At 65.6% G+C, this 161,610-nt stretch carries 155 protein-coding genes and 4 pseudogenes (1 of these 159 only partly in view); 60 read left to right on the top strand and 99 right to left on the bottom strand.

Features of this window, described 5'->3' with window-relative positions; genetic code table 11:
- A pseudogene (locus VXD91_RS27725) lies at positions 1-180 on the bottom strand (acetyl-CoA C-acyltransferase); the annotation flags it as partial.
- 24 nt (positions 181-204) lie between these two features.
- A complete protein-coding gene (locus tag VXD91_RS27720) occupies positions 205-987 on the bottom strand; it encodes an enoyl-CoA hydratase (RefSeq protein ID WP_346416867.1) in 783 nt (260 codons plus the stop codon).
- Between the two features lie 210 nt (positions 988-1,197).
- Between VXD91_RS27720 and VXD91_RS27715 the strand changes: the two genes are divergently transcribed.
- From VXD91_RS27715 to VXD91_RS27680, 8 genes and pseudogenes are all read left to right on the top strand, one after another.
- Complete coding sequence (locus VXD91_RS27715; protein ID WP_346416866.1) at positions 1,198-1,836, top strand: TetR/AcrR family transcriptional regulator; 639 nt, start codon at positions 1,198-1,200, stop codon at positions 1,834-1,836.
- Positions 1,837-1,862: 26 nt separating this feature from the next.
- A pseudogene (locus VXD91_RS27710) lies at positions 1,863-3,419 on the top strand (succinic semialdehyde dehydrogenase); the annotation flags it as partial.
- Between the two features lie 15 nt (positions 3,420-3,434).
- A complete protein-coding gene (locus VXD91_RS27705; protein WP_346416865.1) occupies positions 3,435-4,262 on the top strand; it encodes an SDR family oxidoreductase in 828 nt (275 codons plus the stop codon).
- Positions 4,262-6,034, top strand: coding sequence for a long-chain fatty acid--CoA ligase (locus VXD91_RS27700; RefSeq protein ID WP_346416864.1), 1,773 nt, complete (start codon positions 4,262-4,264; stop codon positions 6,032-6,034). The genes VXD91_RS27705 and VXD91_RS27700 overlap by 1 nt, the downstream gene beginning before the upstream one ends.
- Positions 6,031-7,668, top strand: coding sequence for an NAD(P)/FAD-dependent oxidoreductase (locus VXD91_RS27695; RefSeq protein WP_346416863.1), 1,638 nt, complete (start codon positions 6,031-6,033; stop codon positions 7,666-7,668). Before VXD91_RS27700 ends, VXD91_RS27695 begins: the two co-directional genes overlap by 4 nt.
- Positions 7,665-8,816, top strand: a complete 1,152-nt coding sequence (locus VXD91_RS27690; protein WP_346416862.1) for an acyl-CoA dehydrogenase family protein — start codon at positions 7,665-7,667, stop codon at positions 8,814-8,816. Before VXD91_RS27695 ends, VXD91_RS27690 begins: the two co-directional genes overlap by 4 nt.
- Entirely contained in the window at positions 8,816-10,267 is a 1,452-nt protein-coding gene (locus VXD91_RS27685) for a cytochrome P450 (RefSeq protein WP_346416861.1), read from the top strand. The genes VXD91_RS27690 and VXD91_RS27685 overlap by 1 nt, the downstream gene beginning before the upstream one ends.
- A 2-nt stretch (positions 10,268-10,269) precedes the next feature.
- Positions 10,270-11,916, top strand: coding sequence for an FAD-dependent oxidoreductase (locus tag VXD91_RS27680; protein ID WP_346416860.1), 1,647 nt, complete (start codon positions 10,270-10,272; stop codon positions 11,914-11,916).
- Between the two features lie 206 nt (positions 11,917-12,122).
- Here the strand turns inward: VXD91_RS27680 and VXD91_RS27675 are convergent, their stop codons facing one another.
- From VXD91_RS27675 to VXD91_RS27665, 3 genes are all read right to left on the bottom strand, one after another.
- Positions 12,123-13,322, bottom strand: a complete 1,200-nt coding sequence (locus VXD91_RS27675; RefSeq protein WP_346416859.1) for a BTAD domain-containing putative transcriptional regulator — start codon at positions 13,320-13,322, stop codon at positions 12,123-12,125.
- Between the two features lie 88 nt (positions 13,323-13,410).
- On the bottom strand, positions 13,411-14,550 hold the full coding sequence (locus tag VXD91_RS27670) for an acyl-CoA dehydrogenase family protein (RefSeq protein WP_212806505.1): 1,140 nt from the start codon (positions 14,548-14,550) through the stop codon (positions 13,411-13,413).
- Positions 14,551-14,567: 17 nt separating this feature from the next.
- Positions 14,568-16,328, bottom strand: coding sequence for a long-chain fatty acid--CoA ligase (locus tag VXD91_RS27665; protein WP_212806504.1), 1,761 nt, complete (start codon positions 16,326-16,328; stop codon positions 14,568-14,570).
- Positions 16,329-16,516: 188 nt separating this feature from the next.
- On the opposite strand from VXD91_RS27665, the gene VXD91_RS27660 reads away from it, so the two are divergent.
- Positions 16,517-17,200: a TetR/AcrR family transcriptional regulator gene (locus tag VXD91_RS27660; protein WP_212806503.1), complete on the top strand. Its 684-nt coding sequence runs from the start codon at positions 16,517-16,519 to the stop codon at positions 17,198-17,200.
- A gap of 16 nt (positions 17,201-17,216) precedes the next feature.
- Here VXD91_RS27660 and VXD91_RS27655 read toward each other — a convergent pair whose 3' ends face one another.
- The 5 genes from VXD91_RS27655 to VXD91_RS27635 all read right to left on the bottom strand — a co-directional run bounded on the left by VXD91_RS27655 (position 17,217) and on the right by VXD91_RS27635 (position 22,345).
- On the bottom strand, positions 17,217-17,906 hold the full coding sequence (locus VXD91_RS27655; RefSeq protein WP_226519052.1) for an Abi-alpha family protein: 690 nt from the start codon (positions 17,904-17,906) through the stop codon (positions 17,217-17,219).
- A 78-nt stretch (positions 17,907-17,984) separates the two neighbouring features.
- The gene (locus tag VXD91_RS27650) at positions 17,985-18,824 is read right to left on the bottom strand and encodes a short-chain dehydrogenase/reductase (protein WP_318984167.1); all 840 of its coding nucleotides are present in this window, start codon (positions 18,822-18,824) and stop codon (positions 17,985-17,987) included.
- Complete coding sequence (locus VXD91_RS27645; protein ID WP_318984168.1) at positions 18,821-20,338, bottom strand: NAD(P)/FAD-dependent oxidoreductase; 1,518 nt, start codon at positions 20,336-20,338, stop codon at positions 18,821-18,823. The genes VXD91_RS27650 and VXD91_RS27645 overlap by 4 nt, the downstream gene beginning before the upstream one ends.
- 31 nt (positions 20,339-20,369) lie before the next feature.
- On the bottom strand, positions 20,370-21,452 hold the full coding sequence (locus VXD91_RS27640; RefSeq protein WP_244872820.1) for a PDR/VanB family oxidoreductase: 1,083 nt from the start codon (positions 21,450-21,452) through the stop codon (positions 20,370-20,372).
- Positions 21,449-22,345 carry a metal-dependent hydrolase gene (locus VXD91_RS27635; protein ID WP_212806500.1) on the bottom strand — a complete coding sequence of 299 codons (897 nt, stop codon included), beginning with the start codon at positions 22,343-22,345 and terminating at the stop codon, positions 21,449-21,451. The genes VXD91_RS27640 and VXD91_RS27635 overlap by 4 nt, the downstream gene beginning before the upstream one ends.
- A gap of 82 nt (positions 22,346-22,427) precedes the next feature.
- Between VXD91_RS27635 and VXD91_RS27630 the strand changes: the two genes are divergently transcribed.
- A complete protein-coding gene (locus tag VXD91_RS27630; RefSeq protein ID WP_256445382.1) occupies positions 22,428-23,048 on the top strand; it encodes a TetR/AcrR family transcriptional regulator in 621 nt (206 codons plus the stop codon).
- Positions 23,049-23,064: 16 nt separating this feature from the next.
- On the opposite strand, the gene VXD91_RS27625 is transcribed toward VXD91_RS27630, so the two are convergent.
- Positions 23,065-23,730 carry a helix-turn-helix domain-containing protein gene (locus VXD91_RS27625; protein WP_212806498.1) on the bottom strand — a complete coding sequence of 222 codons (666 nt, stop codon included), beginning with the start codon at positions 23,728-23,730 and terminating at the stop codon, positions 23,065-23,067.
- The gene (locus VXD91_RS27620; RefSeq protein WP_318984169.1) at positions 23,727-25,214 is read right to left on the bottom strand and encodes an APC family permease; all 1,488 of its coding nucleotides are present in this window, start codon (positions 25,212-25,214) and stop codon (positions 23,727-23,729) included. Before VXD91_RS27620 ends, VXD91_RS27625 begins: the two co-directional genes overlap by 4 nt.
- Positions 25,215-25,366: 152 nt before the next feature.
- On the opposite strand from VXD91_RS27620, the gene VXD91_RS27615 reads away from it, so the two are divergent.
- The 6 genes from VXD91_RS27615 to VXD91_RS27590 all read left to right on the top strand — a co-directional run bounded on the left by VXD91_RS27615 (position 25,367) and on the right by VXD91_RS27590 (position 29,658).
- The gene (locus VXD91_RS27615) at positions 25,367-26,707 is read left to right on the top strand and encodes a diiron oxygenase (protein WP_346416857.1); all 1,341 of its coding nucleotides are present in this window, start codon (positions 25,367-25,369) and stop codon (positions 26,705-26,707) included.
- Between the two features lie 77 nt (positions 26,708-26,784).
- On the top strand, positions 26,785-27,213 hold the full coding sequence (locus VXD91_RS27610) for a nitroreductase family deazaflavin-dependent oxidoreductase (protein WP_212806496.1): 429 nt from the start codon (positions 26,785-26,787) through the stop codon (positions 27,211-27,213).
- Between the two features lie 357 nt (positions 27,214-27,570).
- The gene (locus VXD91_RS27605; RefSeq protein ID WP_346416856.1) at positions 27,571-28,317 is read left to right on the top strand and encodes an ABC transporter permease; all 747 of its coding nucleotides are present in this window, start codon (positions 27,571-27,573) and stop codon (positions 28,315-28,317) included.
- The gene (locus tag VXD91_RS27600; RefSeq protein WP_346416855.1) at positions 28,314-28,460 is read left to right on the top strand and encodes a hypothetical protein; all 147 of its coding nucleotides are present in this window, start codon (positions 28,314-28,316) and stop codon (positions 28,458-28,460) included. Before VXD91_RS27605 ends, VXD91_RS27600 begins: the two co-directional genes overlap by 4 nt.
- Positions 28,436-28,561 (top strand): hypothetical protein, encoded by a 126-nt coding sequence (locus VXD91_RS27595; protein WP_346416854.1) that lies wholly within the window; start codon positions 28,436-28,438, stop codon positions 28,559-28,561. Before VXD91_RS27600 ends, VXD91_RS27595 begins: the two co-directional genes overlap by 25 nt.
- Positions 28,558-29,658: a hypothetical protein gene (locus tag VXD91_RS27590; RefSeq protein WP_346416853.1), complete on the top strand. Its 1,101-nt coding sequence runs from the start codon at positions 28,558-28,560 to the stop codon at positions 29,656-29,658. The genes VXD91_RS27595 and VXD91_RS27590 overlap by 4 nt, the downstream gene beginning before the upstream one ends.
- Before the next feature lie 10 nt (positions 29,659-29,668).
- Here VXD91_RS27590 and VXD91_RS27585 read toward each other — a convergent pair whose 3' ends face one another.
- A complete protein-coding gene (locus VXD91_RS27585) occupies positions 29,669-30,622 on the bottom strand; it encodes a helix-turn-helix transcriptional regulator (RefSeq protein WP_244872826.1) in 954 nt (317 codons plus the stop codon).
- A gap of 335 nt (positions 30,623-30,957) precedes the next feature.
- On the opposite strand from VXD91_RS27585, the gene VXD91_RS27580 reads away from it, so the two are divergent.
- Positions 30,958-31,539 (top strand): PAS and ANTAR domain-containing protein, encoded by a 582-nt coding sequence (locus VXD91_RS27580; RefSeq protein WP_346416879.1) that lies wholly within the window; start codon positions 30,958-30,960, stop codon positions 31,537-31,539.
- Positions 31,540-31,569: 30 nt separating this feature from the next.
- Here the strand turns inward: VXD91_RS27580 and gap are convergent, their stop codons facing one another.
- Positions 31,570-32,589, bottom strand: coding sequence for a type I glyceraldehyde-3-phosphate dehydrogenase (gap, locus tag VXD91_RS27575; RefSeq protein WP_346416852.1), 1,020 nt, complete (start codon positions 32,587-32,589; stop codon positions 31,570-31,572).
- A gap of 142 nt (positions 32,590-32,731) precedes the next feature.
- On the opposite strand from gap, the gene VXD91_RS27570 reads away from it, so the two are divergent.
- Positions 32,732-33,931, top strand: a complete 1,200-nt coding sequence (locus VXD91_RS27570; protein ID WP_346416878.1) for an ROK family transcriptional regulator — start codon at positions 32,732-32,734, stop codon at positions 33,929-33,931.
- Here VXD91_RS27570 and VXD91_RS27565 read toward each other — a convergent pair.
- Positions 33,920-34,945 carry a DNA topoisomerase IB gene (locus VXD91_RS27565; RefSeq protein WP_318984180.1) on the bottom strand — a complete coding sequence of 342 codons (1,026 nt, stop codon included), beginning with the start codon at positions 34,943-34,945 and terminating at the stop codon, positions 33,920-33,922. The genes VXD91_RS27570 and VXD91_RS27565 overlap by 12 nt on opposite strands.
- Positions 34,946-35,283: 338 nt before the next feature.
- On the opposite strand from VXD91_RS27565, the gene VXD91_RS27560 reads away from it, so the two are divergent.
- The gene (locus VXD91_RS27560) at positions 35,284-35,514 is read left to right on the top strand and encodes a hypothetical protein (protein WP_318984181.1); all 231 of its coding nucleotides are present in this window, start codon (positions 35,284-35,286) and stop codon (positions 35,512-35,514) included.
- A 73-nt stretch (positions 35,515-35,587) separates the two neighbouring features.
- Here VXD91_RS27560 and VXD91_RS27555 read toward each other — a convergent pair whose 3' ends face one another.
- The 3 genes from VXD91_RS27555 to VXD91_RS27545 form a co-directional block, all read right to left on the bottom strand.
- Positions 35,588-36,469 (bottom strand): universal stress protein, encoded by an 882-nt coding sequence (locus VXD91_RS27555; protein WP_318984182.1) that lies wholly within the window; start codon positions 36,467-36,469, stop codon positions 35,588-35,590.
- Complete coding sequence (locus tag VXD91_RS27550) at positions 36,466-38,292, bottom strand: amino acid permease (protein WP_318984183.1); 1,827 nt, start codon at positions 38,290-38,292, stop codon at positions 36,466-36,468. Before VXD91_RS27550 ends, VXD91_RS27555 begins: the two co-directional genes overlap by 4 nt.
- A 202-nt stretch (positions 38,293-38,494) precedes the next feature.
- Complete coding sequence (locus VXD91_RS27545; RefSeq protein ID WP_318984184.1) at positions 38,495-39,727, bottom strand: helix-turn-helix domain-containing protein; 1,233 nt, start codon at positions 39,725-39,727, stop codon at positions 38,495-38,497.
- A 116-nt stretch (positions 39,728-39,843) separates the two neighbouring features.
- On the opposite strand from VXD91_RS27545, the gene VXD91_RS27540 reads away from it, so the two are divergent.
- Complete coding sequence (locus VXD91_RS27540; protein ID WP_318984185.1) at positions 39,844-40,593, top strand: hypothetical protein; 750 nt, start codon at positions 39,844-39,846, stop codon at positions 40,591-40,593.
- A gap of 3 nt (positions 40,594-40,596) precedes the next feature.
- Here the strand turns inward: VXD91_RS27540 and VXD91_RS27535 are convergent, their stop codons facing one another.
- The 3 genes from VXD91_RS27535 to VXD91_RS27525 all read right to left on the bottom strand — a co-directional run bounded on the left by VXD91_RS27535 (position 40,597) and on the right by VXD91_RS27525 (position 43,075).
- Positions 40,597-41,436, bottom strand: a complete 840-nt coding sequence (locus tag VXD91_RS27535) for a cutinase family protein (RefSeq protein WP_318984186.1) — start codon at positions 41,434-41,436, stop codon at positions 40,597-40,599.
- Between the two features lie 182 nt (positions 41,437-41,618).
- A complete protein-coding gene (locus VXD91_RS27530; protein WP_318984303.1) occupies positions 41,619-42,377 on the bottom strand; it encodes a sulfite exporter TauE/SafE family protein in 759 nt (252 codons plus the stop codon).
- Between the two features lie 38 nt (positions 42,378-42,415).
- The gene (locus VXD91_RS27525) at positions 42,416-43,075 is read right to left on the bottom strand and encodes an isochorismatase family cysteine hydrolase (protein WP_318984187.1); all 660 of its coding nucleotides are present in this window, start codon (positions 43,073-43,075) and stop codon (positions 42,416-42,418) included.
- A gap of 135 nt (positions 43,076-43,210) precedes the next feature.
- Here VXD91_RS27525 and VXD91_RS27520 point away from each other — a divergent pair, with 135 nt between their 5' ends.
- The 3 genes from VXD91_RS27520 to VXD91_RS27510 all read left to right on the top strand — a co-directional run bounded on the left by VXD91_RS27520 (position 43,211) and on the right by VXD91_RS27510 (position 48,446).
- Entirely contained in the window at positions 43,211-44,665 is a 1,455-nt protein-coding gene (locus tag VXD91_RS27520) for an aldehyde dehydrogenase family protein (RefSeq protein ID WP_318984188.1), read from the top strand.
- 184 nt (positions 44,666-44,849) lie between these two features.
- Positions 44,850-46,679, top strand: coding sequence for an acyl-CoA dehydrogenase (locus VXD91_RS27515; RefSeq protein WP_318984189.1), 1,830 nt, complete (start codon positions 44,850-44,852; stop codon positions 46,677-46,679).
- Positions 46,680-46,832: 153 nt separating this feature from the next.
- Positions 46,833-48,446 carry a CocE/NonD family hydrolase gene (locus VXD91_RS27510; protein ID WP_318984190.1) on the top strand — a complete coding sequence of 538 codons (1,614 nt, stop codon included), beginning with the start codon at positions 46,833-46,835 and terminating at the stop codon, positions 48,444-48,446.
- Here VXD91_RS27510 and VXD91_RS27505 read toward each other — a convergent pair.
- Both VXD91_RS27505 and VXD91_RS27500 read right to left on the bottom strand, forming a co-directional pair.
- Entirely contained in the window at positions 48,433-49,404 is a 972-nt protein-coding gene (locus VXD91_RS27505) for an NADPH:quinone oxidoreductase family protein (RefSeq protein WP_318984191.1), read from the bottom strand. The genes VXD91_RS27510 and VXD91_RS27505 overlap by 14 nt on opposite strands.
- Positions 49,405-49,461: 57 nt before the next feature.
- Entirely contained in the window at positions 49,462-50,316 is an 855-nt protein-coding gene (locus VXD91_RS27500) for an EamA family transporter (RefSeq protein WP_318984192.1), read from the bottom strand.
- 69 nt (positions 50,317-50,385) lie between these two features.
- Here VXD91_RS27500 and VXD91_RS27495 point away from each other — a divergent pair, with 69 nt between their 5' ends.
- The 3 genes from VXD91_RS27495 to VXD91_RS27485 are packed head-to-tail and all read left to right on the top strand — an operon-like array spanning position 50,386 to position 54,018.
- Complete coding sequence (locus tag VXD91_RS27495) at positions 50,386-51,477, top strand: NAD(P)-dependent alcohol dehydrogenase (protein ID WP_318984193.1); 1,092 nt, start codon at positions 50,386-50,388, stop codon at positions 51,475-51,477.
- Between the two features lie 59 nt (positions 51,478-51,536).
- Positions 51,537-52,493 carry an alpha/beta hydrolase gene (locus tag VXD91_RS27490; protein WP_318984194.1) on the top strand — a complete coding sequence of 319 codons (957 nt, stop codon included), beginning with the start codon at positions 51,537-51,539 and terminating at the stop codon, positions 52,491-52,493.
- Between the two features lie 55 nt (positions 52,494-52,548).
- Complete coding sequence (locus VXD91_RS27485) at positions 52,549-54,018, top strand: NAD(P)/FAD-dependent oxidoreductase (protein ID WP_346416851.1); 1,470 nt, start codon at positions 52,549-52,551, stop codon at positions 54,016-54,018.
- 10 nt (positions 54,019-54,028) lie between these two features.
- Here the strand turns inward: VXD91_RS27485 and VXD91_RS27480 are convergent, their stop codons facing one another.
- From VXD91_RS27480 to VXD91_RS27460, 5 genes are all read right to left on the bottom strand, one after another.
- Positions 54,029-54,367, bottom strand: coding sequence for an MmcQ/YjbR family DNA-binding protein (locus VXD91_RS27480; RefSeq protein WP_346416850.1), 339 nt, complete (start codon positions 54,365-54,367; stop codon positions 54,029-54,031).
- Positions 54,368-54,453: 86 nt separating this feature from the next.
- Positions 54,454-55,365, bottom strand: a complete 912-nt coding sequence (locus VXD91_RS27475; RefSeq protein WP_346416849.1) for a LysR family transcriptional regulator — start codon at positions 55,363-55,365, stop codon at positions 54,454-54,456.
- A 12-nt stretch (positions 55,366-55,377) separates the two neighbouring features.
- Positions 55,378-57,762 (bottom strand): CoA transferase, encoded by a 2,385-nt coding sequence (locus tag VXD91_RS27470; protein ID WP_346416848.1) that lies wholly within the window; start codon positions 57,760-57,762, stop codon positions 55,378-55,380.
- 5 nt (positions 57,763-57,767) lie between these two features.
- Positions 57,768-58,952 carry an acyl-CoA dehydrogenase family protein gene (locus VXD91_RS27465; protein WP_346416847.1) on the bottom strand — a complete coding sequence of 395 codons (1,185 nt, stop codon included), beginning with the start codon at positions 58,950-58,952 and terminating at the stop codon, positions 57,768-57,770.
- 1 nt (position 58,953) lies between these two features.
- Positions 58,954-60,057, bottom strand: coding sequence for an acyl-CoA dehydrogenase family protein (locus VXD91_RS27460; protein ID WP_346416846.1), 1,104 nt, complete (start codon positions 60,055-60,057; stop codon positions 58,954-58,956).
- A gap of 244 nt (positions 60,058-60,301) precedes the next feature.
- On the opposite strand from VXD91_RS27460, the gene VXD91_RS27455 reads away from it, so the two are divergent.
- The 3 genes from VXD91_RS27455 to VXD91_RS27445 all read left to right on the top strand — a co-directional run bounded on the left by VXD91_RS27455 (position 60,302) and on the right by VXD91_RS27445 (position 62,543).
- The gene (locus VXD91_RS27455) at positions 60,302-61,774 is read left to right on the top strand and encodes an acetyl-CoA acetyltransferase (RefSeq protein ID WP_346416845.1); all 1,473 of its coding nucleotides are present in this window, start codon (positions 60,302-60,304) and stop codon (positions 61,772-61,774) included.
- Positions 61,775-61,914: 140 nt separating this feature from the next.
- On the top strand, positions 61,915-62,097 hold the full coding sequence (locus VXD91_RS27450) for a hypothetical protein (protein WP_212806465.1): 183 nt from the start codon (positions 61,915-61,917) through the stop codon (positions 62,095-62,097).
- 77 nt (positions 62,098-62,174) lie between these two features.
- Positions 62,175-62,543 (top strand): DUF4345 domain-containing protein, encoded by a 369-nt coding sequence (locus VXD91_RS27445; protein WP_346416877.1) that lies wholly within the window; start codon positions 62,175-62,177, stop codon positions 62,541-62,543.
- A gap of 74 nt (positions 62,544-62,617) precedes the next feature.
- Here VXD91_RS27445 and VXD91_RS27440 read toward each other — a convergent pair whose 3' ends face one another.
- Both VXD91_RS27440 and VXD91_RS27435 read right to left on the bottom strand, forming a co-directional pair.
- On the bottom strand, positions 62,618-63,733 hold the full coding sequence (locus VXD91_RS27440; RefSeq protein WP_318984202.1) for a hypothetical protein: 1,116 nt from the start codon (positions 63,731-63,733) through the stop codon (positions 62,618-62,620).
- On the bottom strand, positions 63,733-64,890 hold the full coding sequence (locus VXD91_RS27435; protein WP_212806464.1) for a phosphotransferase family protein: 1,158 nt from the start codon (positions 64,888-64,890) through the stop codon (positions 63,733-63,735). Before VXD91_RS27435 ends, VXD91_RS27440 begins: the two co-directional genes overlap by 1 nt.
- A gap of 44 nt (positions 64,891-64,934) precedes the next feature.
- Here VXD91_RS27435 and VXD91_RS27430 point away from each other — a divergent pair, with 44 nt between their 5' ends.
- A complete protein-coding gene (locus tag VXD91_RS27430) occupies positions 64,935-65,543 on the top strand; it encodes a TetR/AcrR family transcriptional regulator (protein ID WP_212806463.1) in 609 nt (202 codons plus the stop codon).
- Between the two features lie 230 nt (positions 65,544-65,773).
- Positions 65,774-66,649: a glycoside hydrolase family 16 protein gene (locus tag VXD91_RS27425; RefSeq protein ID WP_346416876.1), complete on the top strand. Its 876-nt coding sequence runs from the start codon at positions 65,774-65,776 to the stop codon at positions 66,647-66,649.
- A 94-nt stretch (positions 66,650-66,743) separates the two neighbouring features.
- Here the strand turns inward: VXD91_RS27425 and VXD91_RS27420 are convergent, their stop codons facing one another.
- Complete coding sequence (locus VXD91_RS27420) at positions 66,744-68,165, bottom strand: APC family permease (protein WP_346416844.1); 1,422 nt, start codon at positions 68,163-68,165, stop codon at positions 66,744-66,746.
- Positions 68,162-69,268: a P1 family peptidase gene (locus VXD91_RS27415; RefSeq protein ID WP_212806461.1), complete on the bottom strand. Its 1,107-nt coding sequence runs from the start codon at positions 69,266-69,268 to the stop codon at positions 68,162-68,164. Before VXD91_RS27415 ends, VXD91_RS27420 begins: the two co-directional genes overlap by 4 nt.
- An 86-nt stretch (positions 69,269-69,354) precedes the next feature.
- On the opposite strand from VXD91_RS27415, the gene VXD91_RS27410 reads away from it, so the two are divergent.
- The 5 genes from VXD91_RS27410 (at position 69,355) to VXD91_RS27390 (ending at position 72,684) form a co-directional block, all read left to right on the top strand.
- Positions 69,355-69,966: a TetR family transcriptional regulator gene (locus VXD91_RS27410; RefSeq protein ID WP_346416843.1), complete on the top strand. Its 612-nt coding sequence runs from the start codon at positions 69,355-69,357 to the stop codon at positions 69,964-69,966.
- Between the two features lie 323 nt (positions 69,967-70,289).
- The gene (locus VXD91_RS27405; protein WP_212806456.1) at positions 70,290-70,868 is read left to right on the top strand and encodes a hypothetical protein; all 579 of its coding nucleotides are present in this window, start codon (positions 70,290-70,292) and stop codon (positions 70,866-70,868) included.
- A complete protein-coding gene (locus VXD91_RS27400) occupies positions 70,861-71,376 on the top strand; it encodes a hypothetical protein (protein ID WP_212806455.1) in 516 nt (171 codons plus the stop codon). The genes VXD91_RS27405 and VXD91_RS27400 overlap by 8 nt, the downstream gene beginning before the upstream one ends.
- A gap of 255 nt (positions 71,377-71,631) precedes the next feature.
- Entirely contained in the window at positions 71,632-72,156 is a 525-nt protein-coding gene (locus VXD91_RS27395; protein WP_212806454.1) for a hypothetical protein, read from the top strand.
- A 39-nt stretch (positions 72,157-72,195) separates the two neighbouring features.
- Entirely contained in the window at positions 72,196-72,684 is a 489-nt protein-coding gene (locus VXD91_RS27390; protein WP_212806453.1) for a hypothetical protein, read from the top strand.
- 14 nt (positions 72,685-72,698) lie between these two features.
- Here the strand turns inward: VXD91_RS27390 and VXD91_RS27385 are convergent, their stop codons facing one another.
- Positions 72,699-73,301 carry a PaaI family thioesterase gene (locus tag VXD91_RS27385; protein ID WP_020102778.1) on the bottom strand — a complete coding sequence of 201 codons (603 nt, stop codon included), beginning with the start codon at positions 73,299-73,301 and terminating at the stop codon, positions 72,699-72,701.
- Between the two features lie 204 nt (positions 73,302-73,505).
- Here VXD91_RS27385 and VXD91_RS27380 point away from each other — a divergent pair, with 204 nt between their 5' ends.
- Entirely contained in the window at positions 73,506-74,174 is a 669-nt protein-coding gene (locus VXD91_RS27380) for a helix-turn-helix transcriptional regulator (RefSeq protein ID WP_212806452.1), read from the top strand.
- Positions 74,175-74,186: 12 nt separating this feature from the next.
- Here VXD91_RS27380 and VXD91_RS27375 read toward each other — a convergent pair whose 3' ends face one another.
- Positions 74,187-75,926, bottom strand: a complete 1,740-nt coding sequence (locus VXD91_RS27375; RefSeq protein ID WP_244881338.1) for a 3-ketosteroid-delta-1-dehydrogenase — start codon at positions 75,924-75,926, stop codon at positions 74,187-74,189.
- A 130-nt stretch (positions 75,927-76,056) separates the two neighbouring features.
- On the opposite strand from VXD91_RS27375, the gene VXD91_RS27370 reads away from it, so the two are divergent.
- Positions 76,057-77,205, top strand: coding sequence for a Rieske 2Fe-2S domain-containing protein (locus VXD91_RS27370; RefSeq protein ID WP_053855895.1), 1,149 nt, complete (start codon positions 76,057-76,059; stop codon positions 77,203-77,205).
- Positions 77,205-77,489, top strand: coding sequence for a hypothetical protein (locus VXD91_RS27365; protein ID WP_053855896.1), 285 nt, complete (start codon positions 77,205-77,207; stop codon positions 77,487-77,489). Before VXD91_RS27370 ends, VXD91_RS27365 begins: the two co-directional genes overlap by 1 nt.
- Positions 77,490-77,532: 43 nt before the next feature.
- On the opposite strand, the gene VXD91_RS27360 is transcribed toward VXD91_RS27365, so the two are convergent.
- Positions 77,533-78,465, bottom strand: coding sequence for a hypothetical protein (locus tag VXD91_RS27360; protein WP_212806449.1), 933 nt, complete (start codon positions 78,463-78,465; stop codon positions 77,533-77,535).
- A gap of 251 nt (positions 78,466-78,716) precedes the next feature.
- On the opposite strand from VXD91_RS27360, the gene VXD91_RS27355 reads away from it, so the two are divergent.
- Positions 78,717-79,331: a TetR/AcrR family transcriptional regulator gene (locus VXD91_RS27355; RefSeq protein WP_212806448.1), complete on the top strand. Its 615-nt coding sequence runs from the start codon at positions 78,717-78,719 to the stop codon at positions 79,329-79,331.
- A gap of 113 nt (positions 79,332-79,444) precedes the next feature.
- On the opposite strand, the gene VXD91_RS27350 is transcribed toward VXD91_RS27355, so the two are convergent.
- The 11 genes from VXD91_RS27350 to VXD91_RS27300 form a co-directional block, all read right to left on the bottom strand.
- The gene (locus tag VXD91_RS27350; protein ID WP_212806447.1) at positions 79,445-80,227 is read right to left on the bottom strand and encodes an SDR family oxidoreductase; all 783 of its coding nucleotides are present in this window, start codon (positions 80,225-80,227) and stop codon (positions 79,445-79,447) included.
- A gap of 20 nt (positions 80,228-80,247) precedes the next feature.
- The gene (locus VXD91_RS27345) at positions 80,248-81,324 is read right to left on the bottom strand and encodes a hypothetical protein (RefSeq protein WP_212806446.1); all 1,077 of its coding nucleotides are present in this window, start codon (positions 81,322-81,324) and stop codon (positions 80,248-80,250) included.
- Positions 81,311-82,348, bottom strand: coding sequence for an alpha/beta hydrolase (locus VXD91_RS27340; protein ID WP_212806445.1), 1,038 nt, complete (start codon positions 82,346-82,348; stop codon positions 81,311-81,313). Before VXD91_RS27340 ends, VXD91_RS27345 begins: the two co-directional genes overlap by 14 nt.
- Position 82,349: 1 nt before the next feature.
- Complete coding sequence (locus tag VXD91_RS27335; RefSeq protein WP_212806444.1) at positions 82,350-83,213, bottom strand: SDR family NAD(P)-dependent oxidoreductase; 864 nt, start codon at positions 83,211-83,213, stop codon at positions 82,350-82,352.
- Positions 83,210-83,701 carry a polyketide cyclase gene (locus VXD91_RS27330; protein WP_212806443.1) on the bottom strand — a complete coding sequence of 164 codons (492 nt, stop codon included), beginning with the start codon at positions 83,699-83,701 and terminating at the stop codon, positions 83,210-83,212. The genes VXD91_RS27335 and VXD91_RS27330 overlap by 4 nt, the downstream gene beginning before the upstream one ends.
- Positions 83,702-83,771: 70 nt before the next feature.
- Positions 83,772-84,815, bottom strand: coding sequence for an acyl-CoA dehydrogenase family protein (locus tag VXD91_RS27325; RefSeq protein ID WP_212806442.1), 1,044 nt, complete (start codon positions 84,813-84,815; stop codon positions 83,772-83,774).
- 14 nt (positions 84,816-84,829) lie between these two features.
- The gene (locus VXD91_RS27320; RefSeq protein WP_212806441.1) at positions 84,830-85,987 is read right to left on the bottom strand and encodes an acyl-CoA dehydrogenase family protein; all 1,158 of its coding nucleotides are present in this window, start codon (positions 85,985-85,987) and stop codon (positions 84,830-84,832) included.
- Positions 85,984-86,760, bottom strand: a complete 777-nt coding sequence (locus VXD91_RS27315) for a crotonase/enoyl-CoA hydratase family protein (protein ID WP_212806440.1) — start codon at positions 86,758-86,760, stop codon at positions 85,984-85,986. The genes VXD91_RS27320 and VXD91_RS27315 overlap by 4 nt, the downstream gene beginning before the upstream one ends.
- Entirely contained in the window at positions 86,757-88,181 is a 1,425-nt protein-coding gene (locus tag VXD91_RS27310; RefSeq protein WP_212806439.1) for an aldehyde dehydrogenase family protein, read from the bottom strand. Before VXD91_RS27310 ends, VXD91_RS27315 begins: the two co-directional genes overlap by 4 nt.
- 16 nt (positions 88,182-88,197) lie before the next feature.
- On the bottom strand, positions 88,198-89,304 hold the full coding sequence (locus tag VXD91_RS27305; RefSeq protein WP_212806438.1) for a zinc-binding dehydrogenase: 1,107 nt from the start codon (positions 89,302-89,304) through the stop codon (positions 88,198-88,200).
- A gap of 13 nt (positions 89,305-89,317) precedes the next feature.
- Positions 89,318-90,904 carry an acyl-CoA synthetase gene (locus VXD91_RS27300; protein WP_346416842.1) on the bottom strand — a complete coding sequence of 529 codons (1,587 nt, stop codon included), beginning with the start codon at positions 90,902-90,904 and terminating at the stop codon, positions 89,318-89,320.
- Positions 90,905-91,007: 103 nt separating this feature from the next.
- On the opposite strand from VXD91_RS27300, the gene VXD91_RS27295 reads away from it, so the two are divergent.
- Together VXD91_RS27295 and VXD91_RS27290 are read left to right on the top strand one after the other, a co-directional pair.
- Complete coding sequence (locus VXD91_RS27295; RefSeq protein ID WP_212806436.1) at positions 91,008-92,930, top strand: NAD(P)-binding domain-containing protein; 1,923 nt, start codon at positions 91,008-91,010, stop codon at positions 92,928-92,930.
- Positions 92,927-93,814 carry an SDR family NAD(P)-dependent oxidoreductase gene (locus tag VXD91_RS27290; RefSeq protein WP_212806435.1) on the top strand — a complete coding sequence of 296 codons (888 nt, stop codon included), beginning with the start codon at positions 92,927-92,929 and terminating at the stop codon, positions 93,812-93,814. The genes VXD91_RS27295 and VXD91_RS27290 overlap by 4 nt, the downstream gene beginning before the upstream one ends.
- An 8-nt stretch (positions 93,815-93,822) precedes the next feature.
- Here the strand turns inward: VXD91_RS27290 and VXD91_RS27285 are convergent, their stop codons facing one another.
- A complete protein-coding gene (locus VXD91_RS27285) occupies positions 93,823-94,428 on the bottom strand; it encodes a Dabb family protein (protein WP_346416875.1) in 606 nt (201 codons plus the stop codon).
- Positions 94,429-94,911: 483 nt separating this feature from the next.
- Between VXD91_RS27285 and VXD91_RS27280 the strand changes: the two genes are divergently transcribed.
- Positions 94,912-96,123 carry an NADH:flavin oxidoreductase gene (locus tag VXD91_RS27280; protein WP_212806434.1) on the top strand — a complete coding sequence of 404 codons (1,212 nt, stop codon included), beginning with the start codon at positions 94,912-94,914 and terminating at the stop codon, positions 96,121-96,123.
- Here VXD91_RS27280 and VXD91_RS27275 read toward each other — a convergent pair.
- Positions 96,084-96,902, bottom strand: coding sequence for an IclR family transcriptional regulator (locus VXD91_RS27275; protein ID WP_212814723.1), 819 nt, complete (start codon positions 96,900-96,902; stop codon positions 96,084-96,086). The two genes, VXD91_RS27280 and VXD91_RS27275, sit on opposite strands and share 40 nt — an antisense overlap.
- Before the next feature lie 230 nt (positions 96,903-97,132).
- Here VXD91_RS27275 and VXD91_RS27270 point away from each other — a divergent pair, with 230 nt between their 5' ends.
- A complete protein-coding gene (locus VXD91_RS27270; RefSeq protein ID WP_212806433.1) occupies positions 97,133-97,567 on the top strand; it encodes a hypothetical protein in 435 nt (144 codons plus the stop codon).
- Between the two features lie 144 nt (positions 97,568-97,711).
- Here the strand turns inward: VXD91_RS27270 and VXD91_RS27265 are convergent, their stop codons facing one another.
- Positions 97,712-98,893 (bottom strand): acyl-CoA dehydrogenase family protein, encoded by a 1,182-nt coding sequence (locus VXD91_RS27265; RefSeq protein WP_212806432.1) that lies wholly within the window; start codon positions 98,891-98,893, stop codon positions 97,712-97,714.
- A 108-nt stretch (positions 98,894-99,001) separates the two neighbouring features.
- Entirely contained in the window at positions 99,002-100,081 is a 1,080-nt protein-coding gene (locus VXD91_RS27260) for a ferredoxin--NADP reductase (protein WP_212806431.1), read from the bottom strand.
- A gap of 204 nt (positions 100,082-100,285) precedes the next feature.
- Here VXD91_RS27260 and VXD91_RS27255 point away from each other — a divergent pair, with 204 nt between their 5' ends.
- From VXD91_RS27255 to VXD91_RS27240, 4 genes and pseudogenes are all read left to right on the top strand, one after another.
- Positions 100,286-101,122 carry a mycofactocin-coupled SDR family oxidoreductase gene (locus tag VXD91_RS27255; RefSeq protein WP_212806430.1) on the top strand — a complete coding sequence of 279 codons (837 nt, stop codon included), beginning with the start codon at positions 100,286-100,288 and terminating at the stop codon, positions 101,120-101,122.
- A 20-nt stretch (positions 101,123-101,142) separates the two neighbouring features.
- Positions 101,143-101,935, top strand: a pseudogene (locus tag VXD91_RS27250) (SDR family NAD(P)-dependent oxidoreductase).
- Position 101,936: 1 nt separating this feature from the next.
- Positions 101,937-102,785, top strand: coding sequence for an LLM class F420-dependent oxidoreductase (locus tag VXD91_RS27245; RefSeq protein ID WP_212806429.1), 849 nt, complete (start codon positions 101,937-101,939; stop codon positions 102,783-102,785).
- Positions 102,782-103,297 carry a nuclear transport factor 2 family protein gene (locus tag VXD91_RS27240; RefSeq protein ID WP_212806428.1) on the top strand — a complete coding sequence of 172 codons (516 nt, stop codon included), beginning with the start codon at positions 102,782-102,784 and terminating at the stop codon, positions 103,295-103,297. Before VXD91_RS27245 ends, VXD91_RS27240 begins: the two co-directional genes overlap by 4 nt.
- Before the next feature lie 40 nt (positions 103,298-103,337).
- Here the strand turns inward: VXD91_RS27240 and VXD91_RS27235 are convergent, their stop codons facing one another.
- Positions 103,338-103,718, bottom strand: coding sequence for a hypothetical protein (locus VXD91_RS27235; protein WP_212806427.1), 381 nt, complete (start codon positions 103,716-103,718; stop codon positions 103,338-103,340).
- Positions 103,719-103,928: 210 nt separating this feature from the next.
- Between VXD91_RS27235 and VXD91_RS27230 the strand changes: the two genes are divergently transcribed.
- Both VXD91_RS27230 and VXD91_RS27225 read left to right on the top strand, forming a co-directional pair.
- Positions 103,929-104,768 carry an IclR family transcriptional regulator gene (locus VXD91_RS27230; protein ID WP_212806426.1) on the top strand — a complete coding sequence of 280 codons (840 nt, stop codon included), beginning with the start codon at positions 103,929-103,931 and terminating at the stop codon, positions 104,766-104,768.
- Positions 104,765-105,688: an alpha/beta hydrolase gene (locus tag VXD91_RS27225; RefSeq protein WP_346416841.1), complete on the top strand. Its 924-nt coding sequence runs from the start codon at positions 104,765-104,767 to the stop codon at positions 105,686-105,688. Before VXD91_RS27230 ends, VXD91_RS27225 begins: the two co-directional genes overlap by 4 nt.
- Positions 105,689-105,778: 90 nt before the next feature.
- On the opposite strand, the gene VXD91_RS27220 is transcribed toward VXD91_RS27225, so the two are convergent.
- The 3 genes from VXD91_RS27220 to VXD91_RS27210 form a co-directional block, all read right to left on the bottom strand.
- On the bottom strand, positions 105,779-106,231 hold the full coding sequence (locus VXD91_RS27220) for a twin-arginine translocation pathway signal (RefSeq protein ID WP_244872830.1): 453 nt from the start codon (positions 106,229-106,231) through the stop codon (positions 105,779-105,781).
- 191 nt (positions 106,232-106,422) lie between these two features.
- The gene (locus tag VXD91_RS27215; RefSeq protein ID WP_346416840.1) at positions 106,423-107,166 is read right to left on the bottom strand and encodes a hypothetical protein; all 744 of its coding nucleotides are present in this window, start codon (positions 107,164-107,166) and stop codon (positions 106,423-106,425) included.
- 152 nt (positions 107,167-107,318) lie between these two features.
- Positions 107,319-107,753: a hypothetical protein gene (locus VXD91_RS27210; RefSeq protein ID WP_244872832.1), complete on the bottom strand. Its 435-nt coding sequence runs from the start codon at positions 107,751-107,753 to the stop codon at positions 107,319-107,321.
- A gap of 269 nt (positions 107,754-108,022) precedes the next feature.
- Here VXD91_RS27210 and VXD91_RS27205 point away from each other — a divergent pair, with 269 nt between their 5' ends.
- The gene (locus VXD91_RS27205) at positions 108,023-108,499 is read left to right on the top strand and encodes a hypothetical protein (protein WP_212814726.1); all 477 of its coding nucleotides are present in this window, start codon (positions 108,023-108,025) and stop codon (positions 108,497-108,499) included.
- A gap of 60 nt (positions 108,500-108,559) precedes the next feature.
- Here VXD91_RS27205 and VXD91_RS27200 read toward each other — a convergent pair whose 3' ends face one another.
- The 11 genes and pseudogenes from VXD91_RS27200 to VXD91_RS27150 form a co-directional block, all read right to left on the bottom strand.
- Positions 108,560-110,119, bottom strand: a complete 1,560-nt coding sequence (locus tag VXD91_RS27200) for an MlaD family protein (protein ID WP_212806424.1) — start codon at positions 110,117-110,119, stop codon at positions 108,560-108,562.
- A complete protein-coding gene (locus VXD91_RS27195) occupies positions 110,119-111,303 on the bottom strand; it encodes an MCE family protein (protein ID WP_318984237.1) in 1,185 nt (394 codons plus the stop codon). The genes VXD91_RS27200 and VXD91_RS27195 overlap by 1 nt, the downstream gene beginning before the upstream one ends.
- A complete protein-coding gene (locus tag VXD91_RS27190) occupies positions 111,300-112,754 on the bottom strand; it encodes an MCE family protein (protein WP_212806422.1) in 1,455 nt (484 codons plus the stop codon). Before VXD91_RS27190 ends, VXD91_RS27195 begins: the two co-directional genes overlap by 4 nt.
- Entirely contained in the window at positions 112,754-113,833 is a 1,080-nt protein-coding gene (locus VXD91_RS27185; RefSeq protein ID WP_212806421.1) for an MCE family protein, read from the bottom strand. Before VXD91_RS27185 ends, VXD91_RS27190 begins: the two co-directional genes overlap by 1 nt.
- A complete protein-coding gene (locus VXD91_RS27180; protein ID WP_212806420.1) occupies positions 113,833-114,864 on the bottom strand; it encodes an MCE family protein in 1,032 nt (343 codons plus the stop codon). The genes VXD91_RS27185 and VXD91_RS27180 overlap by 1 nt, the downstream gene beginning before the upstream one ends.
- A complete protein-coding gene (locus VXD91_RS27175) occupies positions 114,861-116,048 on the bottom strand; it encodes an MCE family protein (RefSeq protein ID WP_212806419.1) in 1,188 nt (395 codons plus the stop codon). Before VXD91_RS27175 ends, VXD91_RS27180 begins: the two co-directional genes overlap by 4 nt.
- 11 nt (positions 116,049-116,059) lie before the next feature.
- Positions 116,060-116,920 carry an ABC transporter permease gene (locus tag VXD91_RS27170; RefSeq protein WP_212806418.1) on the bottom strand — a complete coding sequence of 287 codons (861 nt, stop codon included), beginning with the start codon at positions 116,918-116,920 and terminating at the stop codon, positions 116,060-116,062.
- Positions 116,917-117,687, bottom strand: coding sequence for an ABC transporter permease (locus tag VXD91_RS27165; RefSeq protein WP_212806417.1), 771 nt, complete (start codon positions 117,685-117,687; stop codon positions 116,917-116,919). Before VXD91_RS27165 ends, VXD91_RS27170 begins: the two co-directional genes overlap by 4 nt.
- A 303-nt stretch (positions 117,688-117,990) precedes the next feature.
- On the bottom strand, positions 117,991-118,371 hold the full coding sequence (locus tag VXD91_RS27160) for a hypothetical protein (protein WP_212806416.1): 381 nt from the start codon (positions 118,369-118,371) through the stop codon (positions 117,991-117,993).
- 66 nt (positions 118,372-118,437) lie between these two features.
- Entirely contained in the window at positions 118,438-119,490 is a 1,053-nt protein-coding gene (locus VXD91_RS27155; protein ID WP_244872833.1) for a PLP-dependent aminotransferase family protein, read from the bottom strand.
- A gap of 141 nt (positions 119,491-119,631) precedes the next feature.
- Positions 119,632-119,727, bottom strand: a pseudogene (locus VXD91_RS27150) (hypothetical protein); the annotation flags it as partial.
- A 234-nt stretch (positions 119,728-119,961) separates the two neighbouring features.
- On the opposite strand from VXD91_RS27150, the gene VXD91_RS27145 reads away from it, so the two are divergent.
- Positions 119,962-120,498: a carboxymuconolactone decarboxylase family protein gene (locus VXD91_RS27145; RefSeq protein WP_244872834.1), complete on the top strand. Its 537-nt coding sequence runs from the start codon at positions 119,962-119,964 to the stop codon at positions 120,496-120,498.
- A 34-nt stretch (positions 120,499-120,532) separates the two neighbouring features.
- Here the strand turns inward: VXD91_RS27145 and VXD91_RS27140 are convergent, their stop codons facing one another.
- From VXD91_RS27140 to VXD91_RS27125, 4 genes are all read right to left on the bottom strand, one after another.
- Positions 120,533-121,102 (bottom strand): nitroreductase family protein, encoded by a 570-nt coding sequence (locus tag VXD91_RS27140; RefSeq protein WP_212806414.1) that lies wholly within the window; start codon positions 121,100-121,102, stop codon positions 120,533-120,535.
- A gap of 56 nt (positions 121,103-121,158) precedes the next feature.
- The gene (locus VXD91_RS27135) at positions 121,159-122,790 is read right to left on the bottom strand and encodes a cytochrome bc complex cytochrome b subunit (protein ID WP_212806413.1); all 1,632 of its coding nucleotides are present in this window, start codon (positions 122,788-122,790) and stop codon (positions 121,159-121,161) included.
- A 134-nt stretch (positions 122,791-122,924) separates the two neighbouring features.
- Positions 122,925-123,419, bottom strand: coding sequence for a polyketide cyclase (locus tag VXD91_RS27130; protein WP_212806412.1), 495 nt, complete (start codon positions 123,417-123,419; stop codon positions 122,925-122,927).
- Positions 123,416-123,898, bottom strand: a complete 483-nt coding sequence (locus VXD91_RS27125) for a hypothetical protein (RefSeq protein ID WP_346416839.1) — start codon at positions 123,896-123,898, stop codon at positions 123,416-123,418. The genes VXD91_RS27130 and VXD91_RS27125 overlap by 4 nt, the downstream gene beginning before the upstream one ends.
- A gap of 479 nt (positions 123,899-124,377) precedes the next feature.
- Here VXD91_RS27125 and VXD91_RS27120 point away from each other — a divergent pair, with 479 nt between their 5' ends.
- Entirely contained in the window at positions 124,378-125,616 is a 1,239-nt protein-coding gene (locus VXD91_RS27120; RefSeq protein WP_346416838.1) for a DUF222 domain-containing protein, read from the top strand.
- Positions 125,617-125,711: 95 nt separating this feature from the next.
- On the opposite strand, the gene nuoN is transcribed toward VXD91_RS27120, so the two are convergent.
- The 26 genes from nuoN to VXD91_RS26990 all read right to left on the bottom strand — a co-directional run bounded on the left by nuoN (position 125,712) and on the right by VXD91_RS26990 (position 151,293).
- Positions 125,712-127,244: an NADH-quinone oxidoreductase subunit NuoN gene (nuoN, locus tag VXD91_RS27115; protein ID WP_212814728.1), complete on the bottom strand. Its 1,533-nt coding sequence runs from the start codon at positions 127,242-127,244 to the stop codon at positions 125,712-125,714.
- A 5-nt stretch (positions 127,245-127,249) separates the two neighbouring features.
- Positions 127,250-128,800, bottom strand: coding sequence for an NADH-quinone oxidoreductase subunit M (locus VXD91_RS27110; RefSeq protein WP_244872835.1), 1,551 nt, complete (start codon positions 128,798-128,800; stop codon positions 127,250-127,252).
- Positions 128,794-130,677, bottom strand: coding sequence for an NADH-quinone oxidoreductase subunit L (gene nuoL / locus VXD91_RS27105; protein WP_346416837.1), 1,884 nt, complete (start codon positions 130,675-130,677; stop codon positions 128,794-128,796). The genes VXD91_RS27110 and nuoL overlap by 7 nt, the downstream gene beginning before the upstream one ends.
- A 2-nt stretch (positions 130,678-130,679) precedes the next feature.
- Positions 130,680-130,979: an NADH-quinone oxidoreductase subunit NuoK gene (nuoK, locus tag VXD91_RS27100; RefSeq protein ID WP_061002954.1), complete on the bottom strand. Its 300-nt coding sequence runs from the start codon at positions 130,977-130,979 to the stop codon at positions 130,680-130,682.
- Positions 130,976-131,686, bottom strand: coding sequence for an NADH-quinone oxidoreductase subunit J (locus VXD91_RS27095; RefSeq protein WP_346416836.1), 711 nt, complete (start codon positions 131,684-131,686; stop codon positions 130,976-130,978). Before VXD91_RS27095 ends, nuoK begins: the two co-directional genes overlap by 4 nt.
- The gene (gene nuoI, locus VXD91_RS27090) at positions 131,683-132,228 is read right to left on the bottom strand and encodes an NADH-quinone oxidoreductase subunit NuoI (RefSeq protein ID WP_212813595.1); all 546 of its coding nucleotides are present in this window, start codon (positions 132,226-132,228) and stop codon (positions 131,683-131,685) included. Before nuoI ends, VXD91_RS27095 begins: the two co-directional genes overlap by 4 nt.
- The gene (gene nuoH, locus VXD91_RS27085) at positions 132,218-133,447 is read right to left on the bottom strand and encodes an NADH-quinone oxidoreductase subunit NuoH (RefSeq protein WP_346416835.1); all 1,230 of its coding nucleotides are present in this window, start codon (positions 133,445-133,447) and stop codon (positions 132,218-132,220) included. Before nuoH ends, nuoI begins: the two co-directional genes overlap by 11 nt.
- A complete protein-coding gene (locus tag VXD91_RS27080) occupies positions 133,444-135,816 on the bottom strand; it encodes an NADH-quinone oxidoreductase subunit G (protein WP_346416834.1) in 2,373 nt (790 codons plus the stop codon). Before VXD91_RS27080 ends, nuoH begins: the two co-directional genes overlap by 4 nt.
- The gene (gene nuoF / locus VXD91_RS27075) at positions 135,813-137,114 is read right to left on the bottom strand and encodes an NADH-quinone oxidoreductase subunit NuoF (RefSeq protein ID WP_346416833.1); all 1,302 of its coding nucleotides are present in this window, start codon (positions 137,112-137,114) and stop codon (positions 135,813-135,815) included. Before nuoF ends, VXD91_RS27080 begins: the two co-directional genes overlap by 4 nt.
- Positions 137,111-137,833 carry an NADH-quinone oxidoreductase subunit NuoE gene (gene nuoE / locus VXD91_RS27070; protein ID WP_212813603.1) on the bottom strand — a complete coding sequence of 241 codons (723 nt, stop codon included), beginning with the start codon at positions 137,831-137,833 and terminating at the stop codon, positions 137,111-137,113. Before nuoE ends, nuoF begins: the two co-directional genes overlap by 4 nt.
- A complete protein-coding gene (nuoD, locus tag VXD91_RS27065; protein ID WP_212813605.1) occupies positions 137,830-139,155 on the bottom strand; it encodes an NADH dehydrogenase (quinone) subunit D in 1,326 nt (441 codons plus the stop codon). Before nuoD ends, nuoE begins: the two co-directional genes overlap by 4 nt.
- Positions 139,155-139,829, bottom strand: a complete 675-nt coding sequence (locus VXD91_RS27060) for an NADH-quinone oxidoreductase subunit C (protein ID WP_212813607.1) — start codon at positions 139,827-139,829, stop codon at positions 139,155-139,157. The genes nuoD and VXD91_RS27060 overlap by 1 nt, the downstream gene beginning before the upstream one ends.
- On the bottom strand, positions 139,826-140,383 hold the full coding sequence (locus VXD91_RS27055; RefSeq protein ID WP_029119553.1) for an NADH-quinone oxidoreductase subunit B: 558 nt from the start codon (positions 140,381-140,383) through the stop codon (positions 139,826-139,828). The genes VXD91_RS27060 and VXD91_RS27055 overlap by 4 nt, the downstream gene beginning before the upstream one ends.
- 10 nt (positions 140,384-140,393) lie before the next feature.
- Entirely contained in the window at positions 140,394-140,768 is a 375-nt protein-coding gene (locus tag VXD91_RS27050; RefSeq protein WP_043400785.1) for an NADH-quinone oxidoreductase subunit A, read from the bottom strand.
- Positions 140,769-140,961: 193 nt separating this feature from the next.
- Positions 140,962-141,354, bottom strand: coding sequence for a response regulator transcription factor (locus VXD91_RS27045; RefSeq protein ID WP_135357290.1), 393 nt, complete (start codon positions 141,352-141,354; stop codon positions 140,962-140,964).
- 45 nt (positions 141,355-141,399) lie between these two features.
- Positions 141,400-141,717: a DUF6285 domain-containing protein gene (locus tag VXD91_RS27040; protein ID WP_244872836.1), complete on the bottom strand. Its 318-nt coding sequence runs from the start codon at positions 141,715-141,717 to the stop codon at positions 141,400-141,402.
- On the bottom strand, positions 141,714-142,685 hold the full coding sequence (locus VXD91_RS27035; protein ID WP_244872837.1) for a phosphotransferase family protein: 972 nt from the start codon (positions 142,683-142,685) through the stop codon (positions 141,714-141,716). The genes VXD91_RS27040 and VXD91_RS27035 overlap by 4 nt, the downstream gene beginning before the upstream one ends.
- Positions 142,682-143,920 (bottom strand): acyl-CoA dehydrogenase family protein, encoded by a 1,239-nt coding sequence (locus VXD91_RS27030; protein ID WP_212813609.1) that lies wholly within the window; start codon positions 143,918-143,920, stop codon positions 142,682-142,684. Before VXD91_RS27030 ends, VXD91_RS27035 begins: the two co-directional genes overlap by 4 nt.
- 18 nt (positions 143,921-143,938) lie before the next feature.
- Positions 143,939-144,568: a TetR/AcrR family transcriptional regulator gene (locus VXD91_RS27025; protein ID WP_212813611.1), complete on the bottom strand. Its 630-nt coding sequence runs from the start codon at positions 144,566-144,568 to the stop codon at positions 143,939-143,941.
- Between the two features lie 2 nt (positions 144,569-144,570).
- Positions 144,571-145,476, bottom strand: coding sequence for a hydroxymethylglutaryl-CoA lyase (locus VXD91_RS27020; RefSeq protein ID WP_212813613.1), 906 nt, complete (start codon positions 145,474-145,476; stop codon positions 144,571-144,573).
- Entirely contained in the window at positions 145,473-146,675 is a 1,203-nt protein-coding gene (locus VXD91_RS27015; RefSeq protein ID WP_212813615.1) for a CoA transferase, read from the bottom strand. Before VXD91_RS27015 ends, VXD91_RS27020 begins: the two co-directional genes overlap by 4 nt.
- Positions 146,672-147,862, bottom strand: coding sequence for an alpha/beta fold hydrolase (locus VXD91_RS27010; RefSeq protein ID WP_212813617.1), 1,191 nt, complete (start codon positions 147,860-147,862; stop codon positions 146,672-146,674). The genes VXD91_RS27015 and VXD91_RS27010 overlap by 4 nt, the downstream gene beginning before the upstream one ends.
- 31 nt (positions 147,863-147,893) lie before the next feature.
- Positions 147,894-149,009, bottom strand: a complete 1,116-nt coding sequence (locus VXD91_RS27005) for a homogentisate 1,2-dioxygenase (RefSeq protein ID WP_212813618.1) — start codon at positions 149,007-149,009, stop codon at positions 147,894-147,896.
- An 89-nt stretch (positions 149,010-149,098) separates the two neighbouring features.
- Entirely contained in the window at positions 149,099-149,485 is a 387-nt protein-coding gene (locus VXD91_RS27000) for a nitroreductase/quinone reductase family protein (RefSeq protein ID WP_212813621.1), read from the bottom strand.
- Between the two features lie 26 nt (positions 149,486-149,511).
- A complete protein-coding gene (locus tag VXD91_RS26995) occupies positions 149,512-150,669 on the bottom strand; it encodes an acyl-CoA dehydrogenase family protein (protein WP_212813623.1) in 1,158 nt (385 codons plus the stop codon).
- 33 nt (positions 150,670-150,702) lie between these two features.
- Positions 150,703-151,293 carry a TetR/AcrR family transcriptional regulator gene (locus VXD91_RS26990; protein ID WP_212813625.1) on the bottom strand — a complete coding sequence of 197 codons (591 nt, stop codon included), beginning with the start codon at positions 151,291-151,293 and terminating at the stop codon, positions 150,703-150,705.
- Positions 151,294-151,582: 289 nt separating this feature from the next.
- Here VXD91_RS26990 and VXD91_RS26985 point away from each other — a divergent pair, with 289 nt between their 5' ends.
- Positions 151,583-152,572 carry an alpha/beta hydrolase family protein gene (locus VXD91_RS26985; RefSeq protein WP_212813627.1) on the top strand — a complete coding sequence of 330 codons (990 nt, stop codon included), beginning with the start codon at positions 151,583-151,585 and terminating at the stop codon, positions 152,570-152,572.
- Between the two features lie 70 nt (positions 152,573-152,642).
- Here the strand turns inward: VXD91_RS26985 and VXD91_RS26980 are convergent, their stop codons facing one another.
- The 3 genes from VXD91_RS26980 to hisN all read right to left on the bottom strand — a co-directional run bounded on the left by VXD91_RS26980 (position 152,643) and on the right by hisN (position 156,272).
- On the bottom strand, positions 152,643-153,854 hold the full coding sequence (locus tag VXD91_RS26980; RefSeq protein ID WP_020102696.1) for an acyl-CoA dehydrogenase family protein: 1,212 nt from the start codon (positions 153,852-153,854) through the stop codon (positions 152,643-152,645).
- A 45-nt stretch (positions 153,855-153,899) separates the two neighbouring features.
- Positions 153,900-155,306, bottom strand: coding sequence for an acyl-CoA dehydrogenase family protein (locus VXD91_RS26975; RefSeq protein WP_212813629.1), 1,407 nt, complete (start codon positions 155,304-155,306; stop codon positions 153,900-153,902).
- A 156-nt stretch (positions 155,307-155,462) separates the two neighbouring features.
- Positions 155,463-156,272: a histidinol-phosphatase gene (gene hisN, locus VXD91_RS26970; RefSeq protein WP_212813631.1), complete on the bottom strand. Its 810-nt coding sequence runs from the start codon at positions 156,270-156,272 to the stop codon at positions 155,463-155,465.
- Between the two features lie 23 nt (positions 156,273-156,295).
- Between hisN and VXD91_RS26965 the strand changes: the two genes are divergently transcribed.
- Together VXD91_RS26965 and VXD91_RS26960 are read left to right on the top strand one after the other, a co-directional pair.
- Complete coding sequence (locus tag VXD91_RS26965; protein ID WP_029105506.1) at positions 156,296-156,613, top strand: hypothetical protein; 318 nt, start codon at positions 156,296-156,298, stop codon at positions 156,611-156,613.
- 378 nt (positions 156,614-156,991) lie between these two features.
- Positions 156,992-157,189, top strand: coding sequence for a hypothetical protein (locus VXD91_RS26960; RefSeq protein WP_346416832.1), 198 nt, complete (start codon positions 156,992-156,994; stop codon positions 157,187-157,189).
- A gap of 39 nt (positions 157,190-157,228) precedes the next feature.
- Here VXD91_RS26960 and VXD91_RS26955 read toward each other — a convergent pair whose 3' ends face one another.
- A complete protein-coding gene (locus tag VXD91_RS26955; protein ID WP_346416831.1) occupies positions 157,229-158,605 on the bottom strand; it encodes an FAD-dependent oxidoreductase in 1,377 nt (458 codons plus the stop codon).
- Positions 158,606-158,755: 150 nt separating this feature from the next.
- On the opposite strand from VXD91_RS26955, the gene prfB reads away from it, so the two are divergent.
- The 4 genes in view from prfB to ftsE are tightly spaced (at most 54 nt apart) and all read left to right on the top strand, a layout consistent with a single transcriptional unit that may run on beyond the window.
- Positions 158,756-159,871: a peptide chain release factor 2 gene (gene prfB / locus VXD91_RS26950; protein ID WP_053855950.1), complete on the top strand. Its 1,116-nt coding sequence runs from the start codon at positions 158,756-158,758 to the stop codon at positions 159,869-159,871.
- On the top strand, positions 159,864-160,862 hold the full coding sequence (locus VXD91_RS26945) for a mechanosensitive ion channel family protein (RefSeq protein WP_212813637.1): 999 nt from the start codon (positions 159,864-159,866) through the stop codon (positions 160,860-160,862). The genes prfB and VXD91_RS26945 overlap by 8 nt, the downstream gene beginning before the upstream one ends.
- Positions 160,862-161,407: a hypothetical protein gene (locus tag VXD91_RS26940; protein WP_346416830.1), complete on the top strand. Its 546-nt coding sequence runs from the start codon at positions 160,862-160,864 to the stop codon at positions 161,405-161,407. Before VXD91_RS26945 ends, VXD91_RS26940 begins: the two co-directional genes overlap by 1 nt.
- Before the next feature lie 54 nt (positions 161,408-161,461).
- On the top strand, positions 161,462-161,610 hold the 5' end (the start) of the coding sequence (gene ftsE / locus VXD91_RS26935; protein ID WP_020102687.1) for a cell division ATP-binding protein FtsE. 541 nt of this gene lie beyond the right edge of the window; only the first 149 of its 690 coding nucleotides appear in the window; it begins with the start codon at positions 161,462-161,464; the stop codon falls past the right edge of the window.

Genomic DNA, 161,610 nt, shown 5'->3' with positions numbered 1-161,610 from the left:
GGTCACACAACCCAGAATGATGTCGGAGATCCGATTCTCGTCGAGGTCCGGAAACCGCCTGCGCAGTTCGTTGACCAAACCCGTGGTCAGATCGATCGGCTTCACCGAATGAAGTGAGCCGTTTCTGTTGCGGCCTCTCGGTGTGCGGATTGCCTCAAAGATGTAGGCCTCAGTGGTCATATCGATTTCCTTTCTCTGATCGGTTCAGGTTCCGGTGAAGACGGGCCGGCGTTTCTGCTGGAACGCCGCCACGCCTTCGGTGAAGTCATCGGTTGTGAACAGTGCGAGCTGTCCGTTTCGTTCGATCTGCAGCGCTAGATCCAGCCCTGCGAGGGCAGTTGCGTTGAAGGCCGCCTTGATCTTGGTGTATGCCTGGGTCGGTCCCTCTGCGAGCTTCCTTGCCAATTGCGCTGCTGCGGTGTCGAATTCGTGGTCAGGGACGCTGTGAGATATCAGTCCCCACTCGGCGGCGGTCGTAGCGGCAATCCGTTCTGCGAGCATTGCCATGCGGTTTGCGCGAGACAGCCCGATGAGGCTCGGAATGAGCGCGGTCGCACCGCCGTCTGGCATCAGCCCGATGTTGGCGAACGCCAGTAGGAAGTACGAAGATTCTCGGGCGATGACCAGGTCGGCCGCCAGCGCAATCGAGCAGCCGACGCCTACAGCCGGGCCGTTCACTGCAGCAAGAACGGGTTTCGGCGCACCGCGCAATGCACGGATGAGTCGGTTGGCGGCATCGATCGTCGTGCTGTCCGGGCCGCCGCTTTGACTGTTACTCCCGACGATATCGGCGCCGGCGCTGAAAGCTCGGCCGACACCGGTGATCGCGATAGCACGGACGGCGGGGTCTGCGGCAGCCCGAACTACTGCACCCGTTGCCGTGTCAAGGGTACGAGTGGTGAGCGCATTGAGACGTTCGGCGCGATTGATCTTGATCCATGCGACAGAGTTCTCGTGTACCACGAGAACATCGGATTCCTCTGCCATCACTTATCTTTCGGTCGTCGAGTAGTTGGTTGAAGCAGCGGTTGCAGGCCGCAGAGCCCGCATGGTGTGGTACGCCGTCGACTGTGATGTGCGGTTGCCGGCGCCGAGGGTTGTTGCATTTACGGCCGCTCTCGCATGCAGTGGCAAACTTGCGACAGTACGGTCGCAACTACTATGGATCTTGCGACAGAAGTGTGTCAAGATCGGCGTATGGCACAAGTCGTCCGCCCCTTCAGGGGCGTGAGTGCGGCCGACCGTCTCGCTGAACGTCGCGCCGACCTTCTTGAGGCGGGACTCGATGAAACAGCCCAGTCTGGAGTCGCCGGTCTGCGCATGAAATCCGTGTGCGAGCGTGCGGGCCTGGCGCGGCGTTACTTCTATGAGCACTTCGCAAATCGCGATGAACTGCTCATAGCGCTCTTCGACGACCTGATCGACCGAGTTGTCGAGCGGATGGTGCCAGCAGTGGACGCGGAGCCTCTGAACCTCTACGACCGTGCCCGCGCAGCCATGGATGCATTTCTCTCCGTCTTCGTCGAGGACCCTCGCCGGGTTCGGTTGTACGTCGAGGCGGCCAGCATGCCCCAGCTGGCGGGCAGGCGGGCCGACGCGGTGCGCCGCAACGCCGAATTCTCGGCCCAACAGGTCTTTTCAGTGCTCGGTGATGCTGATCCACGAACCAGGGGCCACGTTTACGCCGTGGCGCAGGTCGTCGTTATCGGGCAGGCCGACGTTGCCCTCGCGTGGTTGCGCGGCGAGATCGCGCTGTCGCGGCATGAGTACGCAGAGCTCGTAGCGCACGTCTTCGTGGACGCGCTCTCGGGCATCTATGCCCGGCTGACCCGTTAAATCACCGCAACTTTCAGGAAGAAGGCAGTATGTCAGCCCCGTCGAAGACGACATTCGACCGCCTCCGCGCGTTGGTCGCGATCGAGGACCCGGCAGATCGGCCGGCGCAACCCATTGTGGAGGTGTTCACCGGCGCTGAGCTGGGGACAGTGCCGGTCGGCACAGCCGAGGATGTGCACGCGGCAGTCGTCAGAGCCCGTGTCGCTCAGCAGGATTGGGCGGCAATGCCGGTTGGCGAACGGGCTCGTGTGATAGGGCGCTTCCATGATCTGGTGCTCAGGGAGCGCGACACAATCATGGACGTCGCCCAAGCCGAAGGCGGTAAGGCCCGTCGCACGGCGCTCGAGGAAATGCTGAACCTGGTGCTGGCTTCGCGCTACTACGCGAAGGTGGGCCCAGGTTTGTTGGCTTCCAAACGTGTACCTGGGGCGCTGCCCGCTTTCACCAAAACCATTGTGAGGTATCAACCCAAGGGCGTGGTGGGCATCATCGCGCCGTGGAACTACCCGATGTCACTGTCCATCTCCGATGCGGTTCCGGCGCTGTTGGCCGGCAACGCCGTGGTGATCAAGCCTGACAGCAAAACACCGTTCAGCGTCCTGGTGAATGTTGAGCTGCTCTACGAGGCCGGTGTCCCGCGAGATCTGGTTCAGGTGGTTCCTGGCCCGGGATCGGTTGTCGGCCAAGCCATCGTGGAAACGTGCGATTATCTGATGTTCACGGGTTCCTCGGCAACTGGACAGCTGCTGGCCGAGCAATGCGCCCGGCGGTTGATCGGGATCTCCGCCGAACTCGGCGGCAAGAATCCGATGATCGTCACCAAGGGTGCAAACATCCACAACGCCGCGAAGGCTGCCCTGCGCGCGTGCTTCGACAACGCGGGCCAACTGTGTATCTCCATCGAGCGCATCTACGTGGAGGAGCCGGTGTACGCCGAGTTCGTGGCAAAGTTCGCGGCGGGCGCCCGGGCTATCTCACTCGGCACTGCCTACGATTTCACAAACGACGTGGGCTCGCTGATCTCTGCCGACCAAGTAAAAGTGGTCAGTTCGCACGTCGAGGACGCGCGGGCCAAGGGCGCGACGGTGGTAGCGGGCGGCCGCGCGCGACCAGACATCGGTCCACACTTTTACGAGCCGACGATCCTCACAGATGTCAGCGACGAAATGGATTGCGCGCGTTCGGAAACCTTCGGACCCGTGGTGTCGGTGTATTCGGTCGCCGACGTGGACGAGGCGATCGCCAAGGCCAACGACACCGAATACGGCTTGAATGCGAGTGTGTGGGCCGGCAGCAAGTCCGACGGTGAGGCCATCGCCCGCAAGCTCCGCAGCGGATCCGTCAACGTGGACGAAGGCTACGGCCCATCGATGGCCAGCTTGGCCGCACCGATGGGAGGTATGGGTTCCTCGGGCATCGGCCGACGCAACGGTCCCGATGGATTGCTGAAATACACAGAACCCCAGACCATCGCCACAATGCGGGGCATCGGGCTTGATCCACCGCCAGGCGTGCCTCGCCAGCTCTGGCAGGAAGCCCTCGTTCCGATGATCAAACTCACCGAGTGGCTCCCAGGCCGCTGACACTGGAGAACCGACATGACTGTAGTTGCAATCACCGGCGGTGGGCGAGGGATCGGCCGGGCCATTGGGGAGCGTCTGGCCGCGGACGGCATGCGCGTTGCGCTCGGCGACATTGACGAAGCTGCGGCGCTCGCTGCCGCCGAATCGATTCCTGATGCGATCGGGGTTCGACTCGACGTGGTAGACCCGGCGTCGTTCGAGCTGTTCTTCGACCGAATCGAAGCCGAGCTGGGTCCGGTCGACGTCCTGGTAAACAACGCAGGCATCATGCCCATCGGCCCATTCTTGGAGCAGGACGAAGCGCTACGCCGCCGCATCGTCGACATCAATGTCCACGGCCCACTCAACGGCATGAGCGCAGTGCTGCCACGAATGCGTAAGTACGGCAACGGATACATCGTCAACATCGCGTCGACAGCAGGTATCGCAGGTGTCGCAGGCGGAGTCGTGTATTCAGCCACCAAGCACGCGGTTGTCGGAATGAGCGAGGCTGTTCGGCAGGAGTTCGCGGCCGAGGGCATCGGGGTCAGCACCGTCGCACCGACTTTCACCAACACCGAGCTGATCGCGGGTACCAAGGGTCTGCGTGGTCTGCCCACAGTGGAGCCATCGGAGGTCGCCGACGCAGTCGCGGCTGCGATCAAACATCGCCGGGCGCTAGCCACAGTGCCTCGCTACCTGCAGGCGATGGCGAAAACCACTGCACTGCTACCGAAATCGTTGTCGGACTGGCTCACCGGGTTACTCGGCGCAGACCGCACCTTCCTCGACATCGACCACAACAAACGCGCCGCCTACGACAAACGAATCGCCACCGACGGCGACAAGAGGAGTTTCAACTAATGCCCACCTACGCTTCTGCGGCCTCAACGCTGTGCGATGCGTTCCAAGCGACCATCGCGCGCAACCCCGACAAAATCGCGTTACGCACCGTCGGTGGTGCTGAGACGATCACCTTCGGTCAATGGGGACAACAGGTGCGCGCTCTGGCCAGTGGATTCGCCTCACTCGGAGTGAGCCGTGGCGACCGGGTTGCGCTGATGATGACCAACCGGCCCGAGTTCTACCCAATCGATGTCGCGTTGCAGCACCTCGGCGCGGTGCCCTTTTCTGTGTACAACACCTCTTCGGCCGAACAGATCGAATACCTGTTGAAGGATTCGGGTTCGCGGCTTGTAGTGGGTGAAGCCCAATTCATGCCGACGCTCATGGCCGGCTGCGCGGATACAGCGGTGGATCGGGTGATCTGCATCGACGCCACTCCGGCCGGCACCATCTCGTTGGACGAGGTCAAGGCGCGCGGATTGGCGAGCTTTGACTTCGAAACATCCTGGCGCGCAGTGCAGCCCGATGACGTCCTCACCCTCATCTACACCTCCGGCACCACCGGCAATCCAAAGGGTGTACAGCTGACCCACGCGAACATGCTGGCCATGGTCGATGCAACCGAGGCGCTGCTCAACGCTGGGCCGCACACTCGGGCTATCTCGTTCCTACCGTCTGCTCACGTCGCGGATCGCTGGTCGGGACTGTATGTGCTCGAAGCAGTCGGAAACCAACTGACGACCGTCGCGGACCGCACGCAGTTCGCCACAGCGCTAATCGACGTGCGCCCAACCCTTTTCGGAGCGGTACCCCAGGTCTGGCAGAAGCTCAAAGCGGGTATCGACACTAAGGTCGGCGAGGTCGGCGGAGTCAAAGGCGCGCTGGCAAAATGGGCTTTGTCGGTCGGGCGGAGAGCCTCGGATGCGCGGTTGGACGACCGCGTGGTCTCACCGCTGTTGCGGATCCAGGAGTCGGTGGCCGACGCCTTGGTTCTTTCGAAGTTGCGTGCCACGATCGGCTTGGACGCGGTGCAGCTTGCCGTGTCGGGAGCAGCGCCTATCTCTGCCGACGTCTTGCGCTTCTTCAACGGCGTGGGAGTTCCGGTGTCGGACTCCTGGGGCATGTCGGAGCTGTCCGGCATGGCCACGATCAGCCCGCCGGGCCAGGTCCGAGTCGGCACGGTTGGCGCAATCCTTCCTGGCTGCGAGCTACGTATCGCCGCGGACGGGGAAGTCCTGATACGTGGCCCGATTGTGATGAAGGGCTATCTCAACAAGCCGGAAGCCACGGCCGAAACCATCGACTCCGAGGGGTGGGTGCACACCGGTGACATCGGCCGAATCGACGAGCGTGGCTTCCTGATCATCGTGGACCGCAAGAAGGAATTGATCATCAACGCGGGCGGAAAAAATATGTCGCCCAGCAACATCGAAAACTGGATCAAGGCTTACTCCCCACTGATCGGCCAGGCCGTCGCCATCGGCGACAACCGCAAATACAATGTCGCGTTGATCAGCCTCGACCCCGACACGGCGGCAGTCCATGCGCAGAAGGCCGGGATCGCCGCCGACGCGGCTACCTTGGCGAAAGACGCGGACATTCGTTCCGCTATTGAAAATGCCGTCGCTCAAGCCAATAAAAAACTATCCAGAGTCGAGCAGATCAAGAGGTTCGCGATCGTCCCAGACTTCTGGGAACCAGGATCCGACGTGCTCACCCCGACGATGAAGCTGCGGCGCAAGCCGATCAATGCGCGTTACGCCAAACTCATTGAGGAGTTGTACCAATGACCGATCCTGTGGAAGTCAGCAATGACGTGATTGTGGTCGGCGCGGGTTTCGCCGGTCTCTACGCTCTATACCGGCTCAGAGGAGCGGGCTTTTCAGTCCGCGTTCTGGAAGCAGCTCCTGCGATCGGTGGCACGTGGTACTGGAACGCGTATCCCGGCGCGCGTTGCGATGTCGAAAGCTACCAATACTCCTATTCGTTCAGCCCAGAACTCGATCAGGACTGGGAGTGGAGCGAGCGCTACGCCGCCCAGCCGGAGATCCTGTCCTACATCGAACATGTCGCTGACCGCTTCGATCTGCGCCGCGATATCACACTCGGAACGCGGGTCATCGCCGCAACTTTCGATGAAGATGCGGCCGTTTGGAAATTGGACACTGATGCCGGTGACCAGTTCAGCGCGAAATACGTGCTCTTCGCCACCGGGTCTTTGTCCGCGCCCTTGGCGCCACCGTTCGCCGGTGTCGAGCGCTTCCAAGGTGATTCGTACTGCGCGCAGACCTGGCCGCATCGCGACATCGACTTCACTGGCAAGCGAGTTGCCGTCATCGGCACCGGATCCAGTGGCGTGCAGATGATTCCCGTGTTGGCGGAGCAGGCAGCCGAACTCACGGTGTTCCAGCGCACCGCGAACTTCAGCGCACCGGGACGCAATCGCGTACTTGGCGATGCCGAAATCCGCTCACTCAAGGCGAATTATCCGCGTCAGCGTGAGCTTCAGAATGCGTCGAACGGGTTGGTCGTCCTCGACGTCAACCGGAGGGCGGCCGCCGAGATGTCACCGGGGGAGCGGTCCGCGGAACTGGAGAAACGGTGGGATGAAGGCGGCGTTCTGACATACTCAGTGGTCTTCCGTGACGTCCTGACCAACCCCGACACGAATGAACTGATCGCTGCCTTCATCCGCAGCAAGATCCGCGAGAAGGTCAACGATCCCGCTGTTGCCGAACTTCTTTGCCCGACTGACCATCCGTTCGGCGGTAAACGCCCGTGTCTTGACCACGGCTACTACGAAACCTACAACCGAAACAACGTGTCGTTGATTTCGATCAAGGACAATCCGATCGCTGAGATCACTGAAGCCGGCGTCCGCTTGGCCGACGGGACCGAACATGAATTTGATGTCATCTGTTACGCGAATGGGTACGACGCGATTACCGGTGCGCTTCAACGAATCGATATACGCGGACGCGGCGGGATCAGCTTGCGTGACGAGTGGTCGGCTGGACCACGGACCTATCTCGGACTGGGTTTCGCCGGGTTTCCGAACCTGTTCAGCATCGCCGGGCCCGGCAGTCCGGCAGTTCTGGCGATGATGATCGGCCTGGGAGAGCAGAACGTCGACTGGATCACCGACTGTCTGACGTGGTTGCGCGACAACGGTATCGAAACAATCGAGCCTCGGCGGGAATCACAGGACATGTGGACTGACATCGTCAGCCACGCTGCGGACTCGGTCTACGCCTATCGCACCGTCGAAGGCTCGTATTACAAGGGAGCCAACGTACCAGGCAAACCAAACGCGTTCGCCATCTTCATCGGCGGGATGCGCCGCTACCGCAGCGCCTGCGACCTCGAATCAGACCAAACCTACGCCGGCTTCCTGCTTGGCGCCTCAAAAAAGGGACAGAAATGACGTACCGATCGCCGTGGCTGGACGACGAACTACTCGCAGTCAAGGAGATGGCCCACAAGTTCCTGCTGACCGAAGCGGTCCCGCATCGGCAACGTTGGGAACAACAGAAACACGTTGATCGCGAATTCTGGTACAAGGCAGGCAAAGTCGGCTTGCTGTGTGCCGGTATCCCGGCCGAGTACGGCGGCGGTGGCGGCGGTATCGCACACGACTTCGCGATCTTCGAAGCTCAGGCCGCGCTGGGAGAAGCCGGTTTCGGCAATTTTGTTCACAGCGGTCTGGTGGCGCACTACTTGTTGTCGTACGGCAACGAGGAGCAGAAATCCCGTTGGCTGCCAACGATGGCGACCGGTGAGACGATTGGCGCTATCGCGATGACCGAACCTGGCGGCGGGTCGGACCTGCAGGCAGTCCGCTCCACCGCAGTCAGGGACGGCGACTACTACGTCGTCAACGGTGCAAAGACCTTCATCTCGAACGGCGGAATGGCCGACCTCGTCATAGTCGCGGTGAAGACCGATCCTGCCGCGGGCGCCCGCGGCATCTCACTGTTGGTAGTCGAGACGCGGGACACCGCCGGTTACCGTGTCGGGTCTGTCCTGGACAAGCTGGGACTGAAGTCCCAAGACACAGCCGAGCTCTTCTTCGACGACGTTCGTGTTCCGGTGGCAAACCTCCTCGGCGAGGAGGGCAAGGGCTTCAAGTACCTGATGGCACAACTCTCACATGAGCGTCTGATCATCGCTCATGCCGGGCTTGGCGCAATCGAGTCGGCCGTGCAGCAGACGGTGAAATACACCAACGAGCGCACCGCATTCGGCAAGCCGCTGTTCGAGCTACAGAACACCCGCTTCGAACTCGCCGAATGCGCGACCCTCGCGCGGATCGCCCGCGGATTCATCGATGACTGCATTGCCCGTCATCTGCGTGGTGAACTCGACGCCGCAACCGCATCGATGGCGAAGTGGTGGGTCACCGACACGCAATGTCAGGTGATCGATCGCTGCCTGCAGTTGTGGGGTGGGTACGGGTACATGCTCGAGTACCCGATCGCACGCATGTACGCCGACGCCCGGATTCAGCGAATACACGGCGGCGCCAACGAGATCATGAAGGAGCTCATCGCCCGATCGTTGACGGTGTTGTGATGGTCAGTGTTGCGCCCCCCGGCCAATCAGCGGTTCATCGTGCCCGCCGTGCCGCTGCCACGCTCAGCGTGAGTTTTCCGTCACGGGTGCGGCCACTGGCACAGCCGCCGGCCGGTTCTGGACTCAAACCCGTCATGGGCGACTTCGGCATGCCGGTGCTCGGACATTCGTTGGAGGCACTCGACGACTACGCCGGGTTCTTCCGTAGCCAGTACCAAAAGCACGGTCCCGTGTCTTGGTCCGGCACGTTCGGGCGCCGCACGGTGTTGGTCATGGGGCCCGATGCGGTGAGCGAGGTGTTGACCAACGCCGATCGCGCGTTTGCGAATGGCCCAGGCTGGGGACACTTCCTCAATCCCTTTTTCCGCCGCGGCGTCATGTTGCTCGACGGCGAGGAGCACCTCCGGCATAAGCGTGTCCTGCAGGAGGCCTTCACCCGACACCGACTGGAGTCCTACCTCGACCGGATGAATGGTGGCATCGAGCGCGGCATCAGTGATTGGCGGCCGCAGCGCGACTTCCGGCTGTACGACGCAACCAAGAAACTACTGCTCGACCTGGCGACCGAGGTCTTCGTAGGTGCCGACCTTGGCGTCGACAGTGACCGGCTTACCGCCGCCTTCATCGACATGGTCGCGGCAACGACCTCGATCGTCCGCGCCGATCTACCTGGGGGATCCTGGCACCGCGGGCTGCGTGGCCGCCTTTTGCTCGAGGACTACTTCCGGGAGCAGATACCGATGAAACGGCGCGGTGCCGGTGAAGACCTGTTCAGCGTGCTGTGTCGTGCCCAGACTGCGAACAACGAGCAATTCACCGACGAGGATGTGGTCAACCACATGATCTTCACGCTGATGGCCGCCCATGACACCAGCACCATCACCACGGCCACACTCGCGTATTACCTTGCCAAGCACCAGGATTGGCAGGATCGCCTCCGTGAGGAATCACTGGCGCTGGGCAAGCGCGCGCTCACCTACGACGACTTCGACCGGCTACCGCTGCTCGATCAGGCGTTCCGGGAGGCCCTGCGACTCAACCCGCCGGTCGGCGGTCTTGCCCGGCAAACGGCCAAAGACACCGACATCCTCGGCCACTATGTGCCGGCGAACACGCTGGTCTTCTCGTCGATTTACCTGACCCACCGCATGCCCGACTGGTGGGAACACCCTGATCAGTTTGACCCCGGCCGATTTTCACCAGAACGACGCGACCACCGCTTGCACCGGTTCCAATGGGCACCATTCGGCGGTGGCGTCCACAAGTGCATAGGACTCTATGTCGGTGGCATGCAAGTCAAGTCGATCATCCATCAGATGTTGCTCGACTTTCGCTGGACCGTGCCTGCTGGCTACGCGCCCAACTGGGAGATCGCAACTGGTCTGTTCCCCGGCGACGGGCTACCGGTGTCGCTGCGTGGGCTGAATGCCAATGCCAGCGGAAAGGACTGATCATGCCCCATGTCATTACGCAGAACTGCTGCAACGACGCGTCATGCGTCGCGGTGTGTCCGGTCGACTGCATCCACCCGCGCCCAGACGAGCCGGGCTTCGCGTCCGCTGAGATGCTCTACATCAACCCCGACGTATGTGTCGACTGCGGAGCGTGTGTGCTCATGTGCCCTGTGGACGCGATCACCACGTCTGACGAGCTCGTCATGGCAGCAGGCCCGTTCACTGCTATCAACGCTGCTTTCGCGGCCACTGATACCGCCTCGTCGCCGCCACGTCGCGCACAACGGGCTCTGATTTGTCCGCCGGCGATATCCGGACCGCTCCGAGTTGCGGTAATTGGCGCAGGACCCGCGGGTCTGTACGCCGCCGAACACTTGCTGACCCAAGTCGGGCTCAATGCCGAAGTGACGGTGTTCGACCGTCTCCCGACGCCCTGGGGACTGGTGCGGGCAGGTGTGGCGCCCGACCACCAGTCCACAAAGAACATCACCGATATCTTCCGCGGGACAGCCATGCGGCCCGGATTCAGCTACCGGTTGGGCGTCGAAGTTGGTCGTGACGTAACCCATGCCGAACTGCTCACGCATTACCATGCCGTGGTGTATGCCGTTGGCGCACATACTGATCAGCGGTTAGGTATTCCTGGTGAAGAACTACCCGGCAGTCACTCGGCCCGCGAGTTTGTCGCTTGGTACAACGGCCATCCCGACCACGCGAACATCAGCTTTGACTTCTCGGGCCCGCGTGCGGTCGTGGTCGGCAATGGCAACGTCGCACTCGACGTCGCACGCATCCTGCTCAGCGATCCAGACGATCTTGCTCGCACCGACATCGCCGACTATGCGCTAAAAGCACTACGGAACAGTAACATTCGCGAAGTCGTGATTCTCGGCCGCCGAGGACTCGGGCAGGCCGCTTTCACGGTGCCAGAATTGATAGGCCTCACCGGGCTGACCGGGGTCACGATCACGGCCGAGGGAATCGAATCCGACACGGGCCCGGAACTTCCGGTCGCCACACGACTCAAGCGTGAGCTTCTCACCGACTGTGCCGACCAAACAGCCCACCCACGGCGCGTCGTCCTGCGTTTCCTGTCCTCCCCGGTCGAGATTCTTGGCGACCAGTGCGCTCGCGGGGTGCGCACGGTCCGAAACACGCTCGCTGCGACGTCCGGGGGCGACGTGCTGGCTCGCCCTACAAACGAGTACGACGAGATCGACGCCGGACTCGTGTTGCGGTCTGTCGGCTACCGGGGTACGCCAATTCCCGGCTTGCCATTCGATGACACGAGCGGGACCGTTCCCAACGAAAAAGGCAGAGTGCTCGATGCCAACGGAGAGCTCCGCCCAGGCACATACGTCACGGGATGGATCAAACGCGGTCCATCCGGAGTCATCGGAACCAACAGGCAATGCGCAGCAGAGACCATCGACCAATTGCTCGATGATGCACGTGAGGGCCGACTGCCCGAACCTACCTGCACTGGAAGCGAATTAGATCAACTGCTCGTGGACCGCGTGTCGACGGTTGTCGAAGCAATCGGCTGGAACAATATCGATCAACATGAACGCCGACTCGGCAGCGCGCAGAGTCGACCGCGAGTAAAAATCACCGACCGTGCAGCACTGCTCCGCGCCACCCAATAGGGAGACGAAGAATTGAAACAGGGGGTGCCCGGCGAGGAGACTCGGGCCATCTCACCCTGAGTCACGTGACATGACGAAGGTTCTCGGCACGAGCGCGCAGGCTCTGAACAGGACTTTTGCAAGCTACTTTGACAAGCTCGCGCGACACGCCCAGGTTTTGTCAAAGTACGTAGGCGTGTCTTGTCAATCTGTCTTGCATCTCGACATCAGTCCCGGTCACCGTCCCGCGCCGTAGCCGGCGGGTAGGTCTGGAAGACGAACACCTGCCCACCGACTCGAATGGTGTCGCCATCGTGGAGTTCAGCGGTGGCGCGGATGCGCTCTCCATTGACATGGACGCCGTTGGCAGACCCGAGGTCGGTGATGATGTGGGTGGAGCCGGCGTTGTTGATGACGGCGTGGTGCCGGCTGACCTTGTCGTCGGCCACGACAAGGTCATTGTCGGGGTTGCGTCCGATGCGGGTGGCCGCGCCCTTGAGCCGATGAAGGTGATCGTGCGCGTCGCGCAGGGCCGCGGTGACAGGGTCGATCAGGGTCGTCACATCGGGTTCGAAGGCGATGATCGTCTGGGCCGCGGCCTGGGCATTGCGCTGTACGTCGAGCGGTTCCTGGCGCAGGATTTGTTCGTACAGGGTGCGCAGTGCCGGCGCGGGGTCGATGCCGAGGTCATCGGACAACGTTGCCTTGAGCCGGTGATAGGTATCGAGTGCGTCGGATTGGCGGTCGGTGAGGTAGTACGCCGTGATCAGTTGCGCCCAGAGCGGTTCGCGGTAGGGATGTTCGCCGACCAGGGTTTCGAGCTCACGAACGACGGTATGGGCTCGGCCACAAGCGATCTCGGCGTGGGCGCGTGCGGTCTGCGCAACGATTTTGTCCTCGGCTAACGCGTTGCGCAGCGCCTGCGTGAAGGCGAAGTCGCGCAGGTCGTCGAGGACGGGGCCGCGCCACTGGCGCAGCGCAGCGGTGAGGTGAGCACTGGCCGCCTCGAAGCGTCCGGCGGCCACGGCGTCGATCCCGGCTTGCTGTTCGGTGGCAAACCGGGCCAGATCGCTTTGTTCTGGGGTGATTTCGAGTCGGTAGCCATCGGGTGCGGTGGACACCACGGCATGGGCATCGACGCCCGCCTCGGTGAGGATGCGGCGCAGATTCGACACGTACGCACTCACGGAGATGCGAGCGGCGGCCGGTGGTTCGTCTTCCCAGATTGCGGTGATCAAGTCAGTGGCACTGACGGCGCGGTTGGCGTTCGCCACCAACATGGCAAGTACCGCGCGCTGTTTCGGCGTCCCGACCTGAATCGGCCTCGACGCGATGGTCACCTCCAGCGGACCCAGCACCCCGAATTGGATGTCGTGTTCGGCGCCACCGCGTTGAGGTGCGGGCGTCGCCGGTGTCTGGCCACCCATCAATAGCTCCCCGCTTGGCCGAACCTACCCAATTGCACGGGTAGAGGGTTGCACACCAAGCCCGATCAGGACGGCCGAATCATCCGGGCTAGAGGTGGCGCGCGATGAGGTCCTTCATGACTTCGTTGGCACCGGCATAAATCCGCGAGATCCGACTGTCGACGAACAGGCGGGAGATGGGGTATTCCTCCATGTACCCGTAACCGCCATGTAGTTGCAGGCAGCGATCGACGACTTGTGTCTGTTGTTCGGAGCACCAGAGTTTGACTTGCGCGGCGCGTTTGACGTCGAGGTCGCCGCGGACGTGACGTTGAATCGCGTCGTCGACGAACGTGCGCATGACGTCGATCACGGTGGCGATCTCGGCCAGTTCGAAACGGGTGTTCTGCAGGGCGAAGAGTGGTTTCCCGAACACGTGGCGCTCCTTGACGTACGCCAGCGTGTGGTCGTATGCGGCTTCGACCGCGCCCAGGGCGGCGACGCCCACGATCAGGCGCTCCTGCGGCAACTGCTGCATCAGCTGGACGAAGCCGCGACCTTCGACGCCGCCGAGCAGGTTCTCCGCGGGGACACGAAGTTCATCGAAGAACAGTTCGGTGGTGTCCTGCCCTTTCTGGCCGATCTTCTTCAGCTTGCGGCCGCGCTGGAATCCCTGAGTGTCGTCGCGAACTTCGGCGGCGAACAGCGACAACCCGGCCGCACCCTGCTGCGGATCGGTCTTGGCCGCGATGATGATGAGGTCGCACGTCGCGCCGTTCGAGATGAACGTCTTGGCGCCGGAGATCACGTATTCGTCTCCCACGCGAACGGCCCGCGTCGAAATGGCCTGCAGATCTGATCCGGTACCGGGTTCGGTCATGGCGATCGCACCGATCCATTCACCGGCAGCGAGTTTGGGCAGCCAGCGCAGCTTCTGCGCGGAGGTGGCGTAGGCGTTCAGGTAGTGCGGGACGATGCCCGTGTGGACGCCCAACTGCATGGACAGATCACCGGCGTAGGCCTGCTCCCGGAAGAGCACCGCCTCGTGCGCGAAAGTCGCGCCACCGCCGCCGAATTCCTCCGAGATCGACATCAATAGCAACCCCAGGTCGCCGGCACGGCGATACAACGCGCGGTCGGGCTCGCCGGCGGCGGCGAATTCCTCGTGACGCGGAACGACTTCCTTGGCGAAGAAGTCGCGGGCCAAACCGGACAGGTCGGCAAGTTCGGTCGTCGATGCGGGGGTCACTGTCTTGTTCCTCTCCTTCAACGCGCGTACAGCGCGTCGATCTGTGCGGCATATTTTTCGGCGATGGGTGCGCGGCGCAGCTTGAGCGTCGGCGTCAGCTCATCCCCGCCGGGAATCCAGTACTGCGGCAGGACTTTCCAGCTCCGAATCTGCTCCACCCGGGATAGCCGGGTATTCGCCGACGCCACCGCATCAGACACCGCCTGCTGTGTCGCCTCGTGGTCGACCATCTCGTCGACGGTGGCGCCGGCGAATCCATGCCGGGAGGCGAAGTCAGCGGCCGCATCGGGGTCGAGCGTGATCAGCGCGGCGATGTGCGGACGGTTGTCACCGATGGCAGCGACAGCGCCGATCAGCGGGCTGGCTGCTTTCAGTGCTCCCTCGATGTTGCTGGGGGACATGTTCTTTCCGCCGGAGTTGATGATCAACTCCTTCTTGCGGTCGACGATACGCAGATACCCGTCGGCGTCGACCGAGCCGATGTCGCCTGTGTGGATCCAGCCGTCGACATCGAGGATTTCCGCGGTGCGACCGGGATCGCGGTGGTATCCGCGCATCACCCCACATCCGCGGACCAGAATCTCGCCATCGGTGGCCAGTTTGATTTGTGTGCCGGGGATTGGTTTACCCACCGTGCCGAGCTTGAGCCGGTCTCTGGGATTGACGGTCGTTACCGCGGAGGTCTCCGACATGCCCCATGCCTCCAACACGGGAATACCGATCGCAAGCATGAACTCGAGTACGGAGACATCGATGGGGGCAGCGCCCGACACGGCCGCGCTCAGTTGGTCCATTCCGAGGCGCGCGCGAATCTTGGACAACACCAACACGTCCGCCGCGACGGCGGCTGCTTCGTCGAGCAGTCCCAGCCGGCCTCCCACCAGGGTGGCTCCCGCCTTTTTCTTGCCGGCTGCCAGGGCCCACCGCGCGAGCGCGCCTGCCGGTCCGGTCTGCTCCGCGATGAGTGCCTCGACGCGAGCCCGAATCTTGTACCAGAGCATCGGTACCGCGACGAAGAACGTCGGGTGCACGCGGCCCAGTACGTCGATCAGCATCTTCGGGTCATCGACATCGGTGACCGTGATGCCGAAGTACATCGGCGCGTACTGGCCGATCCAACGGTTGATCAGGTGTGCATCCGGCAGATAGGACAGCACTCGACCCCGGCTGAGATTGCCCACCACACTGGGGATCACCTCGAGTTGGTACAGCAAGTTGCCGTGCGTCAGCTCTACGCCTTTGGGGTGCCCTGTGGTCCCGCTGGTGTAGATGAGGGTCAGGATGTCGTCGCGCTGAACGGCTTTCCACACGGCGTCGAAGTCGAAATCCTCAGCACCACCATCTGCTACCTCATCGAGGGTGAGCACACCGTGGTTCGGTTCGTCGACCGAGATGACGTTGCGCACATCGGTTCCTGACGAGGCAGCGAGCACCTTCTCCAGATATTGCGCCTCGCTGACCACGACTGCCGGCTGGGCGTTGTCGAACAGGTACGTGATCTGCGCCGCGGCGCTGGTGTTGTACACCGAAAAGCCGATCGCACCGAGATGCATCACCGCCGCGTCGACAACGTGGAACTCGGGACGATTGGTGAGCATCATCGCCACCACATCGCCGCGCCGCACGCCCAGCGCGGCCAGACCGGCGGCCACTCTTCGAACTTGGTCGCCGTACTGCGACCAGGTCAATGCCACTGTGCCGTCGGCGCGGCAAATCGCCGCGGTGTCACCGAGTTCGGCAACGCGCCGCTGGAAGTGCGCGCACAGACTTTCGCTCATCACAACCCTTCTCGCAGCAGTGCCGTGCGGGGTCCGGACCGGGGGTGCGGCCGCAACGGCTCAGGCTGAAACAGTAGAACATATTGCGTATGATTGTTTCAATCGTGGGCGATGGAGAGGTCTCACGCACGTCGTCCGGTGCCCGCTGTGTTCAGTGAAATACCTTGCCCGACAAAAGGAGAGCCGTGATGTTGGCAACTCGACGTCAACCGAACGGCACGTGCTGCCAGGCGCGTCCGACTGCCACCGACAGTCCGAGCACCACCGGTCGTGACCGAACGACGATCACCAACCGTGGTGATCACGCCCGTACGGCGATCTTGACAGCGCTACGCGAATTGCTGGATCGAAACCCGATTACGGAGGTTTCAGTACAGGCGATCACTCGGCAGGCCGGTGTCACGCGAACCGCGTTCTATTTCTATTTCGAATCCAAGTACTCCGCCCTGGCGGAACTGCTGCACGGACGCACCACTGCCGCGATGCTCGATAAGTCGTTTGCGTTGCGGACACCGGGGGAGTCCACTCCGGCATTGGTCGCACGGGTCATCGCCGGTATCCGTGCCGCCCTGGCTGCCGACGACCCGGTGTGGGCCTCGTGTCGCGCATCGTCAGGCTACGAACCGGAGATCGCCGAGATCGTCGCCGCCGTGGAGGACGCGATTACTCGCCGCATCGTGGAGATTGTGTCGGCCGAGGTACATCAAGGCGCCCAACCGATCTCGACCGACCTCCCTGCTCTGGTGCGTGTCCTGACCACCGCGACGGTCGCCGGCAGTGCACCCGCGGGTGTCGGTGCGCAATCCGCCCACCTCGATCGCACTATCGACGCGGTGTCAGCCCTATGGCGGAACGCATTGTGGCCCAGGTAGTTCGAGAATTTGTGCCTTACCGGGAACTGTCGCACGTCGTTGTCGTCCACAGCTCGCGTCCCAGGTCGGACAGGCGCAGACTGAGCCGTTCCACCCGAGTGGACTGCCGCGCCGCCTGCGCATCGGCGATGGCGCGCCTGACGCTTGGTTCGGCCATGAGCACCTCGTAGCCGGGCTCGGATCCGTCTGCGTGGGGTCCGATTTCAACCAGACCGAGCCGCAACAGGTTCGCGACGTAGATCGGCACCATGGTCGGCAGCGTCACGCCCGCGGTGCGGCCGATCAGCGAGGTGTTGGTCACGACGGCTCGAGGCAAGGACCACCGCCGAGACTGCGCATAGACGTTGACCAGGGGAGAGGTGGTGCCGTCCGAAAGTGCACGGAGAATCCTCGCCTCGTCGGCAACAAGCTGGTCGACGATACGGTCGTAGAGCTCCAGCCGCGTCTCGCCCGTGCTCTGGTCCAGTGAGCGGTCCAACAACTCGGCCATTCTGGTGCGCAACGATTCCTTCGACTGCGACGAATCATTCTGTGTCGCAATGTCGGCATCGGCCGGCCGCGGTGGCCCGTGCGGCGGCCCGCCGGCCTGCTCGCGCGACGGCACCTCCGGCACGGGGATATCGGCTCGCCCCGCCACGGATAGCCGGCGCCGGGCGAATGTCGTGGCGGTCGCGATCAGGCCGTGCACGTCGGAGGTGGTGACCATCGTGTGATCTCTTTTCTGGAGGGCGGTTCTTTCGACTGATGCGGGTTGGTGATCTGGCTTCCGCTGCGAGGCAGCGTCTTAGCGCTCCAGTTGCCGGATGATGGCGGCCACCGTCTGGTTGGCCGCGAGTTGCTGGTCGAGGAGCACGTTGATGACACCACGAAGCCAGGCATAGGGGATCCATGCGCGCGGCATGGTGCTGCTGGCTCGGCGCCGGCCGACTGCGTCGACAATGCTCGCGGCAGCGTGACCGGCGTCGATGCGCTTGTTCAATGGCCAGGGCAACAGTTCGCCGATGCGTTGGCCCATCGGATCGTCATCGAGTGTGGTGCGGGCCAGCGCCGTGTCGACGATTCCGAAGTAGGAGATTCCGACCGTCACCTGGTGGGTGGCGAGCTCGATCCGCAACGCTCGCCCGAGCTGTTCGACACCGGCTTTGCTGATCATGTACGCCGCACCGCCCATGCCCGGTGCGAACGCAGCGCATGACCCGATGAGCTGAATGTGTCCGCTACTGGAGATGATGTGCTCGGTGGTCGCGCGCACGGTGTGCACCGCGCCGAGCAGATTGATGTCGATAACCCGTTGGAACGCATCGGGTTCGATGGTGCGCAGGGTTGCCGGCGGCGGTGTGACGCCCGCGTTGGCGACCACTACATCGATGCGTCCCCAGGTGTCCACTGCCTGCTCGGCCGCGGCGGCCAACGCGGCGGCATCGCGCACATCGGCGACGATGCCGATGGTGTCCATCCCCAGCTGCTCCTTTGCTTTCCCGAGCTTCTCTTCGTCGACGTCGACGAGGACCACTCGGGATCCGGCCGCCACGAAACGGGAGGCCGCTTCGAACCCGATGCCCTGTGCCGCGCCGGTGATGAAAACCACTGCACCGGAAAGGGGCATCGCTGCACGTGCGGTCATCGTCCGACCACCAACTCGGCGCGGTCGGATTCGGGCGGCACGGCCGCGTAACGGATATCGAACTCCGCGAGGCGAATTCGGCGCATCTGGCGTCGGAATGTGAAGACGAAGCCAGGCCAGAAGGTGAAGTTGCGGCCAGACGGACTCAAGTAGTAGCTGTGACAACCACCGGAGTTCCACACCGAGTGCGCAAGACGCCGGTCGACGTGCGCGACAAAATTGTCGAGGGTTTCGTTCGAGACCTCGATACTGCGGATCTGACGGCGCTGCATCTGCGCGATGGCGTCGAGTACGAAGTCGAGCTGTGCCTCGATCGTCACGATCTGCGACGTGTACACCACCGAGTTCGGGCCGAGGATCATGAACAGATTCGGAAAGCCCGGAATGACGGTGCCCAAGTGCGCCTTCATCTCTCCGCCGGCCCACACCTCCGCGAGGCTGCGGCCATCTCGGCCGTGGATGCGGGTGAATCCGTCGTTATGGGCCAGTTTGAACCCGGTTCCGAAAACAATGGCGTCGAGGCGATGGTGGTGCCCGTCGGCGGTTTCGATCCCGTCTCTGGTGACCCGCCGGATCGCGGCGGTTTCCACGACGGTGTTGTCCGCGGCCAGCGCGGGGTAATAGGTGTTGGAGAACGTCGGTCGTTTGCATCCGAACGCATACCTCGGTGTCAGCTTTTCCCGCAGGTTCTCGTCGCGGACCTGCCTGCGGAGATGCCACGTGCCGACGGCCGCCATCGGCTGGAGCAGCGCCGGGAGATGGACCAGGCCGGGCACCATCGCTTCCTGGACGAGGCTGACCGCCGAACGGGCTGCGCGCTGGACGAGCGGGGCCGTGCGGAACACCGAACGCACCGCGGGCCCGACCGGGCGGTCCGGATGGGGCAAGATCCACGTCGGAGTTCGTTGAAACACAACCAGTTCGGCGGCGTCAGGCTGAATCCGGGGGATGAACTGCACGGCCGAAGCGCCGGTGCCGATGACACCGACCGCCTTTCCGCGCAGGTCGACGTCATGACGCCAGCCCGCCGAGTGAAAGGCCGGACCCGAGAAGTCTTCGAGGCCCGGAAGATTCGGAATCGAGGGCTCACTGAATGGTCCGGTGGCGAGGACCACGACGGTGGCGGTGAAATGTTGGCCACCTGCGATGATCTGCCACACCTGGGCCAGGTCGTCCCATGAGGCGTCGGTGACGTCGTGCCCCAGCCGAATGTGCGACCGGATGCCGCTGTCATCGACACATCTTTCGATGTAGGCCTTCAGTTCTCGCTGGAGCGGATACAGGCGCGTCCAATCCGGGTTCGGGGCAAACGAGTACGAGTACAGCACCGACGGGATGTCGCACTGCGCTCCCGGATAGGTGTTCGCCTGCCATGTTCCGCCGATGTCGCTGGCTCGTTCGAATACGAGAAAGTCGTCGTCGCCGGAATCCTTGAGTCGCATCGCCGCGCCGATCCCGCCGAAGCCGGCACCGATGATCGCGGTATGGACATGTGTGGGAGTGGGTTTGGTCATGGGTGTGTCCTTGCTGAGTGCCGGTGGCTGGTTAGAGCGCGACGGAGATCGAGTCACCCTGGGCGCGGGAAACGCAGATCATCATCGAGTCGCCGTGCTGGTCGGGCGTTAGCACCCGATCTCGGTGCTCGACAACGCCATCCACCAGTCGCACGCGGCAAGCGCCACAGAAACCCTGCTGGCACGAATACTGCACGTCCGGTTTGACCCGGCGGATCGCAGCGAGGACCGACTCGTCGGCGGCCACGTCGACAGTGAGCCCAGATTCGGTGAGCTGCACGGTGAACGCTCTGCCGTCGACGATCGGTGCGGCGGTGAAACGTTCGCTGTGGAATTCTGCGGTACGGCCCGGCGCGGTCGCGGCGGCGACATCGCGAGCCCGTTCGATCATGGCGGGAGGGCCACACACATAGAACGCCGCGCGGGATGAAGCGGCCGTACACAATTCGGCCAGATCCGGTGTGCCGTAATGGTCGTCGGGCCGGATGAGCACCCGGTCGTGCCCGAGCTCGGTGAGCTCGTCGATGAAGGGCATCGATGCGCGCGAACGCCCGGTGTACACCAGGCGCCAGGGGACCGGGCCGGATGCCGCCGCACGCACCATCGGCAGGATCGGCGTGATGCCGATCCCGCCGGCGATGAACACGTACTCGTCAGCGGGGGCCAGGCTGAACGCGTTGCGGGGACCCCGGATGCGCAGCGTGTCGCCGACCCGGACGCGGTGCAGCTCGGCCGAACCCGAGCCGTCGGGGATCCGCCGCACGGCGATTCGATAGTGGAGGGGGTCGAATTGGTCACCGACCAGCGAGTAGTGCCGTTGCCGGCCGGCCGGGGTGAACACGTCGATGTGCGCGCCCGGCGTCCAGCGCGGGAGCGGTGAACGGTCGGCCCGGCTCAAGGTCAGGCTGACGACGTCGTCGGCTACGCGTTCCGCCGCAACAACTTCGAGCCGCGCGTCGTATCCGGCCCGGCGTACCGGACGGCCCGGTGACAAGCGGTCCGCGATCCGGCTCTCGGTGAACAACCGCGAATAGCCGCGGGCCAACTGCGCCATGGCCCTGAGCGCTGGCGTCGGTTCATCGACAGATGTCGGCTGATCGAGTAGCTCGTTCATGCGTGTGCCGCCTGCGCCGCGGGCGATACCGCCAGGTACTGCACTGCCTTGCTGATGTCGCCCATCGTCGACGGGTGAAAACCCGGTCGTAGGTAGTAGTACATCTGCGAGAACAGGAAGGACACCCCCGGCACCAATCCATGATGGGCGGCGCGGATGTACTCGAGGGGCCACGGACGGCGACGCTGCACCGTCGCGTCGTTGCGGTACAGATGCGATGCCGTCGAAAACCAGAGCAGCGCAAGGCCCGAACATGCGATGAGGGCCGTGCGCGCACGGCGGGCATAGCCACCGTCGACGTACTGGTAGGCATCGAACGCGACATTGCGATGTTCGAGTTCTTCAGCGCCGTGCCATCGCAGCAAGTCGAGCATCGTCGGGTCGATGCCGGCGCGATCGAAGGCCTCGTTGTCCAACAGCCATTCGCCGATGACGGCGGTGAAATGCTCTGCCGCCGCGTAGACCCCGAGGCGCTCGCTCAGCCACGCCTTGCGCGCGGGGCCGGTGATCCCGTGGTCACCGAAAATCTTCTCTACCGCGAACTCGATGCGACGCAGGACCACACCGACGTCGACACCGTGTGCGCGCAGGTAGTTGCGGAAGCCCTCGTGCGACGCCGCGTGCGTCGCTTCCTGTCCGACGAATCCGATGACTTCCTCTTTGAGGCGCTCGTCGTCGATGTATGGCAGGGCCTGACTGAAGACGTCGGCCATGGCCCGCTCGCCTTCAGGCAGAACCAGGTGCATCACGTTCCAGAAATGAGTGGCATAGGCCTCGCCCGGGATGTACTCCAACGGGACGCCGGACCAATCGAAGTGGACGCGGCGGGCGTTGATCGCCAGTGCCTCGTCGTTGTACTCGCGCACCACTCGTCCCGGTTTTCTGCTCGCCATCACACGCCTTCCTCGGCTCTGAGTCCTTCGTGCTACAGTGAAACATACTACATACAATTGTTTCAATGTTGCAGCGTCGACTATGGTCAGGTGCGTGCACACCGATCTTTTCGCGCTCGACACGGCCCGTGATGAGGGTGTCGAAGAGATCCTCGATGCCGCGTTGGACGTCTTCGCCAAGATCGGGATCCGGCGGGCGACCGTCGATGAAATCGCTCAACGCGCGGGGCTCGGCCGTGTCACGATCTACCGACGGGTCGGCGGGAAGAACGAGATCGTCTCGGCGGTGCTCATCCGCGAATCCCAGAAGCTGTTCGAAGCGGTGCGCGCCGCGGCGGCGCGTGCGGACAATTTCGCGGATCGCGTGGTCCACAGTTTTGCCACGACGATCGAGACGGTGCGCACGAACGCGGTCTGGAACCGGCTTCTGGACATCGAGCCCGACACCGTGCTGCCTCGACTGACCCTCGAAGCCTCACCGCTGCTGGCCGGGGCCGTCGCGGCGACCGCCGAAGTGCTCCGTGGCCCTGACGTGGCGGCAGTCCCGGAACCCGAACTGCTCGCACGAGCCGAAATCCTCGTCCGCATCACCCATTCGATCCTGCTCACGCCTGCGGTGCTGGCGCCATTGGAGACCTATGAACAGGTCGAACAATTCGCGCGGCAAAACCTCCTGCCGATCGCGTCAACGCCGAAACCGTAGTGCCGCAACGCGGGCGTCAACCCGACGTCGTGCACGCTTGCGCCACCGCCCGCGCGTGGGGCGTGAGAAACGCCAGCAACGTATCGGTGTCCGCGACGCGGTGCGAGGGCGCCGAGGCTGCCAAGACGGCGACGAGACTGTCGTCGGCGCTGCGGATCGGGAGAGCCAGGCAGCCATGTCCGGGCACCAGAATCCCGCGCTGGGTCGAAAATGCGGGGCGTTCACCGCGGGCGTCTGCGGCGACGATCCGTCCGATGGCCGAGCATTCCGGTTCAGCGATGACCCGGGCCGGATCCGACAGTGGAAAATCCGGGTCGATGTCGAACAGCTCCAACGCCGGCCGCCCCGTGGACCGGTGCAGGACCAGATGAATGCCGAATCGTGCTTCGGCTCGCACGGCGTCGACTGCTTCGCGTAACCGGTCCGCCGGAGTGGAGGGGATGCCGACCAATCGGTCGATCCGCCGGCCGAGGGCGAACCCGCCCAAATCCGGGGTGCGCACCAGGTATTCGCTGTCCACCAGGACAGCGAGCAATCGGTATGCCGAGGACCGTGACATCCGCAGCCGGTGAGTGATCTCCAGTGCCGTGATCCCGGGCCCCGCAGCCGCCACCTCCTCGATGATGGACAGCGCGGCGAGCGCCGAACGCGACCCGGCGTCGGGGCGCAGTGCTCGGGTCATGATGTGCCCCGCAGATAACCTCGCCACACCGACGACCGGACGGTCCCGGCGTGTGCGCCCATCGACGCGAACGCGTCCGGGCGCCTCGCACGCACGCGCAGACCGATGGCGGTCCACGCCCCCATCCAGACTGCGGACGTCACCGCTCCGGCCCAGAGCGGGCCGGTCACGGTCAGGCCCCAGAACCCCGCCAGGACCGCGGTCAGTACCAGTGCGCAAGCCGGCCCGACGACCCAGGCCACTCGGCTCGGCTCGCCGAGGCGCCGCAGCATCGCGGGCATCGCACCGGCCAGCGCGGCATACGCCAGCAGGAAACCACATACGGCACCGGCCACGAGTGAGCCGCACACGGCTTCCGCATCGGCGCCGAATGCACTGACGGCGAAAGGCACACCGAAGACGGTCGCGGTGCACAGCCAGATTCCCACCGTCGGCGCCTTGCTGCGCAGATCGGTATGTCCCAGTGCTGCCGGCAAGACGCCTTCGCGCGCCAGCGACAAGAGAACCCGGGCCGCCGCCGTCGTGGAGGCCAACGCGCAGGCGAAGAACGACAATGCCGCCGCCAGGTACATGGCGGGAACCAACGCGCGACCACCCGGATCGGCGTTCAGTGCCTGGAACCACGAGTTGGGCGTTGTGCCGCTGAGTGTTTCGGCTTGGGCCAGGGTCGCGAGCAACACGACCGCACCACCGACCAGCAGCGAACCGCGGACTGCCGCCGGCACCGTGCGCAGCGGGTTCCGCGTCTCGACCGCCAGCACGGTCGCGCTCTCGAAACCGACGAACGCGGTCATCGCGACCGCGACACCGGAGGCAAGGCGGCCGAGGTCGGGGGTGTGCGCGAGCACGGCGTCATGCAGTCGGCGTTCGTCACCGTGGCAGAGCAGCCACACCGCGACCGCAACCACGAGCAGGACCGCCACGGTCTCGGTCACCAACGAGACCCGGGCCGAGATCCGGATGCCGCGAACCAGCACCACCCCGCTGAGTGCCGCGAACCCCAGGGCCGCAACGGCGACCATCCAGCCGTGCGCCGTCATCCCGACCGCGGACACCAACCGGAGCCAGAATGCCGACGTCTCGGTGACCGCGAACATCCCGATACCGAGGTAGCCGAGCAGCAGCGCACCGGCCGTGACGAAGCCGGACAGGGGCCCCACCCCGACTGCTGCGCACGTATAGAGCGAGCCGGCGGCAGGTACTCGCCGCGCGAATCCCCGGACCAGCCACGACACGACGAGTGCGAGCGCAAACGCGATCGCCATGCTCAGCACCACCGGACCGCCCTGCGCGGCAACGAGCAGGGGTATCGCCGCCGCGGCGCCGCACGGTGCCATGGCCGAAACGGACTGTGCCGCAACATCGGCAGCGCCCAGCGCACCGCGATCCAAGCCGCCCAGGCGCGTGCGTGGGCCCAGGCCGTGCAACGGCACCTGATTGTCCGTGAGCATCGCCGAGTATAGAAATCCCGCTGTTTCTGCCATGTTTCACCGCCGTGTCGCCCGCGTATCCCGCACTGGGACAACGCTTCCCACGCGAAGAGCCGACGCCGCAACGCGACTGACACCGGCACGCAAATGCCTGGCAGCACGCTCGTCGGCATCCCGATCCCTTCGATACCAACGGAGGTCACGCCATGACTGTGGGCTTCACCGCAACTGCCGCCGCCGAATCGCCCAGATCACACCTGAACACCGATACGCCGGCAGGACTCGACGATGACATCGCCGCATCGCTCTGCCGGGCGAGCACTCGCCGGCGTTTCGATCCGTTCGTCGACATCGACTGGGAGGCACCCGAAAACGCGTTGGATCCGAACGACGTGCGTTGGCAGCTCGACTCCGACATCGCTCCACTCGCCGCCACCGATTGGTACGCGCAGCAATCCATCGAGCGGCGAGCCGCGATGGGGCGCTGGCTCGCCGCGAACATCCTCAAGGTGACACTGCAATTCGAGATGATGTTGATCCGCGGCGTGATCCACCACGCCGGCACGTTGCCCAACGGCTCGGTGGTGTTCCAGTATCTGCTCCACGAGCTGACGGATGAATGCCACCACATCCAGATGTTCCAGGAGTTCGTCAACCGCACGGGCGCCGACGTTCCCGGTATGCGCCGCGGGTCCCGGTTCTTCGGACCCATTCTCGGCTTCCTCGGCGGCTACGCCAACATCTTCCTTTTCATCGGAGTGCTGTGCGGGGAGCAGCCGCTGCACTTCCAGCAGACGCTGCAGCATCGGGGCTCGACGGCCGTGCCGCCGCTGCTGAACAAGGTCACGTCGATCCACCTCGCCGAGGAAGCCAGGCACATCTCGTTCGCCAACCACTATCTGGCACAACGGATCGCGACAGTCGGACGGCTGCGGCGGCTGTGCTACGCCTTGGCATTTCCGATCTATCTGCGCTGGCTGATCGGCGAGATGATCACACCGCCACGGTCGTTCGCCCGTCAGTTCGGGATTCCGCGGCGCGTTTTCAAGGCCGCCTACTGGCGCAGCGCCCGATCCCGGCAGCTGTTGGCCGAGTCGGCCGCCGACGTCCGGCGTGCTGCCGAAGACCTCGGTTTGCGTACGGTCTGGACCCGCTGGCTGTGGCGGTTGTCGGGTATCGATGGCCGGCTTCCCCGGTACCGCGGTGAGCCTGATCGCAGTCAGCCGTGCACCCATGACCGTGCCGGCGTGGCAGTGGTGTGGGGTCGAATCGTGGCCGCGGTGATTGCGGCCGGTATTGCGATGGCGGCGACGCCGGTCGGGCTGCGGATCATCGCGGTGGCGGCGGCGGGAACGGCCGTGTGGGCGTCGTACCACCTGCTGCGGACCCGGCTCGGTGGTGTCGTCGGCAACCAGCCTTTCGAATGGCCGCGGCTCGCTGTCTGGATCATGGTGTGCAGCATCATGATTCCCGCGGGCGGGCTGATCGGTCTCGCGTTGGTAGTACTCAGCATCCTGGCGCTTGCCGAGTTCATGCCGGGCTTGTGAAACCCTTGCCGGCAAGTAGACCGATCGGTATATTCAGCGTATCGGGCCAATGCCATGGCCGGCAAGGAGGAAGCTTCGTGGGAACAGCGCATACCCGCGCCGAACAACGACAGTTCCGGGTGTTCCGCGCGGTCGGGCGTTACCTGCTCAATCCGACGGTGCGGGGTCTGGCTCGACTCGGCGCCGTCCGCCCAACGCAGGTAAGCGAATTGGAAACCCTCGGCCGCAAGACCGGGCAGCTGCGACGGGTCCCGGTTTCGCCGATCTTCGACGAAACCGGGGCATGGGTCATCTGTGGTCACGGCACGTTGTCGGGCTGGGGTGCCAACATCGAAGCCAATCCGAATGTCCGCATCCAGCAAGGAGATCGCTGGCGTTCCGGCATCGCGACCTTCGTGCCGGACGACGATGTGCATGCCCGCGCGCGGCGGTCCGGTGCGGCCGGGCCGAAGATCGCGTCCTACGGAACCGCGCCGGTGTCCGTGCGCATCGAATTCACCGACTAGACCGTTCCCGGTGCCGGGCAGGAGCCCGGAACTCAGACCATCGGATCAGAAGGATCGAAACGCGCCACGACGGCGCGACCGTTGCCGAATCAGCGCAGGTCCGAGCCGATTCAGGCGATGACGTAACCGTGGCGCTCACGCCGCGATGATGCCGTCGACGCACGGGTCCCCGTCTGTACCGGTGTTACGTTGCGGGCCGTCACGCAGGTCTGCAAGGGAAGATGGATGGTATCGGCACCCGCACGCGGTTCTGGCGCGCTCAGCTCGAGCGGCGTGCCCACAACAGTTCGACCGAGCAGTACGGCCGGAGCGCCGCGGCGCCGACGCGGTAGCGGTGAGCTCACCCGGGTGGCGCTGTTGTCCGCCCTGCCAATCCTGAGTCTCGTCGTTGTCATCGTCGGCTGGGACGCCGCGGTGCGCTTCGAACTCTTCTCGGCCCGGCTCCTGCCCGCGCCCGCGCAGGTTGTGCACGCCGCACGTGAGATGTACGGCGACGGAACGCTGTTCGCTGATTCTGCCGCGAGCTTCCGACGGGCGCTCCAAGGGTTCGTCGTCGGATCGCTGATCGCCATCGTGGTGGGCACCCTCACCGGCCGCTCACGCATTGCCCGCGGCCTGTTGGAACCCACCATCCAGATCGTTCGACCCATCCCGGCCATTGCGCTGGTGCCGTTGGCGATCCTGTGGTTCGGCATCGGTGAAGAATCCAAGCTGTTCCTCACCAGCCTCGGCGTCTTCTTCCCCGTCTGGGTCAACACGCACGCCGGTATTGCCGCGACGCGCGACGACCACCTGCGGGTGGCCGCATCACTGGGCGCGTCAAAGTTGTTGACGTTCACCAACGTCGTCCTGCCGGGCGCCCTGCCATCGGTACTCACCGGCCTGCGCCAGGGGATCGCGACATCCCTCATCCTGATCGTGGCATCCGAGCAATCCGGTGTCACCGAAGGGCTCGGCTTCCGCCTCGACCAGGCGCGCCTGTTCAGCCAACCCGACCGGTTGTTCGTCTGTCTTGCTGCGCTGGGCATCGTCGGCACCCTTGCCGACCAGCTGTTCCACCAGGCCACGCGTCACACCGTGCGCTGGGCGAAGGAACAATCGTGACCGCCGGCGACATCGCGGTCGATTCGCTGACAGTGCGGTACCCGGGAGCGGGCCGTCCCGTCGTCGACGGCCTCGACCTCACCATCGAGTCCGGGGCCTTTCTGGCGGTCCTCGGGACATGCCGCTGGCCATCGCCGTCATGATCGTCGTGCTGGTGATCGGCATCGTCGTCGACTCGGTGTTCGGCCTGGCGGACAGCCAGATCCGCCGGTACTGGGGACTGGTCGACGGTGACCGCGAATGACCGGTGGCCTGAACCCTTTTCGCCTCTGGGCGTTCGGCGACGCCCACGTCGGCACCGATCGCCGGTTCGGCAGAGACAGCCTGGCCGAGGCGATATCGCAGTCTGAATTCGGTGGGTCCGACGGCGGCCCGGCTTTCGACTGGGACATCGCGCTCGATGTCGGCGACATGTCAGGCGCCCACCACCACCTTCCCGACGATGCCGAGGGGCGAGAGCTGCGGCGGCAGTTCGACAGCCTGCGACGCCATCGGCGCGAGGACATCTACAGCGTGTGCGGCAACCATGACCGCAGCGGTCTGGACGAACCCGAGGCCTGGTGGTGGCAGAAATGGGTCGACCCGCTCGGGCGGCACACGGCGTTTTCCGGCGTCGACAGTGCGCGCCGGCCCTTTCCGGTCGACGGCGTGTGGCAGCACTACTCGTTCCGGGTGGGGAACCTGTTGTTTCTCATGCTGAGCGACCGCAACGAACCCACGCAGTCTGTCGGTCGCGGCCCGTTGGGCGGTAACCCCGGGGGAGTCGTCAGCGGCGAGACGTTCCGATGGTGGAAAGCCATGGTGCTGGCCAACCCCGACGCGATCATCGTGACGGTGCACCACTACGTCCTCAAGGACACCACGGTCGCCTCGGGAGAGTGGGAAGGTGTGCGCCGCGATGCCGACGGGCGGTTGGTGGAGCACTATCACCGGCCGTTCGAGGCAGGCACACCGCAAGGGGCGTCATACCTGTACTGGGTGGACAGTCGGCCGGACTCGGGCGCTTTCGAACAGTTTCTGGCCGCGCATCCGGGCCGGGTTCAGCTGTGGATCGCGGGGCACACCCACACCCATCCCGACGACAATTTCGGCGGCAAGAGCCACATCGAACAACGCTGGGGCACATGGTTTCTCAACGTCGCCTCGCTGAGCCGGCACCACATGCCGATCACGACGCTGCCGCTGAGCCGGTTGTTGACGTTCACCCCGGGCAGCGCGGAAGTCCGGGTGCAGTGCTACCTGCACACCAGCCAGCACGGGCCGCAGGGTTGGTATGACAAGGCGGAGAAGGTGATTGCGCTGCAGGCGCCGTTTCGCTGGAGCGGCTCACCGGCGGACTGACGCGAGAACGTCAGCTGCGCAGCGTCTGGTGGGGACTGCAGCCGAAGGTCTGCCGGTAGGTCACCGCGAATCGCCCGGTGTGGGCGAAACCCCAGCGGAGGGCGACGGCGCTCACCGTGGTGGTCGCGACATCGCCGGCCAGCAGCTCGCTGTGGGCCCGGTGCAGCCGGGCCGTACGCAGGTACTGCATGGGCGTGGTGTCCAGATGCCGGCGGAACATGTACTGGACCGCTCGCGGTGTCACGTAGATGGCTTCGGCGATGTCACTGAGGGCGATATCGCGGTGGGCGTTCTCGTCGATGAACGCGATCGCGCGGCGCAGCAGTGGTTCGTTCGAATCCCGGCGATCGACGGGGGTCGGTTCGGTTGTCGCCGTATTGGGCAGTGCGGCAAGCACACTGGCGGCCAGATGCTGGGCGGCGGTGGCGGCCACCAGTTCCGACGTACGTGCCTCCGGTGACGGCAGCACGTGATCCCGCAGGTAACCGATCAGCGCTCCGAGTTGGCGCCCCGCCGCGGCCGAGACGGGCCGGTGTCCGAGGAGCCGCACGGGTTGTGACCGCCGACCAGGGCCGGTGTTCGCAACGCGGTTCAGTAATGCGGGATCGAACATCGTGAGGTCGTAGTGCGCGTGCGACAGCCGGCCTGTGTAGGGGAGCTCCGGTGGCGCCAGGAGCGTCACGTCGCCGGCGGTGAAGGCGTCGGACGGTTCGCCGATGATGTCCTGTTCGAGCACGCCCGAATGCATGCGGCAGATGCAGACGCGCTCCAGGGGGTTGACGGCATAGCCGACGCTGTAGGTGAAGTGGAGTTCGTCGATGCTGACCGTGCCGGCTCGTTGCCGTTCGTGGCGCAGCAACGTCTGGTCGTCGTCATCGGTTTGCAGGCGCATCTTCGCGTACCTGCGGCCCAGGAACTCCTCGGTGGCACCGAGATCTTCGCTTTCGAATATTCCCGTGTCCACATGACTCCCATCCGCTGCACGTACCGGCGGCCGAGCAGCAGGTTATGAACGCTGCCTGCGATGTCAATCGTAGGACTATCCAACAAACGCAAGGTCACGTTCGCAAACGCTTCGCTTGATGGCCTTAACACCGGCGGTGAGCGCGGCTACCGTCAGCTATCTCTTCACCGGAACTGAGGGGTTGCACTTGTCGAGGTATCGGCCCGGCCATCGCGTGATTGCGTCGACAAGTGCGCACCGCTGTGTCTGAGACACCGATTGACGAGCCCGCAATGGAGACCACCGCCGCCCAATGGGACGCGGTCACGGTCCTGTCCGGCGGTCACGCGCACGACATCGGCAGGTTCCAGTTCTTCGTCGCCGAGCAGCGCTGGGTGTGGTCCGACGAGGTGGCCCGTATGCATGGCTACCGGCCGGGACAGGTGCAACCCACCACCGAACTGCTGTTGAGTCACAAGCATCCCGACGACCGTGCCAAGGTCGCCGACATCCTCCAGCGGGTGCAGTCGGGCGGGCTGTTCAGCAGCCGGCATCGGATCGTCGACGTGCACGGGCAGACGCATTGGATGGTGGTGGTGAGCGATCATCTGACCGACTCGGCGGGGAAGGTGATCGGAACCCAGGGCTACTACATCGACGTCACTGCAAGCCTGCAGTCGGACCTGACGGCGGCCATGGGCCACGTCGTCGAATCTCGCGCGACCATCGAGCAGGCCAAGGGCATCTTGATGATCGCTTATGACGTCGATGACGCCCGGGCCTTCGAGATTCTCAAGTGGCGTTCGCAGGCGACCAAACAAAAGCTCAAAGACGTTGCGGCACAGTTGGTCGGTTCCTTGCGACGCACCGGTCTGTCGGCCGAGAGCATCAGCACCATCGACCAGCTGCTCCTGGCCGACGAGCGATCCGCGCAGTAGGCGCGAATCGCATCGCCGGCGTGCGTGCGGCTACAGCGACTTCGCGACCAGTGCGGCGAGATCTCCGATGCGGTTGGAGTAGCCCCATTCGTTGTCATACCAGGACACGACCTTGGCTTGGTTGTCGATGACCTTGGTCAGTCCCGCATCGAACAGCGAACTGTGCGGGTCGGTGACGATATCGGACGACACGATCGGCGCGTCGTAGTACTTCAAAATCCCCTTGAGCGGTCCCTCGGCCGCGGCCTGCATCGCGGCGTTGATCTCCGCCGCCGACGCCGACTTGCCCAGCTCGGCGGTCAGATCGGTCACCGACCCCGTCGGCACCGGCACCCGCAATGCATACCCGTCCAACTTGCCCTTGAGTTCGGGCAGCACCAGGCCGATGGCCTTGGCCGCGCCGGTGGAGGTCGGCACGATGTTGATCGCCGCCGCCCGGGCCCGGCGCAGATCCTTGTGCGGCCCGTCCTGCAGGTTCTGATCCTGGGTGTAGGCGTGGATCGTGGTCATCAGGCCGCGCACGATGCCGAACTCGTCGTTCAACACCTTGGCGATCGGGCCCAGGCAGTTCGTGGTGCACGAGGCATTGGAGATGATGTTCTGACTACCGTCGTACTTGTCGTCGTTGACGCCCATCACGATGGTGATGTCCTCACCGGTCGCCGGTGCGGAGATGATGACCTTCTTGGCGCCGGCCTCCAGATGCCCGCGGGCCTTGGCCGCGTCGGTGAAAATGCCGGTCGATTCCACCACGATGTCCACACCCAGATCGCCCCACGGCAGCGCCGCCGGACCGTCCTTGATCGCCAGCGCCTTGATCTTGGTGTCCCCGACGATCAGGGTGTCCCCGTCCGCGCGCACCTCATAGGGCAACCGGCCCAGGATCGAATCGAACTTCAACAGATGCGCCAACGCATCCGTGGAGGTCAAGTCGTTGACCGCGACGATCTCCAGATCGGCGTTCTTCCCCGCTGCCTTTTGCGCATCCAGGGCCCGGAAGAAGTTACGCCCGATACGCCCGAAACCATTGACGCCGATCCGAATAGTCACTGCCGATACTCCTCGCTTGATCGTTTCAGAACGAACCATACACCCATTAGGATTTTCTGCAAGCTAATTATGTATTTCAAATACCTAACTAGCCCTGACTTACGCTTGCGCCGGCGTGTGTCGCCTTGCTTCAATGGCAGCCATGGCGCTCAGCGGCACGTCGGTGTCACCTACTGCCGGCGAAGTGTTCGCCGTGATCAGGGATCACCGGGCTATTACCCGCAGCGAGATCGGCCGAATCACCGGTCTGTCGCGCACTGCGGTGACTGCGCGAATCGCAGCGCTGGAAGCCGACAATCTGGTGATCGAGCCCGAGCACGTGGCAACGACGGGCGGACGTCCGGCGGCGCAGCTCATGTTCAACGTGGATGCCGGCATCGTCTTCGCGGTGGCCATCGGGCGGAGCCGCACGCAGCTGGCGTTGTGCAATCTCGCCGGCGACATCCTTGCCACCGCCGACATCGATCAGGAGCCCGGTATGGGCCCGGACGATCTGATGCCCGATCTGGTGAAGCGGCTCGGCGAACTCCTGGACGACTCCGGGCGCCGCGGCGACCGCATATCCGGCATCGGTCTGAGTCTGCCCGGCACGGTCGATCGGCAGCTCGGGGCGAGCCTGGACTCGCCGAACATGAGCGGTTGGGACGGTGTGCCGTTGGCGCCGTACTTCCGGCATCTCGCCGACGCGCCGGTGGTCATGGACAACGACGCCAATGTGATCGCACTGGCCGAACGCCGCTTCGGATTCGCCGATGTGCAGGACATGCTGGTCGTCAAGGCGTCCACCGGGTTGGGCGCCGGCATCGTGATGGGGGGCCAACTCCGGCGCGGCGCGGTGCAGGCAGCGGGGGACTTCGGGCACAGCAAGATCGCGGCGGCTGCCGGTATCTCGTGCCGCTGCGGTGACACGGGTTGCGTCGAGGCGGTCGCCGGCGGCTGGGCGATCGTGCGCGATCTGCGGCGTGAAGGGTATGCCGTGGGCCACCTGCGTGACGTCGTGGCGTTGGCGCACAGTGGGGATGCCAAGGCCCGCAGCAAGATTCGTGACAGTGGTCGACATGTCGGCGAAGTGCTCGCGGCCGCGGTCAACCTGATCAACCCCGCCGTGTTGGTCGTGGCCGGTGACATGGTCGGTGCTTACGACGTGTTCGTGGCCGGTCTGCGAGAAACCTTGTACGGCAACGCCAGCACGCTGGCCACCCGCACGCTGCAGGTCGTCCCGTCGGTGCTTCAGGAGCGCGTCGGCATCATCGGCTGCGCGACCACGGCGCTCGATCACATCTTGAGTCCGCAGATGGTCGATACCTCTCTGCAGACCAGGCTGGCCCACTCACGTACCTGATGCTCGCGCCATGCGGCGGATGAGTTTCCGGGTGGCTCTTTCCAGGATCTCCTGAGCCGCAGCGTCATTCCGCTGCTTCTCGGCACGCCTGACGGCCGCGGAAATCGTCAGACCTTGTTCGTACGCCGTCACCACCCGGGGGTCGACATACGAACTCCGCGCCACTGCAGGGGTGTTGCCGAGTTCGTCGGCGACCTCGCGGAAGACCGAAGTCCGGGCGCGGCGGATGGCTGCCTTCGTATCCGCCGGCGCGACGGAGGCGAAGCCCGCGGCGGCCAATACGGTGCCGTGCCATGTTCTCAGGTCCTTGACGCTGTACTCCTCGCCGACAAGCTCTTTGAATCGGGCATTGAGGTCGTCGGCATGGAGCTCTACGCACCCCGAACCGGTGCGGCAGTAGAAGAGTCGATCGGTTGGGTCTCGTCCGCGGCGTAGCGCTCGGACCGCTCGGACCACTTGTTGGTCTGCCAGTTCCAGATGGCGCTGTACGCCGCTCTTCGCCGGGTAGTCGAATATCACTGTGCCGCTGCGCACCTCGACGTGTTCGCAACGCAGCGTGGCCAGTCCGCGCGAGTCGTTCTCCTGGGCGTACTCCTCGCCGCCGGCGCGGAAATACCCGAGGTCGATCAGATGCAGGGCCACCGCGAGCACGCGCTCGCGGTGCAGTCCGCGGCCGGTGAGGTCGGCTGCGATCCGGTTTCGCCACTCGGGCAGCGCCGTGGAGAGCTGGAGCACGCGGTCGAACTTCTCCTCGGTGCGTTCCTGCTGCCACACGGCGTGATAGAGGTACTGGCGGCGTCCCGCGGCGTCGGTGCCCACCGCCTGGATGTGTCCGTTGCGGTGGGGGCTGATCCAGACTTTCCGCCACGCCGGTGGTATCACCAGTTCGCGAATCCGTTGTAGCGTCGCTTCGTCGGTGACGGGAGTGCCGTCGGCGTCGTAGTAGGAGAAGCCGTTGCCGCGCCGCCTGCGCGTGATCCCGGGCGATGCGATGTCGCTATGTCGCAGCCTCATGGCTCACCTGCCCGGTGTCTGTGTCGCACCGTCCGTCCTTACCCCGGATCGCCTGCGGCGACACCTCGTCGACGCGTGCGTCAACCCCGGCGGTACCGGGCAAAATGATGCGTAGATCACAGTGTCCTACGTCACACCCTGAGCAGTCTGCTCAACATTTCCGCTGGCTGTTGACGTGCTCATCGCGACACGGCAGATTTCGCTGCACCGATTGCTTGTGGTTGGCTTTGCCGCTCCCGATCTGCTTTGGAGATTGCGGGACACGAGGGTCGGAGGTGCGAGCGGCTCGGGGCTGCGGGCACCAATCCTGCACAGGCAACAACACACTGAGGAAATTGATGTCTCGTTCACGTCTGACCAACGCCGTCACCATCCGTCGTCTGGCTGCCGCAATCGGCGCCGGCGCTCTCGTGGCCATGGGGGCCGCCACCGTCGCGGTTGCCGAGCCGGCGCGGGAGAACCCGGTGGGCGCCAATGGCTCGACGACCACCAAGGAGGCGCCTCCCACCGCGCCGCTGACCCCGTCGGCCAGCCCCGTCGTCAAGGCCGCGCCCTACGGTAAGAGCTAGATAGAAGCTCAAAGGCCAACTGTCGCAAGCTGTTCAATACGGCAAGCGATAGTTGGCCTTTCGGCCGACGAACTCAGGCGCGCGGCATGATCATCACCGGGACCGGTGAATGACGCAGGATTTTCGCCGCTGCCGATCCGAGAAACACCCGGGCGGACTGCCCGGCCGCGCCCGATCCGAGCAGCAGCACATCACCTGATGCCCAGCCCGTGTTCTCCACGGCCTGCTGCCAATCCCGCCCGCTGCTGACGACCATGTCCACATCGGGCACGGCCAGATCTTCGCGAATTCTGTTGAGCTGCTTGGTGACATCGTCGGCGGTGCGTTTCGACCACTGCGCGACCACCATGTCCTCGGCACCCGCCTCGAGCGAGGGCCCGCCGAATGCCCACGCGGGCCGGACGGTGTACGCCACGATCCGCAGCTGGGCGTTCCAGTCCTTCGACAGCTCCGCGGCCGCCCGGATCAATCCGTTGGTGTCGGCCTCGCCGCCGTAGGCCGCGGTGAGGCGGCGGATCGGCTCGTGACTGAAGGCGTATCCGCGCGGCGCGATCGCCACCGGCACCTGCGCGGTGTGCACCAGCCGCTCCGTCACGCTGCCGAGAGCAACGCGTCCCAGCAGGCCGGACGACGACGATCCGAGCACCACGGCGCGGGCCTCGAACTCCTGCGCGAGCTCGAGCAAACCGGTTGGGATGGAGCCGGATTCGTGAACCAGCGTGGGTACGTCCGGTCGCCCGGGGAGGCCGTTGACGACGGCCTGCAAGGACTGGGCCGTCTGCGCCTTAACGTGGCGCAGGTATTCCTCCTCGACGGGGTCGTTGCGCGGCGGCCACGAGCGCTCGAGAACCGCTGCCGCGATGACCTTCTCGCCCGTGGTCCTCGCGATCTGCACAGCGAGGTTGATCGGGGCGCTGCCCTGCCGGGAGGCGCTGAACCCGGCGATGATCGTCACGCGACAGGCTCCTCGGCGGGAGTCATCGCGATCACGTTGGTCACCGGGATGTTGTAGTCGGACCGGGCGCGGTCGACCACATCGAAGCGGTGCCAGATCGACTGTTCCGGTGGCTCTGTCGCGATGACGATCTGATCCGGGTGGAATTCGTCCACGCCGGCGGCCAGCGCGCGCAGCGGGCGGTAGTCGCCCAGCTTGCCGTCGGCCTCCAGGTTCGCCGAGTGCAGCGCCGCCAGCGTCTGGTCGAGACGTTGCTGGGCAAGGACTTTGGTGGCCTCCCAGACATCGAGGGGGCTGTGCGAGGCGGCGGCGCCGGTCTCGATCGGGCTGACCGGCACCACCACGTGATAGGTCGTGGCGTTGTCGGCGCCGATGGCGCGCAGTTCGTCGAGCAGCTCCTCGGAGCCGACGGTTTCGTTGGCCAGCACCAGTACCCGGTGCGGCCGCTCGGTCGCGATGACGGGCTCCGGGACCGGCCGGCGGGAGTTGAACCAGCGGTTGGCGAAGAACAGCCCGATCACCACGGCCCAGGACAGCAGGCTCAGCGTCAGGGCCCTTCGGTTGTCTCCGCCCTGGACGTACATCTGAACCAGGATGGCGGTCATCGCCAGCGCCGTGATGATCGACAACACGGGGAACAGCCACATTTTGACCTTGAGCTTGTCGCCGCCGTTGCGGTACCGCAGCACGATCTGGGAGATGGCGATCAAGAGGTAGACGAAGAGGATGACGGCGCCGCTGGAATCCAGCAGGAACTTGAAGATGAAATCGGGCGAGAAGGCCGAGGCGATGACACCCAGGAAACCGATGACCGACGATGTGAGAATGGCGGCCGCCGGAACGCCGCGACGGGTGACGGAGACGAGCTGGGCGGGCGCCTCTCGGCGGGCGGCCAGCACGAACAGCATGCGCGAGGCGGTGTACATGCCCGAGTTCAGGCAGCTCAAGACTGCGGTCAGGACAACCGCGTTCATGATGTGGTCGGCGTAGGGGATACCCATCGCGGTGAAGGCCGAGACGAACGGCGACGCGGCGAGCTGCTTGCCGTTCCACGGCAGGATGGTCACCAGCAGGAACGCCGAGCCGACGAAGAAGACGGCGATGCGCATGATGACCGAGTTGGCGGCCTTGGCGACAGCGCGCTCAGGGTCGGTGGACTCGGCGGCGGCGATGGTCGCGATCTCGGCGCCCACCATCGAGAAGATCACGGTGACGACACCGACGGTGACCGCGGACGAGCCCAGCGGGAAGAAACCGCCGTGCGCGGTCAGGTTGGAGAAATCCATGGATTTGTGCGGCCACAGACCGAGCACGAAACAGGAGCCCAGTCCGATGAACACGATGATGGCCGCGACCTTGATGCTGGCGAACCAGAACTCGAACTCGCCGAACGACGACACAGAGAACAGATTCGTCGCCGTCATCGCGATCAACAGCAGTAGGGCTGTGAGCCATATCGGTGCCGCGGGCAGCCAGTACCGAATGATCTTCGCGCCGGCGATCGCCTCGAATCCGACGACGATCACCCAGAAGTACCAGTACAGCCAGCCGATCGAGAAGCCGGCCCAGTTGCCCAAGGCATTGCGGGCGTAATCGGCGAACGAGCCGGTCGACGGATTGGCCACCGCCATCTCGGCGAGCATCCGCATGATCATGATGATCAGCACGCCGGCGAGCGCATACGTGATGAACGTGCCGGGACCGGTGTCTTTGATGACGACACCGGAGCCGACGAACAGCCCGGCGCCGATCACGCCCCCGATCGCGATCATGGACAGTTGGCGTTGGCTCAGTGCCTTGTTGAGGGTCGGTGTCCCGCTCACGTCGTCTCCTTCGCGCTGCCCCGACGGCGTTGTCAGGGCGTTTTCAGCCCACGCCCAGCGACAGATGTGAGCTGCACCACTATTTGGTGTGTGCGAATACTAAGCCGGTCAGCACGGCATGCGGGGGCCGAAGGAGGCGCCATCTTGTCGGAACATCCGGCCGTTTTTCCGACAGGAGTCGGAAGGCCGCCGGCGCCTGGTATCAGCGGCGGCGCAGTCGGGCCAGCCGGATGCTGAGCATGAGATCGAAGCGGGCTTCGCCGTCGGTGAGGTCGGTGACGTCGTCACCGAGAGCCTGGGTGATCTTCTCCAGGCGGTAGTACAGCGTCGAGCGATGCAGGTGCATGGTGTCGGCCGCGCGCCGGGCATCGCCGCCGGAGGACAGATAGGCCTCGAGCGTCTGGATGAGGTCGTCGCGTCCCTCGGCCAAGAGCGCCGCGACGCCCGGATGGATCAGCGCGTCGAGTTCGTCTGGAGCGTCGGCGAGGCTGTCGGCGACCAGCGCGACCGCCCGCCACGACCCGGCCGCGGTCCAGTCGAGCGCCGCCTCGCCCGGGCCGGCGCCCGCGGCGGCCAGGGTGCAGGCCAGCCGGGCATCCCGAAATGACTGGGCGGCCTGGGCCAGGGGCAGCCGGCTACCGGACCAGCCGATGACCGGCGCGTCATCGAAGGTGGCCCGGATCGACGAGGTCACGGTCTCGGCGAGTCGCTGCGGCGAGACCCGCACGTGCGCGGGGCAGAAGGCGAAGACGCTCACGGGATTGCCGGGCAGGATGAACCAGTTGTGCGTTCGCTCGACGGCGGACAGCCGCAGGCGTAGTGCGGTGAGACGCTGCTCGGTCTCCGCGGCGTCCCCGGACGGGACGAACGCGAAGACGGTGAGCAGGCTGTCCGGCTGTGCCATGCCCTGGGCGCTGAGCTCGAGGAGCACCGCGTTCAGCGGCTCGCCCGCACCGGCCGCCAACAGGCGGGTGAGCACGGCCTGACGCGCGGACTCGACGGCCCGCTCGGCGGTTTGGCGCCGATCCAGGACCGCCACCAGATCCGCGCCGGCCTGGTTCGCCAGGGCACGCTCGGCCGCGCTCAGTGACTGCTCCGGGTCGATCACCCACAGGTAGCCGAAATGGTTCGCGGCCGATCGAACCGGCACGCAGTACCGCGCCACCATGGCGTACTGGGGCAGCGGCGGAATCGCGACGCCCGGGTCGGCGTCATCGATTCCTAGGGCCTGAAGCTCTGCTATGACTTCGGGTTTCGTGGTGCGCTCGAGGAGGCTGTGCATTCGCACGTCGTCGACGGTCCCGAGCTGGCGGCTGAAGGTCATGGGCGTCATCGCCGTGTCGTCCAGCAGGACCGCGCGATTCAGCGATCGGGCCAGCAGGTCGACGATCAGCTGAATGTGGGCACTGGGATCGGTGCCGTGCGGTTCCGCCATACGCTCCCATTCGGATCTGTGTCGGCGGCACTGCGCTCACAGGAACCGCAACGTTTGTTGCCGGTATCGTCGCACGCGCTCCGCGGCGGACGGGGCGTTGACGGTGGAGATGGACGATGTTGCCCGCAATGTGGTCGGAAGTGCGTTGGGCCTTCACGCCGCCGCGCACCTGGCTGCTGGGCGTGGCGGCCAACGTCGTGCTCGCCCTGCTGTGGCTTGCCGTGGAGCCGCTGACCTCCGGGGGACGCCATCACCACGATTGGGTGATCCTGGTCGGCACGTACTTCTCGTCGTTCGTGCTGGCCGACACCACGACAACCAATGTGCTTGGCGCCGACCATGATCGGGTCCGGCAGCGGCTGGCCGAATCGGTGTCGCCATGGCGGATATTGCTGCAGAAGAACCTGGCGCTGCTGATTCTCGTCGGACTTCCGACGCTCGTGGTTGCCGCGGTGCTCACCGTCTGGTTGGAGACTCCGGCCCGGCTCGGTGTGACGATCCCGAATGTCGCGGTGCCGATCGTGTCCTGGCTGGGCGTCGGCAACGCGGTGTCGGTATTGCTGCCGGTTGCTGAAGTGCGGTTGGTGCAGCGGTGGGGCCAGCGTCACGACCGGCGCCGTATCGCATTCTGGCTGTCGTCGCTGGTGCTGCCGTACGTTCTGTATTTCGTCGCCGACCCGGTCGGCGGGGTGGAGCACCGGGAATTGTGGCGGAAGCTACCGAACGCCGTCGCCCATGTTTTCGGTCCCGTCCTCGGCCGCGACACCAAAAGCGCTGTGCACCTTGCTATCGCGGTCGGCGTGTGGATCGCCGGGACACTGTTTGCCGATTGGTGGGTGCGGCGCCGTGGCGTGCAGTTCCGGTAGCGGCTACGGGGCCGGCGCTGCGTCCGGTGCCGTCGCGGCCTGCTCCGGTCCCGGGAGCCACGGTGCGCTCGCCGGCATATGGGCCGGCGCCGCGGTGGACGGCGGAGTCCCGGCGGGCGCGGGCCGACCGCGCCCGGCCTGATCGGCGGCCTGGATCGTCGTCGATGACCACGGCGCGGGTCCGGCCAGTGCGTCGGCCGCCCACCCCGCCTGCAGTTGCCTCACGGCGAAGTTCACGCCCTGGTTGACCAATCCGCTGTCCACGTAACTGTTGTGGGCGTCGAAGCTCGATCCGTGTGCATCGCACACCAGGTCGTTGGGGGCACAGAGATCGGTGGTTTTGGGTTGGTAGACCGGGCCGACCGTGACAGCGGGAGAGCCGATGGCGCGCATGAACCGTGGCGAGGGCTTGCCGAACAAGGCTACGGCGGCAACGTGATCCGCGACGTCGGGTGGCATGGGAGTCGGCACTTCGGCGGCGGAGACGCCGTCGGGAATGGTGCCTGCGGTGACGAAGCCCGCAACGGCGGCGCCCTGTGAGAACCCGCCGAGCACCATCTTGGTCCGGGGACAGGCCGCCGCGGTCGTCACGATTTGCCTACGCGCGTCACGGATTCCGTCGACGGCGGTGGGGAAGTCGGTGGTCGCGGGATAGTCGACCGCGTACACATCAAGGGTTTTCGGGCTGATGGCGGTGCGCAGCGAATCGATGAACGCCGTCCCCACCCCGCCGGGTCCGGGCGCTTCGTCGGTGCCGCGGGCGAATATGACCTGGGCGTCGGGGCATTCGGCCGCGTGTGCTGTCTGCGGTAGGGCCGCGGAGATCAATCCTGGCGGTACCACCAGGATTGCGGCCGTAGTCAGGCTTCTGATGCGGCTTCTGCTTCTGCTTGGCCTCACGGGTTCATGCTGACACACCGGCACCCCATCCGCTCGTTAGCTGGGCCCGGCGCGTTCGAATCGTGACATACCAAAAGTCGGTTATTGCGTGTTAGCGGTGACGAATTCGGCCGATGGCGCGCCGGCTACCGCAGCATCATGACGGTGAACGCGACGACACTGACGACGACGATGCAGGCGCGTAAGGCGTTGGGCGGCAGGCGGCGTCCGATCCTGGCTCCGATGTAGCCGCCGATGGTCGAGCCGACGGCCAGCAGCAGCGCCGGTAGCCAGGCCACCTGGCCGACGATGATGAAGATGATGGCCGCGACCGAATTGACCAGTCCCACAGAGATGTTCTTGACGCCGTTGAGGCGCTGCAGATCTTCTGACACGAACAGCCCGAACAGGGCCATCATGATGATGCCTTGCGCCGCACCGAAATAGCCGCCGTAGACCGCGCACCCGAACACGCCCGCGTAGAGCGGCGCGGCATGGTCGGTGGACCGCGGCGCGCCGCGCCGGGCATCCAGCGCCCGGCGCAACAGGGGTTGCACCAGCACGAGCGCGCCGGCCAGCAGGATCAGCCATGGCACGACCGCGGTGAAGGCGCCGGGTGGCAGTTTGAGTAGCAGCACGGCGCCGACGATCGCGCCGGCCAGCGACACCACCCCGAGCCGGAGGATGCGGGCGCCCTGGCCGCCGAGCTCGTGCCGGTAGCCGTAGGCACCGGTGAAGTTCCCCGGCACCAGGCCGACCGAGTTGGACATGTTGGCCACCAGTGGCGGGTAACCGACGGCCATCAGCACGGGGAAGGTGATCAGGCTGCCGGAGCCCACCACGGCGTTGATCACTCCTGCGGCGACGCCGGCCAGCAGCACCGCCGTGATCGCGAGGGCGGTCAGGATCGCGTCTTACTGTGCGGTCTCACCCCGTGAATTGTTCACTGGCGTTCCTGTGTGGTTGCAGTGGCCCGGAAGAACTGCTCGACGTCCGCGGTCGTGAGCGTCTCGACGCCGATGAGTGCCAGGTCGGCGAGCCGCTCGGGTGTCACCTGGGACGTGGCGTCGGTGACCAGCGCGGCGCGGAAGTCCCGCTCGGAGGCGTCGAACAGGGTGGCGCGGGGACAATTCGGCAGGTTGCAGCCGGCCACCACGACGGTGTTCACCGCGAGGTCGCGCAGATGCACTTCCAATGCCGTGCGGTAGAACGCCGACCACCGTGGTTTGAACATGACGACCTCACCCGGCGCCACCTGCTGGACGCCGCCGGCCAGTAGCGAGTCGTAGTCCAGGGGGTGCGCCAGCAGTTCCCCGGGTACCGCGGCGCCGTCGGTGTGCGGTGCGGCGATCTGCTTGCCGGACTCGATGGCGGCCCGGCGCGGCGGGTCGGCGTCGCTGCCGCCGGGGACGTACAGCCGCACGATGTGCACGATCGGCCGGTGCGCCGCGCGGAACGCCGCGAGCAGCCGGGCCATCGCGGGCACCCGTTCGGCGGTGCCGTCGACCTGCGACGGACCCGAGACGAAATCGTTCTGCACGTCGATCAGCACCAGGGCGCTGCGTGCCAGGTCAGGGGAGGTGTAGTCGTGGCCGGCAGACACGGACCCGATCTTTCCAGACAACCCGCCGGCGTGAGCCACTCTTGACGACCTGATCGCGGCAATGCTAAGCAACTGCACAGCATTTGTTGCGCGCCCACCCCGGGGCGCGGGCTCGCTGACGATGAGAGGCACGCGATGACGCTGCAGTCGGTCTTGGAGGACATCCAGAAGCGCCCGGGTACGGGTGAGCTCATCCCGATCATCGATCCGGTGAGCGAGGAGCAGATCGGCGAGTTCACCGATTGCGGCCCTGAGTTCGTCGACGAGGCCGTCGCCCGCGCCAAGTCGTCCTTCGAATCCGGTGTCTGGTCCGGTCTGCCGGGCCGGGAACGCGCCAAGATCCTGTGGCGCATCGCCGACCTGATCGACGAGCACGCCGCCGAGTTCGCGGCCATCGACTCGGCCAACACGGGCATGATGAAGATGCAGTCCGAGCTCGTCGTGCCGACGTGCGCCGAGTTCTTCCGCTATTACGCCGGCTGGTGTTCGAAGATCAACGGCACCGCCTACGACATCCGCACCAGCGGCATCGCGTCGGACGCCTACGTCGACCAGCACGGCTACACGCTGCGTGAGCCCTACGGCGTCGTCGGCCTGATCTTCCCGTGGAACGGCCCCATCTTCAACGCCTGCGCCAAGGTCGCCCCTGCGCTGGCCGCGGGCTGCAGCAGCCTGGTGAAACCCGCTGAGGAGACCCCGCTTTCGGCGCTGCTGCTGGACCGGTTGATCCACGAGGCGGGCGTGCCCGAGGGGGTCGTCAACCTGATCACCGGGTACGGCCACACCGCGGGCGCCGCCATCACCGCGCACCCCGACGTCGAGAAGGTCGCGTTCACGGGTTCGACGGAAGTGGGCAAGGAGATCGTCAAGGCTTCGGCGGGCAACCTCAAGAAGGTCATGCTGGAACTCGGCGGCAAGTCGCCGGTGCTGATCTTCGACGACGCCGACCTGGACAAGGCCATCTTCGGTGCGGCCATGGGCATCTTCATCCACTCCGGCCAGGGATGTGTGTGCGGCTCAAGGATTTTCGTGCAGCGCGGCGTCTATGACCAGGTGGTCGAGGGTATCGCGAACGTCGCCAACTTCATGAAGTACGGCGGACCGGAGGAAGAGGGCGTGATGAGCGGCCCGCTGATCAGTGCCAAGCAGCTGAATCGGGTTCTGGGCTTCATCGACGAGGGCAAGAACGACGGCGTCGAGATCGTCGCGGGCGGGTACCGGCTGGACCGCAAGGGCTACTTCGTGCACCCGACGGTGCTGACCAACGTCGATCCAGGCATGCGCCTGTACCAGCAGGAGATCTTCGGGCCGGTGGTCAGCATCCTGCCGTTCGACACCGAGGACGAGGCCGTCGCCATGGCCAACGACACGAGCTACGGACTGGCGGCCACCGCGTGGACCACCAACGTCAGCCGGGCGCACCGCATCGTCAAGCGCCTGCAGGCCGGCAGCGTTCAGGTCAACTGCCAGTTGGTCTTTGACCACGACCTGCCGTTCGGTGGCTACAAGCAGTCCGGCTGGGGCCAGGAGTTCGGTCGCGAAGGCCTCGAGGCCTACCTGAAGAACAAGAGCGTGATCGTCCAGTTGTAGCCGGCCCTGGGATTTGTGCACGTTTTTCCGCGCAGACCGCGAAGAATCGTGCACAAATCCCCGGGGGGACGCGGTGTGGTGGAGGTCACATGTGGGTGTGACCTCAGAACCTTCGGGTCCGTAACCGTAGGTTGGCGAGACTTACGGTTGCGTACCTCGTGGCGCGACGCGGATCCTGAGCTGCGTGAGCCACTACATCGCCAATCTGCGCGATATCGAATTCAATCTGTTCGAAGTGCTGCCGCTCCGCGCGGCCCTGGATGCGGGTGGCTACGGCGACCTCGATGCCGATACGGCGCGATCCATCCTCGACGAGATCTCGAAGCTCGCCGAAGGCGTTGTCGCCGAGACGTTTGTCGAAGCCGACCGCAACCCGCCGGTGTTCCTGCCCGACGAGCACCGCATCACGGTGTCCGAGGAGCTGGCCAAGACCGTGCGGGTGGTCAAGGAGGCCGAATGGTGGCGCCTGGGCCTCGATGAGCGCGCCGGTGGTACGCCGGCGCCGGCGGCGCTGGTGTGGGCGACGCAGGAGATGCTCATCAGCGCGAACCCGTCGGCGACGTTCCTGTACGGCCTGGGGCCGGCGATGGCGCACACGCTGGCCGAGGTGGGTACCGAGGAGCAGCAGCTCTGGGCGCGGACGGCCATGGACAAGGGCTGGGCGGGCACCATGGTGCTGACCGAGCCGGACGCCGGCTCCGATGTCGGGGCGGGACGGGCCAAGGCCATCGAACAGCCTGACGGCACCTGGCACATCGAGGGCGTCAAGCGCTTCATCTCCGGTGGCGACGTCGGTGACACCGCGGAGAACGTCTTCCACCTGGTGCTGGCCCGGCCCGAGGGCGCGGGCCCGGGTACCAAAGGGCTGAGCTTGTTCTTCGTGCCCAACTTCCTGTTCGACCCCGAGACCCTCGAGCTGGGCGAGCGTAACGGCGTGTACGTCACCGGCCTGGAACACAAGATGGGCATCAAGTCGTCACCGACGTGTGAGTTGACGTTCGGCGCCCACGGAAAGCCCGCGATCGGCTACCTCGTCGGCGGCGTGCACAACGGCATCGCGCAGATGTTCAAGGTCATCGAGAACGCCCGGATGACGGTGGGTGTCAAGGCCGCCGGCACCCTGTCCACCGGCTACCTCAACGCGCTGGCCTACGCCAAGGAACGCATCCAGGGTGCCGATCTCACCCAGATGGCGGACAAGACCGCGCCGCGCGTGGCGATCATCGAGCACCCCGATGTGCGACGCAGTCTGATGACGCAGAAGGCCTACGCCGAAGGTCTGCGCGCGGTCTACCTGTACACCGCGGCCTACCAGAATGCTGATGTCGCGCAACTCGTTTCGGGTGCCGACGCCGATCTGGCGCACCGGGTGAACGACCTGCTGCTGCCCATCGTGAAGGGCGTCGGCTCCGAGCGCGCCTACGAGATGCTCTCCGAATCGCTGCAGACACTCGGCGGGTCCGGCTTCCTGCAGGATTACCCGATCGAGCAGTACATCCGCGACGCTCGCATCGACGCGCTGTACGAGGGCACGACGGCCATCCAGTCGCTGGACTTCTTCTTCCGCAAGATCATCCGCGACCAGGGCGCGGCGCTGGCCCACGTGTCGAGCCAGATCACCGCAACCATCGATGGTGCCGGGCCGGAGCTCAAGGCCGAAACCGACCGGCTGGCAACGGCTCTCGCCGACGTCCAGGCGATGGCCGCCGCGCTGACCGGCTACCTGATGGCGGCCCAGGGGGATCCCGAGCAGCTGTACAAGGTGGGTCTGGGCTCGGTGCGCTTCCTGCTCGCGGTCGGCGACCTGGTGATCGGTTGGCGGTTGATCCTGGCCGCCCAGATCGCCCTGGCGGCGCTCGACGGCGCCTCCGAACGCGACCACGCGTTCTATACCGGCAAGGTGGCGGTGGCGAAGTTCTTCGCCAAGAACATGCTGCCGCTGTTGACCTCGGTGCGCGGGGTGATCGAGACGCTCGATACCGACGTCATGGAGCTGGAGACCTCGGCCTTCTAGGGATTTGTGCACGATTTTCCGCGTCTGCCGCGAAAAATCGTGCACAAATCGCCAGTAGTCGAACAGATCACAGTTCCGGCCGTCGATTGCCGTGGATCTGGTGCCGCCGTGGAAAATGGTCCAAGGCCCACGACCGGACGAGGAGAGTGTGACGTGCGACGCGACACCCTGGCGTGGCTCGGTGCCCGCGCACTGACCCGCCGGCTGGGTTTGCCGCGGGCCACGAGCTTCCGGGTGGAGCGGTCGCTTCCGGTGCCGATGCGCGACGGCGCCGTCCTGTTGGCCGATCACTACGCGCCGCAGCGCCGCAAGCCCGCCGGCACGCTGCTGATGCGGGGGCCCTACGGCCGCGACGGCCTGCCCAACCGCGTGTTCGCCGGGCTGTACGCGGGGCAGGGCTTCCACGTCGTGCTGCAGAGCACGCGCGGCACCTTCGGGTCCGACGGTGCGTTCGAGCCCGGCCGTCACGAGGTCGACGACGGTGCCGACACGGTCCGGTGGCTGCGTGAACAGCCTTGGTACGGGGGAGAATTCGCCACTGTCGGGGCGTCATACCTGGGCTTCACCCAGCTGGCGCTCCTCGTCGACCAACCCGACGACCTGACCACCTCCGTGATCACCATGGCGCCGCACGATTTCGGACACTCGGTATGGAGCACAGGGTCGTTCGCGCTCGGCGATTTCCTGGGCTGGAGTTATCAAGTGGCCTGGCAGCACCGTGGTGGCTGGATTCGCCAGATTCTCCGCGGCATGGCGACGCCGCGCACCCTCAAGCCGGTGCTGGAGACGCTGCCGCTCGATCCGGCCGCCGCCGAACTCCTGGGCGGACGCACCCCGTGGTTCAACGCGTGGCTCGAACAGCCGGATCCGTCGTCGCCGTACTGGGCCGAGAACGGTGTGGCGGCCGCACTCGACAACCTGCGCGGCCCGGTGCTGCTGATCACCGGTTGGCAGGACGTTTTCGTGGACCAGACCCTCGAGCAATACCGGCGGCTACGGGCCCGCGGTGTCGAGGTGGCGTTGACCGTGGGGCCGTGGACGCACGGGTCCGGTGGTACCGAGGCCATTAAGGAATCCGTGCTGTGGCTGGACGGCTCCCGCCGCGCCGCGGCCCCCGTGCGGATCTGCGTTGCCGGCGGTGACTGGCTCGACATGCAGGAGTGGCCACCGCCGGCTGCCGAACAGGTGTGGCACCTGCACCCTGGCGCGGCGCTGGCCGAGACCCCGCCCGACAGCGGGGCGCCGTCCACGTTCGTCTACGACCCGGCCGACCCGACACCGAGTATCGGTGGGCGCCTTCTGGTTTCCGGCAAGTCGGGTTACATCGACGACACCGCGCTCGCCGAGCGATCGGACGTGCTGACCTTCACCAGCCCGGTGTTGCCTGCTGACCTCGACGTCATCGGAACGCCGTACGTCGAACTGGACCACCGGACCGACAACGCGCACGCCGACGTGTTCGTGCGCATCAGTGACGTTGGGCCCGACGGACATTCGACCAACGTCACCGACGGCTATCTGCGGCTCACCGCGGCCGACGCCCCCGCGGCGCTGCTGCGCCTGGAACTCGACGCGACCGCCTACCGATTCGCGGCCGGCCACCGGATCCGCCTGCTGGTCGCGGGCGGCTGTTTCCCGCGGTTCGCGCGCAATCTGGGCACCGGCGATCCGCTCGGGACCGCCACCGAGATGGTGCCCTCGGTGCACACCATCGCGCACGGCGACGGCGGCCAGTCCCGGCTGGTGTTGCCGGTCAGCGCAACGTGACGACCACTTTGCCCTTGGCGGAACGGTTTTCCAGCGAGGCGATGGCGTCCGCGGCCCGCTCCAACGGATAGACCTCGGGCGCCGGCGGGGTCACCGCACCGGAGGCCAGCAGCGGCTCCAGCTCCTCCCACTGCTCGGCGAGATAACCCGGGTGGGTCATGGCCCACGCACCCCAGCCGACACCCACCGCATCCACATTGTTGAGCAGCAGGCGGTTCACCTTGACCGTCGGAATATCGCCGCCGGTGAATCCCACCACCAGCAGCCGGCCGCCGGGTGCCAGGGACCGAAGAGAGTCGGTGAACCGGTCACCACCGACCGGGTCGAGGATCAGGTCGACGCCGCGGCCGCCGGTCAGCTCTCGCACCGCGTCCTTGAAGCCGTCGGCCAACACGACGTCGGAAGCCCCAGCGGCACGGGCGATCTCGGCCTTGTCCGGCGAGCTCACCACCGCGATGGTGCGGGCGGCGCCGAACGCCGGGGCCAGGCGCAGCGTGGACGTGCCGATGCCGCCCGCGGCGCCGTGCACCAGCACCGTCTCGCCGGGCGTCAGCCGACCGCGGGTACGCAGCGCGCAGTGCACCGTCAGATCGTTGAACAGCAGTCCGGCGCCGGCCTCGAACGACACCGAGTCCGGCAGCTTGAAGACCCGATCAGCCGGTAGTGCAACGACTTCCGCCATCGCGCCCGACAACATGGTCAACGCCGCCACCCTGTCGCCGGCCGCCACGTGCGCGCCCTCGGGTGCGCTGCGGACCACGCCCGCGAGCTCGGCGCCGGGGGTGTACGGCAGTTCCGGCTTGTGCTGGTACAGGCCGCGCGACTGCAGCGCGTCGGGGAAGGCGACACCGGCGGCGTGCACCTCGATCACCACAAGGCCGGCGCCGTCAGGCTCGGGGATGTCGTTCAGTTCGGCCGCCGAGGGGCCTTCCAACCGGGCGATCTGAATGGCGCGCATGGTGCTCTTCTCCTGTAGGCATTGCCGGTGGGTCCCTGTCACTGTCGCATGTCCACGTCACGCTCCGCCGCGGGCACCGAGTAAGAGGCCGGTCACCACCAGTCCGATGCCGGCGATCTCGCCGATCGTCGGAATCTGATGCAGCACGGTGAGCCCGATGAGGCTGGCCGTCACGGGCAACAGTGCCAGCAGGATCGCGAACCTCGCCTGGCCGACCTGACGGAGGACGATCTGGTCGAGCGCATAGGGGATGGCCGTCGACAACAGGCCGACGCCGAGGCCGAGCAGCCAGGTGCGCGGATCGACGAACACCGCCGAGTTCGTGTGGGCCTGGAGGCCGATGATCACCGGGCCCAAAATGGCTGCGGCGGTCGACATTCCGAGGGCGAGCGTGTCGAGACCGCCGTGTGCGTCCGCCACCCGTTTGCCGACCATGATGTAACCGGCCCAGAGCGCCGCGGCAGCCAGTGCCCACGCCACGCCGGCGAGCTCTGAGGTGAATTCGATGCCGGCCAACAGAGCAACCCCGCCAGCCGCGAGGGTGGCAGCCAAAAGATCACGCGGTCTGCGTGACCCGAGCGTGGCCACCAGCGTCGGGCCGATGAATTCGATCGCGACGGCGGTGCCCAACGGGATACGGGCCAGCGCTTCGTAGAACGCGATGTTCATGCCGACGGTGATCAATCCGAACAGGGTCGCGATCGCGACACGGCGGCGCGTCAACGGCATTCGCCACGGCCGGCGCCAGGCCATCAGCACCAGCGCACCGGCCGCGGCCCGGAGCCACGCGACGGTGGCCGGTTGGGTGGTCGAGAAGAGGAACACGCCGATCGCGGCACCCAGGTACTGCGACGCCGCACCGGTGACAAAGACGAACGGGACCGACCATCGGGGCAACTGGCGGTGCGTCATCCGCGCGGCACCCGGCAGTTGTCGATCCCGGTCACCCGGCGCAGATTACCGTCGACCTACCATCCGTGAATGATCGACGCACGTGCCGCCGTGTTGCTCCGCCCGGGTTCGGCCCCTGAACTGACCGATGTCCAGATTCGCGAACCGCAGGGCGGCGAGGTGCTGGTCGGCATCGATGCCGTCGGCATCTGCCACACCGATATCAGCACGGCCGCCCGCTGGCCGGAGAAGCGTCTGCCGATGGTGTTCGGCCATGAAGGCGCGGGCACGGTCCTGGCGGCTGGACCGGACGCTCGCATCGACGTCGGCCGGCGCGTCGTCCTGACGTTCGCCAGCTGCGCACAGTGCGCAGCGTGCGCAGCCGACACGCCCGCCTATTGCGACAATGCCAGTCGCCTGAACATGGCCGGTGACCGCGGTGACGAGTCGAGCGCGCTCCGGCTCGACGGTCAGCCCGTTCGCGGCGGATTCTTCGGGCAGTCCAGCTTCGCCACCCACGCGCTGGCCAACACGTCGAATGCCGTGGTGCTGCCCGACGGCATCGATGCCCAGCTGGCGGCACCGCTGGCCTGCAGTGTGCAGACCGGGGTCGGCGCGGTGCTGAACACACTGGCCGCTGGACCCGGCGATGTGCTGGTGGTGTGGGGCGCCGGCGCGGTCGGTCTCTCGGCGGTGATGGGGGCCCGCATCGCCGGGTGCCGCACGGTCATCGCGGTCGACCCGATCGCCGAACGACGTTCGCTGGCAATCGAATTGGGCGCCACCAGGGCCGTCGACTCGGCCTCCGAGACCCTGCCGGCCGAGATCATGGAGCTCACCGGCGGTGGTGCGACGCTGGCTGTCGACACGACCGCGCGCGGCGACGTCATCAGCACCGCGCTGACGCTGCTGCGCAAGTGCGGCACGCTCGCGCTCGTCGGGCTGGGCGCGCTGACCGCGGAACTACCCGTCGGGCTGATCCTGGCCAACGGGCTGCGGATACAGGGGGTCATCGAAGGCGACAGCGAGCCGCACAGCTTCATCCCGCGGTTGGCCGAACACGTCCTCCGGGGCGAGCTGCCCGTCGACAAACTGGTACGGACCTACCCGTTCGACCGCTTCGCCGACGCCTGGTCGGACGCCGCCGCCGGTTTTGCCGTCAAACCAGTGCTGGTTATTTAGGTAGGCTCGCTGGTACGGGATGTCCCGCCGGCAACGTCGCCGAACCCGAACGGAGCAGCATGACCGCTTTCACTCATTCGCAGCTGGTCAAACCCGGGCGTCCCGCGGCGCTGCCACGAGGCCGTTCCATGGAAATCAAGGCCGTCGACGGTACCCGGCTGCACGCCGAGGTGTTCGGTCCCGAACACGGGCAGCCGATCGTGTTCGCCCACGGCATCACCTGCGCCATCGGCGTATGGGGCAACCAGATCGCGGATCTGGCGAGCGACTACCGGGTCATCGCCTACGACCACCGCGGTCACGGCAAGAGTGAAGCTCCCCGCGGCCGCCACAAGTACAACCTGGACTTTCTCGCGGCCGACCTCGACGCGGTGCTGAGCGCGACGCTCAGGCCGGGGGAGCGGGCCGTCCTCGCGGGGCACTCGATGGGCGGCATTGCCATCACGTCATGGGCGCAGCGCTACCCGCAGCGGGTCACCGAGTGCGCGGACGCCGTCGCCCTGATCAACACCACGACTGGTGACCTGCTGAAGCTGGTCCAGCTGGCGCAGGTCCCGAACTCGCTGGCGAAGTCCCGGGCCTACGCCGCCGGCCGCATCCTCAAGACGTTCGGCGGAGCCCCGCTGGTGCCGGGTTCGCGTAGGGCGGCGCGCCAGTTCGTCGCCATGATCGCTGTCGGACGTGACGCCGACCCCGCAGTGGCCGACTACGTCTACGAACTGTTCATGGGCACCTCCGCAGCCGGCCGCAGCGGATGGGTGAACGCGCTGGTGGACAACCTCGATGCTCATCACATCGGACTCGACAACCTGACGGTGCCGACGCTCGTCATCGGCAGCACGAAAGACCGGTTGCTGCCCATCGCGGCGTCCCGCCGGATCGCCAGGAACGTGCCGAATCTGTGGTCGTTCGTCGAACTGGGCGGCGGTCACTGCGCGAACCTGGAGCGTCCCGAGCAGGTCAATCAGCATTTGCGGGCGCTGCTCGCGGGAGTGGCCCACAGCTCGACGGCCTAGGATCGCCATGTCCTAAGGTGAAACCGGCGGTACCGGATTTGATCAAGGGAGATTCATGACGGCCAGCGACGGCGAGTTCTTCGATGTGCTGATCATCGGTGCCGGTATCTCCGGCATCGGAGCCGCGTACCGGCTGCATCAACGCAACCCGCAGGTGACCTACCGGATCCTGGAGCGGCGGACGCGCATCGGTGGCACCTGGGACCTGTTCCGCTACCCGGGTATTCGATCCGACAGCGACATTTTCACGCTCAGTTTCCCGTACCAGCCGTGGGAGCGGCCGGAGAACATCGCCGACGGCGATCACATCCGCGAGTACCTGACCACCGCGGCACACACGCACGGCATCGACCGTCACATCACCTTCAACACCCATGTGCAGTCGGCCGACTGGGATTCGGCGACCGACACCTGGACGGTGCACGCCGTGGAGAACGGCGAGGCCAGGTCCTACCGCGCCCGATTCCTGTTCTGCGGCACCGGCTACTACAACTACGACAAGGGCTACACGCCCGACTTTCCGGGCATCGACACCTTCGCCGGCGACGTCGTCCATCCGCAGTTCTGGCCGGAGTCACTGGATTACGCCGGCAAGAAGGTCGTGGTGATCGGCAGTGGTGCCACCGCGGTCAGCCTGGTGCCCGCCATGGCGAAGACCGCCGGGAAGGTGACCATGCTGCAGCGGTCACCCACCTACCTGATGTCGCAGTGGCAGATCGACCCGATGGTCAGCTTCATCCGGAAGCTGTTGCCGGACAAGATCGCTCATCGCATCGTGTGGTTCCGCAACGTGCTCATCAGCGTGCTCAGCTACAACCTGCTCCGGAAGTTCCCCAAGGGCGGCCGCCGCCTCATCCGCAACCGGGCCATGGCCGCGTTGCCGCCGGGCTACCCCGTGGACGTGCACTTCAACCCGAAATACGACCCGTGGGATCAACGCCTCTGCGCGGTGCTCGACCGCGACATCTTCACCGCCATCGGTGACGGCCGCGCCGAGGTCGTCACCGACCACATCTCCCACTTCGACGCCAACGGCATCGTGCTGAAATCCGGTGCGCGCATTGACGCCGACATCGTCGTCACCGCGACCGGGCTGGAGTTGCAGGCCCTCGGCGGCATCTCCCTGTCGGTCGACGGGGTCGCGATCACCCCGTCCGACCGCTACGTCTACAAGGAATTCCTGCTCGAGGACGTGCCGAACATGGCATGGTGCCTGGGCTACACCAACGCATCGTGGACCCTGCGCGCCGACATGACTGCCCGTGCGTTCGCGAAACTGGTGGCGTACATGGACTCTCACGGCTACACCCACGCCTATCCGCATCTGGGTGACGTCCCGATGGACGAGAAGAAGACCTTCGACCTCGACGCCGGCTACATCAACCGCAACCCCCACGCGTTGCCCAAATCCGGTACCCATCGCCCGTGGCACGTCCGGCACAACTACGTGCTCGACGTGATCGACCACCGCTTCGACCGCATCGAAGAGTCCATGGTGTTCGGACGGGTGCGGCAGCGGGTCTGAGCCTTCCGGATCAGGATTCCGGCTGCTCGGTGAGTCTGGGCGGGGCAGCCAGTCGCCACGAGTCGGCGAGGATGTCGGTCAGTTCCTGCTCATCGTCGAGCGCCTCCAGCCTGACCCGCACCCACGACGACGCCGCCTCATGTCGCGGCACCCAGAACTTGTGCGGTTCGGCCGCGATCAGCTCTTCGCGGTCGAACCTCGGACAGCGCACCGCAAACGAGGTCTGATCGTCGGGCACCGTGACGAACATCTTGCGCGCCACGTCGAAAGTCGGGTGGCCCCAACGCTCCTTCTCTGTGGTCTCCGGGAGGGACAGCGCGATGCGGCGCACGTCATCGGCATCGAGCACGGTGTGAACCTTCCGGAGCTGCGTTGGTGGAGTTTGTCCGTCGAGGCAGCCTACCGGCGGGCGGTGACAGGTATTTCGCGCGCGACTCAGCGCAGGACAGTGGCGAGCTGTTCGACGAGGGCCTCGATCGCGGCTGGATCGCGCAGCCGGTCCGGCGCCCACGCCAGCGCGATCTTGGCCGGCGCCCAGGTGCTTTCATCGATCGGGATCAGCTTGAATTCGGGCGGCGAGAAGATTCGGCCCAGCGTCGAGGCGGGCGCGTAGCTGACCAGTGCGACGAGATACCGGTTGAACACATGGCTGGCCATCTCCAGCTCACCGCCCAGCTGACTGACGGCGCGCACGATGCGCGTGACGCCGCGTTCGTTGAGGCCCCGCGTCATCTGCGCCAGCACCACGGGATTGGGCCGGGCGAAGTCGATCACGACATCGCGGTCCCGCAGGTCTTCGATGGCGATGGTGTCGTTGGCGGCGAGTGGGTCGTCGAACCGCACCGCCGCCGCGCCCGGATAGGTGGCCACGACCCGGTGCCGGATGCGCTTGTCGGCGGCCGGCAGGTGGATCAGACCGAGATCCGTGTGCCCGGAAACGAGTTTGGCGATGACCTCGGCCGCCGACCCGGGCACGCTGAACTCGGCGGGTATCGCGAGGCCTGCCACCGCTTGCTCGAATCTCGCCAGGAAATCCGATGGCGCGTAGGCGGTCGCATCGATGCGAACGGGGTTGCTCGCCTGCGTGATTCGTGACGCGGTGGCCTTCAGTTCCTCCACCCGCCGCAGGATGTCGCGCGCCGGCTCCAGCAGCTGCATACCCAGCGGTGTCAGGCGGACGTCGTGGTAGGTGCGCTCGAAGAGTTCCCCACCCACTTCGCGCTCGAGTAACTTGATCTGCTTGCTCAGCGGCGGCGGCGTGATCATCAGCCGATCGGCGGCGCGCTTGAAGTGCAGCTCTTCGGCGACCGCGACGAAGTAGCGAAGGCGGGTGAAATCGATTTCCATGGGACGGGGTGGTTACCGTCCCGAATGTGCTGCTGCCGCAGGTACTTCGAGGACGGCGCGGGCAATCAGATCATCGATTGTCTGATCGTCCAGGCCGAGCAGTTCGGCCGCGATCTCACGGGTCTGCTCGCCGAGCAGTGGCGCTTGCCCCAGCGGGGGATCGGGGATCAGGTCAGCGTGGATTTGCACGTTCTCCATCATGAACGGTGCGGTCCCGTGCGGATGTAGTTCCTCCCGGAAAGCCCGTCGCTCGACGTAGTAGTCCCAGGCGGGGACCTCCACCGCATGCAGGACAGCCCCGGCCGGGACGCCCGCCGCCTGCAACCGCGCCATGGCCTCTGCCGGTTTATGCCGGGATGTCCAGGCGCTGAGCGCCTCGTCGAGCCGCCCGCGCTGACGATCCCGCCCGGATCGCGAACCCAGCTCCGCATCGGCAGCGAGATCGGGCCGGTCGATCGCCGCGCACAGCGCTGACCAGTCGGCGTCGTCGCGGACGGTGACCGCGATCCACGTGTCATCACCAGCGCCGGGAAACAGGCCCCACGGTGCGTCATGAGCCGGCTGGTCGTCGCGAGCATGACCGCGCCGGGTGAGCACCTCCCCGGCGATGTCGTCGGCCAGGTGACTGAGCATCACCTCGGCTTGGGCGATACTCGCCGATCCGCCGCCACCGCTGCGTTCGCGGCGCAGCAGGAGCGCGACGGCACTCAATGCCCCGATCCGCGCCGCCACGTGGTCGGGGTACACCGTGACGGTGTCGCAGAACGCATCTGGGTCATCTGGGTAGGTCCACAGCTCGGTGAAGCCCGCCGCGGCGCGGACCAACGGCCCGTAGCCGAGTCGTTTCGCCCATGGCCCGGTGGCTCCGTACGCCGAGCTGTCGACGACGACGATGCCCGGGTTCACCTGCTGCAGTGTCGCGTGATCCATGCCGAGCGCTGCTGCCACACCGGGTTTGAAGTTGCTCAGCACGACGTCGGACTGCTCTACCAGTTGGTGTGCCAGCGCGCGGCCTTCCGCGGACCGGAGGTCGATCCCGATCGACCGCTTGTTGCGGTGACCGGCGGCGTAGGCCTGCGTCATCCGGGTGAGGCTGATGCGGAGCCCGTCAGGGAAGGCGGAGTTCTCGATCTTGACGACGTCGGCGCCGAGGTCGGCGAACAGGCGGCCGGTGTCGCTGCCGACGACGATGACGCCGAGGTCCAGCACGCGCAGCCCCTCCAGGGGCAGTCCGAGGCCGCTGCGGGGGCGCGCGGTGAGCGTGGGGGCGTCGCGGAGTCGTCGCTCACTCGGTGCCTTGATGTTCAGGCTGCTCGCCCGGTGCCCGTCGATCTCGACGACACCGACCGGCACGGGTGCGGTCAGACCGGGGGAGAGCTCCGTCTCGCGGAAGAAACCGCGCGCGGCCACCTGTTCGGTGGACAGCGCCTCGGCCAGGCTCAGCACCGCGGCCGTCGGCACGCCGTGCCGTTGTCCGGCCAGTTCGAGCTCCGCGCGGGTCTTGTCGGCACAGAACTGCTCGATGGCGCCGAAGAGGGTGGCGGACGCGAAACGCTCACGGAGGCTGTTGAACTTGGGGTCGGCGAATTCCGCCGGGCGCCCCATCCACTCGAACATGCCCTGCCACTGGCGTTTTGCCAACACACACATGCGGACGTGGCCGTCCTTGCATTTGAAGATCGGATAGCGCTGCTGCTCGGCGATCCAGTCGCGCTGCTGTTCGCTGATGGGTACGCCGGCCGCCGCGCTGCCTGCCGTGCCGAATGGCGGATCGAGGGTCTGCATCGCACCTTCGAGCACCGAGAAATCGATGAGATCGCCTGTGCCCGTGCGCAGCCGATCCAGGAACACACAGAGGGCGAAGAACGCGGCCTGGGCCGCGGCGACGTGGTACGGCAGGTCCGCGCTCGGTGGCACCAGCGGTGGCTGTCCCGGGATGCCAGAGCGGGACAGCTCGCTGGTCAACGCGTGCAGCACCGGAGTGGTGGCCTGCCAGTCGTGATATCGCGTATCACGACCGAAGTCACTGATGGACAGGATGACCAGTGCCGGATGATCAGCGTGAATCTGGTTGACCGCCAAGGATTCCTCGGCCGCCGATCCCGGACGCGTGTTCTCGATGAGGATGTCGGCGGTCGCCACCAAGTCGGCCCACGCCTGCCGCCCGGCCGGGGTCGACGGATCGATCTCGACCGAAGGGATCCCGTGTCGGTTGATGGCGGTGCCGATGGGCACTCCGTCGATGCGTGGTCCGGTGGTGTCGGTCGCGGTCACACCGGCCAGGTGCACCGACGTGACGTGGGCACCGAGATCGGCCAGAAGCCGGCCGACGGCTGTGATGGGTCCGGCTGTCAGATCGAGTATCTCGATGCCCGACAGCGGCGGGTCGTAGGCCATGGTCGTCAACTGCGTCGCGCCTGGCGGAACGGGATGTCACGGTCGGTCTCGGGTTCCTTCGCCAGCCCCAGCACGCGTTCGCCGATGATGGTGCGCTGAATCTGGTCGGTGCCGCCGCCGATGGAGGTGAAGAACGCGTTGAGGGACAGGAAGTTCACGTCGTCGGCCTCGGGGTTGTCGGGACCCGCCAACAGTGATTCGGTACCGATGATCTCGGTCTTCAGCGCGGCCTCCGAGTGCAGGATTCGCGACATCGCGAGCTTGCCCAGCGACATGATCGAACTCGACGTGCCTTGACTGGTGGACGCCTTGGCGCGAAGGTTGTTGAGCCGGTTGAGTTCCCGCAACGCCAGCACGTCCGCGAGGCGCTCGCGCAGGGCGGCGTCGTCGAGGCGGCCGTGCGCGCGAGCCAGTTCCACGAGGCTGTCGGCCTTGGACTTGTTGCGTGAGCCGCGGCCGCCGTCGCCCATGATGGAGCGTTCGTACGCCAGGGCGGTCTGCAGGACGCGCCAGCCGTTCCCTTCTCCGCCGATGAGATTCGCATGCGGCACGGTGGCATCGGAGATGAACACCTCGTTGAAATGCGCCTCACCGGTGATCTGGACCAGAGGCCGCACCTCGATGCCGGGCTGCCGCATCGGGATGATGAAGTAGCTCATGCCCTTGTGTTTGGGCGCATCCCAGTCGGTGCGTGCGATCAGCAGACCGTATTCGGACGTCGCCGCTCCGGAGGTCCACACCTTTTGGCCGTTGACCACCCAGCGGTCGCCGTCGCGCACCGCTGTGGTGCTCACCCCAGCCAGGTCCGATCCGGCGCCGGGCTCGCTGTAGAGCAGACAGGTACGGGCTGCGCCGGTCAGAAAGTCCCGTAGCAGTTCATGTTTCAGCTCGTCCGAGCCGAACGCGAACAAGGTGTTGGCGGGAATATTGTGCTTGTCCTGGCAGGCGCCGGGGGCCTTGACGGCGCGAAACTCCTGCTGGATCACCGCGGCGAGCTTGCTCGGGTAGCCGCGGCCGAACCAATCGGGTGGATAGGTGGGCACGGCGTAGCCTGCGTCGAGAACCTTTTCACGCCAGGCGATTTCCTCGGGTGAGCTCACCCAGGGATCGTCCGACGGAGGCAACGTGGTCCAGTTCTGCGCGAGCCAGTCACGAACCTCGGTGCGCAGCTCGTCTGCGGTGGTCGTCATCTCAGGCCCCCTTGGATGCCAGGTAGCGCTCACGATGGTCACGTGAACTGCCGAACAGTTGACGGCCGGTGCGTGCCCGGCGCAGGAACAGATGCGCGGGGTGCTCCCAGGTGAAGCCGATGCCGCCGTGCATCTGGATCGATTGCATGGCGGTGGTGTGATAGGCCTCCGCACAGGCGAATCCGGCCAGGGCGACGGGACCGTCGGCGCCCACCGGGTCGGCATCGAATTGCGCAGCGGCATGCTGTGCCGCCGAAGTGGCGGATTCGACTTCCAGCAGCAGGTCGGCCGCCATGTGCTTGATCGCCTGGAAGCTGCCGATGGGCCGCCCGAATTGGATCCGGGTCTTGAGGTATTCGACGGTGAGATCGAACAGGTGGCGGGCCCCGCCGACCTGCTCACCTGCGAGGGCGATCACCGTGAGGGACAACGCATTTTCGACAGCCGCCCAGCCGCCGGTGCCGATGCGACGGGCCGGGGTCTGGTCGAACGTATACGTCGACAGCCGGACTGTGGGGTCGAAAACCGTTGCGGCGGTGCGGTCGAAGCCGGGTGCGTTCGGGGCGACCTCGAAGATCGCGATGCCCTCGCCGGTCTTCGCGACGGCGAGGACGACATCGGCGATCTGCCCGTCGAGCACGTAGTGCGCCGAGCCTGTGAGTTGGTACCCGTCGCCGTGCCGGTCTCCCTGAATCGCAACACCATCTGGTGCCCACGTACCACGGGGCCCGGTGGCTGCCACGGTTGCGATCGAGGAACCTTCGGCCAACCCCGGCAAGAGCCGTGCCTTGTCGTTGTCGGTGCCGGCGGCCTGGATCAAGGCCGTGGCGAAGACCGCACTCGACAGGAACGGGGCGGGTAGCAACGCTGCACCCGTGACCTCGGCGACCGCCTCGAGCTCCTGTGCGCCCAGGCCGACGCCCCCGTGGTCCGGCTCTACGAGCAGGCCCGCCACACCCTGGGCGGCCAGCTTGTTCCAGAGGTCGCGATCGAATCCGGTGTCTGTGCTCATCACGCGGCGGACGTCGGCTTCGGTGCAATGTTCACTGAGCAGGTCCTTGACGGCCGCAGCGAGTTCGGCTCGTTCGGCCACGCTCATCGTCATGTGTTCACCCTTCTGCAGGTCCATGCACCGTCTCGGCTCCATGCAATGCTGTCGGCGCCCGCCTGTAAATCGCATTGTGCGACACCTATACGTTTCCTCATGCGACATCTGCGAGTCTTGAGGGCGGGCAGATGTCGCGAACGCTCATGTGCGGATTTCCGCGCTGGTCGTTTACAGTGCCGCCCGCATGCCGCCAAGGTGGAGGTATTCCGGAGCAGGTCCGGCGCCAGAAGAGGAAACGTCAGTGTCACTTGATCCCAGAACCCCGGTGCTCGTCGGCTACGGCCAGGTCAACCAGTACGACGAGAACCCGGCGGGCGAGCCTGTCGACCTGATGGAGGCCGCGGCCCGGGCAGCCGCTGACGCCCACGTCCTCGAGGCGGTCGACGCCGTCCGGATCGTCAACCTGCTGTCGGTGCGGTACCGGGACCCCGGCTTGCTGCTGGCGCAGCGCATCGGTGCGGCCGACGCCGTCACCCGGTACACCCCGATCGGTGGCAACGTGCCGCAGTCGCTGGTGAACCAGGCGTGCCTGGACATTCAGCAGGGCCGCAACGACGTGGTGCTGATCGCCGGCGGGGAAACCTGGCGTACCCGAATACGGTTGAAGGCGCGCGGCGAACGACTCACCGGCACCGAGCAGGACGAGTCGGTGCCACTCGCACCCAGTGACCCCGAATTCACCATGGCCGGGCCCGCAGAACTGCGGATCGGGCTGGTGGCGCCGTCGCACGTGTACCCGATGTTCGAGCAGGCGTTGCGGATCGCGGCGGGGGAGGGGATCGAGGAGCATCGGCGCCGGATCGGCGAGCTGTGGGCACGGTTCAGTCAAGTGGCAGAAGGCAATCCGCACGCCTGGAGTCGGGACGCGGTGTCTGCCGAGCAGATCTGGCAGCCCGGTCCGGACAACCGGATGATCAGCTGGCCGTACACCAAGCTGATGAACTCCAACAACATGGTCGACCAGGGTGCGGCGCTGATCCTGACCTCGGTGGGCAAGGCCGAAGAATTGCAGATTCCCAGGGACCGGTGGGTTTTCCCGCACGCCGGCACCGACGCCCACGACACCTATCTGATCGGGGAGCGGGCGAGCTTCTCCGGGTCGCCGGCGATCCGCATCGCGGGCCGTCGGGTGCTGGAGCTCACCGGGCTCGGCATCGATGACATCGATGCGGTCGACGTGTATTCCTGCTTCCCGTCGGCGGTGCAGGTCGCCGCCCGTGAATTGGGACTGGCCCTCGATGATCCGGCGCGTCCGTTGACGGTGACCGGTGGCCTGACCTTCGCCGGTGGGCCGTGGAACAACTATGTGTCGCATTCGATCGCCGCCATGGCGGAGCGGCTGGTGGCCAATCCTGGCCAGATCGGGCTCATCACCGCCAATGGTGGTTACCTGACCAAGCACAGTTTCGGCGTCTACAGCACCGAGCCGCCGGCACATGAATTCCGTTGGGAAGATGTGCAATCCGAGGTCGACGCCGAACCGACCGTGGTGGCCGAGGATGAATGGTCCGGAACCGGCACCGTGGAAACCTGGACCACGCCGGTCACCCGCGAGGGCGTTCCCGAAAAGGCCTTCGTGGCTGTCCGGACACCCAGCGGCAGCCGGGCGCTCGCCGTGATCACCGACCCGTCGCAGGCCGAGGCCAGCATCCGCGAGGACCTCGCGGGTGCAAAGGTCACCGTCGGCGCGGACGGCACCGCCGGGCTGGAGTAAGCCGACAGCGAACAACGGCCTGCCGCAGGGAATAGATCGGGTACCTCTGTCGCTGAACCTGTTCACTAGTGCCGACGGTGCCCGTCGCCGAGGTTGTGCGATCCCAAAAGCATTGTCGGAGTTCGTGAAGGGACACCGCGATGGCCACCAACTCTGCGTCAGTTGGCTTCCACCCCGCCGCGGCCGCGATGCACTGGTGGTCGGACAAGACCACCGCGTTCGTGACCCGGTTGCATCTCGCTGCGAAAGTCCGCCAGCCGGAGACTTTCCGTCACAAGGCATTCGAGCAGGCCGCCACCGAGCGCGAAATGTGGCGACTCTGAGTCGTTTCGCGTGACGACATGGCCCACATAGGTCATGCTGATTGCCGGTCCGTCGTCGTCGGGAGGTAACGGTGTCAGTGGCGTCGAACGTCGTCGTCGGCGTCAACGCGGTGTTCTTTGCGGGCATGGGCCTGCGGGCCCTGACCGCCCCGGCGGAGATGTTGCGGCCCTTCGGAATCACGTTGGGCGGCCCCGCATCTCGGGCAGAGGTACGGGCGGTCTACGGCGGTTTCGGGTTGGCCATCGCGGCGATCCTCGGATACGCCATCGCAGCTCCCGAGCAGGTCCGTACCGGCATCGTGGTCACCGTGAGCGTGGCGTTGCTCGGGATGGCATTCGGGCGCATCGTGTCCGCGGTCGCCGGTGACCGAACATCGTTCTACCCCAATTGGTTCTACGGCTTTGTCGAAGTTCTGCTCGCTGCATCGCTGTGGTGGGTCGGCTAGCGCCACCAAAGACAAATGTTCCCCGATACGCCGTTGTATCGGGGAACATTCCTGTTTGCTCCTGAAGAGCAAAACTAGGGGGCCATCGTCAGCCAGTCCGGGAAGCCCGACGGATCGTGGCGGCCGAGCGCGCCGTGCTCGAACAGGCCCCAGCCTTCGGCAGGCGGCTTGTTGCCCTCATGACACACCGCACGTCCGACGTGGTCGATGACGCCGAAGCCGGAGCGAGCGATGATCGCCGGATCGGTCATGTCGTAGGTGAGGCGCTCGGTGAACTTCTCGCCCTTCCACGTGCCGTGCAGCCAGTCGGCGTCACCGCCGTAGCCGCCGCCCACGTGGATCGGCACGGGCAGCTTGGATTCCACATCGAAGCGGACGGGCGTGCCGTCCAGCGCCGTCGCCTCGATGGTGGCCCCGGTGGGAATGCGGGTACCGGAGACGTAGTGGATCTTCACGCGCGGCCAGCCGAGCTGCTCGACGCGGCCGTCCTTCCAGACGCGGCTGCAGTCGTTGAGTGACCGGAAGCCGTCGGGGGCCTCTTGGATGATCATCACGAGCGAGAATTCCTCGAACGCCAGCGGTACGTACAGCCACCACATGCCCTCGAAAGGCGGGTCTGCCGGCCGGCCGGCGGGCTCGGCCTCGCCGACGGGACGGATGCCCCAGGACCGGTCACGCGAACCGATCCACGTGTCCGGGCTGACCTTGATGTCCTCGCCGTCGATGGCGAGGGTGCCGCTCCAGGAACCCAATTGCGCGAAGCGCTGCGCGTTCAGCGTGACGCGGTTGCCCTGGCGCATGATGTGCGGCTGCTCCTGCACGACGTCGAACAGGCCGTTCCATGTCAGGTCGGCGGCGATGCCCTCGGTCTCGTCGAGCACGATGCGCACCTGGTGCAGTGGGTCGGTGACCTCGATGCGGTAGCCGACGACGTGCTGATTCAGTCGGTCCTGGTCGATGGCATCGGAAAGGTGCACGGCGGTCTGGGTATCACCGCGGCGCACCAGGAAGTAGGCGTCCTTCACCCCGAGGTTGGGGTAGTAGCCCATGCCGGTGATGACGAAGATGTCGCCGGTGCGGTCGTGGGCGTTGAAGTAGCAGCGGTCGTAGAAGTTCCGGTCGCTGGACCCGGGCCACGCGATGGGCTGCGGGACCTGGTGGATCGGGTATTCGTCCATGGGGCCGAGCATCAGGCTGTTCCTTCCAGGAGCTTCTCCAGCAGCGACTTGTGGTAGAAGAGCGACTCGAGGTCGTCGGGCTGTTCCATCTCGCCGAAGTGCACGCGGCGGGCGCCGGTGCGCATGAACACGCAACACCACACGACGCCGGAGTAGATGTAGAACCAGCGCAGGTCACCGACCTCGACGCCGGTGAAGTTCTTGTAGGTTGCGCGAACGTCCTCTTCGCGCAGCACATCCGGCAGGCCGGGCAGCCCGGCCAGGCCACCGAGCTCTTGGAACACCTTGTGCGCGAAGATGATCCACGAGACGTCGAACTCACGCGGGCCGACAGTGGCCATCTCCCAGTCCAGGACCGCGGAGGGGCGGAAGTCCTGGTACATCACGTTGCCGATGCGCGAATCACCCCACACGAGAACCGATTCGGATGCCGCGACGTCCTCGGGGAAGTTCTCCTCCAGCCAGACGAGGGCACGCTCGACCAGCGGTGAGCGGCCCAGGCCCGACGCTGCGAACTGGTACCACTCCTTGAGCCAGCCGAAGTGCCGGCGCAGCGCAGTGTCGCCCGGCGGGTCGATTTCCTGGAGAAAGCCGAAGGTCTTTTCCGCGTCGGGGATCGAGTGCAGCTTGGCGATGGCCTCCACGGTGCTGTCCTGCAGCGTGCGTTGCTGCTCCGGGGTGGCGTCGGCGAACCAGTTGCCGCCGAATGTATACGGCATGACGTCCGGCGGCACCACGCCGTCGACGCAGTCCATCAGGAAGAACGGCGAGCCGAGCACCTCGCCGGTGTTCTCCAGCCAGCGGACGCGGGGGACCGGGACGTCGGTGAGTTCGGCGGCCAGGCGCATGACGTCGAACTGGTGGTCCAGTCGGTAGGACGAGAAGACGGGGACGTCCTCGGTGGTCGGCGCGACCCGGACGACCCACTTCTGCTCCACCGGCGTGCCGCCCTCGGTCCACCGGCCGGTGATGATGATTGTCTCGGAAGACATTCCGTTCGAGTCGACGCCGCTCTCGACGGTGATCTCGGGCTTGATGCCGCCTTCCATCACGGTGGACAGCCACTGTGACAGGATGTCCGGAACTGTTGTCACGTCACGGCTGGAGCGCTGAATATGGTCGACGTTCGTCTCGACCGTGACGGAGCTGTCCGCCGGTTGGTTCGGCACTGAACCTTCCTTCCCGAGATAATTACGATACGATGCGTAGCGTTATGAAATCAGACCTGCAAGCGGTTGACAAGCCCTCTGGCGCCGGTCGGCCACGCGATCCCCGGATCGACGCCGCGGTGTTGACCGCTGCCGCCGAACTGCTGCCCGAAGTCGGCTACGCCAATCTGACGATGGCGGCCATCGCCGAACGTGCGGGAACGACGAAGACGGCGCTGTACCGCCGCTGGTCGAGCAAGGCCGAGTTGGTGCATGAAGCGGCGTTCCCCACGACGCCGACCGCGCTGTCGACCCCGGAAGGGGACATCGTCGGCGACATCCGCGCCATGATCGCCGCAGCGCGCGACGTGTTCACCAGCCCGGCCGTGCGGGCTGCGCTTCCGGGACTCATGGCGGACATGAGCGCCGACGAGGAGCTCAACGCGCGGGTCGTCGCACGCTTCCATGGGCTGTTCGACGTGGTGCGGGTGCGGCTCGAGCATGGCATCGAGCGCGGCGAGGTCCAGGCCGACGTCAAGCCTGAACGGCTCATCGAGATCATCGGTGGCGCAACGATGCTGCGGATGTTGCTGCATCCCGAGAGTGAACTCGACGAGCTGTGGGTCGACGAGACGGCGACCATTGTCACGCATGGAGTGATCAGCGGGGCTTGACGGTCTCGCCGGAAGCTCTTGGGCGCCAGCGCCTTTGAATCAGCATGGGACCTGATCACGGTGTTGCCGAGTGCGGTTCTGAACCTCGTCATCCGCGTGCTCTCGGGCTGGCGCGAGCGAATGGCCGTTGGGCATCCGCCACGGCGACGAGCTCGAACACTTCCGCAACCAGGCTACTTGGTTAGCCGTGTCGCGACGGTGCGTCGCCTACGATTGCTGATGTGCCGGATATGGATCGTCGCAAGATCATGATGATGGTTGGCCTCGGCGCGGTTACCACCGTGCTGGGATCCCCGAGGGCTGACGCCGACCCGTTGCCCGTTGCCCCAGGTCCGGGGACTGGCCCGGGGGCCGCGCCTGCTGCGCCTGCCGGCTCAGCGGCAGGCCCGGCAATGCTGTTCCGGGACGAATTCAACGGCCCCGCGGGTGCCCCGCCGGACCCGGCGTGGTGGTTCATCGTGCCTGAGCGCGAGGTCATCCGAAACCCCGTCGAATGGGACCAGCCGTACAACATGGGCCGGTACGTGACCGATCAGGAGCACGTGTTCCAGGACGGCAAGGGCAACCTCGTCATCCGGGCCACCCGTGGTCCCGGCGCGAACATCCGGGAGCGTTACGCGAGCGCCAAGGTCGTCGGCAACTGGCGCGGAGGGGTCGGCACCACCTGGGAGGCGCGGATCAAACTGAACTGCCTCACGGACGGCGCCTGGCCGGCCTTCTGGCTGCTCAATGACGATCCGGTCCGCGGCGGCGAGGTCGACCTGGTCGAGTGGTACGGCAACCGGGACTGGCCATCGGGGACGACGGTGCACGCCCGGTTGGACGGCACGTCGTTCGCCACCGACCCGCATCCGATCGACAGCGGGTGGCATACCTGGCGGATGACCTGGCAGCCGACCGGAATGTACTTCTGGAAGGACTACGCGCCGGGGCAAGAGCCGTTCTTCGCGGTGCCGGCCAATTCGTTGGACGACTGGCCCTTCAACGATCCGGGGTACACCTTGGCCCCGGTGTTCAACCTGGCCATCGGTGGGTCCGGCGGTCGCGAGCCTGCCGGCGGCAATTACCCCGCCGAGATGCTGATCGACTGGATCCGCGTCTTCTGATCAACGGTCCGGCGGTGGCCGGGGTCCGGACCGTGCGCCGTCGGCGTGATCGGCTCGATCCGGGTGCCTTGGTGATGCCGAGCGGTGCTGCCGCCTAGTTGGTCGACAGCGCCCGCGACGGACGCCAGGCCGCAAATCCGACGACGAGCCCGAGGAACGGGATCGCGGCCAGAACCGTGCTGAGCGTCGCGCTGCCACCGGTGACGAGCGTGAAGTTCGACAGCACCAGCCACAGGCTGCCCAGCAGACCGAGCACGGCCAACGCCGGAGCGATGCGCGTCGTCCACAACCCGTCCATCCCCAGCTCTCGGTTACGCAGGAAGAACACCAGCACTGCCACCGAAGTGGTCAGCATCAGTAGGACCATGCCGACCGTTGCGACCCCGGCCATCGAGCCGAACACCCCGACCAGCGGATCGATGCCGAGGATCGCCAGTACGGCGACAATCATTGCGGCGGTGGCGGTTTGCACCAGCGAAGAGAACGACGGTGATTCGTGGTCGTCGTGCACCGTGGCCAGCCGAGCGGGCAGCAGGCCCTTGCCGGCCAACACGAACTGATAGCGCGCGATCACGTTGTGGAAGGACAGCACGCAGGCGAAAAGGCTGCTCAGCAGGAGGACGTTGACGATGTCGCGGCCCACGATGCCCAGCATGTCGCCAGTGGTGTCCAGCAGCATATTGCCCTCGCCGGCAAGGGTTTTCCGCGCCACAGTCGCGACCTGATCCGGACCGACGGCCACCACGAACGCCCACACCGTGATGGCGTAGAACGCGCCGATAATGATCACCGCGGCGTAGGTGGCGCGCGGGATGGTCTGCTCGGGATCACGGGCTTCATCGCGGAACACGGCGGTGGCCTCGAACCCGATGAACCCGGTGAGGGCGAACAGAATGGCGATGCCAATGGTGCCCTGAGTGAAGGTGGCGGGTGCGAAGGAGGTGAAGGTGACACCGGCCGGGCCGGGTTTGGCGACCATCACCGCGTCCAGCACGACGACGATGCCGATCTCAAGGGCCAACGCCACGCCCAGGACCTTGGCGCTCAGCTCGATGTGCCGGTAGCCGAGCACTGCGACGATTGCCGGCACGATGAATGAGTAGACGGGCCAAGGGATTACCGGGCCGTGGTAGTGGGCGACGGTGTCGGAGATCGCCCATCCGATGTAGCCGTAGATGCCGATCTGGATGGCGGTGTAGGCGATCAGTGCGACGACCGCGATGCCCTTGCCCATGCGCTCGCCCAGGCCGACGGTCACATAGGAGAAGAACGCCCCGGCCTCGGGAACGTGTGGCGTCATGGTCACGAAGCCGACGCTGAAGACCAGTAGCACCAGGGCGGCGATCACGAATCCCACCGGGGCGCCGGCGCCGTTGCCCAGGCCCATAGCCAACGGCATGTTGCCGCCGATCACGGTCAGCGGGGCGGCAGCCGCGACCACCATGAAGACGATGCCGACGGGGCCCAGGCGCCCGGAAAGCCGCCGCCCCTGCGTCTCGGCCGATGCAGTGGTCATGAAATCTCCTCGGGTGCAGGGGTATTGGGGTCCAACGCGTGGCGCAGCAGATCGTGGTCGATGGCGTGGGCAGTGAAACCGTTGTGTCCGGTCAGGGTGGTGGCGGCGACCATCGCGTTGACGATCGCCTCCTCAGTCGCCTCGATGGTGAGGTCGAACAGCCGGGTCATCAGTTGCGGTGCGACCATCCGCAGGGCCACTTCCGGGTGTGCGGTGGAGGCGTCCTCATCCCATGCATATGGTGGGATGCCGCGGTTACCTGTCGAGAATGCGAGCATCAGGTCACCGCTGTACTGCTCGCCGGTGCCGCCGAGACGGCCCACCGCCAGCGCCGAGCGCTGCGCCAGTCGGGTGCACTGATGGGGGAGTAGCGGGGCATCGGTGGCGATGATGACGATGATCGAGCCCGATCCCGGGGCGTACTGCTTGGGCAGGTCCGGCAGCGGCACCTGGCTGGGTCCGATGAGTTCGCCGACCGGCACGCCGTTGATCCGGAGTCGTTCCCGCCGGCCGTGATTGGCCTGGACGAGTACGCCGACGGTGTACTGCCCGACGGCTGTCTCGGTGCGGCGCGATGCGGTACCGATGCCACCTTTGAAGCCGTGACAGATCATCCCGGTGCCGCCGCCCACGTTGCCCTCGGCGGGCGGTGCCGTGGACGCCGCCTCGAGCGCTTGGCGGGCGTGCTCGGGACGGACGTGAAAGCCGTTGATGTCGTTGAGGAGTCCATCGTATGTTTCGCCCACGACTGGCAGTGACCAGTAGAGGCCGGCGCCGCGGGCGCGGACCTGGGCGGCCACCAGTTCGTCGCGCACGACGCCGACGCTGTGGGTGTTGGTCAGTCCGATCGCGCTCGTGAGCTCGCCGGATTCGCGGATCCACTCCAGCCCGGTGAGTTCGCCGCTGCCGTTGAGGCGGTGTGAACCGGCGAACACCGGCTCGGTCCAGATGCCGTCATGCGGAACGACGACCGTGACGCCGGTGTTGACGCCGCCGTCCTGCAGCGTGGTGTGCCCGACCCGCACGCCCTCGACGTCGGTGATGGCGTTGGCCGGGCCAGTGGGGTGCTCCCCGATGACCACGCCGAGATCTCTGGCACGCATTGCTTCTCCCGAGTTTTTTTCCAGATTGGAAAAGAACTATGCGCCCGCGTGCCACGTCTCGCAAGAGAACGGGCAAGATTGGTGCCATGGCCCGGCCCAACAAGCAGGAGGAGCGGCGTCGCGAGATCATGGACGCCGCGATCGCACTGATCGAGCGACACGACTTGGCCACCCTCAAGCTGGCCGACGTCGCCGAGGAACTGGGGCTCACCACCAACGCGGTGCGGTACTACTTCAAGGACATGACGCAGTTGCTCTCCGAGCTGGCGCTGCGTTCCGACGTGCGGTTCTACGATGCGCGGCTTGAGTTGCAGCGGTCATCGGCCGACGCCCGCGAGCAGCTGGTGATGACGATGGCTGCCGGCCTGCCCACCGGGCCCGAGGACGCCGAGTGGCGTGCGATCTGGCGGGCCGTGCTGTCGGCCGGCTTCGAGCTTGACCAGCGCAGCGACGTGCAGGGCATTTATCACCGGCAGGTCGGCCTGTACGCCGATCTGCTGTCGGGCGGCCAGGAGAGCGGCGTGTTCCGGTTGCTGCACCCGGCGCGTGATATCGCCATGACCTTGATGTCGATGGAGGACTACTTCGGCTACCGGATCGCCGCACGCGATCCGGACCTGAGCCGGGCGACGGCGCTGCGGCTGATGCGCCAGTATGCGGAGCTCGTGGTCGGGGTGTCGCTCCCTGAGATCGACTGAGCTGCAGGCGGATTACTGATTGGCGAACTGCTCATCCGGCCGGCTCCTTCGTTACCACGACGGGTTCAGGACAACCGATTCGCCGGGATTGGCCCTGCCGACCAGCCGTTGTGCGGGGCATTGTGCCAAAACGTCGCCCGTTGTGAGCTAGATCACCGTTCGGTTCTGCCTCTGATTCCCGACTACACCTTGCACAGGCTCGTCATCGGCGACGGGTCCAACGGGTCGGTCTGCTGGACAGGGGATGTGGTCATGGGTGGTCTCTCACCGATGAAGGTGGTACCCGCACTGCGGGTGTTGTCCCCATCCGGGAACTGATGTCGATGACCGAACTATCACCCGGCCGACCCGGCGGGCCGGATACTCACCAGGACTGGGCGCCCTACTCCGACTTGGCGCAAGCGGCGGAGGCATATCTGCGCGATCCCGCGATCGCGTTGGAGGCGCTGTACCGGGTAATGGACCCGGCCGCGATCAAGGCATTCGTCATGGAACGCACACTCGAAGAAAAGGATTCGCGCGAATCGTTGTACCAAGAGGTCGCGGTGACCGACGGTCGGACGTTACTGCTGTGGATGGGTGACGACGAACTCACCGACGACGACGATCCTGAGCCCGGCGAACCCTTGCTGACGTCCACGCTGCGCTCGATTCCGTTGTCTGCGTTGACCGACCGCAATCTCAAGGTCGGGTATCGCGTCGATCACCGCGGTGGACGGTCACTGCACAGTGTCGAACTGCGGCTCGTGACCACGACGGCCGATTACACGCTGGCCAAGACCCCAGCGAGAACCGAGGCGTTCAGCGAGGAACTGGTGTTCAGCAAGTCTGTCACCGACGGCGGGCGAGCACAGATGGAACGGTTGATTCAATTCGGAAGGGTGCTGGCCGCGCATGGCTGACTGGGCATCACACAGGCATCTTCAGCAGGCGGTCATGCTCGGCATTCGCAATCCCGAAGCAGCGCTGAACAATCTGCGCCCTTTCCTCGACTTCGACGGCGCCTACTCATTCGTGCTCACGGAGCGCCCGACGTGGCAGGAGGTTGCGATCACTGACGGCCGGCGGCTGATCCTGTGGCACGGCTCGGACACTGAATGCGCCGGTCACGATGATCGATTGCCGCACCCGATGTTCCAGTCCTCGGTGCGGACCGTTCTGCTGTCGCGGCTCAGTGATCAGGCTTTGCACACCGATTACGACGTGCTACCTGACGGTTCTCACGAGCTGGTGTCGGTGCGCCTCCGCCTGTATACGCCGATAGTCAACAGCACAACCCGAACCACTCCTGAGGACAGCCAGCACTACGTCGAGTGCTACCTCTTCGACAAGAACGCAGACGATGGTCAGGAAGAAATGGGACGACTTCTCGAATTTGCGGCCGCACTGTCGATTTCGACCAGTGTGTAACGGACCGCCGGGCGCGACGGGGACCGACGCTGCCGATATCACCCGAGGAGCACAGGGGGTCAATGTGTTTCGTGACGTACCGAGGATTATCCGATGTTTCGCATCAGTGCCGGCACTGTTCTGGACCGCGATCACGGCTGCCGCCCGCAAGCCGGGAGAGCCGGCTGACCGGAGAAATCCAAATGATCCGGGACAGTACTTCGCGGACGATCCGTGGGTGGATTGAAACAGTTTTTGGCCACGGAAAGAGGAGACATGGCGGCACGAACGGCAACGAACAAGCTGCTGTGCGACATGATGATCGCACCCGACCGCGGCATCGTGGTAATTGAAGATGCTGGGGCGCAAGGGATTACTGGCATCTACATCCAGTCCGGCATCGACCCTGAACCTGCGCCGGTGCAACAGGCACTGCGGGTACAGACCATGAGCGCCGACGAGTGCGACGCCGTCGGACGGCAGCTTCGGGTTCGCGTGCTCTCCGGCTCGGACACTGGCGGATTGGGCGTCCGGGCCTTTGATGGCCACCTCAACATCGCCAGCGGACTGCTGGCCATCGGTGATCGCAGTAACCCCGACCGTCAATTGCTCGTCGGCCCATCGGGTGTGATCGGCGTCAGCGTGTTCGTGGGTAACGACATCGACGCCTCTTGTTGCAACGCTTCCGGTATCGGTTACCCACCATCAGGTCCCAGCGAGGTCACCTTGTTGCTGCACGGAGATTCCTGGCACACCTACACAGTGCGCAACACGGTTGACCGTTGGCAATTGCGATGTTAGATCGCCCCCGAAGCTCCGGGCAGTGTGCTATTCAAAGTCATGCTGCCGAAAATCTGTGCATTGCCCGCATCGGTACTGCTGGTGACGGCTCCGCTGGCGCACGCTGATCGTGCGGAACCGGTCCCGCTGTACGGGAGCTACGACACGTTTCTCGATCATTCGCGGCAGACGTTCAACGGCCGTCCCGACACCTCGGACCCGTCGACCCAGGCGGCCCTGTTCCGGACCGTGTGCGACGCCGGTGGTTGTATTGCGCACTGGCTGAGAATGACTGAGCTCAAAGAGAATCCGAACGCACCGGTGCTGTTCGACTACCGCTGGACGGGCGACCGCTGGGAGTCATCGGGAGACTATCCGTTCCACTGCGGCCCGAATGGTGCTGCGGTGACGGCATTCCGGTCCGATTTCCTGAAACCCGACGGCGACGGCAGTTTCTCCGGGGAGCGGACGTTCACCGTGGCCGCACCGGGCTGTCCGGGTGACGGGGCCGGGACCTACTGGCTGCCGTTCACGTTGACGCCGACGTAGCTGACCGTGCCGTCTCACGTGGTGGACCTACGGGGATGGATGAAAACCCCTTCTGCACGCACCGTCACGCCGTCAGACGTAGCGATATGGCCCACGGCAAAGGTTTTCACACCCTCGATGCGGTCGATATGGGCTGCGATCCGGACAGGTCCCAGCGCGGTGCCCTTCTCGTAGCGGATCGTCAGCGTTCCCGTGACTGCGGGTTGGCCGGGTTTGTGTGCTGTCGCACCCAAGACATGGTCGAGCAGCAAAGCGCAGATACCCCCATGAACCTGGCCACTGGGTCCTTCGTACGCCGCACCCAATGTGGTTTCGGCCCAAGCCGTTCCGTCATCGTCGTGATGAACGTCGAGCGGGGGAGCGAGCGCGTTACGCAATCCGATGACCGCGTTGCCCCAAGCGATGGACGACCCGCTGACCTCCTGTTGGACACCGAATGAGCCCGGCATCAGCGCACGGCCGAGTTCGTCTGTGGCAGCGTCGATTTTGGCGCGGACTGATTCGATGGTCGCGGCGTCACATTCGCTGCGAATCGTGAAGTCGACGAGTCGACGGACCGAGTCTGTGAGGGACGCGTAGAGCGCTTCGGGGACCTGAGGTGCGTTCGTCTCCCTCATGCGGGGTCCGCTCGCCGGTTCCCTCCGCGCACCGTGTGCCGCGAAGGCTGCGTGCACCCCTTGGTTCCTGAGTCCCATGTCGCTCCTTGTCTACTGATGACCTGGCAATCACTGTCGGTCGGCGTGGCGTCGTCGAGCAAGGCAAAATCCCGGTTGGCGGTCGAGGTGCGACGTCTTCAGAGGCCCGATTGTTAACCTGAGAGTGTGGGAGAACCCGAGACGTCAGACATACCTTCGCTGCCCGCGATCAACTGGGCCTTGCTGGGGATGCTGTCGTACGAGCGCGAGCTGTCGGGCTATGACATCCGCAAGTGGATCCACTGGAGCATGCGCTTCTTTTTCGGAAGTCCCGCCTACAGCCAGATTTACGCAGAGCTGAAGAAGCTGGAAAAGCTCGGGCTGCTGAGTTCGCGCGTGGAGGGAAAGGGCGCTCGTTACCGGCGACTCTACAAAATTACCGACAAGGGATTGGATGCGGTTTCTCGGTGGGCCAAGGAAGCACCGATAGAGCTGCCTACGCTGAAGCATCCAGCGATTCTGCGGGTGATGTTGGGCCATTTGAGCGCTCCGGCCGCGCTCAAGAAACTCTTGCACGAACACGTTGCTCAAATCGACCAGTTGCAGCGTGAAGCCGCCAGGGAAGCCAAGTGGTCCGGCGCTGATCCCACGTGGGGTTACGCCAAACTGGCCTTGACCTGGGCCGACCGGTATTATACGTCTGAACGGGAGCTTGCCCTGAACCTCATCAAGGATTTGGACGAGGCGGAGGCAACCCTGCCGAACACGAGCAAGGGCGGCGCCATCGCCTGGCCCGATCTCTCCTTCTGGTACGAGGTCGAACGTAGGGCGGCTGCCGAAGACGCCGCCGACTGACGTCGGGGCGTCTCACCGAGCCTGTGCGGCCAGTCTGTTCTGCGCAGCGTGCTGAGCGGCAATGTGGCCGAAAACCAGACCTTGTGCGATGGTGGCGCCGGCACCCGGATACGTGCGGCCGAAGGCGTTGGCGGCGGTGTTCCCGATCGCGTACAGACCGTCGATGACCGTGCCGTCCTCCCGCAGTACGCGCGCATGACCGTCGGCGAGCAGACCACCACAGGTACCGAGATCGCTGAGCACCATTTTCACGGCATAGAACGGACCACTCAGCAGCGGACGCAGATTGGGGTTCGGCGTGATCGTCGGATCGCCGTAGTAGCGGTCGTAGGCGCTCCGGCCGCGCCCGAAATCCGGGTCCTCACCCGCGAACGCGTTCTCGTTGAACCGGTCCACTGTCGCACGGAAGGTACCCGCCGGAACGTTGATCTGTGTGGCGAGATCGGTGAGATTGTCTGCCCGAAAAGCGATTCCGGCGTCATACCAGCGCCGGGGTATCGGCATCCGGGGAAACAGCTCCGCCGCGAATACGTAGCTGTTGCGGTACTGCTGATCGAAAACGATCCACATCGACTCAACCGGGGTGGCGGCAGCTTCAAGTTCCAGTATCCGCTGACCGAAGCTCATGTAGTCCGCCGATTCATTGGCGAAACGGCGGCCCGTCTGATCGACGATGAATGATCCGGGCAGCGAGCGTTCGGCCAGCATGACCGCAGGGGCCGCGCCGGGCAGCGGTGCCACTGCGGGGAACCACCACGATTGATCCATTGAGGCGATACCGGCGCCGACCTCCTGGCCTATCCGGATGGCGTCGCCTGTGTTGGATCGTGCTCCCAAGCTGAGATTGCGTCCGAGGGATTCGGACTGGAACTTCCACCGCATGTCCATGTCGTGGTCGAATCCGCCCGCGGCGAGCACCACGCCGTGCCGGGCGGTGATCGTGAATACGGAATCCGCATGGATGACGGTCGCGGCGGTCACCCGACCATCGTCATCGGTGACGAGGCCGGTCAGCGAGGTGTCCAGCCAGATGGGAATGCCGGCGCGAATCGCGCCGGCGAACAGGCCGGCGGCCAAGGCCTGCCCGCCGGCGGCGTAGCGGCGACCCAGTGCGAGTCCGCCGAGTCCCTGCGCGAGGCGCTTGACGACCGTGGGTAACCCCTTGCGCGGCATCCGGCTCATCAGGTTCAACCAGCGGTAGTCGGCGCCCGTCGTCGGCATTGGAATGCTGACCTCCATTACTCCGGGACGCAGGTCAGCCAGGTACTCACCGAGAATCGAGGTGTTCAACGGGCGGCATTCGCAGGTGCGGCCGGCGGCTGAACCGCCGGGTGCCTCGGGGTGGTAGTCGGAGTAGTCCTTCGCCCAGAACAGCTTCATCGGAGTGGTCCGGCGCAGCATGTCGACCGTCGCCGGCAGGTTGCGCAGATAAGCGGTCGAACGGTCCTGCGGAGCTGAATCACCAACGACCGCATCGAGATAGGTGCTCGCCCGCTGTGCGGTATCGACGCCGCCGCACTCTTCGATGACGGGGCTCGCGGGCAGCCACAGGGCGCCGCCGGAACGGGCCGTTGAACCACCTACGTAGGAGGACTTTTCGATCACGAGTACCGACAAGCCCTGTTCACGTGCGGCCAGTGCGGCGCCCAGGCCGGTGCCGGACCCGACGACGAGAAGGTCGACTTCGGTATCAGCGATGGTCAGACCAGCGGGGATCGTGGTGTGCGTCGAGGCGGTCACGGTCAATGACATTAAAACCGCAGAGACACATTTCTCGCCGGGAAATTCCTGTCAGCGGGAACGCCGATCTCCCGGCAAGCGGCGCGCACAGTTCAATGATGTTGTCAGGATGGCGATTTCAGATTGAAGGACGGACCGAACAATGACAGCCGAATCCGAAACCGACGACATCCGGTTGATCGAAGCTGGCTCGGTGCCGACCAGGTTTGCCAGAGGCTGGCACTGCCTGGGTCTCATCCGTGATTTCGCTGACGGAAAACCGCACCAGATCAACGCTTTCGGGCAGAAGCTGGTGGTGTTCAGCGGCGAGGACGGCGCCATCAGTGTCCTGGACGGATACTGCCGGCACATGGGTGGCGACCTGTCCCAGGGCACGGTCAAGGGAAACGAGATCGCGTGCCCCTTCCACGATTGGCGCTGGGGTGGGGACGGCCGATGCAAGCTGGTTCCGTATGCCAAGCGCACACCGCGGCTGGCCCGCACCGCGGCTTGGCCCACATTGCAGCAAGACGGCATGCTGTTCGTGTGGAATGACCCCGAGCACAATGAGCCACCACAGGATGTGACCATCCCTCGCATCGAAGGCGCCACCAGCGATGGTTGGACCGACTGGCACTGGTACACCACGGTGGTGCACACCAACTGCCGCGAGATCATCGACAACGTGGTCGACATGGCGCACTTCTTCTACATCCATGGCTCGCTGCCCACCCACTTCAAGAACATCTTCGAAGGTCACGTCGCGACCCAATACATGAAAAGCGCGGGACGGCCTGATCTTGGCGATCCCGAGGAGGGCGTGACGATTCTGGGGACGACATCCCTGGCCGCCTACCACGGACCGTCATTCATGATCGATGAGCTGACCTACCACTACGAGGGTTTCGATCAGCACACTGTGTTGATCAACTGCCACTATCCGATCGACGAGAACTCCTTCGCGCTGCAATACGGCATCGTCGTGGAGAAGAACCCGTCCATGCCCGACGAGCTCGCCGTCGAAACAGCCATCGCACTGGGTGATTTCGTCAAGATGGGTTTCGAGCAGGACGTGGAGATCTGGCGTAACAAGACTCGCATCGACAATCCGCTTCTCGTCGAAGAAGACGGGCCGGTGTACCAGTTGCGCCGTTGGTACGAGCAGTTCTATGTCGACGTCGCCGATGTCACGCGGGACATGGTTGACCGGTTCGAATTCGAGCTGGACACGACGCGGCCCCGGGAAGCGTGGATGAAAGAGGTCGAGGCGAATCTTGCTGCCCGGGCCGCGGCGTCCAGTCCTATCGGGTGATGGCGGCACCGCACGACAACCGGCTCGACGACATGTCGATGGTGCCGGTGGATTGCCTGCGGTGCGGAGCTGCCGTACTGGTCCGCAAGAGCAGCTGGAGTCAGACCAGCGTGCAGTGGACCGGTACCGCTCTCGGTCGTTGTGAAGAGCGCTGCACCGTACAACAATTGGCGGCGTATGGAGATCGCAGCCTGTTCCTGGCGTGCTCGGCGCTCAGCGGAGCGATCGATGATGCCGTACGCGCGGGGACGCTTCCGGTCGTCGACGGCAGCTTCTCAGACTGATGAAATGGGCTGCGCCGTCAGTCACGGCGCAGCCCCACGGTTTCTAGCTGGACACCGTCACGTCCATGAGAGGGAGCCGCTCCATCGCGGTGGCCCGTGGATCCGGCGCAGCCGCCGCGGCCGCGTGGTTCTCTTCACCACGGGTGTAGGTCCACACGCAGAACGGCTCACCTTGGGCGAATTTGAAGTCCTTGGGTGGCAGGTTGATGGCCAGTTTGCAGCCAGGAAAGAACGGTGCCGAAATGCGTTGCTCGAAAGTGCAATTCATCCAGGCGCGCGCTGGCGGGTACAGGCCCTCGTCGGTGTACTTCTGCAGCACCTCGCAACGGCGCATGTTCAACACGACGTGGTCCGGGTTGTAGACGATGTATTCGCCCCCGTAGCCCAGGGTGCCGTCGATGCTCAACACCGCCAGTTTCAGGAAGTCCACCACATGCACCGGCTCGATCTTGAGGACCTTCGCCAGTTTCGGGTACTGGTAGTCGATGATGAGCTGGTACATGTCGGGCAGCCCCAGCCATACCTCCTCTTCGGGAATGATCTTCGTCCATTGGTCGATGAGGTAGTTGTGCCCCTTGAGGTACTGGTCCCAGTAGGTCTTGATCAGGCGGATCAGAGCCGGCTTCGTGAGATCCTCGGTCTGTACGTCGAACGGAATCGCTTGGTATTGCGCGTCTTTCCAGTCCCAACCGGGCGGAGCGATGAAGCGTCCCATGGGCATGACCTGACGCATGCCGGCCCGGGAGACCTGGGCGGTCACATCCATCGCGGCATTGATGCCGACCTTCTCCGAATAGATCTTCACGTGCGCATACGGCATGAAGTTCAGAACATCCTCGAACACGCGTGCCAGGCCGACCAGGAAGTCGCGGGAGAAGTCCTGGATGTTGCCGACCTTGCCCATGAAGTCGTGGGTGTAGTCGTCGTAATTCAATTCCATGGTCTCCGTGGTGATTTCTACAGATTCGGGGGTCATGTTTCCTCCTCGGTGGGCTGTGCTGCGTGAGCATCAATAGGCGCGGGACGGTTAGCGACCACTGTTACGCGGCGGGCATCCCGCTGTCAGATTCAGCATGCATGTCAGAATCTGACAGGTTCAACGGTAGTGTTCGGGAGACGTACGTCACTACCGGATTCCCTGTCATCGGGATACGGATTGCCGTGCCGGCGCCGCATTGCAAGGGAGACGAAATACTATGAGCCGCAACGCCGAAACCAGGAGGATGCATGCGGGCTGAGGGTAGGACGGCGACGCTGACGGAGCGCCGTGCCGAGGAGCTCCGACTGGATATCGCCATTGCCGCGCGTGACATCTTCCTCGCGGAGGGATCGACGTCGGCGACGGTCGAGCGCATCTGCCAGGCCGTCGGTATCGCGCCGCGGACTTTTCATCGGCATTTTCCGGTCAAAGAAGACGTCGTCATGCCGCTGTTCCGTCAGTTCGGCAGGCTCAGCGTCGAGGTATTGTCGGCCGCTCCGCCAGACGGTGATGTCGTGGACATCCTCGTGGACGCATTCAGTACCGAGGTGCCCAAACGTGGACAGGTGGAGTTCGACCGCACGTTCATGGCACTGGTGGTCGGTGCACCCCAGTATCGGCTGCGTTGGTTGGACTGGGGTCAAGAACTTGTCGGGCCGATCACCGAGTTTCTCGACACCCGGATCGGCCTGGACGATGATCCGATGACGCGGGAGTTACCGGCGCAGTTGATCATTCAGGCGTGCCGGCATGCCTATGTGCAGTGGGTCGAGCACGGTGACTTCGACCGCCTGCGATCGGTGCTGCGGACCGGGATGGGGATGGTTGTCGGGGCCTTGCCGGGCGCCGAACCGGGAAACTGATGGGTGCCTCGTCCGGTAGGGCCCCGCGGCACGCCGGTCCTGCGCAGCTTCCCGTGCGGAACCGGCGTGCTTTCTTGACATCGAGGCATCGTGCCCGAGGGAAAGTCGGGGGACTACGCGTGCGCGCCGCCGTCGACCCGGATTTCGGTGCCGGTGATGAATGCGCCGTCGTCGGAGGCCACCATGGCGATCACCGCGGCGACAGCACTCGGATCGCCGAGGATCGGGTTGTCCCGGCCGTGCAGTAGCGGCGTCTGCTTGGCCCACAATCCCAAGTCGTAGCCTTCGGGCATCTTCTCGAGTGTGGTGTTGGCCAACGCGGTAGAGACACCGCCTGGCTGGACGTTCACCGCACGCAGGCCCTGTTTCGAGTACTCCAGTGCCAGTGAGTGGGTGAAGCTCAGGACCGCGCCCTTGCTGGCGGCGTAGGCCGCCATGTAGGGGTGGGCGAAAGTCGCCGCGGTGGAGGTGAAGTTCACCACCACGCCACGGCCCGACTCCAGCAGGGCCGGGAGTGCCTGACGTGTCATGAGGAAGGTACCGGTGAGATTGACTGCGAGCGTCCGGTTCCAGTCCGCCAACGTGGTCTCGTGGGTATGCGAACAGGTCTGTATCGCCGCGACGTTGACGAGTACGTCGAGGCCACCCAACTCAGCCACCGCACCGTCGACGGCGGCGATGACTGCATTCTCGTCCGAGATGTCGAGTGTCGCGGTGGTCAGGCGCTTGGCGGTGCCGGCGTTTTCCGCAGCGTCGGCAGTGGTCGCCAGTCCGTCGGCGGCGATGTCGTAGGCCACCACGGTGGCGCCCTCATCGAGCAGCCGTGCGGTGGTGGCCGCGCCGATGCCGGACCCGGCCCCCGTCACGATGACGCGACGGTCGGTGAAACGATCCATTTTCCAGTGCCTTTCGCGGTCTATGCGAGTTGGAACGCGCTGACAGGCGCGTCTTCCGGGTACGTCGTCGGGGCACCCAAGTCGTAGGCCGCGTTGAGTGCGCCGATGAACGCGGCGTCGTGGAGGGGCTCGCTGGGGACGTCGAGTTTGATGCCCTTGCCTTTGAGGTCATCGACCATCATGCCGATGGCGCGTTCGATCGTGATGTCGTCGGAGCCATCCATGTTCTTCTTCAGTTCGTCGTAGTCCGAGAACACTTCGGCGGACCAGTGCACCAGGAACCTCAGCTCGTCGGTGTGGTGACTCCCGATGACATCGTCACCGTTCTTCAGCAACCATTGATCCCGGTCGGCCGGGTCGCCGGTGAACACGGTGTCGAAGGACAGGCCGGCGGGAACCTGCTGTGCCAGAGGCCCGTTGGCCTCGCCGCGATGCATCATCATCTCGTTCTGCACGACCACACCCCGGTTGTTGATCGGCGGCAGTACCCGTCCGGGCGCCTTGAGCGGTCCGTCGGGCCAGTACGTGAATCCTGATTGTTCATCGAGGGAGAACCAGGTGATGACCTGGGCCATCTTGATCAGGTAATCGGTGAACAGCCCTGATTTGCCCATCACGCTGCACAGCCAGGTGGGTGCGTTCTCGTAGCGCACACCACGGAAGCTCGGGGAGTCCAGATGACCGGGATCGCGGTTGGCGCATGGGCCATTGATGTTGAACAGCATTATCTGTGGCTTCGCGTACTGCGCGTTCCAGTAGCTCTTGGCGTGCTCGAGGAAGGCGCTGTGGTAGAAGCAGTCGTGCAGCTCGGGGTACAGGACGGCACCGTAATTGGCGAGATAGCCGCGGAACGTCGGAGTGAGAAACAGATCCAGGGACGGGGTGAACCCCTCTGGGAACGAACCGCTCATGGTCGCCATCAGCTCGTCCGCGGAGGCGAAGTGCTGCGCGATGATCAGCTTCCACGGGCCCTGGTCGTGCACAATGTCGAGCAGTCGCCGCCGCTGGTCGGGGGTGTAGACATCGGTGATCTCGCGCGGTGGCGCGGCGGGACGGAGGACGTCGGACAGCTCGCGTCGCCGCTCATCGGTCAGCATGGTGTTCTCCTTCGGTGGTGAGTGTGTCGACTGTCGACGTTGGGGCAGAAGCGCTTTGCATGAGGGATCCGTTGGTGGATCGGCCGGTGGCACCGGGATGGGCGAACTTTGCGCGCACCAGCGCACCGACTTCGGCCATGGCCAGCCGGCCGCGGGCGGTCGCGTCTGATCGCATCAAGAACCCGTGGTACATCCCGGGATAACGCGTGAGAGTGGTCTGTACTCCCGCCTCCCGTAACCGATTGGCGTAGCGCTCACCCCAGTCCCGGATGGGGTCGCACTCGCCGGTGACCACGATCGCCTGGGGCAGGCCGCTCAGATCGGTTGCGTAGGCCGGCACCTGATAGTGCGAATGCGGCCAATCGCCACTACGGTCGACCAGTTCGTGCATGTAGACGATGTCGTCGTGGCGCAGCATCGGTGCGTCGGGCATCGCGGTGATCGATGGTGCGCCCATGTCGCGATCCAGGCCGGGGTAGAGCAGGACCTGCAGGGTTATCTGCGGCCCGGCGTGGTCACGCGCCGCCAAAGCCACTGCGGCAGCCAGTGATCCACCGGCACTGTCGCCGACCACCCCCAGCCGTCCGGCGTCGATGTCGAGTTCGGACGCATTGGCGGCGATCCATTCCGTCGCTGCGTAGGCGTCGTCGAACTGCGCGGGTGGTGGTGACTCCGGTGCCAGGCGGTACTCGACGGCTGCGACGGCGACTCCGGTGGCGTGGGCCAGTTCTCTCGCCAACGGTTCGAACGAGTGGTTGGAGCCCATGACGAGCCCGCCGCCGTGGAAGTAGACCAGGACTGGGAGGCGTTCATCCGTGCTGGGCCGGTACAGGCGGACCGCCAGCGGGCCGGCAGGCCCCGGGGCCGTGAGGTTCTGTGTGCTGGCCATGGTCGGCATGTCAGGGAGCGGCGCGGATTCGATACCGGCGCGGACGGCCGGCAGGCCGCGGGTCCGCATCGGTGCGATGTCTCCGAAAGATGCGACCCGGACGGCGGCATCGTGATCGAGTTGTGGTGTAGGCATCTCAGTTGTGGGTGGGGTCGAACCGGCGATGCTCGCGCAGTTGTGGCGCCTGCTGGCTGGTCAGTACGCGGGCACGTTCGGACATCGCCGCACCGACATAGTCCGGTTGGGTGATGAGATAGAAGCGTCCTTCGGCGGCTTGATCGAAGACCACCTGTGCGGCGGCGAGGGGGTCCATTGCGGCTGCTTTGATATCGAGCATGGCCGCGCGCTGCCCCTCGGCGGCATCGGTGTTCCCGGTGTCGACTCCGCCCGCGGATTCGAAGATGTTGGAGACGACGGCTCCCGGCAGGACGGCCTGGACGTGAATGTGACGAGCATGGCCTGCGGACTGCACCTCGAGATTCAGGCATTCGGTCAGCGCCAGCACGGCATGCTTGCTCATGATGTAGGGCGCCTGCAGGGGAACCACGGCGACCCCGCCGATCGAAGACAGATTCCACACCCACGCGGGCGCATCGGTGGACATCATTCGTGGCAGAAACGCGCGAATGCCATGGAATACGCCGTTGATGTTGACGTCGACGATCCGCTGCCAGTTGGCCAATGGGGTATCCCACAGGTAGCCGAACTGTTCGACTCCCGCGTTGTTGACCAGCAGTCGCACGGCACCGAATTCGTCGAATACCCTGTCCGCCAGCCGCTGTACCGCCGCGGCATCACGAACGTCGCAGACGGCGTCGACTGCGTTTCCTCCGGCCACGCGGATTTCGTCACGCAGAGCCGCAATGGCGGCGGCGTCGATGTCGGCCAACACCACCGTCATACCGAGCTGACTGGCGTGACGCGCCAGGCCGGCGCCGATGCCGGCGCCGGCGCCGGTGATGACGGCCACGCCACCACCGAAGATCGCGTCAGCGGTCACGCGGGTTGCCCGTTGGCGGCCGCGGCCTTCGCGGCGTGCTCGGCGAGCGGGATCGAGTTCTCGGCGTCCAGCACCACCGTCATCGAGGTGAACACCAACGCATCACCCGCGCGCCGAATGCCGACGTCGACCACGCCGCTCGACACCCCGAACGGGACGTTGTTGGTGATCTGGTTGACGTACAGATAGAACCGCACCGTCGTGACCTCACCCTCGGTTCCGGTCCGGAAGACGTTGGTCGCGTGGTGGCGGCACGGGTACGGGTTCTCGTTGCGGTGCTCGGTGAGCCAGGCGAGAGTCTCTGCGCCGCCGTGCAATTCGGCCGCCAGCAGATGCTCGAATGGGCAGTTTCCGGAATCCGAACGGCTCAGATACTCCATCTCGTCGCCGATCCGAGCCGCCACTTCGGCGAAGTTTCCCTGGTCGTAGTGAAACCAGAACTCGGCGATGAATTCTTGGGCCTCAGGCAAGCTGATCGAGTTGCTCATACCGGTCAGTCAACTCGCCGGAGTTGCTCGTCACAGCGCCCGTGACCGGTCACCGGAATAATCCCGAAAGCTACCCGGTGCCAGTGATCAACGCCCACACGCCGGTGCGGCCTGCTTCAGCCGCCGCGGCGGCGACCTTCCGGTCCCAGAAGTGCACAGAACCGTTCTCCGAGCGCCACGCCAGGGCTGCGCGGGTCCATTCGTGCAGGCGGTGTTCGCGTGTCGTCCCGATCGCACCGTGCACCTGGTGGGCATGACGTGTCACGGCCGACGCCGCATGCCCAGCGCAGGACCGTGCGACTGCGATCTGGAAGTCGAGATGGTCTGTCAGCCATCCTGTTTCGAGTGCGGTGTGCAGTGCCGCTTCGGTAGCCGAGCGCGCAACCGCCGCCTCGGCGGCGGCATCTGCGATCAGGTTCTGGATCGCCTGGAACTTGGCGAGGGGACGGCCGAACTGGATGCGCGACATCACGTGCTCAACCGAGGCCGCGATCGCGCAATCCAGTGCGGCACAAACCTGAATGGCTCTCACCAACGCGGCCTTGCGCTCGAGTTCGGTGACCAACTCGGGCGCTACCGCCTGTCCGGGCCACCCGGCCGCATCGACTCTCACGGTGTCGCGCGGTTCGCCGATCAGGTTGCGTCCCGGGGCGATCGTGATTTCCGTGGTGTCGACATCGGCGACACGATAGCCGTCGCCGGTCCGCCACACGGTGACGATCCGGTCGGCGGAGCCGGCCCAGGGCGTCGGCGCCCGAGGTGCATCGGGTTGCGGCACCACGTGGATCGTGCGGAGCGCGTCGTCGACTTCGTGGCCGACGGCCTCCAGCAGCCAGCACGCCAAGAGATCATGCTCGGCCAACGGCAGCCGTACCCCGTGCCGCACTGCGGCGGTGAGTAATTCAGCCGATTCGCGCCAGCTCGCGCCGCTACCGCCGGATTGTTCCGAACCGGTCAGCCGCACCAGCCCGAGCTCATCGAGCCGTTGCCACAATGTGCGGTCAAAGTCGACTCGTGCCTCGGCCGGCCCAGGATCGTGGGACAGCCGGTGGTCGGCGAAGACGGCGTCCATCATGTCGACCAGATCGCGATCGACTGTCGGCGCGCTTGTCATCGATCCGATTGCGTTCATCGCAACCCCAATCCCCGCGCGATGACGCCGCGCAGTACCTCGTTGGTTCCGCCGCGCAGGGTGAATCCGGGGCGCTGGTCGACCGCGTGGAACACCAGATCGGCCCACGACGAGTCGACCCTGCTCTCATCACCGGTGCGCAGATCGGCGTAGTCGGCGATATCGCCCTCGACGGTGGTGCCGAGGACCTTGACCACGGCTGCGGAGACATCGGCGGCCTCGCCGCGTTGCAGGGCATCTGCCACAGCCATCGATGTGTGATGCAGCCCGGCGATACGTGCCACCAATCGGCCCATCTCGACGTCGCACGAAACATCTTGTGGAGCAGCCTGTTCGAGTGCAAAGCCCAGGAGTGGAAACGTCGAGAGGAACCGTTCCGGGCCACTTCTCTCGAAGCTCAACTCGGAGGTCACCTGGCTCCAACCCTGCCCGATTTCTCCGAAGACCCGGGAGTCGGGCACGAACACCTCATCGAGAATCACCTCATTGAAGTGGTGCCCACCGTTCATGGAGATGATGGGCCGAACGTCTACGCCCTCGGTGGCGAAGTCGACGATGAACTGGCTGAGCCCCGCGTGCCGATGTGCCGAGTCCGCCGGTGCGGTGCGGGCCAAGACGATGAACGCGTGGGCCCGGTGCGCCCCCGAGGTCCATACCTTGGTCCCGGTGATCGCCCAGCCCCCGTCGGCACGGACTGCTCGCGTGCGCACGCTCGCGAGATCCGATCCTGAGTCGGGCTCGCTCATTCCGATGCCGAAGAAGCACTCACCGCGGACGATGCGGGGCAGGTACTCGTGCTTCTGTTCTTCGGTGCCGTACTTGAGAAGCGACGGCACGATCTGGCGGTCGGCGATCCAATGGGCGGCCACCGGCGCCCCGGCGGCCAGTAGTTCCTCGGTGACGACGAAGCGGTCGTGAAACGAACGGCCGTGCCCGCCATAGTGTTCGGGGACCGTCATACCCAACCAGCCTTGTCGTGCCAGCGAACGGGTGAAGGTCTCGTCCCAGCCGCACAACCAGGCGTCGACCGACGGCGTGAAGGCGCCCACAGCCAGTTGTTCGGCGAGGAACGTCCGGACCTGGCCGCGCAACGCGTCAGCAGCTGGGTTCGAGCTGCTCGCCGGCGGCACCAGACGTCTCAGGGTCGGCGTCATGAGGTCTTCCACTTCGCGATGCGCTCGTGGTGCGCTGTGTCATGGTGGGCCAGCGGTTGCATGGCTGCGGCCATGCTGAGGGTCGATTCCAGTGTGCCGGTGATGGATTCCTGAAGCAGTCGTTTGGCCATCCGCAGCGCGTGCGGGGGATTGGCGGCGATGCGCTCGGCCAGGGTGTGCGCTTCCGCAAGCAGATCCTCATGGGCCACAACGCGGCTCACCAAACCCCAGTCGAGCGCCGTTGCGGCATCGATGCGGTCACCGGTGAAGGTGAGCTCGGCGGCGCGGGAGTATCCGATGGCCCGCGGCAGAAACCAGGATCCGCCGTCGCCGGGAATCAAGCCGAGCTGCACGAAGCTCTCCGCGAATGACGCGCGCTCCGAGGCGATGCGGATGTCACACATCATCGCCAGATCGCAGCCGGCGCCGATCGCGGCGCCGTTGACCGCGGCGATGATGGGGACTTCGAGCCGGCTCATCGCACGTGGGATGCGTTGGATGCCATCGATGTACGCACGACGCTGGTCGATGGGGGCGAGGCCGAACATGCCGCGGCGGTCGGCCATCTCCTTGACATTGCCGCCGGCCGAAAAGATCTTCCCGCGACCCGTGAGGATGATCGCCCGAACTGCGTTGTCGCGGTTGGCTGCATCGATGTTGGCCTCGATCGCCGCGATCACATCCGGGGAAGATATGGCGTTGCCTGCCTCTGGGAGATCGATCGTCCAGAGCTGGATCGAGCCGCTGGTGCTGACATCGACGGGTGCCTTCACGGCCGTGCCCTGAGTTGAAGGGACTTCGTCTGCAGATACTCCTCGAAGCCGAATCGCCCGAGCTCCCGGCCGATTCCCGATTTCTTGTAGCCGCCGAACGGCGCGGTGGGGTTGTAAGGACCGCCGTTGATGTCCAGCTGTCCGGTCTGAATCTGACGTGCGAACGCGATCGCGGTGTCGTCGTCGGCGGCCCACACCGCCCCCGACAGGCCGTAGGGTGTGCCGTTGGCGATGCGCAGGGCATCGTCGTCGTCGGTATAGGGGATGACGGCAAGTACGGGTCCGAACACTTCTTCCTGTCCGAGTTCAGATTCCGGGTCGACATCGGCGAATACCGTTGGTGCCAGGAAGAACCCGATGTCACGGATCCGCTCGGAGCCCCCGGTGAGCAGACGCGCGCCATCACGCTGCGCGCGGTCGATGAATCCGCGCACCGTGTCGAACTGGGATTGTGAGGCGGACGGGCCGATCCGGGTGGCCGGGTCCCAGGGATCGCCGACGGTGTAGCGGCCCACCGCCGATTCGATCAGTTCTAGTGCCTCACGGTAGCGCCTCTGCGGCACAAGCATTCTCGTCCACGCCATGCAGGTCTGGCCGCCGTTGAGGAACGCGTTGCCGACGCCGACTTTGACCGCGGTGGCCAGGTCGGCGCCATCGAGGATGACGTTTGCCGATTTTCCGCCGAGCTCGAGGGCCACCTTCTTGACTGACTGGCCCGCCAGCTCGCCGACACGGGATCCCACCCCGGTGGACCCGGTGAAGGACACGAAGTCGACGTCTGGGTGACTGGCGAGGCGCTCACCGATCACCCGTCCAGGGCCGGAAACGATGTTGACCACCCCGGGCGGCAGTCCCGCTTCCTCGCAGGCTTCGATGAACGCGAACACCGACAGCGGTGCCTCGTTGCTCGGTTTGAGCACGACGGTGCAGCCCGCGGCGATGGCCGGAAGCACCTTGGCGACCACCTGGTACAGCGGATAGTTCCACGGGGTGATGGCGCCGACAACCCCGTAGGGCTCGCGCAGCACCAGCGAATTGCCCACGCGCTCTTCGAAATCGAACGTGTCCAAGACGTCGGCAAAGCCGTTGGCGACGGCGAGCGGTACCTGCGTTTGCACCGTCTGCGCGATTCGTACCGGGGCGCCCATCTCGGCGGTGATGAGGTTGGCGATGTCCGGCAGGCGCTTCTCCATCGCATCGATCACCCGGCGCAGCCGCTGCCGCCGCTCTGGGACGGTGATCGCCGGATCGAAGGCGCGGCGTGCTGCGGCGACCGCCGCGTCGACATCGGCTTCGTCGCCGGCCGGGACATGGCCGATCACCACTTCGGTGGCCGGGTCGACGACGTCGATGACACCGCTGCCCGACGGGGCCACCCAGCGGCCGTCGATGAAAAGCTCGGAACGTTGGTGAGTGTGCATATTCGTCCTTTGCGAACTACGGGGTGATGCTGGCACGGATGTCGCGCTTGCCGTCCGCCGCGGCGAAGGCGTCATTGATGTCGTCGAGCGAGTACGTCGTTGCGGCGAGCCGGTCGAAGGGCAGTTCATGTTGGTGACGGTCCAGGAAGGTCAGGGCGCGAGACAGCACTGCCGGGTCGTACAGCGAAACGCCGACCATGGTCTTGTTGCTGAAGACGAATCGCGAGGGGTCGAAGGCGAACGTCTGGCCGGCGTTGATGTTGCCGATCTCGACGTAGCGGCCGAACTGTCCCAGCATCTGCAGGCCCTCTTCGATCGCCGAGGGGTGCCCGACGACTTCGACGACGACGTCGGCACCGTGTCCGTCGGTCAGCGCACGAACGGCTTTGGCTCGGTCCCTGGGCGTCGCGACCTGGTTCAGATCCAGCACGGTGTCGGCACCGAAGGCGGCCGCCAACTCCAGCCGTTCGGCGATGCCGTCGATCGCGATCACGTTCGCGGCGCCGCGCGCTTTGGCGACCGCGATCGCATAGAGGCCCAGAGCTCCGGCCCCTTGCACGACAACGTGTTCACCGAGTTGCAGGTCGACGCGTTCGAACCCGTACATCACCTGGGACAGAGCACAATTGGCGCCTGCCGCGATGTCGTCAGCGACGCTGTCCGGAACCGTGTAGACGACGGCGCCGGCCGGCAGCAGGTAGTAATCGCCGTAGCCGCCGACGAAATATGGTGGCTCGTCGGCCCGGCCCAGCATGGCCATCTTCAGCTTCAGGCAGCCGTTTCGTCGCCCGGCAAGGCAATTGCGGCAGCTGTGGCAGCTGTAGAAGTAGGGGAACACCACTCGGGTGCCGGTCTGCAACGGCTTGCCGTTCGAGTCGGTCGAAACACCGTCACCCAGCGCCTCGACAGCCCCAACCATTTCGTGCCCGAGCACCGTTGGCAGTTGCCCACCGAGACCTCGGGTTGCGAACGTGCCGTGCCAGGCGTGTACGTCCGACCCGCAGATGTTGGCGCGGGTCACGCGGACCAGGATTTCACCCGGTCCGACCTCTGGCAGCGTGACGGTCTCGATCTGAAATGGCTTGCCGGGCTCATCGAATCGCGCGATGCGGCCTTTGTACATATGTTGTGTTCCTTCAGTTTTGCGCGAATTCGGGGCTGAATTCTTCACGCAGTCGGCGTTTGAGCAATTTGCCGCTGGGGTTCTTCGGGAGGGAATCGACGAAGAAAACCCGTTTGGGAGTTTTGAAGCCTGCGAGATGACCACGGCAGTGGGTGAGGACTTCGTCTTCGGTCAGCGTCATCCCGGCGCGGGGGACCACGGTGGCGACGACAGCTTCGACCCACAGCGGGTGCGTCAACCCGAAGACGGCGGCTTCCTCGATACCGTTGTGCAGGTACAGGATTTCTTCCACTTCGCGGCTGGCGACATTCTCCCCGCCGGTCTTGATCATGTCCTTCTTGCGGTCCACCACGTGCAAGAGGCCGTGCTCGTCGTAGAAGCCGAGATCACCGGAATGGAACCAACCACCGGCGAACGCCTCCGCGGTCTTGTCCGCGTCGTCGAGGTAGCCCAGCATCAAATGTGCACTGCGGTGGGCGATCTCGCCGACGGTTCCCGGTGGTACGGGAGTGTTCGTCTCGTCGAGGATGGTGGTTTCGACATTGACCACCGGTCGGCCTGCCGATCCGGCGTGAGCGTCCTGTTCCTCCGGTCCGAGCGCCGAGGCCAGGGGCGCCATCTCGGTCTGGCCGTAGAAGTTCCACAAGCGCAGACCCGGCAACCGGCGACGCAACTCGTGCAGGATTTCGGTGGGCATCGGTGAGGCGCCGTAGTACCCCTTGCACAGGCTGGACAGGTCGACCTGGTCGAAGACGGAGCTGCGCAGCAGGCTGATCCACACAGTGGGCGGCGCGAAGTAACTGGTGGCGTGGTGGCGCTCGATGGTGCGCAGGACCAGTTCGGGTTCGGGGCGGGGCAGGATGATGCTTGTCGCGCCGAGATAGATTGCGGTGGCCAGGAAGTTGTCGAGCTGTGCGCAGTGGTACAGCGGCAGGGAATGGATGACGACGTCGTCGCCAGACATCGAGCCGGCGACGATGGTGCTGATGTACTGCCACATCAAGCTGCGGCTGCTGTGCATCACCCCCTTCGGCCGCGACTCGGTGCCACTCGTGTACATCACCCGGACGAGCTGTTCGTCGCCGAGAAGATGGTCCGGGGCAGTGCTCGTGGCGGCGAGCCAATCGGCGAAATCTGGCCATCCAGAGGGACACTGCTGCCCGGCCGGAGCCAGCGCTGCGGTGACGTGCACTGCGGTGCCGCGGCGCAGCGCGTCCGCCGCCACCGGCGCCAGGTCCGCTTCGACGATGAGCCCGGCAGCATTGCTGTGCGCCAGGATGTAGGTGATCTCTTCGGCGGTGAGCATGAAATTGATCGGGACCAGAACCACGCCGGCACGGGCCGAGGCGAATGTCAGTACCGCGTACTGCCAGCAGTTCCGTGACAACAACGCCAGCCGGTCTCCGGCCCGAAGGCCGTTGTCGCACAACGCGGCAGCGGCGCGGTCGACCAGGTGGTCGAACTCGGCGAAACTCAGTGTCACCTCGCCGTCGACGATCGCTGTCTTGTTCGGCTGTCTGCGCGCCGACCGGCGTGGAATGTCGGCGAGGCTGTGGCTGCGGGCCCGGGCGATGACGGTGTCCAGGTCATCAGAATCCATGCGGTGAAACGTATGTAGCGCACCGGGTTGCTCGCAGGATCGTATCCCGCTCAGAGGTCAAAGCAGCGGCGGCGTAGGGGCGATCCCTTCGATACTCGATTGCATGACCGCCGCGACCGAATCGTCCTCACCTGTAGCCAGCGCTGCTGACCCTGACGCCCTGCGTGCACACCTGATGCAGGCAGATCCCGGTGTCCTCGTCGCTGTGCTCGCACAGATGACCGGCGATGCATCGGTCGTCGATCGGTACGCCCCCAAGATCGATCACGTGCAGGACCCGCCTGAGCGGGCGGGGACCACCGATCCCGAAACCATGCACGCGCTGGTCGGCGAGATCAGCACTGCGCTCGTCGACTTCCGGCCCGAGGACGCGGCCGGCGCAGACCGCGACCTGTTCACCCGGGTGCTGCCGCTGGCGGTGGGCGGTCCGGTAGATGACGAATTCGTCGACCTGCTGATCGAGCAGGGTGGTTTCCGCCCGTCGCAACCTACGCTGCCGCGCACGGTGCCGATTCCCCAGACCACTTCCATGGCCATCATCGGGGCCGGGTTGGCCGGCATCGCGGTAGCACTGGCGGCTGCCGAGGAGGGCGTCCAGTTTCAGATTTTCGACCGCAACAGCGAAGTCGGGGGTACGTGGCTGACCACCACGTACCCGGGCATCGGCGTTGACACCCCGTCGGCCTACTACTCGCTGTCGCGTGAAGTGAACCCGGAATGGTCCAGCTATTACCCGCAGGGCGCCGAGTACCAGGCTTATCTCGTCGCGCTCGCGGACAAGCACGAGCTGCGCAAGCACATCCGGTTCGGCACCGAGGTGGAGGCGTTGCGGTGGGATGAAAGTCGTCAGCAGTGGCAGATTCATTCGCGCGGCGCCGACGGAAGCACGACGGTTGACCATGCCAGTTTCGTCGTAACCGCGGCCGGCTACCTGAATCGTCCCCGCTTTCCCGATCTCGAGGGCCGGGAGAGCTTCGGCGGCATCAGCATTCACTCGGCGCAGTGGGATCCCGCGCTGGACCTGACGGGCAAGAAGGTGGCGATCATCGGTGCCGGCTGCACCGCGGTGCAGATTGTCGATGCCTGCGTCGACCAGGTCGAACACCTCACCGTGTTCCAGCGGCAGCCTCATTGGGTCGCTCCCCGCAAGCGGTTGTCCGACGACGTCCCGGAACATCGCCGCTACCTGGGGCGGGTGCTGCCGTTCTACGCCATGTGGAACCGGGTCAAGTCGTACTGGGCCACCGCCGACAACAACTACCCGGTCATCCTGCAGGACCCGGAGTGGTCCAAGAACCATTTGTCGATCTCGCCCGCCAACGACGTGCTGTTGCAGATGTGCACGGACTACATCAACCAGATGTTCGGCGCCGGAACAGAATTGGCCCGCAAAGTCACGCCCGATTTCGCCCCGTACGGCAAGCGGATCATCCGCGACCCCGGCGGCTACTATGCCGCGTTGACCCGTGATCACGTCGACGTCGAAGCCAGCGAGCCGGCCGCGGTGAACGCCGATGGGATTGTCACGCACGACGGCCGACAGATCGACCTCGACGTCATCATCTACGCCACCGGCTACCACCTGGACTTCCTGTCGACGATCGACATCCGCGGTCGCGACGGCCGGGCGTTGTCCGCTGAGTGGGGCGACAGTCCGCGTGCCTACCGAGGTGGCACGGTCCCGGGCTTCCCCAACCTGTTCATCACGTCAGCACCGAATTACAGCCCAGGCCACGGCGCGGGCGCCAACTTCTCGATGGAGGTGCTGGCGCACTACATCATCGAGTGTCTGCAGCTGATGGCGCTGCGCGGCGTGCCGACCATGGAGGTCACGCGCAATGCGTACGACGAGTACGTCGAGGGCATCGACGAGACGATGCGCGGCACCGTGTGGTGCCATACGCCCAACGCCCACACCTACTACCGGTCCGGTTCAGGGCGCGTCGTGGTGGCCACACCATATCGACTGGTCGACTTGTGGCGTCAGCACCGGGCACCCATCGAGGAAGACTTCATCCTGCAATGACAAGGCTCTTGGCCGGTAAGACCGCACTCGTGACGGGCAGTAGCCGGGGGATCGGACGGGCAATCGCACAGCGGCTGGCGGCCGAAGGGGCCACGGTCGCGGTCACCGCGCGCGGGCATGGTCCGTCAGCGTCGGTGCGCGCCGGCGTGAGTGAGATGATCCCGGGCAGCATCCAGGAAACCGTGCGGCTCGTCGAAGACGCCGGCGGTTCGGCCTTCGGCGTGCCGGCGGATCTCGAAGACCCCGACGCGCGTGGCGGCCTTGTCGAGGCGGTCCTGGAACGGACCGGGCGCATCGACATCTTGGTCAACAACGCCGGTTTCGCCGACTATGCCGTGGTCGAGGACATGCCGATGGCAACCTTCGACCGGACAATCGACCACTACCTGCGCATCCCGTTCGCCCTGACGAAAGCCGTTGTGCCGCACATGAGAAGCCAGGGTGCGGGCTGGATCGTCAACATCGGCTCGGTTACCGGGGTGGCCCCGGCGCGGCCGTATCGGGACTACAACAAGACCGCCGGCGATGTCATCTACGCATCGTGCAAGGCGGCTCTGCACCGGTTCACCCAAGGGGTGGCAGCCGAGTTGGTCGATGCGAACATCGCCGTCAACTGTGTGGGTCCGTCCACTGCGGTGCGTACCCCTGGCGCCGCCGCGCTCATTCCCGAATCGTTTCCCACCGAGCCGGTCGAATATCTGGCAGAGACGGTGCTGGCCATGTGCCACGCGCCCGCCGCGGAGCGGACGGGTCTGGTGGCGTTCAGCTTGCACTACCCATGGTCCCAACAATTGCCGGTGCACTCGCTGGACGGCGGCGCGGTTCTGCCGCCGCTGCAACCGCCGGCATCGGCCAATCCGAACATCCTGCCCGCCGGGGTTTAGCGGCCCCGTCAGCGCAGCACCGGCGTGGTCAGCTCACAGAAGCTGTGGCACAGACGATCTCGGATGATCACGTCGGTGGTTTCCGGGTCGAACCAGCGGTCGACGACCGCCCAATGGATAGGGTGCATCAGGTACGGCCCCATCAGCCCGTCGACGTCGGTGAATTCCTGCTCGAACACGTGCGTCCACGGGCTGGTACCGATAGCGGTGTCGACACGACTGAGCTGCCACGCCGCGATGGTCGAAACATATCTTGGCATCGAAGCCAATTCGCGTTCGAAGTCGGCAATGGTGTCGGCGTCGACGCCGGGGTCGACACGCAGCAGTAGTGCGCGGTACACGGTGCCGCTACCGCTGCGTGTCGGGGTTCCGCGATAAGTCGCGCCGTTGACGTGCATGATCGCCGGATCGGCCAGAATGTTGTCGAAAGTGCTTTGCCGCCAGGAAGCCTGGTCTGCGAAGCGTAGATGGACCAGGATGTCGCCACCATTGCGTGAGCCCGACAGCGTCGGTTCCACCACATACGCGAGTGCGCCGCTGTCGTGGGCTGCCGCGCGCAAGTTCTCCAGGATTCGTACCCGATCGGATTCGTCGACGTCGATCAGGCGCGTCACGCCGACGGTGGCACCCTCTGCTGCCGGTTGTGGTTGCCGCGCAACGACATCACCTGCGGGGGCCACGTTTTCGGGAGACGCGGCCACGCTGCGGTTGCGTTCGACAATGAGGCCGGCCACGCTGTCCCACCACTGTGCCAGTGTCGGATCGCCGCGACCCTGCCATGTCATCTGCCACCACGCCTGCGGGCTGGGCAGGGACCAGGTGATGGTGACGACGTTGGTTCGGTCGTCGAACCAGATCGGTGGACTGACCAGAATGTCCCACATGGTCATACCGCGCTCGATGGCGCCGGGGGCGTATCCGGCGAGATAGGCGTCGATGAATTTCTGGGCACACCCGGGTGCGGTGACCACGCGGTCGATGACGAACACTTCGTCCATGGGTAGAGGCTAGGCGCAGAGGGCGTTGCGCGGTCCGCCTCTTCCCGGTTACCGGGAACGGATCTTTGCTCCTCGGTGATGGGCGGCAATGGTGATCCCATGGGCGACAATCCCTTTGAACCTGCGCAGCTCGGACCGGTGGTGCTGCGGAACCGAATCATCAAGGCGGCGACCTCGGAGGGGCGCTCGCCCGACGGCGCGGTCACCGATGATTTGATCGCCTTTCACCGTGCCTTCGCCGACGGCGGCGTGGGGATGACCACCGTCGCGTACTGTTGCGTCTCTGCCGAAGCCGCGAGCGCGCCGGGACAGATCGTCATGAGTGCAGCTACGTTGCCGGGCCTGCGCCGGTTGACCGACGCCGTACATACTCGCGGAGCGGCAATTTCGGCTCAACTGGGGCACGCCGGGGTGGTGGCGCCCAAGAAGCTCACCGGTGTTACCGCGGTGGCGCCGAGCAGGTTCATCAACCCGACGTCTTTCGCGTACTGCCGCGCGATCAGCGTCGCGGAAATCCAGACCGTCATCCGGCAGTTCGGGGCAGCCGCCCGCATCGCGGTGGATGCCGGTTTCGACGCGGTCGAGCTTCATTTCGGCCACCTGTACCTGCCCAGCTCATTCCTGAGTCCGCTCATCAACCGCCGCACAGATGGGTACGGTGGGTCGATCGACAACCGGTCTCGACTGGTTCGTGAGATCGCTGAACACGTCCGGACAGTTATCGGCGGCCAGGTCGCGGTGATCGCCAAGCTGGACATGGATGACGGTTTCCCCGGCAGCATCTGGATCGACGAAGCACTGCGCACGGCACAACTCCTCGATGCCGACGCCACGCTTGACGCCATCGAGCTGACCCAAGGTTCCTCGGTCTACAAACCGATGTATCTGTTCCGTGGCGATGTGCCGGCCAAAGAGTTTTCGAAAGTGATGCCCGCCGCGCTGCGCCCCGCCATCCGACTGTTCGGCAAGCAAGCGATGGGCAGGTACCCCTACCGGGACTTGTACATGCTCGACGCCGCTCGGCAATTCGTCCCGCTGATGAAGAACACCAAACTCGTTCTGTTGGGTGGCATTACCAACCGTGAACACATCGAGACCGGCATGCGGGAAGGGTTCGATTTCTTCGCCATGGGGCGGGCGCTGCTTCGTGAACCCGACCGGGTGAACACCATGGTCACGGAGCCGGATTCACGCAGCCGTTGCACCCACAACAACAAGTGCATGGTGACCGTGTTCGGGCGCACCCATTGCGTCCTCGACCCCGAACAACGCTACGGAGTCGCCCAGCGGCTCACCGACGACCGGCGGTGAACTGCCTGCAGCGACCGGGAACCACCTTGGTGCGGGCCGAATTCCATGTTGCGCCAGATGCGGGACGCGGTGATTCGAACCGGCGCCGCCAGCCGCTGATCCAGCGTGATCCGGTCGATCGGCCCGCACACGGATACCGCAGCGAGCGGCTGACCGGGCAGTCCGATGGCTGCCGCCACGCAGCCGATCCCCAGTAGTGATTCCTCGCGGTCGAACGCCACGCCACGTTCGCGGGTCTTCGCCAGTTCGACCGCCACTTGCTGGGTGCCGGTAATCGAGAAACGAGTTTGGCGGCTGCTGAAATCGACTTCCGTGCAGTCGCTTTCGGCGAGGATGGCCTTTCCCAGCGCAGTACAGTGCGCCGGTACGCGATTGCCGACCGAGGTGTGGACGAGATCAGTCAGGTGATCGCCGATTCTCTCGAGACAGATGACGTCGGAGCCGTCGAGGACAGCCAGATGTACTACCAAGCCCGTGGCCCGCTGCAGACTGCGCAGGAGGGGCAGCGCGGCCTGGTGAATGCGGCCCTGATGCAGGGCCAGCGACCCCAGTTCGACCAAGCGGGTCCCGAGTTCGTAGTCGAAACCTTCCCGTCGGAGCCAGCGCAGGTGCACGAGTCGCTCGAGCATGCGGTGCACAGATGAACGCGGAAGACCGGTGCGGTGCACGATCTGCACCATCGTCAGCGGTGTCTTGCCGTCGAAGGCATCCAGCACCAGGGACATCCGGTCAATGGCGGCGATCGGCGTTTCGCCGCGGTTCACGACGGTCGTTGTCATGAGGCGCTCCCAGAGGTCGATAGTCAAAAAAGGACTATGACTATTTTTACCATATGGTGTGCGCGCTGTCACACACTGTGGTTTGGGTTCGAAGGGTGCCCGCTCAGCGGATATTCGTCCCATCCCGGGACCGGTGCCCCGTAACTTCTTGCTGGTAAAGGGATCACAGCCACGTCTGGCCGGTGCTGCCGGTGGCGTCTGATCCGGCAGGCGCGTCGGCAAGGGCAGGTATGAAATCAACCATCTCGGCCATGGCGTTGGTCGCCGCCGCATGGACGGCGATGCCGCTGGCGCACGCGGATATCCGCCACGGGAACTTCGAAGTCAGAATCTCCGGCCGGCATGACTTTCACACCTGGCTATGGGCGCTGTCGAGTTGTCAGGGCGACTGCGTTCACGTTCAGGCGATTCCACAACCGGTGGCGAAGGCCTTTCCCTACCAGGGCGACGCGCATCGTCACGACGGACGGCTGACGCTCACCGTTGATGTGCCGGATGGATTGCGTTGCGGGGATGTCTATTACGGGCCTGTGATACCGACCCGGGATACCTATTCGTGGGATCCGAACACCATGTCCGGCACACTGTCATCATCGTTCGCCACCGGCTGCGATGGAGCGCCCGCGGGCACATTGACCTATCCGTTCGACCTCGTGCAGATGTAATTCGGAAGCTGCTACTCGGTGGCTACGGCGCGCGGCCCGCGAGTAAACCGTACAAGCTACGGACGTATCGCCTTAGGTAGATCGGTGACCCACGGATAGCCCCAGTAGCTGAGGCTCTTGATCAATCCCACGGGTGTTCTCCTGTCAGATCATCGCCCGCAGCGGGCCCTGCGGGTCCACGCCGAGGGAACTCAGGGCCGAGGCGTGGTAGACCGTGCCCGGTACGTGGATGGCGTGCGCCTGGCCGACGTGCACATCCCGCCAATACCGTTGCAGCGGCTTGTCCATCCGCGCGGCGTTGCCCCCGCATCGCGCGAATACTTCATCGACCGCCGAGACGGCGCGCCATACGGCTCGCACCTGGGTGCGCCTGCCGGCCGCGCGGTCCTCGAACGACACTTCCGTGCCGGCGGCGACCATGTCGTACATCCGGTCGACATTGGCCAGCAGCTCCTGCCGGGCGGCGTTGATGTCGGCGGCGGCCTCACCGATGGCATACATGACGTAGGGGTCATCTTTGATCGAGACTCCGCTGGAGTTCACGCGCTCGCGTTGGTAATCGAGTGCGGCGGCCAGGGCGCCTTCGGCGATGCCGATGACGGCCGACGAGATGCCCAGCGGGAACATGGTCGACCACGGCATCAGGTACAGCGTCTCGGTCATCCCGGCCTCGCGTTGGGCGGTGCCGTCCATGACCTTCATCGCGTCCATGGTGCGGTAGGTGGGGACGAAGGCGTCCTTGACGATGACGTCCTTGGAGCCGGTGCCGCGCAGGCCCACCACGTTCCAGGAGTCCTGGACGATCTCGTAGTCGCTGCGGGGCAGGATCATGTGCAGCATCTGCGGCGGCATGACGGGCTTGCCCTCGGCGTCACCGAGCATGGCGCCCAGGATGATCCACTCGCAATGGTCGGTGCCCGAGCTGAACTGCCAGCGGCCGTTGAAGATGTAGCCACCGTCGACTGGCGTGGCGACGCCCTGTGGCGCGTAAGGGGAGGCGACCCAGGTGTCGACATCGTCAGCCCAGATTTCGGACGCGACTCGTGGGTCTGCGTAAGCGAGCTGATACGGATGGACGCCGACGACGCCGTTGATCCAACCCGCGGACGGATCCAGTGCGGCGGTGGCCATCACGGTCTCGGCGAATTCACGCGGGTGGACTTGCAGTCCGCCGTGGGCCTTCGGCTGCAGCAGTCGAATGTTGCCCGCCAACTTCATCAATTTGACCGTCTCGTCGGTGAGCTGCCCGGCCCGTTCTGCCTCGGGGCCCTGGGCGCGCAGTTGGTCGGCGATCTCGCGCACCCGGTCGATTACCCGGTCGGTCATCTTGTCGTCCTATCGTTTCAATGGCTGCCACTGATGGTCCGTCGGTGGAATTTCCGTTGGTGAGAACCGTTCCCGGTGAGCGGAAAATGTTGTGGAGCAGAGGTTTTTCTAAAACTTGATGTGCAGTTCGTCTGATATTGGTGTGGCCTGGCAGGCCAAGATCAGACCGTCGGCGAGGTCCTCTGCTTGCAGTACTTCGGAGGCTGCCATGTCGACTTGGCCACCGAGCACGGTCGCCGCGCACGATCCGCACTGGCCTTCTCGGCACGAGTAGGGCACGTCGAGGTCTGCCGCGATCATCGTGTCGACCAGTGTTGCGCGACGCGGCCATCGCAATCGGTGGCTCGCGCCGTCAAGGTCGATCCGTACCGTTGCAGCGTCTCCGCTATCGGAATGATCTGCTGCGGAACTCATCTCATTGGCAAACGGGTCGCTCGAGAGGGACTGGAACACCTCGAGATGGATGCGCTCACGTGGCACCCCGGCTTCGCTCAGGGCCTCCTTGACGACCGACATGAACGCGGCAGGACCGCAGATGAACGATTCGAAGGTCGCGGACCCGGAAAAGACGGTGCGCGCAAATCCGGTCAGCTGCGCGCGAGTCGGCAACCCCTGCACCGACTCCAACCAGTGCAATACCGTCAAGCGACCGGCGTAACGCGCAGCCAGTTCGCGGAGCTCAGCCGCGAAGATCACCGAACGCTCGTCACGGTTGGCGTAGCACAGCACCACTCGTCCGGAACCGGATGCCATCGCTGATTTGAGGATCGACATCACAGGGGTGATACCGCTTCCGGCGGCCCACAACAGAAAGTCGGTGTCGAGCGAGGACGGTGTGAAGACTCCGGCCGGCGGTAGCACTTCGATGGTTTCGCCAGCAGAAATGTTGTCGCACAACCAGTTCGACCCGTATCCGCCCACAGTTCGCTTGATCGTGACCTTCAGTTCGGAATCGGTGTGCGGGGAACTCGCCAACGAGTAGCACCGGGCCACCGAGCCGGTCTGATCGCTCGGTACGCGCAGGGTCAGGAATTGCCCTGGACGGTAGGTGAAGCGGTCGCGCAGCTGTTCGGGGACCGTGAACACCAACGACCGAGCGTCGGGAGTCTCCTCAACGACATCGGCTACCGCTAGCAATACACCTCGGCCTGCGCTGACGATTTCGGTGCCGGCTTCGACATCGTTCATGTGCTGAAAGTCTGGGACGACAAAGGCACGCACCCAACCGGTCTCTCCGATGAGCGGGATCCCTGCATTGGTTTCCGATCACCGGGAATCGCCGAAGATTCGGCTTGGAGGCGGTACCTACCGTTGCAGGTGTGAGCAGGAGATCGAAGCCTGATTCAAACGACGCCGAGACCTGTGGGCACGCAGTGTGACGGGGAGAAGCGCATGAGTGCGCTGCGGCTCGCAGGCAAAGTCGCAGTCATCACGGGTGCTGCGCGCGGAATCGGCCGCGCCCAAGCGGTGCGGTTCGCCCAGGAGGGCGCCGACATCATCGGGCTCGACCTGTGCGGGCCTGTCGAGACCGTCTCGGTTCCCTTCAGCACTCCGGCCGACCTCGAGGAGACGGCCAGGCTGGTCGCACGGGCCGGCGGCCGGATCCACACCGAGATCGTCGACGTCCGCGACCTCAAGGGGATGCAGGCCGCGACCGACCGGGGCGCCGATGTGTTCGGTGGACTCGACATTGTCTGCGCGACGGCCGGAATCACGTCCCGTGCGATGACCATCGATCTCGGTGAAAACGCCTGGCGCACCATGCTCGACGTCAATCTGACCGGAGTGTGGCACACCTGCAGGGCCAGCGCCGAACACCTGATTGCACGCGGTGGCGGCGCCATGGTGCTGACGAGCTCAATCGCCGGCGTGCGCGGCCTTGTCGGGGTAGGCCACTACACCGCCGCCAAGCACGGGGTGATCGGACTGATGCGCAGCTTCGCGCACGACCTGGCGCCGCACGCCGTCCGCGTGAATTGCATTCTGCCCACCAACGTCGATACCCCGCTCATCCAGAACGACGTCGTCCGGACTGCTTTCCGTCCGGACCTGGACCGACCTCCCACGCGGGACGAGTTCGCCGAAGCCGCGCGACGGATGAACCTCCTGTCCATCCCGTGGGTTGAAGCGATCGACGTCGCAAATGCGGCGCTGTTCCTGGCCTCCGACGAGGCTCGCTACGTCACCGCGATCACGTTGCCCGTTGACGCGGGCGCCACGCAAAGATAACTCCGACAAAAGGATTCACGATGATCGATGTTGCCAAGTACGGACCGTGGGCAGTCATTGCCGGTGGATCAGAGGGCGTGGGAGCCGAATTCGCCGTGCAGCTCGCGCGGGCGGGTTTGAACCTGGTACTGATCGCGCAAACCGGGGCCGCTCGAGGAGACCGCGGCACGCTGCCGCGAAATCGGCGTCGAGGTTCGCGTGGAGTCCGCTGACCTCCTCGATCCACAATCGGTTGCCCGGATTTGCGAGGGCACCGCCGACCTCGAAGTGGGATTGTTGATCTATAACGCAGGCGCGAGCACGTGCAACGAGCTGTTCTTGGAGACCGACCTCCGCGAGTTTCAAAAGGTCACCGACCTCAATGTCACGCGGATGCTCGAATTGGTCCAGTACTACGGCCGTCCGATGGCGGCTCGTGGCCGCGGAGGCATCATGCTCGTCGGATCGCTTGCCGGCTACATGGGCGCGTGGAGGCACACGATTTATGCTGGCGCCAAGGCTTTTTCCCGGATGTTCGCCGAGAGCCTCTGGGTGGAACTGCGCGAACACAATGTGGATGTATTGGAATTGGTGCTCGGTGTCACGCGGACGCCGGCGATGGAGCGAATCGGCCTCAATTTCGATGCGCCCGGCATCCTGGTCAACGAGCCCGCTGACGTCGCCGCAGAAGGTCTCGCACACCTTGCCGATGGGCCGGTCTGGGTGGCGGGCGGTAACGTGGGCCGCGCAGAAGCCAACAGTGCCCCGGACAGATCGCGGGTGGTGCTGGAATCGCATGAGGCGATCAGAGCCCTGATTGCCGGGGCACATTGACGTGCGGTTGGGTTTGTCCACGCCAGTAGTGGTGCAGCAGCCCGGAATCGCCAGCGACTGGGAATCCACCGCCGGCATCGAGGATCTGGTTCAGATTGCTTCCGCTGCTGACGAATTGGGTTTCGAGTATCTGACGTGCTCGGAACACATTGCCGTTCCGTCGGCGGATGTCGCCAACCGTGGTGCGGTGTATTGGGATCCGCTGGCCACCTTGGGTTATCTTGCCGCGCACACCAGCCGAATCAGGATGGCCACTGCGGTGCTGGTCCTCGGATACCACCATCCGTTGGAGATCGTGAAACGCTACGGCACCCTCGATCGGGTGAGCGCGGGGCGACTGATACTCGGAGTCGGAATCGGCTCTCTGGAAGAGGAATTCGCGCTGTTGGAAGCGTCGTGGGCGCAGCGGGCCGCACGCGCGGATGACGCGATTTGCGCTCTTCGAGCATCGCTGTCCAGTGCGATACCGCAATACCATGGACGGTTTTATGACTTCCAGGGCATGACTGTGCTGCCGCACGCTGAACAGCGGCAGGTCCCACTGTGGGTCGGCGGACGCGGTGCGGCGTCACTGCGACGGGCAGTACGTCATGCGGACGGATGGATGCCTTTCGGGCTTGATCCGCATGACGTATCTGACATGTTGGCCATCGTCGAACGTCAGCCGGGTTTTGAGGTGGTGCTGTCCACCGTGGTTGACCCAGAGGGTGATCCGGCCGGCACGCGCGCCCAATTGGAAGTCCTGCGCGACGCCGGGGCCACGGCCATCAGCTGCGTGGTCCGGGCAAACAGTGCGTCGCACTACTGCGATCAGTTGGTCCGCTTGCGTGAATTGGAGAAGGAAGTATGACCGAAGCCGAGGTCTTGTCACGTCTGCGGCAACTCGAAGATCAGCTGGAGATCGCGAAAATCATTGCCACGTACGGTCCTTCAGTCGATTCGGGCGACGCCGACCGAGCCGCGCGGCTGTGGGCTGTCGGCGGAACCTACGACGTAGAAGGCTGGCAGATGACGGGCCGTCAGGGGGTACATGACATGGTCAGCTCCCCATCACACCAGGACCTCGTCGCTCAGGGGTGTTGTCACTTCCTGGGACCTGCTGTGATCGCCTTGGACGGCGACGCCGCAGTGGCCGTCTGCGAATCGCTGGTACTGCTGCGCCAGAGCGGTTCAGACTCCAGCGGCGACGACCATTACCGAGTCTGGCGTGCCACCGCAAATCTTTTCGTACTCAACAGAATTGCGGGCAAGTGGCAGATCACCGCACGGACGAGCAGGCTCCTCGATGGTGACCTATTTGTTCGCACACTGCTCGGAGCCGGTCTGGACGGCGTGTCGCCACCGACGCACGAACGGGGGTAGACCGGCTCCGGTGCCGGGAGGTTGCGTCGCCCTGCGCGGGTCAAAGATCGCCTTGCACCCAGCGGCTGGCCCCGTCGACAGCAACGCAGCTCAAGAACAACCCGTCCGGTGCCTGGGCGACGTCGTTGACGAATTGAGGGCAGGGTGAGCCCTCGACCTTGATACCCCGCATCGGCGGCGAGCGAAAATAGCGCGGTTCATATCGCCGCGGAGAGCCGCAGAACACGAGTCGGCCCCATGACGTGGTGCCGAAAACGAAATGCGACGTGTCGCCACAGGGGGCTCCCAACACCACCCCGGGGGAGATGCCGGGCGTGCAGTAGGCGTCCTCGCACGAGGCAGGGGTGTCAGCGGTCGCCACGGGCGGCGGGCCAAGGGTGAGCGCGCCGGCGGCGATGGCCAGCAGCAGTTGCTTGCGCATGGGGCTCCCGAGGTCGTTGATGTGTTCTTCCGATTCAGCTCTACCGAGTTCAGGGAATCCGGCGATACGTGGCCGACCGGTGAGCGGAACCAGCCGCGGCGGCGAGGTCGCCGGCGGCCACAGATCGGTATGTGACAGCGACCACAGCATATGGTAAAAAACTCGCTATTCCTATTTTGACTATTCGAGCGATGAGCCTGGAGGGTTTCGATGACGCTGACCGTCGATATGGCTGCCGAGATGCCTAGCAACGTGATTGATCGGGTTTCCCTGGTGTTGGACGCGTTCGATGGGTCGGGAAGTCTCACCTTGGCGCAGATAGTTCGTCGCACCGGGCTGCCCCGCTCGTCCGCGCACCGCATGCTCGAGCGCCTGGTGAACCTGCGCTGGCTGAGTCGTGACGGGTTCGATTACGAGCTCGGCGTGCGTCTCGTGGAGCTGGGAAACCTTGCGCTGCAACAGGACCGAATCCACCGGGCTGCCATTCCGCTCCTGCGTGATCTGCACCGGGCCACCGGGTTGGTGGTGCATCTCGCCATATTGGACGGCTCTGACGTCGTATACCTGGAGAAGATCGGCGACGAGGTGCGAGCTGCGATCCCGACACGGGTCGGCGGCCGCCAACCCGCCCAATGTACCGCCGTCGGTAAGGCGATCCTGGCCTATCGCGACTCTGCTGACGTTGACCTCGCGAAACGACGAACCCGGTACTCGGTCGCCACGAGTGCCCAGCTCGCTGCCGAACTAGACAGGGTCCGCGCCCACGGTGTGGCCACTGAGAGGGAAGAGTCTCTTCGCGGGTTCGGCTGCGTCGCAGCACCGATCGGACCCGTGGGCGAAGCCGTGGCCGCGGTGTCCGTGTGTGGCCCCATGTCAAAGATGACGTTCGACCGGCGGTTGGTGACGCCCGTGCGGATGACCGCCACGGCGGTATGGCGCAACGCCGAAAGCGTCCGCGAGCATGCCACGCCCACGCTCGTGCGCCCCCTGCGGGGCGGTCTTACCGCGCACAACGCGGAGCTGCGCGCGTCTGCGATGCGGCCCGCATGAGCCTCGATCCACAAGTGGCGGACCTGATCGAGGCTCTCGATGGGGGATTTCCCAAGGTATCCACGATGACCGGCGCCGAGGCCAGGGCCGCGATTCGCGCGCGGTTCGTGCCGAACCCGCAGCCCGAATCGGTCGCCGTCGTCTGGGATGACCGGGTGTCGGTCGACGGTGGTCATGTGGATGTCCGGATCTACCGGCCGGAAGCGTCCGGACCGCTGCCGGTTCTGGTGTACGCGCACGGTGGCGGCTTCGTCTTCTGCGATCTGGACAGCCACGACGGACTGTGCAGGAATCTGGCGAATCTCATTCCGGCGGTGATCGTTTCGGTCGCATACCGATTGGCTCCAGAGCACCGGTGGCCTACGGCTGCCGAGGACGTGTATGCGGTGACCCGCTGGGTGTCCGAACACGCGGGTGACCTCGGTGCCGATGTCCAACGAGTTGCGATAGGAGGCGACAGCGCGGGCGGAAATCTCGCTGCCGTGGTCGCACTGATGGCGCGTGATCGCGGCGAGCTGTCCATCGCCGCGCAGATGCTGCTGTACCCGGTGATCGCCGCGCAGTTCGACACCGACTCCTACCGTCGGTTCGGAGCGGGCTACTACAACCCGCGTGAAGCGCTGCAATGGTATTGGGATCAATACGTTCCCGAGCAAAGTGATCGCGGCCATCCGTACGCATCCCCGCTGTGCGGTCGTCTCGAAGGATTGCCTCCGGCCGTCATGGTGGTCGCCGGTTGCGATCCGCTCAAAGATGAGGGACTGGCGTACGCAGATGCACTGCGGGATGCCGGCGGTACCGTTCAGCAGTTGTTCTTCGCGGGCGGCATACATGGCTTCATGACGATGCCCATGTTCGACATCGCGCATGCCGCCCGTCGACAGGCAAGCCGCGCGCTGGGCGAGTTGCTTTGTCGCTAGTGGCGTTTGGATACCGAACCGGGCGCACTCTCGATCAGTGCGCCCGGTTCTGTGCGCATTCTGAACGGCTATCCCTCATGCCGATGACGACTAGATCGGATCAAATGACGAAATACGCCAGACCCCATTGTTTTTCGTGAGTCCGACCTTCACGCTGCTGGCCGACTGCGTCGGTTCGGGATTTTCACGACTGGTGGTGGTTTGGTTCAGGAAGATCAGGACGTGTGCGCTGTCTGCGTGTGCGTCGATTGTGGCGGCACGGACGACCGACGCGACAGCGTGAATGTCCTTCTGTTTGGCGGCCGGCGCGACGAACTGGTCGGCGAACTGGCTGTAGTACGTCAGGAACCCGCCGGTGAGGTGCGAGCGCGCGGCTGCCAGGTCGTGATCCAAACTTGCCGGCGCATAGGACAGTAACGCCACGGCACCTTCGGATGCGGCTTTGGCAACCTGGGTTTCGGCCTCGGCGCTGGCGCGGTCATTGCGATAAGTGGTGAGGTACGTCGCTCCCGCGGTGCCGGCGCACGCCAGCATGAGGCTCATGACGGCGATGGACCGCCACCGGCCCGCAAGCCGGCGGGTCAGTGGCTTCGAACGGCGCGGGTTTGACGTGGTTTGGTCCCCCGATACGTCGACGTGTTGCTCGTCAGCGACCGAGGATGCTTCGTCGGGCTGATCACTTTCGACGTCCTCGGGAGTGGTGTCGTCGGCGGTGGGTGCTGCCGCTTCTGTGGTCATGGCACGAACTCGACTTTCGACATCTTGAGCTGCGCTCCGTCTCTGAACATGGTGACACTGAGGCGCCAGTTGCGTGGTTGTTGGTTGGTCCCCGCCGTGTTGCTCACCGTTGTCGCGGCGGTTACGAGGACCACAGCAGAATTCGGCGTCATCGATTCCACGGCCGCGCTGCGCACCGTGGCCTTTGTCGCCGCCTTTGACTCGCGGGCGACCTGGACGAAATCCTTTGCATCGGCCTGGAAATCATCGCGAAACTGTCCGGTGGAATTGGCGAGGATCTGCTGGACGTTGTCCTCGGCCTTGGTGCCGTCGATCGACATCAGCGTGACGACCGCCTGCGAGGCGGCGGAAGTGAATTCCGCCTTCCGCTGCACCTCGTTGTCGAGCTGACGGTGGTAGTGGAGCATGTAGCCGGTCGCCGCCAGTGCTGCGACACTTGCCAGGACGGCGACAGTGGCCAATACCGTCTTCAACTTTGGGCGGCGCAACCGCCGCCATCGCCCCGTCGACGACTCCTGCGGTGTACCGGTTTCGGCATCAGCGGGATCCGATTCGGCTGCCCGCGCGCGAAGTTCATCGGCTCGTGCGCGCGCTGCTGCGGCCAGCTCTTCTGCGGCGAGTGCTTCGGCCTCCGCCTGGTTGATCAGCCCCGGGTCGACAGGCTGTGCCCGGCCGTCTTCCGCGGCGGTGTCTGTGGCGTTCACCTGCGTCGCGGTATCAGCGCGGCTGAGTAACCGCATGATCCACCTCCGGTTCGCTGCTGATCGTGGGTACTAGTGCCCGTTGGTGCCATTCCCGTTCTGGCCATGATGTTTTCGACGCTAATCCGGTCGAGTTCCGAATGGTGAAGGGTTCCCGCCCAGCGGTTGACGGCCGCCTGGTGCTCGATGAGTCACCAATTTCGTAGTGAGCACAGCGCACCGCTGGCGCCGTTCGATCGGTTGACGACCTGCCCATCGACGGTGAGTGTGCAGCGCAGCGTCTGGCCGGGCTGTGATGGCTGACCGGCTGTGGTGACCGTGACCATCGCCCACTGGTCGGGGTCGTCCAGGGTGGCTTCGTGAACCCAGGGCTTTCCGGGTTCGAGATGTACGTCGTCTCTCGGGCTGAATTCATAAGGGTTGTGGCTGTATTCGGCCCACGTGGGCGGTTGGACATCGCGGTAGTAGATGCCCGCGTTGGTGGCCAGATCGGCCGTGACGGTGTACGTCACGCGGTGCGGCGTCGAGTCGCTGTCTGCGGAAGCGGAATGTGCTGTCGCGGTACCGAAGGCGATCACGAATACGGCGCCCGCCGCTGCTCGGCGTGGTGCTCGATCGATTCGCATCGCAGACTTCCTCCATGGCGGTAGATCCGTAGTCAACGGTGACACACCATCGACCCACGCAGGGTGCGATGACCGCCTGGCGGGATTTTGGCTGTCGCCCAATGCGGAAAGTTGGACAGTAGTAGCTGTACCGATTGTGCGGCAGCATCTTTCGATGAGCCGAAGTGGTCGGACTCGCGCCGTCTGGTGTCCACCGACGGGCGGCAAAGGGGTTCGCCGCAAAGGAGCAGGCCTTGCAGATATCAACGACATCGATCGCTGCGACGGCGGTGACTGTCGGGCTGTTGACGGGGTGGGATTGTGGCATCGCCGACGCCTCGAACGACTGGGGTCTCAATGGCACCTATGTCGCAACGTCCAATGGTGAGTGGGCCAAGACCAACGACATCTATCACGACGAGGCGAGTATCCGCAGCACCTGGACGATCAAGACCGAGTGCAGTTATCCGACCGAATGCGCAGGCACCGTCGCGAGCGACTGGGGATGGAACGCGCCGATCTACATGAAAAGCGGCGTCTGGTACGTCAAGAAGACGGTCGACAACTGGCAGCCATGTGCAGATGGCACTGCAGGGCCGGGACTTCAGGTTTTCAGGTTCTACCCGGCTACCTCAGATGGGGCCGGCGCGGACCCGACATCGTCGACACTGATGGGCGAGGACTCCACCACCGGAGTCAGCGGCTCGTGCGGAAGTAGCAGGGTCCTCTTCATCACGATGCCCTTCAAGCTGGTCAAGACCGCCTGACCCAGGTACCCACTGCGGGGCCGGCCCGCCCTGAGAACGTGCCGGCCCAACGTTGTTCAATCAGGCGGTGAACAGGTCCCGCCACGTCCGTTCTCCGCTCCGCGGAGCCAGATCCTTCTGGCGGTAGACCTTTCCATCCGGACCCGCGTAGCGTCCGGTGGCTGGGTCATACGTGGCGATGGCGACCGACGGGCCCTTCGAAGTCTCGGGAATGAAGGCGCTCGGAGCCACCGGCGTGGGCGCGGCACCATCCGGCGGCGGCGGGGGAGTGTCCGGTGCGGCCTCGCCGGCCGGCGGTTGACCCGTTGTCGGCCTCGGCGTTCCGTCGAGTGGTCCGTAGATCGTGCTGTCATGATCGACCCGAGAATCCGGCGGGATCCCCTGAGCGAGCAGGTTGGGGTCGATCGGATACGGGCCGAGAGCATGCTGGCGCATCGCCAGGGGCTGATAAGGCTTGTCGCTATCGCAGATTTCGACTGTGGGAGCGCGCTTTCCGGGGTTGCCCATACATGGGTAGTTCCGCGCCCCGCGTACACCGATCGGCGAATCCTGCGGCAGCTTGCAGTAGAGCCCGTCGGGGGTGTCGACATCACTGGTGTCTTCCGGTGAGCGCCAGGACGACGGCGGGAGGAAGCCGACGGTGCAGGCCGGCGGATCGCCGATGTTCAGGGTGAAATCGCCCAAAGCCATGCCCGTCGGATTGTTCTTGGGTGCACCGTAAGACTGGGTGGACGACACTGTCGGTGGCAGCAGCACCAACAGTTGTTCGAGCGACGGGTGGTAGGTCACAGCCACCTGCCCGAGGGTTGTCAGGTTGGACAAAAGCAGCGGCAGAGTGGGCTTTACCTGGTTGAACAGGCGGGAGCCCTCGTCCGCGGCGTCCGGCCCGTCTTTGAGAAGCGTCCTGACTTGGGGGTCGTTCTGGACGAGTTGCCGGCTGAGTCCCGCGACGCTGTGGGCCCAGGTCCGGATGGCATCGACGGATTGAGCTTGGCCGTCGAGCAAGGGCCTGCTGTCATCGATGAGCGCTCGAGACTGATCGCTGACGCTGTTGGCGTCGGCGATCAATTTCGACGAGGAATCCAACAGGGACCCGGCGTCGTAACCAGAGCCGTTGAACGCCTTGAATGTTTCGTCGAGCAGCGGGCTGATCTTGTCTTTCGGGATGCTGTCGATGAGCGCACTGGCTTGATCGAGCATCGGTCCGACAGCTTGGGGAATCGATGTTTTCGACGCCGGAATGACCGATCCGTCGTGCAGGTAGGGGCCGGCATCGTTATGGGGTTGCAGGTCGACATATTGCTCACCGACGGCGGACACGCTCAGTACCGCGGCGTGCAGGTCCGCGGGAATCTTCGACGCATTGTCGAGCGACAGGGTGGCGACGGCACCGTCACGGGTGGGCCGGACATCGGTCACCTTGCCGACCTGCACGCCGCGGTAGGTGACATTCGAGAACCGGTACAGGCCACCGGTGGCCGGCAGTTGCAGGCTGACCGTCATGCGCCCGAGCCCCAACAGGGTGGGTGCCTGCAGGTAGACGACCAGCATCACTGCCATACCGATGATCGAGGCGGCCGCGAAGAGGCCGAGCTGAATGCGTACGAAGCGGGTGAGCATCAGTTGCTGCCGCCGTTCGGATTTGTCGGGGCGGCGAGTGCCGGCGCCGGCAGCGTCGCAACAGCTTTCGGCGGCGCGGTCAGCAACGTGCCCAGCGGGTCCTTGGTGTAGTTGGCGTACCAGGGGTCGCCGGGAGCGGGAACCAAAGGGGCTCCTTCCTGTCCCCAGCGGGTGCCCAGCAGCAATCCTCGCTTGAGCCGGGGGATCGTGAAATCGAAGGTGATGAATTCGTTGAGGTAGTCACCGCGAATGCCGCGGTCGATGAAGTTCTGCGGGTAGGGAAACGTTGGCGCAAACGCCAGCACAGTGCCCAGATTCGGTCCGACGTCGGCCAGGGCGCGGAGGGTCGGTTCCAGGTTGCGCAGGTTGGTCACCAAGTCGTCTTGGGTGGCTTTGATCAGTTTGGTGGCTGTATTGCTGAACACGCCGAACTTCTCCAGAGCTGTTGTGATACGGGGCTGCTCTTTGATCAGCACATCCAGCGCGGGCGGGATTCGTTGCAGGGCTTGGGTGATCACATCGCTCTGGCCGGCCATGGTTCCTGCCAGGCGAGTGAGCGCGGTGATGGAGGCATTGATGTCGTCTCGCTGATCGGCGAAGATGCCGACCACATTGTTGAGGCGCGTGAGCAGGTCGCGGACCTGGTCCTGCCTGCCGTTCAATGCGTTGTTGGTCTCGGTGACCAGCTCACCGACCCGGCCGAGTCCGCCGCCGTTGACGAGGACCGATAGCGACGACAACGTCTGTTCCGTCGACGGGTATGTCGACGTCCGGTTCAGCGGCAGGGTGGTGCCTGGGGACAGTTGTCCGGAGGGCGCCTTCCCCGGCGGCGGATCCAGCGCCAGGTGCATGGACCCGAGCAGACTGGTCTGCCCAACGGTCGCTACCGCATTCGCGGGGACCACGGTGCCAGGTTTGACCGACACCTCGACGTCGGCGCGCATGTTGCGCACCGACATTTTCGATACGCTGCCCACGATGACGTCGCCGATCATGACCGGCGAATTCGCCTCCAGGGTACCGACATTGGCGAGTTCGACGTGATAGATCGCGGCGTTGGCCCCGCGTCCCACCGTGCCCGGCAACGGCAACGAGTTCAATCCGTGGAATGCACAACCGGTTACCGACAGCAGGGAGCAGGCCGATAGCGCCGTGAGGCGGGCCAGGGACCGTCGCTTCATCACGGGGTGCCTCCTGGGTTCGGCGCCGCGGGAGCGGCTTCTGCGGGAAGGAGCAGGTCCCGGACTGTGGGTGCTTGTGGCGATGACGCGGCGGCTGGTTGGGGGACCGGCGCGCCGGGGAACAATGCGGGCGCGGGATCGGCCGGTAATCCGTTGGGCGCGTATGCCCCTGGGGGGCCCGGCGGCGCGCCCCACCCGGCGGGAGGGGTGACGTCGTTGGTACCGGTGTAGGCCGACACCGCCGGGGGCTCGGTTGGGGACTCGGCGCGGGAACCGCTTCCGCCGGGGGCGAGTTTGGGGTCGGTGTAAACCAGATTCTCCGGACTCGGTGCCTTGCGGAGATAGACATTCGTCGGCAGTGGTAGGTAATTGAAGTTGATCAGCGACAGGGCTGGGCCGAGATACTGCGCGCACAACTTCGACGATTCGGCTGCCGTGGCATTCTTGACTGCCGCAATCGCTGAGCAGACCACCGACACGGGATCGGCGAAGTTCGACATCGCGAAAGCGCCGACGGCCGTACCACTGTCGGGGTTGTAGATGTTGTAGCCGTTGGCGATGGCGTTGGGCGCCACGTGCAGCACATTTTCCAGCTTGAGTTTGTTGTCGACGAGGTTCTGGGTGACGTTCGTCAACCGCTGCAACTGTTCGACGGTCTGATCGCGGGTACCCGCGACGAAGCGCCGCACCTCGCCGACGGCGGAAGCCAGGTTCGTCAGGGCGGCATCGAGATCGGACCGCGCGCCGTCGACGACGCTCGTGACACTCGCGAGGCGGTTCTGGAACTCGACGATCTGGGTGTTGCTGTCGCGCAGCGCGGTGACGAAGGTCTGCAGATTCTTGATGATCTCGACAATGTTGCCGCTGCCGTGCGCCAATATGCGTCCGATCCCCGAGAGTTGGCTGATCGCTTGGTGCAGTTTCTCGCCGTTGCCATCCATCGCGGTCGCGGCACTGTCGATGAAACGGCTCAGTGAGGTAGCGGCGGATCCGCTGACCGGACCCAAATCGGTGGCCAGCCGCATGAGCTGGTCTTTGACTTGGTCCCATTCCACCGGTACCGCGGTCCGCTCAACGCCGATCCGCGCACCATCGGCCATTGTCGGGCCGGCATCTTCGTACGCGGGCGCCAACTGCACGTAGCGGGCGGCCACCAGGTTCTGCGCCATGATGATGGCTTTCGCGTCTGCCCGGATCGGTACGCCATGATCGATCGAGAGCGTCAGCCGGGCTTGGCTGCCGGCAGGTTCGATGCTGGTGATCGTTCCCACTTTGACGCCGGCGACGCGGACTTCGTCGCCCGGGTAAATCGCGGTGGCGGAGGTGAAGTACGCGGTGATGGTGGTGGGACGGAAAACGGTCTGCCGCACGAGCAGCACGCCGCCGGCGAGCGCCAGCGCCACCAGTAGGGCCGCGGCGACACGTGTCAAGGGTTTGCGATGACGGGTGATCATCAGTGGCCTCCCGGAATACCGTTGTGGGGCCAGGGGAACTCGGCGCGTGGGCCGGCGTTGTCAGGCGGCTGGCCGGCGTTGGTGCCGCGACGGAATCCGAAGGCGTAGTCGAGGAACGGTTGAATGGTCTGTGAGGGGATGAGGTTGCCGACGAAGGCGTTGTAGTACCAGCCGTTGTTCACTGATTCGCCCTGCGTGACTTGATATTTGGCCAGTCCGGCGAGGGCCTTGGCGATGTTGTCGCGGTTCTTTTCAAGAATCGCGGTGACGGAGTTGACTTTCTGCAGCGTGGGCGCGAGAACCTTTTCGTTGTCGTGCACAAGTCCCGACAGCTGCTGAGAAAGCGCCGACGTGTTGGCCAGCAGATCGACGATCGCGTGCCGTCGCTGGTTGAGCACTCCGGTGAGCGCGTTGGCATCGAGCAGCAGGGTGTTCACCTGCGCGCTGCGCTGCGACAGAATGCCGGTTACGTCGGCCGCGTTCTTGAGCAGCGCGGCCAGGGATTCGTTGCGGCTGTTGAGCGTTCGTGACAGGCGCGTGAGCCCGTCGAACGTCGGTCCCAGTTGTGGGGCCATCCGGTCGATGGTTTCCGACAGCGTGTCCAGCGAGTGGGTGAGTGTTGCGGTGTCGGTCTCGGCGGTGTTGGAGGTGAAGTCGCTGACGGCGTCGGTCAGTGAGTACGGAGACCCGGTGCGGGCAAGGGGGATGGTGTCGGCGGCGTGCAGGCTGCCGGTTCCGGCGGGTTCCAGAGTCATCATCCGGGCGCCGAGGACGGTTGCTGTTCTGATGTGGGCGGTGGTCTGTGTGCCCAGCGTGACCGTGCCATCGAGAGTGAACGTCACCAGGGCGTTTCCGCGACTGAGGGTGACGGCGCTTACGGTGCCCTTGGTGACGCCGGAGACCTTGACGTCGTTTCCCGGCGACAGCCCACCGGCGTCGGCGAACACCGCGTGGTACCTGATCGACGTGGCCCACGACCACAGTTTCTGCGGTTGAAGGCCGACAGCGATGACGAGAATGACCAGCACCAAACCGATGAGTCCGGTGCGCATCAGTTGCGATCCGCGGTATTTCAGCATCAGGGCTCCCCGCAGCGTCCGGTGTTCTGCATGATCCAGGGGAAGTACGCGGTGCGGCCTTGCAGATCCGTCACGCGAACGTTCATGCCGCACAGGTACTGGTTGATGAAGCTGCCGTAGGCGCCGAGGCGAACCAATTTCCGGTAGTTGGCGGGCGCCTTCTGCAGCGCGAGATCCATGCGGGCCTTGTCTTTGTCGTTGTCCAGCAATGTGGCCATTCGATTGAGCTGGTTGACCGTTCCTGTGAGAGGCGGCCGGGCCTGTGTCATCAGTTCGGCCAGGGAACCTGTTCCGTTGTCCAGAGCGGTGATGGCATCGCCGATCGGGTCACGTTCCTGGGACAGGCCGGTGATCAGCTGTTGCAGGCGGGTTACGGCGCCGGAGAATTTGTCGCCGTCCTTGGCGACTGTCGCAACGACAGTGTTCAGATTGTCGATCAATTGTTGAACCGTCTGGCCGTTGTCGGCCAGTGCCGTCGTGAATGAAGTCGTTTGAGCCATCAGCGATTCCATGGTCCCGCCTTGGCCCTGCAGAATCTGGATCAGCGAATTGGTCAGCGCGTTGACGTTCTGGGCATTGAGCCCTTGGATGACGGGTTTGAGGCCGCCCAGGAGCAGGTCGAGGTCCAACGCGGGCTCCGTGCGGTCGGCCGAAATCTGCGTGCCGGCCTGTTGGATTTTGGTCGACCCCGGGTTGTCCACGAGCTCCAGGTACCGGTTGCCCACCAGATCGAGGTAACGCACAACGACTTTGGTGCCGGTGGTCAGCACGACGTCGCGGTCGGCGTCGAAACCTACGACCACAGTGTTGTCAGGTCGCAACGCGATGCTGTCGACCGTGCCGACCCGGATGCCCGCGACTCGCACGGAGTCACCGGTTTTCAGGCTGGAGGCGTCGGTGAACACTGCCGAGTAGGTGTTTGTCGAGCCGGTTCGGTATTGCCCGAGGATTGCGAAAAGCGCTGCGGTCACCAGGAGCATCGTGATGCCGAAGGCGCCGAACTTCAGAGCGGTCGAGTTGTGACGCGTCATCCGGGTTGCCCTGTCTGAGCAGTGTTGCGCGGTGGTCCGTCGAGCGGGCCGAACAGAGCTTGCTTGAGGGCATCAGAGTTCAACAGGATCCCTTGATTTCCGTACTGTGCGGGGTTGGCGTCGATGTCGGTGACCACGAACGGTGGCCGCTCCCCGAAGCCCACGTTGGGCAGGCCCATGCATTGCGGACCGCCCGACGCGGCGACCTTCGGCAGGTTGCCCGGATAGCGGTAGCGTTCGGTGCCCAGCAGGAACGAGTCCAGCAGCATGATCCCGGGCAACGGTTGCGGCGGTCCCATCGCGAGCGGCTCCATGCCCTTGAGCGCGCAGGTGAGTGCTTGGTTGTACTGATTGGTCAGGTTGGTCGTGGGTACCAATAGGTGCATGGCGTCGACGACCGCGTTGCTGTTGGTACCGACTACGTCATTGCCGATGTCTGCCAATCCGATGGCGCTCAGCAGTACCGAGTCGAGGTCCTGCTGGCGCTCGACGATGGTGTCGCTGAGCTGAGATGCGTTGCGTGCGGCGTCCATCAGATCGGGGCCGGCGTCGGCATAGGCACTGAGTACCTTTGGAGCAGTGGCGATTTCCTGGCTCATTGCCGGAAGGCTCGGATCGATCTTGGCGAGCATGGCGTCGAAATCGACCAGGGTCTGACCGAGTTTGTCGCCGCGGCCGCCCAGCGCTTGGGCCATGGCGCCGAGTGCTTCGTTGAGTTTCTCGGGTTGGACCTGGGACAGCACATCCACCAAGTGCTCGAAGACCGTGTTGATCTCGACGGTGACGTGGCCGGCGTCGAGAACCTGTCCCGCGTGCAGCGACTGGGCAGATGGTTCGGCCGGCGGCACGAGATCGACGTACTTGGCGCCGAACACCGTGCTGGACACGATCTGCACCCGGGTATTCGCCGGAATCAGTTGGAGGTAGTCCGGATTCATCGCCAGACGAATCGCGGCGCTGCCGTCCGGCCGATTCTCGATGGCGGCCACCTTGCCTACCTGCGCGCCATGGAGTTTCACCTTGGCATCGGGATTCATGATCAGACCCACGCGTGGTGAGAGCACTGTGACGGATGCCGTGGACGTTGCACCGCCGCGGAACAACACAACGGCACCGACGACGAGGGCAGCGGCCAGCCCCATTGCAGCACAGCCGGTGAGCAAACGTACTGAGTCACGTGACATTCGATGCCTACTTAGCCAGAGAGATTGAAGTTGCCGTTGGGCCCGTAGATGGCCAGTGAGATGAGCAGCGTGATGGAGACGACGACGATCAGCGAAGTGCGGACGGCATTGCCGACTGCCACACCCACCCCGGCCGGGCCGCCGCTGGCGAAGAAGCCGTAGTAGGTGTGCAACAGCAGGATTGCGAGCGCCATCAAGACCGCTTCCAGGAACGACCAGAGCAGGTCGATCGGGTTGAGGAACGTGTCGAAGTAGTGGTTGTACAGGCCGCCGGACTGTCCGAGTAGCACCACGGTGGTGAATTGGCTTGCGACGAAGGACAGGATCACCGCGATGGCGTACAGCGGTGTGATCGCGAGCATTCCCGCAGCGATACGGGTGCTGACAAGGTACTCGACAGATCGGATGCCCATGGACTCGAGTGCGTCGATCTCTTCGTTGATCCGCATCGCGCCCAACTGGGCGGTGACGCCGGCGCCGAAGGTGGCCGCCAGGCCGATCCCCGCGACGATGGGTGCCGAGATTCGGACGTTGATGAACGCCGCCAGGAATCCGGTCAGCGCTTCGATGCCGATGTTGCCCAGCGAGCTGTACCCCTGGATCGCCAGGACGCCGCCCGTGGCGAGAGTGAGAAATCCGACAATGACGACGGTGCCGCCGATCATCGCCAACGTGCCTGCGCCCATGCTGATTTCAGCCATGAGCCGGATCACTTCGCGTCGGTAGTGCGCGGCGGCGTAGGGCACCGCGGCAATCGCACGACCGTAGAACAAGATGTGATCGCCGATGCCGGAGGTGATCTTCACGGGCGTCTGAACGGCGCGTGTCAGCCGCGGGTACGTGGACCGAAGCGGCGCTGTGCTGCGGGTCATCGTGTGGTCATCTGGATGCCGATGGCGGTGACCACCACATTGACCACGAACAGCGACATGAACGCGTACACGACGGTCTCGTTGACGGCGTTGCCCACCGCTTTGGCGCCACCACCGGAGATGGTGAGTCCGCGGTAACAGGCCACTACGCCGGCGATGAGGCCGAACAGCGTCGCCTTGATGCAGGAGATGACGACTTCGGGAACACCGGTGAGCAGAGTGATGCCGGCGGCGAAGGCACCGGGGTTGACGTCCTGCACGAATACCGAGAACAGGTATCCGCCGAGGATGCCGATGATGACCACAAGACTGTTGAGGAGCAGTGCGACGAGTCCCGAGGCCAGCATGCGCGGGGTCACCAGCCGCTGCACGGGATTGATCCCGAGCACTTCCATGGCGTCGATCTCTTCCCGGATGGTGCGCGATCCGAGATCGGCGCACATGGCGGTCGCGCCGGCGCCGGCCACGATCAGGACCGTCACCATGGGACCGACCTGTGTGACAGCGCCGAACGCGGCACCGGCTCCGGAGAGATCGGCGGCACCCAGTTCGCGGAGCAAGATGTTCAGAGTGAACGACACCAATACGGTGAACGGGATTGCGACGAGAAGTGTGGGTGCCAGCGACACGCGCGCGACAAACCATGACTGGTCGAGGAATTCGCGCCACTGGACCGGCCTCTGGAACGCGAATTTGGCGGCGTCGGCCGTCATGGCGAACAACCCGCCGACCGCTTGCAACGGACCGGCGAACGATCGCTGCGGCATGACGTACTCCGTTTCTCTACCGGGACCTGCGGGTCAATGTGACCCGGGACACGTCCCACCGAGGAAGATTGGCAGCCGCGCTTCGGGCCCCGCCATCGCGATTCCCTCCTACCGGGATTTCGGGAATGGGCTGCTGCGTTCGGAGTGGATCAACTCTCGGCCCAGAGGTCGGCGGTGTGAGCTGCCGAATTCCCGCTCAGCGGATGCGGCCGTCGGTACGCCACAAGGGGCCAGGCACATTGGGAGTGGCGACTCCCTCGGTGGAGTCGGCGGCAAATCGATTGCGAGACAGCGAGTGCCGCGCTAGTTACGTCGACCGATGACCAACGCGGCGACGCCGGCAAGCGTGAGGATCGTGAGAGCCGTGATGTCGAATGCCGGCCGGCCACCGAGATCCCGGTCGATCACGTGCGAGACGACGTGGAGCGCTTCGAACGCGATGAAGCCGCCGAGCGCCACCTCCACGGGTGACCGCTGCGCCGCGGCCAGCAGCATCGCGACTCCGACACCGATCTGCAGGACGCCGGCGTCATGCAGAAGGTGGCGGTTGTAGGGCTCGAACGGTGCGAGCACCTCGAAGAACGACATCGGTGCGACGAACGCCCAGATGCCGAGGATCAGCGTTATCAGGCCGAGGATCGCGCAGGTCACCAGCACGATCCGCAACGGTGTTCGCGTCGTCATTGCTCGAGATTAGGCGCGCAATGGCCCAGTGTCAGGCGCCACTTTGGCGGTGGTACCGGGTACCACTTACGTCGCGCGAGCAACTGCGGCCGCAATGCTCCGCACGCCGGTGTCGATCTGCGACTCCGTCAGGTTGGCGTAGCCGAGAATCAATCCCGGTGGCGCACAGTCGGGTTCGGTATAGCACCAGGACAGCGGATCGATACGTACCCGCCGGCTCGCGGCCTCGCGGACGATGTCGTCGACGTCGCAGTCGGTGGGCAGGCGCACTGTGAGATGGACGCCGGCGGCGGCGCCGAGCACCTTCGCCTCGGGGAGGTACCGACCGAGCGCTGCCAGTAGTGCGTTGCGTCGGGCAAGATAGCGCCGGCGCATGAGCCGCAGGTGCCGGTCGTAGTCGCCGGAACGGAGCAGTGTTGCGAACGCGAGTTGATCCATGACCGAACTACCGGTGTCGGCAAGACTTTTCGCCGACACCACAGGACCGACAAGGTCCGGCGGTAGGACCATCCAACCGAGCCGCAAGCCGGGGGCCAGTGTTTTGCTCACCGAGCCGAGGTAGACGACGCGGTCGGGGGCCAGGGCATGCAGCGCACCGACGGGTGCGCGGTCGTAACGGTATTCGGCGTCGTAGTCGTCCTCGATGACAATATTGCCCGCGCGGGCCCATTCGAGCAGCGCTGTGCGACGGGCGGGTGACAGGACGACACCGGTCGGAGACTGGTGGGCCGGGGTTGTCAGCACCGCCGATGCCGCGGTGTTGGCGAGCGCGGCGACGTCGAGTCCGTCGTCGTCGACCGGAACGGGCAACGGCTCGATGCCGTGGTGACGGAAAACCATGCGGTGCAACCAGAATCCGGGATTCTCCATCGCAACCGCGCGATCTCCCACCACATGCGCGAGTAATGCGACGGCCTGCGTCGCTCCCGAACACAACACGACACGCTGCGGATCGGCCCGTACCCCGCGGGTGCGTCGTAGGTAGTCCGACACCGCGGTGCGGGCGTCGGGTAGGCCCTTCGATGAAACGTATCCGAGCGACTGAGATTCGATGGACGACAGCCCCTGACGCAGCGCGCGCAACCAACTGTGCCGGGGGAAGCTCGACAGGTCGGGCACTCCGGGTGCGAAGTCTATGTCGAATGTTCGACGGTCCGGGCGTGACGGTTGCGATTCCCCAGTGGCCGTGTCGACTGCGGCAACCGTTGTGCCAGAACCTTGTTGACTCTGCAGGAACCCCTCTGCGACGAGTTGGCTGTACGCGTCGACGACGAGGCGTCGCGACACCTGGAGGTCTGCGGCGAGCACGCGACTGGAAGGCAGACGGGTTTTCGGCGTGAGCCGTCCCGTCCGGATCGCGTCCCGCAGGCCATCGGCCAGCTGGCGATGCAGCGCGCCGGCACCACTGGTCCGGTCCAGCTCGATGAGCAGCTCCGGACCTGAAGTGGTACCCGATTCAATCGAAATATTGGTTCCTAACCTGCGTCCAATAGCGACCTAGCATGAGGCTATACCGCAGGCGCCGTCCGGTGGCGAGGGAATCGAGGAGAAAGCATCGTGAGAATCCTGAAGCGCATCTGGGTACACCTCGTGGTCCTGGCCAAGTCCCGCCAAAACCGTTGGGACCTCCCGGGTTGGCTGATCCGGCGCCCGCTCATCGCAGCAGCGAACGGGCTCTACGAAATGGCGCTGTTGTTCAGCGGCCGGGCGCCGACCGAACTGAAGCTGCTCGCGGGAATCAAAGCCGCGATGTTGACGCACTGTGAATTCTGCATCGACATCTCCGATACCCTCGGCCGGAGTGAGGGGTTCTCGGAGCAGAAACTGATCGCCTTGGTGAACTACCGGGACAGTGATGAGTTCACTCACCTCGAAAAGCTGTGCATTCAATTCGCCGAAGAGATGTCCCGTACGCCCGCGATCATCTCCGAAGGCTTGCGTGAGGAGCTGCTCACGCACCTCAGTAAGGCTCAGTTGATGGAAATCGCTGCCGAAATCGCCTGGGAGAACCAGCGTGGTCGGCTCAACCAGGGTCTGGGCATTCGGCCGATGGACACGGCGGGTGGAACGGTGTGCCTGATCCCGCAGCCCGAGGCGCGAACTGGCACAAACGATTCCGTCGCGTGATGCGCTGGCTGCCAAACGGGCGGGGCTGAGCCCATCACACTCTGGCCCAGGTGATTTCGCGTCGTGACAGTCGAGCGCGACTCGGGGAAGGGCCGGTCTTTTCGTCCGACGGCCGCCCAGCCCGCCCTAGGGCAGTCATCGACGTCACCTCCCATGCGGCCGGGACGCCGAACTCGCGCGCGACACCGTCACGATCGAACGCGCGGAACTGATGTGCACCGAGTCCCATGACCAGCCCTTGAATCGTCATGTGGGCCACCGCCTGTCCGAGGTCGTATCGCGCGAATTCGGAGAACTCCCAGTCCGTGTCTTCGACGAGGACGTGAGCCAGGTTCACGATCAGCAGTGCGGCATCGGGCGCCCAGCGCGCTGAGCTGGGTGCCAGGTGATTCACGATCCGAGAGTGGACGGGGTCGTCACGGCGCCCCACGATGAACATCCACGGCTGGGAGTTCCCCGCCGATGGTGTGAGACGGGCGGCGTCGAGCAGAACGTCGACCTCCGCGTCACTCAGGGTCGCGTCCCGGTCGAACGACACCGGGCTGAACCGCTCCACCAATAGGGGATGAACTCCGTCGGCCGCGCCATTCTCACACTCGGTCACACCAGCATCATGAGCGGAAACACCTTGTTTCACAACCAATGTGGGCGTGTCTCAAACTATTGGTGCCCGCCCGAGCCGTTGGGCGAGATTTCGTCCTGGTATTCCTTGAGGGCGGTGAGTGCTTTGTGCTCGGCGGCGTGTTCGGCGTCGGCGAGGGCGGCTTGTTCGACGGCGGAGTCGGCGAACAGGAAGCTGCCGGTGCCGGGGGATCCGGCGGAGCCGAGCTTGTTCATGCGCTTGGGCAGTGCGGCACCCTGGTATTCCAGCGGGATGGGGTGGCCGTGGTCGTCGACCGGTCCCAGGGGCTGGTGCAGTTCGACGTAGGCGCCGTGCGGCAGTCGCTTGATGATGCCGGTCTCGATGCCGTGCTCGAGGACGGCGCGGTCGCTGCGTTGCAGGCCGACGCACCAGCGGTAGGTCAGGTAGTAGACCACTGCTGGCAGGACGACCATGCCGATGCGGCCGATCCAGGTGGTGGCGTTCAGGGAGATGTCGAACTTGAGCGCGATGATGTCGTTCATCGCGGCCAGGGTCAGCACCATGTAGAACGCGATGGCCATGGCACCGATGGCGGTGCGGACCGGCACGTCACGCGGACGCTGCAGCAGGTTGTGGTTGGCACGATCACCCGTAACCCTGGCCTCGATAAAGGGATACGCGATGAGCAACGTGAAGACCAGACCCATGATCAACGCCACCGCGACCACAGCGGGGATGGTGTGGCCGAAGGGGTAGAACTCCCAGGCCGGCCAGATGCGCGCCAGGCCTTCGGTCCACATCATGTAGAAGTCGGGCTGGCTACCGGCGGACACCTGCGAGGGCTTGTAGGGGCCCAGTTCCCAGATCGGGTTGATCTGCAGCAGACCACCCATGATTCCGAGGACTCCGGTGACCATGGCGAAGAACGCGCCGGATTTGAAGGCGAAGACCGGCATGACGCGCACGCCGACGACGTTCTTCTCGGTGCGGCCGGGGCCGGGGAACTGGGTGTGCTTGCCGAACCACAACAAGATCAGGTGCGTGGCCACAAGGCCCAAAATGATTGCGGGAATGATCAATACGTGGAGCGCGTACATCCGCGGGATGATGGTCTGGCCGGGGAAGTCCCCGCCGAAGAGGGCCCAGTGCATCCAGGTGCCGATGACCGGAATGCCCAGGGTGATCGAGGACAGGGCGGCGCGCAGACCGATACCCGAGAGCAGGTCGTCAGGCAGCGAGTAGCCGAAGTAGCCCTCGAACATGGCCAGGATCAGCAGCAGCGCCCCCGTCACCCAGCTGGCTTCCCGTGGCCGACGGAACGCACCGGTGAAGAACACCCGCGCCATGTGCACCATGATCGACGCGGCGAACATCAGCGCGGCCCAGTGGTGAATCTGACGCACCAGAAGGCCGCCGCGGACCTCGAAGCTGATGTCGAGTGCGGACTCGTAGGCGCGCGACATCTGCACACCGCGCAGCGGCTGGTAGACGCCGTTGTACGTGACTTCAGCCATCGACGGGTCGAAGAACAGCGTCAGGTACACGCCGGTGAGCAGCAGGACCACAAAGCTGTACATGGCGATCTCACCGAGCAGGAAGGACCAGTGCGTCGGGAAGACCTTGTTCAGTTGCCGACGCACCGCCGCGGACGGGTGATACCGCGAGTCGATCGCATTCCCCTGGGCGGCGGCGCGATTCGACGCTGGCATGTGTCGTGGAGTTCGCGTGACCGTACCGGCCTTCATGTCCTGCCTCCTTTGATGAACGCCTTACCTCTGAGATGCATCTGGAGCCCGTTTTGTGACAGGTCCACAATGTGACGTGCATCACAAAGTTGGAGGCGCTACTTCTCGGCGAGCTGCTTGAAGTTGAGTAGCTGCCGTCGGGCCATCACTAGATCCCCCACACTGAGTAGGGGAGCGGCGAGCCGCCACGACTGTGGCGCAGTCACTTTCAGTACCAACCGAGTTCTGTGGTCATCGAGCGGGGTGAGCCGATAGGACATGTGAGCGCCCATGATCTGCGCCGTCAACTGCGCTTGGTGGTCCACCGAGAGCACCTTGCCCAGTGGCCGGCCGGCGCTGGCGGTGAACGGATCGCCGGGCCGGGGGTCGTTCAGGTTGTGCAGCTTGCGTGGTGACTCACGGCCCAGATTGTCGATCCAGTCGTAGGAGTACGGTGCCAGGCGCACTTGAACAAGCCACGGCCACAACCGATCTGGTGTGGTGTTGACAGTGACTCCGCGCCACGCCTCGAGCGATGGGCTGGCGACGTAGCTGTCGCAGTCGTAGCGCGCCATGGTCTCGGCGTCGGTGACGCCCCAGCGGTCACCGATCATCGGGTGACCACCTTGTTCATCAGGTATGGAGCAGCCGTGCGGTGGATGGGGCCGATGGCCCGCCAGATCACCGTCGCAGGCCGCTGCTGTTTGTAGTGCAGTGCGGTGATGAGTTGGCCCGTCGAGGCATCGACTCGTCGGAGGATCAGAGTTCCGTCCATCAGCGGCGATTCGGCCTCCAGGCGAACCGCATCGGGAGTCGACGCCGCGATACGCCAGCCGAGGACATGCTGCGATGAGTCCGTCGGCCCGAGCCGGAATCGCAGTAACGCCTTGTGCGCGAACCGGATTCCCTCGCGGATGGCTGGACCGGATTGCTCGAGAGCCTGCCGTGCCAGCGTTTCGGGCGTACGCGCGTCAGATTCGGCGACGGTGACTTCGAAGATGTCGAGGTAGTCAGCCTGCCGGAGGCTTGGGGGCAGAGCCACGCTTGCCAGGCTCACCTGGCGCGCATGCCCAACTGCCAACTCCGTCGCCATGACTACGAGGCTAGGTACTCATTGGCCGCTTGTCAGGGGCCAGTTTCGTGGCGGAACCGGGTACCACTCGGGCGGGCGCCGCGCGCTGATGACAAGTTCAACGAGCGTCGGGACGGCGAGACGGCAGCGATCGCCGCGTATGGTCCGGTGTGTAGACGCTTTGAGTCGGCAACGTCTTGAGGCACTGCAGAATTCGGAACGCGATGTACCAGGACCTTGGTGGCAGTTCTGTGGTTTTGGGACGGCGATGATCGCGTTGCCGGCTGTTGACGATCAAAACCGCGTCGTCCATCGCTCCTTTACGCAAGGTGTAGAACGACTTTCGGCAATTGTCGCACTCGTCGCAGAATGCCGAGCTCCCCACGGGACGCATCAGGTCACCCGATGGGCTTCACCACGATCAGCCGCACTGTCACCGGTGTCCTGATGTAGGCCCAAAAAGTCCTTGCGGTTCGAACATACGTTCGATACAATTGGGCATGGGAATCACACCGGATCTCAACGCTCTTCTCGAGCGCCTCCGCGACGTGGCCGTCCCCGACGACATGTCCCGGGACGACGCAGTGGCGGCCATGACGTGCGTGATGAAACTGCGCAATATGGCCGATCATCTGGCAGCGATGCTGACCGGGGTGTTGGACCGCTGCGGGGTGGCGGCCGCGCAGGGCCGGACGCCGCGGGAGTTGTTGATGGCGTTGGGGTGTGCGCCATCGGTGGCCGAGCGCTTTATCCGGGTATCGGCAGCCTTGTCGGCGTTGCCCACGCTCGCGGCGCATGCCGCTGATGGGGCGATCTCCGGGGAGCATGTCGATGCGATCGTCAAAGGCATCAACCACATCCGAGCCCGCGCACCCGGTGAGGTAGACGAGGAGACCCGGTTCGGGCAGGTGACCGATCTGTTGGGGCAGTTCTTCTCCGGCGCCACCCCCGCAGACATCGGGGCCCGCGCCCGCCGGTTGGGCAACCGGCATGCGGCCGCCGAAGGTGGCCTGCCGGCGGCCGAGGACCGGTCGATCAACACCGCCGACCACCGCGTCACCAGCGACGGCCGGGTCCAGATCCGGGCGGACCTGGACGCCGAAGTCGGGGCCAAATACATCGCGGCGATCGAACAAGGATCAGCGCCGCGGCCCGAACCCGACGGCACCCCCGACACCCGCACGGCGGGCAGGCGGCGGGCCGACGCGCTGGAAGCGGTGCTGGACATCGCCGCCCGCGGCGGCGACACCGCGTCCGCGCCGCGCACGCAGCTACTGGTGACCGTGCCCGCCGACGCCCCGGACCTGGCGGCGTTGGAATTCATCGGGTCGATCAGCACCATGACCCTGGAACGAATCTGCTGCGACACCACCGTCACCACCATGATCGTCGACGGCGAACACGTACCCCTCGATATGGGGCGGGAGAAACGTTTGTTCCCGGCGCACCTGCGCAAAGCGCTGTATTTGCGGGATCAGTGCTGCATCAAATGCGGCGCCCCACCCGGACGCACCCACGCCCACCACATCATCCACTGGACCCACCACGGTCAGACATCACTAGCCAACGGGTGCCTGCTGTGCCCGGCCTGCCACGCCAACGTCCACCACGACGGCTGGGACGTCGTCATGGGACTGGACAAACACCCCTGGCTCATCCCACCCGCGGCCGTCGACCCACACCGAAAACCCATCCCCGCCCACAACCGCCGCACCATGCGCCTCGACACAGCCGCCTAACACCTAAAGCATTGCGCACCTTGACAACTCAACAGTGTTCGGGGCCGGGTGTCGGCCCGCAGCCGGCCGCGGCGGCCCGGCCGTTGGTCAGCCACTCACCGCAGGAACTGACCCGCGTGGTTGGCCAGGTCGAGCACCGGCTGCGGGACGGCGCCCAGCGCCAGCGTCACAAAGGCGGTGAGCCCGATCATCGCGGTGCTCAGACTGCCCGACTGAACTTGCGGGCCGTCCTCGACCGCATCAGTGAAGAACATCAGGACGATCACGCGGACGTAGAAGTACGCGGCGACGGCGCTGACGATCACACCGATGACGACAAGCGATGCGGCACCACCTTCGGCTGCGGCTTTGAAGACGGCGAACTTGCTGACGAATCCACTGGTCAGGGGAATGCCGGCGAAAGCAAGCAAGAACAACGCGAACACGACACCGAAGAATGGATGCCGGCGTCCGAGTCCGGCCCACCGCCGCAGGTCATCTTCCTCGTCCCCGTCGGCGCGGCGCACCACACTCACGACCGCGAATGCGCCGAGCGTGCTGAAACCGTAGGCGAACAGGTAGAACAACGACGCCGACAGTCCGTTGTCGTTGAGCGCGATCACGCCGGTGAGGATGAAGCCGGTATGTGCCACCGAGGAGTACGCCAGCATGCGCTTGACGTAGTTCTGCGCGATGGCGATCACCGTGCCCACCGCCATGGACAGCACCGCGATGATCGACAGCACCGGCCGCCAATCATTGGCCAGCGCCGGCAGCGCCACGTAGCAGACCCGCAGCAGCGCGCCGAAGGCGGCGATCTTGGTGGCCGACGCCATGAAGGCCGTGACTGGTGTGGGTGCCCCTTGATAGACGTCGGGCACCCACGAATGGAACGGCACCGCACCGACTTTGAACAACAGGCCCACGCACAGGAGCGCGATGCCGATGAGCCCGAGGGAGGCCGGGCCGCGGCCGGCAGCGACGCCCGAGAGGCTCAGGCTGCCGGAGTAGCCGTAGAGCATCGCGACACCGAAGAGGAAGAACGCCGACGAAAATGCCCCCAGCAGAAAGTACTTCAGTGACGCTTCCTGCGACAGCAGCCGATTCCGGCGGGCCAGACCGCACATCAGGTACAGCGGCAGGGACAGCACCTCGAGCGCGACGAACATCGTCAGCAGATCATCGGACGCGCCGAACAGCATCATGCCGCCGAGCGCGAACATCGCCAGCGGGAACACCTCGGTCTGGGCGACACCGGTCTTGAGGGCGATCTGCTCGGCGGCGCTACCGGGCACTGTCGCGGCCTGCGGGGTGAACGCGGCCAGCCCACTGCCGTCCGAAACCCGTTGTGCCATCAGCAAGGTGGCCAACAGGCTGACCCCCAGCAGAGTGCCCTGCAGGAAGAGCGCCGGGCGGTCGATGGCGATGGCCCCGAGGACTGCAGGCCGGCCGATCGCCGAACCCAGGTGCAGCGCTTGGGAAACCACGGCCACCAGGGCCACCGCCTGGCCACCGATACTCAACACCACTTGGGCGCGGTACCGCGCCGGGCGCGGTGCGAAGGCTTCCACGAGCACACCTGCCAGCGCGATGCCGAACACGATCAGCATCGGCGACAGCAGGCCGTACTCGACGGACGGCGCGGGGATGGGCGTCACCGGGCGACCCCCTGGGCGGTACTCGACGAGGTATGTCCGACAGCCGGATTGATGACGTCCAACGCGGGCTTGGGGTAGACGCCGAGCACCAGCAGCAGGGCGACCAACGGCACGACCACGGCCAGTTCCCGCGGTACGAGGTCGCGCAGCTTGTCATTGCCGTCGGCGACGGGGCCCGTCATCATCCGCTGATACATCCACAGGATGTAGAGCGCGGAGAGCACCAGGGCCGTGGCCGCGACGGCGGTGACGGCCGGGTAGTGGATGAATGTGCCGACCAGAACCAGGAATTCGCTGATGAACGGTGCCAGGCCGGGCAGCGACAGCGTCGCGAGTCCGGCGATCAGGAACGTGCCGGCCAGTATCGGTGCGACGGTCTGCACACCGCCGTAGTCGGCGATGGCGCGAGACCCGCGGCGGGACACCAGGAATCCGGCGATCAGGAACAGCGCGGCGGTCGAGATGCCGTGGTTGACCATGTACAGCGCGGCGCCGGACTGCGCCTGCTCGGTCATCGCGAAGATGCCCAGAATGATGAAGCCGAAGTGCGAGATCGAGGTGTACGAGATCAGGCGCATGACGTCCGTCTGTCCGATGGCGACGATGGCCCCGTAGACGATGCCGATAACGGCCAGCGCAATGATCAAGGGCCGGAATGTCGCTGCGGACGACGGGAACAGCTGCAGGCAGTACCGGAGCATGCCGAATGTGCCCACCTTGTCGACGACAGCCATCATCAGGACAGCCGTGGCCGGCGTGGCGTGCACCGCCGCGTCGGGCAGCCAACGGTGCAGGGGCCACAGAGGTGCCTTGACTGCGAACGCGAACATGAACCCACCGAACAGCGCATTGGCTATCCCCGGGCTGATGTTGAGGGTGCCGTAGCGCACAGCGTCCGCGACGGCACGGAAGTCGAAGGAGCCGTGGTTGAAAGCGGGACTGTTGGCGGTGGCAACGTACAGTCCGATGACCGCGGCCAGCATGATCAGGCCGCCGAACAGGTTGTACAGCAGGAACTTCACCGCTGCTTTGGACGCGGCGGGCCGGTCCGCGCCGAAACCGCCGATGAGGAAGTACATCGGGATCAGCATGGCTTCGAAGAACACGTAGAACAGCAGGATGTCCAGTGACACCAGGGAGATCAGCACCATCGATTCGACGGCGAGGATCAGCGCGAAGTAGGCGTGGGTCGACTTGGCCTGCGCGCCGGCATCATTCGAGTCGCCGTCATTCCAGCCGGCGATGATCAGCAGCGGTACCAGGACAGCGGTCAGTGCGACCAAGACCAGGGCCACGCCGTCGACCCCGAGGATGTAGCCGGTGCCGAACGACGGTATCCACGGGTGGTTCTCGACGAACTGGTAGCGCGCCCCGGCCGGGTCGAAGCGCAGCGCCAGCACCAGCGCGATGACGAGCACCACCAGCGACACCGCCAGGGCCCCCCAGCGGGCGAAAGCCCGTGCGCCGGCGGGCAACAGGATCACTGCCGCACCGCCTGCCATCGGGACGGCCCACAACGCTGTCAGCCACCACATTCCGGTCACCACACCCTCACCGTGAGAATGGCGGCCGCAATCAATGCCGCTCCGGCCAACATGGACAGCGCATACGACCGGGCAAACCCGTTCTGCCAGCGTCGAAGATCCTGCGACCCGGTGCGGACCAGCGCGGCGAGCTCACGGGTGACGCCGTCGACCGCGACGTCATCGAAGTCGACAAGGTTCTCGGTGAGCCGCCGGCCCGGCACCATCAGCGCCCGCTCGTTGAACGCATCGCCGTACAGATCGTTGCGCGCGGCGACCGTCAACCCGGAGACGTTGACCGGGGCGCTGATCGGGACGGGTTGGCGCGCATACATCCGGTAGGCGATCGCGACGCCGACGCCGACCACCGCGAGCGTGACGACCGTGAGCAGCCAAGCGGGCACCGTATGCTCGGGCTCGTGGAAGCCGACGACCGGTTCGAGCCAGTGCTCCAACTTCCCACCGACGGCCAGCAGCGCGCCCGCGCCGATCGACCCGGCGGCCAACACCACCATCGGCCAGCCCATGACCGACGGCGACTCGTGGGGATGCGCCTCGGCGCGCCAGCGCTTTTCGCCGAAGAACGTCATCAGCATGACGCGGGTCATGTAGAACGCCGTGATGCCCGCACCCAGCAGGGCGGCGCCGCCGAACAGCAGCCCCTTGGCGCCGCCGGCCGCGAACGCGGTCTCGATGATGGGGTCTTTCGAGAAGAACCCGGACAGCGGCGGGATACCGATGATCGCGAGGTAACCCATGCCGAACGTGGCGAACGTGACGGGCATCGCGGTGCGCAGCCCGCCGTAGCGGCGCATGTCGGTCTCGTCGTCCATGGCGTGCATCACCGAACCGGCACCGAGGAACAGTCCGGCCTTGAAGAAACCGTGCGCCAGCAGATGCAGGATCGCGAGCGCGTAGCCGGCGGGTCCGAGACCCGCGGCCAGCATCATGTAGCCGATCTGGCTCATGGTCGACGCCGCGAGGGCCTTCTTGATGTCGTCTTTGGCGCAGCCGATCACCGCGCCGAACAACAGCGTGACGGCGCCGACGACGGCGACCGCCAACCGGGCGTCGGCGGACTGGTTGAAGATCGGAGCCGACCGCACCACCAGGTACACGCCGGCCGTGACCATGGTGGCCGCGTGGATCAGCGCCGACACGGGGGTCGGGCCCTCCATCGCATCGCCGAGCCACGACTGCAGCGGTACCTGAGCGGACTTGCCGCAGGCCGCCAGCAGCAACAGCAGACCGATGAGGGTGACGGTGGTCGCGGCGAGATGTGGCGCCTGCGCGAAAACACCCGTGTACGAGAGGGTTCCGGTGTGCGCGAACATCGCCGCCAGGGCCAGCGCCAGCCCGATGTCACCGACCCGGTTGACGACGAACGCCTTCTTGGCGGCCGCCGCCGCCGACGGTTTGTGCGACCAGAACCCGATCAGCAGGTACGACGCCAGGCCGACGCCTTCCCACCCCACGTACAGACCGAGATAGTTGTCGGCCAGCACCAGCAGCAGCATGGCCGCGACGAACAGGTTGAGATAGGCGAAAAAGCGCCGCCGGGCCGGGTCGTGCGCCATGTAGCCGATCGAATAGATGTGGATCAGCGCGCCGACTCCGGTGATGAGCAGGACGAAGCACACTGACAGCTGGTCCAGACGCAAGCCGAAATCGACCTGCAGTTGGGCCACCGGAACCCAGGAGAACAGCGTCTCGTGCACCAACCGGACGTCGTTGTCGCGACCGGACATTGCCGCGAACTGGGTGGCGCCGACGAGGAAGGCGCCGACCACCGTGGCGCAGCCGAGCAGATGCCCCCACGCGTCGGTGGCCTTGCCGCCGAGCAGCAGTATCGCCGCGCCGGCCAGCGGCAGCGCGATCAGCAACCACACCGATGTCGTCATGGTCACTGCTTCAGCAGGTTCGCGGCGTCGACCGACGCCGATCGCCGGGTCCGGAATATGGTCATGATGATCGCCAGTCCCACCACCACCTCACATGCCGCCACGACCATGGTGAAGAACGCCACCACCTGACCGTCGAGCTCGCCGTGCATCCGGGAGAACGTGACGAACGCCAGATTGGCTGCGTTGAGCATCAATTCGACGCACATGAACATGACGATGGCGTTGCGGCGCACCAGCACACCGGCCGCGCCGATGGTGAACAGCAGCGCCGAGAGATACAGGTAATTGGTGGGATTCATGAGGCGTTCCCATCGTCGAGGGACACACTGCGCCGCGGCAGGATGGCGCTGACGGACATGTCGGCGTCCGAGCCGTCGGGCAGCTTCGCCGGGATGTCGACGGCGTTGTGCCGCGCGTACACCCCGGGGTTGGGCCGTGGTGTCGGGTGCCCGCCGCCGGCGAACCGTTCGATTGCCAGCTCGCGCTGGGTCTTTCGACGCTCGAAGCGTTCGCGGTGGGTCAGCACCATGGCACCCAGCGCCGCGGTGATGAGCAGCGCGCTGGTGACCTCGAAGGCCCACAGGTAGCGCGTGAAGATCAGCACCGCCAGGCCCTGGACGTTGCCGGCCCGGTTGGCGTGCTCCAGCCCGACGAAGTTGGCCCCGAGACTGCCGATCCCGGCGATCACCGCGATGCCGAATCCGATGCCGGCCACCATGGCGGCAACGCGTTGTCCCCGAATGGTTTCGATCAGCGAGTCCGCCGAATCGACACCGATGAGCATGAGGACGAACAGGAACAGCATCATGACCGCACCGGTGTAGACCACCACCTGCACGACACCGAGGAACACCGCGTCCTGGGCGATGTAGAGCACCGCCAGGCTGATCATGGTGCTGGCCAGGAACATTGCCGAGTACACCGCTTTGGGGGCGGCCACCATGGCGATGGCGCCGAGCACCGACACGGTACCGAGCACCCAGAACGTCACGGCCTCTCCGGTCACTTGGCCGCCTCGCGCCGCTTCAGGCCGTCCGCGGTGATATTGCCGCGGTAGTAGTCCTCGTCGGTGCTGCCCTCGGCCATGGCGTGCGGTGGCGCGGTCATGTCGGGTTTCAGCGGCGCCAGGAGCTTGTCCTTGCCGTAGATCAGGTCGGACCGGTTGTCGTCGGCCATCTCGTAGTCGTTGGTCATGGTCAGCGCCCGCGTCGGGCAGGCCTCGATGCAGAGCCCGCAGCCGATGCACCGCAGATAGTTGATCTGGTACACCCGGCCGTACCGCTCGCCGGGCGAGAACCGTTGTTCCTCGGTGTTGTCGGCGCCCTCGACATAGATCGCGTCCGCGGGGCAGGCCCACGCGCACAGTTCGCAACCGATGCACTTCTCGAGGCCGTCGTCGTACCGGTTGAGCTGATGCCGGCCGTGATAGCGCGGAGCGACCGGACCGGGCTCCTCGGGATACTGCTCGGTGACCGGTTTCTTGAACATGGTCCCGAAGGTGACGCCGAAACCGGCAATCGCGTCGATGAACTTGGGCCTACCGGGCATGGTGAACCTCCTTGGCCGGGATGGGCGGCACCGGGAACGCGCCGGGCTGCGGTTCGACGGCCGGGGCCCGCGTGCGAGCCGACTTGCGCCGCACCGTGTTCCACAACGCACCGGCGATGGCCACCACGGCGATGGCGCCGGCGAAGGCCAGCACGACGGGCCAGCTGTCGTGCCCCTGCAGACGCAGCGTCCGCACGATGCTGACGATCATGATCCACGCCAGCGAGATCGGGATGAGCACCTTCCAGCCCAGCGCCATGAACTGGTCGTACCGCAGGCGCGGGAGCGTGGCCCGGAGCCACATGAACAAGAACAGGAACGCCCACACCTTGCCGACGAACCACAGCAGCGGCCACCAGCCGGTGTTGGCGCCGGGGATGAGGCTCAGGGGCCAGGGCGCCTGCCAACCACCGAGGAACAGGGTGGTGGCCAGTGCGGAAACCGTTGTCATGTTGACGTATTCCGCGAGCATGAACATCGCGAACTTCAGTGACGAGTACTCGGTGTGGAATCCGCCGACCAGCTCGCCTTCGGCCTCGGGCAGATCGAACGGCGCCCGGTTCGTTTCGCCGACCATCGACACCACGTAGATCAGGAACGACGGCAGCAGCAGGAAGACGTACCAGCGGCCCTGTTGTGACGCGACGATCTGCGACGTCGACATGGTGCCCGCGTACAGGAACACCGCGGCGAACGACAGCGCCATCGCGATCTCGTACGAGATGACCTGCGCGCTGGACCGCAGCCCGCCGAGCAGGGGATAGGTCGAGCCGGAAGCCCAGCCCGCCAACACGATTCCGTAGACCCCGATCGAGGTGACCGCAAGGACGTACAACACCGCGACCGGCAGGTCGGTCAACTGCAGCGGCGTCTCGTGCCCGAAGACGTGGACCAGCGGCCCCATCGGGATGACGGCGAACGCCATGATCGCCGGGATCACCGAGATGATCGGCGCCAGCAGGTAGATCGGCTTGTCCACCCCGGCCGGGACCAGCCCTTCTTTGAGGGCGAGCTTGATGCCATCGGCGAGGCTCTGCAGTAACCCGAACGGCCCCACCCGGTTCGGCCCGATGCGCATCTGCATCCAGCTCAGGACTCGTCGTTCGAGCAGGATCGCGACGAGCACCGTCAGCACCAGGAACACAAAAATGCCAAGGGCTTTGGCGAGGACCAGCCACCACGGGTCCAGGCCGAACGAGGAGAGGTCGGGATAGTTCACGTTGCCGCCCCGCTGATCGAGACGACCGCGCCGGGGGCGACGCCGAGCGTGGCATGGACGGGCGAACCCGGCGAGTTCAGCGGCAGCCACACCACGCCGGTCGGCATGTCGGTGATCTCGAGCGGCAGGGTGATGCTGCCGCGATCGGTACTGACGGTGAGGGTTTCGGACGCGCCGACGCTCGCGGCCGTGTCGGGCGACAAGCGGGCCACCGCCGGACGCGCCGTGGCGGCCAGATGGGGTTCGCCGTCCTGCAGCCGGCCGGCGTCCAGCAGCATCCGCCAGCCGGCAAGAACCGCCTGACCGGGACCGGGCACGGGGTTCGGGGGCGCGGTGAATTCCGGTGCGGCGGGCCGTGGTCCGGTCCAGCACCCCAGTCGGTTCATCTCGTTGCGCACGGTCGCGACATCGCGCAGACCCAGATCGATGCAGTGCTCGTCGGCGAGCGCGGCCAGCACCCCCATGTCCGCTCGCGTGGCGGGCGGCAGCGCCGCGCCGAATGCGCGATGTCGGCCTTCCCAGTTCACGAAGCTGCCGGCTTTCTCGACGACGGGTGCCACCGGGAACACCACGTGCGCGAGATCGGTGACGGCGCTGCGACGTACTTCCATGCTCACCACGAACTTCGCGGCGCCGAGCGACTGCTGCGCCAGTGCTGGGTCGGGTAGATCGGCCAGCTCGACACCGGCGACCAGGACAGCCTCGAGCTCGCCGTCGGCTGCGGCGGCGAGGATCCCGGTGGTGTCGCGGCCCGGAGCGTCGGGCAGTTCGTCGACGTGCCAGGCGACGGCAACTTCCGTGCGTGACGGCACATCGGTCACCAAACGACCGCCGGGCAACAGATTCGGGGCCGCACCGGCTTCCAGTGCACCGCGCTCGCCGGCCCGCCGTGGTACCCAGCCGACGGCCGCGCCGGTCCGCTCGGCCAACCGGGCCACAGCGGAGAACCCGCCTGGGATACCGGCCAGCCGCTCACCGGTGAGGATGACCGAACCGGGCGGCAACACCTCGACGGCGTCGAGGGCGCGGGGTTCGCGGCCGGGTGCGGCGGAGATGAGGGTGCCGCCCATCTTCGCCAGACCGCGGCTCGCGAACGGCGCCACCGCAACAACTTTCAGACCGTGCTTGCGGAAGGCCTTGCGCAGCCGCAGGTAGATGATCGGCGATTCGTCTTCCGGCTCGAACGCGACGAGCAGCACGACGGGCGCCTGCTCCAGGTCGGCGTACGTCACCCGCATCGGCTGACCCGCGACGGACGCCGCCAGGAACTGGGCTTCCTCGTCGCTGTGCACCCGGTTGCGGAAGTCGATGTCGTTGGTGCCCAGCACAATCCGCGCGTACTTGGCATACGCATAGGCGTCTTCGGTCGTGAGTCGTCCGCCGACCAGCACGCCGGTCCGGGCCCCGGCCGCCGACAGGCCGCGCACCGCGACGGCGACGGCCTCGGGCCACGACGCCGGGCGCTGGGTGCCGTCGGCCTCGCGGATCAAGGGTGTGGTGATCCGGTCACCCTGCGTGGCGTAGGTGAAGGCCCACCGGCCCTTGTCGCAGTTCCACTCTTCGTTCACCTCGGGATCGTCACCGGCCAAGCGGCGCAACACCGTTCCGCGGCGATGATCGGTGCGCTGCGCACAGCCCGAGGCGCAGTGTTCGCAGACGCTGGGGGAGGAGACCAGGTCGAAAGGCCGGGCCCGGAACCGGTACGCAGTCCCGGTCAGCGCGCCGACGGGACAGATCTGCACGGTGTTGCCGGAGAAGTAGGAGTCGAACGGGTCATCGCCCCCGATACCGACCTGCTGCAGTGCGCCACGTTCCAGCAGTTCGATGAACGGGTCGCCGGCGACCTGATTCGAGAACCGCGTGCAGCGCGCGCACAGCACGCAGCGTTCCCGGTCGAGCAGGACCTGCGCCGACAGGTTGATGGGTTTGGGGAAGGTGCGCTTGACGTCCTCGAAGCGAGAATCGGCGCGGCCGTTGGACATCGCCTGGTTCTGCAGTGGGCATTCGCCGCCCTTGTCGCAGACGGGGCAGTCCAGCGGATGGTTGATCAGCAGCAGTTCCATCACGCCGTGTTGTGCCTTGTCGGCGGCCTCCGACGTCACCTGGGTACGCACGACCATGTCCGGGGTGACCGTGGTGGTGCACGACGCCAATGGTTTCCGCTGACCCTCCACCTCGACGAGGCACTGCCGGCAGGCGCCCACCGGGTCGAGCAGGGGGTGGTCGCAGAACCGGGGAATCTGCACCCCGATGAGCTCGGCCGCACGAATCACCAACGTGCCCTTGGGCACACTGATCTGCTGGTCGTCGATGGTCAGCGCCACCATCTCGACCGCGGCCGCGTCCTTCGCCGGCTCGGTGACCGTCATGCGCCCGCTCCTTCCGTGGCGAAGAGCGTGGCGGCGTGCGGGTCGAAGGGGCAGCCGCCATTCAGGTGCGCGACGTACTCGTCGCGGAAGTATTTGAGCGAGGACATGATCGGGCTCGCCGCGCCGTCGCCGAGGGCACAGAACGACTTGCCGAGGATGGCGTCGGAGATGTCGAGCAGTTTGTCCAGGTCGGCGGCGTGGGCCTGTCCGTTCTCCAGCCGGGCATAGATCTGTGCCAGCCAGTAGGTGCCCTCGCGGCACGGCGTGCACTTGCCGCAGGACTCGTGCGCGTAGAACTGGGTCCACCGGCGGACGGCCCGCACCACGCAGGTCGTCTCGTCGAAAATCTGCAGTGCCTTGGTGCCCAGCATCGAGCCGGCCCCGGCCATGCCTTCGTAGTCCAGCGGGACGTCCAGGTGTTCGGATGTGAGCATCGGCGTCGACGATCCGCCCGGCGTCCAGAACTTCAACTGGTGCCCGGCCCGCACCCCGCCGGCGTATTCCAGCAGTTCGCGCAGCGAAATCCCCAGGGGTGCCTCGTATTGTCCCGGCCGGGTGACGTGACCCGACAGCGAGTAGAGCGTGAAGCCGGGCGACTTCTCCGACCCCATGGACCGGAACCAGTCGACCCCGCCGCGGATCACCGACGGGACACTGGCGATCGACTCGACGTTGTTGACCACGGTCGGGCAGGCGTACAACCCGGCGACCGCGGGGAACGGCGGACGCAACCGGGGCTGGCCGCGCCGGCCCTCCAGCGAGTCGAGCAGCGCGGTCTCCTCGCCGCAGATGTACGCACCCGCCCCGGCGTGCACCACCAGATCCAGGTCGTAGCCGGTGCCGGCGATGTTGGTGCCGAGATAGCCGTTCGCGTAGGCCTCGGCGACCGCACCCTGCAGCCGGCGCAGCACCGGAACCACCTCACCGCGCACGTAGATGAATGCGTGGCGGGCGCCGATGGCGTACGACGCGATGATCGCGCCTTCCACCAGCGCGTGCGGCGAGGCCAGCATCAGCGGAATGTCCTTGCACGTCCCGGGTTCGGATTCGTCCGCGTTGACGACCAGATAGTGCGGACGGCCGTCGTCGGGGGAGATGAACGACCATTTGGTCCCCGTAGGGAAACCCGCGCCACCGCGTCCGCGCAGTCCGGAATCCTTGACCAGCGCAATGACTTCGGCGGGTTGCATCCGCAACACCGCCCGCAGCGCCTGGTAGCCGCCCTGCCGGACGTAGCTCTGCAGCGTCCACGACTGCGGCTCATCCCAGTGTCTGCTCAGCACCGGCGCGAGTGTCATTGCGGCGCCTCCATCCCGCGCTCCTGCGCGACGCGCAACCCGGCGAGGGTGGCCGCGCCCGGTTCGGAGTCGTTGCTGCCGGGGCGTTCATCGGGGAAGCCGGCGAGGATGCGTGCGGTGTCCTTGAAGGTGCACAGGGGCGCGCCCCGGGTCGGGGTGACCGGCTCACCGGTCCGCAATGAGTCGACGAGATCACGTGCGGAACCGGGTGTTTGGTTGTCGAAGAACTCCCAGTTCACCATGACCACGGGTGCGTAGTCGCAGGCGGCGTTGCATTCGATGTGCTCCAGCGTGACCCGGCCGTCGGCAGTGGTCTCGCCGGCGCCGAGACCCAGGTGGTCCTCCAGTGATTCGAGGATGGCGTCGCCGCCCATGATGGCGCACAGCGTGTTGGTGCACACCCCGACGAGGTACTCGCCTGTCGGGGTGCGGCGGTACATCGAGTAGAACGTCGCGACCGCGGTGACCTCGGCAGTGCTGAGGTCCAATTGCGCAGCGCAGAAAGCGATTCCGGCAGGGGTGAGGTAGCCGTCCTCGGATTGGACGAGATGCAGCAGCGGCAGCAGCGCGGAGCGGGCACTGGGGTAGCGGGCGATGATCGTCGCGGCGTCGGCGGCCAGGCGCTCGGTCACGTCAGGCGAATACGACTGCGGCCCTTGGCTGATCGGTGGGCCGGGCTCGTCCGGACGCGGCCCGAGACGCAGTTCGATAGCGGTCACCTGTCCACGCCTCCCATCACCGGATCGATCGATGCCACCGCGGCGATGGCGTCAGCGACCATGGAGCCCTCGCACATCACCGACACCGCTTGCAGATTGGTGAACGAGGGGTCGCGGTAGTGCACCCGGTAGGGCCGGGTGCCACCGTCGGACACCATGTGCACACCCAGCTCGCCGCGCGGCGATTCGACGGCGACGTACACCTGCCCGGCGGGCACCCGGATGCCTTCGGTCACGATCTTGAAGTGGTGGATCAGGGCCTCCATCGACGAGCCCATGATCTTGGCGATGTGTTCCTTCGAATTGCCCAGGCCGTCGGGGCCGAGCTTCAGGTCCGCGGGCCAGGCCAGCTTCTTGTCGGTGATCATCACCGGCCCGGTGACCTTGCCGAGCCTCTCGACACACTGCTCGACGATCTTGATGGACTCGTGCATCTCGCGGACCCGAATGATGTAGCGGCCGTAGGCATCACACTGGTCGTCGGTGATGACGTCGAAGTCATACGACTCGTATCCGCAGTACGGCTGCGCCTTTCGCAGATCGTGCGGCAGCCCCGTCGAACGCAGCACCGGTCCGGTGATGCCCAGCGCCATGCACCCGGTCAGATCCAGGTAGCCGACCCCCTGCGTGCGGGCCTTCCAGATGTAGTTCTCGTTGAGCAGATTCTCCATGTCGCGTAACCGCTTGGGCAGCAGCTTCAGCAGTTCCCGCAGTTGCGGCAGGGCCTCGTCGGGCAGGTCGGCGGCCAGGCCGCCGGGGCGGATGTAGGCGTGGTTCATGCGGAGCCCGGTGATGGTCTCGAAGATCGACAGCACCAGTTCGCGTTCCCGGAAGCCGAAGAACATGGCCGACATGGAACCCAGCTCCATACCGCCGGTCGCCAGCGCGACCAGGTGTGACGAGATGCGGTTGAGTTCCATCAGCAGCACCCGGATGATGCTCGCGCGCTCGGGAATGGCGTCGGTGACGCCGAGCAGCTTCTCGACGCCGAGGCAGTACGCCGTCTCGTTGAAGAAAGGCGACAGGTAGTCCATGCGGGTCACGAAGGTGACGCCCTGCGTCCAGGTCCGGTATTCGAGATTCTTCTCGATTCCGGTGTGCAGGTAGCCGATTCCGCACCGGGCCTCGGTGATGGTCTCGCCGTCGATCTCGAGGATCAGGCGCAGCACGCCGTGGGTGGACGGATGCTGCGGGCCCATGTTGACCACGATGCGCTCGCCGGCCACCGCGCTCTCCCGCGCCGCGGCCACGACGTCGGCCCAGTCTTGACCGCCGACGGTGACCACGCGTTCGCGGCCATCGGGTTCGTTGTCCTGAGTCATCAGTTGTAGGCCCGCCGTTCGTCCGGGGGCGGGATCTTCGCACCGTGGTACTCGACCGGGATTCCGCCGAGCGGGTAGTCCTTGCGCTGCGGGTGGCCCACCCAGTCATCGGGCATCTCGATCCGGGTCAGGGCGGGGTGGCCGTCGAAGATGATGCCGAAGAAGTCGTAGGTCTCCCGCTCGTGCCAGTCGGTCGTCGGGTACACCGAATACAGCGACGGCACATGCGGATCGGCGTCCGGGGCGCTCACCTCGACGCGGATGCGGCGGTTGTGGGTGATGGACATCAGCGGGTAGACGGCGTGCAACTCGCGACCGGTGTCGTCGGGGTAGTGCACCCCGGACACGCCCAGACACAGCTCGAATCGCAGCTGGTCGCGCAGTGCCTGGGCCACCGCGACCAGGTGTTCGCGGCGCACCTCGAGGGTCAGTTCGTCGCGGAAGACCACGACGCGCTCGATCGCGGCGCCGAACTCGTCGGGACCGAGGGTCGCCGCCAACGTGTCGACGACGTCGTCGAAGTAACCGCCGTAGGGCCGGGGTGAGCTGCCGGGCAGCGCCACCTCCCGGACCAACCGGCCGTAGCCCGACGTGTCGCCGCTGCCGCGCACACCGAACATGCCGCGCCGCGTCCCGATCACCTCGGGTCCCGTCTGGTCCGGCGCGTCCGTCATGACCGCAGCAGTCCCTTCAGCTCGATGGTGGGGCGGGCCTGCAGGGCGGCTTCCTCGGCCGCGGCGATCGCCTCAGCCCGGTTCACGCCCAGCGGCATCTCCTGAATCTTGGCGTGCAGCTTGAGGATTGCGTTGAGCAGCATCTCGGGCCGCGGCGGGCAGCCGGGTAGGTAGATGTCGACGGGCACGATGTGGTCGACGCCCTGCACCACCGCGTAGTTGTTGAACATGCCGCCGGAGGAAGCGCACACGCCCATGGCCAGCACCCATTTGGGTTCGGCCATCTGGTCGTACACCTGACGCAGCACCGGCGCCATCTTCTGGCTCACGCGGCCCGCGACGATCATCAGGTCGGCCTGGCGCGGCGTCGCAGAGAACCGCTCCATGCCGAAGCGCGCGATGTCGAAGCGCGGGCCCGCGGTGGCCATCATCTCGATGGCGCAGCAGGCCAGGCCGAACGTGGCGGGCCACAGCGACCCCTTGCGTACGTAGCCTGCGACCTTCTCGACAGTGGACAGCAGGATGCCGCCGGGCAGGCGTTCTTCGAGTCCCATGGGTCTGCCCTCAGTCCCAGCTCAGTCCGCCGCGTCGCCAGATGTATGCGTAGGCGACGAACACCGTCAGCATGAACAGCAACATCTCCACCACGGCGAATACCCCGAGCGATTCGAAGGAAACGGCCCAGGGATACAGGAAGACGATCTCGATGTCGAAGACGATGAACAGCATGGCGGTCAGGTAGTACTTGACCGGGAACCGCTGCCCGGTGGTCTCATGCCCGGGGGAGCCTGGGGCCATCGGCTCGATGCCGCATTCGTAGGCCTCCAGCTTGGCCCGGTTGTACCGGCGGGGGCCGATGACCAGCGCGATTCCGACCGAACCCACCGCGAACGCCGCGGCGATCGCGCCGAGTACCAGGATGGGGATGTAGACGTTCATGCGTTCGTCATGCCCTGTGTGGCTCCCTCGTCGAGCTGTCGATGTGAGCTGGCCCACAGCTTAGCTCGGTTAACGGAACGGCCGCCGCATTTTGGCTAGGATCATGATCAGTTCCTGACGTTCCCGCGTCTCATCGCCGCTGACGCGAAGAGTGAACGGCCACAGGCCATTTCGTGCTGGTTAACGCACGGTTTCACCGCTGTGGAGACAGCACCGCCACCACGGCCTCGCCGAGCCGGATCGGGTCGATCGGATGGGGCACTGCAGCCTCCGCGCGCGACCAGGAGGCCAGCCAGGCGTCGTCCGGGCGGCCGGTGAGCACCACGATCGGCGGGCAGTTCGCGACCTCGTCCTTGAGTTGCTTGGCGAGCCCCATCCCGCCGGCGGGTGTGGCCTCGCCGTCCAGGATCGCCAAGTCGATCCCGCCCGCGTCGACGGAACTCACCACGACGGGCGCCGTCGCCACGTCGAGATACGTCAGGTCGGGCAGGTCCGGGTGGATGCGCCGTCCCAGCGCCGTGCGCACCTGGTCACGGGTGTTCGGATTGTCGCTGTACACCAGGATCTTGAGCGCGGAGTCGGCCACGTGCTCAGGCTACGACAGTACGGCGATCAGGTAGGCCGGGTTCGGCTACTCGTCGGCATAGCCCGGATGGGCCACGTCCAGCCGATGCCGCACGAGCGCCCGCAGCACGGGCTCGAGTTCGGGGCCACGGTCGTCGAACTCCCCGTCGCGTATCGCGCGCGCCAGGGCCTGCTCGTCGTCGAATCCCAGCAGCCCCGGTTCTGCGCCGTCCTGAGACAGCTCGCGTTCGACGATCCGCAGCGCGTTCGCGGCCACGCGGGCATGGAAGTTCACCGCGCCATCGGTGGCCGCGCGTACCTCGGTCTCCAGGAACTCGGCCACGGCGGCGACCAGTTCAGCGGCGGTGGGACGGTAATGGCTCATCGGGCCGCCACGAGGTTGAGCAGGTCCCATTCGGTTTCACACACCCGCCGGCCGATGGTCGCCAACTCCACCGACCTGGCCTGTCCGGACAGGTGGCGCTGCGCCTGATACCGGCAGATGATGCCCCAGCGCAAGGTGGCGGACACCAGCCACCAGTGAAAGGCCTTGCGGTCCAGAGTGATTCCGCTGGAGTGCTCATAGGCGGTCAGGAAGTCCTCGATGCGGCCCAGGCCGCCGGCGTCCAGCGTCCGCGGCGCCCCGAAGCGCCAGGCCCGAATGCAGAACCAGGCCAGGTCCTCGGCGCGCGAGCCCAGATGGGTGAGCTCCCAATCCAGCACTGCCGCCAGCCGGCTGCCGTCGACGATCAGGTTGCCCATCCGGAAGTCGCCGTGCACCAACACCGCACCGCCGGTGTCCGCCGGCTGGTTGCGCGCCAACCAGCGGAAGGCCCACTCGAAAGTGGCTGTGGTGTCACCGATCTCGTCGAGTTCGCGCCGCCATGAACTCAGTTGGTCTTCGCTCGACAGCCCGATGCCGGTGGGGTCGGCGCGGTGGATCGCCGCCAGCGCTGCGGCGCATTGCCCGAGAAGGGTGGTCCGGCCGTCGTCGTCGAGTGCGCGCTGGATCTTGCGGACGATGGTCTCCCCGGGTACGAAATCGCACACCAGGAACGGACTGCCGAGGGCCTCCGGTGAGTTGCTGGCCGCCAGCACCCGGGGCACGGGCGCGCCCGTGGCCGCGGCCCGGGACAGCGCGGCGGCCTCGAGCTCCATGCCGGCGTGGATTTCGTCGGGCGGTCCGACCCGCAGGATCAATGGGCGGGCGTCGGCCGCGGTGGTCGCCGCGAACGCCCACGTCGCGCGGCTGGCACCGCCGGTGAGTTCCCGCAGGTTCTCGACGCTGACCTCGCCGAGCTCCGGTTCGAGCACCGCGGCGAGCGCTCGGGCCAATTCCGGCGCGTCGATCACTTGCGCCCGAACTTCAGCATCCGCTGCGCCACCCGGCGAATCTGAATCTCTTCCGCCCCTTCGGTGATCCGGTAGCGGCGGTGGTGCCGGTAGATGTGCTCGAACGGCTCGTGCCGGCTGTAGCCGACGCCACCGTGGATCTGCATGGCTCGGTCGGCCGCCTCGCATACCAGTCTGTTGGCGCGGTAATTGGCCATCGACACCTTGTCGGAAACCTCCATGTGGTGATCCCGATCGAGGTGCCAGGCGGCGTAATACACCAGCAGCCGGACCATCTGGGCCTCGGTCTGCAGCTCGGCCAGCGGCCACTGCACGGCCTGGTTCACCGCCAGGGGCTTACCGAAGACGACGCGCTCGCCGGCGTACTGCGCGGCCCGGTCGATGCAGTACTGCGCGGCGCCCAGACTGCTGGCGGCCTGACGGATGCGGTTCTCGTGCAGGAACGTCTGGCCGACCTCCAAGCCGTGGTCCACCTCGCCGAGCACCGCATCAGCCGGCACCCGAACATCGTTCAGTTCGACCTCGCCGTGGTCGCTCGGCATGTTGAACGTCCACCAGTAGTACGGCACGGTGAAACCGGGGGTGTCGGTGGGCACGAGGAACGCGGTGATACCGACCGCCTGCCCGGGATCCCCCGACGTGCGGGCGAAGATCAGGTCGTGGGTGGCGCGGTGCACTCCGGTGTTCCAGCGCTTGCGGCCGTTGATGATCCACCCGTCACCGTCCCGGACCGCCGTGGTCTCGAGCCAGGTGGCGTCGCTGCCGTGGTCGGGTTCGGTGAGCCCGAACGCCATCGACCGTTCACCGGTGATCATGGCCTCGACCCATTCGGCTTGCTGCGCCGGGGTGCCGAACCGGCTCATCATGATGACCTGCGGGAAGTTGCCGACGATCGATGACTCGTCCTGCAGGTCGTTGTGCAGGCCGAGGCCCTTGTGCGCCAGGTGTTCCCGGATGACGGCCATGTCCAGATTGGTGCCGTCGCGGCCACCGAACTCGCTGGGCAGGCCGTAGCGCAGCCATCCGGCTGCGTCGGCACGGCGGCGCATCTCGTCGAGCAGATCCTCCCATTCCCGGGTGGGCACACCGCCGTTCTCGAGGTCCGTACGGGCGAATTCCCGGCGCCGGTCGAAGTACTGCAGGTTCTCTCGTTCCAGCGGTTTGATCTCCGCCTCGATGAAGGCATCCATCTCTGCCAGCAGGCCCGGAAGGTGTTCCGGTAGAGCGAAATCCACGGTGATCTCTTTCGTCGGTCAGAAGCCGTACAGGGTTTTCTTCCAGATGGTCGACAGGGTGGTGATGGCGTCCTCGTCGCTGATCTGCAGCCCGGAGTCCGGGTTGCCGACCACCACGACGGTGAAGTTCTCGAACAGCAGCGAAATCGCCGCGGCGATGTGTTCGGGATCGAGGCGCTGCCCGGGGTGGATGCCCTGCGCATGGCCTTGCTCCGTGGCGTGGCGGACCGAATCGGCGACCAGGTCCATCCCGAAGCGCCGGAACTCGTTCTGTACCTTGGCGAAGCGCGGCTGCGTGGCGCCCAGCTGGGCGACCGCGATCATGATGCCGATGTTCTGCTTGAAGAGGTTCCAGTACCCCGTCACCACGGTGGTGAAGTACTCGGTGTCCTCGGGGGACTCCGGCAGCGGCACACTCATCCCCGACGGGGTGACGATGTCGTGCAGGAAAGACTCGGCCAGCTCGGCCAGCAGGTCCTCCTTGTCGTCGAAATAGCGGTAGAACACCGCCGACGACTTTCCGGCAGCCGACGTGATGTCGGCCAGCGTGGTGCCGTGAAAGCCCCGCTCGGCGAACAGCTTCCGGGCGGCGAGTTCGATGGCCTCGCGGGTCTGTCGGCCCTTGGCGGTCAAATTTGCGGTGGGCATGCTCAGCCCAGCAGCCGGTCGCCGGCGCGCAGCAGGGCGCTGGGCAGCTCATGGCCCACAACACGCTGCGCCACCATGGCCGCGTCGATCGCCAGGTCCAGGTCGATGCCGGTGTCGATGTCGCTGTCCCGCAACAGGTAGACCAGGTCTTCGGTCGCGATGTTGCCGGTCGCGCCGGGTGCGAACGGGCAGCCGCCCAGGCCGCCCACCGACGCGTCGAGTCGCGTCACACCGGCCTGCACGGCGGCGTAGGCGCTGGCCAGGCCGGAGCCCCGCGTGTTGTGGAAGTGCGCGCCGAGCGGCAGGTCTCCGATGACCGGGCGGACGCGGCTGATCAGGTCGCTGACACGCCGCGGGGTGGTGGTGCCGATGGTGTCGGCGATGGCCACCCGATCCGCCCCGAATTCCATTGCTGCCGCGGCGATATCGACCACCCGGCCCGGGTCGGTCGGTCCGTCGAAGGGGCAGTCCCAGGCGGTGGCGATGATGACTTCGGCGCTGGCGCCGCTGTCGTGGGCCAGGCCGACGATGTCGGAGATCAGGGCCGTCGAATCGGCCGTCGAGCGCCCGACGTTCGCCCGGCTGTGCCCGTCCGCGGCGGACACCACGTATTCCAGCGACCGCATGCCGGCCGCCAGCGCACGGCCGGCGCCGCCGGCCCCCGCCACGAGCGCGGAGAACTCGACGTTGGGAAAAGCGTCCAGCGCCGCGGCCAATTCGGCGGCATCGGCCAGTGCGGGCACCTTGGACGGTGAGACGAATGCGGTGGCCTCGACCTCCTGCACACCGGTGGCAACGATGGCCTCGAGCAGTTCGAGCTTGGCGGACAACGGAATCGGGTCTTCGAGTTGCAGGCCGTCGCGCAGGCAGACCTCGCGGACGGTCACGTGGGCCGGCAGGTCGGTCACAACACACCCTCCTCGCGCAGTGCCGACAACTGCCCGGCATCGAGACCGAGGAGACGGCCGAACACCTCCGCGTTGTCCTGGCCTGGCCGCGCCGAGCCACCGTTGCGGATGGTGCCGGGCGTGTCCGAGAGCACCGGGACGACGCCGGGACCCTTCACATTGCGTTGCACCCGTTCGTCCCAGTGGTCGGCAATCATGTTGCGTGCCTGCAGTTGTGGGTCTTGTACCACCTCGGCGACAGTGTTGATGGGCCCACTGATCACGCCGGCCTCCGACAGGGTGGCGATGATGTCGTGGGGCTCCCGCTGCGCTGCCCAGTCGCCGATGATCTTGTCGAGTTCGTCCTGGTTGCGGCCACGCGCCAGATGGTCGGCGAACCGTTCGTCGGTCGCCAGTTCGGGCCGGTCCATGGCCTGACAGAGCCGCCGGAACACCGTGTCCTGATTGGCCGCGATCACCACCCAGCTGCCGTTCGCGCTCTGGTAGATGTTCGACGGCGCGATACCTTCGAGCCGGGTGCCCGACGGTCCGCGCACCACGCCGCCGATGTCGTAGTCCGGAATGGTGGATTCCTGGATGGCCAAACAACTTTCGGTGAGTGCCGTATCCACGACCTGGCCCTCGCCGGTGACACTGCGCCGGTACAGTGCGGCGAGCGCGCCTTGCGCGGCGAACATGCCGGCGAGGCTGTCGCCCAGCGACAACGCGAGTCGCGGCGGGGGACCGCCGGGGAAACCGTTCATGTGCCGCAGCCCGCTCGCCGCCTCGGCGACCGACGCGTAGCCGGCCTTCCCGGCGTCGGGACCCGTCTGGCCGTAGCCCGACACCCGCACCAGGATGATGCCCCGATTGCGTTCGCGCAGAACGTCGTAACCCAGGTTCCATTTCTCGAGCGTGCCGGGCCGGAAATTCTCCACGATCACATCGGACTGCTCGACGAGGTCGAGGAACAGCTCCCGGCCGCGCGCGGTGCGCAGGTCGAGCGTCACCGCTTTCTTGTTGCGCGCGTGGACCGTCCAGAAGAACCGGTGGCCGTCGAGCTCGGCCTGGCCCCAGGTCCGGAGCGGATCGGGGGCCGACGGCAACTCGATCTTGAGGACCTCGGCGCCCATGTCGCCGAGCAGCCGGCCGGCGAACGGACCGGAGATCAAGGTGCCGAGTTCGAGCACCCGGATGCCGTCCAGAGCACCCGTCGTCACAGCGAAAACCCCCGCTGGTGCAGCCAGTCCGTGCAGATGCCGACGGCCTGCCGCAGCGTGCCGCGCTGATCCGGTCCGGAGTAGTAGTGGTTGGCGCCGGGAATCTCGTGCATCTCCTTGTCCGGATGCCCGATCGCCTCGTAGAGCCGCCGCGTGTGGCTGGGCGTGCAGGCGTCGTCGGCGAGGTTGCCGATCACCAGTGTCGGCACCGCGATGTCCGGACCCGCCTTCACGGCGTCACCGTTGGCGTCGTCGTAACTCCACTGCGACAGCCAGCTGCGCAACGTACAGAATCGGGCCAGGCCGACGGGGCTCATGTTCACCACTCGAGGATCCCCCAGATAGCACTGTCCCGGGGTGCGTTCGTTGGGATCGACCGTCGGGTCGAGCCAGCGCGGGTCGGCCATGGTGCCGTGCACGACGAACGCGAACTCGTCATCGGGCCGCCCCGCCGCCTTGAGCTCGGCGAGCTTTTCCTTGACCCACTTGGTGATTCGCCGGTTCCGGGCGATCTGTGCCTCGTGGTACCGCTGCAGGAACTCGGGGGAGTACGGCGGTTGGTTGGGGTTGTCCGGGTTGTAGAGATCGAGTTCGGGATCGCGCTTCGACGGGTCGTTCTCATCGAGGATCGAGGCGTCCATCCACTCGGTCATGGTGCCGTGGCGGCTGATGTGGGCGGCCAGCAGCATGAGACCGTCCGCCGGGATCAGGCCCAGCTTCGTCAGGTCCGGCCCGTCCCCGGAGGGACTGGCCGTCACCGTCGGGTGCTGCGCCTGCTGCTGGTAGAAGACCGACAGCGAGCCGCCGCCGCTCCACCCGGCGAGGACCACCTTCGCGTAGCCCAGCCGGTTCTTGGCATCCTTGATGCACTCACCGAGATCCTCGACCACCTTCTCCATCAGCAATGCCGAGTCGGTGCCGCGGAAGCGGCTGTTGCAGTAGATGACGTGGTGGCCGGCGCGCGCCAGTGCGTTGATCATCGGCAGGTAGGCGCCGCCCCCGATGGGGTGCATGAACACCAGCACCGTGTCACTCGGCTTGGCTTTCGGCTTCAGCAGGTAGCTTTCCAGCACCACCAACTCCGCCACGCCGCCGTACACATCGCGCACTGCCGAGTTGTTCTGGTACGCAACCAGATACGGGATGCGGTCGTAGTCGTGCTTGACGGGTGCTTCGGCGGTTGTCATCAGTGCTCTCTCTTCTTCGCGCAAGCGCTCATCAGTGCTGCCCCAGATCATTGGCAAGGATTTCGGCGGAGGGTGTGAGACGTCGGCGCGTATCGATGGCGATCACCGACCAGTCGACGCGGTCGTACTGGTCGAACTTGCGGCGGGCGCGCTCCCGCGCCGCTTCCGGTGCGCCGTGGTGAACACCTTGGGGCGCATGGGAGATCAGGCCCGGCGGCATCGGGATGCCGTACAGCGAGCCGGAGTGGAAGAACGCGATCTCGTCGTAGTCGACGTTGCGGTGGTACCAGGGGGTGCGCTCGGTACCCGGCACGCTCTCGGCCGGCTTGGGTAGGAAGTTCATCACGTAGACGCCGGTCGCCTGCATGAACAGGTGCACGGTCGGCGGCAGGTGCACGCTCTCGGACGTGATGACGGTGTAGTCCTCGATGTTGAAGGTGAACGGGAAGTTGTCGCCCCGCCAGCCCTCCACATCGAGCGGATTGTGTTGGTAGATGAGCGAGGTGGTCCCAACCCCATCGACCGGGGCGTGGTACATCCGCACCTCGTACTCTCCGTCTTTTTGCGGGCCGTCGCCAGTTTCAAGCGGCTCGGGTTCGGGGATGGTGACCTGCGCCGGGTCGAACGGGAAGTGTCGTCCCAAGGTCCCGGCCGGCGGCACCCGGAAGTCATCGGTGGCCTGGATCATGAGCCACGTCGACTCGTCATCCGGCACCTGCCGGAACGTGCACGCCTTCGGGATGTAGACCCAGTCGCCCTCGCGGTACCGCAGCGGCCCGAATTCGGTCTCCAGCAGCCCGGAACCCTTGTGTACGAACAGGAGTAGATCACCGTCGACGTAGCGGACGAAGAACGGCATCTCGGTGCTCCGCCGGCTCAGCAGCACCTGGCAGTCGGCGTTGGAGAACATCAGCAGGGGAGCGCCCGCCGCGTCGGTCGCATCCGAGGGCTTCAATTCGGAGGACAGCACGTCTGTGGGCCGGAGCGGGCCGACGGTGCGGTATGCGGTGGGGTCGTTGCGCCGGTACATGTTCGCGGTACGCCCGACGAAGCCGCCGCGCCCGAGTTCGTCGTCCTTGAGCCCATCGAGGTCGGCGTGCACTCGCTTGGGAGTTTTGCCTTTGCGCAGGTGGACGAATGATTCCATGCTTGCTCCTGTACGTGGCCCTGGAACTAAAAATAACGTTAGTTTTACTTATGGACCGATGTCAATGACCCGACGGAGATTGGCGCGGCCTAACCGTCCAGGTCGACGCGCACGGTCAGCAGGTTGGTGCCGAACGTGCGTACCCCGAAGCTGTTGAACTGCGGCAATTCGCGAAGTCGCGCGGCCGCGTCATCGTCGGGTACCAGGTGCGCAGTCCCGCTGTGCCATCTGCCATGCAACCGCACCCGAACCCGGGGATCAGCCTGGATGTTGCGGATGTACTGGGACTTCTCACCGAATTCCGAGACGAACCAGAACTGCCCGTCGACGATCTTGCCGCCCAGCGGAGTGCGACGGGGTTCACCGGACTTGCGCCCTGTGGTCTCGAGTAGCGTCTGAAACGGCAACCGCCGCATGACGGGATTGGCGATCCGCTTCTGGAAGAAGTTGGTGAAAGCGGGCTGTGGGTTTGGCATCTGGCTATTTCACACCCTCGTGTTCATCAGATCATCGACGTCCGCGGGATCTTCATCCCGAGCGTGAGTGCGCCGGCCAGTTCCCGGCTGGTGTCGTAATCGAAGACGACGTGCCCGGCCAACACGTCGACGTCGCGCTTGAACCGCTGCATCGGGCTGGCCAGGAAATGGATGCTGGCTCCGCCGGCGCCCATCAGGTCACCGATCACCGCCCGCGATTCGGCCACGATGTGCGCGGCCGTCAGCCGGGCCTGTGCGCGCACCGGCTTCTCCACGGGATCGCCGGCGACGACGATCTCCTCGATCTCCCCGACGGTGTCGGCGAGCAGTGCGCGCAGTGACCGCAACCGCACCTGTGCTCCGGCCAAGTGCGCCTGGGCGATTGGCTTGTCCTTCTGCATGACGCCCTCGTACGGCAGCACCCGCTCGGCCAGCCGTTGCGCGTAGTTCTCGGTGACCCTCTCGGCGCTGCCCAGGGCGGGCATGGCGGCGAGCAGGGCCAGCGCCGGCACCATCGGCCAGCGGTAGGTGGCGCTGTCATGCAGTCCGGCGCCGGGCGCGGTGCCGGCGTAGATGTCGGTCACCTTGACCAGTCGGTGCTCGGGCACGAAGACGTCCGTGGCGACGACGTCGTTGGATCCGGTGGCTCGCATGCCGTCGGTGTGCCAGACGTCCTCGACGGTGATGGCACTGATCGGCAGGAGCGCCAGGGCGGGGTAGATGCCGTCATCGGGCCCGCAGAGCGCGGCGACGATGATCCAGTTGCCGTGCATCACCCCGGTGGCCCAGGACCAGCGCCCGGACAGTCGGATGCCGCCGTCGACCGGCAGTCCTCTGCCGGTGGGGGCCAGCGGTGCGGGCGCCAGGAAGGGGCGGCTCTCGAACGCCTCCTGCTGGGCCTGCTCGCCGAACAGCGCCAGCATCCAGTTGTGCAGCGTGAGGAAGCCGATGGTCCAGGCGCTCGAGGTGCAGCCGTGGGCAAGTCGGCGTACCGGGTCGAGGATGTCGGGGAACGGCGCCTGCTGTCCGCCGAAACGCGCGGGCACCAGAAGTTCGGTGAACCCGGACGCGATCAGGTCGCGCACGGTGTCGTCCGGAAGGCGCCGGAGTTTTTCGGCCTCGGCGGCGCGTTCGCCGAGCGCGGTCACGAAGCCATCGGTTATGCCGGCCTGCGTACTCAACATGAGCGGACCGTACCATACCTTTTGGTATGGAGATCAGGTCGCGAGCATCAGGTCGAGGAATCGTTCGCTGCGGGCGGCCAACCGCGGATGGGGGGAGTCGCCGGAGAGGTGTAGGAACCCGATGCCGACCGCGAAGGTGGCGTCGGCCCGCAGCTCCGCCTCGTCGCCGTCGAAGCCGTAATCCTCGAACGCGCGCCGAACCGCGGCGAGAATGCGCCGATCCGCGGCGCGCACACTCTCGGCGACCGCCTCATCCGAGCGCGCCCACTCCCGCATGGCCCGCTCCAGCGTCCAGTGCCGGGGGCTGACCAGCGAGTTCATCATCTGGATCAGTCGGTCCCGCGGCGGCAGGGCGCCGATTTCGTCGATCTGGCTGCGGTCGGCGTCACGGAGCTCGCCCCAGCCCTGGACGAGGGCGGTCCGGTAGGCGGCGATGTTGGCGAAATGCCAGTAGAAGCTGCCTTTCGTGACGTTCAACCGGGCGCACAGGCGATCGATCTTCAGCGCCTTCAGGCCCTCTTCCGCCAGGATCGCGTAACCGGCCGCGCGCCAGTCGTCGATACCCAACCGGCTGCCCGGCCGGGTGTCCGCCAGGTCGTCGACGTCGTTCCGATCGCTCGTCACAAACGGCAGCCTACGGCCGGATGAACGGCTCCCAGCAGAGCCGCCGGGTGATAGCTGAACGATACGAAGTCCGCAACAACCTGGTCTCAAGCGCGATTCGGGGGTTCCTCGGCGTGTCGGGTGCGTGTTTTACTGCCCACAGACAACTGAATCATTCGGTGTGTTCAGTTCCCGTACCAGGCTGAGCTCACCGCACGCGGCTGCGGGAATCGCGGCCGTGCCACCAACGCCATCCGATCGCGTGGAGTGGGCACTTTACCCGGTACCCGACACTGAAATGGGATTGTGAATGTTCGTTGACAAGATTCGCGGCCGTTGGGCACGCAGGGTCGCCGGCGCCGTCTCGGCCGCCGTCCTGCTCCCCGGTCTTATCGGACTTGCCGGCCAGACAGCGACCGCCGGCGCGTTCTCGCGCCCCGGCCTGCCGGTCGAATACCTCCAGGTCCCGTCACCTGCCATGGGACGCGACATCAAGGTCCAGTTCCAGAGCGGTGGTAACGGGTCGCCCGCGGTGTACCTGCTCGACGGCCTGCGTGCGCAGGACGACTACAACGGCTGGGACATCAACACCGCCGCCTTCGAGTGGTACCTCAACTCCGGTCTGTCGATCGTCATGCCGGTCGGCGGCCAGTCCAGCTTCTACAGCGACTGGTACAAGCCGGCGTGTGGCAAGGCGGGCTGCTCCACCTACAAGTGGGAGACCTTCCTGACCCAGGAGCTGCCGCAGTGGCTGGCGGCCAACCGCGAGGTCAAGTCGACCGGGATGGCGGCAGTCGGTCTGTCGATGGCTGGTTCGTCCGCGATGACCCTGGCCATCTGGCACCCCGAGCAGTTCATCTACGCCGGTTCGATGTCGGGCTTCCTGAACCCGTCCGAGGGCTGGTGGCCGTTCCTGATCAACGTCTCGATGGGTGACGCCGGCGGTTACAAGGCCGACGACATGTGGGGCTCGACGGGCGACCCGAACAACGCCTGGCAGCGCAACGACCCGATGGTCAACATCGGCAAGCTGGTTGCCAACAACACCCGCCTGTGGGTCTACTGCGGTAACGGCAACCCGAGCGAGCTCGGCGGCGACAACGTGCCGGCCAAGTTCCTCGAGGGCCTGACCATCCGCACCAACCGCACCTTCCAGGACAACTACCTGGCCGCGGGCGGCAACAACGCGGTGTTCAACTTCCCCGACAGCGGCACCCACGACTGGGGCTACTGGGGCCAGCAGCTGCAGGCCATGAAGCCTGACCTGCAGCGCGTGCTGGGCGCGAACGCCTCCTCGTAACCACGACAGCAAAAGGCCCCGGGAGCAATCCCGGGGCCTTTTGCTTGTCACGGTGCCGGCGGAGCGCCCGTCACTTGAGCTGTGCCGACGACAGGCCCAGCAGGCGTCGCGCCACAACGAGCTGCTGAATCTGCTGCGTGCCCTCGAAGATGTCGAGAATCTTCGAGTCGCGGGCCCACTTCTCGAGCAGGGTCTGCTCGGAATAGCCAGTGGTACCGGCCAATTCGACGGCCTTGAGGGTCACGTCGGTGCCCATGCGCCCGGCCTTGGCCTTGCTCATGGACGCTTCCTTGGAGTTCGGAATCTTGTTGTCGGCCTGCCAGGCGGCGCGCAGCGACAGCAGGTACGCGGCCTCCCAGTCGGACTCCATCCGCAGGAACTCGGCGGCCGGTGCGCTCTGGGCGTGGGCCGGCTTGTCGTACGAGATCTCGATGCCCGCGTCGGTCAGGATCGCCCGCAGCTCCTCCAGGGCGGCACGGCCCACGCCGATCGCCATGGCGGCCACCATCGGACGGGTGTTGTCGAAGGTCTCCATGACCCCGCCAAAGCCCTTGTCCACCTTGACCTCCGGATCACCGAGCAGGTAATCCTTCGGGACCCGGCAGTTGTCGAAGCGGATGACCGCGGTGTCGGAGGCCTTGATGCCCAGCTTGTGTTCCAGGCGCTCGACGATGACGCCGGGGTGCTCGCGCGGCACGACGAACGACTTGATGGCGGCCCGGCCGAGCGACTTGTCGACCGTGGCCCACACCACGATGTGGGTGGCGCGCGAACCGGCGGTGACGAAGATCTTCTCGCCGTTGATGACGTACTCGTCACCGTCGAGCACGGCGGTGGTCGTGACCGCCGCGGAGTCGGAACCGAAGCTCGGCTCGGTGATGGCCATGGCGGCCCACACCTTGCCCCACTTGGACAGCTGTTCCTTGGTGGCGACCGCGGAGATGGCGGCATTGCCCAGGCCCTGGTAGGGCACGGTCAGCAGCAGGGCGACGTCGCCCCAGCTGACCTCGAGCGCGTTCAGCAGCGCAGACATGTTGGCGCCGTTGACGTTTGCGTGCTTGCTCTTGGACTCGTTCGCCGAGAAGCCGGCGCCGGCCACCGAGACGGTGTTCGACTCCTGCACGCCCTCGAACAGGCTGGCCAGGGTGTCGAGCTCCGACGGGTAGGCGTGCTCGGCGAGGTCGTACTTACGGGAGATCGGGCGGAGCATCTCGGCGGCGCCCTGATGTCCCTTTTCCGCGACAGCCTTCAGCTTGCGGGGCAGTTCCAAATTGATTGCCATGATTGGTCTTTCGGGTGAGTGGGAAGAGTTCGGCGATTCGGGCGACTACAGGACGACAACACCCTCGGCGACGCCGAGTGCCCGCAGATCGCGGTACCAGCGCTCAACCGGGTGTTCCTTGGTGTAGCCGTGGCCACCGAGCAGCTGCACGCCGTCGAGGCCGATCTGCATGCCCTTGTCGGCGGCGAACCGCTTGGCCAGCGCGCCTTCCCGCAGGAAGGTCATGCCCTGCTCGGCACGCGACGCACCGCGCCAGACGATCAGGCGCAGGCCGTCCAGTTCGATGGCGATGTTGGCGCACATGAAGGCCACCGCCTGGCGGTTGGCGATCGGCTCACCGAACGCCTGGCGCTCCTTGACGTAGGGCACGACGTAGTCGAGCACCGCGTGCGAGGTGCCGACTGCCAGTGCGGCCCAACCCAATCGGGACAGCGCGATGGCTTCGGAGTAGTCGTTGTCGGTCGCTTCGTCCTCGCCGAGGCGGTTGGCGAGCGGGACTGCGACGTTGTTCAGCTCGATCTTGCCCAGGGCCGCGGCACGGATGCCCATGCTCGGGTCGGCCGTGATCGACAGTCCCTCGGAGCTGGACTCGACGATGAACAGCGCCGGCTTGCCGTCGAGCTGCGCACCGATGATGAACAGCTCGGCGTCGGCAGCGGCCGGAACCAGCGACTTGACGCCGTTGAGGCGGTAACCGCTGGGGGTGCGGACCGCAGTGGTCCGCAGCGCGGTCGGGTCGAACAGCGCGTGCGGCTCGGCGATCGCGACGCACGCCTGCGGGACGTTCTCACCGGCGAACGACGGGAGATACGTGGCCTGCTGACCGGCGCTGCCCCAACGGGTCAGGGCCGACGCCACGCCGCCGGGCGCCAGGATCGGCAGGGCCAGACCCATGTCGCCGTACGCCAGGGCCTCGGCGACCAGTGCCGTGGTGACGGTGTTCTGGGAAGCGGCGATGCCGTCGAACTCCTCGGGCACGTTGATGGCGGTGATGCCGAGTTCGGCGGACTTGGCGATCAGGTCGGCCGGGTAGGTCGCGGCGGCGTCGGCGTCATGTGCGGCCGGCCGCAGGATCTCCTCGGAGAACTCGCGGACGGTCTCCACGATCATCTGCTGGTCTTCGTCCGGGTTCAGGTCGAAGTAGTCCGAGCCGCCCGGCTTCAGGCGGGTCGGGGCGCCGTTGATCCCGGGAATGCGCTTGAACGTCCGGCCCGCGGCGCCGGCGGTGGAGAACGCCGTCTTGATGCCGTACTTCAGGCCGCGGTTCATGGGATCCCGCAGGTTGTACTTGTCCAGGAACTCCTGGCCGACAAAAGGCGTGATCAGCGCCAGACCGATGTCGGTCGCTGTCCGCTTGTGTCGCTGGAGTCCGATGGCGCTCTCCGGGCCCTTGCGCACAGGGCGCTGGGCGGAGCCGGCTTTTGTGCCGTTCTGAGGAAGGGTGTTGGTCATTTCGACAGCCTCGCGTCGTTGGGGCAGTGCGCTATGACCGTATCTTACTCCGGAGTAAGGTACGACGCTCGTGTTATCAACTTCACATTCGAGGACTCGGTGACTTATGCACGAAAACCCGCGCTGAACGCGGGTTTTCGGGCACAGATTCCGGAATCAGGAGAGGGCGGCGAGCACTTTTTCGTGCAATAGACCGTTGGTCGCGACCGCGCTGCCGCCGTGCGGCCCGGGTGTGCCGGCCAGGTTGGTGAACGACCCGCCGGCCTCCCGGATGACGACGTCCAGCGCGGCCAGGTCCCAGAGCTTGACCTCCGGTTCGACGGCGATGTCGACCGCGCCCTCGGCCAGGAGGCAGTAGGACCAGAAGTCGCCGTAGGCCCGCACCCGCCACACCGCATCGGTCAGTGCGACGAACGCGTCGCGCCGGTCTTCCCAACCGGTGGTCAAATCCGAGTAGGACAGGCTCGCGGCGTCCAGTGCGTCGACGCCCGACACCGAGATGGGGCGCGTCCGCCCGCCGAACGAACTGAACGCACCATCGCCGGTGCCGGCCCACCACCGGCGACCGAGGGCCGGGGCGCTGACGACACCGACGACCGGTACACCGTCCTCGAGCAACGCGATCAACGTCGCCCACACCGGCACGCCACGGACGAAATTCTTGGTGCCGTCGATGGGGTCGATCACCCACTGCCGCCCCGCGAAAACCGCTGTGCCCCCGTACTCTTCGCCCAGCAACGCATCGTCCGGCCGGGCTGCCGCCAGCGTCTCGCGCAGCACCCGTTCCACAGACTGGTCGGCATCGGTCACCGGCGTCAGATCGGGCTTGGTCTCGATGCGCAGGTCCAGCGCGCCGAAGCGGTCCAGCGTCACGGCATCGGCCTGATCGGCCAGGGCCAAGGCCAAAGTGACGTCGTCTCGGCGGGACGCGCAATCCGCTGCGCTACTTGCTTGGGTGGCACTCATGAGTGCAGTCCTACCATGAGTACGTGTGGGAATTCGTCGTGCTCATCGTCTTGCTCGGAGCGCTCGTGTTGCTGGCCGCCCCATGGCTGCGGCGGACGCGGAGCGGGGAGAGCGGGACGTTGTTGATCACCGGCGTCAGTCCCCGCCCCGATGCCACGGGGGAGCAGTTCGTCACCGTCGCCGGCGTCATCAACGGACCCAGTGTCAATGAGCACGAGGTGTACGGCCGGATCGCCATCGACGTGGCCGAGTGGCCCGCGGTGGGCCAGTTGGTGCCCGTCGTCTACTCGCCCAAGAATCCCGACAACTGGAACTTCGCGCCCCACGCTCCGCAGGCGTAGTCCGCCGGCCTGCCGGCCCTGTCCCTCATAACGGTCCGGCCGTTTGCTCAGCTTCGGCTGAAATTTCCGGCGATTGGGCCATTTCGGGTATTTCCCTGTGCTAATAGATTCACTGTGCGATGGGCCAGCTATCGCATCGAGCTTGCTGGGCTAGTGGCGCACAGCGCTCGGATCCGACCATCGGACAGAGTTTTCCGCAGAAGGGGACCAGAACGCACATGCCCGAGTCTCAGATGTTGTCGACCGGTAGCGCCATCAAGATGATCGGGGTGGGCCTGGCGGCGGGCGGATTGATGCTCCTCGCGCCGGCCGGCCTGGCATCGGCCGACGGCGGGCCACTCGACGGGTTGGGTGGCGCGCTGACCAACGAGGTCGGTTTTGCCCAGCACTTCACCACCCACAACATCGGGGGGACTCGAGGGCATCGCCGCGATCAACGCCGGCGGACTGCAGGCCGGCGTGGGGTCGCTGAGCTCGGGCGTGCTGTCGGGGTCGACGGCCACGTCGTCCCTGCTCAACTCAGGCGGCAACCTGACGACATTCGCGGTGCAGGGCATCCTGCGGCCCGGCCACTAGCCGGCCAGGGGCGCCAGCGCGGACGTGGCGCACGGCGGGTCAGCCGTGCGCCACCCGCAGCATGTGGGCCACATCTGTCAGCTTCACCCGCGGGCGGTTCTGGCCCTCGCCGGTTGACCGCTCGTGCGCGTCGATCAGGCGCCAGTGGTCGTTGGTGACCAACGCGGGCTGGCGGGACAGGAACCACGCCGCCAGGTCCTCGGTGTGGGTGGGGCCGAAGTCGGCCAGCTCGGCGCCGCAGATGTCCTCGATCAGGGTGTTGACGGTGTCCTGCGAGTCCTTCTTGTTGCTGCCGATCACGCCCGACGGCCCGCGCTTGATCCAGCCGACGACGTACTCGTTGCGGCTGCCCTCGACCCGGCCCTCGGTGTGCGGGATGGTCGCGGCGCGCTCGTCGAACGGCAGGCCCGCGGTCGGGACGCCGCGGTAACCGACGGCACGCACCACCAGCTGGGCCGGCAGTTCCTCGCGATGGCCACTGTCCTTGGCGATGATCCGGCCGCCGTCGTCGACCAACTCGTTGTGGCCCAACACGATTGACTCGACGCGATCGGTGCCCTTGATCTCGATCGGCGACGTCTGGAACTTGAACACGATGCGGCGCTCGCGCCCGAGGGCCCCGCGTTCGGCGTAGCTGCGCAGAATCTTGATGTTCTGCCGCACGGTCTTGCCGGCCGCTTCCAGGTCCGCGTCGGTGATGCCGTCGACATCGGCCGGATCCACGATCACGTCGACGTCGGCCATGGCCGCCAGGTCACCGAGCTCGCGCAGTTCCAGCGTCGTGAACGGGGCCTGCAGCGGGCCACGGCGGCCGATGATCACGACCTCGCGGACGCCGCGGGCGCCGAGGGCCGTCAGCGCATGGTCGGCGATGTCGGTGGCCGCCAGCTCGGCGGGATCGCTGACCAGGATGCGGGCCACGTCCAGCGCCACGTTGCCGTTGCCGACGACCACGGCCCGGTCCTTCGTGACATCGGGGTTCATGGCCGCGAAATGCGGATGCGCGTTGTACCAGCCGACGAAGTCGACGGCCGCCACGCTGCCTTCCAGCTCCTCACCCGGGATCCCGAGCGGCCGGTCGGACTGAGCGCCGATGGCGTAGATGACCGCGTCGTACCGCTCCGAGAGCTCGGTGGCCTGCACGTGCTCACCGACGGTGATGTTGCCGAAGAAGCGGAACCGCGGGTCGTCGGCGATCTTGTCGAACTGCGCCGTCACCGTCTTGATCTTCGGGTGGTCCGGAGCCACGCCGGAGCGCACCAGACCCCAGGGGGTGGGCAGCATCTCGAGCATGTCGATGCGCACGTCGACCGGATCATCGGCGGCGGCCTTGGCATCGGCGAATTTCAACAGTGACGCGGCAGCGAAAAACCCTGACGGGCCGGATCCGACAACCGCCACATGGTAAGGGCGCATATGTATGGTTTGCCTTCTTGTTCTGCTCAGTGCGCGCAAGGGGCTGTCGCGACGCGGCCGAGCGGGCCTACAGGGCGATGCTAAACCGGTCTAAGCGATCAGGGCTCGCAATGTGAAAGTCCGTCTCACTGGTCGGTACCCTCATCCTTTGTGGACCTCGACCGTCAAGCCGACATTGCCGCCCTCGACAGCACCCTGACCACTGTGGAGCGGGTGCTCGACGTCGAAGGTCTGCGCGCGCGAATCGCCAAACTCGAAGACGAGGCGTCTGACCCCAAGCTGTGGGACGACCAGGCCAACGCCCAGAAGGTGACCAGCAGCCTGTCGCACGCACAGGGTGAGCTGCGCCGGGTCGAGGAGCTGCGCGGTCGGGTCGAGGACCTGCCCGTGCTCTACGAGCTGGCCGAGGAGGAAGAAGGCGCGGCCAAGACCGACGCCATCGCCGACGCCGACGCCGAACTGGCCAAGTTGCGTGAGGACATCGAGGCGCTCGAGGTTCGAACGCTGCTGTCGGGGGAATACGACGAGCGGGAAGCTGTCGTCACCATCCGCTCCGGCGCCGGTGGCGTCGACGCTGCCGACTGGGCCGAGATGTTGATGCGCATGTACATCCGCTGGGCCGAGAAGCACGGGTATCCGGTCGAGGTTTTCGACACGTCGTACGCGGAGGAGGCGGGCATCAAGAGCGCGACGTTCGCGGTGCACACCCCGTTCGCCTACGGCACGCTGTCGGTGGAGCAGGGCACCCACCGTCTCGTGCGGATCAGCCCCTTCGACAACCAGAGTCGCCGTCAGACGTCGTTCGCCGACGTCGAGGTGCTGCCGGTCGTCGAGACCGCCGACTCCATCGACATCCCCGAAGGCGACGTCCGGGTCGACGTCTACCGGTCCAGCGGCCCGGGCGGTCAGTCCGTCAACACCACCGACTCGGCGGTCCGGCTCACGCACATCCCGACGGGCATCGTCGTGACCTGTCAGAACGAGAAATCGCAGCTGCAGAACAAGGTTTCCGCGATGCGAGTGCTCAGCGCCAAGCTGCTGGAACGCAAGCGCCAGGAAGAGCGCGCCGAGATGGACGCGTTGAAGGGCGACGGCGGCAGCTCCTGGGGCAACCAGATGCGCTCGTACGTGCTGCACCCCTACCAGATGGTGAAAGACCTGCGCACCGAGTTCGAGGTCGGTAATCCGGCCGCGGTGCTCGACGGCGACATCGACGGCTTCCTCGAAGCCGGGATCCGCTGGCGCAACCGAAAAGAAGATGACTAACTTTTTCTCCCTCCAAGCCGCGAGCCAACCGCAATCGCTCGGTTGGTGGGCGCAGCAATGGCATGACTTCTGGCGCGGCTCGATCGGCGAGTGGATCATCACCCGCGGGCTGCGGATCGTCATGCTCGTCATCGCGGCGATGCTCATCGCGCGGTTCGTCGGCTGGCTGACGCACCGCGTCACCGCCCGCATCGACGAGCGTTTTCAGGAGAGCGACGCGCTGGTCCGGTCGGAGACCACCAAGCACCGGCAGGCCGTCGCCTCGGTGATCTCGTGGGTGACGATCGCGCTGGTGTCGGTGGTCGTGCTGGTCGACGTCATCGAAATCCTCGGCATCCCCATCGGTTCGCTCGTCGCCCCCGCCGCCGTGCTGGGCGCCGCGCTGGGCTTCGGTGCGCAGCGCATCGTGCAGGACCTGCTGGCCGGGTTCTTCATCATCACCGAGAAGCAGTACGGGTTCGGTGACCTGGTGTCGCTCACCGTCACCGGCATCGCGGTGCCGGCCGAGGGCACCGTCGAGGACGTGACGCTGCGCGTCACCAAGCTGCGTTCCAGCGACGGCGAGGTGTACACGATCCCCAACGGCCAGATCGCCAAGACCGTCAACCTGTCGAAGGACTGGGCGCGTGCGGTGGTGGACATCCCGGTGCCCACGACAGCGGACCTGGGCAAGGTCAACGACGTGTTGGGCCGGGTGTGCGAACGCGCGATGGAGGACCGTCAGCTGCGCACGCTGCTGCTCGACAAGCCCCAGCTGATGGGTGTGGAGAGCATCGAGCTGGACACCGTGAACCTGCGGATGGTGGCGCGGACGCTGCCCGGCAAGCAGTTCGAGGTCGGCCGGCGACTGCGCGTGATGGTCGTGTCCGCGTTCGGGCGGGCCGGGATCGAGAGTCCTGCCGATCACGAGCCCGAAGTGGAGGCCATGGTGCATCCCGCCACGGTCGGCGGCGCCGCGGAACAGACCCAGGGTCCGGGGGACGAGCAGTGATGAACGCGCTGTCCCGTATCGCCGTCAAACGCGCCGACCGCTCCTGGCCCACCTACATCCTGGGCCGGGTCCGGACGTCCACGGTCGGCCTGATCGTGGCGTTCTTCGTGGCGTACTGGCTGCACCAGACCTACGCGCCACCGCCACCGCCGCCCCCGCAACAGCCCGCGGTGGTGCCGCCGGGCTTCGTGCCCAACCCCGAGTACACCTGGGTGCCGCGCACCGACGTGAACACCCGACCGAAGACGACGTACCGGCCGACGCCGACGGAGACCTCCGAGACGCCGACGACGACGACCACCACGACCACGACGTCGAGCATGCCGACCACGACCACGACGACGGCGCCGCCCACCACGACGGTCATCACGCCGGCGCCGGGCCTGCCGCCCGTCACGCTGCCGTTGCTGCCCGGCATGGCCCCGGCGCCGACGCCGGCACCCGCGCCGTCCCCGCCACCGGGACCGCTCCCGGCCGCGGCACCCGCGGATGGCCCGGTCACGACCACGATCATTTCGCCCGGCGCGGCACCCGCGCCGAGCTAGCGGCATCAGCCTCAGCCGTCACACCTGAGCGTCCGACTACACTGGCGTGCCGTGATGATCACCCTCGACCACGTGAGCAAGAACTACAAGTCTTCGGCACGCCCAGCCCTGGACAACGTGTCGCTCAAGATTGACAAGGGTGAGTTCGTCTTTCTCATCGGTCCGTCCGGTTCCGGGAAGTCGACGTTCATGCGTCTGCTGCT

The organism is Mycobacterium sp. SM3041 (genome assembly GCF_039668335.1).
Lineage (GTDB): Bacteria > Actinomycetota > Actinomycetes > Mycobacteriales > Mycobacteriaceae > Mycobacterium.
This window is presented reverse-complemented; position numbering and strand designations above follow the sequence as displayed.

Excerpts from the sequence above, each read along its gene's own strand:
- VXD91_RS27720 (WP_346416867.1), bottom strand. The coding sequence starts at position 987 with ATGGCAGAGGAATCCGATGTTCTCGTGGTACACGAGAACTCTGTCGCA.
- VXD91_RS27715 (WP_346416866.1), top strand. The coding sequence starts at position 1,198 with ATGGCACAAGTCGTCCGCCCCTTCAGGGGCGTGAGTGCGGCCGACCGT.
- VXD91_RS27705 (WP_346416865.1), top strand. The coding sequence starts at position 3,435 with ATGACTGTAGTTGCAATCACCGGCGGTGGGCGAGGGATCGGCCGGGCC.
- VXD91_RS27700 (WP_346416864.1), top strand. The coding sequence starts at position 4,262 with ATGCCCACCTACGCTTCTGCGGCCTCAACGCTGTGCGATGCGTTCCAA.
- VXD91_RS27695 (WP_346416863.1), top strand. The coding sequence starts at position 6,031 with ATGACCGATCCTGTGGAAGTCAGCAATGACGTGATTGTGGTCGGCGCG.
- VXD91_RS27690 (WP_346416862.1), top strand. The coding sequence starts at position 7,665 with ATGACGTACCGATCGCCGTGGCTGGACGACGAACTACTCGCAGTCAAG.
- VXD91_RS27685 (WP_346416861.1), top strand. The coding sequence starts at position 8,816 with ATGGTCAGTGTTGCGCCCCCCGGCCAATCAGCGGTTCATCGTGCCCGC.
- VXD91_RS27680 (WP_346416860.1), top strand. The coding sequence starts at position 10,270 with ATGCCCCATGTCATTACGCAGAACTGCTGCAACGACGCGTCATGCGTC.
- VXD91_RS27675 (WP_346416859.1), bottom strand. The coding sequence starts at position 13,322 with ATGGGTGGCCAGACACCGGCGACGCCCGCACCTCAACGCGGTGGCGCC.
- VXD91_RS27665 (WP_212806504.1), bottom strand. The coding sequence starts at position 16,328 with ATGAGCGAAAGTCTGTGCGCGCACTTCCAGCGGCGCGTTGCCGAACTC.
- VXD91_RS27660 (WP_212806503.1), top strand. The coding sequence starts at position 16,517 with ATGTTGGCAACTCGACGTCAACCGAACGGCACGTGCTGCCAGGCGCGT.
- VXD91_RS27655 (WP_226519052.1), bottom strand. The coding sequence starts at position 17,906 with ATGGTCACCACCTCCGACGTGCACGGCCTGATCGCGACCGCCACGACA.
- VXD91_RS27650 (WP_318984167.1), bottom strand. The coding sequence starts at position 18,824 with ATGACCGCACGTGCAGCGATGCCCCTTTCCGGTGCAGTGGTTTTCATC.
- VXD91_RS27645 (WP_318984168.1), bottom strand. The coding sequence starts at position 20,338 with ATGACCAAACCCACTCCCACACATGTCCATACCGCGATCATCGGTGCC.
- VXD91_RS27640 (WP_244872820.1), bottom strand. The coding sequence starts at position 21,452 with ATGAACGAGCTACTCGATCAGCCGACATCTGTCGATGAACCGACGCCA.
- VXD91_RS27635 (WP_212806500.1), bottom strand. The coding sequence starts at position 22,345 with ATGGCGAGCAGAAAACCGGGACGAGTGGTGCGCGAGTACAACGACGAG.
- VXD91_RS27630 (WP_256445382.1), top strand. The coding sequence starts at position 22,428 with ATGGTCAGGTGCGTGCACACCGATCTTTTCGCGCTCGACACGGCCCGT.
- VXD91_RS27625 (WP_212806498.1), bottom strand. The coding sequence starts at position 23,730 with ATGACCCGAGCACTGCGCCCCGACGCCGGGTCGCGTTCGGCGCTCGCC.
- VXD91_RS27620 (WP_318984169.1), bottom strand. The coding sequence starts at position 25,214 with ATGGCAGAAACAGCGGGATTTCTATACTCGGCGATGCTCACGGACAAT.
- VXD91_RS27615 (WP_346416857.1), top strand. The coding sequence starts at position 25,367 with ATGACTGTGGGCTTCACCGCAACTGCCGCCGCCGAATCGCCCAGATCA.
- VXD91_RS27595 (WP_346416854.1), top strand. The coding sequence starts at position 28,436 with ATGCCGCTGGCCATCGCCGTCATGATCGTCGTGCTGGTGATCGGCATC.
- VXD91_RS27590 (WP_346416853.1), top strand. The coding sequence starts at position 28,558 with ATGACCGGTGGCCTGAACCCTTTTCGCCTCTGGGCGTTCGGCGACGCC.
- VXD91_RS27570 (WP_346416878.1), top strand. The coding sequence starts at position 32,732 with ATGGCGCTCAGCGGCACGTCGGTGTCACCTACTGCCGGCGAAGTGTTC.
- VXD91_RS27565 (WP_318984180.1), bottom strand. The coding sequence starts at position 34,945 with ATGAGGCTGCGACATAGCGACATCGCATCGCCCGGGATCACGCGCAGG.
- VXD91_RS27560 (WP_318984181.1), top strand. The coding sequence starts at position 35,284 with ATGTCTCGTTCACGTCTGACCAACGCCGTCACCATCCGTCGTCTGGCT.
- VXD91_RS27545 (WP_318984184.1), bottom strand. The coding sequence starts at position 39,727 with ATGGCGGAACCGCACGGCACCGATCCCAGTGCCCACATTCAGCTGATC.
- VXD91_RS27540 (WP_318984185.1), top strand. The coding sequence starts at position 39,844 with ATGTTGCCCGCAATGTGGTCGGAAGTGCGTTGGGCCTTCACGCCGCCG.
- VXD91_RS27520 (WP_318984188.1), top strand. The coding sequence starts at position 43,211 with ATGACGCTGCAGTCGGTCTTGGAGGACATCCAGAAGCGCCCGGGTACG.
- VXD91_RS27505 (WP_318984191.1), bottom strand. The coding sequence starts at position 49,404 with ATGCGCGCCATTCAGATCGCCCGGTTGGAAGGCCCCTCGGCGGCCGAA.
- VXD91_RS27500 (WP_318984192.1), bottom strand. The coding sequence starts at position 50,316 with ATGACGCACCGCCAGTTGCCCCGATGGTCGGTCCCGTTCGTCTTTGTC.
- VXD91_RS27495 (WP_318984193.1), top strand. The coding sequence starts at position 50,386 with ATGATCGACGCACGTGCCGCCGTGTTGCTCCGCCCGGGTTCGGCCCCT.
- VXD91_RS27490 (WP_318984194.1), top strand. The coding sequence starts at position 51,537 with ATGACCGCTTTCACTCATTCGCAGCTGGTCAAACCCGGGCGTCCCGCG.
- VXD91_RS27485 (WP_346416851.1), top strand. The coding sequence starts at position 52,549 with ATGACGGCCAGCGACGGCGAGTTCTTCGATGTGCTGATCATCGGTGCC.
- VXD91_RS27475 (WP_346416849.1), bottom strand. The coding sequence starts at position 55,365 with ATGGAAATCGATTTCACCCGCCTTCGCTACTTCGTCGCGGTCGCCGAA.
- VXD91_RS27470 (WP_346416848.1), bottom strand. The coding sequence starts at position 57,762 with ATGGCCTACGACCCGCCGCTGTCGGGCATCGAGATACTCGATCTGACA.
- VXD91_RS27465 (WP_346416847.1), bottom strand. The coding sequence starts at position 58,952 with ATGACGACCACCGCAGACGAGCTGCGCACCGAGGTTCGTGACTGGCTC.
- VXD91_RS27460 (WP_346416846.1), bottom strand. The coding sequence starts at position 60,057 with ATGACGATGAGCGTGGCCGAACGAGCCGAACTCGCTGCGGCCGTCAAG.
- VXD91_RS27450 (WP_212806465.1), top strand. The coding sequence starts at position 61,915 with ATGGCCACCAACTCTGCGTCAGTTGGCTTCCACCCCGCCGCGGCCGCG.
- VXD91_RS27440 (WP_318984202.1), bottom strand. The coding sequence starts at position 63,733 with ATGCTCGGCCCCATGGACGAATACCCGATCCACCAGGTCCCGCAGCCC.
- VXD91_RS27430 (WP_212806463.1), top strand. The coding sequence starts at position 64,935 with ATGAAATCAGACCTGCAAGCGGTTGACAAGCCCTCTGGCGCCGGTCGG.
- VXD91_RS27425 (WP_346416876.1), top strand. The coding sequence starts at position 65,774 with ATGGATCGTCGCAAGATCATGATGATGGTTGGCCTCGGCGCGGTTACC.
- VXD91_RS27420 (WP_346416844.1), bottom strand. The coding sequence starts at position 68,165 with ATGACCACTGCATCGGCCGAGACGCAGGGGCGGCGGCTTTCCGGGCGC.
- VXD91_RS27415 (WP_212806461.1), bottom strand. The coding sequence starts at position 69,268 with ATGCGTGCCAGAGATCTCGGCGTGGTCATCGGGGAGCACCCCACTGGC.
- VXD91_RS27410 (WP_346416843.1), top strand. The coding sequence starts at position 69,355 with ATGGCCCGGCCCAACAAGCAGGAGGAGCGGCGTCGCGAGATCATGGAC.
- VXD91_RS27405 (WP_212806456.1), top strand. The coding sequence starts at position 70,290 with ATGACCGAACTATCACCCGGCCGACCCGGCGGGCCGGATACTCACCAG.
- VXD91_RS27400 (WP_212806455.1), top strand. The coding sequence starts at position 70,861 with ATGGCTGACTGGGCATCACACAGGCATCTTCAGCAGGCGGTCATGCTC.
- VXD91_RS27395 (WP_212806454.1), top strand. The coding sequence starts at position 71,632 with ATGGCGGCACGAACGGCAACGAACAAGCTGCTGTGCGACATGATGATC.
- VXD91_RS27390 (WP_212806453.1), top strand. The coding sequence starts at position 72,196 with ATGCTGCCGAAAATCTGTGCATTGCCCGCATCGGTACTGCTGGTGACG.
- VXD91_RS27385 (WP_020102778.1), bottom strand. The coding sequence starts at position 73,301 with ATGAGGGAGACGAACGCACCTCAGGTCCCCGAAGCGCTCTACGCGTCC.
- VXD91_RS27375 (WP_244881338.1), bottom strand. The coding sequence starts at position 75,926 with ATGTCATTGACCGTGACCGCCTCGACGCACACCACGATCCCCGCTGGT.
- VXD91_RS27370 (WP_053855895.1), top strand. The coding sequence starts at position 76,057 with ATGACAGCCGAATCCGAAACCGACGACATCCGGTTGATCGAAGCTGGC.
- VXD91_RS27365 (WP_053855896.1), top strand. The coding sequence starts at position 77,205 with ATGGCGGCACCGCACGACAACCGGCTCGACGACATGTCGATGGTGCCG.
- VXD91_RS27360 (WP_212806449.1), bottom strand. The coding sequence starts at position 78,465 with ATGACCCCCGAATCTGTAGAAATCACCACGGAGACCATGGAATTGAAT.
- VXD91_RS27355 (WP_212806448.1), top strand. The coding sequence starts at position 78,717 with ATGCGGGCTGAGGGTAGGACGGCGACGCTGACGGAGCGCCGTGCCGAG.
- VXD91_RS27350 (WP_212806447.1), bottom strand. The coding sequence starts at position 80,227 with ATGGATCGTTTCACCGACCGTCGCGTCATCGTGACGGGGGCCGGGTCC.
- VXD91_RS27345 (WP_212806446.1), bottom strand. The coding sequence starts at position 81,324 with ATGCTGACCGATGAGCGGCGACGCGAGCTGTCCGACGTCCTCCGTCCC.
- VXD91_RS27340 (WP_212806445.1), bottom strand. The coding sequence starts at position 82,348 with ATGCCTACACCACAACTCGATCACGATGCCGCCGTCCGGGTCGCATCT.
- VXD91_RS27330 (WP_212806443.1), bottom strand. The coding sequence starts at position 83,701 with ATGAGCAACTCGATCAGCTTGCCTGAGGCCCAAGAATTCATCGCCGAG.
- VXD91_RS27325 (WP_212806442.1), bottom strand. The coding sequence starts at position 84,815 with ATGACAAGCGCGCCGACAGTCGATCGCGATCTGGTCGACATGATGGAC.
- VXD91_RS27320 (WP_212806441.1), bottom strand. The coding sequence starts at position 85,987 with ATGACGCCGACCCTGAGACGTCTGGTGCCGCCGGCGAGCAGCTCGAAC.
- VXD91_RS27310 (WP_212806439.1), bottom strand. The coding sequence starts at position 88,181 with ATGCACACTCACCAACGTTCCGAGCTTTTCATCGACGGCCGCTGGGTG.
- VXD91_RS27305 (WP_212806438.1), bottom strand. The coding sequence starts at position 89,304 with ATGTACAAAGGCCGCATCGCGCGATTCGATGAGCCCGGCAAGCCATTT.
- VXD91_RS27300 (WP_346416842.1), bottom strand. The coding sequence starts at position 90,904 with ATGGATTCTGATGACCTGGACACCGTCATCGCCCGGGCCCGCAGCCAC.
- VXD91_RS27295 (WP_212806436.1), top strand. The coding sequence starts at position 91,008 with ATGACCGCCGCGACCGAATCGTCCTCACCTGTAGCCAGCGCTGCTGAC.
- VXD91_RS27290 (WP_212806435.1), top strand. The coding sequence starts at position 92,927 with ATGACAAGGCTCTTGGCCGGTAAGACCGCACTCGTGACGGGCAGTAGC.
- VXD91_RS27280 (WP_212806434.1), top strand. The coding sequence starts at position 94,912 with ATGGGCGACAATCCCTTTGAACCTGCGCAGCTCGGACCGGTGGTGCTG.
- VXD91_RS27275 (WP_212814723.1), bottom strand. The coding sequence starts at position 96,902 with ATGACAACGACCGTCGTGAACCGCGGCGAAACGCCGATCGCCGCCATT.
- VXD91_RS27270 (WP_212806433.1), top strand. The coding sequence starts at position 97,133 with ATGAAATCAACCATCTCGGCCATGGCGTTGGTCGCCGCCGCATGGACG.
- VXD91_RS27265 (WP_212806432.1), bottom strand. The coding sequence starts at position 98,893 with ATGACCGACCGGGTAATCGACCGGGTGCGCGAGATCGCCGACCAACTG.
- VXD91_RS27260 (WP_212806431.1), bottom strand. The coding sequence starts at position 100,081 with ATGAACGATGTCGAAGCCGGCACCGAAATCGTCAGCGCAGGCCGAGGT.
- VXD91_RS27255 (WP_212806430.1), top strand. The coding sequence starts at position 100,286 with ATGAGTGCGCTGCGGCTCGCAGGCAAAGTCGCAGTCATCACGGGTGCT.
- VXD91_RS27240 (WP_212806428.1), top strand. The coding sequence starts at position 102,782 with ATGACCGAAGCCGAGGTCTTGTCACGTCTGCGGCAACTCGAAGATCAG.
- VXD91_RS27235 (WP_212806427.1), bottom strand. The coding sequence starts at position 103,718 with ATGCGCAAGCAACTGCTGCTGGCCATCGCCGCCGGCGCGCTCACCCTT.
- VXD91_RS27230 (WP_212806426.1), top strand. The coding sequence starts at position 103,929 with ATGACGCTGACCGTCGATATGGCTGCCGAGATGCCTAGCAACGTGATT.
- VXD91_RS27225 (WP_346416841.1), top strand. The coding sequence starts at position 104,765 with ATGAGCCTCGATCCACAAGTGGCGGACCTGATCGAGGCTCTCGATGGG.
- VXD91_RS27220 (WP_244872830.1), bottom strand. The coding sequence starts at position 106,231 with ATGAGCCTCATGCTGGCGTGCGCCGGCACCGCGGGAGCGACGTACCTC.
- VXD91_RS27215 (WP_346416840.1), bottom strand. The coding sequence starts at position 107,166 with ATGCGGTTACTCAGCCGCGCTGATACCGCGACGCAGGTGAACGCCACA.
- VXD91_RS27210 (WP_244872832.1), bottom strand. The coding sequence starts at position 107,753 with ATGCGAATCGATCGAGCACCACGCCGAGCAGCGGCGGGCGCCGTATTC.
- VXD91_RS27200 (WP_212806424.1), bottom strand. The coding sequence starts at position 110,119 with ATGCTCACCCGCTTCGTACGCATTCAGCTCGGCCTCTTCGCGGCCGCC.
- VXD91_RS27190 (WP_212806422.1), bottom strand. The coding sequence starts at position 112,754 with ATGATCACCCGTCATCGCAAACCCTTGACACGTGTCGCCGCGGCCCTA.
- VXD91_RS27185 (WP_212806421.1), bottom strand. The coding sequence starts at position 113,833 with ATGCTGAAATACCGCGGATCGCAACTGATGCGCACCGGACTCATCGGT.
- VXD91_RS27180 (WP_212806420.1), bottom strand. The coding sequence starts at position 114,864 with ATGACGCGTCACAACTCGACCGCTCTGAAGTTCGGCGCCTTCGGCATC.
- VXD91_RS27175 (WP_212806419.1), bottom strand. The coding sequence starts at position 116,048 with ATGTCACGTGACTCAGTACGTTTGCTCACCGGCTGTGCTGCAATGGGG.
- VXD91_RS27170 (WP_212806418.1), bottom strand. The coding sequence starts at position 116,920 with ATGACCCGCAGCACAGCGCCGCTTCGGTCCACGTACCCGCGGCTGACA.
- VXD91_RS27165 (WP_212806417.1), bottom strand. The coding sequence starts at position 117,687 with ATGCCGCAGCGATCGTTCGCCGGTCCGTTGCAAGCGGTCGGCGGGTTG.
- VXD91_RS27160 (WP_212806416.1), bottom strand. The coding sequence starts at position 118,371 with ATGACGACGCGAACACCGTTGCGGATCGTGCTGGTGACCTGCGCGATC.
- VXD91_RS27135 (WP_212806413.1), bottom strand. The coding sequence starts at position 122,790 with ATGCCAGCGTCGAATCGCGCCGCCGCCCAGGGGAATGCGATCGACTCG.
- VXD91_RS27130 (WP_212806412.1), bottom strand. The coding sequence starts at position 123,419 with ATGATCGGTGACCGCTGGGGCGTCACCGACGCCGAGACCATGGCGCGC.
- VXD91_RS27125 (WP_346416839.1), bottom strand. The coding sequence starts at position 123,898 with ATGGCGACGGAGTTGGCAGTTGGGCATGCGCGCCAGGTGAGCCTGGCA.
- VXD91_RS27120 (WP_346416838.1), top strand. The coding sequence starts at position 124,378 with ATGGGAATCACACCGGATCTCAACGCTCTTCTCGAGCGCCTCCGCGAC.
- nuoL (WP_346416837.1), bottom strand. The coding sequence starts at position 130,677 with ATGACGACATCGGTGTGGTTGCTGATCGCGCTGCCGCTGGCCGGCGCG.
- nuoK (WP_061002954.1), bottom strand. The coding sequence starts at position 130,979 with ATGAATCCCACCAATTACCTGTATCTCTCGGCGCTGCTGTTCACCATC.
- nuoI (WP_212813595.1), bottom strand. The coding sequence starts at position 132,228 with ATGCCCGGTAGGCCCAAGTTCATCGACGCGATTGCCGGTTTCGGCGTC.
- VXD91_RS27080 (WP_346416834.1), bottom strand. The coding sequence starts at position 135,816 with ATGACGGTCACCGAGCCGGCGAAGGACGCGGCCGCGGTCGAGATGGTG.
- nuoF (WP_346416833.1), bottom strand. The coding sequence starts at position 137,114 with ATGACACTCGCGCCGGTGCTGAGCAGACACTGGGATGAGCCGCAGTCG.
- nuoD (WP_212813605.1), bottom strand. The coding sequence starts at position 139,155 with ATGACTCAGGACAACGAACCCGATGGCCGCGAACGCGTGGTCACCGTC.
- VXD91_RS27060 (WP_212813607.1), bottom strand. The coding sequence starts at position 139,829 with ATGACGGACGCGCCGGACCAGACGGGACCCGAGGTGATCGGGACGCGG.
- VXD91_RS27055 (WP_029119553.1), bottom strand. The coding sequence starts at position 140,383 with ATGGGACTCGAAGAACGCCTGCCCGGCGGCATCCTGCTGTCCACTGTC.
- VXD91_RS27050 (WP_043400785.1), bottom strand. The coding sequence starts at position 140,768 with ATGAACGTCTACATCCCCATCCTGGTACTCGGCGCGATCGCCGCGGCG.
- VXD91_RS27040 (WP_244872836.1), bottom strand. The coding sequence starts at position 141,717 with ATGAGCCATTACCGTCCCACCGCCGCTGAACTGGTCGCCGCCGTGGCC.
- VXD91_RS27025 (WP_212813611.1), bottom strand. The coding sequence starts at position 144,568 with ATGCCCACCGCAAATTTGACCGCCAAGGGCCGACAGACCCGCGAGGCC.
- VXD91_RS27010 (WP_212813617.1), bottom strand. The coding sequence starts at position 147,862 with ATGACAACCGCCGAAGCACCCGTCAAGCACGACTACGACCGCATCCCG.
- VXD91_RS27005 (WP_212813618.1), bottom strand. The coding sequence starts at position 149,009 with ATGGAATCATTCGTCCACCTGCGCAAAGGCAAAACTCCCAAGCGAGTG.
- VXD91_RS27000 (WP_212813621.1), bottom strand. The coding sequence starts at position 149,485 with ATGCCAAACCCACAGCCCGCTTTCACCAACTTCTTCCAGAAGCGGATC.
- VXD91_RS26995 (WP_212813623.1), bottom strand. The coding sequence starts at position 150,669 with ATGTTGAGTACGCAGGCCGGCATAACCGATGGCTTCGTGACCGCGCTC.
- VXD91_RS26985 (WP_212813627.1), top strand. The coding sequence starts at position 151,583 with ATGTTCGTTGACAAGATTCGCGGCCGTTGGGCACGCAGGGTCGCCGGC.
- VXD91_RS26980 (WP_020102696.1), bottom strand. The coding sequence starts at position 153,854 with ATGGCAATCAATTTGGAACTGCCCCGCAAGCTGAAGGCTGTCGCGGAA.
- VXD91_RS26975 (WP_212813629.1), bottom strand. The coding sequence starts at position 155,306 with ATGACCAACACCCTTCCTCAGAACGGCACAAAAGCCGGCTCCGCCCAG.
- hisN (WP_212813631.1), bottom strand. The coding sequence starts at position 156,272 with ATGAGTGCCACCCAAGCAAGTAGCGCAGCGGATTGCGCGTCCCGCCGA.
- VXD91_RS26955 (WP_346416831.1), bottom strand. The coding sequence starts at position 158,605 with ATGCGCCCTTACCATGTGGCGGTTGTCGGATCCGGCCCGTCAGGGTTT.
- VXD91_RS26945 (WP_212813637.1), top strand. The coding sequence starts at position 159,864 with ATGACTAACTTTTTCTCCCTCCAAGCCGCGAGCCAACCGCAATCGCTC.
- VXD91_RS26940 (WP_346416830.1), top strand. The coding sequence starts at position 160,862 with ATGAACGCGCTGTCCCGTATCGCCGTCAAACGCGCCGACCGCTCCTGG.